The organism is Psychroflexus gondwanensis ACAM 44, assembly GCF_000355905.1.
Classification (GTDB): domain Bacteria; phylum Bacteroidota; class Bacteroidia; order Flavobacteriales; family Flavobacteriaceae; genus Psychroflexus; species Psychroflexus gondwanensis.
Map to the genome: position 1 here is coordinate 115,343 of NZ_APLF01000009.1, position 230,686 is coordinate 346,028.

198 protein-coding genes, 8 tRNA genes and 3 rRNA genes (1 of these 209 only partly in view) are annotated in these 230,686 nt (G+C 36.6%); 148 read left to right on the forward strand and 61 right to left on the reverse strand.

Features of this window, described 5'->3' with window-relative positions:
* From PGOND44_RS09380 to gcvP, 5 genes are all read right to left on the reverse strand, one after another.
* On the reverse strand, nucleotides 1-697 hold the 5' portion of the coding sequence (locus tag PGOND44_RS09380) for a glycosyltransferase family 2 protein (RefSeq protein WP_003440634.1). Its footprint begins 152 nt before the window's first position; the window shows 697 of its 849 coding nt (coding positions 1-697); it begins with the start codon at nucleotides 695-697; its stop codon lies off the left edge, out of view.
* Between the two features lie 3 nt (nucleotides 698-700).
* On the reverse strand, nucleotides 701-1,225 hold the full coding sequence (locus PGOND44_RS09385) for a class I SAM-dependent methyltransferase (RefSeq protein WP_003440636.1): 525 nt from the start codon (nucleotides 1,223-1,225) through the stop codon (nucleotides 701-703).
* A 7-nt stretch (nucleotides 1,226-1,232) separates the two neighbouring features.
* A complete protein-coding gene (locus tag PGOND44_RS09390; RefSeq protein ID WP_003440639.1) occupies nucleotides 1,233-2,294 on the reverse strand; it encodes a 3-oxoacyl-ACP synthase III family protein in 1,062 nt (353 codons plus the stop codon).
* A gap of 108 nt (nucleotides 2,295-2,402) precedes the next feature.
* A complete protein-coding gene (locus PGOND44_RS15020; protein ID WP_003440648.1) occupies nucleotides 2,403-3,131 on the reverse strand; it encodes a hypothetical protein in 729 nt (242 codons plus the stop codon).
* An 89-nt stretch (nucleotides 3,132-3,220) separates the two neighbouring features.
* The gene (gene gcvP / locus PGOND44_RS09400; RefSeq protein ID WP_003440651.1) at nucleotides 3,221-6,064 is read right to left on the reverse strand and encodes an aminomethyl-transferring glycine dehydrogenase; all 2,844 of its coding nucleotides are present in this window, start codon (nucleotides 6,062-6,064) and stop codon (nucleotides 3,221-3,223) included.
* A 124-nt stretch (nucleotides 6,065-6,188) separates the two neighbouring features.
* On the opposite strand from gcvP, the gene PGOND44_RS09405 reads away from it, so the two are divergent.
* The 9 genes from PGOND44_RS09405 to PGOND44_RS09445 all read left to right on the forward strand — a co-directional run bounded on the left by PGOND44_RS09405 (nucleotide 6,189) and on the right by PGOND44_RS09445 (nucleotide 16,325).
* On the forward strand, nucleotides 6,189-7,004 hold the full coding sequence (locus PGOND44_RS09405) for a UbiA prenyltransferase family protein (RefSeq protein ID WP_003440654.1): 816 nt from the start codon (nucleotides 6,189-6,191) through the stop codon (nucleotides 7,002-7,004).
* Between the two features lie 505 nt (nucleotides 7,005-7,509).
* Nucleotides 7,510-9,033: ribosomal RNA gene (locus PGOND44_RS09410) — 16S ribosomal RNA — on the forward strand.
* Nucleotides 9,034-9,154: 121 nt separating this feature from the next.
* Nucleotides 9,155-9,228: transfer RNA gene (locus PGOND44_RS09415), tRNA-Ile, on the forward strand.
* A 431-nt stretch (nucleotides 9,229-9,659) separates the two neighbouring features.
* Nucleotides 9,660-12,507 (forward strand): 23S ribosomal RNA (locus PGOND44_RS09420).
* A gap of 143 nt (nucleotides 12,508-12,650) precedes the next feature.
* Nucleotides 12,651-12,759 (forward strand): 5S ribosomal RNA (rrf, locus tag PGOND44_RS09425).
* The 16S, 23S and 5S rRNA genes sit together here with 1 tRNA gene alongside, the layout of an rRNA operon.
* Before the next feature lie 133 nt (nucleotides 12,760-12,892).
* A complete protein-coding gene (gene mutS, locus PGOND44_RS09430) occupies nucleotides 12,893-15,475 on the forward strand; it encodes a DNA mismatch repair protein MutS (RefSeq protein ID WP_236611983.1) in 2,583 nt (860 codons plus the stop codon).
* A gap of 103 nt (nucleotides 15,476-15,578) precedes the next feature.
* Nucleotides 15,579-15,650, forward strand: a tRNA-Gly gene (locus PGOND44_RS09435).
* Between the two features lie 7 nt (nucleotides 15,651-15,657).
* A tRNA-Leu gene (locus PGOND44_RS09440) sits at nucleotides 15,658-15,745 on the forward strand.
* Nucleotides 15,746-15,788: 43 nt separating this feature from the next.
* A complete protein-coding gene (locus tag PGOND44_RS09445; protein ID WP_003440662.1) occupies nucleotides 15,789-16,325 on the forward strand; it encodes an RNA methyltransferase in 537 nt (178 codons plus the stop codon).
* A 43-nt stretch (nucleotides 16,326-16,368) separates the two neighbouring features.
* Here the strand turns inward: PGOND44_RS09445 and uvrB are convergent, their stop codons facing one another.
* The 6 genes from uvrB to PGOND44_RS09480 all read right to left on the reverse strand — a co-directional run bounded on the left by uvrB (nucleotide 16,369) and on the right by PGOND44_RS09480 (nucleotide 24,861).
* Nucleotides 16,369-18,375 carry an excinuclease ABC subunit UvrB gene (gene uvrB / locus PGOND44_RS09450; protein WP_003440665.1) on the reverse strand — a complete coding sequence of 669 codons (2,007 nt, stop codon included), beginning with the start codon at nucleotides 18,373-18,375 and terminating at the stop codon, nucleotides 16,369-16,371.
* Nucleotides 18,376-18,497: 122 nt separating this feature from the next.
* The gene (locus PGOND44_RS09455) at nucleotides 18,498-18,941 is read right to left on the reverse strand and encodes a protease complex subunit PrcB family protein (protein ID WP_003440667.1); all 444 of its coding nucleotides are present in this window, start codon (nucleotides 18,939-18,941) and stop codon (nucleotides 18,498-18,500) included.
* A 50-nt stretch (nucleotides 18,942-18,991) separates the two neighbouring features.
* Entirely contained in the window at nucleotides 18,992-19,687 is a 696-nt protein-coding gene (locus PGOND44_RS09460) for an SIMPL domain-containing protein (protein WP_003440670.1), read from the reverse strand.
* A gap of 41 nt (nucleotides 19,688-19,728) precedes the next feature.
* Nucleotides 19,729-23,103, reverse strand: coding sequence for a T9SS type B sorting domain-containing protein (locus PGOND44_RS09470; RefSeq protein WP_003440672.1), 3,375 nt, complete (start codon nucleotides 23,101-23,103; stop codon nucleotides 19,729-19,731).
* 24 nt (nucleotides 23,104-23,127) lie between these two features.
* The gene (locus tag PGOND44_RS09475) at nucleotides 23,128-23,952 is read right to left on the reverse strand and encodes an ABC transporter permease (protein ID WP_003440675.1); all 825 of its coding nucleotides are present in this window, start codon (nucleotides 23,950-23,952) and stop codon (nucleotides 23,128-23,130) included.
* Between the two features lie 9 nt (nucleotides 23,953-23,961).
* Complete coding sequence (locus PGOND44_RS09480; RefSeq protein ID WP_003440678.1) at nucleotides 23,962-24,861, reverse strand: ABC transporter ATP-binding protein; 900 nt, start codon at nucleotides 24,859-24,861, stop codon at nucleotides 23,962-23,964.
* A gap of 86 nt (nucleotides 24,862-24,947) precedes the next feature.
* Here PGOND44_RS09480 and PGOND44_RS09485 point away from each other — a divergent pair, with 86 nt between their 5' ends.
* Nucleotides 24,948-25,994 (forward strand): hypothetical protein, encoded by a 1,047-nt coding sequence (locus tag PGOND44_RS09485; RefSeq protein WP_003440681.1) that lies wholly within the window; start codon nucleotides 24,948-24,950, stop codon nucleotides 25,992-25,994.
* 67 nt (nucleotides 25,995-26,061) lie between these two features.
* Complete coding sequence (locus tag PGOND44_RS09490) at nucleotides 26,062-28,002, forward strand: M1 family metallopeptidase (RefSeq protein ID WP_003440684.1); 1,941 nt, start codon at nucleotides 26,062-26,064, stop codon at nucleotides 28,000-28,002.
* 93 nt (nucleotides 28,003-28,095) lie between these two features.
* On the opposite strand, the gene PGOND44_RS09495 is transcribed toward PGOND44_RS09490, so the two are convergent.
* The 3 genes from PGOND44_RS09495 to fabD all read right to left on the reverse strand — a co-directional run bounded on the left by PGOND44_RS09495 (nucleotide 28,096) and on the right by fabD (nucleotide 29,600).
* A complete protein-coding gene (locus PGOND44_RS09495; protein WP_003440687.1) occupies nucleotides 28,096-28,395 on the reverse strand; it encodes a type II toxin-antitoxin system RelE/ParE family toxin in 300 nt (99 codons plus the stop codon).
* Nucleotides 28,388-28,627, reverse strand: a complete 240-nt coding sequence (locus tag PGOND44_RS09500; protein ID WP_003440690.1) for a ribbon-helix-helix domain-containing protein — start codon at nucleotides 28,625-28,627, stop codon at nucleotides 28,388-28,390. The genes PGOND44_RS09495 and PGOND44_RS09500 overlap by 8 nt, the downstream gene beginning before the upstream one ends.
* Nucleotides 28,628-28,715: 88 nt before the next feature.
* Nucleotides 28,716-29,600 (reverse strand): ACP S-malonyltransferase, encoded by an 885-nt coding sequence (gene fabD, locus PGOND44_RS09505; RefSeq protein ID WP_003440691.1) that lies wholly within the window; start codon nucleotides 29,598-29,600, stop codon nucleotides 28,716-28,718.
* A 696-nt stretch (nucleotides 29,601-30,296) separates the two neighbouring features.
* Here fabD and PGOND44_RS09510 point away from each other — a divergent pair.
* The 10 genes from PGOND44_RS09510 to PGOND44_RS09555 all read left to right on the forward strand — a co-directional run bounded on the left by PGOND44_RS09510 (nucleotide 30,297) and on the right by PGOND44_RS09555 (nucleotide 40,028).
* Nucleotides 30,297-30,608, forward strand: a complete 312-nt coding sequence (locus PGOND44_RS09510; RefSeq protein WP_003440692.1) for a GIY-YIG nuclease family protein — start codon at nucleotides 30,297-30,299, stop codon at nucleotides 30,606-30,608.
* 954 nt (nucleotides 30,609-31,562) lie between these two features.
* Nucleotides 31,563-32,945: an anthranilate synthase component I family protein gene (locus tag PGOND44_RS09515; RefSeq protein ID WP_003440693.1), complete on the forward strand. Its 1,383-nt coding sequence runs from the start codon at nucleotides 31,563-31,565 to the stop codon at nucleotides 32,943-32,945.
* Between the two features lie 10 nt (nucleotides 32,946-32,955).
* Nucleotides 32,956-33,522, forward strand: a complete 567-nt coding sequence (locus PGOND44_RS09520; protein ID WP_003440694.1) for an anthranilate synthase component II — start codon at nucleotides 32,956-32,958, stop codon at nucleotides 33,520-33,522.
* Nucleotides 33,523-33,545: 23 nt separating this feature from the next.
* Complete coding sequence (gene trpD / locus PGOND44_RS09525) at nucleotides 33,546-34,541, forward strand: anthranilate phosphoribosyltransferase (RefSeq protein WP_003440695.1); 996 nt, start codon at nucleotides 33,546-33,548, stop codon at nucleotides 34,539-34,541.
* Nucleotides 34,538-35,296, forward strand: a complete 759-nt coding sequence (gene trpC, locus PGOND44_RS09530; protein ID WP_003440696.1) for an indole-3-glycerol phosphate synthase TrpC — start codon at nucleotides 34,538-34,540, stop codon at nucleotides 35,294-35,296. Before trpD ends, trpC begins: the two co-directional genes overlap by 4 nt.
* Nucleotides 35,293-35,934 carry a phosphoribosylanthranilate isomerase gene (locus tag PGOND44_RS09535; RefSeq protein WP_003440698.1) on the forward strand — a complete coding sequence of 214 codons (642 nt, stop codon included), beginning with the start codon at nucleotides 35,293-35,295 and terminating at the stop codon, nucleotides 35,932-35,934. The genes trpC and PGOND44_RS09535 overlap by 4 nt, the downstream gene beginning before the upstream one ends.
* On the forward strand, nucleotides 35,921-37,105 hold the full coding sequence (gene trpB, locus PGOND44_RS09540; protein ID WP_003440700.1) for a tryptophan synthase subunit beta: 1,185 nt from the start codon (nucleotides 35,921-35,923) through the stop codon (nucleotides 37,103-37,105). The genes PGOND44_RS09535 and trpB overlap by 14 nt, the downstream gene beginning before the upstream one ends.
* A 59-nt stretch (nucleotides 37,106-37,164) precedes the next feature.
* A complete protein-coding gene (trpA, locus tag PGOND44_RS09545) occupies nucleotides 37,165-37,926 on the forward strand; it encodes a tryptophan synthase subunit alpha (protein ID WP_003440703.1) in 762 nt (253 codons plus the stop codon).
* A 1,503-nt stretch (nucleotides 37,927-39,429) separates the two neighbouring features.
* Nucleotides 39,430-39,711, forward strand: a complete 282-nt coding sequence (locus tag PGOND44_RS09550; RefSeq protein ID WP_003440705.1) for a type II toxin-antitoxin system RelE/ParE family toxin — start codon at nucleotides 39,430-39,432, stop codon at nucleotides 39,709-39,711.
* 11 nt (nucleotides 39,712-39,722) lie between these two features.
* Nucleotides 39,723-40,028 carry a HigA family addiction module antitoxin gene (locus tag PGOND44_RS09555; RefSeq protein WP_003440707.1) on the forward strand — a complete coding sequence of 102 codons (306 nt, stop codon included), beginning with the start codon at nucleotides 39,723-39,725 and terminating at the stop codon, nucleotides 40,026-40,028.
* Nucleotides 40,029-40,836: 808 nt separating this feature from the next.
* Here the strand turns inward: PGOND44_RS09555 and PGOND44_RS09565 are convergent.
* The 3 genes from PGOND44_RS09565 to PGOND44_RS09580 all read right to left on the reverse strand — a co-directional run bounded on the left by PGOND44_RS09565 (nucleotide 40,837) and on the right by PGOND44_RS09580 (nucleotide 43,167).
* A complete protein-coding gene (locus PGOND44_RS09565; protein WP_003440711.1) occupies nucleotides 40,837-41,160 on the reverse strand; it encodes a type II toxin-antitoxin system PemK/MazF family toxin in 324 nt (107 codons plus the stop codon).
* Complete coding sequence (locus tag PGOND44_RS09570; protein ID WP_003440713.1) at nucleotides 41,151-41,396, reverse strand: AbrB/MazE/SpoVT family DNA-binding domain-containing protein; 246 nt, start codon at nucleotides 41,394-41,396, stop codon at nucleotides 41,151-41,153. Before PGOND44_RS09570 ends, PGOND44_RS09565 begins: the two co-directional genes overlap by 10 nt.
* Before the next feature lie 1,390 nt (nucleotides 41,397-42,786).
* Complete coding sequence (locus PGOND44_RS09580) at nucleotides 42,787-43,167, reverse strand: HU family DNA-binding protein (RefSeq protein WP_003440719.1); 381 nt, start codon at nucleotides 43,165-43,167, stop codon at nucleotides 42,787-42,789.
* A 1,265-nt stretch (nucleotides 43,168-44,432) separates the two neighbouring features.
* Between PGOND44_RS09580 and PGOND44_RS09585 the strand changes: the two genes are divergently transcribed.
* The 10 genes from PGOND44_RS09585 to PGOND44_RS09630 all read left to right on the forward strand — a co-directional run bounded on the left by PGOND44_RS09585 (nucleotide 44,433) and on the right by PGOND44_RS09630 (nucleotide 54,395).
* Nucleotides 44,433-45,308, forward strand: a complete 876-nt coding sequence (locus PGOND44_RS09585) for an ABC transporter permease (RefSeq protein ID WP_003440722.1) — start codon at nucleotides 44,433-44,435, stop codon at nucleotides 45,306-45,308.
* Nucleotides 45,309-45,445: 137 nt separating this feature from the next.
* Nucleotides 45,446-45,814, forward strand: a complete 369-nt coding sequence (locus PGOND44_RS09590) for a four helix bundle protein (protein ID WP_003440725.1) — start codon at nucleotides 45,446-45,448, stop codon at nucleotides 45,812-45,814.
* A gap of 110 nt (nucleotides 45,815-45,924) precedes the next feature.
* On the forward strand, nucleotides 45,925-47,193 hold the full coding sequence (locus tag PGOND44_RS09595; RefSeq protein WP_003440727.1) for an ABC transporter ATP-binding protein: 1,269 nt from the start codon (nucleotides 45,925-45,927) through the stop codon (nucleotides 47,191-47,193).
* 5 nt (nucleotides 47,194-47,198) lie between these two features.
* Nucleotides 47,199-47,888: a sulfotransferase family 2 domain-containing protein gene (locus tag PGOND44_RS09600; RefSeq protein WP_003440730.1), complete on the forward strand. Its 690-nt coding sequence runs from the start codon at nucleotides 47,199-47,201 to the stop codon at nucleotides 47,886-47,888.
* A 1-nt stretch (nucleotide 47,889) separates the two neighbouring features.
* Nucleotides 47,890-48,813, forward strand: coding sequence for a glycosyltransferase (locus PGOND44_RS09605; RefSeq protein ID WP_003440733.1), 924 nt, complete (start codon nucleotides 47,890-47,892; stop codon nucleotides 48,811-48,813).
* Between the two features lie 6 nt (nucleotides 48,814-48,819).
* The gene (locus tag PGOND44_RS09610; RefSeq protein ID WP_003440739.1) at nucleotides 48,820-49,968 is read left to right on the forward strand and encodes a glycosyltransferase; all 1,149 of its coding nucleotides are present in this window, start codon (nucleotides 48,820-48,822) and stop codon (nucleotides 49,966-49,968) included.
* A gap of 26 nt (nucleotides 49,969-49,994) precedes the next feature.
* On the forward strand, nucleotides 49,995-51,458 hold the full coding sequence (locus PGOND44_RS09615; protein ID WP_003440747.1) for an MBOAT family O-acyltransferase: 1,464 nt from the start codon (nucleotides 49,995-49,997) through the stop codon (nucleotides 51,456-51,458).
* Between the two features lie 6 nt (nucleotides 51,459-51,464).
* A complete protein-coding gene (locus PGOND44_RS09620; protein ID WP_003440750.1) occupies nucleotides 51,465-52,391 on the forward strand; it encodes a hypothetical protein in 927 nt (308 codons plus the stop codon).
* Nucleotides 52,392-52,581: 190 nt separating this feature from the next.
* Nucleotides 52,582-53,547, forward strand: coding sequence for a glycosyltransferase family 2 protein (locus tag PGOND44_RS15025; protein WP_003440753.1), 966 nt, complete (start codon nucleotides 52,582-52,584; stop codon nucleotides 53,545-53,547).
* The gene (locus tag PGOND44_RS09630) at nucleotides 53,544-54,395 is read left to right on the forward strand and encodes a glycosyltransferase family 2 protein (protein ID WP_003440756.1); all 852 of its coding nucleotides are present in this window, start codon (nucleotides 53,544-53,546) and stop codon (nucleotides 54,393-54,395) included. The genes PGOND44_RS15025 and PGOND44_RS09630 overlap by 4 nt, the downstream gene beginning before the upstream one ends.
* 432 nt (nucleotides 54,396-54,827) lie before the next feature.
* Here PGOND44_RS09630 and PGOND44_RS09635 read toward each other — a convergent pair whose 3' ends face one another.
* Complete coding sequence (locus PGOND44_RS09635) at nucleotides 54,828-55,538, reverse strand: class I SAM-dependent methyltransferase (RefSeq protein WP_003440759.1); 711 nt, start codon at nucleotides 55,536-55,538, stop codon at nucleotides 54,828-54,830.
* A 289-nt stretch (nucleotides 55,539-55,827) separates the two neighbouring features.
* On the opposite strand from PGOND44_RS09635, the gene PGOND44_RS09640 reads away from it, so the two are divergent.
* From PGOND44_RS09640 to PGOND44_RS09710, 16 genes are all read left to right on the forward strand, one after another.
* A complete protein-coding gene (locus PGOND44_RS09640; protein WP_003440762.1) occupies nucleotides 55,828-56,847 on the forward strand; it encodes an NAD-dependent epimerase/dehydratase family protein in 1,020 nt (339 codons plus the stop codon).
* A gap of 56 nt (nucleotides 56,848-56,903) precedes the next feature.
* Nucleotides 56,904-57,254 carry a four helix bundle protein gene (locus tag PGOND44_RS09645; protein WP_003440764.1) on the forward strand — a complete coding sequence of 117 codons (351 nt, stop codon included), beginning with the start codon at nucleotides 56,904-56,906 and terminating at the stop codon, nucleotides 57,252-57,254.
* Nucleotides 57,255-57,305: 51 nt separating this feature from the next.
* Nucleotides 57,306-58,463 (forward strand): glycosyltransferase family 4 protein, encoded by a 1,158-nt coding sequence (locus tag PGOND44_RS09650; protein ID WP_003440774.1) that lies wholly within the window; start codon nucleotides 57,306-57,308, stop codon nucleotides 58,461-58,463.
* A 425-nt stretch (nucleotides 58,464-58,888) separates the two neighbouring features.
* Nucleotides 58,889-60,286: an asparagine synthase-related protein gene (locus PGOND44_RS09655; RefSeq protein WP_003440776.1), complete on the forward strand. Its 1,398-nt coding sequence runs from the start codon at nucleotides 58,889-58,891 to the stop codon at nucleotides 60,284-60,286.
* A 1,440-nt stretch (nucleotides 60,287-61,726) separates the two neighbouring features.
* The gene (locus PGOND44_RS09660; protein WP_003440778.1) at nucleotides 61,727-62,827 is read left to right on the forward strand and encodes a glycosyltransferase; all 1,101 of its coding nucleotides are present in this window, start codon (nucleotides 61,727-61,729) and stop codon (nucleotides 62,825-62,827) included.
* Nucleotides 62,805-63,617, forward strand: coding sequence for a sulfotransferase family 2 domain-containing protein (locus PGOND44_RS09665; RefSeq protein ID WP_003440782.1), 813 nt, complete (start codon nucleotides 62,805-62,807; stop codon nucleotides 63,615-63,617). The genes PGOND44_RS09660 and PGOND44_RS09665 overlap by 23 nt, the downstream gene beginning before the upstream one ends.
* Nucleotides 63,614-64,465 (forward strand): sulfotransferase domain-containing protein, encoded by an 852-nt coding sequence (locus tag PGOND44_RS09670; protein WP_003440784.1) that lies wholly within the window; start codon nucleotides 63,614-63,616, stop codon nucleotides 64,463-64,465. The genes PGOND44_RS09665 and PGOND44_RS09670 overlap by 4 nt, the downstream gene beginning before the upstream one ends.
* Nucleotides 64,462-65,637, forward strand: a complete 1,176-nt coding sequence (locus PGOND44_RS09675) for a glycosyltransferase family 4 protein (RefSeq protein WP_003440785.1) — start codon at nucleotides 64,462-64,464, stop codon at nucleotides 65,635-65,637. Before PGOND44_RS09670 ends, PGOND44_RS09675 begins: the two co-directional genes overlap by 4 nt.
* Before the next feature lie 9 nt (nucleotides 65,638-65,646).
* Entirely contained in the window at nucleotides 65,647-66,711 is a 1,065-nt protein-coding gene (locus tag PGOND44_RS09680) for an exostosin domain-containing protein (protein WP_003440788.1), read from the forward strand.
* Nucleotides 66,708-66,866 carry a hypothetical protein gene (locus tag PGOND44_RS15565; RefSeq protein WP_155943822.1) on the forward strand — a complete coding sequence of 53 codons (159 nt, stop codon included), beginning with the start codon at nucleotides 66,708-66,710 and terminating at the stop codon, nucleotides 66,864-66,866. The genes PGOND44_RS09680 and PGOND44_RS15565 overlap by 4 nt, the downstream gene beginning before the upstream one ends.
* Nucleotides 66,867-66,985: 119 nt before the next feature.
* Nucleotides 66,986-67,462 (forward strand): serine acetyltransferase, encoded by a 477-nt coding sequence (locus PGOND44_RS09685; protein ID WP_236611984.1) that lies wholly within the window; start codon nucleotides 66,986-66,988, stop codon nucleotides 67,460-67,462.
* Nucleotides 67,463-67,466: 4 nt separating this feature from the next.
* Nucleotides 67,467-68,795, forward strand: coding sequence for a glycosyltransferase family 2 protein (locus PGOND44_RS09690; RefSeq protein ID WP_003440792.1), 1,329 nt, complete (start codon nucleotides 67,467-67,469; stop codon nucleotides 68,793-68,795).
* Nucleotides 68,796-69,306: 511 nt separating this feature from the next.
* A complete protein-coding gene (locus tag PGOND44_RS09695) occupies nucleotides 69,307-70,428 on the forward strand; it encodes a glycosyltransferase family 4 protein (RefSeq protein WP_003440795.1) in 1,122 nt (373 codons plus the stop codon).
* Between the two features lie 161 nt (nucleotides 70,429-70,589).
* Entirely contained in the window at nucleotides 70,590-71,714 is a 1,125-nt protein-coding gene (locus PGOND44_RS09700; RefSeq protein WP_003440798.1) for a glycosyltransferase family 4 protein, read from the forward strand.
* A gap of 335 nt (nucleotides 71,715-72,049) precedes the next feature.
* Nucleotides 72,050-73,441, forward strand: coding sequence for an O-antigen ligase family protein (locus PGOND44_RS09705; RefSeq protein ID WP_003440801.1), 1,392 nt, complete (start codon nucleotides 72,050-72,052; stop codon nucleotides 73,439-73,441).
* Nucleotides 73,371-74,420 carry a glycosyltransferase family 4 protein gene (locus tag PGOND44_RS09710; protein ID WP_081606523.1) on the forward strand — a complete coding sequence of 350 codons (1,050 nt, stop codon included), beginning with the start codon at nucleotides 73,371-73,373 and terminating at the stop codon, nucleotides 74,418-74,420. Before PGOND44_RS09705 ends, PGOND44_RS09710 begins: the two co-directional genes overlap by 71 nt.
* A 3,338-nt stretch (nucleotides 74,421-77,758) precedes the next feature.
* Here PGOND44_RS09710 and PGOND44_RS09720 read toward each other — a convergent pair.
* Entirely contained in the window at nucleotides 77,759-78,295 is a 537-nt protein-coding gene (locus PGOND44_RS09720) for a DUF4920 domain-containing protein (protein WP_003440806.1), read from the reverse strand.
* Nucleotides 78,296-78,396: 101 nt separating this feature from the next.
* Between PGOND44_RS09720 and PGOND44_RS09725 the strand changes: the two genes are divergently transcribed.
* From PGOND44_RS09725 to PGOND44_RS09850, 26 genes are all read left to right on the forward strand, one after another.
* Nucleotides 78,397-79,464, forward strand: a complete 1,068-nt coding sequence (locus PGOND44_RS09725; protein WP_003440810.1) for a branched-chain amino acid aminotransferase — start codon at nucleotides 78,397-78,399, stop codon at nucleotides 79,462-79,464.
* Between the two features lie 791 nt (nucleotides 79,465-80,255).
* A complete protein-coding gene (locus PGOND44_RS09730; RefSeq protein ID WP_040555985.1) occupies nucleotides 80,256-80,474 on the forward strand; it encodes a hypothetical protein in 219 nt (72 codons plus the stop codon).
* 1,038 nt (nucleotides 80,475-81,512) lie between these two features.
* A complete protein-coding gene (locus PGOND44_RS09735) occupies nucleotides 81,513-82,415 on the forward strand; it encodes a TIGR01777 family oxidoreductase (RefSeq protein ID WP_003440812.1) in 903 nt (300 codons plus the stop codon).
* Nucleotides 82,416-82,542: 127 nt separating this feature from the next.
* Complete coding sequence (locus PGOND44_RS09740; protein WP_003440814.1) at nucleotides 82,543-83,211, forward strand: SGNH/GDSL hydrolase family protein; 669 nt, start codon at nucleotides 82,543-82,545, stop codon at nucleotides 83,209-83,211.
* A 1-nt stretch (nucleotide 83,212) separates the two neighbouring features.
* Complete coding sequence (locus PGOND44_RS09745) at nucleotides 83,213-84,496, forward strand: DUF2851 family protein (protein WP_003440818.1); 1,284 nt, start codon at nucleotides 83,213-83,215, stop codon at nucleotides 84,494-84,496.
* Complete coding sequence (locus PGOND44_RS09750; RefSeq protein ID WP_003440851.1) at nucleotides 84,493-84,723, forward strand: hypothetical protein; 231 nt, start codon at nucleotides 84,493-84,495, stop codon at nucleotides 84,721-84,723. The genes PGOND44_RS09745 and PGOND44_RS09750 overlap by 4 nt, the downstream gene beginning before the upstream one ends.
* A gap of 9 nt (nucleotides 84,724-84,732) precedes the next feature.
* Nucleotides 84,733-85,413 carry a tRNA (5-methylaminomethyl-2-thiouridine)(34)-methyltransferase MnmD gene (gene mnmD / locus PGOND44_RS09755; protein WP_003440852.1) on the forward strand — a complete coding sequence of 227 codons (681 nt, stop codon included), beginning with the start codon at nucleotides 84,733-84,735 and terminating at the stop codon, nucleotides 85,411-85,413.
* A 150-nt stretch (nucleotides 85,414-85,563) separates the two neighbouring features.
* Nucleotides 85,564-87,636 carry an amino acid carrier protein gene (locus PGOND44_RS09760; protein ID WP_003440856.1) on the forward strand — a complete coding sequence of 691 codons (2,073 nt, stop codon included), beginning with the start codon at nucleotides 85,564-85,566 and terminating at the stop codon, nucleotides 87,634-87,636.
* A gap of 10 nt (nucleotides 87,637-87,646) precedes the next feature.
* Complete coding sequence (locus PGOND44_RS09765; RefSeq protein WP_003440859.1) at nucleotides 87,647-88,531, forward strand: helix-hairpin-helix domain-containing protein; 885 nt, start codon at nucleotides 87,647-87,649, stop codon at nucleotides 88,529-88,531.
* Between the two features lie 22 nt (nucleotides 88,532-88,553).
* Nucleotides 88,554-89,720 carry an acyl-CoA dehydrogenase family protein gene (locus PGOND44_RS09770; protein ID WP_003440862.1) on the forward strand — a complete coding sequence of 389 codons (1,167 nt, stop codon included), beginning with the start codon at nucleotides 88,554-88,556 and terminating at the stop codon, nucleotides 89,718-89,720.
* Nucleotides 89,721-89,878: 158 nt separating this feature from the next.
* A complete protein-coding gene (locus tag PGOND44_RS09775) occupies nucleotides 89,879-90,769 on the forward strand; it encodes a tyrosine-type recombinase/integrase (protein ID WP_003440869.1) in 891 nt (296 codons plus the stop codon).
* Nucleotides 90,770-90,897: 128 nt separating this feature from the next.
* A tRNA-Thr gene (locus tag PGOND44_RS09780) sits at nucleotides 90,898-90,971 on the forward strand.
* A 227-nt stretch (nucleotides 90,972-91,198) separates the two neighbouring features.
* Nucleotides 91,199-91,280: transfer RNA gene (locus tag PGOND44_RS09785), tRNA-Tyr, on the forward strand.
* 50 nt (nucleotides 91,281-91,330) lie between these two features.
* Nucleotides 91,331-91,403 (forward strand) — tRNA-Gly (locus PGOND44_RS09790).
* Nucleotides 91,404-91,433: 30 nt separating this feature from the next.
* Nucleotides 91,434-91,505 (forward strand) — tRNA-Thr (locus tag PGOND44_RS09795).
* A 93-nt stretch (nucleotides 91,506-91,598) separates the two neighbouring features.
* On the forward strand, nucleotides 91,599-92,786 hold the full coding sequence (gene tuf / locus PGOND44_RS09800) for an elongation factor Tu (RefSeq protein WP_003440873.1): 1,188 nt from the start codon (nucleotides 91,599-91,601) through the stop codon (nucleotides 92,784-92,786).
* Between the two features lie 126 nt (nucleotides 92,787-92,912).
* Nucleotides 92,913-92,985: transfer RNA gene (locus tag PGOND44_RS09805), tRNA-Trp, on the forward strand.
* A gap of 14 nt (nucleotides 92,986-92,999) precedes the next feature.
* Complete coding sequence (secE, locus tag PGOND44_RS15340) at nucleotides 93,000-93,197, forward strand: preprotein translocase subunit SecE (protein ID WP_003440876.1); 198 nt, start codon at nucleotides 93,000-93,002, stop codon at nucleotides 93,195-93,197.
* 3 nt (nucleotides 93,198-93,200) lie between these two features.
* Nucleotides 93,201-93,752, forward strand: a complete 552-nt coding sequence (gene nusG / locus PGOND44_RS09815; RefSeq protein ID WP_003440881.1) for a transcription termination/antitermination protein NusG — start codon at nucleotides 93,201-93,203, stop codon at nucleotides 93,750-93,752.
* Nucleotides 93,753-93,826: 74 nt separating this feature from the next.
* Nucleotides 93,827-94,264 carry a 50S ribosomal protein L11 gene (gene rplK, locus PGOND44_RS09820; RefSeq protein WP_003440884.1) on the forward strand — a complete coding sequence of 146 codons (438 nt, stop codon included), beginning with the start codon at nucleotides 93,827-93,829 and terminating at the stop codon, nucleotides 94,262-94,264.
* 15 nt (nucleotides 94,265-94,279) lie between these two features.
* Nucleotides 94,280-94,978 carry a 50S ribosomal protein L1 gene (gene rplA / locus PGOND44_RS09825; protein ID WP_003440887.1) on the forward strand — a complete coding sequence of 233 codons (699 nt, stop codon included), beginning with the start codon at nucleotides 94,280-94,282 and terminating at the stop codon, nucleotides 94,976-94,978.
* Nucleotides 94,979-94,987: 9 nt separating this feature from the next.
* The gene (rplJ, locus tag PGOND44_RS09830; protein ID WP_003440890.1) at nucleotides 94,988-95,509 is read left to right on the forward strand and encodes a 50S ribosomal protein L10; all 522 of its coding nucleotides are present in this window, start codon (nucleotides 94,988-94,990) and stop codon (nucleotides 95,507-95,509) included.
* A gap of 46 nt (nucleotides 95,510-95,555) precedes the next feature.
* Complete coding sequence (gene rplL, locus PGOND44_RS09835; protein ID WP_003440893.1) at nucleotides 95,556-95,933, forward strand: 50S ribosomal protein L7/L12; 378 nt, start codon at nucleotides 95,556-95,558, stop codon at nucleotides 95,931-95,933.
* 158 nt (nucleotides 95,934-96,091) lie between these two features.
* Entirely contained in the window at nucleotides 96,092-99,904 is a 3,813-nt protein-coding gene (gene rpoB, locus PGOND44_RS09840; RefSeq protein WP_003440895.1) for a DNA-directed RNA polymerase subunit beta, read from the forward strand.
* A 68-nt stretch (nucleotides 99,905-99,972) separates the two neighbouring features.
* Entirely contained in the window at nucleotides 99,973-104,280 is a 4,308-nt protein-coding gene (gene rpoC, locus PGOND44_RS09845; RefSeq protein ID WP_003440897.1) for a DNA-directed RNA polymerase subunit beta', read from the forward strand.
* A 2-nt stretch (nucleotides 104,281-104,282) separates the two neighbouring features.
* Entirely contained in the window at nucleotides 104,283-104,600 is a 318-nt protein-coding gene (locus PGOND44_RS09850; RefSeq protein WP_003440899.1) for a DUF3467 domain-containing protein, read from the forward strand.
* 82 nt (nucleotides 104,601-104,682) lie between these two features.
* On the opposite strand, the gene PGOND44_RS09855 is transcribed toward PGOND44_RS09850, so the two are convergent.
* Nucleotides 104,683-105,357, reverse strand: a complete 675-nt coding sequence (locus PGOND44_RS09855) for a YceI family protein (RefSeq protein ID WP_003440902.1) — start codon at nucleotides 105,355-105,357, stop codon at nucleotides 104,683-104,685.
* A 120-nt stretch (nucleotides 105,358-105,477) separates the two neighbouring features.
* Between PGOND44_RS09855 and PGOND44_RS09860 the strand changes: the two genes are divergently transcribed.
* The 3 genes from PGOND44_RS09860 to PGOND44_RS09870 all read left to right on the forward strand — a co-directional run bounded on the left by PGOND44_RS09860 (nucleotide 105,478) and on the right by PGOND44_RS09870 (nucleotide 108,579).
* Nucleotides 105,478-106,062, forward strand: coding sequence for a nucleotide exchange factor GrpE (locus PGOND44_RS09860; RefSeq protein WP_003440905.1), 585 nt, complete (start codon nucleotides 105,478-105,480; stop codon nucleotides 106,060-106,062).
* Between the two features lie 6 nt (nucleotides 106,063-106,068).
* Nucleotides 106,069-107,193 carry a molecular chaperone DnaJ gene (gene dnaJ, locus PGOND44_RS09865; protein WP_003440908.1) on the forward strand — a complete coding sequence of 375 codons (1,125 nt, stop codon included), beginning with the start codon at nucleotides 106,069-106,071 and terminating at the stop codon, nucleotides 107,191-107,193.
* 213 nt (nucleotides 107,194-107,406) lie between these two features.
* Nucleotides 107,407-108,579: a sigma-54-dependent transcriptional regulator gene (locus PGOND44_RS09870; RefSeq protein ID WP_003440911.1), complete on the forward strand. Its 1,173-nt coding sequence runs from the start codon at nucleotides 107,407-107,409 to the stop codon at nucleotides 108,577-108,579.
* Here PGOND44_RS09870 and PGOND44_RS09875 read toward each other — a convergent pair.
* Nucleotides 108,576-109,178, reverse strand: coding sequence for a hypothetical protein (locus PGOND44_RS09875; RefSeq protein ID WP_003440914.1), 603 nt, complete (start codon nucleotides 109,176-109,178; stop codon nucleotides 108,576-108,578). The two genes, PGOND44_RS09870 and PGOND44_RS09875, sit on opposite strands and share 4 nt — an antisense overlap.
* Nucleotides 109,179-109,553: 375 nt before the next feature.
* Between PGOND44_RS09875 and PGOND44_RS09880 the strand changes: the two genes are divergently transcribed.
* From PGOND44_RS09880 to PGOND44_RS09890, 3 genes are read left to right on the forward strand one after another with little or no spacing between them, the layout of a single operon-like run.
* Complete coding sequence (locus PGOND44_RS09880) at nucleotides 109,554-110,918, forward strand: MATE family efflux transporter (protein WP_040556038.1); 1,365 nt, start codon at nucleotides 109,554-109,556, stop codon at nucleotides 110,916-110,918.
* Nucleotides 110,918-111,142, forward strand: a complete 225-nt coding sequence (locus PGOND44_RS09885; protein ID WP_003440919.1) for a hypothetical protein — start codon at nucleotides 110,918-110,920, stop codon at nucleotides 111,140-111,142. The genes PGOND44_RS09880 and PGOND44_RS09885 overlap by 1 nt, the downstream gene beginning before the upstream one ends.
* Nucleotides 111,142-111,705, forward strand: coding sequence for a phosphatase PAP2 family protein (locus tag PGOND44_RS09890; protein ID WP_003440922.1), 564 nt, complete (start codon nucleotides 111,142-111,144; stop codon nucleotides 111,703-111,705). The genes PGOND44_RS09885 and PGOND44_RS09890 overlap by 1 nt, the downstream gene beginning before the upstream one ends.
* Before the next feature lie 14 nt (nucleotides 111,706-111,719).
* Here PGOND44_RS09890 and meaB read toward each other — a convergent pair whose 3' ends face one another.
* Nucleotides 111,720-112,799: a methylmalonyl Co-A mutase-associated GTPase MeaB gene (gene meaB, locus PGOND44_RS09895; protein WP_003440925.1), complete on the reverse strand. Its 1,080-nt coding sequence runs from the start codon at nucleotides 112,797-112,799 to the stop codon at nucleotides 111,720-111,722.
* Nucleotides 112,800-112,886: 87 nt separating this feature from the next.
* On the opposite strand from meaB, the gene PGOND44_RS09900 reads away from it, so the two are divergent.
* The 4 genes from PGOND44_RS09900 (at nucleotide 112,887) to ctlX (ending at nucleotide 115,981) form a co-directional block, all read left to right on the forward strand.
* The gene (locus tag PGOND44_RS09900; RefSeq protein ID WP_003440928.1) at nucleotides 112,887-113,315 is read left to right on the forward strand and encodes an organic hydroperoxide resistance protein; all 429 of its coding nucleotides are present in this window, start codon (nucleotides 112,887-112,889) and stop codon (nucleotides 113,313-113,315) included.
* 76 nt (nucleotides 113,316-113,391) lie between these two features.
* A complete protein-coding gene (locus PGOND44_RS09905) occupies nucleotides 113,392-114,075 on the forward strand; it encodes a peptidoglycan DD-metalloendopeptidase family protein (protein WP_003440934.1) in 684 nt (227 codons plus the stop codon).
* 61 nt (nucleotides 114,076-114,136) lie between these two features.
* Entirely contained in the window at nucleotides 114,137-115,048 is a 912-nt protein-coding gene (locus tag PGOND44_RS09910; RefSeq protein WP_003440935.1) for a dimethylarginine dimethylaminohydrolase family protein, read from the forward strand.
* Nucleotides 115,049-115,981 carry a citrulline utilization hydrolase CtlX gene (ctlX, locus tag PGOND44_RS09915; RefSeq protein WP_003440936.1) on the forward strand — a complete coding sequence of 311 codons (933 nt, stop codon included), beginning with the start codon at nucleotides 115,049-115,051 and terminating at the stop codon, nucleotides 115,979-115,981. It abuts the gene before it with no gap.
* 52 nt (nucleotides 115,982-116,033) lie between these two features.
* Here ctlX and recQ read toward each other — a convergent pair whose 3' ends face one another.
* A complete protein-coding gene (gene recQ, locus PGOND44_RS09920) occupies nucleotides 116,034-118,220 on the reverse strand; it encodes a DNA helicase RecQ (protein WP_003440937.1) in 2,187 nt (728 codons plus the stop codon).
* An 89-nt stretch (nucleotides 118,221-118,309) separates the two neighbouring features.
* Between recQ and PGOND44_RS09925 the strand changes: the two genes are divergently transcribed.
* The 5 genes from PGOND44_RS09925 to lptB are packed head-to-tail and all read left to right on the forward strand — an operon-like array spanning nucleotide 118,310 to nucleotide 121,914.
* Nucleotides 118,310-119,272 (forward strand): KpsF/GutQ family sugar-phosphate isomerase, encoded by a 963-nt coding sequence (locus PGOND44_RS09925; RefSeq protein WP_003440938.1) that lies wholly within the window; start codon nucleotides 118,310-118,312, stop codon nucleotides 119,270-119,272.
* A gap of 1 nt (nucleotide 119,273) precedes the next feature.
* Entirely contained in the window at nucleotides 119,274-120,116 is an 843-nt protein-coding gene (tatC, locus tag PGOND44_RS09930) for a twin-arginine translocase subunit TatC (RefSeq protein ID WP_003440939.1), read from the forward strand.
* Between the two features lie 2 nt (nucleotides 120,117-120,118).
* Complete coding sequence (locus PGOND44_RS09935) at nucleotides 120,119-120,478, forward strand: carboxymuconolactone decarboxylase family protein (protein WP_003440940.1); 360 nt, start codon at nucleotides 120,119-120,121, stop codon at nucleotides 120,476-120,478.
* 18 nt (nucleotides 120,479-120,496) lie between these two features.
* A complete protein-coding gene (locus PGOND44_RS09940; RefSeq protein WP_003440941.1) occupies nucleotides 120,497-121,162 on the forward strand; it encodes a hypothetical protein in 666 nt (221 codons plus the stop codon).
* Complete coding sequence (lptB, locus tag PGOND44_RS09945; RefSeq protein WP_003440942.1) at nucleotides 121,159-121,914, forward strand: LPS export ABC transporter ATP-binding protein; 756 nt, start codon at nucleotides 121,159-121,161, stop codon at nucleotides 121,912-121,914. Before PGOND44_RS09940 ends, lptB begins: the two co-directional genes overlap by 4 nt.
* A gap of 6 nt (nucleotides 121,915-121,920) precedes the next feature.
* Here the strand turns inward: lptB and PGOND44_RS09950 are convergent, their stop codons facing one another.
* The 5 genes from PGOND44_RS09950 to tgt form a co-directional block, all read right to left on the reverse strand.
* On the reverse strand, nucleotides 121,921-123,177 hold the full coding sequence (locus PGOND44_RS09950) for a hypothetical protein (RefSeq protein ID WP_003440943.1): 1,257 nt from the start codon (nucleotides 123,175-123,177) through the stop codon (nucleotides 121,921-121,923).
* Between the two features lie 12 nt (nucleotides 123,178-123,189).
* On the reverse strand, nucleotides 123,190-124,731 hold the full coding sequence (gene dnaB / locus PGOND44_RS09955; RefSeq protein WP_003440946.1) for a replicative DNA helicase: 1,542 nt from the start codon (nucleotides 124,729-124,731) through the stop codon (nucleotides 123,190-123,192).
* A gap of 165 nt (nucleotides 124,732-124,896) precedes the next feature.
* Nucleotides 124,897-125,850 carry an acetyl-CoA carboxylase carboxyltransferase subunit alpha gene (locus tag PGOND44_RS09960; protein ID WP_003440949.1) on the reverse strand — a complete coding sequence of 318 codons (954 nt, stop codon included), beginning with the start codon at nucleotides 125,848-125,850 and terminating at the stop codon, nucleotides 124,897-124,899.
* Between the two features lie 75 nt (nucleotides 125,851-125,925).
* Nucleotides 125,926-127,002, reverse strand: a complete 1,077-nt coding sequence (locus PGOND44_RS09965) for an LptF/LptG family permease (RefSeq protein WP_040555990.1) — start codon at nucleotides 127,000-127,002, stop codon at nucleotides 125,926-125,928.
* A gap of 10 nt (nucleotides 127,003-127,012) precedes the next feature.
* The gene (gene tgt, locus PGOND44_RS09970) at nucleotides 127,013-128,143 is read right to left on the reverse strand and encodes a tRNA guanosine(34) transglycosylase Tgt (protein ID WP_003440954.1); all 1,131 of its coding nucleotides are present in this window, start codon (nucleotides 128,141-128,143) and stop codon (nucleotides 127,013-127,015) included.
* A 144-nt stretch (nucleotides 128,144-128,287) separates the two neighbouring features.
* Here tgt and PGOND44_RS09975 point away from each other — a divergent pair, with 144 nt between their 5' ends.
* Together PGOND44_RS09975 and PGOND44_RS09980 are read left to right on the forward strand one after the other, a co-directional pair.
* Nucleotides 128,288-129,133, forward strand: coding sequence for a transketolase (locus PGOND44_RS09975; protein ID WP_003440957.1), 846 nt, complete (start codon nucleotides 128,288-128,290; stop codon nucleotides 129,131-129,133).
* Between the two features lie 49 nt (nucleotides 129,134-129,182).
* Nucleotides 129,183-130,139, forward strand: coding sequence for a transketolase family protein (locus tag PGOND44_RS09980; protein ID WP_003440960.1), 957 nt, complete (start codon nucleotides 129,183-129,185; stop codon nucleotides 130,137-130,139).
* Between the two features lie 53 nt (nucleotides 130,140-130,192).
* On the opposite strand, the gene PGOND44_RS09985 is transcribed toward PGOND44_RS09980, so the two are convergent.
* Nucleotides 130,193-130,621: a BLUF domain-containing protein gene (locus tag PGOND44_RS09985; protein WP_003440963.1), complete on the reverse strand. Its 429-nt coding sequence runs from the start codon at nucleotides 130,619-130,621 to the stop codon at nucleotides 130,193-130,195.
* Nucleotides 130,622-130,765: 144 nt separating this feature from the next.
* Between PGOND44_RS09985 and PGOND44_RS09990 the strand changes: the two genes are divergently transcribed.
* The 11 genes from PGOND44_RS09990 to PGOND44_RS10035 all read left to right on the forward strand — a co-directional run bounded on the left by PGOND44_RS09990 (nucleotide 130,766) and on the right by PGOND44_RS10035 (nucleotide 139,979).
* Nucleotides 130,766-131,536, forward strand: coding sequence for a 3'-5' exonuclease (locus PGOND44_RS09990; protein WP_003440966.1), 771 nt, complete (start codon nucleotides 130,766-130,768; stop codon nucleotides 131,534-131,536).
* Nucleotides 131,537-131,548: 12 nt separating this feature from the next.
* Entirely contained in the window at nucleotides 131,549-132,163 is a 615-nt protein-coding gene (locus PGOND44_RS09995) for a fumarylacetoacetate hydrolase family protein (protein WP_003440969.1), read from the forward strand.
* A 4-nt stretch (nucleotides 132,164-132,167) separates the two neighbouring features.
* Nucleotides 132,168-133,415: a competence/damage-inducible protein A gene (locus tag PGOND44_RS10000; RefSeq protein ID WP_003440972.1), complete on the forward strand. Its 1,248-nt coding sequence runs from the start codon at nucleotides 132,168-132,170 to the stop codon at nucleotides 133,413-133,415.
* Nucleotides 133,416-133,499: 84 nt separating this feature from the next.
* Nucleotides 133,500-133,739, forward strand: coding sequence for a 50S ribosomal protein L28 (gene rpmB / locus PGOND44_RS10005; protein ID WP_003440977.1), 240 nt, complete (start codon nucleotides 133,500-133,502; stop codon nucleotides 133,737-133,739).
* Nucleotides 133,740-133,760: 21 nt separating this feature from the next.
* Entirely contained in the window at nucleotides 133,761-133,943 is a 183-nt protein-coding gene (rpmG, locus tag PGOND44_RS10010; protein WP_003440979.1) for a 50S ribosomal protein L33, read from the forward strand.
* A 3-nt stretch (nucleotides 133,944-133,946) separates the two neighbouring features.
* A complete protein-coding gene (locus tag PGOND44_RS15345) occupies nucleotides 133,947-134,099 on the forward strand; it encodes a DUF4295 domain-containing protein (RefSeq protein WP_003440981.1) in 153 nt (50 codons plus the stop codon).
* Nucleotides 134,100-134,217: 118 nt separating this feature from the next.
* The gene (gene ftsY / locus PGOND44_RS10015; RefSeq protein WP_003440984.1) at nucleotides 134,218-135,177 is read left to right on the forward strand and encodes a signal recognition particle-docking protein FtsY; all 960 of its coding nucleotides are present in this window, start codon (nucleotides 134,218-134,220) and stop codon (nucleotides 135,175-135,177) included.
* 2 nt (nucleotides 135,178-135,179) lie between these two features.
* Entirely contained in the window at nucleotides 135,180-135,479 is a 300-nt protein-coding gene (locus PGOND44_RS10020) for a hypothetical protein (protein ID WP_003440987.1), read from the forward strand.
* Between the two features lie 109 nt (nucleotides 135,480-135,588).
* Nucleotides 135,589-136,911, forward strand: a complete 1,323-nt coding sequence (rimO, locus tag PGOND44_RS10025) for a 30S ribosomal protein S12 methylthiotransferase RimO (RefSeq protein WP_040555993.1) — start codon at nucleotides 135,589-135,591, stop codon at nucleotides 136,909-136,911.
* Nucleotides 136,912-136,973: 62 nt separating this feature from the next.
* Entirely contained in the window at nucleotides 136,974-138,587 is a 1,614-nt protein-coding gene (bshC, locus tag PGOND44_RS10030) for a bacillithiol biosynthesis cysteine-adding enzyme BshC (protein ID WP_003440994.1), read from the forward strand.
* 3 nt (nucleotides 138,588-138,590) lie between these two features.
* Nucleotides 138,591-139,979 (forward strand): pyridoxal phosphate-dependent decarboxylase family protein, encoded by a 1,389-nt coding sequence (locus tag PGOND44_RS10035; RefSeq protein WP_003440997.1) that lies wholly within the window; start codon nucleotides 138,591-138,593, stop codon nucleotides 139,977-139,979.
* Between the two features lie 76 nt (nucleotides 139,980-140,055).
* Here the strand turns inward: PGOND44_RS10035 and PGOND44_RS10040 are convergent, their stop codons facing one another.
* Nucleotides 140,056-140,592: a DUF2911 domain-containing protein gene (locus PGOND44_RS10040; protein WP_003441000.1), complete on the reverse strand. Its 537-nt coding sequence runs from the start codon at nucleotides 140,590-140,592 to the stop codon at nucleotides 140,056-140,058.
* Between the two features lie 230 nt (nucleotides 140,593-140,822).
* Here PGOND44_RS10040 and gyrB point away from each other — a divergent pair, with 230 nt between their 5' ends.
* The 3 genes from gyrB (at nucleotide 140,823) to secDF (ending at nucleotide 147,010) form a co-directional block, all read left to right on the forward strand.
* Nucleotides 140,823-142,763 carry a DNA topoisomerase (ATP-hydrolyzing) subunit B gene (gene gyrB, locus PGOND44_RS10045; protein WP_003441001.1) on the forward strand — a complete coding sequence of 647 codons (1,941 nt, stop codon included), beginning with the start codon at nucleotides 140,823-140,825 and terminating at the stop codon, nucleotides 142,761-142,763.
* 111 nt (nucleotides 142,764-142,874) lie between these two features.
* Nucleotides 142,875-143,798, forward strand: a complete 924-nt coding sequence (locus PGOND44_RS10050) for a malate dehydrogenase (RefSeq protein WP_003441002.1) — start codon at nucleotides 142,875-142,877, stop codon at nucleotides 143,796-143,798.
* 191 nt (nucleotides 143,799-143,989) lie between these two features.
* Complete coding sequence (gene secDF, locus PGOND44_RS10055; RefSeq protein ID WP_003441003.1) at nucleotides 143,990-147,010, forward strand: protein translocase subunit SecDF; 3,021 nt, start codon at nucleotides 143,990-143,992, stop codon at nucleotides 147,008-147,010.
* An 81-nt stretch (nucleotides 147,011-147,091) separates the two neighbouring features.
* On the opposite strand, the gene PGOND44_RS10060 is transcribed toward secDF, so the two are convergent.
* The 3 genes from PGOND44_RS10060 to PGOND44_RS10070 all read right to left on the reverse strand — a co-directional run bounded on the left by PGOND44_RS10060 (nucleotide 147,092) and on the right by PGOND44_RS10070 (nucleotide 150,203).
* Nucleotides 147,092-148,096, reverse strand: a complete 1,005-nt coding sequence (locus PGOND44_RS10060) for a 3-oxoacyl-ACP synthase III family protein (protein WP_003441004.1) — start codon at nucleotides 148,094-148,096, stop codon at nucleotides 147,092-147,094.
* A gap of 133 nt (nucleotides 148,097-148,229) precedes the next feature.
* Nucleotides 148,230-149,537, reverse strand: coding sequence for an ABC1 kinase family protein (locus PGOND44_RS10065; RefSeq protein WP_003441005.1), 1,308 nt, complete (start codon nucleotides 149,535-149,537; stop codon nucleotides 148,230-148,232).
* A 3-nt stretch (nucleotides 149,538-149,540) separates the two neighbouring features.
* Complete coding sequence (locus PGOND44_RS10070) at nucleotides 149,541-150,203, reverse strand: TetR family transcriptional regulator C-terminal domain-containing protein (protein ID WP_003441006.1); 663 nt, start codon at nucleotides 150,201-150,203, stop codon at nucleotides 149,541-149,543.
* Nucleotides 150,204-150,360: 157 nt separating this feature from the next.
* On the opposite strand from PGOND44_RS10070, the gene htpG reads away from it, so the two are divergent.
* The 8 genes from htpG (at nucleotide 150,361) to PGOND44_RS10115 (ending at nucleotide 158,006) form a co-directional block, all read left to right on the forward strand.
* The gene (gene htpG, locus PGOND44_RS10075; RefSeq protein WP_003441008.1) at nucleotides 150,361-152,253 is read left to right on the forward strand and encodes a molecular chaperone HtpG; all 1,893 of its coding nucleotides are present in this window, start codon (nucleotides 150,361-150,363) and stop codon (nucleotides 152,251-152,253) included.
* A gap of 460 nt (nucleotides 152,254-152,713) precedes the next feature.
* Nucleotides 152,714-154,660, forward strand: a complete 1,947-nt coding sequence (gene thrS / locus PGOND44_RS10085) for a threonine--tRNA ligase (RefSeq protein WP_003441012.1) — start codon at nucleotides 152,714-152,716, stop codon at nucleotides 154,658-154,660.
* A 60-nt stretch (nucleotides 154,661-154,720) separates the two neighbouring features.
* Nucleotides 154,721-155,236, forward strand: a complete 516-nt coding sequence (infC, locus tag PGOND44_RS10090) for a translation initiation factor IF-3 (RefSeq protein WP_262500724.1) — start codon at nucleotides 154,721-154,723, stop codon at nucleotides 155,234-155,236.
* A gap of 27 nt (nucleotides 155,237-155,263) precedes the next feature.
* Nucleotides 155,264-155,461 (forward strand): 50S ribosomal protein L35, encoded by a 198-nt coding sequence (gene rpmI, locus PGOND44_RS10095; protein WP_003441017.1) that lies wholly within the window; start codon nucleotides 155,264-155,266, stop codon nucleotides 155,459-155,461.
* An 84-nt stretch (nucleotides 155,462-155,545) separates the two neighbouring features.
* Entirely contained in the window at nucleotides 155,546-155,890 is a 345-nt protein-coding gene (gene rplT / locus PGOND44_RS10100; RefSeq protein WP_003441019.1) for a 50S ribosomal protein L20, read from the forward strand.
* Between the two features lie 162 nt (nucleotides 155,891-156,052).
* A complete protein-coding gene (locus tag PGOND44_RS10105; protein ID WP_003441021.1) occupies nucleotides 156,053-156,289 on the forward strand; it encodes a hypothetical protein in 237 nt (78 codons plus the stop codon).
* Between the two features lie 69 nt (nucleotides 156,290-156,358).
* Nucleotides 156,359-157,129 (forward strand): ABC transporter substrate-binding protein, encoded by a 771-nt coding sequence (locus PGOND44_RS10110; protein ID WP_003441023.1) that lies wholly within the window; start codon nucleotides 156,359-156,361, stop codon nucleotides 157,127-157,129.
* Nucleotides 157,130-157,163: 34 nt separating this feature from the next.
* A complete protein-coding gene (locus PGOND44_RS10115) occupies nucleotides 157,164-158,006 on the forward strand; it encodes an alpha/beta fold hydrolase (RefSeq protein WP_394366679.1) in 843 nt (280 codons plus the stop codon).
* Here the strand turns inward: PGOND44_RS10115 and PGOND44_RS10120 are convergent.
* The gene (locus PGOND44_RS10120) at nucleotides 158,003-158,731 is read right to left on the reverse strand and encodes a DUF4197 domain-containing protein (RefSeq protein WP_003441025.1); all 729 of its coding nucleotides are present in this window, start codon (nucleotides 158,729-158,731) and stop codon (nucleotides 158,003-158,005) included. The genes PGOND44_RS10115 and PGOND44_RS10120 overlap by 4 nt on opposite strands.
* 133 nt (nucleotides 158,732-158,864) lie before the next feature.
* On the opposite strand from PGOND44_RS10120, the gene PGOND44_RS10125 reads away from it, so the two are divergent.
* The 7 genes from PGOND44_RS10125 (at nucleotide 158,865) to PGOND44_RS10155 (ending at nucleotide 169,225) form a co-directional block, all read left to right on the forward strand.
* On the forward strand, nucleotides 158,865-162,299 hold the full coding sequence (locus PGOND44_RS10125; RefSeq protein WP_003441026.1) for a methylmalonyl-CoA mutase family protein: 3,435 nt from the start codon (nucleotides 158,865-158,867) through the stop codon (nucleotides 162,297-162,299).
* Nucleotides 162,300-162,672: 373 nt separating this feature from the next.
* Nucleotides 162,673-163,398, forward strand: coding sequence for an SMI1/KNR4 family protein (locus PGOND44_RS10130; RefSeq protein ID WP_003441027.1), 726 nt, complete (start codon nucleotides 162,673-162,675; stop codon nucleotides 163,396-163,398).
* 85 nt (nucleotides 163,399-163,483) lie between these two features.
* Nucleotides 163,484-164,992, forward strand: a complete 1,509-nt coding sequence (locus PGOND44_RS10135) for a S41 family peptidase (RefSeq protein ID WP_003441028.1) — start codon at nucleotides 163,484-163,486, stop codon at nucleotides 164,990-164,992.
* A gap of 92 nt (nucleotides 164,993-165,084) precedes the next feature.
* Nucleotides 165,085-165,936, forward strand: coding sequence for a hypothetical protein (locus tag PGOND44_RS10140; protein ID WP_003441029.1), 852 nt, complete (start codon nucleotides 165,085-165,087; stop codon nucleotides 165,934-165,936).
* Nucleotides 165,937-166,672: 736 nt separating this feature from the next.
* Complete coding sequence (locus PGOND44_RS10145; RefSeq protein ID WP_003441030.1) at nucleotides 166,673-167,392, forward strand: acetolactate decarboxylase; 720 nt, start codon at nucleotides 166,673-166,675, stop codon at nucleotides 167,390-167,392.
* 466 nt (nucleotides 167,393-167,858) lie between these two features.
* Nucleotides 167,859-168,395 carry a hypothetical protein gene (locus PGOND44_RS10150; protein ID WP_003441031.1) on the forward strand — a complete coding sequence of 179 codons (537 nt, stop codon included), beginning with the start codon at nucleotides 167,859-167,861 and terminating at the stop codon, nucleotides 168,393-168,395.
* Nucleotides 168,395-169,225 carry a tetratricopeptide repeat protein gene (locus PGOND44_RS10155; protein ID WP_003441034.1) on the forward strand — a complete coding sequence of 277 codons (831 nt, stop codon included), beginning with the start codon at nucleotides 168,395-168,397 and terminating at the stop codon, nucleotides 169,223-169,225. The genes PGOND44_RS10150 and PGOND44_RS10155 overlap by 1 nt, the downstream gene beginning before the upstream one ends.
* A gap of 115 nt (nucleotides 169,226-169,340) precedes the next feature.
* Here PGOND44_RS10155 and PGOND44_RS10160 read toward each other — a convergent pair whose 3' ends face one another.
* Nucleotides 169,341-170,204 carry a formate/nitrite transporter family protein gene (locus PGOND44_RS10160; RefSeq protein WP_003441038.1) on the reverse strand — a complete coding sequence of 288 codons (864 nt, stop codon included), beginning with the start codon at nucleotides 170,202-170,204 and terminating at the stop codon, nucleotides 169,341-169,343.
* Nucleotides 170,205-170,206: 2 nt separating this feature from the next.
* The gene (locus PGOND44_RS10165) at nucleotides 170,207-170,656 is read right to left on the reverse strand and encodes a nucleoside deaminase (protein WP_040555999.1); all 450 of its coding nucleotides are present in this window, start codon (nucleotides 170,654-170,656) and stop codon (nucleotides 170,207-170,209) included.
* A gap of 515 nt (nucleotides 170,657-171,171) precedes the next feature.
* Between PGOND44_RS10165 and PGOND44_RS10170 the strand changes: the two genes are divergently transcribed.
* The 5 genes from PGOND44_RS10170 to guaB all read left to right on the forward strand — a co-directional run bounded on the left by PGOND44_RS10170 (nucleotide 171,172) and on the right by guaB (nucleotide 177,078).
* Nucleotides 171,172-171,597: a DoxX family protein gene (locus PGOND44_RS10170; RefSeq protein WP_003441044.1), complete on the forward strand. Its 426-nt coding sequence runs from the start codon at nucleotides 171,172-171,174 to the stop codon at nucleotides 171,595-171,597.
* 472 nt (nucleotides 171,598-172,069) lie between these two features.
* Nucleotides 172,070-173,059: an NADP-dependent oxidoreductase gene (locus PGOND44_RS10175; RefSeq protein WP_003441048.1), complete on the forward strand. Its 990-nt coding sequence runs from the start codon at nucleotides 172,070-172,072 to the stop codon at nucleotides 173,057-173,059.
* Between the two features lie 400 nt (nucleotides 173,060-173,459).
* Complete coding sequence (locus tag PGOND44_RS10185; protein WP_003441052.1) at nucleotides 173,460-174,806, forward strand: IS110 family RNA-guided transposase; 1,347 nt, start codon at nucleotides 173,460-173,462, stop codon at nucleotides 174,804-174,806.
* A gap of 97 nt (nucleotides 174,807-174,903) precedes the next feature.
* Nucleotides 174,904-175,344 carry a hypothetical protein gene (locus PGOND44_RS10190; RefSeq protein ID WP_003441055.1) on the forward strand — a complete coding sequence of 147 codons (441 nt, stop codon included), beginning with the start codon at nucleotides 174,904-174,906 and terminating at the stop codon, nucleotides 175,342-175,344.
* Nucleotides 175,345-175,611: 267 nt separating this feature from the next.
* A complete protein-coding gene (gene guaB, locus PGOND44_RS10195) occupies nucleotides 175,612-177,078 on the forward strand; it encodes an IMP dehydrogenase (protein ID WP_003441058.1) in 1,467 nt (488 codons plus the stop codon).
* A 69-nt stretch (nucleotides 177,079-177,147) separates the two neighbouring features.
* Here the strand turns inward: guaB and PGOND44_RS10200 are convergent, their stop codons facing one another.
* Together PGOND44_RS10200 and PGOND44_RS10205 are read right to left on the reverse strand one after the other, a co-directional pair.
* Nucleotides 177,148-177,672: an OmpH family outer membrane protein gene (locus tag PGOND44_RS10200; protein WP_003441063.1), complete on the reverse strand. Its 525-nt coding sequence runs from the start codon at nucleotides 177,670-177,672 to the stop codon at nucleotides 177,148-177,150.
* A 55-nt stretch (nucleotides 177,673-177,727) separates the two neighbouring features.
* The gene (locus tag PGOND44_RS10205) at nucleotides 177,728-178,180 is read right to left on the reverse strand and encodes an SRPBCC family protein (RefSeq protein WP_003441066.1); all 453 of its coding nucleotides are present in this window, start codon (nucleotides 178,178-178,180) and stop codon (nucleotides 177,728-177,730) included.
* A gap of 116 nt (nucleotides 178,181-178,296) precedes the next feature.
* Between PGOND44_RS10205 and PGOND44_RS10210 the strand changes: the two genes are divergently transcribed.
* From PGOND44_RS10210 to PGOND44_RS10240, 7 genes are all read left to right on the forward strand, one after another.
* Nucleotides 178,297-180,228, forward strand: a complete 1,932-nt coding sequence (locus PGOND44_RS10210; protein WP_003441081.1) for a peptidylprolyl isomerase — start codon at nucleotides 178,297-178,299, stop codon at nucleotides 180,226-180,228.
* Nucleotides 180,218-181,078, forward strand: a complete 861-nt coding sequence (locus tag PGOND44_RS10215) for a hypothetical protein (RefSeq protein ID WP_003441084.1) — start codon at nucleotides 180,218-180,220, stop codon at nucleotides 181,076-181,078. Before PGOND44_RS10210 ends, PGOND44_RS10215 begins: the two co-directional genes overlap by 11 nt.
* Nucleotides 181,059-182,501: a peptidylprolyl isomerase gene (locus PGOND44_RS10220; RefSeq protein ID WP_003441088.1), complete on the forward strand. Its 1,443-nt coding sequence runs from the start codon at nucleotides 181,059-181,061 to the stop codon at nucleotides 182,499-182,501. Before PGOND44_RS10215 ends, PGOND44_RS10220 begins: the two co-directional genes overlap by 20 nt.
* A gap of 1 nt (nucleotide 182,502) precedes the next feature.
* Complete coding sequence (locus tag PGOND44_RS10225; protein WP_003441091.1) at nucleotides 182,503-183,456, forward strand: AAA family ATPase; 954 nt, start codon at nucleotides 182,503-182,505, stop codon at nucleotides 183,454-183,456.
* 233 nt (nucleotides 183,457-183,689) lie between these two features.
* The gene (locus tag PGOND44_RS10230) at nucleotides 183,690-185,957 is read left to right on the forward strand and encodes an aconitate hydratase (RefSeq protein ID WP_003441094.1); all 2,268 of its coding nucleotides are present in this window, start codon (nucleotides 183,690-183,692) and stop codon (nucleotides 185,955-185,957) included.
* A gap of 91 nt (nucleotides 185,958-186,048) precedes the next feature.
* Nucleotides 186,049-186,615 carry a TlpA family protein disulfide reductase gene (locus PGOND44_RS10235; protein WP_003441097.1) on the forward strand — a complete coding sequence of 189 codons (567 nt, stop codon included), beginning with the start codon at nucleotides 186,049-186,051 and terminating at the stop codon, nucleotides 186,613-186,615.
* A 47-nt stretch (nucleotides 186,616-186,662) separates the two neighbouring features.
* Nucleotides 186,663-187,148 (forward strand): glutathione peroxidase, encoded by a 486-nt coding sequence (locus PGOND44_RS10240; protein ID WP_003441099.1) that lies wholly within the window; start codon nucleotides 186,663-186,665, stop codon nucleotides 187,146-187,148.
* Between the two features lie 305 nt (nucleotides 187,149-187,453).
* Here the strand turns inward: PGOND44_RS10240 and PGOND44_RS10245 are convergent, their stop codons facing one another.
* The gene (locus PGOND44_RS10245) at nucleotides 187,454-187,939 is read right to left on the reverse strand and encodes a dihydrofolate reductase (RefSeq protein WP_003441104.1); all 486 of its coding nucleotides are present in this window, start codon (nucleotides 187,937-187,939) and stop codon (nucleotides 187,454-187,456) included.
* Nucleotides 187,940-187,941: 2 nt separating this feature from the next.
* Nucleotides 187,942-188,340 (reverse strand): 2TM domain-containing protein, encoded by a 399-nt coding sequence (locus PGOND44_RS10250; protein WP_003441107.1) that lies wholly within the window; start codon nucleotides 188,338-188,340, stop codon nucleotides 187,942-187,944.
* A gap of 50 nt (nucleotides 188,341-188,390) precedes the next feature.
* Between PGOND44_RS10250 and PGOND44_RS10255 the strand changes: the two genes are divergently transcribed.
* Nucleotides 188,391-189,476, forward strand: coding sequence for an aminotransferase class V-fold PLP-dependent enzyme (locus PGOND44_RS10255; RefSeq protein WP_003441112.1), 1,086 nt, complete (start codon nucleotides 188,391-188,393; stop codon nucleotides 189,474-189,476).
* A gap of 9 nt (nucleotides 189,477-189,485) precedes the next feature.
* Here the strand turns inward: PGOND44_RS10255 and PGOND44_RS10260 are convergent, their stop codons facing one another.
* From PGOND44_RS10260 to PGOND44_RS10295, 8 genes are all read right to left on the reverse strand, one after another.
* Nucleotides 189,486-189,767, reverse strand: a complete 282-nt coding sequence (locus PGOND44_RS10260) for a DUF427 domain-containing protein (RefSeq protein WP_040556045.1) — start codon at nucleotides 189,765-189,767, stop codon at nucleotides 189,486-189,488.
* Nucleotide 189,768: 1 nt separating this feature from the next.
* On the reverse strand, nucleotides 189,769-190,737 hold the full coding sequence (locus PGOND44_RS10265; RefSeq protein WP_003441119.1) for an L-histidine N(alpha)-methyltransferase: 969 nt from the start codon (nucleotides 190,735-190,737) through the stop codon (nucleotides 189,769-189,771).
* A gap of 15 nt (nucleotides 190,738-190,752) precedes the next feature.
* Nucleotides 190,753-191,898 carry an ergothioneine biosynthesis protein EgtB gene (gene egtB / locus PGOND44_RS10270; RefSeq protein WP_003441122.1) on the reverse strand — a complete coding sequence of 382 codons (1,146 nt, stop codon included), beginning with the start codon at nucleotides 191,896-191,898 and terminating at the stop codon, nucleotides 190,753-190,755.
* A gap of 70 nt (nucleotides 191,899-191,968) precedes the next feature.
* Nucleotides 191,969-192,793 (reverse strand): thymidylate synthase, encoded by an 825-nt coding sequence (locus PGOND44_RS10275; RefSeq protein WP_003441124.1) that lies wholly within the window; start codon nucleotides 192,791-192,793, stop codon nucleotides 191,969-191,971.
* A gap of 209 nt (nucleotides 192,794-193,002) precedes the next feature.
* Nucleotides 193,003-194,694, reverse strand: a complete 1,692-nt coding sequence (locus PGOND44_RS10280; RefSeq protein WP_003441128.1) for a NupC/NupG family nucleoside CNT transporter — start codon at nucleotides 194,692-194,694, stop codon at nucleotides 193,003-193,005.
* Nucleotides 194,695-194,697: 3 nt separating this feature from the next.
* The gene (locus tag PGOND44_RS10285; protein WP_003441131.1) at nucleotides 194,698-195,315 is read right to left on the reverse strand and encodes a bifunctional nuclease family protein; all 618 of its coding nucleotides are present in this window, start codon (nucleotides 195,313-195,315) and stop codon (nucleotides 194,698-194,700) included.
* 89 nt (nucleotides 195,316-195,404) lie between these two features.
* Nucleotides 195,405-196,373 (reverse strand): electron transfer flavoprotein subunit alpha/FixB family protein, encoded by a 969-nt coding sequence (locus PGOND44_RS10290; RefSeq protein ID WP_003441134.1) that lies wholly within the window; start codon nucleotides 196,371-196,373, stop codon nucleotides 195,405-195,407.
* Between the two features lie 16 nt (nucleotides 196,374-196,389).
* The gene (locus PGOND44_RS10295) at nucleotides 196,390-197,136 is read right to left on the reverse strand and encodes an electron transfer flavoprotein subunit beta/FixA family protein (protein ID WP_003441137.1); all 747 of its coding nucleotides are present in this window, start codon (nucleotides 197,134-197,136) and stop codon (nucleotides 196,390-196,392) included.
* Between the two features lie 155 nt (nucleotides 197,137-197,291).
* On the opposite strand from PGOND44_RS10295, the gene PGOND44_RS10300 reads away from it, so the two are divergent.
* The 3 genes from PGOND44_RS10300 (at nucleotide 197,292) to PGOND44_RS10310 (ending at nucleotide 201,878) form a co-directional block, all read left to right on the forward strand.
* On the forward strand, nucleotides 197,292-198,269 hold the full coding sequence (locus PGOND44_RS10300; RefSeq protein ID WP_003441140.1) for a pyruvate dehydrogenase complex E1 component subunit beta: 978 nt from the start codon (nucleotides 197,292-197,294) through the stop codon (nucleotides 198,267-198,269).
* Nucleotides 198,270-198,333: 64 nt separating this feature from the next.
* Nucleotides 198,334-200,826, forward strand: a complete 2,493-nt coding sequence (locus PGOND44_RS10305) for a DUF5686 and carboxypeptidase-like regulatory domain-containing protein (RefSeq protein WP_003441142.1) — start codon at nucleotides 198,334-198,336, stop codon at nucleotides 200,824-200,826.
* A 74-nt stretch (nucleotides 200,827-200,900) separates the two neighbouring features.
* Complete coding sequence (locus tag PGOND44_RS10310) at nucleotides 200,901-201,878, forward strand: hypothetical protein (protein WP_003441151.1); 978 nt, start codon at nucleotides 200,901-200,903, stop codon at nucleotides 201,876-201,878.
* A gap of 866 nt (nucleotides 201,879-202,744) precedes the next feature.
* Here the strand turns inward: PGOND44_RS10310 and PGOND44_RS10320 are convergent.
* On the reverse strand, nucleotides 202,745-203,785 hold the full coding sequence (locus PGOND44_RS10320; protein WP_003441175.1) for a hypothetical protein: 1,041 nt from the start codon (nucleotides 203,783-203,785) through the stop codon (nucleotides 202,745-202,747).
* 121 nt (nucleotides 203,786-203,906) lie between these two features.
* Between PGOND44_RS10320 and PGOND44_RS10325 the strand changes: the two genes are divergently transcribed.
* From PGOND44_RS10325 to PGOND44_RS10355, 7 genes are all read left to right on the forward strand, one after another.
* Nucleotides 203,907-204,428 carry an RNA polymerase sigma factor gene (locus PGOND44_RS10325; protein WP_003441179.1) on the forward strand — a complete coding sequence of 174 codons (522 nt, stop codon included), beginning with the start codon at nucleotides 203,907-203,909 and terminating at the stop codon, nucleotides 204,426-204,428.
* A gap of 43 nt (nucleotides 204,429-204,471) precedes the next feature.
* Entirely contained in the window at nucleotides 204,472-205,359 is an 888-nt protein-coding gene (locus PGOND44_RS10330; protein WP_003441182.1) for a FecR family protein, read from the forward strand.
* Between the two features lie 37 nt (nucleotides 205,360-205,396).
* Nucleotides 205,397-207,871, forward strand: a complete 2,475-nt coding sequence (locus PGOND44_RS10335) for a TonB-dependent receptor plug domain-containing protein (protein ID WP_236611985.1) — start codon at nucleotides 205,397-205,399, stop codon at nucleotides 207,869-207,871.
* A 124-nt stretch (nucleotides 207,872-207,995) separates the two neighbouring features.
* Nucleotides 207,996-208,412 (forward strand): DUF2141 domain-containing protein, encoded by a 417-nt coding sequence (locus PGOND44_RS10340; protein ID WP_003441187.1) that lies wholly within the window; start codon nucleotides 207,996-207,998, stop codon nucleotides 208,410-208,412.
* 125 nt (nucleotides 208,413-208,537) lie between these two features.
* Nucleotides 208,538-209,044, forward strand: a complete 507-nt coding sequence (locus tag PGOND44_RS10345; RefSeq protein WP_003441189.1) for an inorganic diphosphatase — start codon at nucleotides 208,538-208,540, stop codon at nucleotides 209,042-209,044.
* A 117-nt stretch (nucleotides 209,045-209,161) separates the two neighbouring features.
* Complete coding sequence (gene ffh / locus PGOND44_RS10350) at nucleotides 209,162-210,490, forward strand: signal recognition particle protein (protein ID WP_003441191.1); 1,329 nt, start codon at nucleotides 209,162-209,164, stop codon at nucleotides 210,488-210,490.
* A gap of 15 nt (nucleotides 210,491-210,505) precedes the next feature.
* On the forward strand, nucleotides 210,506-211,390 hold the full coding sequence (locus PGOND44_RS10355; protein ID WP_003441205.1) for a bifunctional 5,10-methylenetetrahydrofolate dehydrogenase/5,10-methenyltetrahydrofolate cyclohydrolase: 885 nt from the start codon (nucleotides 210,506-210,508) through the stop codon (nucleotides 211,388-211,390).
* Nucleotides 211,391-211,393: 3 nt separating this feature from the next.
* Here the strand turns inward: PGOND44_RS10355 and PGOND44_RS10360 are convergent, their stop codons facing one another.
* The 6 genes from PGOND44_RS10360 to PGOND44_RS10385 all read right to left on the reverse strand — a co-directional run bounded on the left by PGOND44_RS10360 (nucleotide 211,394) and on the right by PGOND44_RS10385 (nucleotide 215,471).
* On the reverse strand, nucleotides 211,394-211,813 hold the full coding sequence (locus PGOND44_RS10360; RefSeq protein WP_003441208.1) for a YkvA family protein: 420 nt from the start codon (nucleotides 211,811-211,813) through the stop codon (nucleotides 211,394-211,396).
* On the reverse strand, nucleotides 211,779-212,849 hold the full coding sequence (locus PGOND44_RS10365; protein ID WP_003441211.1) for an AI-2E family transporter: 1,071 nt from the start codon (nucleotides 212,847-212,849) through the stop codon (nucleotides 211,779-211,781). Before PGOND44_RS10365 ends, PGOND44_RS10360 begins: the two co-directional genes overlap by 35 nt.
* A 2-nt stretch (nucleotides 212,850-212,851) precedes the next feature.
* Complete coding sequence (locus PGOND44_RS10370) at nucleotides 212,852-213,277, reverse strand: VOC family protein (RefSeq protein WP_003441213.1); 426 nt, start codon at nucleotides 213,275-213,277, stop codon at nucleotides 212,852-212,854.
* Between the two features lie 27 nt (nucleotides 213,278-213,304).
* A complete protein-coding gene (locus tag PGOND44_RS10375; protein WP_003441219.1) occupies nucleotides 213,305-214,009 on the reverse strand; it encodes a pseudouridine synthase in 705 nt (234 codons plus the stop codon).
* Nucleotides 214,002-214,802: an alpha/beta fold hydrolase gene (locus tag PGOND44_RS10380; RefSeq protein ID WP_003441222.1), complete on the reverse strand. Its 801-nt coding sequence runs from the start codon at nucleotides 214,800-214,802 to the stop codon at nucleotides 214,002-214,004. The genes PGOND44_RS10375 and PGOND44_RS10380 overlap by 8 nt, the downstream gene beginning before the upstream one ends.
* Before the next feature lie 108 nt (nucleotides 214,803-214,910).
* On the reverse strand, nucleotides 214,911-215,471 hold the full coding sequence (locus tag PGOND44_RS10385) for a hypothetical protein (protein WP_003441225.1): 561 nt from the start codon (nucleotides 215,469-215,471) through the stop codon (nucleotides 214,911-214,913).
* A 116-nt stretch (nucleotides 215,472-215,587) separates the two neighbouring features.
* Between PGOND44_RS10385 and PGOND44_RS10390 the strand changes: the two genes are divergently transcribed.
* Together PGOND44_RS10390 and PGOND44_RS10395 are read left to right on the forward strand one after the other, a co-directional pair.
* Nucleotides 215,588-216,220 carry a 7-carboxy-7-deazaguanine synthase QueE gene (locus PGOND44_RS10390; protein ID WP_003441228.1) on the forward strand — a complete coding sequence of 211 codons (633 nt, stop codon included), beginning with the start codon at nucleotides 215,588-215,590 and terminating at the stop codon, nucleotides 216,218-216,220.
* Nucleotides 216,221-216,332: 112 nt separating this feature from the next.
* Complete coding sequence (locus tag PGOND44_RS10395) at nucleotides 216,333-217,544, forward strand: CHRD domain-containing protein (protein ID WP_003441231.1); 1,212 nt, start codon at nucleotides 216,333-216,335, stop codon at nucleotides 217,542-217,544.
* 47 nt (nucleotides 217,545-217,591) lie between these two features.
* Here the strand turns inward: PGOND44_RS10395 and PGOND44_RS10400 are convergent, their stop codons facing one another.
* The gene (locus PGOND44_RS10400; RefSeq protein WP_003441234.1) at nucleotides 217,592-218,131 is read right to left on the reverse strand and encodes a pyridoxamine 5'-phosphate oxidase family protein; all 540 of its coding nucleotides are present in this window, start codon (nucleotides 218,129-218,131) and stop codon (nucleotides 217,592-217,594) included.
* A gap of 72 nt (nucleotides 218,132-218,203) precedes the next feature.
* On the opposite strand from PGOND44_RS10400, the gene guaA reads away from it, so the two are divergent.
* Complete coding sequence (gene guaA / locus PGOND44_RS10405; RefSeq protein WP_003441237.1) at nucleotides 218,204-219,733, forward strand: glutamine-hydrolyzing GMP synthase; 1,530 nt, start codon at nucleotides 218,204-218,206, stop codon at nucleotides 219,731-219,733.
* Nucleotides 219,733-221,655: an amino acid ABC transporter substrate-binding protein gene (locus tag PGOND44_RS10410; protein ID WP_236611986.1), complete on the forward strand. Its 1,923-nt coding sequence runs from the start codon at nucleotides 219,733-219,735 to the stop codon at nucleotides 221,653-221,655. Before guaA ends, PGOND44_RS10410 begins: the two co-directional genes overlap by 1 nt.
* Nucleotides 221,656-221,674: 19 nt before the next feature.
* On the opposite strand, the gene PGOND44_RS10415 is transcribed toward PGOND44_RS10410, so the two are convergent.
* Entirely contained in the window at nucleotides 221,675-222,625 is a 951-nt protein-coding gene (locus tag PGOND44_RS10415; protein ID WP_003441242.1) for an NAD(P)H-dependent flavin oxidoreductase, read from the reverse strand.
* 11 nt (nucleotides 222,626-222,636) lie between these two features.
* On the reverse strand, nucleotides 222,637-223,830 hold the full coding sequence (mnmA, locus tag PGOND44_RS10420) for a tRNA 2-thiouridine(34) synthase MnmA (RefSeq protein ID WP_003441245.1): 1,194 nt from the start codon (nucleotides 223,828-223,830) through the stop codon (nucleotides 222,637-222,639).
* A 160-nt stretch (nucleotides 223,831-223,990) separates the two neighbouring features.
* Between mnmA and PGOND44_RS10425 the strand changes: the two genes are divergently transcribed.
* Complete coding sequence (locus PGOND44_RS10425; RefSeq protein ID WP_003441248.1) at nucleotides 223,991-225,301, forward strand: fasciclin domain-containing protein; 1,311 nt, start codon at nucleotides 223,991-223,993, stop codon at nucleotides 225,299-225,301.
* 71 nt (nucleotides 225,302-225,372) lie between these two features.
* On the opposite strand, the gene yidC is transcribed toward PGOND44_RS10425, so the two are convergent.
* The 3 genes from yidC to PGOND44_RS10440 form a co-directional block, all read right to left on the reverse strand.
* Complete coding sequence (gene yidC / locus PGOND44_RS10430) at nucleotides 225,373-227,283, reverse strand: membrane protein insertase YidC (protein ID WP_003441251.1); 1,911 nt, start codon at nucleotides 227,281-227,283, stop codon at nucleotides 225,373-225,375.
* A gap of 104 nt (nucleotides 227,284-227,387) precedes the next feature.
* Nucleotides 227,388-228,998: a CTP synthase gene (locus PGOND44_RS10435; protein ID WP_003441253.1), complete on the reverse strand. Its 1,611-nt coding sequence runs from the start codon at nucleotides 228,996-228,998 to the stop codon at nucleotides 227,388-227,390.
* Between the two features lie 82 nt (nucleotides 228,999-229,080).
* Nucleotides 229,081-229,308, reverse strand: a complete 228-nt coding sequence (locus PGOND44_RS10440; RefSeq protein ID WP_003441255.1) for a DUF3820 family protein — start codon at nucleotides 229,306-229,308, stop codon at nucleotides 229,081-229,083.
* A gap of 133 nt (nucleotides 229,309-229,441) precedes the next feature.
* On the opposite strand from PGOND44_RS10440, the gene sucC reads away from it, so the two are divergent.
* A complete protein-coding gene (sucC, locus tag PGOND44_RS10445) occupies nucleotides 229,442-230,635 on the forward strand; it encodes an ADP-forming succinate--CoA ligase subunit beta (protein WP_003441257.1) in 1,194 nt (397 codons plus the stop codon).
* Nucleotides 230,636-230,686: the final 51 nt, after the last annotated feature.

Here is a 230,686-nt window from a genome sequence, read left to right on the forward strand (position 1 = left end):
CCATTTTAAAACAGGTTAAAAAGGCTAAGGCGAAACTATATCGCATTCTGAACAGTGAGATTCCAAAAACTATTGGTAGACATTTAGAGTAATGCAGCCCAGTAGGCTTAAGATGTTTTACAACAAGTGTTTTATCGGTTTCTACCTCCCATCTATAATATCTTGCCTTCATCTCATCAATCGTATCCCAGCCCATAGCAGAAGTCAAGCCTCCAATATCTCTAAAGCAATTCTGGCGATAAGATTTTAAGGCTCCTCGAATATGATCTGGATTGGTTAATTTTTCAATCTGCCAGACTCCATTATTTTCGATACTACAAAAGCCTGCAAACATGCCGAGTTTTGAGTTCGCTTCAAAAGCTTTACGTAAGGTTTCTAGATAATGATTTGGAAAAATAAGATCTGCATCAAACTTACAAAGGATATCATAGGAGCTAGTTAAACTAGATAGACCAAAGTTAAATGCCTCTACAATTTTACTCCCAGGTTCATGGCTAAAGCTTTTTCCTCTCGAGGCATAGGTTAGATTCTCATAGGTAGAACACAAGCTACTTAAAATATCGGGTGTTTTATCTGTAGACCCATCATCGACCACCAAAATATGTTTTGCCGAATAGCTTTGATTTACCAGTGAGGTCAAGCACTTTTCAATATGGGCTTCTTCGTTATAGGCAGGAATAATAATGACGATGTTCACGGCTTAAGATTTTCTTTGGCAATATACCAAGTAATATCTAGGAGTAATTAGCCTAAGTAAAGGTCTAAAGCCAATTTTGCGGACTGGATGGGTAAAGGTTTTAGAGTCTATGATTTCCCAGCCTGCTTTATCTAACAGCCAATCGAATTGCCAAGTTTCAAATTCGTGATAATGCCTATCCCAAGGATCAGTTTTACTTTGATAGGCTTTCGAAAACCAAAGTTTGAGTGGAACACTAGCAAATAGGTGCTCACTTTGTATGCTTTTTAGAACTTCTAATGGAGATAAAAGGTGTTCAAAAATTTCAAAAGCAGTCGTTATTTTTGCTGAAGAAGATAAAAGTTGACTTTGATCTACATCCAAATCTTGACCTTTAGTATTTTCAATAGAAAAGCCTTCAGCAGACATTAACTTCGAAAATGGATTTTCAACTCCTAGGTCAAGAACTTTACAAGAAGGTGGAGCATGAGTCTTTAAAAACTCCATGGTCATGTTGAAACGCTTTTCTGGGTAATGCTTTTCGTACATGGGAAGTCTAAATTTCGTAGACTATAGCATTGATGTTCATCCCTGCACCAACACTGGCAAACATAATGGTATCTCCTGGTTTTAAACTTTCGTGTTCAAAATCTCCTTTTAAAAACATGTCGTATAAAGTAGGTATAGTAGCCACGCTACTATTTCCAAGCTTATTGATACTCATCGGCATGATGTCTGAAGGCGTTTCTTTGTCAAACAGCTTATAGAATCTCTGGACAATAGCCTCGTCCATCTTTTCATTAGCCTGGTGGATAAATATTTTTTTCAAATCAGTAATAGATTTGCCACTTTCTTCTAAACACGCCTTCATCGCTTCAGGAACTTTAGATAATGCAAAATTATAGATTTTTCGACCGTACATTTTTATGTAGGCTCGATCATCTGCGCGTTTAGGGGAAAAGGATTTATCAAAGTAAATATAATTGGCCTCTGTCCTAGCGTAGGTGGCTGTTTTGTGTGCTAAAATACCACCAGATGAATCTGTATTCTCAAAAATGGTAGCACCAGCACCATCAGAGTAAATCATACTATCTCTATCATTGGGATCCACTACTCTCGAAAGGGTTTCTGCCCCAATAATCAAGCAACGCTTAGCCATCCCTGCTTTCATAAAGGCGAAGGAATGAATACAGCCTTCTATCCAACCTGGGCAACCAAAGAGTAAATCGTAGGCCACACAGCTTGGATTTTCAATTTGTAACTTTTCTTTGACCCGGGAAGCAAGGCTTGGGACGGTATCCGCCTGTTGCTTATCGTGACCTACATCTCCAAAATTATGGGCAACGATAATATAATCTAGAGTTTCTGGATCAATACCTGAATCTTTTATAGCTTTTTCTGCGGCAAATGTTGCTATGTCTGATGTGTTTAGTTCGCTACCAACATATCGTCGTTCCTCAATACCAGTAATAGCTTTAAACTTTTTGATAATGACTTCAGGGTGAGCATCAAAAGCAGTTTCATCTTGATTGAAGAATTCACTTTTCAAAAAGTCTTGATTCTTTTTGATTATATCTGGGATATAGCTTCCAACACCAACAATTTTAATATTATTCATACGTGAACAAGTTTTATGGCAAGTTACTGTTAATGTAACTTAATTGTAAATTTTTCGGCAAACTTAATCTATTTAAAAGTCTTTCAAAAGTCTATTCTGAATTTGATTTTAGACAATTTCAAATTTTAATTCCAATTTTTTGTTTAAAAAGTTCTCTTTATACTCATCTAGAATTTCTGATCGGTTCTTATATAGTCTGAAGTAAATGAAGTAGAAGGCAATACATGAAACCATCGTAAAAAATGCTAAAATAGCCATAGATAAACTTTGGGTTTCACTAAGCCTACCGATATGAGGAGCCAATACTAAAGGCATGTAAGTAAATGGAAATAGAATTGAATTATTAGACACTAGAAGTTGATCTAAATAGTAGTAGTGGTCTCTTTTCTTTAATTCTTTACTATTCTTATGAAGTTTTCGAAAATAGAAGATCAACCCCAGGATAATTAATACAATGAAACCACCAGCAAGCACAAAGGGCATAGAGTCGAGTGACATTATCGCGTAATAGATAATCAAAAAAAATGCGGTTGCTAAAAACCAAAATTTAGGTTTTGAGACTTCATCTTTAACTACTTTTAAAATCACTTTTTTGTAAAAGTAGGTATTGATTTTCTTCATATAATCTTCAGAAACATCTGAGAATCCAATTACTCCATACTTCTCAAATGCATTTTGAAGGGCTTCTTCAAAAGAAAGTGTTTTATCTTCTTTCATTTGCTGTAAAATGTCGTCCTCCAAATCTTTAGCAATAAGTAATCTGACATCATAAAAATCAACGTAGTGATCTTTAGTAAACTCGAGGAGTCTTAATTTTTCAGTCTGGGATAAGGTCATCGTTTTGGTTTAAACATATCAAATATAAAAAAACCTCCTTAAGGAAAGTTGGCTTAAGGAGGTTTTGAATGATATTTCAGTGATAAATTTTAGATATAAGCCTCTATTGGAGCACAGGTACAGGTGAGGTTCCTATCACCATATGCTTCATCTACTCGTCGAGTCGTTGGCCAAAATTTGTTTTCTGAAACAAAAGGTAATGGGAAAGCAGCAGTTTGTCGACTGTAGTCGAAGTCCCAATGTTCTGCGGTGAGCATCTCCATCGTATGGGGTGCATTTTTCAACATATTATTAGGATTGTCAATCGTACAAGTTTCTACTTCTTTTTTAATAGAAATCATAGCCTCACAAAATCTATCTAATTCTGCTTTACTTTCACTTTCTGTAGGTTCTATCATCATAGTTCCCGCTACTGGAAACGAAACTGTAGGAGAGTGGAATCCGTAATCGATAAGGCGTTTGGCGATATCTTTTACTTCAATACCATAGTCTTTAAAATCTCTACAATCAATAATCATCTCGTGTGCAGCTCTTCCTCTTTCTCCAGAATACAAGGTTTTATAATGCCCTTTTAATCTAGCTTGAATATAGTTAGCATTCAGAATAGCATATTCTGTGGATTCTCTAAGCCCTTGTTCTCCCAACATTCTGATGTAGGCGTAAGAAATTAAGCATACAAATGCAGATCCAAAAGGAGTTGCAGAAATGGAAGATATAGCCTGAGTCCCGCCAGTTTCGATTAAAGGATTATTAGGTAAAAAAGGAGCAAGTTGTTTTGCAACACAGATAGGACCAACTCCGGGGCCACCTCCTCCATGAGGAATTGCAAAGGTTTTGTGTAAATTTAAGTGACACACATCTGCGCCAATTCTTCCTGGACTGGTTAAGCCTACTTGGGCGTTCATATTGGCACCGTCCATATAGACTTGTCCGCCATGTTCGTGAATAAGCGAAGTAATTTTTCTGATATCCGATTCAAAAACGCCGTGTGTAGAAGGATAAGTTACCATTAAGGCTGCTAGGTTGTCGCTATGTTCTTCAACTTTAGACGTTAAATCTTCAATATCGATATTACCTTTATCGGTTGCGTTTACTACCACGACCTTCATTCCAGCCATAACTGCACTTGCAGGATTGGTGCCGTGAGCAGAAGAAGGCACTAAACAGATATTTCTGTGAGAATCTCCTCTAGATTTATGATAAGCGCGAATCACCATTAAACCAGCATATTCTCCTTGGGCTCCAGAATTGGGCTGAAGTGAGGTCGCTGAAAATCCGGTAATTTCCGTTAAATAATCTTCAAGACTTTTAAGAATTTCTTGATAGCCCATAGCTTGCTCTTTAGGAACAAATGGATGAATATTACCCCATTGTGGGTTGGATAAAGGAAGCATTTGCGATGCTGCATTCAGTTTCATGGTACACGACCCCAATGGAATCATGGAATGGTTTAAAGCTAGATCCTTTCTTTCTAACCTTTTGATGTAACGCATCAACTCTGTTTCAGAATGATAGACGTTGAAGACATCATGGGTCAAAAATTGCGTCCGTCTACTCAATTCACTAGAAGGAATAATACCTTCTTTTAAGTCTTGAAGTTTTAAAACTTCTTTCTCATTCGCTTCTCCGAAAATATCAAGAATATCGTTGAGGTCCCCAAAAGAGGTGGTTTCATTCAAAGAAATAGAAACACTCTCCGAATCTGGGTAATAAAAATTGATCTCTTTTTTTTCAGCCAAACCTTTAATCTTATCCGCATCAGCTTTTATAAGAATAGTATCGAAGTAAAGTTTATTCACTTGGTAGTATCCCAATTTTTCAATAGCGTCTGATAGGCTTACTGTTTTTCTATGAATTTGACTTGCAATGTGTTTAAGACCTTCTGGTCCGTGGTATACAGCATACATGCCAGCCATAATGGCAAGTAAAACTTGAGCTGTACAAATATTGGAAGTGGCCTTATCTCTTTTGATGTGTTGCTCTCTGGTTTGTAGAGCCATTCTTAAAGAGGTGTCTCCATTAAGATCTTTGGTAACTCCTATAATCCTTCCTGGGATGCTTCGTTTATAATCTTCTTTAGTTGCAAAGTAAGCAGCGTGTGGTCCTCCATATCCAAGCGGAATTCCAAAGCGTTGTGTGGTTCCAACAACAACGTCAACTCCCCAATTTCCAGGAGCTTCTAGTAAAACAAGGCTCAGTAAATCAGCAGCGACTGCTACTTTTATATCATTTTCTTTTGCTTTTTTGGTAAAGTTTTCAAAATCATTAATTTCTCCACATTTACCAGAATATTGAACTAGCGCACCAAAAAAACTAGAATCAAAATCAAATTCATCATATTTTCCAACGACCAATTCGATAGCTAGAGGTTCAGATCTAGTTTGCAATAAAGCTAAGGTTTGAGGCAATACATTATCACCAACAAAGAACTTAACAACCTTATTTTTTTTCTGCCCTCTTGTTCGTACCGAATACAATAAATTCATGGCTTCAGCAGCAGACGTAGCCTCGTCGAGCAAAGACGCATTGGCCAATTCCATGCCGGTTAAATCAGCCACCATGGTTTGAAAGTTGAGTAAGGCTTCAAGTCTACCTTGAGCAATCTCAGCTTGATAAGGGGTGTAAGCGGTATACCATCCCGGATTTTCAAAAACATTTCTTTGGATTACTGCAGGAAAAATAGCTTCATGGTAACCGAGACCTATATAAGATCTAAAAGTTTTGTTTTTTTGAGCTATAGAATTAATGTGCTTAGAATATTCATATTCAGTCAGCGGTGCGGGTAAGTCTAATTTCTGTTCCAACTTTATATCGTTTGGAATAGTTTCGTAGATTAATTGTCCTGTTGACTCAGCTCCAACGGCTTTAAGCATTTCTTTTATGCTCTTTCCACGAGGACCAATATGTCTTGATGCAAATGATTCTGTATTCATTGAAGATTCTTTAAAAATTTGCTCACAAAAATACATCATTTTAAATGAAACGATTGTTAAAGATGGATAGACTATCGTTAAGTTTTAAAGAAAATTATCTTGAATAAACTCTACTTTTGTAAGCATGAATTTTTTGCAACAAGCCTTTAGGTTTTATATCAATTCAAGTCTTCATGTAGCGCTTGCTGTTGTCTCATTTACAATGGTGACTTTTCTGAATTTCAACTTGAAGGCAGGCAGCAATATATTGGTGTTCGTTTTTTTCTCGACAGTAGTAGCTTACAATTTTGTGAAATACTTTTCTCTACTAAAAGTGCAGCGAGAAACGATTACTACTGAAATGAAGGGTATAGTTATGTTATCCCTTGTATCTCTCATTCCGCTAGTAATGACTTTAAATGCAATGACGCTTGAAACCTTCCTTTTTATTGTCTGCTTGGGGATCTTAACTCTACTATATGTATTGCCACTTTTGCCAAAGACAAAAAACCTTAGAGATGTGAGTGGTTTAAAGATATTTGTTATCGCCTTAGTGTGGACTGGGACAACAGTGGGTCTGCCTTTTTTTGAAACCGATCAAGGTAATACTCTCTTAGATACGGAGACTATATATTATGCCTCAAGTAGATTTTTCCTAATTATAGCGCTTACCATCCCTTTTGAAATTAGGGATACAAAGCTTGATAGCCCTTATCTAAAAACACTCCCACAGTGGGTAGGAATTACAAACACTAAAGTGATAGGAGTATTATTGAGTTTGTTGTCTTTGGTTATTTTAGTTCTGAGTGGGGAGGATTTAGCCAGTCCTTATATACTTCTTTACCTACTGGTAATAGGGTTCATTGTGTTCTCAAATCAAGACAATACCATTTACTATTCTGCCTTTTGGGTGGAGAGTCTTCCTTTACTTTGGTTTTTGGCGATTTTTATTTTCGGCTAATGCCACTTATTCTCAGCCCTTTACTCTTTTTATAATTTTTTCTTTAAAGAAACTGCTTCATTTATTTGGTTAGAAGGGAAAAAAGGTTGTAGTTTTGCACCCCGCTAATTGAGGTATTGAGAGGGTCACACAGGGAGAGAGGAAGAGTTGTTAAATTGAGTTGTAGTGCTTGTGAGATTGGGATATAAGTTTTAGTTTTGTTCCCCTTTATTTTGGTTATGGACGTTCATTAAAATAAGATTTAATTTTTTTCGTAAAACCACTTGTTAGATTAAAAATAAGTATTAGTTTTGCATCCGCTTAGAGAAGCACACGAGTTTAAGGCCTTTGATACGGTTTAAACGACAAGAATTAAAAGTTCATTGACATATTGAATTGACAGCACAAATAAGAGATTATTTGTAGAATTAGAAACATTAAGATTATACTTTAAGATTAGAGTTGATTCCTGAGAATAAGATGTAAGAGTCGAATTTGAGAAAAGCGTTAAGATATATAAGATTTAACGATGAAGAGTTTGATCCTGGCTCAGGATGAACGCTAGCGGCAGGCCTAACACATGCAAGTCGAGGGGTAACATTGGTGCTTGCACCAGATGACGACCGGCGCACGGGTGCGTAACGCGTATACAATCTACCTATTACTAAGAGATAGCCCAGAGAAATTTGGATTAATATTTTATGGTATTATCGATTGGCATCAATTGATAATTAAAGGTTACGGTAATAGATGAGTATGCGTCCTATTAGCTTGATGGTAAGGTAACGGCTTACCATGGCAACGATAGGTAGGGGTCCTGAGAGGGAGATCCCCCACACTGGTACTGAGACACGGACCAGACTCCTACGGGAGGCAGCAGTGAGGAATATTGGACAATGGGAGCAATCCTGATCCAGCCATGCCGCGTGCAGGAAGACTGCCCTATGGGTTGTAAACTGCTTTTATACGGGAAGAAAAAGGTTCACGTGTGAACTGTTGACGGTACCGTAAGAATAAGGACCGGCTAACTCCGTGCCAGCAGCCGCGGTAATACGGAGGGTCCAAGCGTTATCCGGAATCATTGGGTTTAAAGGGTCCGTAGGCGGGACAATCAGTCAGTGGTGAAAGTTTGCGGCTCAACCGTAAAATTGCCATTGATACTGTTGTTCTTGAGTGCTTGTGAAGTGGTTAGAATGAGTAGTGTAGCGGTGAAATGCATAGATATTACTCAGAATACCGATTGCGAAGGCAGATCACTAACAATTCACTGACGCTGATGGACGAAAGCGTAGGTAGCGAACAGGATTAGATACCCTGGTAGTCTACGCCGTAAACGATGGTTACTAGCTGTTCGGACTAATTGCGGTCTGAGTGGCTAAGCGAAAGTGATAAGTAACCCACCTGGGGAGTACGTTCGCAAGAATGAAACTCAAAGGAATTGACGGGGGCCCGCACAAGCGGTGGAGCATGTGGTTTAATTCGATGATACGCGAGGAACCTTACCAGGGCTTAAATGCAGTTTGACAGGGGTGGAAACATCTTTTTCTTCGGACAAATTGCAAGGTGCTGCATGGTTGTCGTCAGCTCGTGCCGTGAGGTGTCAGGTTAAGTCCTATAACGAGCGCAACCCCTTTGTTTAGTTACCAGCATGTAGTGATGGGGACTCTAGACATACTGCCAGTGTAAACTGTGAGGAAGGTGGGGATGACGTCAAATCATCACGGCCCTTACGTCCTGGGCTACACACGTGCTACAATGGTAGGGACAGAGAGCAGCCACTGGGTGACCAGGAGCGAATCTACAAACCCTATCACAGTTCGGATCGCAGTCTGCAACTCGACTGCGTGAAGCTGGAATCGCTAGTAATCGCATATCAGCCATGATGCGGTGAATACGTTCCCGGGCCTTGTACACACCGCCCGTCAAGCCATGGAAGCTGGGGGTACCTGAAGTCGGTCGCCGCAAGGAGCCGCCTAGGGTAAAACTAGTAACTGGGGCTAAGTCGTAACAAGGTAGCCGTACCGGAAGGTGCGGCTGGAATACCTCCTTTTTTAGAGTATTGCATCTGATAAGATGTAATAGACGTTTTTTTAAAGGGAATCAAAAGACTTTAGTAGTAAAGTGGGTTTTGATGTTTCTAGTTGTCAATTTAATAATATTATAAGGTCTACAGTCTCATAGCTCAGCTGGTTAGAGCGCTACACTGATAATGTAGAGGTCGGCAGTTCGAGTCTGCCTGAGACTACTTAAGTCGAAGGAAGACGAGAAGTTTATCCTGAGTAGCTCTTTTATTAAAGAGCGTATCGAAGGGAGTCTGCCTGAGACTACTTAAGTCGAAGGAAGACGAGAAGTTTATCCTGAGTAGCTCTTTTATTAAAGAGCGTATCGAAGGAAGCTTGCCTGAGACTATTTTTTAGTCGTATTGGTAAATTGCAAAAACAGGAATTAGCTATGAAGACAACAGACATTACCTTATAATATAAAACAAGTAATATCTAATTGGTTTTAGATATTATAACGATTTCTAAGGACTTACTTTAAGGGTAAGTGTTTTAGAGGTAAACGTTCATTGACATATTGAAGATATATAAGAATACGAGAGTAAGAGAATTTTTACTTCTTTTAATTAAGGAGTAGGAGTACTTTAGAGTAAAATAAATAAATAATTATCGAATAGATAAGCTTATTAAGGGCGTATGGGGGATGCCTAGGCTCTCAGAGGCGACGAAGGACGTGACAAGCTGCGAAAAGCTGCGGGGATTAGCACATATGAATTGATCCGCAGATATCCGAATGGGGCAACCCACTATACTGAAGGTATAGTATTCCGCAAGGAAAGCGAACCCGGTGAACTGAAACATCTAATTAGCCGGAGGAAGAGAAAACAATAGTGATTTTGCTAGTAGCGGCGAGCGAACGTGAAACAGCCCAAACCAGTACTGTTACGGCAGTACTGGGGTTGTAGGACTACAATATCGTGATTAATAATGAACCCGAATACTTTGGAAAGAGTTCCCATAGAAGGTGACAGGCCTGTAGGGGTAAGATATTAATGATGTAGTAGTATCCTGAGTAGTGCGGGGCACGAGAAACCTTGCATGAATCAGCCGGGACCATCCGGTAAGGCTAAATACTACTGAGAGACCGATAGTGAACCAGTACCGTGAGGGAAAGGTGAAAAGAACCTTGAATAAAGGAGTGAAATAGACCCTGAAACCATACGCTTACAAGCGGTCGGAGCCCCGATAACTATCGGGGTGACGGCGTGCCTTTTGCATAATGAGCCTACGAGTTACCACCGTTAGCAAGGATAAATAATTCAGTTATGGATCCGTAGCGAAAGCGAGTCTGAATAGGGCGATTAAGTTAGCTGTGGTAGACGCGAAACCGTGTGATCTACCCTTGGGCAGGTTGAAGCTGTGGTAACACATAGTGGAGGACCGAACCCGTTGACGTTGAAAAGTCTTGGGATGACCTGAGGGTAGGGGTGAAAGGCCAATCAAACTCGGAAATAGCTCGTACTCCCCGAAATGCATTTAGGTGCAGCGATTAAATAGTTTTATAGAGGTAGAGCTACTGATTGGATGCGGGGGCTTCACCGCCTACCAATTCCTGACAAACTCCGAATGCTATAAAATGTTTTTAATCAGTGAGGGCATGGGTGCTAAGGTCCATGTCCGAGAGGGAAAGAACCCAGAGCATCAGCTAAGGTCCCAAAATATATACTAAGTTGAACAAACGCGGTCAGACTGCTTAGACAGCTAGGATGTTGGCTTGGAAGCAGCCATTCATTTAAAGAGTGCGTAACAGCTCACTAGTCGAGCGGTCAGGCATGGATAATAATCGGGCATAAGTATATTACCGAAGCTATGCTTTTACAATTAATTTTGTAAGAGGTAGGGGAGCATTCTAAACAGCGCAGAAGGTGTACTGTAAGGTATGCTGGAGCGTTTAGAAAAGAAAATGTAGGCATAAGTAACGATAATGCGGGCGAGAAACCCGCACACCGAAAGACCAAGGATTCCTCAGCTATGCTAATCAGCTGAGGGTTAGTCGGGGCCTAAGGCGAACCCGAAAGGGGTAGTCGATGGACAAGCAGTTAATATTCTGCTACCTGCTTTAAATTAAACGAGACGGAGAAGGAAATCTAGTGCGTGCAGACGGAATTGCACGTTGAATCTACTGTAAGGTAGAGATAGTACACCAAAGCTACGGTGGCGGTGATAATCTAGAGGCCGTTCTTCCAAGAAAATCAATTAAAGCAGCCCGTACCGTAAACCGACACAGGTAGTTGGGATGAGAAATCTAAGGTGCTCGAGAGATTCATGGCTAAGGAACTAGGCAAAATGGGCCCGTAACTTCGGGAGAAGGGTCGCCCCCACTTTTGAGTGGGGGCCGCAGTGAAGAGGTCCAGGCGACTGTTTATCAAAAACACAGGGCTCTGCTAAATCGAGAGATGCAGTATAGGGCCTGACACCTGCCCGGTGCTGGAAGGTTAAGAGGAGATGTTATCTTCGGAGAAGCATTGAATTGAAGCCCCAGTAAACGGCGGCCGTAACTATAACGGTCCTAAGGTAGCGAAATTCCTTGTCGGGTAAGTTCCGACCTGCACGAATGGTGCAACGATCTGGACACTGTCTCAGCCATGACCTCGGTGAAATTGTAGTATCGGTGAAGATGCCGATTACCCGCTGTGGGACGAAAAGACCCCGTGAACCTTTACTATAGCTTAGTATTGACTTTGGATAAGTGATGTGTAGGATAGGTGGGAGACATTGAAGCGGCCTCGCTAGGGGCAGTGGAGTCATTGTTGAAATACCACCCTTTACTTGTTTGAAGCCTAACCCCAACTTTTGTTGGGGGACATTACTTGGTGGGTAGTTTGACTGGGGTGGTCGCCTCCAAAAGAGTAACGGAGGCTTCTAAAGGTTCCCTCAGCACGCTTGGTAACCGTGCGTAGAGTGCAATGGCATAAGGGAGCTTGACTGAGAGACCTACAAGTCGATCAGGTACGAAAGTAGAGCATAGTGATCCGGTAGTTCCGCATGGAAGGGCTATCGCTCAAAGGATAAAAGGTACTCCGGGGATAACAGGCTGATCTCCCCCAAGAGCTCACATCGACGGGGGGGTTTGGCACCTCGATGTCGGCTCGTCACATCCTGGGGCTGGAGAAGGTCCCAAGGGTTGGGCTGTTCGCCCATTAAAGTGGCACGCGAGCTGGGTTCAGAACGTCGTGAGACAGTTCGGTCTCTATCTACAGTGGGCGTTAGAAATTTGCGTGGATCTGACTCTAGTACGAGAGGACCGAGTTGGACAAACCTCTGGTGTACCAGTTGTTCCGCCAGGAGCATTGCTGGGTAGCTACGTTTGGAAGGGATAAGCGCTGAAAGCATATAAGCGCGAAACCCACCACAAGATGAGATTTCTTTAAAGGATCCCCAAAGACGATGGGGTTGATAGGTCACAGGTGTAAAGGCAGTAATGTCATAGCCAAGTGATACTAATTATCCGAAGAGCTTATCTATGAGACGATTATTACTTTATTTTACCCTTGACTTTACGTTTTGTTATATATCTTTAACTATGTCACGATATTAGAATTCCCGCAACAGCTGGAACTTTACTTTTAAAAGATAATTGAGAACTACTCAATTACCTTTAATAGCTTAAGGTGGTTATAGCAACGGGGCTCACCTCTTCCCATTCCGAACAGAGCAGTTAAGCCCGTTAGCGCCGATGGTACTACATACTGTGGAAGAGTAGGTCGCCGCCTTCTTATACTAAACCCTTCTTTACTTAACGTAATGAAGGGTTTTTTTTGTTTTAAGATTTCTTCAAATCCTCATTCTATTTAGTATTTTAGCATAAAAAACGTGTCTAAAAAAAGTCCTCAAAAAGTAACTCCATTAATGAAGCAATACAATGCAATCAAGGATAAATATCCTGATGCCATGCTTCTCTTTAGAGTAGGTGATTTTTATGAAACTTTTGGAGAAGATGCTGTTTCTGCTTCCCGTATTTTAAATATTGTCCTTACCAACCGCAATAATGGAGGTGAGCGTTCAGAGCTCGCTGGTTTTCCTCACCATTCTTTAAATACCTATCTGCCTAAACTGGTTAAGGCTGGATTAAGGGTCGCTATATGTGATCAGCTTGAAGATCCAAAGCAGACTAAAACAATCGTAAAGCGTGGCGTTACCGAATTGATAACTCCTGGAGTCTCTCTAAATGATGATGTCTTATCTAGGAATTCCAATAACTTTTTATGTTCTATATTCCTTGGCTCCAAACAAAACTATGGGATTTCTTTTTTAGATGTTTCTACAGGCGAATTTCTAGTTTCTGAAGGGAACCTTGAAGATATCGATAAACTAATTCAGAATTTTAGTCCTAGTGAAATTCTTATTTCTAAAAAACAAAAAAATATCCTTCACGATGCATTAGGTAAACAGCATCCATTCTTTTATTTAGACGACTGGGTCTATAAATTTGATTTCTCCCAGGAAGCGATTCATTCCCATTTTAAAACAACTTCAGTAAAAGGCTTTGGTATTCAAGATTTTGAAGAAGGTCTTATTGCTTCAGGTGCTATTCTTCACTACTTGTCTGAAACCAATCACTTTCAACTGGAGCATATCAACACCATTTCTAGAATAGCTAAAGAAGATTATGTTTGGATGGATAGGTTTACAATAAGGAATCTTGAATTATATCATTCAACTACGCCTGGTGCTGTCACCCTTATTGATGTGATAGACAAAACTGCTTCAGCAATGGGAAGCAGGATGCTTAAACGCTGGTTAGCTTTCCCTTTAAAATCTGAATATAAGATAAATCAACGTCTTGAAAATGTTTTTTTGCTTAAAAGCAATTTTGATTTGCAAACTGAGATAAGATCCCACTTAAAGCAGATTAGTGATATCGAACGTTTAATTTCGAAAGTAGCCACCTTGAAAATAAATCCTAGAGAGTTACTTCAGCTTAAAAATTCTATGGATGTTATCAATTCTTGTATGCTTTTGCTTTCGGAATCGGGTCATGACTCTCTAAAGACTATTGCAGACCAGTTAAATTCATGCGATATACTTAGAGCTAAAATCGATTCAGCACTATCCGATGAACCTCCCGTTAATATTCTTAAAGGTAATACTATCAAAAGAGGATTTTCCGAGGAGTTAGATGAGTACAGAAAAATAGCATTTTCGGGTCACGACTTCTTAGATGAAATGTTAGAGAAAGAATCTAAGCTCAGTGGCATTCCTAGTTTGAAAATAGGCAGCAATAATGTCTATGGCTATTATATAGAAGTGAGGCATGCTCATAAGAATAAAGTACCGGAGGAGTGGACGCGAAAGCAAACCCTTGTCAACGCTGAACGCTATATTACTGAGGAGCTTAAAGTGTATGAAGAAAAAATACTTTCCGCAGAGGAAAAAATTTCAACACTCGAGCAGCAGCTCTTTCATGAATTAGTGGTTTGGACCCAAGACTATATCAAAGTCATTCAGCAAAATGCAATTCAAATTGCACAATTAGATTGTCTTTCCGGATTTGCTCAATTGGCCATGGAGCATAATTATTGTAGACCTAAAATCAATGGAAGTTTAGAACTCAACATTAAAGAGGGTAGGCATCCAGTCATTGAAAATCAACTGAAAGCGGAAGAAGAATACATCAGTAATGATCTCTACTTGGATCAAGAGACTCACCAAATTATAATGATTACAGGTCCCAATATGAGTGGTAAATCTGCTTTACTAAGGCAAACAGCCCTCATTGTCTTATTAGCTCAAATGGGAAGCTTTATACCGGCTTCTTCTGCAGAAATCGGCATTGTAGATAAAATATTTACCAGAGTAGGCGCCAGCGATAATATCTCTATGGGAGAATCCACATTTATGGTAGAAATGAACGAATCTGCCAGTATTTTAAATAATTTATCGGAAAGAAGCTTAGTCTTACTCGATGAAATTGGACGTGGTACGAGTACATACGATGGTATTTCTATCGCTTGGGCTATTGCTGAGTATATTCATGAGCATCCCACAAAAGCTAAAACACTTTTTGCAACACATTATCATGAGCTCAATGAAATGTCTAAACAGTTTGAACGTATTAATAATTACAATGTCTCTGTCAAAGAGTTAAAAGACAAAGTTTTATTTTTAAGAAAACTAGTCCCAGGCGGTAGTGAACATAGTTTTGGAATACATGTGGCTAAAATGGCAGGTATGCCTCAATTTGTCGTGCAGAAGGCTCATAAAATTCTAAAAAAACTCGAATCTTATAGAGATTCAGAAGGGGATACGAGTCTATTAAAACAGGCCATCCAACCAGAGCCTCAGTTGAGCTTCTTCAATATGGACGATCCTTTATTGGAAGAAATCAAGGATGAAATCCTCAGCTTAGATATTGACACTCTAACCCCTGTGGAAGCCTTGATGAAACTAAATGAAATAAAAAGACTACTTAAGCCTAAAGTAAAAAAGTAGCTAGAGTTTAAGAAATCTTCTCTAAAAATTATCTTTTCAGATTTTACGAAAAAGGTTTTGAAAAATCAATTAATATCTTAAATTTGCACTCGCAATTAACCATGCGAAAGTAGCTCAGGGGTAGAGCATCACCTTGCCAAGGTGGGGGTCGCGGGTTCAAATCCCGTCTTTCGCTCTGTTTCGCTCGGATGGTGGAATTGGTAGACACGTTGGACTTAAAATCCAATGACCATTGCGGTCGTGCGGGTTCAAGTCCCGCTCCGAGTACCAAACCCTTTGAGAAATCAAAGGGTTTTTTTATTTGATATGTCCTATGCCTAGAAAACTAAAAAATAGAGAGCTCATTCGCAAAACAGATGAAGAATTTAAGGATTCTCAAAAGACTCCACTGATCTTGATTCTTGATAACATAAGAAGTCTCAACAATATTGGCTCTGTTTTTCGGACGTCTGATGCCTTCCTCATTCAAAAGATCTATTTGTGTGGAATCACAGCAACACCACCTCATAAGGATATTCAAAAAACGGCTTTGGGAGCTACTCAGACAGTAGAGTGGGCTTATGCAGAAAACACTCTAGAACTCGTTAAAGATTTACAACAGCAGGGTGTGAAGGTGATGTCTATAGAGCAAGCTGAACACTCTATCTCTCTGAAGGATTTTAATCCTGAAAAAAACCAAACTTATGCATTAATCTTAGGGAATGAGGTGAAAGGGGTCCAACAAGAGGTAGTGGACCAATCTGACGGGGTTATTGAAATTCCACAATTGGGAACCAAACATTCTTTAAATATTTCAGTAACCACAGGCATTTGTGTTTGGGATTTTATGTCAAAAACTCAGGGTATTTAATTCACTGGATTTTTGAAAAGTTGAAGTCGTCCTAAATTCTCTTTTAGGCTTTTTCTTCCTCTAGTTTATTTTGTAGCATTTTCAATTCATCTCTAAATCGAGCAGCTTCCATAAAGTCAAGATCCTTAGCTGCTTTTTCCATAGATTTTCTCACCTTGGTCATTCTCTTTTTTAAGTCGCTTTCAGAATAGTTAGCGACAGCTTCTTCAGCAGCTTCAAGGGTTGGCATTTCTATCACCTCGTATGGCTCCTTTTTCTTACCACTTAAGGCAGAATCCAAGGATTTTTTGACAGCCTGTGGTGTAATGTTATGTTTTGTATTATAATCAATTTGCTTTTGGCGTCTATAATCGGTCTGGTCCATGGTTTTCTGCATACTAACTGTAATTTTATCTGCATACAGTATGGCTCTGCCTTCGAGGTGTCTAGCGGCTCTCCCTATGGTTTGCGTCAGTGTTCTGTTACTTCTTAAAAAGCCCTCTTTATCCGCGTCCAAAATGGCCACCAAAGATACTTCAGGTAAATCAAGACCTTCTCTAAGTAAATTCACTCCCACCAAAACATCAAACACTCCTTTTCTTAAGTCAGACATAATTTCAACTCTTTCCAAAGTGTCGATATCACTGTGAATATAGCGGGTTCTTATTTTTACTCTGGTTAAATACTTGGACAACTCTTCCGCCATTCGTTTAGTCAGTGTTGTTACCAATACTCTTTGATCTTTGTCCACTCTGATATTAATCTCTTTAATGAGATCATCAATTTGATTCAAACTAGGTCGAACTTCGATAACTGGATCCAACAATCCTGTTGGTCTTATGACCTGCTCAACAACAACTCCACCAGTTTTTTGTAATTCATAATCTGCAGGAGTGGCACTCACATAAACGACCTGGTTTTGTAAAGCTTCGTATTCTTCTAGCCTTAGCGGTCTATTGTCCATCGCAGCAGGTAGTCTAAATCCATAATCTACCAAATTTTCCTTACGAGAACGGTCACCACCATACATAGCTCCTACTTGGGGAATGGTAACGTGGCTTTCATCTACAATCATTAAATAATCGTCTGGAAAATAATCTAGCAAGCAGAATGGTCTTGTGCCTGGCTTTCTTCCGTCTAAATACCTAGAGTAGTTTTCAATTCCAGAGCAATAGCCCAATTCTTTTATCATTTCAAGGTCGAAGTTGGTACGTTCCTCGATACGTTTAGCTTCCAGAGGTTTTCCTATCTCTTTAAAGTATTCAATCTGTTTTCCAAGATCTATAGCAATTTGATCGATAGCTTGGTTCAAGACATCAGGGGAAGTCACAAAAATGTTGGCAGGATAAATATTTAATTTATCATATTTTGCCATAACCTCGTTGGTTTCCACATCAAAAGCTTCAATCTCTTCAATCTCGTCACCAAAGAAGTGAATGCGATAGGCATGATCGGCATAGCCTGGAAACACATCTAAGGTATCTCCTTTTATTCTGAAATTACCATGGTTAAATTGAGCTTCTGTTCTTGAGTATAAACTTTGTACTAAACGTTGAAGTAGTTTCGTTCTTGGAATCTGCTGATCCACTTCGATGGAAATCACATTTTTTTCAAATTCTGCCGGATTTCCAATACCATACAGACAACTTACGGAAGCTACTACCAAAACATCTCGGCGCCCTGAAAGCAAAGAAGAAGTTGTACTTAGTCTTAGTTTTTCAATTTCATCATTAATGGATAAATCCTTTTCAATATAAGTTCCACTTGAAGGGATAAAAGCTTCTGGCTGGTAATAATCATAATAGGAGACAAAATACTCAATGGCACTATCAGGAAAAAACGCTTTGAATTCTGAATAAAGTTGTGCAGCCAGAGTTTTGTTATGAGCCAGAACTAGGGTAGGCTTTTGAACTTCTTCCACCACATTGGCCATGGTGAAGGTCTTTCCAGACCCTGTGACTCCCAATAAAGTTTGATACCTTTCATTACTATAAAGACCCTTTACCAGTTTATCGATCGCTTGAGGTTGGTCGCCAGTAGGTTTGAAATCTGATTTCAGAGTGAACTTCATGAAGTAAATTTTTTGCAAAGATACTTGTAAAGGAAGTCATCGCAAACTTTCTTTAGGTCCTTTGGCATTACTTTCACAAGTGAATATACTTCAACATATAGGTAGCAATTCGACTCTTTATGTTACTGAAAAATAATCTCTTTATTGGTTTTTGGTATTTTTTTGACTTGATATGGAATCAATAGAGGTAAGGTGACCATAGTGCCTTCAGGAGAGTTATTCTGAATCCTTAAAACAAGTGTGGTTTCATTTTCACTCTCAAATAAAATTTCAATAGAATACCCGCCAGTATTCCTAACTTGATCTGTAGCCATCAATAGTATATCTTGTTGAAAGTTGATTGGGTTTTCATCAAAATAACTTAGAAATGATTCTTGGTCTGTAAAGGTGTTTTCAAGTTCAGATTGACTGCTGATAGTGAAATTTCGATTGGCTAAAGATTGATTTTCATCATTAAAATTACCGTCTTTGACGAATTCTAATCTAGAATCAACTCTGGCGTCATCATCATCTGAAGAGCAGCTGAAAAGTGCTATAGAAAGGAGTAGAAGAAAAACAGGTTTCATAATTTATTTTTTATTTTTTAATAAGACGTTAAAAATGAGTAAAGGTTGCTTTAATTTAATGAAAACCTTACTAAAACTTCACTCTTCACTTCCATCTGATCAAAAGATAGGTTTGGAGAATAAGTTTCATTTTTAGAGGAAGCTCCTCTTATCTGAACACCAGAGGCTTTTCCTTGTAAAGCATAAGCATAGGAGTTGGTTTCCGAAATATATATCGCCTTACCAATATCTTGCCCTATGGCTTTAGACATTGCTCCTGCAGCTTCTTTTGCATTTGTCACTGCTTTCGCTTTCATCTGTGATTGAATAAGGTTGATTTGCGAGTGTTCTGTTTTTCCTAAGTTGATATTAGAAATCTCAATGTCTTGTAATGCGTTTAAGACCTTACCTAAAGTAGAGGCCTTATAGACCAAAAGGCTGTAGGACTTATTTTTTAGAATTTTCTGACCAGACAAAAAATAAGATTTAAAGTTACTCCCAGCATCCGCTATAAAAAGTTGTTTTTCAATATCTATAGATAGTTTTTCTAATTCTGAAATCATCTTTTGTTCCAGTTTTTCGAGGCTTGTTCTTCCATTGGTATCTTCTTCAGATATTAGAATATCCAAGTAAATTCTGTCTGGACTCACTAAAGTGTCGGCGCTACCTTTAACTTCTATATAAGGTTGATCTATAAAGTTTTTTTGCTGAGCTATAGCGTTGGAGATACTTGAGAAGAAAATTAAAAAGCTGAGTAAAGATTTCATAAGGTTTCAGTTTAAAAAAGATTAAGTTAGTTTTATACAGGTTAACGCTTCAAGGTGAAATTACCTGTTTCCACCCGACCATCCGAAAATTGGATGCGGAACCAATAGTCATCCGTGGGCATATTTTCGCTATTATAAGTTCCATCCCATCCTCGATCTTTACTGGTGAAGGAAGACAACAATTTTCCATAGCGATCATAGACTGCCAGCTGAATATTCTCTTGATTGGTTCCGGATAAACCGCTTATTTTCCAAATATCATTTATGCCATCCCCATTAGGCGTAAAAAATTCCATAATTCCCAGCACACTCACTGTTTTTTGGGAAATTCCACACCCCAGTTGATCTCTTACATAAACGGTATAAATCCCAGGATTCAAATTTTCAAATCTATTGGATTCTTGAAAGTTAATAGGCTCATTTAATGCATACTCATAGATACCTAAACTAGAAGGATTAAGAGTAATTTCTATAGATTTATTATCCCTTGAAGAATCTTCTACATTCACCTCAAAATCGGCGAGATTAGACTCGATAACTTCAAACTCCTTTATTAAGCTACAGCCAGAATTTGAATCGATGATTTCAACTGAATAAGCGCCAGCCTGATTGATTTCTAAAGTTTGAGATGTTTCATCTGTAGACCATAAAAACTGATAGTTTGACAAATTTTGATTACCAGATAAAGCATCGATGACAATTGGGTTAGGGAAATCTTCTAAACAATAAGTGAGGAACTCGTTTTCTATATTAATACTAGGAAAATCAAAAGTAAATAAACCGATTTCAACCAAAGTTTCACAAGACTCAAAACCGGTAATCACAGCGTAAATTCTGTTTAGATTGTTTCTATTTTCAAAATTCTGAGGGTTTGAAATTTCGTTCAGGCCATTGATGGCATCGCTCTCAAATTCATAGAATGTAATGTCGATATTATTGGATGAAATCCCACTTACCCCATCAACCAATAGGTCTATAGAACTAGTAAGATTGAAAATACCGTAACCAAGGTCAAAATCCTTGCAGGTTTCTAGTTCAACGGAGTTATAATCAGGGCTAAAATTGAAATCTACATTATATTCCCAAGTTTTTAAACAGCTTCCATCTTCTAGATCAACTTCCAGTATATATGTATTTGAAACGGGAAACGCAGTATCTTCAGGAATACTTATAGTTAGGGAAGAAGATGTTTCATTAGGAATAAGTGTTCCGTTTTCAAACCATGAGAAAGAGGCTTGGTTAAATTCATTCATTTCTATAGTGTACTGATATGTGTCACAAAGATTTATAGTTTCAGAATTAAATGTAGGTAGAGATTCTTCTACATTAAAAATTTTAGTCACTGGACAATCTTCACCAACAAATCTTATGTTTACAGAATATTCACCCGCAGAATTTATTTCTAAAAAAGGACTTGTCTCTCCCGTAGACCATAAATATTGGTAAAGAGAAGGATCTTCATTTTCATCTAAAGGCTTAATGGTAGTTGGGTTTGGGAAATCTTCCATGCAATAAATAACCAGCTCGTCATCCAAATTAACATCAGGAAACTCTTGGATAGTCAGCTCGACCTCTACTATAGATGTGCAAACACCAAAAGTGATCGCTTTAGCAAATAGAGATTCTAATCCTTCGGAATTTATAAAACTAGGAGATGTTGGTATCGGATTATTTTCTAATTCAGCATCCTCAAACCTTCTATAAAAAATCAAGTTTATCTCATTAGGGTCGACTTGAGCATCATCAGCGAGAATAGTCTTGATTTCAGTTAAATCAAAAGTAGCAAAGTCCTCTTGTACTTCTTTACAAGCAATGAGTTCTGTGTCGTTATACTCAGGACTTTTGTTGAAGGTGATTCGAGCTACACCTATTAAGGGACAATCACCAGTATTCAAATCCACTTCTAGACTATAATTTTCTTGAAGAGGAAAAATTGAATTTAAAGGTACAGTGATATCTAAAAAATTTTCGGTTTCCCCGGGTAAAATAATGCCATCCTTCTTCCAGACATAACTAGCTCCAGGGATATCATCATAGCTCAGTGTATAGGAGTAAATGTCGCAAAGACTTACTTGTTCTATCACTTCATCTGTGGGAGTATCAACAATAGGAATCCGTTTATTGAAAAGCGATTGGATGAAAGGAGGAAGTCCGAAAGTAGCAATTCTGCCATTAAGAGAAATCGCTCCTTGAGAGCTGCTTTGGCTATAGTTGCTAGCAGTTCCAAGTTCGTTTGGATTATTGATGACGCCTAAAGTAGAAGTATTTATTATAGAATGGTAAATTTTACCATCGGGCCCAAGCTGAAGTGCCGTCCTAGGCAAACCTAAATTGGTGATGGATGTGATAGAATTTGAGATATCTGTAGAATTTAAATCCCATTGATAAATTTTATTGGATGTATCCTCTACTGTGGCATACGCTTTTGTCCCATCTTGGGAAAATTCTACTCCGTAAGCATTCACTCCAGCAATCAATTCAAGTGGGTTCGTAACGGTTCCAGTTAAATTATCAAAATCATAAACGTAGACATTCCCGTCGCCAGCATCTTGGGTTCCAGATTGGTCAAAATTTGTAGTATTATGAGCGATAAGTAATTTGTCTCCAAGGGGAGAGGCTTTTAAGTAACCTATAGCGGCTCTACGATAATTATCAACTTCCAGTAGAGGCGGCACTTCTGAAATCACTGGCGTTTCATCTATCCCAGCTTGATCGATAAAAAACGTATAAAATTTATTTCTGAAGTGAGTAATTACCCATACTGAGTTGCAGTCGCGACCTCTTACGGCTGTTATTTTTTCGGAAGCCTTGTATTTTATCTGTTCAGAATCACTGGGATCGTAAGTAATCAGCTCATTGTTCCTTTCACTTGGGATCACGTTTCCTAATCCGCCGTCAAGGCTTAGGTCTACGACAGAGTAATTCAACCCATTATTAAATCCATCATCTGCTTCTGGTACACCTTGGTTAGTATCTGTATAAAGAGGGATTGAATTTCCATTTCTATCTGCAGGGCCTCGACTAGGATAAGCGTTGGCGTTTTCATGGTGAGGCTCATCGATGGTAAAGACAAAATAAAGATTGGGATTTGTGGGATGGGGAACAATAAGTCCACTGGAGGTACTGGATGGATCGCCATTTAATCCTGTGCCATTAAAATAATCTGCATTGGACATGATTTGGTGATTTCGGTTCCAAATCGTTCTCCCATCGGTATATATCAAAAGATTACCATTAGCATCGGAAATCGAAGAGCAACCTTCATTAGTACTCAGCTGTCCGTTACTAAGCGCTGTTGGAGGATTGGTGTTAAAGGTGATTCCAGCATTAAATCCAAAATACCAGTTATTGGCTTCGCCCTGAGCTAAAGCTCCCCAGAAGGATAATAGAAAAATAGAGATGATGACTTTATGCAAACTCAGTTTTTCCTCAAATATAATTTAAAGATCTCTTTTCTGAAGGAGTTTCCAAGAGGAATAAATAAAAATGAAACTCCATCCTAGTACAATCAAAACGGCAGACCATTCTACATCATAGGATTTGGTAAACTCTGAGTTTAGTTGAACTGCAGTTGATTTTACAATCCCTAATCGGGTTAAGGGTTCCACAATAAGATTGCCCATGGCTTGAAGAGGGAGAAAGTCGAGAATAAAATCTAAAGACTCCGCCTGAAACTTAACCAAAAGCTGAACGATACCTTCAAACACCCAGATCAAAAATAAAAAGCCTAGTGCAAAGGCAGATCGCTTAAGGAGAATGCCAAAAAATAAACACATGGAAAAAAATCCTACCAGTTTTAGAAAATAGGCCAGAATATACTCTAAGTCAGAGAAAATAATTCCGATTTCGTCGTAGTCAGAAAATATCAATCCCAAGGTTAAACTCACTATAAACAAGAGAAGTGTAGAGGCTAAGGCAAATGTAATAACGCCGTAAAACTTAGAAAGGATAAATTCTTTTTTGCTCAATCCATCTATTAAATTCTGCTTCAAAGTCCTATTGGTATATTCGCTAGAGACCATAGAGACAATTACGATAGCTAAAAACAACTTTAGAAAAGCCACAAAATACGCGTTGAAATGCCAGATGTAAGGAAAGTTAAAAATCCCTTGGTCGGCAAGCCTAAAGTCTATAGAGCCAAAGTTGAAACGTATAGAAGCAAATAAAGCGATGGCACTAAAGAGTAAAAAATAAATAAGACTCAATACTTTGGCCGCTTTATTATTTTTTAATTTATGGAATTCAATGGATAGTAGTCTTAGCATAACTGGAAATTATTGTTCTTTGGTGAGTTTTAAAAATTGTTCCTCCAAGGTTTCTTTTCGTTGGACAAGGTGAGTGAGGACAATGTCTTTATCAAAACTTTCCTGATTGAGTAATTGAGCGCTGTAAGGTTTTGAGAGGATTGCTTTTATAACATTTGCATCATCTTCCTCATAACTTTCTATAGCAGGATGAGCTTCTAGAAATACTTTGAGCTCACTGTTAGATTCACTTTTCAATTCAAAAAAACCATGAGTGGCATTCATCTCATCTACAGGACCGGAATATAGTTTTACTCCTTTCCGTATCACAACCACATGCGTACAGACTTTTTCAACTTCATCCAACAGGTGGGAAGCTAAAAGAATAGTCATGCCTTCGCTGGCAATTTTCTTGATGATTTCTCGAATTTGATGAATTCCCTGTGGGTCTAATCCATTGGTAGGCTCATCTAGAATAAGAATTTCTGGGTTATTCAGCAAAGCAGAGGCAATCGCCAATCTCTGTTTCATCCCTAAGGAATAACTTTTAAAATGGTCTTTTTTACGATCCAGAAGACTTACAATCTCCAACACCTCGTTTATTCTTGAGCTATGAACGCCCTTAATTTTACAAACCAACTTAAGATTATCCTCAGCACTCATGCTTGGATAAAAGTTTGGACTTTCAATAATAGCCCCTACTTTTTTAAGGGCTTCGTGGGTGTTAAGAGTTCCATCAAACCAATTAAATGATCCCGAAGTAGGGTTTACAACATTCAGCACCATGCCCAGAGTTGTAGATTTTCCACTCCCATTGGGGCCAAGAATGCCATAAACGTTTCCTTTTTGAATGTCGAAGGATAAATTTTTAACGGCTGTCAGACTCCCGAATTTTTTAGACAGTCCTTTTAGTTGAAGTATGGTTTCCAAAGTCGATCGATTTATTGTAGGACGAGAAGCATAGAGTATTGTTACAATTTGAGAAAGCAAATTTGCTACCTTTGAAAAAAAAGAACATGGAAAAGAAACTCATGTCTAGGAAAAAACCAACGTTTCCTATCAACGAGCAACTCAATAGATACTTGCAGACCTACAATAGGAATACAAAGATCCCTGTGTCTTACGATGACTTGTTGAGATTTTCTGGTTCGATTGTGGTATACGACAGAGCAGATGAAGATACCTTGTGGGTGAGATGCTACTATTCCGACTTCGAGCGGGAAGAAATAGACAATAGCCTTAAAAGGGTTTACTTGATCCTTCATTCTGATGGTCGAAGTGAGCATATGGATTTCCTCAATGTGGATGCTATTGATTACTGCACCTTTGGAAATTCAAGGCCCTTTAGAATAAAGATAAGAAATGTCCTTAATGACAACTTCACTTACTTTTACGTCAAGAAAGCAGATGCTTCCAGAATATACGGATTAGATTTTGAACACATATTGTCACCTAACCGCATCAATTTTTTGGTGTATAAAGACACTTTAATTGAAGAGCATATCGCTGGTATTCCAGGCGACGTTTTTATTAAGGAGCAGTTACCAAAGTGTAGCGATCGGGCTAGGAACGAAATTGCAAAACAATTTGTAAAATTTGATGAACGCTGTACTCTTAGGCTTTTAGGGGATATGCGTTCTTATAATTATGTGGTGATTCCTACTCACGATTTTGATCATGTGGATTATAAAATAAGGGCCATAGATTTTGATCAGCAGAATTACGAAGGCAACCTAAAGGTCTATCAGCCTCATTTTTTTAAAGAAAATCGGCCTATGGTCAAACTGGTCTCAGATCTTCTTCAGGAGTCTTCTATAGAACAATACCGAAAAGAGGAGCGCTCCCAAGTTGCCAAACGCCTTATTACTTCAGAAAAACGGTTTAGGATGTTGATTCGCAGTATGATTAAAGACAGAGTCTCTTCAGAAGAAAATGTAAAAATGCTAAGGAATCAACTGGTGGCCTATACCAGAGATATCCGATTTAAGCGTTGCAGAACGATGGGGCACATTCTGAAAACAGCTTTAGACTTTGTTAAGCGAAATTATTTGGAGGTAGAATAATTTAGAGATGACCTTCTTTTATACGCTTGGTTTTTCCTATTTTTAGGGCCAAATAAAATTTATATACATGAAAAAAATCAGTTTTCTTTTCTTAGCTATAGGCTTTGGATTCTTATCTATGCCTTCAGCTCATGCTCAGCTAGACAATAATCAATCCGATTTTGATGAATTTATGGACAGGTCTGGTAACCGATACCGATCGGCCTCAGGTAAACCTGGTCCAGACTATTTTCAAAATGAAGCCGATTATGATATCAAAGTCAGTTTAGACCCAGAAACCCATACAGTGACGGGTCAGCTGACGATGACTTACACCAATAACAGTCCAGAAAATTTAGAGTACATCTGGATGTATCTAGAACAAAATAGATTTACAGAAAATTCTAGAGGTACCTTAACTACTCCAGTCGAAGGCAATCGCTATAATGGAGATCCCTTAGATGGAGTTAAAATTACCAATCTCCAAGCCAAAGTAAAGGGATCGACCTCTAGCAAACACCTTATTACCGATACGCGTATGCAGGTGTTTTTCAATAAACCTTTGAAAGCAAAAGGGGGAACTGCAGAAGTTTCTATGAATTTTGAATTTGAAGTTCCTGTCAATGGAATGGATAGAATGGGGCGACTAAGCACAGAGAATGGAGAAATCTACGCTATGGCCCAATGGTTTCCTCAGGTAGCCGTCTTCGATGATATCGAAGGTTGGAATATAGAGCCCTATCTAGGAGCGGGTGAATTCTATTATGATTACGGTGATTTTGACGTTGAAATTACGGTGCCTCATAATTATGTTGTTGTGGGCTCTGGTGAATTACAAAATCCTAAAGATGTGATGTCGTCTACTTTGTACGATAGATATAAAAAAGCTTTGGAAAGTCAAGAAACAGTAACTTTAATTTCTTCAGAAGAAATTGGTGAGTCAAAGATGTTTGCTAATCAAAGCGGCACTCAGACTTGGAATTATGAAATTGAAAATGCTAGAGATTTTGCATTTGCTGCTTCCAAAGCTTTTATTTGGGATGGAGCACAATTCAATCTTCCTAGTGGTGAAACAGGTTTGGCCCATTCGGTCTATCCTATCGAAAGCGATGGACAAGACGCTTGGTCTAGATCTACAGAATACAGCAAAGCTTCTATTGAGTATTATTCTGAAAAATGGTATGAATACCCTTATTCATCGGCTGTCAACGTTGCCGCGGATATAGGTGGTATGGAATACCCTGCTTTAAATTTTTGTAGCTGGAAGAGTAAAGGCGGTCGCCTTTGGGGAGTTACCGATCACGAATTTGGTCATAACTGGTTCCCTATGATTGTGGGGAGTAACGAAAGACGTTATGCTTGGATGGACGAAGGTTTTAATACCTTTATCAATTACTACAGTACTCAAGCCTTTAACGATGGCGAATATCCTACCCGCCTGAATCAACCAAGAAGTTTAACCGGTTGGTTTTTAGGCGAAGGTCGAGAAGGAATTGATACCTATCCAGATATGGCTAATCTTAGAAACCTAGGAATGATAGCTTATTACAAGCCAGCATTGGGATTGTTGATGTTAAGAGAATACATTTTAGGGGAGGAGCGCTTTGATTATGCATTCAGATCTTATATTGAAACCTGGGCCTTCAAACATCCGCAACCTCAAGATTTCTTTAATCATATGGAAAATGCTGCTGGAGAAAATCTGTCCTGGTATTTTAATGCTTGGTTCTACGGCACAGGAAATATTGATTTAGCAATTGATTCCCTAACAGAGAAGGATGGTGCATATTTTCTAACAGTCTCCAATAAGGGCGAGATCCCAATGCCTATGCACATGCAAATTACCTTTGAAGATGGTTCCACTGAAATGAAAAGTCTTCCTGTTGAAATATGGCAAAGAGGGGACACCTGGACCCATAAGTTTGAAACTGAGAAATCTATAAAATCGATTGAACTTGACCCTGAAAAAATCTTGATGGACGTTAATTTCTCTAATGATAAATGGCCTTTAGATATTTATGAAGATTAATTTCTGAGTCAAACTATACACCAAAAACGACCTCAATTTGAGGTCGTTTTTTTATTCACTTAGCTTAGGAATGCAGTTTATAAAAACTCAGTTTCAATTGATCGTATCAAAGTCGTTTATAGATATTTTGTATCCCAATGATTGCCATGATTTCAACACCATTATCAGTAGTTCTGAAGTAGATACTATCAAGCTACAAACACAGCGCCTGTATCCTTTTCTTATAAATTCAATGGATTCAAAAGAAAACGGTTGTTTGGCAATTATTTCAAAGTAACCAAAAAAAGTATCAAAATAAATATCAGCTTGAATTTGGCCGAATTTTTCAATACCATAGTGGTGAATTCTTATTAAGTCCTCTTTTGCAACCTGACTTAATTTATAGCTAGCCATTATTCAAAGCCTTTAATTCCGCTAGAATTTGTTCTTTACTTTGATTAGTGAAACCACTATTTTCAGCTTTTTTAAGTTTTGAATTAATCCAATCAATTTGTATTTGTTGTTTTCTAGCTTGTCTTATTAAGTCATTTACAAGTTCGCTTTTACTAGCATATTCTTTAGAATTGACTTGATCTTTCAACCATTCATCATTTGGTTCAGTAAATGATATACTCTGCCTGCCCATAGATTATATTTTTGAGATAGGTTTTAATTAAACACCTATTCAAATATAAGCCAAGCCGAAGAGTTTTTCTCCTCCAATTGGTATTGGATTAAAGTCCAGAAATGCTATCAGCAGTAACTTGTCTATCTACTTTTCTCAATAAGCCCTGTAAAACTTTTCCAGGGCCAACTTCTGTAAAGTCAGTAGCACCATCGGCAAGCATCTGTCGCATGGTTTGTGTCCATTTGACGGGGGCAGTTAATTGTTTGATCAAATTGATTTTGATCTCCTCAGGATCGGATACCGCAGTGGTCGTCACATTTTGATACACAGGACATTTTGGAGTTTGGAAGGGCGTAGACTCTATCGCTTTAGCAAGTTCTTCTCTAGCAGGCTCCATGAGAGGAGAGTGAAAAGCTCCACCTACTGGAAGCATCATAGCCCGTTTTGCGCCTTTTTCTTTCAAAGCTTCACAGGCTTTTTCAACAGCATCATGCGTCCCTGAAATCACCAACTGCCCAGGACAGTTATAGTTAGCAGGAACCACAATACCTCCTATGGTTTTGCAAACGTCTTCTACGACTTTGTCTTCAAGACCTAGTACGGCGGCCATGGTAGATGGATTGATTTCACAGGCTTTTTGCATCGCCAAAGCTCGTTTATGAACCAGTCTCAAGGCATCCTCAAACTCTAAAGTCCCGTTAGCGACCAAGGCCGAAAACTCACCTAAAGAGTGTCCGGCAACCATATTGGGTTGAAACGATGTGCCTAAGACTTTACTTAAGATGACGGAGTGTAGAAAAATAGCAGGTTGAGTCACTTTAGTTTCTTTTAAGTCTTCTGCGGAGCCTTCAAACATGATTTTGGAAATATCAAAGCCAAGGATGTCGTTGGCTTGATGAAATAAAGCTCTAGCTTCTTCAGATGAATTGTAAAGATCTTGACCCATGCCAGTAAACTGAGCACCTTGTCCTGGAAATATATATGCTTTCATAAAGTTGTGTTTTAAATTTTAAGATTCAAATATACTATTTTGATGGACTATTCGAAAGGGGGTTCTCGACTCCGCTCGAACATAAACAAGGTGTCAAGTAGCACAGGGTTCTCGACTCCGCTCGAACGTAAACAAGTAGGGCAGGGTTCTCGACTCCGCTCGAACATAAACAAGTAGGGCAAGGTTCTCGACTCCGCCTGCCAAACAAAAAAGGTTCTCGACTCCGCTCGAACGTAAACAAGTAGCGCAGGGTTCTCGACTCCGCCTGCCTAATAAAAAAGGTTCTCGACTCCGCTCGAACGTAAACAAGTAGCGCAGGGTTCTCGACTCCGCTCGAACATAAACAGGGAGTAAAGTAGCGCAAGGTTCTCGACTCCGCTCGAACATAAACAAGGAGAACAGTAGGGCAGGGTTCTCGGCTTCGCTCGAACATAAACATGGTGTCAGGGTTCTCGACTCCGCTCGAACGTAAACATGGTGTCAGTAAGGCTCGAACATAAACAAGGTTCTCGACTCCGCTCGAACATAAACAAGGAGTAAAGTAGGGTAGGGTTCTCGACTCCGCTCGAACGTAAACAAGTAGCACAGGGTTCTCGACTCCGCTCGTACGTAAACAAGGAGTCATAAAAGCTCGAACACAAATCACTAATAAAAATTGGATATAGATGTTTATATTTATAAGACTTATCCTTAAAAATGAAAACTTATTACGTTTATATCCTTAAATGTTCAGATGACAGTTTTTACACTGGAATGACGAATGATTTGGAACGAAGGTTTGAAGAGCATAGTTATGGACATAACAAACTAGCATACACTTTTAATAAGCGCCCTTTAGAACTCAAGTTTTTTGAAACATTCAATGACGTTGTTCAAGCGTTTTATTTTGAGAGAAAAATCAAAAAATGGAGCAAAGCAAAAAAGCAAGCCCTAATCGATCAGAACTGGGATAGGTTAAAAGAACTTTCAATATGTAAAAATGACACTCATTATTCAAATAAGAAGTAGTTCTTTTAAGGGACTATTCGAAAGAGGGTTCTCGACTCCGCCTGTCTAATAAAAAGGTTCTCGACTTCGCTCGAACATAAACAATGTGTCAGGTAGCGTAGGGTTCTCGACTCCGCTCGAACGTAAACATGGTGTCAGAAAGGTTCGAACATAAAAAAGGTTCTCGACTCCGCTCGAACGTAAACAAGGTGTCAAGTAGGGTAGGGTTCTCGACTCCGCTCGAACGTAAACAAGGTTCTCGACTCCGCTCGAACATAAACAAGGTTCTCGACTCCGCTCGAACATAAACAAGGATGGCAGGGTTCTCGACTCCGCTCGAACGTAAACAAGTAGCACAGGGTTCTCGACTCCGCTCGCATAACAAAATTTCTCGACTCCGCTCGAACATAAACAAGGAGAAAAGTAGGGCAGGGTTCTCGACTCCGCTTGCATAACAAAAAGTTCTCGACTCCGCTCGAACGTAAACAAGTAGCGCAAGGTTCTCGACTCCGCTCGAACGTAAACATGGTGTCAGGAAGGCTCGAACATAAACAGGGAGAAAAGTAGCGCAGGGTTCTCGACTCCGCTCGAACGTAAACAAGTAGCGCAAGGTTCTCGACTCCGCTCGAACGTAAACAAGTAGCGCAAGGTTCTCGACTCCGCTCGAACGTAAACAAGTAGCGCAGGGTTCTCGACTCCGCTCGAACGTAAACATGGTGTCAGGAAGGCTCGAACATAAACAAGGAGTCAGAAAGGCTTGAGCTTAAAATAAGCAACAAAATTTTAACACCTGTCCAAATCAGGATAAATAAATATTATTCCTATGTTTGCACCATGCTTAAAACAAATAACAATTCTTGGTGGTGGTCTTTATTACGTCAAACGTCGTGACCTAGATCCTGCTATGTAAATATATCATAAAGGCTTGTCTATCACGACAAGCCTTTTTTCATTTATAACATTTGAACCAACACTATGAGTTATTCACTTAAAACCACTTACAAAAAGCTTCTGGCCGATACCTTTACGCCAGTAAGTGCCTATCTAAAAATAAGGGATAGATACCCAAATTCTCTTCTTTTGGAAAGTAGCGATTACCATACCAACGATAACAGTTTTAGTTATATCTGTTGTAATCCTATTGCCCATTTTAAGGTTGAAAACGAACGGATAGAACTCAAGTATCCCGATGGCAGCTTTAAACATATCGATATCGATGCTGAGGTGAATGTTACCGATGAGCTTCAAAAGTATTTGGCTGAATACGATGTGGAAGAACAAGATTTTAAATTTTTAACGCAGGGTCTTTTTGGCTTTACCACTTACGATGCGGTAAGGTATTTTGAGAAACTGACAATCGATAAGAGCAAGTCCAAACTCGGCTTACCTGATATGCTTTACAATGTCTTTCAAAATGTGATTGTGATCAACCATTTCAATGATGAAGCTTATATTTTTGATCATAGTTATAATGGATCTAGTCGCCTTTCAGAATTGAAATCTTTGCTTAAGAATCAAAATTATACCGAATATGATTTTGAACTGGATGGGGAAGAGGAGTCCAATATTACCGATGAAGAATTTATGGCTTCCGTGAGTAAAGCGAAGGTGCACTGCCAACGTGGAGATGTTTTTCAAATGGTGATGTCCAGACGATTTTCTCAAGGTTTTAAAGGCGATGAATTTAATGTATATCGCAAATTGAGAAGCATCAACCCAAGTCCGTATTTGTTTTATTTCGATTTTGGTGACTATAAAATTTTTGGAAGTTCTCCGGAAGCCCACTTGGTGGTTCAAGACGGAAGAGCAGAAATACACCCTATTGCTGGGACTTTTAAGCGAACCGGGAACGATCAAGACGATGCTGTTATGGCCTTGAAATTGTCTGAAGATGCTAAAGAAAACTCTGAGCACGTGATGCTGGTCGATTTAGCCAGAAACGATCTAAGCCGAAATGGGAAAAAGGTCAAGGTAGAAACCTATAAAGAGGTGCAATATTTTTCGCACGTGATTCACTTGGTGAGTAAAGTAACGGCGGAGGTAAAGCAAGAAGACAGCTTAAAGCTCCTCGGCGATACCTTTCCTGCGGGAACGCTAAGCGGCGCTCCAAAACACAATGCGATGACTTTAATTGAGAGCTACGAAAACATAAGCCGTGAAGCTTATGGCGGAGCTCTAGGGGTTATTGATTTTAAAGGAAATATGAACCAAGCGATTATCATCCGTAGTTTTGTGAGCAAAGATTTGAAATTACATTACCAAGCGGGAGCAGGAGTCGTGAGCGACAGTACAGAAGAAAATGAATTACAAGAAGTCATCAACAAACTTGGTGCTTTGCGCAAAGCTTTAGACCACTAAAATTGAAACCATGAAAAAAATATTAGTTATAGATAATTATGATTCTTTTGTGTACAACTTGGTGCATTATTTGGAAGAATTTGGTGCAGATGTGACCGTTAAGCGAAACGATGAGGTCAGTTTAGAAGAGGTGGAGTTTTACGATAAAATTTTACTCTCTCCTGGTCCTGGTATTCCTGAGGAAGCTGGCCAGTTGAAGGCGATTATCAAAGCCTATGCTCACCAAAAACCAATGCTAGGTGTTTGCCTTGGTCAACAAGCTATCATGGAAGTCTTTGGTGGTGAGTTGTTGAATTTAGACAAAGTACACCACGGCGTGGCTACTGAAATTAAAACCCTGGTAGACGATGAGATTTTATACAAAGATCTGCCTAAAGCTATGATGGTAGGGCGTTACCATTCTTGGGTTGTTAAGCCGGAATTACCAGACTGCCTTATGGCAACCTCCATCGATGAGGAGGGACAAATCATGTCGCTACGACATAGGGAATTTGACGTGAGAGGGGTTCAGTTTCACCCGGAGTCGGTGCTGACACCAGAAGGAAAACAAATGATTAAAAACTGGATCGAAAGCTAATTCACTCTCAAAACGACTATAAAATGAAATATATACTCAATCGCTTAATTCAACAGGAACAGCTTTCTAAAGAGGAAGCCAAAGAAGCTCTTTTACAGATCTCCAATGGTGAGTTTAGTGATTTGCAAATCGCCTCTTTTCTAACTGTTTTTATGATGAGAAGCATCAGTGTCGAGGAACTAGAAGGCTTTCGCGATGCCTTGCTCGAGCTTTGTATTCCTGTAGATTTTCAAGGAGAAACCCTTATGGATTTGTGTGGTACTGGTGGTGATGGTCAAAACACCTTCAATGTGTCTACAGCGGCTTCGTTTGTAGTGGCTGCGATGGATGTAAAAGTTGCTAAACACGGTAACTACGGGGTATCTTCGGTGAGTGGGAGCTCAAATGTTTTGGAGGCGATGGGCATCAAATTTTCCAACGAACAAGGCTTTTTAGATTCTTGTCTGGAGAAAGCCAATATTGCCATTCTTCATGCACCGCTGTTTCATCCCGCTATGAAAAACGTAGCGCCTATCCGGCAGTCCTTAGCCCTAAAGACATTTTTTAATATGTTAGGACCTATGGTGAATCCCGCTCGTCCAGACTTGCAGTTAGTTGGAGTTTATGATTTGGAGCTCTTAAGAAAGTACCAATACCTCTACCAAAAAACGTCTAAGACCTATTGTATTTTGCATGATCTCAACCAGTATGATGAGATTTCGTTGACGGCGAAAACCAAATGCGTGACTAATTCCAAAGAAATCTTTCTTTCTGCTGAAGATTTTGGAGTCTTACCTGTGTCGAAAGAAGAGATTTATGGCGGTGATACGATAGAAGCTGCTGCCGCTATTTTTTATCAAATCCTCAGCGGAAAAGGGACAGCTGCTCAAAATCACGTGGTATGTGCCAATGCCGCCGCGGCTATTTCCACAGCAAAGCCAGTAGCGATAGGGGATGCCTTTATAGAAGCTAAAGCTATTTTGGAAGGTGGTAAAGCTTTAGAAGTATTAAATCAACTAAAAACCATAAGTCAGTCATGAAGCGGATTTTAGAAGAAATCATAGAGTACCAATATGTGGTAGTCAAACATAAGAAACTCAGTATGCCAGTGGAGGTTTTAAAATCCTTGCCTGAGTTTTCAAGCCCCACACGAAGTTTTAAGTCAGCAGTGGCAAATTCAGAATTGGGTATCATTTCAGAATTTAAGAGACGTTCCCCAAGTAAAGAAGCCATCCATCTAAAAGCAGATGTGATGGAGATTGCTCAAGCTTACGAACGGATGGGTGCAGCAGGCATGTCAGTTTTAACCAATCAGCGTTATTTTGGAGGGAGTCTAGAAGATTTACAATTGGCAAAATCGGTTTGTGACTTGCCTTTATTACGCAAAGATTTTATGGTCGATGCTTATCAGGTTTATGAAGCTAAAGCCTATGGCGCCGATGCTATTTTATTAATAGCGAATGCTTTGCCTGCTCAAAAACTAGAAGAATTGGCGGTTTTGGCGCATAATTTAGGTTTAGAAGTGCTTTATGAAATTCACGAAGCGGAAGAAATTTATAAATTATCAGAATCGCTTATCGACCTCATTGGAGTGAATAATCGGAATCTTCAAACTTTTGAGGTGTCCCTTCAGCAAGGCTTGGATATGTTGCCACATTTACCAAAAGACCTTCTAAAGATCTCCGAAAGTGGGATAGAAGATGAGGACACTATCAAACGTCTTATCGAACAAGGCTTTAATGGCGTTTTAGTAGGTGAGTTTTTTATGAAACAACATAAATCTAGCAAGTCATGAAGATAAAGGTATGCGGAATGAAAGACGCACAAAACATTGAGGCTATAAGTCAGTTGGAGGTAGATTACCTGGGTTTTATATTTTACAAAGCTTCCCCTCGATATGCCGAGACTCCAGTTAAACTATCGGAGGCTATCCGAAAAGTGGGAGTGTTCGTGAACGAAACTGAGGAGATCATCTTGGAGAAAGTCAAGCAATTCGATCTAGATGTGATTCAGCTTCATGGTCACGAAACCCCAGAGTTTTGCGAAAATATTTCTGAAGCTTTAGCTAAAAATGGATGTCCTAAGGTTGAACTTTGGAAGGTGTTTTCGATCAAAACCCCAGAGGATTTTGTAGGTATGGAGGCTTATAGTTTTTATGTCAATAAGTATCTTCTGGACACCAAAGGACAATACAGAGGCGGTAATGGACAAAAATTCGATTGGCAGATGCTATATCAGAAGGACTTTTCAAAACCCGTGATGTTAAGTGGAGGGATAGGTCCTGAGGATGCCAAAGCGGTCGTAAAACTGTATCAAGATGGTATAATAGAAGGTGTAGACGTTAATAGTGGCTTCGAAGACGAGCCCGGATTTAAAAATAAAACAGCATTAAAAAAATTCATTAAAACCATTAGAACTTATGAGCAAGTATAGCGCGAATGACAAAGGATTTTATGGTGATTTTGGGGGAGCTTACATCCCAGAATTATTGTATCCTAATGTGGAGGAATTAAGACAAAACTACAAGCAGATTATTGCTACGGATGATTTTCAGAAGCAATTTAAAAGTCTCTTAAAAGATTACGTAGGGCGACCAACGCCTTTATATCTAGCCGAAAATCTCAGCGAAAAGTATAAGGCTAAGATTTACCTAAAGCGTGAAGATTTATGTCACACTGGCGCACATAAAATCAATAACACCGTTGGGCAGATCCTACTGGCTAAGGCATTGGGCAAGCACCGCATTATTGCGGAGACAGGAGCAGGTCAACACGGGGTGGCAACAGCTACAGTTTGTGCATTAATGGGACTGGAGTGTATCGTCTATATGGGAGCTGTCGACATCGAGCGTCAAGCCCCTAACGTGGCGAGGATGAAAATGTTGGGAGCGACGGTTGTCCCAGCAAATTCAGGGAGTAAAACCTTGAAAGATGCTACTAACGAGGCGATTCGGGATTGGATTAACCATCCTAAAGACACCCATTACATTATCGGTTCTGTGGTAGGACCGCATCCGTATCCAGATATGGTCACTCAGCTGCAAAGTGTTATTTCCAAGGAAGTCAAAACGCAGTTATTAGAGAAGGAAGGTCGAGAATTACCCGATTATGTCATCGCCTGTGTTGGTGGTGGAAGTAATGCTGCGGGATTGTTTGCAGATTTTATGGATCACGAAGAGGTAGGGATTATCGGTGTAGAAGCATCTGGGAAAGGAGTGGAAACGAATGAGTCTGCGGCGACAACTATTTTAGGTCGAGAAGGCATCATCCACGGGAGTAAAACCTTGCTGATGCAAAATACCGATGGACAAATCACCGAGCCGTATTCTATTTCTGCAGGACTGGACTACCCAGGAATTGGACCTATGCACGCGCATCTCTATAAAACGGGGCGAGGCAAATTTGTCTCTATTACCGATGCTGAAGCTATGGAAGCAGGCTTAGAGTTGAGCCGAATTGAAGGGATTATCCCTGCGATAGAAACGGCACATGCCTTTGCGATTTTCAAGTATTTGGATTTCAAAGAAGACGATGTGTTGGTCTTTAACTGCTCAGGACGTGGCGATAAAGATTTAGATACCTATAGAACGTATTTCGGATATTAAGATCTTCGGAAAGACATACCGCTAGCTTAGACGCTTAGCAAATTTAATTTAAACCTCTTATGAATAGAATTAATAGAGCCTTGGCTCAAGATAAAAAATTGATTTCCATTTATTTCACCGCGGGATACCCGCAGTTGGAAGATACCACTGAAGTCATTAAACGCCTTACCGACTCGGGTACCGATGTGATTGAAATCGGGTTGCCGTATAGCGACCCTTTGGCGGATGGGCCTGTGATCCAAAAAAGCTCAGAGCAAGCCTTAAGAAATGGCATGAGTACCAAAAAACTATTTCAACAGCTGGAAGGTATTCGCAAAACGGTAGATATTCCTCTCATTGTGATGGGGTATTTCAATGCGATGTTACAGTTTGGAGTGGAAGATTTCTGTAAAGAATGTGAAGCTATTGGGATTGATGGGATAATTATGCCCGATTTACCCATCGATATTTTTGAAGTGGATTACAAAGAATTATTCGAGGCACATGGCTTAAAATTTATTCCGCTCATCACGCCAGAAACCTCTCCAAACCGAATTAATACCATCGATGCTTTAGGCGATAGTTTTGTCTATATGGTAAGTTCATCCAGCACCACTGGGGGCCAACAAGGCTTTGGAGACGAGGCCTTGTCTTATTTCAAACGCATAGCCGATATGCAACTTACTAATAAGTTGATGGTAGGCTTTGGCATCAAAGATGCGTTGAGTTTTGAACAAGCGAGCCGGTACACGAGTGGTTGTATAATTGGGTCAGCTTTTATTCAAACCCTCACCAAAACAGGATTGGACGGCATCCCAGGGTTTATTCAGTCGTTGAAGTAGGGTTGAGGTGATTTCCGTGCAAGCGATAGCGAGACACGGAATCTTTTCAAGTGGTGCACTAAGATTGAATAAAACTACTTTTTGAATTAAAAATTCTTAATTATTAATTGATAATTATTTTGACTCACTTGTCACTTCGAGTGATTTTCGATAGAAAATTGTATCGAGAAGTGCTTTTAAGCTATGGGATTAATCGATGTCTCTATAACATTTACGTTCTCTTTCTTTTTTGCATCGCCCAAAAAAGAAACAAATCCCCAAAGCTTTGGGGACTAGGCTTACGAAATTCCTCCTAAAATTATCGCTCACCCTCTAAATTTTAGAAACTCACCCTCCTAAAGTCGGTCTCAGACAGTCTAAAATTTTACGAGGCTTTTGCCTCAATTTTTACGGCTGAATTTAGTAGGCCGTTTTCTATGTATCGAGAAGCTTGCCACCTCGAACCTACAATTGTCATCTCGAGGGAAACGAAGTGACGAGAGAACTCTGTCCACCACTCACTATTACACCATTATACTAACACACTATTACACCATTATACTACTACACCACTATACCAACCCACCACTCACTATTACACCATTATACCACTACACCACTATACTAACCAACCACTCACTACTTACCACTCACTACTACACCATTATACTATTACACCACTATACTAACCAACCACTCACCACTCACTACTACACCACTATACGATTACACCATTATACTAACCCACCACTCACGACTCACTTGTCACTTCGAGTGATTTTCGATAGAAAATTGTATCGAGAAGTTATTTGAAGTCACGATATTAGTCCAGGTCTCTATAACATTTACGTCCTTATTCATTTTTTCCATTGATGAAAAAACGAACCAATCCCCAAAGCTTTGGGGACTAGGCTTACGAACTTCAGTCTAAAATTTACGTTTGATGTCTAAATTTTAGAAACTCTACCTCCTTAAGTCGGTCTCAGACAGTCTAAAATTTTACGACACCTTCACTTTAATTTTTACGCCCTCTTTTCGTAGGCCGTTTTCTAACTATCAAGTGACCGTTTTCATAAAAATTTGAATTTTGAATTTTGAAATTTTAAATATGAAATGATCAGTCTTAATGTGGCTTCGATACAATTTTTCAAAAGAAAAACCACTCAGCCACCGGTCCACCAGTTAACCAGTCTACCAGTCAACTACTCACTACAGACAGACAACAGACAACTGAAAACTGAAAACAGAGAACTCACCTCTCACGACTCACTTCTCACCACTCACCATTCACCAAAAATCCACTAAACCACTATACTAACCAACCACTCACTATTACACCATTATACTACTACACCACTATACTAATCCACCACTCACCACTCAACTCCAATCCCTCCCTTAGGCTTAATCGAGTTCTCGATACAATGGCTTTGGTCTATCGACACAAACCCATCACTCGAACTGACAAGGTTCTCATTACAACTTTTTTACTTACCTTTAGCGTTAGTAATGTAAAAGAGTAGTATGATTGTTTCTTTTCGCTCGAAAGAGACCAAGCAAATTTGGAATGGTAATCGGGTAAAGAAAATACCGATTGAAATTCAAAGAATAGGTCGCAGAAAATTGAGAATGTTGAACAATTCACAAGATATAACTGACTTAAGAATTCCTCCATCCAATCGACTTGAGAAACTAAGTGGAAATTTAAGCGGTTTTTACAGCATACGGATCAACAAGCAATGGAGAATAATTTTTAAGTGGGATAAGGGACTCGCAAGCGAGGTAGACATAAAAGATTATCACTAAAATCAAAGACAATGGAAAAGTTAGAAAATGTACATCCAGGTGAAATTTTATTATACGAATTTTTGAAACCACTCGACATTTCTGCCTATCGACTCTCGAAAGATTTGAGCATACCGCAAACACGAATTTCTGAAATCGTAAAAGGCCGTCGAAGAATAACAGCGGATACCGCTCTGCGTTTGAGTAAATATTTTGGGAATTCTGCAAAATTTTGGCTCGGACTTCAAGATGACTTTGATATCGAAGAAGGAAAAGAGCAGAAAAAAAGTGAGCTTAATTCAATAAAGAAATACGTTGATAAAAATGTTGCCCTTTAAAAGTTAGGGGTGAATAGCGAGCATGTTAAATTTTATTACTTATCAGTTTACAGTCTTCAGTCTACCAGTCTACCAGTTCATCCTTGTCATCTCGAGGGAAACGCAGTGACGAGAGATCTCTATCTACCAGTCTACAGTCACCGGACCACCGGTCTACTTGTCAACCAGTCTACCAGTTCACCAGTTTACCGCAAAGCGATAGCGCGACACGGAATCTTTTCAAGTGGTGCACTAAGGTTGAATACGTTATGTCACTTCGAGCCTGCCTGCGTTCCTTGGAAGGCAGGTGATTTTCGATAGAAAATTGTATCGAGAGGTTCTTTAATGTTAGGAGATTAGTCGAGGTCTACATAATATTTATATTCTTTTTCTTTTTTGCATCGCCCAAAAAAGAAACAAAAAAGACTAGGCTTATTTTTATGTCTTTGAAAACTACAAAAGCGGTTCCTCCACGCAAAGCAAACCGTTTCACTAGCGCTTTGCTCCTTTATCCTTTCTTCACCACTTTTTTGTTTTCTAACTTCCATAAAAAATAGGCCGTTTTCTAACTATCAAGTGACCGTTTTCATAAAAATTTGAATTGTCAATTTTGAAATTTTAAATATGAAATCTAATCCACCACTCATCTCTAATAGCTCCCTTAGGCTTAATCGAGTTCTCGATACAATGGCTTTGGTCTATCGACACAAACCCATCACTCGAACTGACAGAAACAACTGACAACTCACCACTCACCACTCACTTGTCACCACAGACAGACAACAGATAACAGACAACTCACGTCTCACGACTCACCACTCACCATTCACTAATCCACAAAAGTTTCTTTTAAAACCTCTTTACAATGGTCTATTTCAGATTGTTTAAGGGGGTCAAAAACGTTAAGGACTCTTTGTTTGTCGATGGTTCGGACTTGATCTATGACTATCATTCCTTTTTTACCATTGGATTCAACAGGTACTCGAGTGGGATAAGCTTTTAGAGTTGTTGTCATGGGTGCTATAACAATGGTCCTTATAAATTTATTCATTTCGTTTGGTGAAATAATGACACAAGGCCTTGTTTTTTTGATCTCGCTTCCCATTGTGGGATCTAAATTGACGAGGACAACTGAATATTGATTTAGTTCCATTCCTCAAAGGTATCTTCATCAAAAACATCATTGATAAGAAGCGTATCGTCATTATTTTTCGACATTTCTTTGAACTTTTTCTCCCAGTTTTTTCTAGGAGTATCCACAGGCCTAAGAATAATTTGACCTTTTTCTAAAATGAGCTCAACTTTATCTTTAATCTGGTATTTTTCCAATATAGTTTTACTCAACCTTAATCCTTTAGAGTTTCCTATTTTTATAATTGATACTTCCATATGTTGTAAATTGTATATACAAAGTTATTACTTTTATTGTTGTTTTGTTCTATTATTATGAAATTTATAGCAGACTCAAGACTTATTGTAATATGGCTTCGATACAATTTTTCAAAAGAAAAATCACTCAGCCACCCCCTCTCCCTTGACATACCGACAGAGAAGCCCTTTTTCTTCGACGAGGAATCTCTCCCATTCCGTGCAAGCGATAGCGAGATACGGAATCTTTTCAAGTGGTGTACTAAGTTTTAATGCTTTATGTCACTTCGAGTGATTTTCGATAGAAAATTGTATCGAGAAGTTCTTTAATTTTAGGAGATTAGTCCATGTCTCTATAACATTTACGTCCTTATTCATTTTTTCCATTGATGAAAAAACGAACCAAAAAAATCTAGGCTTATTTTTATGTCTTTGAAAACTACAAAAGCGGTTCCCCCACGCAAAGCAAACCGTTTCACTAGCGCTTTGCTCCTTTATCCTTTCTTCACCACTTTTTTGTTTTCTAACCTCCATAAAAAGTAGGCCGTTTTCTTTACATCGAGAAACTTGTCACTTCAAGCTGTCACTTCGAGTGATTTTCGATAGAAAATTGTATCGAGAAGTAGTTTGAAGTTATGGGCTAAAAAGAGTTCTCGATACAATGGCTTTGGTCTATCGACACAAACCCATTACTCGAACTGACAGAAAGAACTCACGACTCACGTCTCACCACTCACTATTATTCCATTATACTACTACACCACTATACAAACCCACCACTCACGACTCACCACTCACGACTCACGACTCACGTCTCACGACTCACTACTCACTATTTCACCATTATACTACTATACCACTACTCCTTTAAACTATTACACTACTTAATAACGCATACAAAGTCATTATTATCAAACTTTAACACTTAGCTAAAGTGCCTAATAATCGTCTTTTTAGTCTTTTTGTTGCAGTCTTAAGTCCTAATGTGGTACAAACATGTACAATAGTTGTATCATTTATACTATATTTGTCTTGACAGTCGATAGGGTGGAAGTTATCGGGTTTCACTAACAAATACTTAGCTCAACAATCAGCGATCTTACTAGCTCTCTCGATTTTTGAGCTTTTTTATGCTTAAAATTTAGGGTACGTGAAATTCGAGCTGATGCTTGTAGACAGCCATGGGGTTGGTTTTTAAATTCGAGCTGAAGATTTGAGTTAGCCGAGAGGTCGAAATGAACCAGTCGAGAAGAGTAAATCACGATAAGGAAAAGTGAAGACTATTACTCATGAAGTTAAATTTTTCATTTGAATAAGAAGAGCTCTAACTAGACTGCATAAAAAAGCCCTCTGGCGGGTGGAATTTACCAGAGGGCTTCACTAACACTTGGTTAGCTCATCAGCGATCTTACTAGCTCACTTTTTTGTAATTGACCGTCTGCAGTAAGTCCCTTAGGGCTTTTGCAGGTCTAAAGGAAATTTTAGCCTTCCTCACTAAGTTAGAAGTAACCTCTTCTTCGGTATCTACCGCGTCTGAACTTACTCCTATCTGGAAGTTGCCGATGTTGCCTAACTCGATGATTCTCCCTTCTCTAAGCTCATCCATCATGTTGTGTAATAAAGCCTCAAGGACAGCATAGCAGTCGGGCTTACGCACGGTGGACTGATTGGAGATTAGGTAGGCCAAACGGTCTAGATCAGTTTTACCAGCGCCAACGGCTTGGACATAAAACTTCTTTGGAGCTTCCACATCCCGTGGATTGACTCTCTGCAATGATTTTAATTGAATCATAACTTTTGAATTTATGGAACCTTAAGTTCCTGATTTATAATAAGGTAAAGATAATGCTCCCTACAAATGTTTATTTGAAAATGGTACAAAAGTTATCCACAAAGTTATCCACATTGGATCTGCCTCCTATGGTTACAAGGATTTGCGACTTTGACAAGAAAGAATTTATGAGTCTTAAATCGTTATTTGTTAAGCAAGATAATTTTGAGCTGTTGAAATCATGATGATTTGATAGGGTAATGACTGTATTAAACTAATGTAGATGCTAAAAGACTCCTAAAACCTCTAGGCAGCATAAAAAAGCTTTATGAAGTGATACCTCGAGCCTGCCTGCGTTCCTTGGAAGGCAGGTGATTTTCGATAGAAAATCGTATCGAGAAGTGCTTTTAAGCTATGGGATTAATCGATGTCTCTATAACATTTATGTTCTCTTTCTTTTTTGCATCGCCCAAAAAAGAAACAAAAAAGACTAGGCTTATTTTTATGTCTTTGAAAACTACAAAAGCGGTTCCCCCACGCAAAGCAAACCGTTTCACTAGTGCTTTGCTCCTTTATCCTTTCTTCACCACTTTTTTGTTTTCTAACCTCCATAAAAAGTAGGCCGTTTTCTTTCTATTGAGAGGTGGTCTAATGTTAGGTGCTCAATCGAGTTCTCGATACAATCGCTTTGGTCTATCGACACAAACCCATCACTCGAACTGACAGAAACTACTTACTAGTCGACAGTCCACAGTTATCAGTCACCAGTTCACTAGTCTACCAGTATACCAGTATACCAGTTCACCACTCACCATTCACCATTATACCACTACACCACTATACTAACCAACCACTCACCACTCACTATTCTACAACTCACAACTCACCATTCACCACTCACAACTCACCACTCACAACTACACCATTATACAACTACACCACTATACTAACCCACCATTCACCATTCACCACTCACGACTCACCACTCACCACTATACTAACCCACCACTCACCACTCACCACAGACAGACAACTGTCAACAGACAACAGAGAACCCCACCACTCACCACTCACCACAGACAACAGACAACTGACAACTGACAACAGACAACTGAAAACACACAACTGTCAACTGAAAACAGAAAACTGAGAACTCACCACTCAATACCAACAAAAATTGTAAATTTGGCCCAGAATTATAAATTTAAATCTCATCTCTACCAGGCAAGCTTAGCGTATAAGTTTGGATGGTTTGCAATGAGAGACTACAGTTAACGAAACGCTTTATGAACAGCACCAAAACTTCCTCTCAAGATTCTGATTGGTTATACGAGATTAAAGCAGAGAAGAAACTTCTAGATTTTAATTTTAAGGAAATTTGGAGGTACCGAGATCTACTGGTTTTATTTGTGAAACGGGATATAGTAACCGTGTATAAGCAAACTATACTCGGCCCGCTTTGGTTTTTAATTCAGCCGCTATTTACTTCTGTTATTTTTACATTGGTGTTCAATAATGTGGCTAATATCCAAACGGGTACTGTGCCAAGTTTTCTGTTCAACTTAGCGGGGATTACCGCTTGGACCTATTTTAGAGAATGTCTTACGGGTACTTCGGGCACCTTTACAAAAAACGCGGGTATCTTCGGCAAGGTGTATTTTCCTAGGGTCATTATGCCGATGTCGGTGACTATCTCCAACCTACTTAAGCTGGGTATACAACTTAGTATATTTGCGGGGTTTTACATTTACTTCGTGGCATCTGGTAAAGACATCAGCCCCAATGCCAATTTGGTGCTGTTCCCCGCTTATGTCTTTATAATGGGAATGACGGGTTTGGGTTTGGGCATGATCTTATCCTCTTTGACCACCAAATACAGAGATTTTACGGTGTTGATCACCTTCGGTGTACAATTACTGATGTATATCTCGGCTGTTCCTTTTCCTATGTCTGAGATCTTGGAAAAGAAACCAGAATACTTTTGGGTGTTTAAGTACAACCCTATCGCCCAGATCATAGAAGGCTTCCGGTATATGACTTTAGACACAGGACTTTTTACGTGGTGGGGCTTTTTCTATGCCTTAGGTTTTTCCTTAGTGGTGTTTTTTATGGGCTTAGCTATTTTTAACAGGACGGAGAAGAGTTTTATAGATACGGTGTAGCGCCAGAGGCGCGGTTAACAGTTAACAGTTGATAGTTAACCGACAACCAACAACTGATAACCGACAACTGATAACCAACAACCGATAACTGACAACTGACAACCGACAACCAACAACTGATAACCGATAACCGAATAATGAAATCTCATAAAGATTTAGACATATATAATCTAGCATTCGAGTATGCTGTTGAGGTTCATAAACTGACCTTGAAGCTACCTAAGTATGAGTTATATGAACAAGGGAGCCAGGTAAGACGTTCATCAAAAAGCATTAAAGACAATATTATAGAAGGTTATGGGCGTAAGGCTTATAAGAATGATTTTATAAAATTCTTGATCTACGCTTACGCTTCTTTGTTGGAGTGTAAATCACAATTGGAAATGATAAGTCAACTTTACCCTGATCTAGAGGTGGAATCAATGATTGTGAAATATGATGAATTAGGTGCAAAAATTTATAAATTTACCAACTATGTTGAATCTAATTGGAAAACCAACAGATAACCAACAACTGACAACTGATAACCAACAACCGATAACCAACAACCGACAACCGATAACCGACAACTGACAACCAACAACTGACAACTGACAACCGATAACCGACAACCGAAATGAATAACATTATTCTAACCGCCCAAAACATCTCCAAACAATACCGCCTTGGTGTGGTAGGAACGGGGACGCTGAGTCACGACCTCAACCGGTGGTGGGCGAGTTTAAGGGGTAAAGAAGATCCGTACCTAAAAATTGGGGCTGAAAACGACCGCAGTAAAAAAGCAGAGACTGACTATGTGTGGGCTCTACGCGATATCAATTTTGACGTTTACGATGGCGATGTGTTAGGGATTATTGGGAAAAATGGTGCAGGAAAATCTACTTTGCTCAAAATCTTATCGCGAGTGACTTCTCCCACTACGGGAACCATCAAGACCAAAGGAAGAATCGCTTCGCTACTGGAGGTGGGCACAGGGTTTCATCCCGAATTGACTGGTCGTGAAAACATTTACTTGAATGGAGCTATTTTAGGGATGACCAAAGCAGAAATCAGAGAAAAGGAAGAAGAGATCATTGAGTTTTCAGGATGCCAGCTGTATGTGGATACGCCCGTGAAGCGGTATTCCTCAGGAATGCGGGTGAGATTGGCTTTTGCGGTAGCGGCTCACCTCGAGCCAGATATTCTGGTGGTGGACGAAGTCCTTGCCGTAGGCGATGCCGAGTTCCAAAAGAAAGCCATTGGTAAAATGAAAGATATCTCTGGTAACGATGGGCGAACCGTCCTGTTTGTCAGTCATAATATGGCGGCGGTAAAAAGTTTATGTACCCGAGGGATTGTCTTGGAAAATGGGAAAATAGCTTTTGAAGGTGGGACAGATGATTGTGTTAGTTATTATTTGAGTAAAAAAGATAATGATGCTACTGAAACTTTTCCAATTAAATTTGATGAGGGCGAAATATCGAAATTTGTAGTCCTTGATTTTATTGGAAATAACTCAAACTTGTTGTTGGGTGAAAGATGCTCATTTGAATTAAACTTAAGAATTAAAAATCCAAAATCAACCAGAATTAATGTTAGGTATCAGGTTTTTGATAAAGACGAAAAATTAATTACCACACTAAATACATTTCATCTAAATGCTAATAAAGTTTTAGAAAAATTCGATCAAAGTTTTGTTTGTTTTATTTCTAAACTTAAAATTTCACCTGGATTATATGACCTTGGAATTCAAATTTTAGATTTAAACTCCAAAAAAGTTTTGTATCAAAACGATGTTTTTAGTGAGGTTGTAGTAGAATCTGGCGATGTATTCAAAACAGGAAAAATTCCTTCTAAAGAAAATCTCGGAGTATTTTTATCTGATCAAACTTGGCAAATCAAATAAAAGAAATGATTTCACATAAGCATAAGTTTATATTTATACATATTCCTAAATGTGCGGGTTCATCAATAGAAACTGCGTTTGGTATCGATGTTAATGTAAACGAACTTAATAATGAACATCTATTTGGGTGGGATCCGACTTATAAAATCTATTTGCAACATGCCACTCCTCAGCAATTATTGGATTATAAATTTGTGACACCTCAGCAATGGGACACTTATTATAAATTTATTATTGTAAGAAATACTTGGGATAAAGTCATGTCAGATTTTTTTTGGTTTAGAGAAACTAAAAGGTTTTCAGGGTCTTTTGATGATTATTTATTTGGCAAAAATGATTTTTCAAGATTTATGAATAAGGGAGAAAAGAAATATAGGGGAGACCACCTCACCTCTCAGACTGATTTTATGTTTTTGAATTCCAAGGAAATTAAATTTGACAAAATAATTTATTTTGATAAAAAAAATCTTGATAAAGAATTTGATGGTCTAGTAAAAGATCTCGAATTGTCTGATGGTTTTTTTAAAAGAAGAGTACAAGTTGGTAAAAAATTCAAGAAGCATTACTCTAAATTTTATACCAATAAAATGAAAAATCAGGCGTATAAAAAGTATAAAAAAGATGTATATTTTTTTGACTTTAATTTTGAAGATAAAAGAAATTGGTTGGATTTTTTGAAACTAAAATTCAATTAATATGAAGCATAAAAGGGTTTTTTGGGTATTAATTGGTAATGAGAACACTGGAAGTTCCAGAATTCATGGTCATAAAGTACATCAAGCATTACTTCGTAAAGGGATAAAATCTAAAATACTAAAGCAAGGAAATAGTACTCTTACTCTTAAAAAAAAAATATGGATGCTTCTTTTTCTTAAAAAAGGAGATTTATTAATTCTTCAAAAAAGGAAAGAATTATCACTAAGGAAGTTACTAAGTTTATTGAAATTTAAAAGAGTTAATATTGCTTTTATTGATTGTGATTTGCCAAAATGTGATGATTCCTTGGTTAAATATTTCGATTATATAATCGGTACTTCAAAAAATTTATTTCAATTATATCAGCGACATCATCCACAAAAAAAAGTTAGGTATATTCCTGATGCCGTAGAATATTTTGAGAAGAAAAAATATATACATAATAAAAAGGCTATATTTTTTGGATGGTTGACTGAATCTAGAATTGAAAAAATTAATTCATTAAAAAAACTTTTTGAATCATTAGGCTGGGAAATTCATACTATGTCAAACAATCCCCAAGCAGACATAAAATGGAATGATTGGAAGAAGATAGAAACTTTCGAGATAATCAGTCAATACAGTGCTAGTTTAATAGCTGTTGATGATGATATGTTATCAAAATATAAATCTTCTAATAGAGTTTTACAATCTCTTGCAGTTGGGAATATTGTTCTTTGTAGCGATATTGAGGCTTATAGAGAAGTTATTGTTGAAGGTGAGAATGGATTTATTTGCTCCAGTGCTTTGGAATGGAAAAATGCGCTAAATCAAATTTCAGATCAAAATAAACGTAATAAAATTATTGAGAGAGGCTATGAAACCGCCCAAAATTATACTATGGATAAAGTTATTTTGAAATGGATTTATTATTTAGAATTGTAAATAAACATGTTTAAAAGGCATAAAGTCAAAATTTTATTTGCAATTAACAATCTGACTTACGGTGGAATTCAGACGCAAGCTCTAACTTTAGCAAAAGAATTTCAAAAGAAAGGGGCTAAGATTTATTTTTTTTGGACTACAAAATATGAAGAAGACTTTGTTAAGAAAGAATTGATAAAAAATGGCTTTAACATTATTGACGGTAGATTCATAAAAGACAAGTTTTGGGGAAAATATTCATGGCGTTTGCAGCGTTACGTGCCATTGATAAAAACAATTTTATTATCAAGATTCTACGGTTTTGATTATGTTATACCCTACCATGATAATCTGTGCCATTTTTTCGGGACTATACTTCCATATACAGGTGCTAAAAAAACTATCTTTCATATTCGGAACACCGTACTAGAAAATAAACCAAGACAAAGTTGGTATTTAAAGAAGGCCTTGCATAACCAACCTGTAATAATTGCTAACTCAATACACGCAGGATTGAAATTCCAAGAGGTGTATGGTAATTCGTATAACTTAAATATAAGTACTATTTATAACGGGCTTAGATTAAGAAATATAGACCATTCAAAAAATTGGAAGTCGTTTTTTGGAGTTGATAGATATGATTTTGTTGTGTCTTCAATCGCTAATTTTTTTAAAGAAAAAGATTATAGTACAGTTTTTAAGGCTTGGAAGCTTTTTTTAGAATCTACAAATTCCAATGCAGTACTATTAATCGCAGGAGATGAGGGTGCGGAAGGAATGATGAAACTATATAAGCAAGAAGTTAAACAACTAGGAATTGATAGTAATGTAATTTTTTTAGGGAGGTCATTTTACAACATGGAACTACTTTCTATAACAAACTGTAATATTTTAAGCACACAGAATGAAGGTTTACCTAATGTAGTTATTGAAACAATTGGTATTGGTGCGCCGTTTATTGGAACAAATGTAGAAGGTGTAAGAGAAGTTGTTGGAGAAAATTATCCAATACCTTTATTTAAAGTTGGAAACGAAGAAGCACTTTGTCAAACCTTGACTGACTTTTTTGATAAGAAATACGATTTAGATAAAATTAAAAAATATTCAGCACTGAGGTTTCAAAAATTTTCTACTGAAGCATTGATAAAAAGTTATTCTAAGATTATAAAAGTATAATATATGAGTCGTAACTAAACATCACAATGCTCTTCAACTCACTTGACTTCGCCATATTTCTACCTATAGTATTTTTACTCTATTGGTTTGTATTTCAAAAACATTTGCGAGCACAAAATGCCTTAATTGCGGCAGCAAGTTATCTCTTTTATGGATGGTGGGATTGGCGGTTTTTAACTTTAATTATATTTAGTTCACTTGTAGATTACATAGTTGGCTTACAATTGGAAAAAACTGATGGAAAGCAAAGGCGGAAAGTCTTGTTATGGATAAGTATTATTATCAATTTAGGCTTTCTTGGCTTTTTTAAGTACTTCAATTTTTTTATTGATAATTTTGTTAGTGCATTTAGTTTCTTCGGTTATCAAATCCCTTCAACTAGTTTAAATATAATTCTTCCTGTTGGAATAAGCTTTTATACATTTCAAACCTTAAGCTACACCATAGATGTTTATAGAAAAAAATTAAAACCAACAAAAGATTTCGTTGCCTTTACAGCTTTTGTAAGTTTTTTTCCACAATTAGTAGCTGGCCCAATCGAGCGTGCCACTAATTTATTGCCTCAGTTTTATACGAAGCGAAAATTTGACTACAACGAAGCTGTGTTAGGGATGCGCCAAATTTTATGGGGTTTATTTAAAAAGGTGGTCATTGCAGATAACTGTGCTCAATTGGCAAATGATATTTTTAACAATTCAGCAGATTATGGTGGTACGAGTTTAGCTCTTGGGGCATTAATGTTCACATTTCAGATTTATGGAGATTTTTCAGGTTATTCTGATATTGCTATTGGTACAGCTCGTTTATTTGGTTTTAAATTGATGAAAAACTTCGCATTCCCCTATTTTTCAAGAGATATTGCCGAGTTTTGGCGTCGGTGGCATATTTCATTATCCACTTGGTTTAGGGATTATTTATACATTCCACTTGGTGGTAGTCGTGGAGGCACTTTGATGAAAGTACGCAATACCTTTATTATTTTTATAGTGAGTGGATTTTGGCATGGTGCTAATTGGACTTTTATTGTTTGGGGTGCTTTAAATGCCATTTACTTTTTACCTTTATTATTACGAAATAAAAATAGAGTCCATACTGGTGGTATTGCAGAAAATAGAGTTCTGCCAACCTTTAAAGAATTGAGAGGTATGCTTTTGACCTTTTCTTTAACGGTTCTAGCGTGGGTTTTTTTTAGAGCTGAAGACATGGCACATGCAGGTCAGTTCCTAATGGATTTGTTTTTAGGTTTAGCGGATTATATGAATTATTATAAAACTTATCGCTTGCTTTATAATTTCAACCCTTCCTTAGTGTTTTTAATAATTTTCTTCTATCTAATAGAGTGGTTTGGAAGGCATAATGATTTTGCAATACAAAAACTCTTAAAAAACTCACCAAGAATTATACGTTTCATTTTTTACAGTTTACTAATTTATTTAATTTTTAATTTCATGGTAGCGGAAGAAACACCGTTCATATATTTTCAATTTTAAACTATTATGAAACGCTTTATAAAAGATTTTTTTATTTTTTCCTTAGTATCATCATTAATATTGGGTTTGTTTTTTTTGGTTGGTTTTGAACTACTTCCTTTTAGAGTTATGCCTAATATTAAGTATATAGGAGAAGGCTATGGTTTTAGTGACATAAGATTTAAAGAAGTTGATACTTTAAATGATATTGATATTTTATTTTTAGGTTCATCACATGCTTACAGGGGCTTTGATACACGCAATTTTGATAGTATAGGCTTTAGAGCATTTAACTTAGGTTCAAGTGCTCAAACCCATGATCAAACTCAAATATTACTTAAAAGATATCTGAAAGAATTAAACCCAAAATTGGTTGTTTATGAAGTATTCCCTAATGTATTTAAAAACTCAGGTATAGAGTCAAATTTGGACTTGATAAACAATGATATTGTTGACTATTTAAATTTTAAATCAGCTCTTAGGGTAAATAATGTCCAAGTTTATCAAACTTTAGCTCATGCTTATTACAAGCAAAAATTTAAGTCTCAAAATAAAATTAAATCGTACACAAGATCAAACGACACTTACATTAGAGGTGGCTATGTAGAAAAAGCCATTAAACCTAAATACACAAATTTTAAACCACAAAAAGGGTGGGAATTAAATAAACTACAAAAATCAAGCTTCAAACAAAACATTGAAATGTTTAAGAGTGAAAATATTAAATACATTTTAGTGTTTGCTCCTGTAAGTTCGAGTTTCTATAAATCTATTGACTTAAAAAAGTTTAATAATTTTATAAGATCCTACGGGAATTATTATGATTTTAATAGAATTTCGAATATGAATGATTCTTTACATTTTTACGATCCTCATCATTTAACTCAAGAAGGAGTAGATAAGTTTAATACTGATTTTATTCATATTTTAAAAGATCATGTATTAATTAAATAATTCTAATACTATTCAAACTTAATTCAATGCTCAACCCAGACAGTTCTTATTCTTAATTAATAGACTAAAGCAGAAGTCGGGACAGCATGATAATAATCAAAAACAAAATGGAAAAAACAACCACGAAAATTCGGATAAATTAATAACTCATCCCTAAAATTCGTAATATTGCAATACTAATTTATTATCCATGAGTGACCAGCCTTTAGTCTCCATCATTATCCCCACTTACAACCGAGCCCATCTGATCGGGGAGACCCTGGACTCGGTAGTAGCCCAGACTTACGAGAATTGGGAATGTATTATTGTGGATGATGGTTCTAGTGACAACACCGATGAGGTTGTTGGGGCTTATGTTGAAAAAGATGCTCGTTTTAAATATTTTCATCGGCCTGAGGAACATCTTCCCGGTGGGAATGGTGCTCGTAATTATGGGTTTAAAATGAGTCAAGGGGAGTATATCCAATGGTTTGATTCTGATGATTTGATGCTTAAGGAAAAAATTGCTGAACAATATAAAGATATTCTAAAAGAAAAATCAGATTTACAAATTTGTACCGGGTTTAAAGATAAAGAGGGTGTGTTATTACCAATCAAACAAAATTTAAAAATTTCTTTGTTTAAACAATTTGCTTTAAATAAAACTGAAATATTGACACCTACTGCTCTATTTAAAAAAAAATTTCTTAAAAAAAATGATATAATTTTCAATGAAAAAATAAAAAGAGGTCAGGAAGCTGTTTTTTTTCTAGATGTTCTATCAAAAATTATGGTAAGTAATGTCCATCAATCTTCCAAAAAACTTTTTGTGTATAAACTTCATAACTCATCTATTAGCGGTAAGGATAGAAAATTTTCAGAAGAAAACTCTCAATCAAAATTTTTTCTTTACAAAGAAATTTTTAACAACAATAAAAAAACATATCAGGATGATGAAATTAAGATTAAAATGTTAAAAAAAATGGCTAGAATCTTCTTGACTTCTATTTATTATAATGACCCTAAAGCAACCGAATATTACAACTTTCTAATTCAAAACTTAAATAGAAACCTTTATAAAATCAAAACTATTTTTTGTTATTACAAGTGTATAGGTTTCAGGTCAATAAAGATTAGAAACCTATTTAACAATTTTGTTTTAAAAAATTTTTCATGAAATTAATTTCCGTCATAATACCTACGAGAAATAGGAATAAATATATTATAGACCTATTAGACGACTTGCAAAATCAAGTTTTACCTAGTAATTGCAAATTAGAGATAATTGTTGTTGACCAATCAGATAAACCCACAGTTTACAATCATTGCCGTTATTATCATTTATCAACTACTGGGCCTTGCCAATCAAGGAATTATGGAGTTAGAAAATCAAAAGGTGAGATCTTAATTTTTTTAGATGATGATGCACGTGTAGAGTCTGATTTTATCAAAGAATTGGTGCAACCTATTCTAGAAAGCAATTATGATGCAAGTGCTGGAGCCAACTGTGATGTTGAAGGTAATTATCCTCTAGGTGAAGAACAATTTTTCAAAATGAAAAGCTTCAATTTTATTCAAACTATAACTGCGAATCCCAACTCTCCAAAATCTAGGCCTACAATTGCCATCCCAGGGTGTTGCTGTGCAGTTACTAAAAAAGTGTTCAACGAAGTAGGAGGGTTTGATGAAAGTTTTGATCCAACTGGGGCCGGTGAAGATAGAGACTTTGCATTAAATCTATTCACAAGTGGTTACAAGATGTATTACAATCATAAAGCTCGTCTCTTTCACATTGGCGCAAGTAGTGGTGGAAGCAGAGATGTAGGTAGTAGAAGTTTTAATTTGCAGGTTAATACTCACAAGATCGCCAAGAAATATTTTTCTGACGTGCAAGCTGATGCTTTAAAATATTTGATACTAAGGGAATATAAATCAAAAATATTTAAAAAAATATTGAAACCGAAATTATCAATTTATCATTATAAGAAATATTTATCAATGAAAAAAGAATTGAACCAAAATTGATTTTAAAGAATAGTAATATTCAGTTGTCTTATTTGGTTAATCATGCAGTTAATAACCTCTTCTTTTATTGAAGCAAAAAAGGATGTCTATTTATCATTTGATTAAATGCTTGACTTCTAACATTAAAATTGTAATGATCTACCAAAACAATTAGAAATAATTTGAAATCGGTTTTTAGTTGTGTAATTTACCAATTATCTATATCACACAGTTCTCATGAATGCATACTAAAAAATTCGTCAATTCAAAATTTACTTCTTTATTAAACTCAAATCAATAAGGTAGAGTAATTTTATTAGGCTGTAGATAAAGTTATTAAATAATTCGGTAAATAATTTTACTACTATTATAAATTTATTTAGAAAACTATTGGTTTTTCTAAGATTTATGGTTTAAGAGGTTGGAAATTATGTAAGCCTTATCTTTTAAGGTCTATTTTTTTTTTTGAGCTATGCAAACAATATTTAGACCTAAGAGCGATTTACTCATAATCCGTTGAAGTAAAAACTCAGCTTTAAGAGCTGAAAACCCATATCTTATAATTAAGCTACCCAGAAGTTTATAAATGCCATAATCACCTTTAGGATGAATAATAGTGTAAAAATCTAAAAGTCTAAAATCTTTCGCGAGTAAGTCTTTTAGTTGTGATGGGTTCAATATGTTTTCTATTGGTTGGTTTGAGTAATTGCCACCTTTTCTCCTGTCAAAATAATATTTATTTGGTGTAGTCAAAATTAAAACTCCATTGTGCGATAACAGCCTTTGACATTCTTTTACGTACTCATGTTGGATTTCAATGTGTTCTATTACCTCTTGTGATATGATAATATCGAAGGCGCCATCTTTAAATTCTGTTTTTGTTGCATCACCTGCATGAAAATCTATGAAAGGATACCTTTTTGAAGCCATATCCATCGCTTTTGTTGAAAGATCCATGCCGACAGTTTCTCCAACTTCATTCCAAACTGCACAGAATCTTCCATCTCCACAACCTAGATCCAGAATTTTAGGATTTCTCTTGATTTTTCTTACTTGTTCCAAAATTTTGACTATTTCACTCAATCTCTGAAGTTTATAGGATCCAAAATTTTTATAATCCTTCCAGTATTTATTATAAAATTCGGTTTGTTCTTTTAATTCCATCTGTATAATTGTCAACGGGAGTCTCGATTATTATGGAAGTAATCAAGATGTCTTGTTTTAGAAGCTGAATATAATCATAAGAAATGACTAAGTTTAGTCATTTTAATAAGTATTTTAGCGTACTAGCTTTTATTAATCTAAAGTACGAGTTGTTTTGCTCTTCGGTGAGATATATTATTGATTCTCCCAAAATCCAACAATACATAGTAATAATATTTACATAAAGCACCGTAACTTGCAGTACGAAAAATCCAAATAAAACATACATGCAACATTTAATATCATTGCTATGGAGGTAATTCTGATAACAGGAGCTGCTGGCTTTATCGGATTTCATGTTACCAGAAATTTGCTGGAACAAGGTTTTAAAGTTATAGGAATTGATAGTCTAAATACATACTATGATGTAGACTTAAAATATGCCCGATTAAATCAGTTGGGAATCGCTAAAAAAGACTCAGAGTTTTATAATCGAGAGGTTAAATCTACTGTCTATGACCAGTTGAGTTTTTACCAACTCAAATTGGAAGATCGAGCTAACTTGCCGAGTTTGTTTGAGGATCGTCAAATCAATGTGGTATGTAATTTAGCCGCTCAAGCGGGGGTTCGGTACAGTATAGAAAATCCAAAAGTCTACATCGATACCAACATCACCGGCTTTCTAAATGTCTTGCAATGTATGCGAGAATTTCAGGTAAGTAAAATCGTTTATGCTAGTAGCTCTAGCGTTTACGGAAATTCTGATGAGGTGCCTTTTAAAGAAGATCAATCGGTAGATCTCCCCATTAGTGTTTATGCAGCTACCAAGAAGACTAACGAGCTTTTAGCGCATACCTATAGCCATCTCTTTGGAATCCAAAGTATAGGTTTACGTTTCTTTACGGTTTATGGCCCTTGGGGAAGACCAGATATGGCCATGCATTTATTTGCTGAAGCCATTACCAAGAATAAGCCCATCAAGGTATTTAATAACGGAGACTTATCTCGAGATTTTACCTATATCGACGATATCGTAGAAGGAGTTATAGCCACGATCGAAAAAGATTTGCCACATCAAAAAAAGTATGGCATCTATAATATAGGTAATTCCAAGCCTGTTCAACTTTTGGAATTTATCAAAGCTTTAGAGCTAGCATTTGGTCAAGAAGCGATTAAAGAGATGTATCCAATGCAAGATGGAGATGTAAACCAAACCTGGGCAGATGTAAGTGAGTTGCAGAAAGATTTCGGATATGCACCAAGCACAGATATTCAAACTGGAATCGATAGATTTGTGGAGTGGTATAAGGAGTATTATGGATTAGTTTAGCGTTTTTCGTTTACTGTTCAACGTAAAACGAGAAACTACCAACTAAAAACGAAATTATGAATTACAAAGAACTTGATGCGTGGAAAGAATCCATGGAGCTTGTACAATTAGTATATGAAATCACGCAGAAGTTTCCAAGTGAGGAAAAATTTGGTTTAGTCAGTCAATTGAGGAGAGCTTCAGTTTCTGTACCATCAAATATTGCGGAAGGTTGCAGTAGAAGTTCGAACAAAGAATATAAAAGATTTGTTGAAATTGCGTTAGGCTCAATTTTAGAATTAGAAACTCAGCTTATCATTGCTGCAAAATTAAAACTGATCCACAGTGAACATCCAGTTTTTAAGAAAATAGAAAATACAATAAAAATAATGCACGGCCTCATTCGCTTTTTGAAAAAGAATAGCTGATATACTTTAGCGTTTACCGTTTAACGAACAACGCCCAACTAACAACTTATCATGAAAATCATCATCTTCGACGGTTCTTTTAAAACCACAGCCTTTATCAATCGCTTGGTTGAAGGTTTGGTGAGCAATGACGTTGAGGTCTTTGTGTTAGGCTTTAATGAAGAACTTAAGCAACCTCTTAAAGGGGTGAAATATATTGCTTTAGGCAGTAGTGCCAGTAAATGGAAATTTATGTGGACCAGTCTGATTTGGGGTTTAAGATCTAAGTCACTTTTAAAGACTCTTAAGCGTTTGACATCCGGAGATAAATCTCAACTCAAACGACAAAACCTAACAGCAGCTTTAGAGTATATTCAACCCGATGTGGTTCATGTGCAATGGGTCTCCAATATTAGTTTGTTTGAAGATTTACTCAAACCCCAAACCTATAAATTTGTCTTATCACAACGCGGATATCAAACCAACGTGAGGCCTTTTGTGGATAAAGCTAATTTTGAGTATCTCCAACACTGGCTACCTCGATTTTCAGGATTTCATTCAGTCTCTCAAGCGATCTCCAAAGAAGGGAATAAGATTTATAATAGCCCAAATAAAATTGACCATGTTGTGTATACAGGGTTGGAGCTATCTAAATTTGAATTTAATCCTCTAGTTGTCCAAAACGAAGTATTAGAAATTATTTCTGTAGGTCGTCCCCATTGGAAAAAAGGTTACGATATCGCTTTAAAGGCTTTAGCTCTTTTAAAGAAGAAAGGTCTTCAACTCAATTACCAAATAATTGGTGCAGAAGGTAACCAAGAATTGTTATTTTTAAGAAATGAGTTAGATTTGGAGACTGAAGTGGAATTTTTACCGAAATTACCACAACAAAAGGTTTTTGAAATGATGTCTTCGTCAGATATTTTTTTATTATCAAGTATAGAAGAAGGCATTGCCAACGTAGCGGTGGAGGCTATGGCTTTGGGTTGTCCAGTCATCTCCACCAATTGTGGGGGAATGGAAGAACTCATTACTCATCAAAAAGAAGGCTGGATCGTCCCGGTTTATGATTATAAAGCCATGGCAGCTCAAATTTTGGAATTTAGCCAACTGGATTCAGAATATATCAAAAACATAAAACATGCTGCTCGCTTAAAAGTTGAGCAACAGCATACTGAAATGGAAATGGTAGAGGGGATGATGAGGTTGTATAATCGAGTAGTAAGGTAGTTGAGGGTCAAAGAGTCGAGAGTTGAAGAGTCGAAGAGTTGCGAGTCAATGAGTCGAGAGTTGAAGATTCGAGGGTCAAGGAGTCGAAGGGTCGAAGAGTTGTAATATGTTTCAACATCGAGCGGAGTCGAGATGGAGTTTGTTCTCGATACTTCGACTTTCGCTCAGCACTGGCAAGCTCGAACGTAAACAATGATAACGGTTTCATTTATTGAAGATCTGAATCGAACCTAAACAAGATGGTGGTGTTTTCTCTCATGTTTCAACATCGAGCACTTAAACTCTTCAGCATAAACTCTGTCGAGATACATTTAACTTACATTATACAAAAGTTCTCGACTCCGTTCGAACATAAACAAATTGGAAATACTATTTTTGAATCCTTATAACCGATTTCACGAATAAACCAGTGTTTGAATACTCTAATGAAAAAAATAAAAACTCCCATCATCCCCATCCACCAAACTTTCGTCAAGATCAAAAACGAACCTGAGGAGTTGGACCATAAAGCGATTTGCTTGTTCGCCGCTACCGGTTTCTTTTGGGATGATAGCACGTATTGGAAACATAAAAAAGTCTTACGTCCAGGAACGATTAGTGAGATTGATAACAACGGCTACTTGGTAAGCTCGAAAGCTTGGTTTAAGTGGTATTATAAACCCAGAACTCAAAGCTTTGTTGCTTCTTTACAGCAATACCAAGAGTTATTTGAGCAAATCATAGAGGAGCAAATCGGAGATCAACAAGCGATTTTGCCTTTGTCTGGAGGTTTGGATAGCCGAAGTCAGGCCGTGGCTTTAAAAAAATTAGGAAAAAAGGTGGCGTCCTATTCCTATTCGTTCCAAGGTGGTTACAAAGAGCATAAGATCAGCCAGCAAATCGCTAAAGTTTGTGATTTTGAGTTTCAGGCTTTTGAGATTCCACCCCATTATTTATGGGATAGTATAGATGAGTTAGCCGAGATCAATCAATGCTATTCTGAGTTTACGCATCCCCGTCAGATGGGAGTGTTGGAGGAGCTTAAAAAAATGGAAGGACTGTTTTCTCTAGGCCATTGGGGAGATGTTTTATTTGATAAGGGCGGTGATGAAGGTATTCAAGACCAGGATTTAGTGGATTATATCCATAAAAAAGTAATCAAGAAAGGAGGAATGGAATTGGCACAATCCATATGGCAGTCCTGGAATTTAGAAGGTGATTTTAAGACTTATTTGAAGGAGACTACTCAGACCTTGCTCAAACGAATTGACATCCAAAACACCTCAGCTAAAGTAAGAGCATTTAAATCGATGTACTGGGCGCCTCGCTGGACCAGTATTAATTTAAGTGTGTTTGCAGCGGCTCATCCAATTACTTTGCCTTATTATGATGATCGCATGTGCGAGTTAATTTGTCAGCTTCCAGAAGCCCATTTGGCCGATCGAAAATTACAAATCGAATACATCAAGCAAAACAATCCGCAGGTCGCTAAAATTGTTTGGCAAGATCAAAAGCCTTTTAATCTGACTAATTTTCAAAAGAACAAAACACCCTATAATTTACCATATCGAGTTGTCGACAAACTCAAACGTGAAGTCCAAGCCAAACTAGGCAAGAAATTCATTCAGCGCAATTGGGAATTGCAGTTTTTAGGAAAAGAGAATGAAAGACAATTAGAATCGCATTTATTTAATTCCAATTTTAAAGACTTTGTGGATCCGAGTCTAGTCAAAGATCTGTATACTAAATTTAAAACCCAAGATCAAGTGTTTTATTCGCATCCTGTGAGTATGTTGTTGACGTTGAGTGTTTGGAATAGCAGGGAGTTGAGTAGTCGTGAGTAGTGTTGAGTCGTGAGTAGGTAGTTAAAGAGTCAAGTAGACAAGGATCGAGGGTCAAAGAGTAGAAGGGTCGAGAGTCAATGAGTCGAGAGTCAATGAGTCGAGAGTCAAAGTTTGAAGGATTTTACTATGTTTCAACATCGAGCTGCCTGTACTGAGCGTAGACGTAGTAGGGTCGAGATGCATTTAACTTACATTATACAAAAGTTCTCGATACTTCGACTTTCGCTCAGCACTGGCAAGCTTGAACATAAACAAGGGTAGAAGGGTTTAAAGCTAAAATATCGAAAGGTGAATAACTTTATTTTCTTTTGCCCCTCCCTAAAGGGTGAGAAAATAAAGCATTTGAAATAAAAGGATTATTTTAGTAAGATTGAAGCCATCCACCCTTTAGGGTCGGGGCCAAGATGGCGGAGTTTTCTCCCGTGTTTCAACATCGAGCACTTCAACTCTGCAGCATAAAGTCTGTCGAGATGGATTTTGTTGTCGATACTTTAACTTTCGCTCAGCACTTGCAAGCTCGAACATAAACAACGATATCGGTTTTAATTATTAAAGATCTGAATTGAACCTAAATATAATGGCGGTGTTTTCTCCCATGTTTCAACATCGAGCTGCCTGAATTGAGCGGAGACCTAGTAGAGTCGAGAGTCGAGCGTCAAGGAGTCGAGGGTAAACTAGTCGAGAGTCAATGGGTCAAAGAGTCGAAGGTTAAAAGGTCAAGTTTTGAAGAGTTGTAATATGTTTCAACATCGAGCGGAGTCGAGATGCATTTAACTCACATTATACAAAAGTTCTGGATACTTCAACTTTCGCTCAGCACGAGCAAATTCGAACATAAACTACGTGGAAGGATCTCAATTGTCTGTTTTTCTGATTCTAACACTTAAGCGAACAAGAATAAATAAAAAGTTCTCGATACTTCGACTTTCGCTAAGCACTGGCAAGCTCGAACATAAACAAGGGTAGAAGGGTTTAAAGCTAAAATATCGAAAGGTGAATAACTTTATTTTCTTTTGCCCCTCCCTAAAAGGTGAGAAAATAAAGCATTTGAAATAAAAGGATTATTTTAGTAAGATTGAAGCCATCCACCCTTTAGGGTCGGGGCCAAGATGGCGGTATTTTCTCTCATGTTTCAACATCGAGCTGCCTGAATTGAGCGGAGACCTAGTAGAGTCGAGAGTCGAGAGTCGAGCGTCAAGGAGTCGAGGGTAAACTAGTCGAGAGTCAAAGAGTCGAAGGTTAAAAGGTCAAGGTTTGAAGAGTTGTAATATGTTTCAACATCGAGCTGCCTGTACTGAGCGAAGACGTAGTAGGGTCGAGATGCATTTAACTTACATTATACAAAAGTTCTCGACTCCGCTCGAACATAAACAAAAGAGAAATACTATTTTTGAATACTTATAACCGATTACACGAATAAACCAGTATTCGAATATTCTAATGAAAAAACTAAAAATCCTATACACTATCCCCAACTTCGATACTGCCGGGAGTGGCAAGGTGGTTTATGATTTAGTGAAGGGCTTAGATAAAACGCGATTTGAACCAGAGATTTTAGTTAAGCATAACCGAGGTGAGTTTTTTAAAGAGGTGGAAAAGTTAGGAGTGCCTATTCATGTATTCAATTACGAGACAGACTACTATCCGCTGTGGAGTTTTCCTAGGCGACTATGGAAAGTGGTCCGATTTTTTAAAGGATTAGATGTGGATATCATTCATTCTTGGCATTGGAGTTCAGATTTTTCTGAACCTCTCGCTGCACGCTTAGCTGGAAAATCCTTTATCTATACCAAGAAAGCTATGGGTTGGGGCAATAAAGCTTGGATTTGGAGGTCAAAACTTAGCCATCACGTCATTGCAATTAATAAAGCAATGATGACTGAGTTTTTCGGGAATTCTTCACGTATAAAAGCGACCTACTTGCCCTTGGGTTTGGATACCGAAGTCTATAAACCCAGACCTTATAATCAAGTGATTGCAGATCAGTATGACTTTCAAAAAACTGACTTCGTAGTGATTTCGGTGGTAAATATGGTGGAAGTCAAAGGCATTGAAATTTTAATTGAGGCCGTTATCCAGTCTCAAATTCCAAATATAAAATTACTCTTAGTGGGTAATGATCAAACGGATTATGTGGATATGTTAAGAGTTCAGTCTAAAATGCATTCCAACATTATTTTTACTGGAAAACAAGCGGAGGTTCAAAACTTCTTATCGGTAGCTGATGTCTTTGTGATCCCAACCAAGAATGAAGGCGAAGGTATGCCTATGGCACCTGTTGAAGCTATGGCAATGGGAATACCAGTTATCGGCTCTGGGGTTGCTGGGATAGAAGATATTTTAGAAGGCTTCGACGACTGGCTATTTGAAGCAAGTAACATTGAAGAACTTGCTAAATTACTGCAAAAAATTCACCAGTTACCTCAACATGACTTGAGAAAACTTAGAGAGCAAATACGTCAAAAAGTTGCAAGGAGTTATCCTATCGAAATGTTTATAAAAACAAGAAGTAATCTTTATGAAAAACTCTATAATAAATAAAGTTAAAAGCTCAAGTAAATTTAAGAAATTTAATAGGTCTTTTAAAGTTTTCTATGCAAACAACTTTATTAATAATTCTAAATGGTTACCTGAGAAATATGATAGAATATATCATCTTCATATTAGAAAATCTGGAGGTACATCTATAAATTCTGCTTTCTGGAATTTATCTGATTTACATCTTGATATGTTTGGAAGAGAACCTATTATAAATAAGAAAGGAAAGACTTTTGTAAGAATGAGCAAAGAATTAATAGAACACTCTAATTATTTTTATGCAAGTTCACATTTTCCGTTGTGGCAGATTACGTTAAGGCCTAATACGTATTCTTTTACAGTTTTAAGGGATCCATACAAGAGGTTAGTTTCCTTGTATAAATATTACAATTGGGTAAGTCAAGTCGACCCAGAAGTAGGTCCAAAATTGGATCCAACTTATCCAATACTTTATAATCAAAAATCATTGTTGAATAAGTCTTTTAAGGAGTTTATGCTTAATCTAAGTGACAAATACCTTTTTGGTCAACTTTACTTTTACAGCAAAAATAAAGATGTAAAAGAAGCAATTCAAAGCTTAACGGAAATCAATAAAGTGTTTTTCCTAAGTGATTATGAGACTGTTTTACCTGCATTAAATAAAGATCTAAATTTAAGCCTTAGAGAGCCTGGTAGAAAAAGAGATTTTGGGGATGTAAATTTTAATATTGATGATGAAGAAAAAGAATATGCTATCCATATTTTAAGGGATGAGATCAAATTTTATAATAAAGCTAAACAAATATATAGTTGAAAAGGTTTAATAAACACACCTTAGTTGTAGGCTCTGCTAGAAGTGGAACCAGTTGGTTAAGTGAGAACATGGCTAAAGTGTTTCGTTACAGAATGCTTTTTGAACCAGAACATACCGATAATACAAAGCAGGGTCACTTGGTAGCCGACCAAATGATCACCAATAAAAATCAAGACAATTATACTGAAGGGTTGAGATATCTGCAACGGGTATTAAGTAATCGAGTAGATTCTGACTGGATTGCACAAAACTCAAATAGAACCTACAAAAGGCATTTATGGCCCTTTATTCCTAAGCATTTTGTCATTAAACTGGTGAGAGGAAACCTTTTGGCTCCTTTTATAAGCCAGTATTTTGAAATTCCTGTAGTGCATGTCGTTCGTCATCCTCTAGAGGTTATCAAATCTCAACAACGGGTCAGATTTCCTTGGTTGTATGATTTATCTTACTTTTTGAAGCAAGAAGAGTTAATAGATATAATCTATAATAAATACGATATAAATATCAAAGACTTTATTCACAAAAGTAAAGTTGAAATTTTGGCGTTGCGCTGGTGTATAGAAAATGTTGTGGTTTTGGAAGATTTAAAAGCAGGACAATCAGATCAATACCATGTAGTCAAACATGAAGATTTACGAAAAGACGTTGAGGTCTATAAGGCTTTATGTCAAACACTAGGGATTGAAGTCTTAGGGCACATAGATAATGAATATAAAAAGCCTTCCACAAAAGCCCATCCTAAATCTTCGGTTCGTGGAGGGTTAGAATTAGATAACTTATCAGAAGTCGAGTTAGAAAACATAAAAGTAGTGCTGGATCAGTTTAATCAATCCCTTTATAGCTTATGACCATAGCTTTAATCCTTCCTCAACCTCCTGGGTATTCTGAAACCTTTTTTCGTTCTAAAATTAAAGGCCTACAGACTAATGGATATCAGGTGGTTTTGGTGACGGCAGCTACCAACAAAACTTTCGACTTATGTGAGCATATCCAACATCCTAAGGTGTATAAAAATCCCATTAGGCAATTGTTAAGTATGCTATTAGTGTTTGTAGGCTTATTGCCTTATTGGGCAAAGGTGAATCGATACATCAACCTAGAGCAAAAAGAGGGGACGTCTTTTAAGCGTTTAATAGAGAAAATCTATATCAATGCCAGTCTTTTAAAGTTAAATGCCGATTGGATCCACTTTGGTTTTGCCACTATGGCACTAGACCGTGAGACTGTCCCTAAAGCTATTGGAGCAAAACTTGCGGTAAGCTTTCGAGGCTATGATATAGAGGTCTTCCCCTTAAAGAATAGAGATTGCTATCAAAGCTTATGGACGCATGTTGATAAAGTACATAGTATTTCTAATTATTTATTAAAAAAAGCATTTGACTTAGGTCTTTCTAAGTCGGTCGATAGTGAAGTGATTTATCCTGCAGTAGATTTGAATTTGTTAAATAATATTAAAGATTCTAGTAATACTTTAGGTGTTAAGCTTAAACTTTTAACGATCGCAAGGTTGCATTGGATCAAAGGAATAGATGATTTAGTTGAAACAGCTCAATATCTAAAGTCAAAGCAAATTGATTTTGAGTGGAAGGTCATCGGTGAGGGAGATCAGAAACACACCGAGAGGTATGCCTATCATATTTATAAAGCAGGTTTACAAGAGCAAGTTCTTTTATTAGGGAAGCTTAGTCATGCCAAGACCTTAAAAGAACTTTCTACAACAGAGCTTTATGTTCAGACAAGTTTAAGTGAAGGCTTTTGTAATGCAGTTTTAGAAGCTCAGGCTTTAGGAAAGCTTTGCTTAGCCTACGATGCTGGTGCTTTATCTGAAAACATAGATAGCAATATAACTGGGTTCTTATCTCCTAAAGGTAACCCCCAATTGTTAGCTCAAAAGATTTTAGAGGTAGAGCAGATATCTAATCAGCAAAAAAAACAGATAAGTCAAAAGGCTATTCAACGGGTTCATGATCACTTTAGCTTAGAACAACAAAAACAAGAGTTTAATTTTTTTTATAAATAATAAATAAAAGTGAAGATACATTATTCCAAAGCTTCTTATGATGCTAAAAGTAGGAGGCAATTATTCCCATTGCTCAAAGCTTTTATAAAAAAAGAAAGTTTTACAGACGAAGAAAGACAAGCCATGTATCAAATTTCTGACAAAGAAGTTGAGCTTGTAGAGGAGATTAGTGATTCTGATATTTGTATTCTGACCATGTCCTGGAACTATTATTACAGTCAAAATTGTATAGACGATGCGAAACAGTATATAAAAAAAGCAAACGCTTCAGGTAAAAAGGTTTGGACATGGATGTCTGGTGACTTCGGTGTGGATCTTAGATTTAAAGGCAATTACGTTATTTTTCGAAATTCTGGACACAAAAGCCAGCTATCCAATCAACATATAGGAATGCCAGTTTTCATTAGTGATCCACTAAAAATGATATATAATACCACAGAATTACTTATGCCAAAGTATAACTCTAAACCTACGGTTGGATTTTGTGGGCAAGCCAATTCAAGTTTTAAACAAAGTCTCAAAGAAATTGCAATTCGTTTAAAGTATTATATTGATCATCAACTTGGAAGGACCTACAATTCTCCACAACCAATTCAATCGACTTCTTTACTAAGAGCCAAACTTTTAAAAATACTAGAAGCGTCCAAGTTTATAAAAAGTAACTTCATTAAGCGTCAAAAATATAGAGCAGGAATTAAAGAAAATAAGGCTAAACATAAGACAACTCATGAATTTTACGATAATATACTTGAATCCCATTATGTTTTATGTGTCAGAGGTGGAGGGAATTTTTCAGTGAGATTTTACGAAACATTAGCTATGGGCCGTATACCGATATTTATAAATACTGATTGTTTGCTACCTTTGGCTAATCGGATAGATTGGAAAAATAACTGTGTTTGGGTGGAGAATAATGATAAAGAGAAAATAGCAGATAAGGTAATTGAATTTCATCAGCAGCATACAAAAGAATCTTTATATCAACTTATGGAAGAAAACAGAGAATTATGGGAAAGTAGAATGAGAATAGGTGCTTTTTTTAAATACATTTACGATACTAAAATAAATTTATGAATACCATAATTCATGTTTCAGGACGCTTAGGAAGCACCTTATCTAATAAGATATTTTCATACTATCCAGAATTTATATGGATTTCTTTTGGGTTAAATAAACACCTTAATCAAGCTTGTTTGAGTAAGTTCAATGCGACCTATCAAGACCAATGATTTGATCTGAAGGGGACTAGTAAAAAGTTTAGTCTTAAACTTTTAATAGATTATAAATTTTTAAAATATAGAAGAGATTGAAACAATTTCGATATTTATTTAAGGACATAAATTCTCTATTGGGTAGAAATAAATATAGGGTTATTGTTTTGTTGTTTAACCGTGCATTTTGGGGAGTTTTGTCTTATCGGCTAGATAGATTTTTTTATGGCATGTTTAAAAGTTATTACAAATTTATAAGGATACTATTCTCACCCTTTTTTTATTTACTTCAAATTATCTCCAATTGTGACATACATCACAAAGCCGAAATTCAAGGAGGAATAAACATACATCATCCATCTGCCGGTATTGTAATTTCAGGAAAAGCTAAAATAGGGGAGATGCTAACCTTAACAGGTGGAAATATTATAGGAGTTAAGAATGGTTCTAAAGGAATAATAATTGGAAATAATTGTAATATTGGAGCAAATGCTTGTATTATTGGACCACTTCAATTAGGTAATAACATCAAAATCGCGGCGATGGCTTGTGTTGTAAAAAGCTTTTACGATGATAATTTATCATTAATTGGTGTACCTGCAAAAATTAATTAGTTTTATGCCTTTTAAATTCCTCACCTATCTTCAGCCAACCCATTATTTCCGTCTTTTTATAAAAGACCGACACAGCGTGTTTCCAAAAGTTGAAGAACTTCCAGAATCGGCCTTAGTTCATCTTTCTAAAGACGACTCTTACCGCTCTCCACTAGCAAAAAACTATGATCTCTCTTGGCAAGCGATTCAAAAGGGCTATATCGGGGAGGCAGATACCTACATCAATTTTGAAAAATTACCCCTTAGTGATGAATATCGCTTTATCCGTAAAAACTTTCATCAGGCTTGGGTGCTTTACACTCTCTTAATACGTTTACTATCCCTTAAAAATCCAATTAAGGAGCTGGGTGCTTTCTTTAAAACTAGACAGACCCAGCGTCAATTTTTATCACAAGAGTATATTTCTTATCCAAGTTATTCCAATTATGAGTCCAGCCTGGTCGCCTCCAAGCCTTTAGTAAGCATCGTTATTCCAACCTTAAACCGCTATCCCTACTTGAAAGATGTTCTCATCGATCTGGAGCAACAGGATTATAAACATTTCGAAGTGATTGTCGTAGACCAGTCAGAGCCTTTTCAAAAGGATTTTTATAAGGACTTTAAACTCGACTTAAAGCTGATTCATCAGGAAGAAAAAGCCCTTTGGTTGGCTAGAAACACAGCAATTAAAAATGCTAAAGGGTCAATAATTTTGTTGTCCGAAGACGATGTTAGGATAAATGATGATTGGATTGTTCAGCATTTGAAATGCCTAGATTTTTTTGGCGCTAAGGTTTCAGCTGGTGTTTTTTATCCACAGGGCATGAATATACCTAAGGATAGTAATTATTTTAAGCTAGCGTCACAATTCGCAACTGGAAATGCAGCTTTATACAAATCTGTATTTCAAGACGTTGGTTTGTTTGATCGTCAATTTGAGAAGCAGCGAATGGGCGATGGTGAATTTGGATTGCGTGTTTATTTGAAAGGGATTAAAAGTATTTCAAATCCTTTAGCTTCATGCATAGATGTAAAAGCAGGCTCTGGTGGCTTGCGCGAAATGGGGAGTTGGGATGCTTTTCGACCTCGAAAATGGTTAGATCCGCGACCTATACCAAGTGTGGTTTATCTGTTTAGAAAATATCATGGGAATAAAGCTGCACGCTTGGCGTTGCTAAAGACGGTTCCAAGCTCAATTATGCCTTATCGCTATAAGCGTAATTCTTATATGATGGTTTTAGGAATGTTAATCAGTATTATAATTTCACCGCTTGTCTTTTTACAGGTCTATAAGTCCTGGTCATTAGCCAGTAAAAAGCTTCAAGAAGGTGCTAAAATTGAAAAGTTGATGTAGTTGGGAGTCTTATAGCCGGAGGTTTGTAGTTTTATAGTCGTGTAATAGAATTATCGTAAGGTCGGCAGGGCGAATATATCAATACACGAAGCAACGAATACCGTTTAGTCGTATAATAGAATAGTTGGAAAATAGAATTAACTATATTTCGATACAATTTTTAATTAGCTTCAAAAAAGCAAAATAAAAACCACTCGATATGACAAGTACACAAAACAATGAATAGTCGTATAGTAGTATAGTCGATATCTCGATACAATTTTTAATTAGCTTGAAAAAAGCAAAATAAAAACCACTCGATATGACAAGTACATCTAAGAACGAATAGTCGTTTAGTCGTATAGTAGTTTAATCGTATAATTGTATAGTAGGTATCTCGATACAATTTTTAATTAGCTTGAAAAAAGCAAAGTAAAAATCACTCGATATGACAAGTACACGAAATAACGAATACACCATTAGAGACAAAGTCTTGCCGAATAATCGAATACACGAATAAAAGAACAACGCATTGAAAACCATCCTACTCATCACCTCCGAATTTCCTCCACAACCTGGTGGGATTGGCAACCATGCTTATCATTTTGCTCAGCAATTGTCATTGCACTACAAAGTAAAAGTGCTGGCCGATCAACGGTCTGAAGACGGAGTGGAGGAAAAGGAATTTGATCAACTTCAAAAATTTTCTAGTCATCGCGTTCAACGTTATCCCTTTATTTTATGGACTTATCTCTTAAGACTGGTTTCTGCGTTTCAGTCTGCTAAACAGGCTGACTTGATTCTGGTTTCTGGTAAATTTTCACTTTGGACTGGAGGACTCTTATCCTTATTTTATTCAAAACCTTATGTGGCGATTATTCATGGGAGTGAAATTCAATTATCTAACTCCTTAGCCAGAGGATTTACCAATTGGTCTTTGCAACGGTTCGATCATGTGATTGGAGTGTCCAACTTCACCTTAAATCTCGTGTCTCATTTGGATATAAAGCAAAAATCTGTGATCCCAAATGGCTTTGACCTGTCTCAGCTTAATGAGGTGCATAAAAAACCTGAGTATAAAGAGAAGACAAAGAGTGACTCCCTGCACTTAATCACCGTTGGAAATCTTACCCAGCGCAAAGGGCAACACAATGTGCTTAAAGCTTTGCCTTTACTTATAAAAACTTACCCAAATCTTATCTATCATATCGTAGGTCTCCCCACAGATCAGGAACGCTTAGAAAACTTAGCTAGCAAGCTTAAGATCAACGAGTATATTCGCTATCATGGGAGGCAGGCAGAAGAGGAAAAAATAAAGCTATTACTTGCTTCGGATGTTTTTATTATGCTAAGTGAACAGACCTCGACAGGAGATGTAGAAGGTTTCGGGATTGCTATTTTAGAAGCCAATGCTCTAGGACTCCCAGCTGTGGGAAGTCTCAATTGTGGTATTGAAGATGCGATTAAGGCCGATTATTCAGGGCAGCTCGTCGATCCTCATGATCCTCAGGCCATTCTAGAGGCCGTAGATAAAATTACATCTCAGCAGGAAACCTATGCAAAGCATGCTAAAGCTTGGAGCACTAAGTTTACTTGGGATAAGATTGGAAAGCAATATGTGGAGATTTTGGAAGAGTTTTTTAAAAGAATCTAATCGAATAATCGATTAATTGTATATTCGTTTTAATATTTGTTGAGTTCTTAGGTAAGTTGTTTTTTACACTAGCTTCGAGGTGAAAATAAACAGAGTTTTCATTCTGAATTCATTTCAGAAACTAAAATCTTTTCGACATAAATAAATTTAAGAAGCTTAGAATGAAATTAGCAATTATATCTCATACAGAGCATTATAAAGATGAAAATGGAAGAATTGTTGGTTGGGGGCCAACTATTTCTGAAATAAACCATTTAGCCAAGCATTTTGAAGTGATTTATCATTTAGCTTTTTTTTATAATGAACTTCCTAAAAAAAGCTCATTGCCTTATACAAGTGATAATATAATATTTGTAAGCCTACCTGTTTCTGGAGGAAAAACTATTTACGAAAAGCTTGGTATACTGAGAAATATGCCAGTGCTTTTGTCAAAGGTTAATTACTTTTTGAAAAAAGTTGACGTTTATCAGTTTAGAACTCCTGTAGGGTTTGGTGTTTATTTAATTCCTTTTCTAACTCTCTTTACTAATAAGCAAGGCTGGTTTAAATATGCAGGTAATTGGAATCAAAAAAAACCTCCTATAGGTTATGCATTGCAGCGACTATTTTTAAAATGGCAAAAGAGAAAAGTTACAATCAATGGAGAATGGCCTGAACAGCTAACACATTGCTACACATTTGAAAATCCTTGTTTAACAAATGAAGAACGTGAATTTGGTAAAACTTTAATTGCAAATAAGGATTATTCACCACCTTACAGCTTTTGTTTTGTAGGGAGACTAGAAGATGAGAAAGGGGTACGGCGTATTATTGATGCAGTAAAAAAAACAGTTGATCATTCTTTTATAAAATGTATTCATCTTATAGGTGATGGAGAAAAAAAGAATGAGTATTTGAAAGACATAAAAGAAAATGATTTACCCATTTATATTCATGGGTTTTTAAAACGTGACCAGGTTTTCGAAATTTATAAAAAATCACATTTTTTATTATTACCCTCAACTGCTTCCGAAGGATTTCCTAAAGTGATAGCAGAAGGGATGAATTATGGTTGTATTCCTATTGTGTCTGCCGTATCAAGCATAGGACAATATGTTAATGAGGATAATGGGTTTATAGTTGAACCTACAAACTATGAAAAATTAGCTCAGATATTTGAAGATTTAAAAGGTATTAAAGAAGAGGAATTGAAAAGTAAAGCTGATTTTTCTTATCATGTAGCCAAAAATTTCACATTTGAGCATTATATAAAACGAATTAAAGAAGATATACTTATAAATTATTAAAAAAGTTTTTTTTCTTAATAACAGAAGGTCTTTTTAGTCTTCTGCTGTATTTTCAAATTTAAAAGTGATGTTCTATTTTAATCTAAAAATTTTAAAACACTTAAAATTTGTCAAAGTTCTTAATCAGATTTACTTATAACATTCAAGACAAAACAAATAGGGGGAATAATAAATTTATTTTAGTAATTCTATCTCATGGATTTTAGATATAAGTTTACTTAATTTAATCTAAGTATGTAAGATTTAATTTAAAAAGCTTAGGCTTAAAAATTATAACTTTGTCAATCGTTTTACTTATGAATATTATACCCAAGCGATAAACGAAAAAATTATCAATGTTCGGCTTAGACAAAGACACCACCTTATATCTCCAGCGCTTACTCCTTCACGTGGGGATAGGTATTTTGGTGAGTAAATTCCGAGTCTTAGCTCAGGTTTACTTATTAGTGATTGTGGTGTATTTTGTGTTTCAAATCATAAAACGGACCGATAAAACCTATTATGCCTTAGGCGCTGCAGCTTATATCGCCGCTGCGGAGATCTTTTTAAGGATGACTAGTGCAATGCCATTTTGGGAACTGGGTAAATACTTGGTCATTTTTTTTATGCTTTTAGGGATGTTCTACGAAGGCTTTAAATTGAAAGCCTGGCCTGTGTTAGCCTTTTTATTCTTGCTATTACCTAGTGTTGTAGTCGGTTACCTTAACTTCGACTATTTTGAAGAAAGTTTTAGAAAAGCGGTCTTATTTAATCTTTCCGGACCCTTATCCTTATTTGCGACAGCTCTCTTTTGTTACCAGCGGGAAATCAAATTCAAAACCTTATTAAAGGTGGTTGATGTTATGATGCTTCCAGTGCTAAGCATGGTGGTGTATATTATTTTATATTCGCCTCCATTGGAGCAAATTGTGTTTACCACAGAGTCCAATGAGGCAGCCTCTGGAGGGTATGGTGGAAACCAAGTGTCCACGATTCTAGGCTTAGGAATGTTTTTAGCCTACATCCGGTTTCTGATCCCTTATAAAAATAATCTATTAAACTTGATCAATATCGGGCTTTTAGGATTGTTGACCTATCGGTGCTTGCTCACTTTTTCCCGAGGGGGTTTTATAACCGCCATCATCATGATGATTGTTTTTACGGTGCTTTTTATCAACTGGGCGCCCTTAGCTAAAAAAGCAAAAGCCACAGTGAAGCTGGTAGGTCTTGGTATAGGTGGTTTCCTACTTTGGGGAACTGCGATGGCGGTGACAGGAGGCCTTATTTATAACCGCTATGTTGGTAAAAATACTTTAGGAGAAGATCAAGATATCACCACTGGTCGAGGAGATATAATTAACGAAGAGTTATTAGCTTTTTTCGACAATCCCTTTTTAGGAGTTGGGGTTGGCATGGGGAAGTTCTTTAGAATTGAAGAAGAAGGTTCAAACCTAGCTACTCATAACGAAGTTGCTAGAATGTTAGCCGAGCATGGTGTTTTAGGTATCCTCGCTCTGCTTATTCTTTTGTTGATTCCACTTGGCTTTTTATTATCGAAAAATAGAAATTTATTGATGTTACCCTTTGTTGCCTTCTGGTTTTTAACCATCAACCATTCTGCGATGCGAGTAGCCCTACCTGGCTTTATGTATGGCTTTGCCCTTTTATCTGTTCACTATGCGAAACAAAAACGACCCAAAACCAAACCCAAAACGACTGCTTTATCTCGGCAACAAGCTCTCCCGTAAAGGGAAAAACACCTCTACTGTAGAATATCTGTCAAATCAGTTTGAGGGAGAGGGCTATAAAGTCGTTTCAGCATCAAGTCAAACCAATCCCGTCTTGAGGTTGCTGGTGATGCTTGGTCAAGTGATAGTTCAAGCTTCAAAAACCGATGTTTTACTTATAGATACCTATAGCACGTCCGCTTTTTGGTACGCTTATGTCAGTAGTCGATTGGCTTTTTTTTTAAAGTTAGATTATATCCCCATTTTACACGGCGGTGATCTCCCTAAACGACTTAAAAGTCATCCCCAGCTTTGCCAAAGGCTATTTGGAAATGCTAAAGTCAATGTAGCGCCCTCTGCTTATTTGTTACAGGAGTTTAAAAACGCAGGTTACACCAACCTTACCTATATTCCAAACACCATTAAGCTGGACCAGTATAAGTTTAAAAAACGCCAAGAGCTTCAACCTCACCTTTTATGGGTTCGGTCTTTTGCCCACTTATATAATCCCCTCTTAGCGCTTCAGGTTTTAAAAGAGTTGCGGTTCACTTATCCAAAGGTGAGGCTCAGTATGGTAGGCCCTTTTAAAGACGATTCCATAGAGGAGTGTAAAGCCTTCGCCAAAGAACATAAGTTACCAGTGACTTTTACTGGAGGAATGAAAAAGAAAGACTGGCTCCAATACGCCCAAGATTTTGATGTGTTTATCAATACCACCAATGTCGACAACACTCCCGTAAGTGTGATCGAAGCCATGGCCTTAGGCTTACCTGTGGTCTCCACCAATGTGGGAGGACTGCCTTATCTCCTAGATCATGAAAAAGAGGCTTTGTTGGTATCCCCTGGACATGTAGACGAATTCACCCAAGCGATTATCCGTCTGTTGGAAGATCCAAGTTTAGCTCAGCAGCTCTCTTTGCAAGGCCGTAAAAAAGTCGAGCACTTCGATTGGGAAGTGGTGAAACATCAGTGGTTTGAAGTCATTAGTGGTGAGAGGTGAGAGGTGAGTGGTGAGTAGTGGATTAGTATAGTGGTGTAGTTGTGTAGTAGTGAGTTGTGAGAGGTGAGTTGTGTGTTCTCCGTTGTCCGTTATCTGTTGTCAGTCTGTGGTGAGTGGTGAACCGGTGGCTGAGTGATTTTTTTTTTGAAAAATTGTATCGAAGCCACATTTAAATGTCAGTTCGAGTGATGGGTTTGTGGCGATAGACCAAAGCCATTGTATCGAGAACTAGACTAGGCCTAAGGCTGGTAATAGTTGTGAGTGGTGAGTGTTTTCTGTTGTCTGTTATCAGTCTGTCTGTCTGTGGTTAAGTAGTATAGTGGTGACTGTGGACTGTAGACTGATGACTGTGAACTGGTTGACTGGTAGACCGGTGAACTGGCAACTGATAACTGTGAACTGTGGACTGTCGACTAGTAAATAGTTCCTGTCAGTTCGAGTGATGGATTTGTGGCGATAGACCAAAGCCATTGTATCGAGAACTCGATTAAGCCTAAGGGAGCTTATTAGTGGTTAGTATAATGGTGTAATCGTATAGTGGTGTAGTAGTGTAATGGTTTAGTAGTGAGTGGTGAGAGGTGAGTTGTGTGTTTTCTGTTTTCTGTTGTCAGTCTGTGGTGAAGTAATATACTGGTTTAGTAGTATAGTGGTGACTGTAGACTGATGACTGTGAACTGGTTGACTGGTAGACCGGTGAACTGGCAACTGATAACTGTGAACTGTGGACTGTCGACTAGTAAATAGTTCCTGTCAGTTCGAGTGATGGGTTTGTGGCGATAGACCAAAGCCATTGTATCGAGAACTTGTTTAAGCCTAAGGGAGCTATTAGAGGTGAGTGGTGGGTTGTGAACTGGTGTAATAGTGTAATGGTGTAGTAGTGAGTGGTGAGTGGTGTGTTCTCCGTTGTCCGTTGTCTGTTGTCAGTCTGTGGTAGACTGGTTGACTGGCTACTGATAACTGTGGACTGGTAAACTGGTTGACTGGTAGACCGGTGAACTGTCAACTGATAACTGTGAACTGTGGACTGTCGACTAGTAAATAGTTCCTGTCAGTTCGAGTGATGGGTTTGTGGCGATAGACCAAAGCCATTGTATCGAGAACTCGATTGAGCAGCTAACATTAGACCACCTCTCAACAGAAAGAAAACGGCCTACGAAAAGAGGGCGTAAAAATTAAAGTGAAGGTGTCGCAAAATTTTAGACTGTTTGAGACCGACTTTAGGAGGTTGAGTTTCTAAAATTTAGACATCAAACGTAAATTTTAGACTGAAGTTCGTAAGCCTAGTCTTTTTTGTTTCTTTTTTGGGCGATGCAAAAAAGAAAGAGAATAGAAATTCTATCTAAAACTTAAATAAGGAGATACACTTAAAAAGATTCCGCATCGCGCTATCGCTTGCACGGAATGAAGAGATTCCGCATCTCGCTATCGCTTGCACGGAATGAAGAGAATAGAAATGTTATAGAGGCATGGACTAAGCACCTAACATTAAAGCACTTCTCGATACAATTTTCTATCGAAAATCACCTGCCTTCCAAGGTGCGCAGGCAGGCTCGAAGTGACAAGTGTCGTGAGTGGTTGGCTGGTAGACTGGTGGACAGGTGACTGTAGACTGTAGACTGATGACTGTGAACTGGTAGACTGGTTGACTGGTTGACTGGTGAACCGGTGGCTGAGTGATTTTTTTTTGAAAATTGTATCGAAGCCACATTTAAACGTCAGTTCGAGTGATGGGTTTGTGTCGATAGACCAAAACCATTGTATCGAGAACTCGATTGAGTACCTAACATTAAAGCACTTCTCGATACAATTTTCTATCGAAAATCACTCGAAGTGACAAGTGTCGTGAGTGGTTGGCTGGTAAACTGGTGAACCGGTGGCTGAGTGATTTTTCTTTTGAAAAATTGTATCGAAGCCACATTAAGACACGTCATTTCATATTTTAAATTTCAAAATTGACAATTCAAATTTTTATGAAAACGGTCACTTGATAGTTAGAAAACGGCCTACTTTTTATGGAGGTTAGAAAACAAAAAAGTGGTGAAGAAAGGATAAAGGAGCAAAGCACTAGTGAAACGGTTTGCTTTGCGTGGGGGAACCGCTTTTGTAGTTTTCAAAGACATAAAAATAAGCCTAGTCCTTTTTGGTTACTTTTTACGGCGATGGTAAAAAGTAATGAAAGCATAAATTTTATCTAGAGTTTAAATAAGGTGATACACTTGAAGTCTAAACAGATTCCGTATCGCGCTATCGCGTAGGGGGTGAACTTGTGTAATAGTATAATGGTGTATTAGTATAGTGGTGTAGTAGTATAATGGTGTAGTAGTGAGTGGTGAGTCTTGAGTGGTGTGTGGTTGGTTAGTATAGTGGTGTAGTAGTATAATGGAGGAACAGATTTCATATTTAAAATTTCAAAATTGACAATTCAAATTTTTATGAAAACGGTCACTTGATAGTTAGAAAACGGCCTACTTTTTATGGAGGTTAGAAAACAAAAAAGTGGTGAAGAAAGGATAAAGGAGCAAAGCACTAGTGAAACGGTTTGCTTTGCGTGGGGGAACCGCTTTTGTAGTTTTCAAAGACGTAAAAATAAGCCTAGTCTTTTTTGGTTCTCCCGACACCTCGGGATTCATCAATGGAAAAAATGAATGAAAATATAAATATTATGTAGACCTAGACTAATATCGTGACTTCAAATAACTTCTCGATACAATTTTCTATCGAAAATCACTCGAAGTGACAAGTGAGTTGTGAGTCAAAATAATTATGAATTGATAATTAATAATTTTTAATTCAAAAAGTAGTTTTATTCAAGCTCAAAGTCTCAAGCTTCTCGATACAAAGAAAACGGCCTACGAAAAGAGGGCGTAAAAATTAAAGTGAAGGTGTCGTAAAATTTTAGACTGTTTGAGACCGACTTTAGGAGGTTGAGTTTCTAAAATTTAGACATCAAACGTAAATTTTAGACTGAAGTTCGTAAGCCTAGTCTTTTTTGTTTCTTTTTTGGGCGATGCAAAAAAGAAAGAGAACATAAATGTTATAGAGACATGGACTAAGCACCTAACATTAAAGCTCTTCTCGATACAATTTTCTACCTAAAATCACCTCCCCTCCAAGGAACGAAGGCAGGCTCGAAGTGACAAGTGTCGTGAGTGGTGAAGTAGTGTAATGGTGTAGTAGTATAGTAGTGAGTTGTTAGAGGTGAGTCGTGAACTGGTGACTGTAGACTGATGACTGAAGACTGGTTGATAGGTAGACCGGTGAACTGGTAACTGTAGACCGATAACTGTGGACTGAAGAGATTCCGTATCGCGCTATCGCTTGCACGGAATTAAAATCAACTATTTAACCGCTCTAGCGCCTTCAGCTATAAATCTATAATTCATCTCAGGGGAGGTGATGGCTGCAATATCTTCCTCACTTTCCCCAGCGTCTTCGGCATAATGCTTTAGCGTTTCCACATCCGTTTCTTCAATAAACGCTCTTCCTTCTACAACCATCTCATGGCCTTTACTGTCTTTTGGAACAAAGAAACCATAATCTTTAAAAGTCACATGCACATTCATGTCTTCGGGGAGATCCAATTTCATCCAACATCCTTTTTTAGCACAAACGCTTTGGACTTGAGATTGAAATTGAACTTGAAGGGTATCTCCAAGAGATAAATCTTGGTAAATTTTCAACATATCCTCTGCTTTTTTAATCTCTTTATTTTGAAAAGACTCTCCAAATTGATCATCGGTTAGGATGCTCAACTCTTTTTCTTCTGAAGGGGATTCCGTGGATTGTTCAATAGGGTCTTTTTTTTCTTCAGTGGAATTTTGTTGTCCACAAGCCAAAAACATTAATAAGATTGGTAATAAAAGAAGCTTTTTCATGATAATAATTAAAAATTTATAATAAGAATAACAACAAAGTTAGGAATCTTCCTGAATTAACCTTATTTAATTTTAGTATATTTGTAAAAAACTTAAAAGTAATGAATAGCACCGATATACGACTAGATATTACTAAAATCCCTCACACACGAATTGATGAAGTGGATTTTGAAAATCTCCAATTTGGGAAGCAGCACGCCGACCATATGATGTACTGCGACTACATCGATGGAGAATGGCAAACGCCAAAGATTGTTCCTTATGGCCCAATGCAGTTTGAACCTTCGGCTAAGGTGTTTCATTACGGTCAGGCGGTATTTGAAGGTATGAAAGCCTTTAAAGATGAAGAGGATAAGGTTTGGTTATTTCGACCAGAGCAAAACTTTCAGCGGATCAATAAATCTTCCAAGCGGATGGCTATTCCAGAATTTCCTGAAAATCAGTTTTTCGCCTCTTTAGAAGCTTTATTGCAACTCGATAAGGACTGGGTGAAGAAAGGTGGAGGAAACTCCTTGTACATTCGCCCTTTTGTGATTGCTACAGAAAGTGGAGTATCAGCTTCTGAATCTAATCGGTACCGGTTTATGATCATTACCTGTCCTGCACAAGCGTATTATAACAAACCTATCAAAGTTATTTTTGCTCAAGACTATAGCCGCGCTGCCGATGGTGGTGTAGGTTTTGCAAAAGCTGCGGGGAATTATGGAGCGCAATTTTACCCTACTAAATTAGCCAAAGAGAAAGGCTTAGACCAAATTATTTGGACCGATGCGAGTTCTCATGAGTACTTAGAAGAAGCGGGGACGATGAACATCTTCTTTAGAGTAGGCGATAAACTTCTCACTGCACCAACCAATGATAGAATTCTAGATGGGGTGACTCGTAAAAGTATCATCCAACTGGCCAAAGATAAAAACGTAGAAGTGGTTGTCGATAAAGTTTCTGTGAAACAAATCGTAAAGGCCGCTAAAAGTGGAGAATTAAAGGAGATTTTCGGAACAGGAACAGCAGCAACGGTCGTGAGAGTCGAAGGCTTTGAGCACGATGGCGTGTATTACGATCTTCCAGATATCGATGAGCCTTACGGCACCTTCTTTAAGAAAAACCTTCAGGACATTCAATATAACCGAGTAGAAGATCCTCACGGATGGACTCGTCAAGTGATATAAGACATTATTTTAACTCATTAAAGAAGCCCGATGTACCCCATTGGGCTTCTTTGATTTACATACTAATGGGGTAGTAGTATAGTAGTGAGAGGTGAGTGGAGAGTAGTGAGTGGTGAGTCGTGAGACGTGAGTGGTGGATTAGTATAGTGGTGTAGTTGTGTAGTAGTGAGTTGTGAGAGGTGAGAGGTGAGTCGAGAACTGGTGAACTGGTAGACTGGTGAACTGGTGACTGATGACTGTAGACTGATAACTGTGGACTGGTGAACTGGTAGACTGGTGACTGTGAACTGGTGGCTGAGTGATTTTTCTTTTGAAAAATTGTATCGAAGCCAGGTTAAGACTGGTCATTTCATATTTAAAATTTCAAAATTGATAATTCAAATTTTTATGAAAAGCACTTCTCGATACAATTTTCTATCGAAAATCACTCGAAGTGACATAACGTATTCAAGCTGAGTACACCACCTAAACAGATTCCGTATCACGCTATCGCTTGTACGGAATGACAAGCGTGAACCGGTGGCTGAGTGATTTTTCTTTTGAAAAATTGTATCGAAGCCACATTTAAATGTCAGTTCGAGTGATGGGTTTGTGGCGATAGACCAAAGCCATTGTATCGAGAACTCGACTAGGCCTAAGGCTGAAATTAGTTGTGAGTCGTGAGTGGTGAGTAGTTTCTGTCAGTTCGAGTGATGGGTTTGTGGCGATAGACCAAAGCCATTGTATCGAGAACTCGATTGAGTACCTAACATTAGACCACCTCTCAACAGAAAGAAAACGGCCTACTTTTTATGGAGGTTAGAAAACAAAAAAGTGGTGAAGAAAGGATAAAGGAGCAAAGCACTAGTGAAACGGTTTGCTTTGCGTGGAGGAACCGCTTTTGTAGTTTTCAAAGACATAAAAATAAGCCTAGTCCCCAAGGCTTTGGGGATTGGTTACTTTTTACGGCGATGGTAAAAAGTAATGAAAGCATAAATGTTACAGAGAAATCGACCAATCTCATGGCTTAAAAGCACTTCTCGATACAATTTTCTTTCGAAAATCACCTGCCTTCCAAGGAACGCAAGCAGGCTCGAAGTGACAGGTATCGTGAGTGGTGAAGTAGTGTAATGGTTTAGTAGTGAGTGGTGAGACGTGAGTGGTGAGTCGTGAGTGGTAAAATAGTAGACTGGTGAACTGGTAGACCGGTGAACTGGCGACTGACGACTGATAGACCAAAACCATTGTATCGAGAACTTGATTAAGCCTAAAGGAGCTATTAGTGGTGAGTGGTGAGACGTGAGTGGTGTGTTCTCCGTTGTCCGTTATCTGTTGTCAGTCTGTGGTGAGTGGTGAACCGGTGGCTGAGTGATTTTTCTTTTGAAAAATTGTATCGAAGCCACATTTAGACTGGTCATTTCATATTTAAAATTTCAAAATTTCAAAATTGATAATTAAGAATTTTTAATTCAAAAAGTGGTTTTATTCAAGCTCAAGATGGAAAGCTTCTCAACAGAAAGAAAACGGCCTACGAAAAGAGGTCGTAAAAATTAAATTGAAGTTCGTAAGCCTAGTCCCCAAGGCTTTGGGGATTGGTTCTCCCGACACCTCGGGATTCATCAATGGAAAAAATGAATGAAAACACTAATTCTTTCTAAATCCTAGATAAAAAATACATCTTCAAGCTGAGTACACCACCTAAACAGATTCCGTATCACGCTATCGCTTGTACGGAATGAAGGGATCTCTCGTCACTGCGTTTCCCTCGAGATGACAAGGGTGAACCGGTGGCTGAGTGATTTTTCTTTTGAAAAATTGTATCGAAGCCACATTTTAGACTGGTCATTTCATATTTAAAATTTCAAAATTGACAATTCAAATTTTTATGACAATGCCACATTAAGGTAACAACTATTGAAGATCTCTTAAGCTACCACCGAAGCCTCGGGATTGTTTCAGCATCTAGTTGAAGTATAAAGTCTCATTTCAGCATCTAGTTAAAACCTTACTAAACCTTAGTTGAGGCTAAATTAATCTCGTTAAATTTAAGAAAAAACAAATTCAAGGGTATGCGGGTTTTAATTACAGGAGCAACAGGATTAGTCGGGCAGGCTTTAGTGGAGCTATTCCACGAGAAAGGCATTGGGGTGAACTATCTAACCACAAGCCGATCCAAAATTAAAACTCAACCGAATTACCAAGGTTTTTATTGGGATCCTTCCAAGTCCGAAATAGATACAGAGAGTTTAAAAGACGTCACCACCATCATCAACCTAGCTGGAGCAAGTGTGGCCAAAAAATGGACGTCTTCCTACAAAAAAGAGATTTTAAATAGCAGACTCGATACTTTGATGACGCTCAAAAAGGCCTTGTCTTCCCAAGACCATCATATAGAGCAGCTTATTTCCGCCAGCGCAATTGGGCTATACAAAGATTCGTTAACCAAGTTCCATGAGGAAGAGCATTTCTCACAAGGCAATAATTTCTTGGCAGATGTCGTCTTAGAATGGGAAGCGGCTGCCGATGAGGTGGGTAAACTCGGTATAGACGTCGCCAAAATTCGAATAGGGGTGGTTTTAGCTAAAGACGGCGGTGCCCTTGAAAAAATAAAACAACCCATCGAAAATTATATAGGGGCGCCTCTAGGAACCGGGAAACAATGGCAATCCTGGATCCATATCGAAGACCTAACCAGAATTTTTGTCTACGTCATGGAGCATAAACTAGAAGGTGTTTTTAATGCTGTAGCCCCCAATCCAGTGAACAATAAAGAATTAACGGAATGCATTGCTAAGCGACTTGAAAGGCCACTTATTCTACCAAAGGTTCCTGCCTTTGTCTTGAAATTGATGCTAGGAGAAATGGCGACCATCGTTTTAGGGAGTCAGTTGGTGAGCTCCAAGAAAATGCTGTCTACGGGATTTCAGTTCAATTACGCTCAACTCAAACCTGCTATTGCCGATTTGCTTTAGTCATGCTATAAGCCGATTATTTCTTATTTTTGAGTAAATTTAGATGGATTAAAACCCTAAGTGTAACGCTATTAAATTCAAACTAAATTCATTATAAAAGAATAGAAATTCAACCTTATTTATTGAGATGAAAATAATTATTGCCCTATTTTTATTAACAACTATGTCCTCCACTTTTGCACAAGACTCTCTTAGTTACTTAGCCTTAGGCGACTCCTACTCTATAGGAGAAAAGGTCTCCGAAGCGGAGTCTTGGCCTTTCCAATTGGCTAGCTTTCTTGATCAACAAGGATATCCTGTAGACAAGCCCGAAATCATAGCAGTCACAGGTTGGAGAACCGACGAGCTTCGAGATTCTATCGCTTCACAAGATTATAAAGAAGAGTCTTTTGACTTGGTTTCTTTGCTTATTGGTGTCAATAATCAATATCAAAAAAAACCTTTTAAAAAGTTTAAATCTGAATTTGAAGATCTTTTGAAAACTGCAATTGCATTGAGTAGTCAACAAAACAAAGGTGTTTTTGTCGTGGGCATTCCAGATTATAGTTTGTCTAAATTTGCTCAAGATGAAAAGCTAAAAAAAATATCATCACGATTGAAACGCTACAATAAATACATCCAGAAAATGAGTCAGCGCTATAATGTAGCCTACTATCCCCTGCAACAGCTGAGCAAACCCTTGCATAAACATGAGCACATGCTAGCCGAAGATTTACTGCACCCCAGCGGTCTTCAATATAAGGCTTGGGTAGATAGTTTTAAGGATGAAGTCCTCTCCAAAGTAAAAACCTTTTAAGATGCAGGAAGCTTTTCTTCATAGCGTTTGGAAATATAAAAAATTGGATACTAGCCAATTGAAAACGACGCGTGGAGAATCCCTCCAGATTTTGAATACGGGGTTTCATAACGAAACAGAATCTGGCCCCGATTTCTTTAAAGCTGAAATAGTCATCGATGGGCAACACTGGGTAGGAAATCTGGAAATACATATCCTATCCTCAGATTGGTATGCGCATAAGCACGAGGTGGATTCTGCCTACGATAATGTTATTTTGCATGTGGTCTGGGAAGAGGATGTGAGCATTTTCAGGAAAGATGAATCGGTAATTCCTTGCTTGGAACTAAAACACTATATCTCTACAGAACAGGTTTCTGCTTACGAAGCTTTGCTAAGCAATACGTCTAAACAGTGGATCAATTGTGAAACCCATTTTAAAGACGTGGATACTTTTAAACTCAATAACTGGCTAGAGCGACTCTATATTGAGCGTTTGGAAGATAAAAATGAATTAATTCTGAATTTATTGAAAGTATCCCATAACAGCTGGGATGAGGTGGGCTTTAAGCTTATGGCCAAAGCTTTTGGCTTGAATGTGAATGGAGAAGCCTTTCTACAAATGAGTAATGCTGCCGATTTTAAAGTTTTTCAAAAATGTTTTCAGCATCCTCTTCAACTAGAGGCCTTGTGCTTTGGATTAGGTGGTTTGTTGAATTCAGATTCAGAAGATGTTTATTTTAAACAACTTCAGGATGAATACGGTTTTTTAGCTCAAAAATTTCAGTTACCCAAAAAGGTAAAGAGTCAAGTGAAATACTTTAGACTTCGCCCCGACAATTTCCCAACCATAAGGTTATCTCAATTCGCAGACGTATATCATAAAAAACCAAACTTATTTTCTGAGCTAATTCAATGTAAAACCAAACAAGAATTAAGCGATAGCTTAGAGGCAAAAGTATCTAGCTATTGGAAAACCCACTATACCTTTGGGAAAGAAAGCAAATCCAAAACGAAAGCCTTAAGCCAATCGTTTAAAGATCTTTTAATTATAAATACCATTTTGCCTTTGAAGTTTGCTTACGCCAAATACAAAGGACAAACCGATTTTGAAACGAGTATTTATCCGATTATTACCGCCTTAAAACCAGAACAAAATAGCATTACCAAAGGATTTGATTCTTTAAAAACCAATGTGGTGGCTTCGGCCTTGGAAAGTCAAGCATTTATTCAATTAAAAACTAAGTATTGTGATCTTAATCGCTGCTTGAAATGCCAGATTGGCTTAGAACTTATACACTCATGAAAAATTTTATATACAATCTACGGACGTTTTTTGAAAAGCACGGATTTTATGTAAGCTCTCGCCTTGCCGACAAGCTGGGGATGAAAGCAAAATCAGTGCGAATTTTTTTCATCTACATTTCTTTTGCCACCTTCGGTTTTGGTTTTGGACTTTACTTGACTTTAGCATTTTGGTTGAAATTGAAAGACTTGGTCTATACTAAGCGCACATCGGTATTCGATTTATAAAAAGGATTTATGAAGCGAAGTATCATTACCACAAAAGACGGTTCCAAAACGATAAGACTAGAAGACTGGGATGAGCATTATCACTCTACTCACGGGGCTATCCAAGAATCTAAGCACGTTTATATGGAAGCAGGTTTGGACTATTATAATGAGTTGTACCACCCTAAAAGCCTAAAGGTTCTGGAAGCTGGCTTTGGGACAGGTCTTAATGCTTTGCTGACTTATTTCTGGGCAGAACACCATGGAGTTTCTGTAGACTACAGCGGTTTGGAGGCCTATCCTATTTCTAGTGAGGAACATATAGCAATGGAGTATCACAGAGAACTTGACTCTGCTTCTGCTCAACAGGTCTATGAAGATTTACATCAGGCGAAATGGGAAGAATGGACACCGATTTCCAAGACCTTTCAACTGAAGAAAAATAAGATGTTTTTTTCCGATTTAAAGTTGAAACAAGAGGTGGATGTGGTCTTTTATGACGCTTTCGGGCCAGGTGTTCAACCTGAATTATGGGAAGCTCCACTATTCCAAAAGTTCTACGAGGCCTTGACCCCAGGAGGGGTTTTTGTTACCTATTGCGTAAAAGGAACCGCAAGAAGAGCTTTGCAAGCTATTGGTTTTGAGGTAGATATTATAGAAGGTCCTCCCGGGAAAAGGCATATGATGAGAGCTCAGAAACCTTGCCAATAAGTCTTAATAAATACAAAACTACTTCTTAAAGATTTTAGGGTTTTGAGTTTGAATGCAAAGCATATTTTTTGCATATTGCGGGATATTTTGAAATCCCTAAGATTTCGACATTGCTTTTTACACTGAAAATACTAAATTATAAACAACCTTATGGTAAGAAATATCAGTCTGATCGTTTTGCTAATGTTCACTGTTTCATTGACATTTGCTCAAGATTTACAAATTGAAGAAACCTTGATTAACCCTTCAGAACAAATTAATGATGGTCAAATAGAATTGAATGTATCTGGAGGAATTCCTCCTTACACTTACGAATGGAGTAATGATGAAACGCCATTAAGTTCAGCTAAATCTAGTGATCTTACAGAAGGGATAACTCATACTGTAAAAGTCACAGATGCCAACGGGAATTTTGCTGAAAAATCCTTCGAAATAAAAGCGGAATCTATTGTAGAAAGTTTTAATGGTACCTTTAAGCCTATTGTAAACAGCATGGGGAGTGTTCTATTCTGGGATCCCTTTGCTGCAGTTGGTATATACGATCCAGTAGTCTACACCAAGGAAAAATTATTATTTGCCCCACGTTGGGAACCTAATACTCAAAATAAATTCTTGCTCAAGCAGTGGCTTGTTCAAGAAGAAGAAACGGTTAAAAAAGGACAAGACATCGCCATTATAGAAGTTGATGGAGAAAGTGAAATTGTAAAGTCACCTGCCAACGGAAAGATAGAACACCTTGCAGAGGATGGAGATTATATTTACGATCCTAGCAGCAAAGCAGATGTCATTAATCAAAATGCACATAAATTTGGTAAAATTACATTTGATGACCCAGTAGCTCTCACCCATCCTAATGGGACTCCATTAACTAAGGATATACCCTTTATTGTGATTTGGCTGATCTTTGGAGCGGCATTCTTTACCTTTAGAATGGGCTTTATCAACATTAGAGGTTTTAAACACGCCTTACAACTCGCCAGAGGAAAATACGACGAACCCAATGCGCCTGGTAGAATTACGCATTTTCAAGCTTTAGCAACTGCAGTTTCTGCTACTGTTGGACTAGGGAATATTGCTGGTGTTGCGATTGCTGTTTCCTTAGGAGGAGCTGGAGCTACATTTTGGATGATTCTTGCTGGATTTTTAGGTATGTCTTCAAAGTTTGTAGAGTGTACCTTGGGGGTGAAATATAGATTTATCAATAAAGAAGGCAGAATCTTTGGGGGTCCTATGAACTACTTAAGATATGGTCTTGAAAAACGAAATTTAGGTAAATTGGGTAAATTTTTAGCAGCCTTTTTTGCGGTCCTAGCAATTGGAGCGTCCTTCGGAGGTGGTAATATGTTCCAAGCCAATCAATCCTTCGATATTCTCTCTGGTCAGATCCCGTTTTTAGTGGGTAATGGCTTTTGGTTTGGAGTTTTCCTAGCCGTATTGGTAGGCGTCGTGATCATTGGAGGTATTAATAGTATTGCAAAAGTAACCGGCAAAGTAGTTCCAGTTATGGCTGGGGTTTATATTATAGGAGCTTTGGTGGTCATTGGGATGAATATTGAAAATCTAGGCCCAGCTCTGAATGCCATATTCAGTGGAGCATTTACACCTACAGCGCTTAAAGGGGGCTTTATAGGAGTGTTGGTGGTTGGTTTCCAAAGAGCAGCTTTTTCAAACGAGGCTGGTGTAGGGTCTGCGGCTATCGCTCACTCTGCCGCCAAAACTAACCATCCACCCTCAGAAGGTTTTGTGGCTTTATTAGAACCCTTTATAGATACCGTTGTGGTCTGTACACTTACCGCTTTGGTATTGATCTTTACAGGGATGCATGAAGTAGAAGGAGTGTCTGGTGTGCAATTGACAACTGATGCCTTTGGAAGTGTGATCTCATGGTTTCCATACGTGCTCTCTGTTGCCGTTTTCTTATTTGCTTTCTCTACAATGATATCTTGGTCTTACTACGGAATGAGAGCTTGGACTTATATTTTTGGAAGAAGTAATCGATCAGAATTGATTTATAAAATCATATTTTTATTGTTTGTGGTCTTAGGAGCTTCTGTAAGTTTAGGAGCTGTATTAGATTTTTCAGATATGATGATATTAGCGATGTCTTTCCCTAACATTATTGGACTGTATATTATGTCTGGTGAAGTGAGAAAAGATTTAAAAGAATACATGGACAAACTAAAATCAGGACAAATCTTTAAAAAAGAGGTCTTGAAAAAATAAAAATCCACTGATGAAATCTTCAAGAAAATTCCGTTTTGGCTACACTAAAGGTGACCGAAACGGAATTTTCTTATTCTGCCTTATTTTGATTGCAGGGATAGCTATCAATTACTTTAGTTTGAATACCTTATCTGAGGCCAACAAGCCGTTTGAATTTTCTAAAACCGCAGATTCTCTTCATCGCCTTGTAGATTCGTTAAAAAAACAACAAAGCCTTGAGGATCAAAGAGTCATTTATCCTTTTAATCCTAATTTTGTGACTGATTATAAAGGGTATACTTTGGAAATGACTACCGAGCAAATTGATAGGCTTCTTGAGTTTAGAGCTAAAGACGAATGGATCAATTCCAAAGCTCAATTTCAGAAAGTGACTGGAGTTTCCGACCAATGGATGACAACTTACAGTACTTACTTTAAGTTTCCAGATTGGGTGATTGAGCGCCAAGAACAAGATTCTAAAAAACCGAAGCGCAAGTCATTAAAATATTCAGAAAAGAAAGACCTGAATACCGTTGATATTGATGAATTGATCCTAGTAGATGGGATAGGAGAGGCCCTAGCCAATAGAATAGTGAGGCATAGAAGTCAACTAGGGGGCTTTGTCAATACAATTCAACTTAAAGATGTGTACGGGTTAAACTCAGAAGTGATAGAACGTTTGGAAGAGCAAATCGCTTTAAAAACACCTTTAGAAATAGAGAAGCAAGATATCAATACCATCAGTGTGCTTGGGCTGTCCGAGCTTCCTTATTTCGATTATGAAATGGCTAGAAGCATAGTCAACTTTATAAAATTGAGAGAAGGGATTAGTAATTTTGAAGAATTATCAAAAATCGAAGGGTTTCCAAGTTATAAATTAGACAGAATTCAATTATATTTGGAAATTAGAGAATAATACTTAAAATAGACTTAGAGATATGGATCACATGTATTTTAGTGAAGAACATGAAATGTTCAGAAAGAGTTTAAAGGAATTCCTTCAGAAGGAAGTCGTTCCTCACATAGATAAATGGGAGGAAGAAGGAAGCATAGAGCGTTTTATTTGGAAAAAGTTTGGTGATATGGGCTATTTCGGTCTAGCTTATCCGGAGAAATATGGTGGCTTAGATTTAGACTTATTTTATACCATTATCCTTTTGGAGGAACTTCAGAAAATAAATTCTGGTGGTTTTGCTGCAGCGATATGGGCACATGCTTATCTAGCTATGACCCACATCAATAAAGAGGGAAGTGAGGAGATAAAAGAAAAGTATCTATCGGCTTCTATTTCTGGAGACATGATTGGTTGTCTTTGTATTACTGAACCTTTTGGAGGCTCAGACGTCGCTGGAATGAAAACCACTGCAGTTGAAAAAGAAGACACTTTTGTCATTAACGGGTCCAAAACATTTATCACTAACGGAGTCTATTCCGATTACCTCATTGTAGCTGCTAAAACAGCTCCAGAGAAGGGAGGAAAGGGCATGAGTATTTTTCTAGTAGATAGAGATACACCTGGCATTTCTGCGACCAAGTTGAATAAATTGGGTTGGAGAGCTTCTGATACGGCTGAGCTGGCTTTCGATAATGTTGAGATTCCTAAGTCTCATTTGATGGGAGAGCGCAACCAGGGTTTTCCATATATCATGCAGCACTTTGCTCTTGAGCGTCTTATTATGGGGGTGAATGGCCATGCGAGAGCAGAATATGCATTAGAATATGCGCTAAAATATATGTCGGAGCGTGAAGCTTTTGGACAGACTATCGATAAGTTTCAAGCCTTAAGGCACAAAATTGCGGAGCGAAGTAGTGAAGTAGAAATGGCTAAAGCCTTCAATTATACCACTGCAAAGCGTTTAGATGCTGGTGAATACGTTGTGAAAGAAGCCACCATGTCCAAGTTGCTTTCTACCAAAATTGCCGATGAGGTGATTTACGATTGCTTGCAGATGTTAGGGGGTTATGGCTATGTAGAAGACTATCCATTAGCTAGAATGTTTAGAGATAGTAGATTAGGACCCATCGGTGGTGGCACTTCTGAAATTTTGAAAGAAATTATCGCCAAAATGGTGATTGATAACAAGGACTATAAGCCAGCTACTTAATTGATTGAGGGCTTAAAGTTTTGATAAAGATGTTTGGCGAAAATATCCTCAAAATTATCTTCAAAATGGTGATCGATAATAAGGATTATAAACCGACGATTTAGTTGATTTATAATTATAAATTTGTAACCATGTTCTCCTAGGGACATGGTTTTTTTATGATGTATACGGATGCCTTTTTAGATTATCTCCTGCTGGAAAAGAAGTATGCTAAGCTTACTATTGTTTCTTATGCCTCGGATCTGCATCAATTTCAAGTATTCATTTTAGAAACATACGATACTAAGGACATGTCTGAAGTCAATTATCCTATGATTCGGCAGTGGATTGTTGGTTTTATAGAGTTAGGGTTAACTCATAAAACCATCAACAGAAAGCTATCTACCCTCAAGACTTTTTTTAAATTTCTCTTGAAGATACAAGCGATAGAGGTAAATCCTATGTCGCAGCATAAGTCTTTAAAATTGCCAAAACGCCAGCAAGAGGTATTCTCCGTTCTTGAATTGGAGAAAGTTTCCGATTATTTTGAAGATGCTACTTTTGAAGGTCTTAGGGATCATCTTATCATTGAATTGCTGTATGCCACAGGGATGCGTAGACAGGAGTTAATAGACCTGCAGTTGAGTAGTCTCGATTTGAAGCAAGAACAGCTTAAAGTGCACGGGAAACGCAATAAGGAGCGACTTATACCCCTGCTTAACTCGACCTCTCTTTTAATTGAACGCTACTTGCAGGAAAGAAGTATTTTGCAGACTCAAGGGAGTGCACTTTTTGTCACTTCCAAAGGGAAAGCGATTTATCCAAATTTAGTGTATAGGGTCGTGCATTCTTATTTTGAAAAGGTGTCTACAAAGAAAAAATTAAGTCCGCATTTACTAAGGCATGCTTTTGCTACGCATCTGCTAGATAAAGGAGCCGATATTTCAGCCATTAAGGATTTACTAGGACATAGCAGTTTAGCGTCAACCGAAGTCTATACCCATTCGAATTTTAAGGAGCTGAGCAAAGCTCATCAAGCCGCACATCCTCGCTCACAAGGCAAAGAGTAAGCATCTATATTACTAGCTGGATTTATTTTCAATTTAATTAGAAAAAAAGTAAAAAATAATTTTCAGATACCAATAATCGTTTTATATTTGCAACCCGTTACGAAAAGTAGCGTTTGACATACTAATAAGCCGATGTAGCTCAGCTGGCTAGAGCAGCTGATTTGTAATCAGCAGGTCGTGGGTTCGAGTCCCTCTATCGGCTCAAAGTGTAGAATGGTGTTCATTTTATACTTTAATATTAAATGAGTTGAAGCGTTTAGGGCGAGAAGTTTATCCAGAACGAAGTTGAGGGGAGTCCCTCTATCGGCTCAAAGTGTAGAATGGTGTTCATTTTATACTTTAATATTAAATGAGTTGAAGCGTTTGGGACGAGAAGTTTATAGCGAAGTAGAGGTAAGTCCCTCTATCGGCTCTATTATCAGATTGTTTGGGGAGATACTCAAGCGGCCAACGAGGGCAGACTGTAAATCTGCTGACTACGTCTTCGCAGGTTCGAATCCTGCTCTCCCCACAACCAAGTCGGATAACGTCAGACTTTGTATTGAAATATTGATTAAATAAGCGGAAGTAGCTCAGTTGGTAGAGCGTCAGCCTTCCAAGCTGAATGTCGCCGGTTCGAACCCGGTCTTCCGCTCTATTTTATTTCGATATCAAATATCTGAATGCCGACGTAGCTCAGGGGTAGAGCGTTTCCTTGGTAAGGAAAAGGTCACGAGTTCAATTCTCGTCGTTGGCTCAATTTTAAAGTCTCAAAACTTGGTTTTGTTGGCTTTATACGTTGTTATTAACATTAACACTAATATATAACTAAGATTAAATAATTACTACTATGGCAAAGAAGGAAAATTTTGATCGTTCCAAACCGCACCTTAATATAGGTACTATTGGTCACGTCGATCACGGAAAAACTACTCTTACAGCTGCTATTACTAAGGTTATGGCAGACGCTGGATATTCTGAAGCTAGTGCTTTTGATCAAATTGATAATGCACCTGAGGAAAAAGAGCGTGGTATTACCATCAACTCTTCTCACGTTGAATATCAAACAGCTAATCGTCACTATGCACACGTTGACTGTCCAGGTCACGCCGATTATGTGAAGAACATGGTTACAGGTGCTGCCCAAATGGACGGCGCTATTTTAGTAGTGGCTGCTACTGATGGTCCAATGCCACAAACTCGTGAGCATATCCTATTAGGACGTCAGGTGGGTATCCCTAGAATTGTTACTTTCTTAAACAAGGTTGACCTTGTTGATGATGAGGAGCTTTTGGAGCTTGTTGAAATGGAAGTGAGAGATTTGCTTTCTTTTTACGAATATGATGGAGATAATGCTCCTGTTATTTCAGGTTCAGCTCTTGGTGCTTTAGAAGGTGATGAGAAATGGAGCAAAACTGTTATAGATCTTATGGAAGCAGTTGATGACTACATTGAATTACCAGAAAGAGATGTTGAAAAAGATTTCTTAATGCCTATCGAAGATGTATTCTCAATCACAGGTCGTGGTACTGTTGCAACTGGTCGTATTGAAACTGGTGTTGCAAATACTGGTGATGCTGTAGAGATTAACGGTATGGGTGCTGAAAACTTAAAGTCAACAGTTACTGGAGTTGAAATGTTCCGTAAAATTCTTGATAGAGGTGAAGCAGGAGATAACGTTGGTATCTTGTTAAGAGGTATTGAGAAAAACCAAATCTCTAGAGGTATGGTTATCGCAAAACCTGGTTCTGTTAAGCCACACGCTAAATTTAAAGCCGAGGTGTATATCCTAAAGAAAGAAGAAGGTGGACGTCACACTCCATTCCACAATAACTACAGACCACAGTTCTACGTAAGAACAACAGATGTTACTGGTACAATCAACCTTCCTGAGGGAGTTGAAATGGTTATGCCTGGTGATAACTTAACCATTACTGTAGACTTGATTCAAGCCATTGCCTTAAACGTAGGTTTAAGATTCGCTATCCGTGAGGGTGGACGTACAGTTGGTGCTGGTCAGGTTACTGAAATTATCTAATTCTTTTTTAAGAATAGATACAAATTTAGTTAAGGTGTCTCTTAGAGATACCTTAACTTTTTAAGTTTTCTTTTTTTAAGTGTATTTTATTTTGTTTCTTTGCACGCTTTAAAAAACGAATTATTTACGGGTTTAGCTCAGTTGGTAGAGCACTGGTCTCCAAAACCAGGTGTCGGGAGTTCGAGCCTCTCAACCCGTGCAAATCTTAAGAAGATGTCAAACTTTAAAAATTACGTAAGCGAGTCTTACGAGGAATTAAAAAATCATGTGACTTGGCCAACATGGGCTGAGGGGCAAAAGCTCATGGTTATTGTTGCCGTGTTTTCAATCCTTTTTTCGCTCGCCATTTGGGGAGTTGATGAGGTTTTTAGCGCAGCTGTTAAGCAATATTTTAATTGGGTTAAATCATAACACATGTCAGAAACAAGCTTAAAAAAATGGTATGTGGTCAGAGCCATTAGTGGTTCAGAGAACAAGGTGAAAGATTATATTGAAAAAGAAATCTCACACCAAGGTCTTAGCGATTACGTCGATGATATTCTCGTTCCTACAGAAAATGTGGTTCAAATCCGTAATGGAAAGAAAATCACCAAGGAGAAAGTTTATTTTCCTGGTTACATTATGGTCAACGCTAATCTTGAAGGAGAAGTTGGGCACGTGATTAAGCAAGTTAATGGAGTGATTGGTTTTTTGGGTGAAACCAAAAGAGGTGATCCTGTTCCAATGCGTAAATCTGAAGTGAATAGAATGTTAGGTAAAGTCGATCAACTTTCTACACAGAAAGAAAATGTGGCTATACCTTTCAATATTGGCGAAGCTATTAAAGTAGTTGATGGTCCTTTCAACAGTTTTACGGGAACTATCGAGAAGATAAATGAAGATAAACGCAAGCTCCAAGTTATGGTTAAGATCTTTGGTCGTAAAACACCAGTTGAACTTAGCTATATGCAAGTAGAGAAAATTTAAATGTTACATATAATACAGAGTTGTTTTTAATTATAATGCTTCCCACTGAAAACAATTCGACTAAATTTTGAAAAATGGCAAAAGAAGTAAGTAAAGTAGTAAAACTCCAGGTAAAAGGTGGTGCAGCAAACCCATCCCCACCGGTTGGACCTGCTTTAGGTGCTGCTGGGGTAAACATCATGGAATTCTGTAAGCAATTCAATGGTAGAACTCAAGATAAAGGTGGGAAAATCCTTCCTGTAGAAATTACAGTTTACAAGGATAAATCCTTTGATTTTGTAATCAAAACACCACCTGCAGCAGTTCAATTGATGGAAGCATCAAAACTAAAGAAAGGATCTGGCGAGCCTAATAGTAAAAAAGTTGGTGTCGTAACATGGGATCAAGTGAAAGCTATAGCTGAAGATAAAATGCAAGATTTGAATGCATTTACAACAGAATCTGCCATGAAAATGGTAGCTGGTACAGCAAGATCTATGGGAATAACCGTAAAAGGTAATGCACCATTTTAACAAAACGAAATTAACATGGCAAAAATAACTAAAAAGCAAAAAGAAGCGCAAAGTAAAGTGGATGAGACTAGAACTTATTCCGTAGCTGATGCCTCTGCTTTATTGAAAGATATGGCTTACGCTAATTTCGACGAATCTGTTGATTTAGCTGTAAGACTGAATGTAGATCCTAGAAAAGCCAACCAAATGGTTCGTGGAGTAGTAACACTTCCTCACGGAACTGGTAAAGACGTAAAAGTTTTGGCTCTTGTTACTCCAGATAAAGAAAAAGAAGCTGAAGATGCTGGTGCTGATTTTGTAGGATTGGATGAATACCTTGAAAAAATCAAAGGAGGATGGACCGATGTTGATGTCATCGTAACTATGCCTAGTGTGATGGGTAAATTAGGTCCCTTAGGACGAATATTAGGCCCTAGAGGTTTAATGCCTAACCCAAAGACTGGTACAGTAACTATGGACATCGCCAAAGCAGTTTCAGACGTGAAAGCTGGTAAAATCGACTTTAAAGTTGATAAAACTGGTATCGTTCATGCTGCTGTAGGTAAAGTATCCTTTGATGCAGAAAAAATTGCTGGAAATGCAAGAGAATTACTAACTACGCTCGTCAAACTTAAACCTCAAGTAGTGAAAGGTACTTATATAAAAAGTATCTACATCGCTTCTACAATGAGTCCAAGTATAGAAATCGATACGAAACGATTTACCGAGCAATAATATTAAGTTATGACAAGAGAAGAGAAATCTACAGTAATAAAAGATTTAACTACTAAGTTAGCAGATTCATCTAATGTATACCTAGCAGACATTTCAGGATTGAACGCAACATTAACATCAGACTTAAGACGCGCTTGTTACAAAGCAGACGTTAAGTTGATGGTAGTTAAAAATACTCTCCTAGCTAAGGCTATGGAAAGTTCAGATAAGGAATTTGGGGAGCTTACAGGTATTTTGAAAGGAAGTACCTCAATTATGCTTTCTGAAACAGGAAATGCTCCTGCTAAAGTGATCAAAACCTTTAGAAAGAAAAATGATAAGCCAGTTTTAAAAGGCGCCTATGTTGCAGAGTCAGTTTATGTTGGCGATGACTACCTAGATGCTCTTGTAGATATTAAATCTAAAGACGAAGTGATTGGCGAAATCATTGGATTGTTACAATCTCCAGCTAAAAACGTTATTTCAGCGCTTAAATCTAGTGGAGGTAAACTAGCAGGTATCCTAAAAACCCTTTCAGAAAAAGAAGAATAAACACGCACTAATTACTAAATATTAAATTACACTAAAACGATAGAAAATGGCAGAATTAAAAGATTTCGCAGAACAATTAGTTAATCTTACTGTAAAAGAAGTAAACGAATTAGCTGATATTTTAAAAGAAGAATATGGAATAGAGCCTGCTGCTGCTGCAGTAGCTGTTGCTGGTGGCGGTGCTGCTGGTGGTGGTGAAGAAGTTGAAGAGCAAACAGAATTTGATGTAATATTGAAAGCTGCAGGTGGATCTAAATTAGCAGTAGTTAAACTTGTTAAAGAATTGACAGGTTTAGGTCTTAAAGATGCTAAAGGATTAGTAGATGGTGCACCAGCTCCAGTTAAAGAAGGTGTTTCTAAAGACGAAGCAGAAGCACTTAAAGCACAACTAGAAGAAGCAGGTGCTGAAGTTGAGCTTAAGTAAGCTTAACAACAGTTTTAACAATAGGTTTAGACCACAAGATTTAGTCTTGAAGGTCTAAACCATTTTGCGTATCTATACGCGACGTGTTTATTTTACTTTTTATAAGTTAATATTGCTGATGAATTTAATAAAATTCAAAGCATTAAAATCTTTCTTAGATGTTAGCAATTCACAATGAACGAATTAGTTTTTCTTCCGTACAAAACAAGCCAGATTATCCAGATTTCCTGGATATCCAAGTAAAATCTTTCCAAGATTTTTTTCAGCTTGAAACCAAACCAGAAGAAAGATCCAACGAAGGTCTATACAATACCTTCAAAGAAAATTTTCCAATTACAGATACGAGAAATCAATTTGTACTTGAATTTTTAGACTACTTTGTAGATCCCCCAAGATATTCTATCCAAGAATGTATTGAAAGAGGTCTAACTTACAGTGTGCCTTTAAAGGCAAGATTAAAACTTTACTGTACCGATCCAGAACATGAGGATTTTGAAACGATCGTACAGGACGTCTATTTAGGGACTATTCCCTACATGACACCCAGCGGTACGTTTGTGATTAATGGAGCAGAACGGGTTGTTGTGTCTCAATTGCACAGATCACCAGGTGTATTTTTTGGTCAGTCTTTTCACGCTAACGGAACTAAACTTTATTCCGCTAGAGTTATTCCTTTTAAAGGATCGTGGATTGAATTTGCGACCGATATAAATTCTGTGATGTATGCCTACATCGACAGGAAAAAGAAATTACCTGTCACTACACTTTTCAGAGCTATCGGTTTTGAAAGAGATAAAGATATTTTAGAAATTTTTGATCTTGCAGAAGAGGTCAAAGTTTCAAAAACAGGTCTTAAAAAATTCCTTGGTAGAAAACTAGCTGCAAGGGTTTTAAATACATGGTATGAAGATTTCGTAGATGAAGATACAGGAGAGGTGGTGTCGATTGAAAGAAATGAAATCGTACTCGACCGTGATACCGTTTTAGAAAAAGACCATATTGAAGAGATTTTAGAAACGGGTTCAAAAACAATCTTACTTCACAAAGAAGAGAATTTGACCGGTGACTATGCTATCATATACAATACATTACAAAAAGATCCTACTAACTCTGAAAAAGAGGCAGTAGAGCATATTTATAGACAACTTCGTAATGCCGAGCCGCCTGATGAAGAAACGGCTAGAGGTATTATCGATAAGTTGTTCTTCTCAGATCAACGTTACAATTTAGGTGAAGTTGGTCGTTATAGAATGAACAAAAAGCTAGGTCTTGATATCAGTATGGACAGTAAGGTTCTTACTAAATTAGATATCATTACCATTATCAAGTACTTAATAGAACTTGTAAATTCTAAAGCTGAAGTTGATGATATTGATCACCTTTCTAACCGTCGTGTAAGAACAGTTGGTGAGCAATTGTCTCAACAATTTGGTGTTGGTCTAGCTAGAATGGCGAGAACCATAAGAGAGAGAATGAACGTTAGAGATAATGAAGTCTTTACACCAATCGACTTGATTAATGCGAAGACATTGTCTTCTGTGATCAATTCTTTCTTTGGAACCAACCAGTTGTCTCAGTTTATGGATCAAACCAATCCATTAGCTGAATTAACCAACAAACGTAGACTTTCTGCTTTAGGACCTGGAGGTTTATCTAGAGAAAGAGCTGGGTTCGAGGTTCGTGATGTTCACTACACTCACTACGGAAGACTTTGCCCTATTGAAACTCCTGAAGGACCAAACATTGGTCTGATTTCTTCTATGTCTGTTTATGGAAAAGTAAACAGCATGGGCTTTATCGAAACTCCATACCGTAAGGTTGAAAATGGAAAAATCGATTTCAAATCAGATCCTTTATACCTTTCAGCAGAAGAGGAAGAAAATAAATTGATTGCACAAGCCAATATTCCTATTTCAGAAGATGGAACGATGACTTCAGAACGTGTTATTGCACGTATGGAAGGTGATTTCCCTGTTGTAGATCCAAAAGATGTGGATTATATTGATGTTGCACCAAACCAAATTTCATCGATCTCTGCTTCATTAATTCCATTCTTGGAACACGATGATGCCAACAGAGCTTTGATGGGATCTAACATGATGCGTCAAGCACTTCCACTATTGAGAGTAGATGCTCCTATTGTAGGAACAGGACTTGAAAGAAGGGTTGCTCAAGATTCAAGAGTTTTGATCAACGCTGAAGGTGAAGGAACTGTCAAGTATGTAGATGCTAGAAAAATCATCATAGATTACGACAGAACTGAAAATGAAAGATTGGTTAGTTTTGACGATGATGACAAAACTTATGATCTGATCAAATTCAGAAAAACAAACCAAGGGTCTACCATTAACCTAAAACCTATCGTCCGTGTTGGAGATAGAGTTATTAAAGGACAAGTTCTTTGTGAAGGTTATGCAACAGATAATGGTGAGCTAGCTTTAGGTAGAAATATGAAAGTGGCATTTATGCCATGGAAAGGATATAACTTCGAGGATGCTATCGTAATTTCTGAGCGTGTGGTTAAAGATGATCTCTTAACTTCAGTTCATATCGACGAGTATTCTCTAGAAGTAAGAGATACCAAGCTTGGTAATGAAGAGTTGACCAGCGATATTCCAAACGTTTCTGAAGAAGCGACTAAAGACTTGGATGAGCATGGTATGATAAGAATAGGTGCAGAAATTAAGCCTGGAGATATCCTTATCGGTAAGATCACCCCAAAAGGTGAAAGCGATCCTACTCCCGAAGAAAAATTATTGAGAGCTATATTTGGTGACAAAGCTGGAGATGTAAAAGATGCTTCTTTAAAAGCTTCTCCATCACTCAACGGTGTTGTTATCGATAAGAAATTGTTTACTAGAGCTGTTAAAGACAAGCGTAAGCGTGCTCAGGATAAACAAGAAATCGATGCTTTGGAAGGAAAATTCCAAGTTAAGTTTGAAGAGCTAAGAAATCATTTGATTGAAAAGTTATTTGGAATCGTAGGAGGAAAAACTGCACAAGGTGTTCAAAATGATTTAGGGGAAGATACTCTACCAAAAGGTAAGAAGTACACTCTAAAGATGTTGAACTCTGTGGAAGATTTCAGCCACTTGACTAAAGGGACTTGGACGACAGATAAAGGGACCAATGCTTTAGTAGCAGACTTACTGCATAACTATAAAATTAAGCAAAACGACCTTCAAGGAAACCTAAGAAGAGAGAAATTTACTATAACAGTAGGAGATGAACTTCCATCGGGTATTTTAAAACTCGCTAAAATTTACGTGGCTAAGAAACGTAAATTGAAAGTAGGAGATAAGATGGCTGGTCGTCACGGAAACAAAGGTATTGTCGCTAAAATCGTAAGAGAAGAAGACATGCCGTTCTTGGAGGATGGAACTCCAGTAGATATCGTATTGAACCCATTGGGTGTACCATCGCGTATGAACATTGGACAGATCTACGAAACTGTATTAGGTTGGGCTGGACAAAAATTAGGTAAGAAATTTGCGACTCCAATTTTTGATGGAGCCACTTTAGACCAAATTAATGAATTGACCGACGAAGCTGGAATTCCAAGATTTGGGCACACGTATCTTTTTGATGGTGGAACTGGTGAGCGTTTTGATCAACCTGCAACGGTAGGAGTGATTTATATGCTGAAACTAGGTCATATGATTGAAGATAAAATGCACGCTAGATCTATAGGACCTTACTCTCTAATCACACAGCAACCTCTTGGTGGTAAAGCACAATTTGGTGGACAGCGTTTTGGTGAAATGGAAGTTTGGGCTTTAGAAGCCTACGGAGCGTCTGCTACATTAAGAGAAATTTTAACAGTAAAATCTGATGATGTTATTGGTAGAGCCAAAACTTACGAAGCAATCGTAAAAGGTGAACCCATGCCAGAGCCAGGATTGCCAGAATCTTTCAATGTATTGATGCACGAATTGAAAGGTTTAGGACTAGATATCAGATTAGAAGAGTAATAACAATCCCACCTAAGGGTGGGGTTGATTATCACATTATATTTCAATAATTCTTTAGCACTTGTATTATGACAAGAAATAATGATAAGAATACACAAAAGAGGTTTAATAAAATCTCTATAGGTTTATCTTCTCCAGAGAGAATTCTAGGTGAATCTCGAGGTGAAGTTTTAAAACCTGAAACTATTAACTACAGAACACACAAGCCGGAAAGAGATGGATTGTTTTGTGAACGAATTTTTGGCCCCGTCAAAGATTATGAATGTGCTTGTGGAAAATACAAAAGAATACGTTACAAAGGAATTGTTTGTGACCGTTGCGGAGTAGAAGTTACCGAGAAGAAAGTAAGAAGAGACCGTGTTGGACATATCAACTTAGTAGTTCCTGTTGCTCATATTTGGTACTTTAGATCCTTACCTAACAAAATAGGTTACCTTCTTGGAATTCCTTCCAAGAAACTGGACATGATTATTTACTACGAGCGTTATGTAGTTATTCAACCAGGGGATGCTAAGAATGAAGAAGGAGAGCCACTTAAAAAAATGGATTTCTTAACCGAAGAAGAGTATCTGAATATACTTGAAGAAGTTCCACAAGAGAATCAATATCTAGACGATGACGATCCAAACAAATTCATTGCCAAAATGGGTGCTGAATGTCTTTTGGAAATTCTAAAGCGTTTAGATCTTAATCAACTGTCTTACGACCTAAGACACAAGGCTAACAATGAAACGTCTAAGCAAAGGAAAACTGAAGCTTTAAAACGTTTACAAGTTGTTGAAGCTTTAAGAGATTCTACAAAAACTAGAGAAAATAATCCTGAGTGGATGATCATGAAAGTGATCCCTGTAACTCCTCCAGAATTAAGACCTCTTGTGCCTCTTGATGGCGGACGTTTTGCGACTTCAGATTTAAATGACTTATACCGTAGAGTAATTATTAGAAACAATCGTTTAAAGCGATTGATGGAAATAAAGGCTCCTGAAGTTATCTTAAGAAATGAAAAACGTATGCTGCAGGAATCTGTAGATTCTTTGTTTGATAATACGAGAAAATCTTCAGCGGTTAAAACGGATTCTAACAGACCTCTGAAATCGCTTTCCGATTCTTTAAAAGGTAAGCAAGGACGTTTCAGACAAAACTTACTTGGTAAGCGTGTGGATTATTCAGCACGTTCGGTAATCGTTGTTGGTCCTGAGATGAAAATGTTTGAATGTGGATTGCCTAAAGATATGGCAGCAGAACTCTACAAGCCTTTTGTTATCAGAAAACTGATCGAAAGAGGAATTGTTAAGACTGTAAAATCGGCTAAGAAAATAATAGACAAAAAAGAACCAGTCGTTTGGGATATTCTTGAAAATGTACTCAAGGGTCATCCTGTTTTGCTTAACCGTGCGCCAACGCTTCACAGACTTGGTATACAAGCCTTTCAACCTAAGTTGATTGAAGGTAAAGCGATACAATTACACCCATTGGTTTGTACTGCATTTAATGCCGATTTTGATGGTGATCAAATGGCAGTTCATTTACCTCTAGGTCCAGAAGCTATCTTGGAAGCTCAACTTTTAATGTTGGCCTCTCATAGTATTTTGAACCCTGCAAATGGTTCTCCTATTACCGTTCCTTCTCAGGATATGGTACTTGGATTATACTATATGACTAAGCCAAGATCTTCTACTCCAGAACATAAAGTGAAAGGGGAAGGCCTTAGATTTTATTCAGCCGAAGAAGTTAACATTGCTTACAACGAAAAGCAAGTTGAATTAAACGCTTTAATCACAATTAGAACTAACGATGTTGACGAAAACGGAGATATCGTTAAGAAAAATATAGAAACGACAGTAGGACGGGTGTTGTTTAACCAAACTATTCCGGATAGTGTTGGTTTTATAAACGATGTAATGACTAAGAAAGCGCTTCGTGATGTTATCGCGAGAGTACTTAAGAAAACATCTGTTCCCGAAACTGCTGAATTCTTAGATGAAATTAAAACTCTAGGATACAATTTCGCCTTTAAAGGTGGATTGTCTTTCTCTCTTGGTGATATTATTATCCCAGCAGAAAAGCAATCTATGATTGACGATGCAAATGAGCAAGTAGAAGGCGTTATAGGAAACTATAACATGGGTCTTATCACAAACAATGAGCGTTACAACCAAGTTATTGATATATGGACGGCTACCAATGCAAATCTTACAGAACTCGCTATGAAGCGTATTCGTGAAGATCAGCAAGGATTCAACTCTGTGTATATGATGCTTGATTCTGGTGCAAGGGGTTCTAAGGAACAAATTCGCCAGTTAACAGGTATGCGTGGTTTGATGGCTAAGCCTAAAAAATCTACATCTGCAGGTGGAGAAATTATTGAAAATCCTATTTTATCTAACTTTAAAGAAGGTCTTTCAATTTTAGAATACTTTATCTCTACTCACGGTGCTCGTAAAGGTCTTGCCGATACGGCTCTTAAAACTGCCGATGCTGGTTACTTAACTCGTAGACTGGTAGATGTTTCTCAAGATGTAATTGTAAGAGAAGAAGACTGTGGAACTTTAAGAGGTATTGAAGTTTCTGCACTGAAGAAAAATGATGAAGTTGTAGAAAGTTTAGGAGAACGTATCGTTGGTAGAACAGCGCTTAACGATATTATAGATCCTATTTCTCAAGATTTACTTGTAGAGTCTGGAGATGAAATTAATGAAGATGCTGCAGATAAAATCGAAGCTTCTGCTTTAAACTCAGTTGAAGTTCGTTCTCCATTAACTTGTGAAGCTAAACAAGGAATTTGTGTGAAATGTTATGGTAGAAACCTTTCTACTAATAAGACAGTTCAACGAGGTGAAGCTGTAGGTGTTGTTGCTGCCCAATCTATTGGTGAGCCAGGTACTCAGTTAACCTTAAGAACTTTCCACGTTGGAGGTATTGCGGGTAACATTTCTGAAGAAAACAAATTGGAAGCTAAATTTGATGGTGTTGCAGAAATTGAAGACTTAAAAACTGTTGAAGGAAAAAATAGCGATGGCAAGAAAACTGACATTGTTATTTCAAGAACTTCAGAAATAAAAGTCATCGATAAAAAATCTGGAATTGCTTTGAGCACAAATGTTATCCCTTATGGTTCTGAACTTCTGGTAAGTCCTGGAGATAAAATCAAAAAAGGAGATGTCATTTGTAAATGGGATCCTTATAATGGTGTAATTATTTCAGAATTCTCTGGTAAAATTGAATTTGAAAATATTACTCAAGGTCAGACTTTCGATGTTGAAAGTGATGAGCAAACGGGTTTCCAAGAGAAAGTGATTATTGAATCTAAGAATAAGCGTAAGATTCCTACACTTCACATCAAAAATAACGATGATGAAATTATGAGATCTTATAACTTACCTGTTGGAGCTCACTTGATGGTAGATGATGATGAGGAAATCAAAATCGGTAAGATCTTGGTTAAAATTCCTAGAAAATCATCAAAAACTGGTGATATTACAGGAGGTCTTCCAAGATTAACAGAATTGTTTGAAGCAAGAAATCCTTCAAACCCTGCTGTTGTAAGTGAAATTGATGGTGTTGTTTCTTTTGGAAAAATTAAAAGAGGTAACCGTGAAATTATCATAGAGTCTAAACTTGGTGAGATTAAAAAATACTTGGTTAAATTATCTAATCAGATCTTAGTACAAGAAAATGATTATGTAAAAGCAGGTATGCCATTGTCTGATGGTTCTGTTACTCCAGAAGATATCTTAAACATCAAAGGGCCTAGTGCTGTGCAACAATACTTAGTGAACGAGGTGCAAGAGGTCTATAGATTACAAGGAGTACAAATCAATGACAAACACTTTGAAGTTGTTGTAAGACAAATGATGAGAAAAGTTAAGATTCAGGACTCTGGAGATACGATATTCTTAGAAAACCAATTGGTGCATAAAGAAGACTTTATCGAAGAAAACGATAATATTTTTGGTAAGAAAATCGTAGAAGAGGCTGGTGACAGTGTGAACTTAAAACCTGGTCAAATTGTCACGATTCGTGAATTGAGAGACGAAAATTCTATCTTAAAACGCGAGGATAAGCAATTAGTTACGGCTCGGGATGCTGAGTCTGCGACTGCTGCTCCAATCTTGCAAGGGATTACAAGAGCATCTCTTCAAACCAAATCTTTCATCTCGGCCGCTTCTTTCCAAGAAACGACCAAAGTATTAAACGAAGCTGCGGTAAGCGGAAAAGTGGATTACTTAGAAGGATTGAAAGAGAATGTAATTGTAGGACACAGAATTCCTGCAGGAACTGGTTTAAGAGAGTTTGACGATATCATAGTAGGGTCTAAAGAAGAATTGGCCAATATGATGGAGAAAAAACAAGAAGTCAATGTAAACTTTAATTAATCATGAGTGATCAAAACGATAAGAAACAACAGAAGCTCAATATACAGATAGACGACGATGTCGCTCAAGGTATATATAGCAACTTGGCGATCATCAATCATTCTCAAACTGAGTTTGTACTGGATTTTGTAAACATAATGCCTGGAGCTCCTAAGAATAAAGTGAGATCGAGAATTATACTTACACCACAACATGCTAAGCGTTTGATGAGGGCATTGAGTGATAACATTAGTCGTTTTGAAAAAAGTCAGGGTTCTATTAAAGAACAAGATAAAACCAATATTCCTTTGAATTTTGGTGGACCTACCGGTGAAGCTTAATTTTCATTGTAGATCTATAAAGAAAATCCCCTCAAACTGACGTTTGAGGGGATTTTTATTTTGAATCAAAACTGACTCGTTATTATTCAGCTTTATAAGCTTTCAAATCAAAAGCAATTTTCATTTGATCGTCAATAAATTTATCTCCTAAATTCTCAACAAAAGATTTAGACATAAATTTGATACCCCACTCTGTTCTATCTAAGACAATGTCCTTTGAGGTTAAAATCAATGAATCGTCAGCTTCGTTCATAGAGACCTGAACAGGAAAAGTGATGTTTTTAGAGGTTTCCTTTAAAGTTAGATTTCCAGATAGCAAAGTCTGTCCTTCTTTATGTTCTACACCAGTAATTTCAAAATTCGCTTCAGGATACTTATTCACGTTAAAGAAATGATCTTCTTTACCGTTGGCATACCCTTTTAAATGATTTTCGAGGTCTTCCTTTTCTTGACCTTCAAGATCTAATACATTTATAGTCTTCATGTCAATAGTGATATCTCCTCCCTGAAGTTCTCCTTCATTTACAGACAATCTGCTTTCAGATAAAGAAATCTGACCCTTGTGTTGTTCAGCGGGCTTAGAACCTATCCAATTGATTTTAGATTGTTCTAAATTGACATTATAAGTTGAAGCTAAACTTGAAGTCTCTCTGGTTTCTTTAACATCAGAAGTTTCAGTTTTTTTATCGCTTTTACAGCTTGCTGCTGTTGCGATTAATGATAATACCAAAAGAGAATTAATTACTTTTCTTTTCATTTTTGTTTTTTTAAGTTTAAGAAGTCATATCCAAAAACATTCCACAGTAGAACACTGTCATTATGGCATTAGAACACAATTGGCAATACATTTGCCATACCATACGTAAATTTACAAGCGATGAGTGAAAATAAATCAAATAAAGACGATATAGAATCAACACAAAATGATGTTGAAGTCAATTCAGAAGAGGAAACTTCAGAAGTTCATGATCTAGAAAGTGACGAAGTAGTGGATACTCCAGAAGTTGAGCTGTCTACAGAGGAAAGACTTCAGCAAGAGTTAGGTGCTAAAGATGATAAGTATCTAAGACTTTTTGCTGAATTTGAAAATTATAAGCGCCGAACTTCAAAGGAAAGAATGGAGTTGTTCAAAACAGCTAGCCAAGAAGTGATGCAAGCTATGCTACCCGTTCTTGATGATTTTGATCGTGCCCTCCTTCAAATTAAAAAATCTGATGATGAATCTCTAGTAGAAGGTATTGAACTGATCAATACTAAACTAAGAGAAACTCTTATTCACAAGGGGCTTGAAGTAATGTTAGTAAAAGCAGGTGATGCTTTTGATTCTGAATTACACGAAGCTATTACCCAAGTGCCTTCACCAAGTGAAGACATGAAAGGTAAAATTATTGACGTAGTTGAAAAAGGTTATACATTGGGCGATAAAATTATAAGATACCCTAAAGTAGTGACAGGAAAATAAAATTTTATGAAAGAAGATTATTACGACATATTAGGATTATCTAAAGGAGCTTCACAAGTTGAAATTAAAAAAGCCTATCGAAAGATGGCCATTAAGTTTCATCCAGATAAAAACCCAGATGATAACGAAGCTGAAGCTAAATTTAAAAAAGCAGCAGAGGCTTACGAGGTTCTTGGAAATGAAGAAAAAAGGCAAAAGTACGACCAATTTGGTCATGGTGCTTTCGATGGTTCCCAAGGCTTTGGCGGAGGTGGAATGAACATGGATGACATCTTCAGCCAATTTGGCGATATTTTCGGTGGAGGATTTGGAGGAAGATCTCAAGGATTCTCTGGTTTTGGAGGCGGTTTCGGCGGCAGACAACGTGCTAAAGGTGGAAACCTTAGAATACGCGTTAGTCTTACACTAGAAGAAGTCGCTAAAGGGGTTGATAAGAAGATGAAAGTCTCTAGAAAGAAAAAGCCAGAAGACACTACTTTTAAAACCTGCTCAACTTGCGGGGGTTCCGGTCAGGTCACCAGAGTGACAAATACCATTCTAGGAAGAATGCAAACGGCATCTGCTTGTACAGCTTGTGCAGGTTCGGGACAAATTATCGATAAAAAAGGTCAAGGCACAGATGCTCATGGTCTCAAAATGGTCGAAGAAACGGTGTCCATTAAAATTCCATCGGGAGTTGAAGATGGTATGCAACTAAAAGTTTCCAATAAAGGAAATGAGCCTGTTGGCGATGGTATCCCTGGTGATCTTATTGTCCTTATAGAGGTTAAGGAGCACGAAAATTTACAGCGTGATGGAGAAAATTTGCATTACGATCTCTATATCAGTTATCCTGAAGCTGCTCTTGGGGCTAGCAAAGAAATTCAAACCGTTAATAGTAAAGTTAGAATTAAGGTGGAACCAGGCGTGCAGAGTGGTAAAATTTTAAGATTAAGAAATAAAGGTTTGCCCAACTTAAATGGGTATAGTGTTGGGGATTTACTTGTGCACATTAATGTGTGGACACCACAAACCTTATCTAAAGAACAAAAAGACTATTTTGAAGAAAATTTAGGAGATTCAAATTTTGAACCTAATCCAGATCGAATGGATAAATCTTTCTTTGAAAAGGTAAAAGATATGTTCTCATAAGTCAGTTAACATTTAATTATATATATTTGAACATCGCTATTTTTTAGCGGTGTTTTTTCTTTTTCATAGCAATTTTTTTTCCCATCCTACATTAGTGTAGGGTGGGTTTTGTTTTTTTAGAAGAACGAAGTTTAAAATTCTAAAAAAAAGAAGATGGGTTTTTCTAAACCATAAGATATGGGTTATATTTAATTTTTATAAATACGATAAGTGATGCCTAAAATTTTGATTATTGAAGATGAAGATGCAATAAGACGTGTTCTCAAAAAAATATTACTTGAAGAAGAACAAAACTATACTGTTGAAGAAGCTGAGGATGGTTTGTTAGGCATTGAGCTCATTAAAAAGAACAAGTATGATCTTATTCTTTGTGATATAAAAATGCCAAAAATGGATGGTTTGGAAGTTTTGTCAGCTTGTCAGAAACTAAACCCAGATCTTCCTGTAGTCATGATTTCTGGACATGGGGACCTAGAAACTGCTGTAGAAACCATGCGTATGGGAGCTTTTGATTATATTTCTAAACCCCCCGACCTTAACCGCTTATTGAATACTGTAAGAATAGCCTTGGACCATACTCAATTGGCACAAGAAAACAAGCAGCTGAAAAAAAAGGTGTCCAAGCAATTTGAAATGATAGGTAAGTCTGAGGAGTTGGAGCAGATAAAATCCATGATTGATAAAGTAGCCCCGACAGAAGCTAGAGTTTTAATTACTGGCGAAAATGGTACCGGGAAAGAACTTGTCGCTCATTGGCTTCACGAAAAAAGTGAACGAAACAAAGGACCGTTTATAGAGGTAAATTGCGCCGCTATACCGTCAGAATTAATTGAAAGTGAACTTTTTGGTCACGTCAAAGGAGCTTTTACTTCTGCCAACAAGGACAGGGCTGGAAAGTTTGAAGCTGCCAATGGAGGAACTATTTTTCTTGATGAAATTGGCGATATGAGTTTGTCTGCTCAGGCAAAAGTCTTGAGGGCTTTACAGGAAAATAGAGTGCAACGTGTAGGAAGTGATAAAGACATTAAAGTTGATGTGAGAGTGGTTGCAGCGACTAATAAAAACTTAAAGGATGAAATTACCGACAAGCGATTCAGAGAAGACCTTTACCATAGACTTGCCGTAATTCTTATTCACGTTCCTTCTCTAAAGGAAAGGCGAAGGGATATTCCAGAATTGATACAACATTTTACAGAAAAAATAGCCAGAGAGCAAGGGACCAAGCCTAAAAGCTTTGACGATAAAGCCATTTCAATTTTAGAACAACTGGACTGGACTGGTAATATACGAGAGCTTAGGAATGTTGTTGAGCGCCTCATCATTTTAGGCGATCAACAAATTTCAGATAAAGATGTGGAGCAATTCGTGCAACTCAAGTCGACCTAATCGTCTAGCGTAGGAGGGACGTATCTTAAAAAATACATGGTATCGCCACTTGGGTGTTCCCATTCTTTAAGCATCTCAAACCCATACCTCCTATAAGCAATACTCACCTTTCTAACTCGAGTCTCCGCGTAAATAGGCAATTGAAGTGACTTAGAAATGCGAAACATTTCGTCTTTCATCTTGTAAGGGGTTTTGTCGCTGCTATTACCTCTAGCATCTGGTAAAATTCCCCAGAACCAGCAGTAGAGAAATTCCCCTTCAGTTGGGCGTTGCTGCCTTACAAATTTTTGAGATTTTAAGGCTTTAAGTCCTTTTGTTAATCCTGTGACGTTGATGGCAAGTTTTAAGTCGCTTACCAATTCTGCCCAAAAACCATCGCTTTTCCCATCCATTTTAAAGAAAATAGCGATGCCTCTCCCATTATCAGAAATTAAGAGGGCATCTTTCTTTATGGCTTTCTCAACCATGTGCTTAGCTAAATATCTAAATCTTTCTTTCTTCTTGGAATCGTCTTTGACGATCTCTAGAGAAGTTGGGATTTCTTCTAGAAGAGTGGCGACATGGCCAATGATTTCATCTTTATCAAAATCTTGCTTCAAATCTGTTGGTTTTCAAGTTTAAAATTCAAATATAATTTAAAAATATTATCCATTACCTGTATTGGAAGAGCAAGTTTAGGTCCGAAGGATTAATACCAATTTAAACCTATAATGTCGCAATAAATCGTTTTTTCCCCCTGCTTTTTATCAAAAATAATCACCGTAACTAAGGCTATGCTTATTATTTTTAATCAATCAAAAAACTTGTGCTGAGCTACGTCGTAATATAATTCAATTTATGTCTACGACATTATCAATTTAATTTGGTATAAGTCGTAAATGATTTTAAACTTTTTGAGTTTTGAAGATTTTACAACACACGATCTGCCTTATTTAAATCCCAAAGCGTACTTTTGCACATCAAAAAAAACAGCCTTGAATTTATCAACTTACACCAAAGAATTTCCTAAAAACTTCAGTCTTGCTTTACCTATTATGATGGGACAGCTGGGCCATGTTTTAGTTGGTTTTGTAGATAATTTAATGATAGGTAAATTAGGAGCAGCACCGTTGGCAGCTGTTTCCTTGGGCAATACCCTTATTTTTTTAGCCCTTTTTCTGGGTATAGGTTTCAGCTTTGCCATTACTCCCTTTATCGCAGAAGCAGATGGTGAGGGAGACACTCAAAAAGGGCGTGTGTTTTTTCAACATGGCTTAGTGATGTGTACCGTTAATGGAGTTGTTTTATTCCTCCTCCTATTATTAGCTAAACCTATTTTATATCACCTCGATCAACCTAAAGATGTTGTGGATTTGGCCTTGCCTTATTTGGATATCGTAGCTTTTTCTTTGATTCCGCTAATGATATTCCAGGGATTCAAGCAATTCGCAGATGGTCTTTCCATGACCAAATACGCCATGTACGCTACGCTTTTAGCAAATGTGGTCAACGTTATTTTCAATTATTTATTGATCTACGGGATTTGGTTTTTTCCTAGATTGGAATTAGAAGGGGCTGCAATAGGGACTCTTATCTCTCGAGTTTTTATGCTTGTTCTTCTGTATTTAATTTTAAGTAAGCGCCCTAAGCTAAAGCCGTATTTCGTCTTGATGAAAAAGTCTTTGGATAAGAAAATATTTAAACGTTTGATAGATCTTGGTTTTCCTACGGCCTTACAAATGTTATTTGAGGGAGGTATTTTTACAGCCACTGTCTTATTAGCAGGAACTTTAGGAACCAATGCTCAGGCTGCCAATCAAATTGCCTTAAACTTGGCTTCTATGACTTTTATGATAGCTGTTGGTCTGGGAGTCACTGCTACTATTCGTGTGTCCAATCAAAAGGGTAAAAAACAGTTTAAGACGTTAAGGGATGTAGCGTATTCTATATTCTTACAGGTATTTATCATAGAAGGCTTTTTTGCGCTTGGGTTTATTCTGCTTAAAGGATTTTTACCTACTCTTTATATCGATGATGCAGAAGTCCTCATGCTAGCTTCGCAACTACTTGTTATTGCAGCACTTTTTCAATTGAGTGATGGCTTGCAAGTTGCAATTTTAGGAGCCCTACGTGGTCTTCAAGATGTAAAGGTTCCGACCTTGATATGTTTTGTGGCTTATTGGCTAATTGGATTTCCCGTGTCTTATTTCGCCGGTAAAGCTGAGGCTTTAGGAAGTATGGGTATTTGGCTTGGTCTACTCATTGGTTTAACGGCATCAGCTATTATGTTATATATTCGATTTAATATGCTCTCCAAAAAACAAATTCTTACTTTTGAAGAAATAAAATCTACTGCATAATGAAATTACCCCGGTTTATATTAGGTGATAATACAGATGTTCCAGACTCTATATTTATTATTCATACAGAATTCCCAAGATTTATCATCGACCTAAAAACAGATGATATTGAGTGGTTTGAAAATTTTGATGTTGAAAATGAAGAAGAATTTCTTGAGGAAACCAATAACCTAGTAAAAGAAGCTAGCGAATTTTACGATAGAGAAGTAGATCGTTATCAATAATGTTGGAAACTTTAGAACAAATAGATCGTGAACTTTTTCTTTATCTCAATAATCTTGGAATTAAAGAATGGGATTGGTTTTGGGTATTTCTGACCGAAAAGGAAACCTCCATACCGCTTTATGCGATTCTTTTATTTTTGATTTTCAAAAAAATACGATTACGAGGTTTATTAATTACAGTTGTTATTGTGGCGGTAATGATCACCTTTACAGATCAGCTGGCCAATTTCTTTAAAGACAGTTTTCAAAGACTACGACCTTGTAACGAATCCTTTATAGAATACGGAAGATTTTTGGCTAAGCGTTGTGGTAAATATGGTTACTTCTCTGGGCATGCCATCAGTTCTTTTGCGGTTGCAACGTTGGTGTCCAATATTTTGAAACCCTACTATAAATATGTGTTTTATTGGCTCTTTTTCTGGGCTTTTATGGTGACTTATAGCCGTATTTACGTTGGAGTCCATTATCCAGGAGATATTTTTACTGGAGCAGTTTTTGGAATAGCAACAGGGTTTATGTTTTACAAATTATATAAGTACCTAAGATTCAGGTTTGATAAATAATTTGAAAAAAAGATTTACGATTTAGCTTTCTTCAAAAGATAATCTGCAGCTTCAAATGGGCTTATTTGTTGTGATTGAATTTTCTTGAGGACTTCAGGAAATTCAGCTTTAACGGTTTCATTCTGGTAGAATTCCCTTTTCAATGAATCTTCGATGGTTTGTGTTAGCCAAAATTGATTTTGATTGGCCCGTTTGTCCTCAAAGAAACCATTAGATTTCACTATCTCAGCATACTTTGAAATCATAGTCCAGACGTCCTCAATTCCTACATTATTAAGAGCGCTGGCTAATTTAACTTTAGGAAACCAACCGTTTTGTTTGGCTGGGTACATGTGTAATGCACGATTGAATTCAACTTTTGCTCTTTTAGCTGCTTTAACATTTTCACCATCCGATTTGTTGATGATAATAGCGTCTGCCATTTCTATAATGCCGCGTTTGATACCTTGTAATTCATCTCCAGCTCCTGCCAACTTCAGTAATAAAAAGAAGTCGGTCATACTATGTACTGTAGTTTCACTCTGTCCTACGCCAACAGTCTCAATAAGTAAGATGTCAAATCCAGCAGCTTCGCATAGTAGTATACTTTCTCTTGTTTTTCTGGCAACTCCACCCAGAGATTCACCAGATGCCGTTGGTCTAATGAAGGCATTGGGGTCTTGAACCAATTCTTCCATTCTTGTTTTATCTCCAAGAATACTTCCTTGAGACACAGAGCTTGTAGGATCCACTGCCAATACGGCTACCTTGTGACCTTTATGAGTAAGAAGAAGACCCAACTGCTCAATAAAAGTGCTTTTTCCAACGCCAGGGACTCCTGTAATACCAATTCTTAGAGATTTATTGGCATGAGGCAAACACGATGTAATGACTGTTTTTATATCATCCGTATGTCTTTTACTTCGGCTTTCAATTAGAGTGATAGCTTGACTTAAAGCTGTTTTGTTACCTTTTAAAACACCTTGTATAAGCTCGTTAATATCTTTTTTCTCTCGCCTCAAAGATTTAATCCTTTCAGCAGAAATAGCGCTCAAATTGGAATGAGAATCGCTTTCTTTCTCCTGAAGTGCTGATTTATTTTTTGAAGAAGGCATAGGTTTATATTTAGTACAAATTTATGAATTCATTTTTTTAATGCGCTATTGTGATTAGTATATTCGATTGAATTAAAATTCTAAACAATGAAAACACTTTATACAGCGAAAGCTACAGCAAAAGGAGGAAGAAAAGGACGTGTAAAAACAGAAGATGGTCCAATAGATTTACCCCTAAGCATGCCTAAAGGACTTGGAGGAGATGGTGGTGACGGAGTGAATCCTGAACAGCTTTTTGGATCTGCGTATTCTGCTTGTTTTGGAGGTGCCTTAGGTCTTGTTGCTGAAAAGCATAAAGTTGATTTAGGAGATTTTAGCGTATCAGCTCATGTGAGTATTGGAAAAGTTGAAGATGGAAATCTCCAAATATCCGTAATTTTAGATTGCTACTTACCTGGTGTAGAAGACATCAAGACTGGAGAAACTTTAGTAAATGAAGCTCATGAGGTGTGTCCATACTCAAGAGCGACAAGAGATAATATAGATGTCACTCTCAATCTCTTAAGAGACGAGTAATTAATCACTAGTAAAATAGTTTAAAACCCCAATAACATTGGGGTTTTGTTAGTTTATAGCTTTAATACTTACTTATATGTTGAGTTTATTAAAAGACCACTTATCAGAAGAGTTCTTTTCAATATTAGGTCCCGACTTTTCTGAAAAGGATTACACCCACTTAGATTTGTCTTCCCAAAAAACATCTGAAGTTGACTTAGATTTATCGACAGAATTTGCCCTAGAAAACTATATCCATTCTTATTTGAACCAGAAAAAGGCTAAGGCCGCCTTTGGGGGTTATCTAGAACAAAGAAATCTTTACTCTAGAAGCTCTTATTTTGGTATGGAAACTACAGGAAACAAAAGGGACATACATTTAGGTCTTGATATCTGGGCACCTTCAGGCACTCTTATATATGCACCCACAGATGGAATAGTGCATAGTCTAAAGAATAATACAAATCATGGAGACTATGGGCCAACACTTGTTTTGGAGCACCACACTCATAAACTCCGCTGGTATTCCCTATATGGACACCTCGCTCTAGATACTTTATCTAAATTTAATAGTGGAGAAAGAATCACTAAAGGAGAAGCTTTTGCTAGTCTAGGGTCCAATGAAGTCAATGGAAATTATCCCCCGCATTTGCATTACCAATTGATCTTCGATTTGGAAGGTTATATTGGCGATTATCCTGGAGTGACTTCAGAAGGAAAACTTAATTATTACAGCAATAATTGTCCTGATCCCAACCTTGTCTTAAATTTTGGTATCTAACTTTTTAACAATAGTTTACCCATAGCCTTTTAGTTATATTTGCAAAAAAAAAAAGAAAAAATTGAAACTACACATAACAAATGAGACCTCTAGACTTAAATCTGTAGTTCTAGGTGTTGCCAATTCTAATGGAGGTGAGCCTGATCTTGAAGAAGCTTACGATCCAAAATCAATTAAACACATCAAGGAAGGGACTTACCCTAAAGAAAAAGATATGGTAGAAGAGATGGATGCTGTTGCGTCTATTCTAAAAAAATACAATGTTGAAGTTTTTAGACCTCAGATTATTAAAGATTACAACCAAATATTTTCTAGAGATATTGGTTTTGTGATAGATGATAAATTTGTCTTTGCCAATATCCTACCAGATCGTGAAAAAGAAATAAAAGCAATTGATTTTGTAATAAAGACTTTGGATGATGACAACAAAATAAGGCTCCCAGAACATTGCCATATTGAAGGTGGAGATGTCATGCCACATGGAGATTATATCCTTGTAGGAACCTATAGGGGAGAGGATTATTCCGATTTTATTACTGCCAGAACCAATGTAGAAGCTGTAGATGAGCTTCAGAAATTATTTCCTCATAAAACTGTAAAATCCTTTAATCTTAGGAAGTCCAATACAGATCCGAAAGCGAATGCGTTGCATTTGGACTGCTGTTTTCAACCTGTTGGGGATAAGTTTGCCATTATTCATAAAAACGGATTTTTAGAGGAAGAGGAGTATAATTGGTTAGTCGACCTTTATGGAAAAGATCAAGTCTTTGAAATTGATGCTCAAGACATGTATGATATGAATAGCAATATTTTTTCAATTTCTGAAAAAGTGGTTATTTCTGATGCCTATTTTAAGCGATTAAATGCTTGGCTGACTTCAAAGGGAATACTAGTAGAAACTGTAGATTATAGAGAAATTGCTAAACAAGAAGGTTTGTTGAGATGTTCAACATTGCCTTTAATAAGAGAATAAATGAAACAAATTACAGATACACTAGTGATGATTCGCCCTGTTAACTTCAGAATGAATGAAGAAACAGCAGTGAATAATTACTTTCAACACACCACGGAAGACTTGCAGGAAACGGTCAATGCTAAAGCACAGAAGGAATTTGATGCGTTTGCAGATAAGTTGAAAGCTGTTGGGGTTAACCTTATAGTAATCGACGATATTGCTTCTCAAGATACTCCAGATTCTATTTTTCCAAATAACTGGGTTTCCTTTCATGAAAATGGAGATGTAGCCCTTTATCCCATGTTTGCTAAAAATAGGCGAAAAGAGAGACGTGAGGATATTTTTAAAACCATCGAAGCTGAAGGTCGATTCATCAGAAACTTTATAGATTATACCTCTGCGGAGCAAGAGGATGTTTTTCTAGAAGGGACAGGAAGCTTGATTTTGGATCGGGCAAATAGTAAAGCCTATTGTGCGTTATCACCAAGAGCAGACGAAGATTTAGTTATCGAGTTTTGCGAAGATTTTGAGTACACTCCAATTATATTCAATGCTTACCAAAGTTTCAAAGGAGAAAGACTTCCCATCTATCACACCAATGTTATGATGTGTGTAGCCGAAGAATTTGCAGTGATCTGCTTAGACACTATCGACGATAAAAAGGAAAAGAAATTAGTTGCCGATAGTCTTATGCAAGATGGAAAAGAAATTATTTCTATTTCTGAAGAACAGATGAATAATTTTGCAGGAAATATGCTTCAAGTACAAGGCAAAGCTGATAAGTTCTTGGTAATGAGCCAAACTGCTCATCAGGCACTAACTCAAAACCAGATTAAAACTATAGAAAAGTATTGTAAAATTTTAAGCAGTGATTTAGAGACTATAGAAACGCATGGCGGTGGAAGTGCAAGGTGCATGCTGGCAGAAGTATTTATACCTAAAGCAGTTTAAAAAAAGACGCATATAATCTAAAAAGCCAGCTTCTAGAAGCTGGCTTTTTAATTTAATTAGCTTCTTCGCTAATAAATTTTATTCGATATAATCTCAGTTCTTCTTCATCGTAATCACCATCAAACTCTTCAATAGCTTCGTTAATACTGTCTGAATTGGCTTCCAAGAAATAATCGTGAATTTCTTCTTGTTGGTCTTCGTCTAAAATATCGTCTAGCCAGTAATTGATGTTTAATTTAGTTCCGCTAAATACAATAGCTTCCATTTCTTTAATAAATTGCTTCATTTCAAAACCTTTGCCATCAGCAATGTCCGTTAATGGTAGTTTCCTGTCTATGTTTTGAATAATATATAGCTTGTTAGCACTATTGGCACCAGTACTTTTTACTACCAAATCGTCTGGTCTTAAAATATCGTTTTCTTCAACATAATCTTGAATCAACTGTATAAACTCTTTTCCAAACTTTTTAGCCTTGCCTTCACCAACACCATGAATGTTGACCATTTCTTCTGAGCTGATGGGATATTTTAAAGCCATGTCTTCTAAAGAAGGATCTTGAAACACCACAAATGGGGGGATTTCCTTTCTTTTGGCTACTTTTTTTCTAAGATCTTTTAGCATCTTTAGTAGCCTTTCGTCGGTTCCTCCAGAAGGTTTGGCGGATGTGTTGATAGACGATAGGTTGCTAAAGTCATTATCTTCTGTCATCATGAAAGAAGTATTGTTCTTTAAAAACTCTTCTCCTTTAGGTTGTAATTTGACAACTCCATAAGACTCCAATTCTTTTTTAAGGAATCCTGAAATGATCACTTGGCGCAATAAAGCTGTCCAGTAGCTTGCAGGTTTACCTTTGCCAGCTCCAAAAATCTTAAGCTTTTCAGCTTTATTAGATTTTATGAGGACATTGGTCTTTCCGCAAATGGTGTGAACTATTTCTTTAGATTTAAATAATTGTCCGGTTTCTATTACCGCTTTTAGTATTAAATCCACGTCATCTTTAGCTTCTTTTTTCTTTTTAGGATAGCGTACATTATCATCCATGTCACCACCTTCACCGGTTTCATTATCAAATTCTTCACCGAAATAATGTAAAATATACTTTCTCCGTGAAATAGAACTTTCAGCAAAAGCAACCACATCTTGTAGTAAAGCATGACCTATTTCTTGTTCAGCAATAGGCTTTCCGCTCATGAATTTCTCAAGCTTCTCTATGTCTTTATGATTATAGTAGGCAACACAATGGCCTTCACCACCATCTCTTCCTGCTCTTCCAGTTTCTTGATAATAACTTTCTATACTTTTTGGAATGTCATTATGAACCACAAATCGAACATCGGGTTTATCGATGCCCATCCCAAAAGCAATAGTTGCCACTACGACATCTATATCTTCCATCAAAAACATATCTTGATGCCTGCTTCTTGTTTTAGCATCCAGTCCAGCGTGATAGGGAACGGCTTTAACACCATTGACTTGAAGAGCTTGTGACAATTGCTCTACTCGCTTTCTGCTTAGGCAATAGATAATGCCGCTTTTACCCGAGTTCTTCTTAACAAATTTTATAATGTCAGAATCTACATCATCTGTTTTTGGACGAATCTCGTAGTATAAGTTTGGTCTGTTAAAAGAAGCCTTGAAGGTTGTAGCATCTGGAATCCTTAGGTTTTTAAGGATGTCTTCTTGAACTTTAGGAGTCGCAGTAGCTGTAAGACCAATTATAGGAATATTCTCTCCTATGCGTTCAATAATATTTTTTAAGTTTCGATATTCAGGTCTAAAATCATGCCCCCATTCCGAGATACAATGGGCTTCATCTATGGCTAAAAAAGAAATAGTTTCGCCTTTTAGAAACTCGATGTATTCAGTTTTAGTAAGAGATTCTGGAGCAACATAGACCAGCTTGGTAATGCCGCTAGAAATATCTTCCTTGACCTGCTTGACTTGTGTTTTATTCAAAGATGAATTCAAAACATGGGCAACCCCGTGGTGATCAGAAATATTTCTCATCGCATCCACTTGGTTTTTCATAAGGGCTATAAGTGGAGAGACGACTATGGCTGTTCCCTCCTTAATTAATGCGGGTAGTTGATAACATAAAGATTTGCCTCCACCAGTTGGCATGATGACAAATGTATCTTTATTCGCAATAATGCTTTTTATAACCTGTTCCTGAAGACCTTTGAACTCGTTAAAACCAAAGTATTTCTTTAATTCTTGATGTAAATTGATTTGTTCCAATTGAAATATTACTATTTAGTTTTATTTACCTTTGCAAAATTAAATATACGCATTCTTTACAAGCGTGCAATTATTAAATATAGCAAATTATGGAAGATGTAGCGATACAATCTTACGCCAAAGATATAATACTAATGGAGTCCAAGGCAATACAAAACCTTGAAGCTTCAATCGATAAGTCTTTTTCTGACGCTGTGAAGTCTATTTTTGACTCTAAAGGACGGGTAATTATTACCGGCATTGGTAAAAGTGCAATTATTGCTACTAAAATTGTAGCGACTTTAAATTCAACGGGAACCCCTGCTGTTTTTATGCATGCTGCAGATGCCATTCACGGCGATCTTGGAACTATTTTAAAAGACGATATTGTAATTTGTATTTCAAAAAGCGGGAATACGCCAGAAATAAAGGTCCTTGCACCGCTTATCAAAAATTTCAAAAATACATTAATCGCGATTACAGGAAACAAAGATTCTTTTTTGGGTAAGCAAGCTGATTTTGTACTCAATACATTTGTTGAAAAAGAAGCCTGTCCTAATAATCTGGCCCCTACCACTAGCACAACAGCTCAATTAGTGATGGGAGATGCATTAGCGGTATGTTTATTGAAATTACGCGGATTTTCAAGTGATGATTTTGCGAAATTCCACCCAGGCGGAGCTTTAGGTAAAACGCTTTACTTGAGAGTAAGCGATATCACCTCACAAAATATGAAACCACAGGTGAACCCAGAAACGCCTCTTAAGGATGTTATTGTTGAGATTTCAAGAAATATGCTTGGGGTGACTGCAGTTATAGAAAATGAAGAAGTTGTTGGCATTATTACAGATGGAGATTTGAGGCGGATGTTAAGTACTACTGATAACTTCACCAAACTGAAAGCTAAAGATATAATGACCAAAAGCCCTAAAACTATTGCCAACTCTGCGATGGCTATTGATGCCCTAGATCTTTTGGAAACCTATGATATTACGCAACTCGTCTCTCATGAAAATGGAAAATATGCTGGAGTGGTCCACCTTCATAATCTCGTAAAAGAAGGCATTATATAATATGGCTAAATCCAAGCAAAAGAAAAACCCAAACGAAATGTCTTTTTTAGATCATCTTGAAGATCTAAGATGGCATTTATTGAGAGCAACAATCGCCATCCTTATTGGGGGTGCCATTGCTTTTGGGTTGAAGTCTTTCATTTTTGATGTGATTATATTTGGACCAAAGCGGGCAGATTTTTATACCTATAGTGTGTTGTGTAATATTTCCGAGTACTTTGGAATGCAAGAAAGTTTTTGTTTCGATGAGCTTCCTTTCAGAATACAAAGTAGGACCATGGCTGGGCAATTTAGTGCTCACATTTGGACTTCTATTACCGCTGGTTTTATAATAGCTTTTCCTTATGTTATCTATCAATTTTGGGCTTTTATAGCCCCTGGATTAGCCTCTTCAGAGAAGAAAAATGCAAGGTGGTTTATCATTGTCACCTCATTCTTGTTTTTCTTAGGGGTCTTCTTTGGATATTATGTCATCACTCCTTTATCGGTTAATTTCTTAGGGAGTTATACCGTGAGTCAAGAAGTCTTCAACGATTTCGATTTAAGCAGCTATATAGGTTTGGTAAGAGCCTCTGTACTCGCTAGTGGATTAATTTTCGAACTGCCTGTTATCATATATTTTTTAACCAAAGTAGGCTTGGTAACCCCAGAATTTTTAAGGAAAAACCGAAAGTACTCTTTGGTGTTTATATTGATTATTTCAGCATTAATAACTCCTCCAGATATCGCCAGCCAAGTGATTGTTGCAATACCGGTTTTGGTTTTATATGAAGTGAGCATTTTCATTTCCAAATTGGTTTTAAGAAAGCAACGTAAAGAAGAAAAAAGAAAAAAAAATAAATAATTATGATGGATTTAGTAGATGAATTTGAGGCGTATAGAGCCAAAATGAATGGAAAGATTTTAGATGAAAACAATAAAGTTCTTAAACGAATTTTTAACTTAGATACCAATTCCTTTACAGAAGGAGCTTTGGACGTAAAGACCAAAGAATTATTAGGTCTAGTTTCTTCTCTGGTCTTGAGATGTGATGATTGTGTGAAATATCACCTAGAGTCCTCTTATAAAGAAGGCCTGAAAAGAGCTCAAGTTGTTGAGGCTCTAAGTATTGGTATTTTGGTAGGGGGGACGATAGTTATTCCTCACCTAAGAAGGGCTTTTGAATATTGGGAAGCTTTAGAACAGAAGTTTGGAAAAACAGAATAAAACAACTAATTTTTGGGTATGAAACCACTATTACCAACCATAGTTAGACTTTTTGCATATGCAGGCCTCATGTTTATTATGGCTTTAGTCATTCAATTTGACTTTGCTGAAGGTGAAGTGAAAGAAGATTCTCTTATTGAAATCACACAAGAAATTTTGCTTTTTGTGAGCTCCATTCTTTTAATTGTGTTTAGCTCGAAGGCTAAAGACTTTAAAATCTTTAACTTGACATTGGCAGGGTTTCTTGGGGTTCATTTCGTTAGAGAATTTGATTTTTGGCTAAATACACAGTTATTTGATAAAGCTTGGCAGGTTCTAGCCCTCATCATTCTAGTGTTGATTGTCGTTATGGTCATCAGAAATTGGAAAAAATTCATTCTTGAATTTGTAGCAATATCAAAAACCTATGGGTTTGCCTTTTTCTTTTCAGGACTTATTATCCTTCATGTTTTTTCAAGACTCTATGGGCGTAAACTGATATGGATAGACTTGTTAAGGGATACCCATGACAAGTATGTTATTGAAGAGAATGGAGAAAAGGTTATTGCTTTAAGAGATTTTATGCGACCGGTTAAAGATGCTTCTGAAGAAAGTATTGAGCTATTAGCCTACTCGATTATTTTAATTGGTGTAGTTGAGATGATTATGTTTGGTGTAAAATCTTCTAAAAATATACAGTCATGAATCCAAACCGTTCCACATTAAGAGCTGAAAACTTAATTAAAGCCTACAAAGGCGTTAAGGTCGTTAAAGGTATAAGTGTTGAAGTCACTCAGGGAGAAATCGTTGGACTTCTGGGTCCTAACGGTGCAGGAAAGACGACCTCTTTTTATATGATCGTGGGTTTGATAAAACCCAATGCGGGTCATATCTACCTTGATAAGACGAACATCACGAAATTTCCAATGTATAAGAGGGCTCAAAATGGTATTGGTTATCTTGCTCAAGAGGCGTCAATATTTAGGAAATTGAGTATTGAAGATAATATCATGAGTGTCTTGGAGCTCACAGACCTTAATAAGAAAGAAAGAGAAGAAAAAATGGAATCTCTTATTAGTGAATTTGGTTTGAATCATATTCGAACAAATAGGGGTGACCTTTTGTCTGGTGGAGAAAGACGTCGGACCGAGATTGCCAGGGCTTTAGCCACAGACCCTAAATTTATTCTCCTAGATGAACCTTTTGCTGGTGTAGATCCTGTAGCCGTGGAGGATATTCAAAAAATTGTTGCCCAGCTTAAAAATAAAAACATTGGTATCTTAATTACAGATCACAATGTTCAGGAAACATTGGCGATTACAGATAGAACTTACCTCATGTTTGAGGGTGGAATTCTAAAGCATGGTGAGCCTGAAGAATTGGCTAACGATGAAATGGTTAGAAAAGTTTATTTAGGTCAGAATTTTGAGCTGCGTAAGAAAAAAATCTTTGAATAAAGTCTCCTAGGTTTTCTGCTTTTTCTTTTCAGCAGCAGGAAACAAAATATTATTGAGTATAAGTCTATAGCCAGGTGACTTGGGATGTAATTCCAATTCTGTTCTTGGATCGCCTACTCTGTGTTGATAATCCTCTGGATCGTGTCCACCGTAAAAGGTGAAAAAACCTTTTCCCTTTATGCCGTGAATGTATCTTGCTTCGTCATTGAGCTTATTTTTACCCATTACAAGAACATTAGATTTAATATGATTAGGCTTAAAGGCTGTGGTTTGCCCCATAAAACCTTTTACCACTGCAGTATGATTTTGACAGAGCATTGTAGGAATGGGATCCCATTTTGCTGAATAATCCATTAAAGTGAAATAATCTTTAGCCTTCGGGATATTTCTGGTACTGGTCATATCTATGGACGAGTATTCATAAACCATAGGATCCTTTTCTAGGATATAATCGGTGAAAGCCATAGTTTTAGAATAGTCAATTTTATTTTGGTAACCAGAATCTGAAGGATCGCCGTCAAACATAGGCTCGCAGATATCGGTGCCTTCAGCAGAAAGAGCAATATCAAAAGAATCGGTCGCACTGCACATGGCGAACATAAAGCCTCCACCAATCACATACGCATTGATCTTTTTGGCAACAGCTAATTTGGCTTCAGACACTTTAGTATACCCTAGCGACTCTGCTAAAGCTTCAGCATCTTTTTTCTCCTGAATATACCAAGGAGCAGAGCGGTAAGCCCTATAGAATTTCCCGTATTGGCCCGTAAAGTCTTCGTGGTGGAGGTGGAGCCAATCGTACAATAGCAATTCATCATTCAAAACACCTTCATCGTAGATGGTTTCGTAGGGGATTTCTGCAAATTCCAGAACCATAGTCACAGCATCATCCCATGGCACATTACCTTGTGGAGAATAGACTGCGATTTTTGGTGCTTTTTCGAGAAGAACCGCTTCCATGTTTTGAGAAGGACTGTTGATGGTTTCTAAAATTTTTTTTGTCTCAGCATCGGACTTAATTTCAAAAGATACGCCTCTAATGGTGCATTCGCGTTCTAAATCTTCAGAATAAGGAGATAAAAAAGAACCGCCTCTATAGTTAAGTAGCCATTGTATTTTTTGCTCTTTTTCCAACAACCAATACGAAATGCCGTAAGCTTTTAGGTGATTGTCTTGGGTTTCAAAATCCATAGGAATTAGGATGAACTTGGAATACCCCGTAAAGCTCATCAGAAATACTAGACTAAAAAGCAAACTCTTCATAGGTGAGTAGTTTTAAAAAGGGACTTCATCGTCGTTGCTATCCATATTTTGACCTGGTGACGGTGTACCAAAGACATCTTCAGCATTTGGGAAAGAAGGGGTTTCCGATTTCGCTGCATTCATGCTAGAATTGATTTCAAAAGGAGAATCAAAATTATCTAAGTTTTCAAATTTACCGAGCTGACCGATAAATTTCAAACGAATATTGTCCAAGCCACCATTCCTGTGTTTTGCAATAATAAATTCAGCTTGACCTTTGGTAGGAGATTGATCGTCATCATCCCACTCGTCAATATCATAATATTCAGGACGATAAATAAAAGAGACAATATCGGCATCTTGTTCGATAGCTCCAGATTCTCTAAGGTCACTTAGCAATGGTCGCTTACTGCCACCTCTTGTTTCTACAGCTCTAGAGAGTTGAGATAATGCCAAAACAGGAATGCTTAATTCTTTTGCTAGGGCTTTTAAGTTTCTGGAGATGCTAGAAATTTCTTGTTCACGATTTCCTCCTTTTTGAGATCCGCCACCAGTCATCAACTGCAAGTAATCCACTACTATCAATTTGATACCATGTTGAGAAGAAAGTCGTCGTGCTTTTGCTCTCAAGTCAAAAATAGATAAAGAGGGGGTGTCATCGATAAAGAGAGGAGCTTGTTCTAGCGATTTTACTTTTACATTCAATTGTTCCCATTCGTGAGGCTCTAGATTTCCGGTTCTAAGCTTTTCTGAACTCAATCCAGTTTCAGAAGAAATAAGACGTGTAATTAACTGAACGGAAGACATCTCTAAAGAAAAGAAGGCTACGGGGATATTTTGGCCAACGGCAATATTTCTTGCCATGGTAAGTGTAAGTGCCGTTTTACCCATACCAGGACGAGCAGCAATAATCACAAGATCACTAGGTTGCCATCCTGAAGTTAACTTGTCTAAATCTGTAAATCCTGAAGGCACACCACTCAATCCCTCTTTATTGGAGATTTCTTCTATTCGTTTTTTGGCCTGCATGACCAAGTTTTGAGCAGTCTCCGAAGATCGCTTGATGTTTCCTTGGGTGACCTCATACAATTTGGATTCTGCATGATCCAAAAGATCAAAAACATCGGTGCCTTCATCGTAAGATTCTTCTATAATTTCATTAGAAATCTTAATCAGGCATCTTTGAATGTACTTTTGCAGAACAATTCTAGAATGATACTCAATATGCGCCGATGAAGATACCTTTTGAGTGAGTTGGATGAGGTAATATTCACCACCTGAGGCTTGTAGCTTTTTTTGTTTTTTTAATTCTGTGGAAACCGTTAATAAGTCAATCGGGTCTCCTTTCTCGAACAAGAGTATAATGGCTTCATAAATATTTTTATGGGCTTCCTTGTAGAAAACGTCGGGATGTAAGATATCTATTACTTCATCAACCCCTTTTTTATCAATCATCATCGCTCCAAGTATAACCTCCTCAAGGTCAGTAGCTTGTGGAGGTATTTTACCTTTTTGTAAACTGATAACATCTCCTTTTGGAGAATCCTTGAATGAAGATTGGGTTGCGTTTTCCATAATACGAATGTAAATAAAAGGTTACGAAGAACGTGTAAAAAGTATCAGCTTAACACTCAACTTTTTCCACAGCAACCTGTTGATAACTAAAAATTTATGTGGATAACTAAAAAAATCCAGATAAATAGTATCTGGATTTTGGTATAAATTGAGCTATGTTAGGATTTACTCATGGTAAACACCTATATCAACAAATTTTTGCATCCGTTTCTGCACTAATTCTTCTGGGGATAACTTTTTCAATTCTTCCAATTCTGCCAGAATAGATTTCGTGACAATTTCGAAAGTTTTCTCTCTATTACTATGTGCACCTCCAAGAGGTTCTTTAATAATTTTATCGATAATCTTCAATTTTTTCATATCGGTCGCTGTAAGCTTCAACGCTTCTGCGGCTGTTTGCTTATGTTCCCAGCTTCTCCATAAGATAGAAGAACAAGATTCTGGAGAAATTACAGAATACCAAGTGTTTTCTAGCATCATCACAGTGTCTCCAACAGCTATTCCTAAAGCTCCGCCACTAGCGCCTTCTCCAATGATGATGACGATAACAGGAACCTTAAGTTGGCTCATTTCCATGATGTTTCTGGCAATAGCTTCACCTTGTCCTCGTTCTTCTGCTTCAAGCCCGGGGAATGCTCCAGGAGTATCTACAAAACAGACAATTGGTAAATTGAACTTTTCTGCTTTTTTCATCAGGCGTAAGGCCTTTCGATACCCTTCTGGATTGGCCATTCCAAAGTTTCGGTACTGGCGGGTTTTTGTGTTGTAACCCTTTTGTTGACCAATAAACATAAAACTTTGTTCATTGATTTTACCAAGTCCGCCAATCATAGCTTTATCGTCGCCAAAGTTTCTATCGCCGTGCAGCTCCATAAAGGTAGAACCACAAATAGCGTTGATGTAATCCAAGGTGTAGGGTCTATTAGGATGCCTAGATAATTGAACTCTTTGCCAAGCATTGAGGTTGGAATAGATTTCTTTCTTTTTATTATCTAGTTTAAGCTTGATCTGCTTGCAAGTATCTGTGACGTCTACCTCACTATCTTCACCTATTTCGCAGGCCTTTTCGAATTGCTCTTGAAGGGCTTTAATCGGTAATTCAAAATCTAAATATTCCATGAATACAGTGTGTTTCTTTAAAAGTCAGTTCGCAAATATATAAAAGATATGTCTGTTTAAATGATAAATTTGAGATTAGCGTTTCGCTTTGATAAGTAAATAAATAGCCAAAACACCAAACAAAATATTGGAGAACCAAACCGCGATCAATGGAGAGAATGTCGATTTTTCTGCAATAGTTCCAAAAACTTTATCCAAAAAGATATAGGCGAAAGCAATAACAATTCCTATCGCTAGATTAGCGCCCATACCTCCTCGTCTTTTCATCGCCGATACAGAGACTGCAATGATGGTGAGAATAAAGGCAGAGACTGGAACACTCCACCGCTTATAGGCTACAATCTGATAACTGCTAATATTGGCAGATCCTCTTCGCTTTTCAGTTGCTATAAAGTCTTTTAATTCGCCATAATCTAGAGTTTCGGCGATATATTCAACTGGAGTTAATTCACCAAATTCAAAAGGTAAAATGGTATCTAAAGAAGACTGTCTCCGTATAAGATCTTCCCTCTCATTTATGATTCTCTTTTCAAAATTATTTAAAGTATAAGTGGAATCTTTAGCATTGAATTTTAATCGAGATGCTGAGATTTTAAAAGTCATTTCTTGGCCTTCAAAATGTTCTAGGGTAAAGTTTCTAGCGGTACCTGTACTGGGTTGAAAGTTGGTAGCAAAAATAAACTCGTTATCATTGACTTGCCGATAAACATTTTGTGTCTCTTGCGATTGTTTGCCTTTTTTGAAATACTGATATTTAAATTCGTTAAACCCTTGACTTGCATTGGGCACCAAATACATAGTAAACATAAGGGCAATGCCACAAACTAAAGTAGCACCGATAAGATAGGGTCTTAAAAACCTCGAAAATGAAATACCAGAGCTTAAAATGGCAATGATTTCTGTATTATTCGCTAATTTGGAGGTAAACCATATGATGGATAAGAACAGGAAAATAGGGAACAATAAGTTAGCAAAGTATATGGTGAAGTTGCCATAAAACACCAGAACTTCTTCAAGGGGCACCTCGTTTTCTTTGATGTCATCTATCTTTTCAGAAAGATTGACGATGATACCTATAGGTATAAACATCAAAAGCAAAGCAACGAATGTTGTTAAGTAGCGTTTTAGTATGTACCAATCTATAATTTTCAATGTTCTAGTATTAGAGTCTTATCGATAATTTTTTAACCATAATATCTTTCCAAGTTCTAAAAGTCCCCGCTTGGATTTGTCGCCTAGCCTCTCTTACTAACCATAAATAAAACCCCAAATTGTGTATGGTAGCAATTTGCTTTCCTAACAATTCTTTGACGGAGAAAAGATGTTTTAAATATGCTTTAGAATATTCTGTATCTACCCAAGTGTAACCTGCTGGATCCAAAGGTGAAAAATCATCTTCCCATTTTTTATTCTTGATGTTAATGGTACCTTCGGAAGTAAATAGCATTCCGTTTCTGGCATTTCGGGTAGGCATAACACAATCGAACATATCCACCCCTAAAGCTATATTTTCCAATAAATTAGAAGGGGTTCCTACCCCCATCAAGTAGCGCGGCTTGTCTTCAGGTAAAATGGCATTTACAACTTCGGTCATCGCATACATTTCATCATCAGGTTCACCAACCGAAAGTCCTCCAATGGCGTTGCCCTCTGCCCCAACATTAGCAATGTATTCTGCAGACTGCTGTCTTAGGTCTTTATATGTGCTTCCTTGTACGATGGGAAAAAGCGTTTGTTGGTGTCCATAAAGTGGTGAGGTACTCTTCATGTGAGTCATGCAGCGGTCTAGCCATCTATGGGTCATGTGCATAGATCTTTGCGCATATTTATAATCGCAAGGATAAGGTGTGCATTCATCAAAAGCCATGATAATATCTGCACCAATTTCCCTTTGAATATCTACGGCACTTTCGGGGGTGAATAGGTGGGTTGAGCCATCAATATGAGATTTAAACTTTACCCCGATTTCTTTAATTTTTCTATTTGCTGAAAGGGAATAGACTTGATAACCGCCACTATCGGTAAGGATATTTCTATCCCAGTTCATGAATTTATGAAGTCCTCCAGCTTTCTTAAGGATTTCTGTTCCTGGTCTTAAATAAAGATGATAGGTGTTTCCTAAAATAATATCAGGATTAATTTCTTCTTTGAGTTCTCTTTGGTGAACTCCCTTGACAGTGCCAATAGTGCCAACTGGCATAAATATGGGAGTTTCAATAACGCCATGGTCTGTGGTTAGTTTCCCAGCTCTAGCCTTGGAATTGGGGTCTTTACTTAGTAATTCGAATGTCATATAGATTTCAATAGCCTGCAAAGATACTCAACTCTATTAAAACTATTTTCAACAGATGCAGATAATAGGAAGTCAGAATATGAGGGACTCTGTTTTATAATAAATCCTTACTTTTGAGCAACTTATAAAATTCTTATTTATCTCATGTCAACAACACAACATTTACAAGATTTTGTCACGCAAGTAAGGAGAGATATTCTTCGTCAAGTCCATCAAGTAAATTCTGGTCATCCTGGGGGTTCTCTTGGATGTGCAGAATACTTTTCTGTCCTTTATCAAGACGTTATGGAATATTCCAAGAACTTCGATATGGATGGAAAAAACGAAGATTTATTCTTTTTATCCAATGGACATATTTCTCCAGTTTTCTATAGCGTTTTATCTCGATCTGGATTTTTCCCTGTAGAGGAGCTTAAAACCTTTAGGAAAATTGATTCTAGATTACAAGGTCACCCAACAACTCATGAAGGTTTGCCGGGAATAAGAATTGCTTCTGGATCTCTAGGGCAGGGAATGTCTGTCGCCATAGGAGCAGCACTGACCAAAAAACTGAATAAAGATTCTCATCTTATTTATAGTCTTCATGGTGATGGAGAACTACAAGAGGGTCAGAACTGGGAAGCGATACTCTATGCGGGATCAAAAGGCGTAGATAACCTTATTGCGACTATAGATTATAATAAAAAGCAGATTGACGGGGCTACAGACGATGTGCTGCCTCTTGGAAATCTTAAGAAGAAATTTGAAGCTTTCGACTGGAAGGTTATAGAATTAAAAGCAGGAAACGATATCGCCGCCATAAAAGGAGCTCTAGAAGAGGCCAAAGGATTAACTGGAAAAAAACAACCTGTTGTTATCCTGATGGAAACTGAGATGGGAAATGGGGTAGACTTTATGATGGGAACTCATGCTTGGCATGGTAAAGCTCCTAATGATGAGCAACTCGAAAAAGCACTTTCTCAAAACCCAGAAACTCTTGGTGATTACTAAGGAGTCGTTTAGAACAACATTAATTTTTACACATTAGATTATAAAGACCATGAAAATATATAAAAATACAGGAAATATAGATACTCGATCTGGATTTGGAGCTGGCTTAGCTGAACTTGGCAAAAGCAATCCTGATGTCGTAGCTCTTTGTGCAGACCTAACAGGATCTTTAAAAATGGATGAATTTAAGGACAATCATCCAGAGCGTTTTTTCCAAATAGGAATTGCAGAAGCCAATATGATTGGTATTGCTGCTGGAATGACTATAGGAGGCAAAATTCCATTTACAGGTACTTTCGCCAATTTTTCTACCGGTAGAGTCTACGATCAGATTAGACAATCGGTAGCTTATTCTGGTAAAAATGTCAAAATTTGTGCTTCCCATGCGGGTTTAACTTTAGGAGAAGATGGTGCCACTCACCAAATCCTTGAAGACTTGGGCTTGATGAAAATGTTGCCGGGAATGACTGTGATAAACACCTGTGATTATAATCAAACCAAAGCGGCTACTCTTGCGATTGCAGAATATGAAGGGCCGGTTTACTTGAGGTTTGGTCGTCCTAAAGTGGCTAACTTCACCCCAGAGGATCAAAAATTTGAAATTGGGAAAGCTGTTCATTTAACTGAAGGCAATGATGTGACTATTATTGCTACGGGGCATTTGGTTTGGGAAGCTTTAGAAGCCGCCAAAATCTTAGATGAGAAAGGAATTTCTGCTGAGGTGATTAATATCCACACGATAAAGCCTTTAGATGAAACTGCTATTTTAAAGTCTATACGAAAAACAAAATGTGTAGTGACGGCAGAAGAGCATAACTTTTTAGGAGGTCTTGGTGAAAGCGTAGCTAGAACACTTACTCTCAATCACCCAGCGCCCCAAGAATTTGTTGCGACTAACGATACCTTTGGAGAAAGCGGAGAGCCGCTTATGCTTCTCGATAAATATGGCCTAAACGCAAAAGCCATTACCGAAAAAGCGGAAGCTGTGATTTTAAGAAAAGAATAGTTTATTTTAAATTTTAAGAAAAAGCCTTTAGGAAATTTCCTAAAGGCTTTTTTTTAGCTGGAAAGAGTTTTTACAAAGTCATAGAGGACCTTAAGCACTGGATGATTTTTGGTGGACGTATTTCCTAAAAATATATCTTCAAGATTTAAATTTTCTTGGCCTACTATTTCTTTTATATGTTTGTCTTGTACCTCCTTATAGGCCATAGACCAATCTTTAAACTGGCGTTCACTCAAGTCTCCAGAATCTAAAAGAATCAAGTCTTTATGTCTCTTGTCCTTACTGATGGATTCATACACTTTGTCGATTTCTTGAGCAGGACCTTCTATATATTGTACAAATTTCCCCTGAATAAGAAGCAATACCCCAGTGATCGTTAATTGTTTATTTTTCTCTCTTACTTGAAATAAAAAATCTTCAATACTTTTTCTGGACATCACTCTGGATTGGGCGCTCATGTAGGATACAAATTTCAACGACATTTGATTTTTTTAGAGAAACCTAATTTAAGCTTTTTTTTGAAATTTTTAGGTCTATAACAGAGGCCTTTCATAAAAACATCTCAATTTCTTAAGATTTGAAGATTTCCTTAATTTCAAATCATAACTTTGTAAAAAAGATTCACCATGGAATTAAAATTAACCCGGCCCATTTGTTTTTTTGATTTAGAAACTACTGGGACTAATATTTCAAAAGATAGAATTGTTGAGATTTCGATCTTAAAAGTTTTTGAAAACAACAATAAAGAGAGTTATACCTGGAAAGTGAATCCAGGAATTCCTATTCCAAAAGAAACCACTGCAATTCATGGAATAAGTGATGAAGATGTGGCGAATGAGCCAAAGTTTGGTGAACTCGCCCCGAAAATCAACGCTATGATAAAAGGTTGTGATCTTGGGGGGTACAATAGCAATAGATTTGATATTCCGTTATTAGCTGAAGAAATGTTGAGAACGGGAATTGATTTTGATCTTAAGAAAGTAAATGCTGTAGATGTTCAAACTATTTTTCATAAAAAGGAAAAGCGAACCTTGGGAGCAGCTTACAAATTCTATTGTGATAAAGATCTCACAGACGCCCATAGTGCAGAGGCAGACACCAACGCTACTTATGAGGTTTTGAAATCTCAACTCGATCGTTATCCAGATTTAGAAAATGATACCAAATGGTTATCTACCTACAGTGCACATAAGAAATTCGCCGATCTCGCTGGGTTTCTCGTTATGAATAAAAATGATGAAGAGGTTTTTGGGTTTGGAAAATTTAAGGGTAAAAAAGTTGAAGATGTCTTAGAGAAAGAACCTGGCTATTTTGGTTGGATTCAAAATTCGGATTTCCCACTTTATACCAAAAAAGTACTTACAGCCATTAAATTGAGAAAACTGGCTACTAAATAATATCCTCTCACTATGAAGCTAATTTGTATTGGTAGAAATTATGCCAAACATATTTCTGAACTAAAAAACGAAAAGCCTGAACATCCAGTGGTTTTTCTAAAGCCAGATTCTTCGGTATTATTAAAAAATAATCCGTTCATTATTCCTGCATTCACAAAAGATGTGCATCATGAAGTTGAAATACTGGTGAAAATCAATAAAGTAGGAAAGCATATTCAGACGAAATTCGCTCATAAATATTACGACGAAATAGGTTTGGGTATAGATTTTACAGCAAGAGATATTCAAAATCAATTAAAAGAGCAGGGGTTACCCTGGGAAAAGGCAAAGGGTTTTGATGGGGCTGCAGTTATAGGAGAGAGGTGGTTGCCTAAGGACAGTTTTCAAGATCTCAATAGCATTGATTTTAGATTAGAAAAAAACAAAACTGCAGTTCAATCAGGAACTACTTCAGAAATGCTTTGGAAAATCGATGAGCTTATTGCTTATGTTTCAGAATATTTTACGCTTAAAATTGGAGATGTTATTTTTACAGGAACTCCAGCTGGAGTCGGAAGAGTCGAAGAAGGAGATCATTTAGAGGGTTTTATCGAAGACACATTATGCTTTTCAATACAAGTAAAATAACACTATGCAGGCAGAGATAATCACTATAGGAGATGAAATTCTCATCGGTCAAATTATAGATACAAATTCAGCTTATATCGCCAAACAGCTCAATAAAATAGGGGTAGAGGTGTATCAAATTTCGTCGATTCAGGATGAGAAGTCCCATATTTTAAGAGCTTTTGAAGAAGCGTCCAAACGCTCAAATATTGTTATTATAACAGGAGGTCTAGGCCCCACGAAAGATGATATTACTAAACATACGTTTTGTGAGTATTTCAATGACGAATTAGTCTTAGATAAAAAGGTTTTGGCACACGTCGAGGACATCTTTCAAAAATATGTGAATACGCCTATTTTGGAAGCCAATAAATCTCAGGCTTGGATTCCTTCTCAAGCTATCACCTTACACAATGAATACGGGACTGCTCCAGGAATGTGGTTTGAAAAAAAGGGCGTCGTTTATATTTCTATGCCAGGAGTTCCTTATGAAATGAAATCCATATTGGCCGTGCAGGTTATACCTAGACTTAAAGATCGATTTAGAACACCATATATCATTCATAAAACGGTTCTCACCTATGGGCTAGGAGAAAGTGCTATTGCAGAGCGTATCGAAGACTGGGAAAATCAGTTGCCTAAATTTATAAAATTAGCATACTTGCCAAGCTTAGGACGAGTAAGGTTAAGATTGAGCGCCAGAGGAGAGGATGAGCAGCTGCTTAAAGAGGGTTTAAATACCGCTGTTGAGCGTCTAAACAGAGTTATAGGCGATATTATAAAAGGATATGAAGATGAGCAAACTCTTGAAGAGCGCATCGCTCAAGCCTTTGTGGATCGTGGACAGTCACTAATTACAGCAGAAAGTTGTACAGGAGGACGATTAGCATCAAAATTTACTGAAATACCTGGTGCTTCTGCTTATTTTAAAGGATCGATTGTCAGCTATGCAACCTCTGCCAAAAATGATGTCCTACATATTTCAAAGGATCTTATTTCTAAGTACTCCGTAGTGAGTTTAGAAATTACCGAAGCAATGGCCAACAAAGCCAAAGCGATGTTTAAAGCTGATTATGCTATTGCAACAACTGGAAACGCGGGTCCTTCTAAAGGAGATAGTGATGCAGAGATTGGAACGGTGTTTATTGCTATTGCTTCACCAGAAAAAACAGAAGTTCACGAATATCAATTTGGAAAACACCGAGAGAGAGTGACTCAAAAAGCAGTGAATAAAGCGCTAGAGCTGATTTATGAAGCTATTTTAAAAAATTAAAAAACTCTGAAATTTATTTTTTCTAATTGAGAAAAATGTCGTTAATTTGCATCCTGTTTTTAATAACACATAAAAGTATATATAATGTCAAGAGTTTGTGAGCTTACTGGAAAAAGAGCAATGTCCGGAAATAATGTTTCCAAAGCATTAAATAGAACTAGACGTAAATTTAGCGTCAACTTGGTTAAGAAAAGATTTTATATCCCAGGTGAGGATAAATGGATAACTTTAAAAGTATCCACTTCTATTTTGAAAACCATCAATAAAAAAGGAATTCACGCTGTTTTGAAAGATGCACGTGCTAAAGGATTCTTGACAAAATAGAGATTATAAAGCATTTATATTATGGCAAAGAAAGGGAATAGAGTTCAAGTAATTATGGAATGTACAGAGCACAAAGAATCTGGCCTTCCAGGGACATCAAGATATATTACAACAAAGAACAAAAGAAATACTCCAGATAGATTAGAGCTTAAAAAGTTCAATCCTATAATGAAGAAAATGACTGTTCACAAAGAAATTAAATAAGATATGGCAAAGAAATCGGTTGGTACAATACAGACAGGAACAAAAAGACTTACCAAAGCTATTAAAATGGTAAAATCACCAAAATCTGGTGCTTATGTTTATGTAGAAAAAATTATGACTCCAGAAGAAGTCAATGACTTCATAAAGAGCAATTAAATTTAAGACTTTATTATACGAGAAGCCGTTGCATTTTATGTAATGGCTTTTTTGTTTTTAACTATCTTTGTGGTCATAATCAACTATAGGTTGAGGTAAATAGAATTATAACATAGAAATGAGTTTTTTCAAAAAAATATTTTCCAAAGAAAAAAAAGATAAATTAGATGAAGGTCTCGAGAAATCTAAATCAGATTTCTTTGGTAAGCTGGGTAAAGCGGTAGCTGGAAAATCCAAGGTAGACGAGAGTGTGCTTGATGACTTAGAAGAAATTTTAGTCTCTAGTGATGTAGGGGTTTCAACCACCATTAAAATTATTGAAAGAATAGAGGCGAGAGTAGCTAGAGATAAGTACCTAGGTACAGACGAGCTTAATTTAATTTTAAGGGAAGAAATTGCTGGGCTATTGAGTGAATCTGAAAATGGAGAACTCGAGAGTTTGGAATTGCCAGAAGGTAAAAAACCTTATGTTATTATGGTTGTGGGTGTGAATGGTGTAGGTAAAACAACCACTATTGGTAAACTGGCGAAACAATACAAGATGAAGGGTAAAAAAGTAGTCTTGGGAGCTGGGGACACCTTTAGAGCCGCTGCAGTGGAACAACTACAGATATGGGCGGATCGTGTAGGGGTGCCTATCGTAAAACAAAAAATGGGAAGTGATCCTGCATCCGTAGCTTTCGATACAGTCCAGAGCGCCATAAAGCAAGATGCTGATGTTGTAATTTTGGATACTGCTGGTCGTTTACATAATAAAGTGAACTTGATGAATGAGCTCACAAAAATTAAACGGGTCATGCAAAAAGTTACGCCCAATGTTCCTGATGAAGTTCTTTTGGTTTTGGATGGTTCTACCGGTCAAAATGCTTTTGAACAAGCTAAACAGTTTACCGCTGCTACGGAGGTCACAGCCTTAGCGATTACTAAACTTGATGGCACAGCCAAAGGTGGTGTTGTGATAGGAATTAGTGATCAATTCAAAATCCCGGTGAAGTACATAGGTGTTGGTGAAGGTATTGATGACCTTCAGATCTTTAATAAGTATGAATTTGTAGATTCTTTTTTTAGTAATAAATAATTATGACAGACCAAAACCCAAGGCCTTTTTCATCGGACAAGAATAAATTGATTATCACTAAAATAATCGTGATCTATTCCGCTTTTTTTTTAATTCTTAAGCTATCAGCTATTTTTCAAGGAGGTTGGGTGATGGCCAATTTATTAGTAGCTCTTCCCTTGGTCGTTCTTGGCTTATTGGGGTTCTATTTTTTGAAATCCAACTCTACCAATTGGATTTATGCTTTAGGCAGCATAGTTATTATTTCTGCTATGCGTTATTATGAACAAGATTTAATCGTTTGGATCCATAATACAATCTAAGCTGTTGTAAAAAATAGATAGTCTTAAGCTTTTATCATAGGTTTAAGGCTGTTAAATTATATTACAACCTAAGAGATTGTATCTTTGCAAACAAATTTTCAAGAAGCAGATGAGGACAAAATCAATAAAGAAGAATAAAATCAATGTAGTAACACTAGGGTGTAGTAAAAATATCTACGATTCCGAAATTTTGATGGGACAACTTAAAGCCAATGGTAAAGAGGTTGCTCACGAAACTGAGGGCGATATAGTAGTGATAAATACCTGTGGTTTTATTGATAATGCAAAAGAAGAATCTGTTAATACAATTCTTGATTTTGTTCAGAAAAAAGAGAAGGGTGAGGTTAAAAAAGTGTTTGTGACAGGGTGCTTGTCAGAACGTTATAAGCCAGACCTTCAAAAAGAAATACCAAACGTAGACCAATATTTTGGAACAACCGAACTTCCAGCGCTACTTAAAGCCTTAGGAGCAGACTACAAACACGAACTTATTGGCGAGCGCCTAACGACGACTCCAAAAAATTATGCTTTCCTAAAAATTGCTGAAGGTTGTGATCGTCCATGTTCATTTTGTGCAATTCCTCTAATGCGAGGAGGCCACAAATCTACACCGATCGAAGATCTCGTGAAAGAAGCTAAAAGCCTAGCGGCGAAAGGAGTTAAGGAATTAATATTGATTGCTCAAGATCTGACTTATTACGGGCTTGATTTATATAAAAAGAGAAACTTAGCTGAATTGCTAAGGGAATTGGTCAAAGTAGAAGGTATAGAATGGATCCGTTTACATTACGCATTTCCAACTGGTTTTCCTGTTGACGTCCTTGACGTTATAAGAGAAGAGCCGAAAGTCTGTAATTATATCGATATTCCGTTACAGCACATTTCAGATCACTTGCTGAAATCTATGCGAAGAGGAACTACCCATAAAAAAACAACAGACTTGCTTATTAAGTTTAGAAAAGAAGTTCCTAAGATGGCTATCAGAACGACCCTTATCGTAGGTTATCCTGGTGAAACTGAAGAAGATTTTGAAGAGCTAAAACAATGGGTACAAGAGATGCGTTTTGAGCGTCTAGGCTGTTTTACCTATTCTCACGAAGAAAATACACATGCTTATAACCTTGAGGATGATGTGCCTGAGGAAGTTAAAATGCAACGTGCCAATGAAATTATGGAGATTCAGTCTCAAATTTCTTGGGAATTGAATCAGCAAAAAATTGGGAAGACCTTCAAATGTGTGATTGACCGAAAAGAAGGCAACTATTTTGTAGGAAGAACGGAATATGATTCCCCTGATGTGGATAATGAAGTTCTTATTGATGCCAAAGCACATTACTTAAAAACGGGAGAATTCACTCAAATAAAAGTGACTGAAGCTGCTGATTTTGATTTGTATGGAGAGCCTGTTTCTGTTGAAGCTATTTTGAATTAACTTAACTTTTAAAGCTTTTTCATATCCCTCATTTATATTTGTGAGGATTCAAACTTAAATTTATGGCCGACTGTTTACCTTTTCGTTCAACAGGTTTCTTTAGTGATCTTATTTCAGATTATATCGAGCAAAGCCAAGATTTAAAGCCGTTTTATAATCGTTTCCCATCCATTGAAAGTTTCAAAGATCAAATTTCTGAAAAGCAGAAGAGCTATAACCAAGACAACCGAAAAGTTTTAGTTGAAGTTCTCAAAGAACAGTACCAATCCCTATCGACATCAGAAGATACCAAATTTCACATTGAATCCCTTCATGATTCTTCTACATTCACAGTAACCACTGGGCACCAGCTTAATTTATTCACAGGCCCGCTTTATTTTCTTTATAAAATAGTTTCCACACTAAATTTAGCTAAATCGCTGAAGGAAAACTATCCAGATTTCAATTTTGTTCCTGTCTACTGGATGGCCACAGAAGACCATGATTTTGAAGAAATCAATTATTTTAATTATCAACACAAAAAGCTAGAGTGGAAAACCAATGCTGAAGGTGCTGTAGGTCATTTATCTACAGCGGGTCTGGACCAACTTAGCAAAACCATTGAAACTGAATTTGGGAAAAGTGATAATGCTGAATATCTAAAAGGTCTGTTTAAAGTGGCCTATCTAGAGCATGAAACCCTTGCTGAAGCTACACAGTTTTTAGCTAACGAATTATTTGGAGACTACGGGTTGGTTGTTTTGGATGCTGATGATGCACGCTTAAAGTCCAAGTTTAGTAAGGAAATAAAAAATGATTTGGTGTATCACACTGCTTTTCGTCAAATCGAGAAGCAATCCGATAAATTATCCAAACTTGGGTATGGCCTTCAAGTGAATCCAAGAGAAATCAATCTTTTTTATTTGCATGAAAAAATACGATCGAGAATAGTCCAAAAAGATGAATACTACCACGTGTTGGATACCGATATAAAGTTCACAGAAACAGAACTTTTAGATTCGGTCAATCAACATCCAGAGCGCTTTTCGCCCAACGTAGCTTTAAGGCCGCTTTACCAAGAAGTGATTTTACCAAATCTAGCATACATAGGTGGAGGAGGTGAGTTGGCTTATTGGTTGGAATTAAAATCTTATTTTGAAGCGGAACAGGTGACTTTTCCTTCTCTCGTGTTAAGAAATTCGGTCCTGCTATATTCAGATAAAACCTCTAGTAAGCTGAATAAATTAGGGACTAAAATTCAAGATCTCTTTCTTTCACCGGATCAGTTAGAAGCCCAGCATACCAAAAAAAATTCAAAGATAGATATCGATTTTAGTAAGCAGAAACAAGCCCTAGAAAAGCAATTTGAAGATTTATACGAGTTGGCTAAAAAAACAGATGAATCGTTTTATGGTGCTGTAGCAGCACAAGAGAAAAAGCAAAAAAATGGCCTAGATCATCTCGAGAAGCGTTTGCTGAAAGCACAAAAGCGTAAATTAAAGTCGGAGAACGAACGTGTTTTGGAATTACAACAGATGTTATTTCCAAAGCAATCACTTCAAGAGCGATCCCTAAATTTTAGTGAAATCTACATAGATTATGGAGAGCGCTTAATCCCTAAATTAATAGAAGAACTGGACCCTTTTCAAATGAAGTTCCTCTGTTTGGAGTTAGCTATTTACAATAAAAAACACTAAGTTATGAAAAGCATGCACGCTGTAGATATGGAGACTGTCGAAATGACTCTCGACATCATGAAATATGCCATCAATAGAATATCGAACACTTCTCCTGAGTTGGGTAAGCCAAAACAGGAAAAAGAGCTTTTAGAACTTGTTGGAGACACCGTTACCAAAGAAGGTATTGGAGGTGAGAAAGCGTTTCAGTTATTTAGAGATGTTTTGGTGAAAGCCGCAGTGCCTGTAGACCATCCAAGACATTTGGCTTTTGTTCCTGCTGCTCCAACACGTGCTGCAGTGTTATTTGATTTAGTAACCTCGGCTGCAAGTATTCATGGCGCCTATTGGATGACTGGCGGTGGTGGTATCTTTTGCGAAAATCGAGCCATGGAGTGGTTGGTCTCTCTTACGGGAATGCCAGAAGGAACTTTTGGAGTTTTTACCAGTGGGGGAACTGCTGCCAATCTTTCAGCTATAGTTACGGCAAGAGAGTATTGGAGGTCATTAGAAGATGAGAATAAAGCCTTGAAGGGCTTGATCATTACTTCTAGTGGAGCCCACTCTTCAGTAAAATCTATGGCGCAAGTTATTGATGCCGATATTTTTACTGTAGATAATAACGATGAACATAAACTCACACAGCAGTGTTTGGAAAAAGAAATTGAAGGTCTGTCTGCATTTGACAGGAAACGATTATTTGCTGTGGTAGCGACAGGAGGAACTACAAACGCTGGGATTATCGATGATTTGAGTGGTGTTGCCGAAGTGTGCAAGCGAGAACATTTATGGTTCCACGTGGATGCTGCTTATGGTGGTGCAGCTTTGGCTGCTCCCTCGGTAAGACATCTTTTTAATGGTATTGAAAAAGCAGATAGTGTGACTATAGATCCTCATAAATGGATGTTCTCTCCTTACGATTGTGGAGCGATTATTTATAAAGACATGGATCTGGCCAGAAATGCCCATTCGCAAAAAGGAGCCTACTTAGATATTTTTAAAGACGAAGGAGCTCAGGGTTTTAATCCATCAGATTATCAAATTCAATTGACAAGACGCCTTAGAGGGTTGCCTTTATGGTATTCTTTGGCGATGCACGGGACAGACCGATATACTGTAGCAATAGAAAGAGGGCTTGAATTAGCAAATAACGCCGCTAAACAAATTGAACAGTTGCCTTTTGTCGAACTGGTTCGAGAACCTGGATTATCCTGTGTTTTATTTTCTAGACTAGGTTGGACTGCTGAAGATTATAGAGAATGGACCTATACCAATCACGATAGTGGTTTTGCCTTAGTAACTCCTACCAAATGGACTGGGAAAGATGGTGAAATCACCTGTGCTAGGTTTTGCTTTATCAATCCAGATACGACCGAAAAGGATATTAAGGAGATACTAGAGTCCATGAAATAAACCTTTAAAAACACTACCTCCTCATTTCCTAATGAGGAGGTAGTGTAAGATTAAATTACGTTCGTTTGTGGTTGAACTATAATTTCTGAATTGGAATTTCCACAAAAGTATCATCCCAACCCATCAAAAGGTCGGAGCCATATTTGGTAGGTTTAAAAGTAACTGAGAAATCCTCGATGGTGGCGGCTGTATTTCTAGCCTCCACACTTGTTCTTAATATATCTAAAGAGTCGTCATAACTGTACGCTCCCCATGTGTTGATTGCTTTGTTAATTATAACCACCCAGTTTTCTTTATTAGGAATGGTGTACAGGGCGTAAGTGCCAGCTTTTACTTTTTCACTGTTAAAAAGGACATCTTCATAGAATGTGATTTCTGTAGCTTCGTTTGCTCCAGTCCTCCATATTTTACCATAAGGAACTAATTCTCCAAAGATAACACGATTCTTCTTTTTTGGCCTGCTATAAATGATTCTAGCGAGTGGGGAGTTGTCTTGATTCCTTGTGATGACAGCATCCATGGGACTTTTATCTAGATCTTTAAAATCCTGTGCAGATATGGATACTGTTGTAAGAATGAGAACAAAGGAAAAACATAAATTGAGTAATTTCATTTCTTTAAATTTTTATCAAATTAAATCTATGGATTCTCTTTATGAGTTTAATTTGTGTTAAAGTAATATATAATTTTACTAAAATTGGATTCTAAGCTTATATCGTAATAATCTAAAGCAAAATACTGTAATTGAAATTAACTTCAATAAAATCGATTTAAGTAGGTTAAAATCATCAAAAAACATATCCAATTCACTATATTTGTTTGTTGTTAAACTAATAAAAAGTTATGAGCGAAGAAGTCAAAAAACACAATTATTCAGCTGATAGTATTCAGGCTTTAGAAGGCATGGAGCACGTGAGAATGCGCCCATCTATGTATATAGGAGATGTTGGAGAAAGAGGTCTTCACCACTTGGTGTACGAAGTCGTTGATAATTCCATAGATGAAGCTATGGGAGGCTATTGTGATAAGATTGACTTGGTCATCAATGAAGACGGATCTGTCACTACCTCAGATAATGGTCGTGGTATTCCTATCGATTTACATAAAAAAGAAGGTGTATCTGCTCTAGAAGTAGTTATGACCAAAATTGGAGCAGGAGGTAAGTTTGATAAAGATTCTTATAAGGTTTCAGGTGGACTTCATGGCGTAGGAGTTTCAGTTGTTAATGCACTGTCTATTAAACTTCACGCAAGAGTGTTTAAAGACGGTAGAGTTTGGGAGCAAGAGTATGAAAGAGGAAAAGCTATCTATCCTGTAAAATCTACGGGAGATACCGAACTTAAAGGAACCGAGATCACCTTTAAGCCAGATTATGAAATTTTTCAGGAGTCAGTTGAATTCAAATATGAAACCCTTGCTAAGCGTTTAAGAGAGCTTTCTTTCTTAAATAAAGGCATAAAAATATCTATAATCGATAAGCGTCAAACGAATGATGATGGCGAGTATAGACACGATGAGTTTTATTCTGAAGAAGGATTAAAAGAATTTATAAGGTTTATAGATCAAAACCGGGAGCCTATCATCACTGATGTGATTTCTATGGAGAGTGAAAAAAATGATATTCCCGTAGAAGTTGCTATGGTGTATAACAGCTCTTATAGTGAGAATCTACATTCTTATGTTAATAATATCAATACCCACGAGGGAGGAACTCACCTTTCAGGATTTAGGAGAGGTTTAACTGCAACTTTAAAGAAATATGCAGACAACTCTGGTTTACTAGACAAGTTGAAATTTGAAATCACAGGAGACGATTTTAGAGAGGGTCTCACGGCGATAGTTTCAGTAAAAGTAGCTAATCCTCAATTTGAAGGACAAACAAAAACTAAGTTAGGAAATAGAGAATTGACTTCAGCTGTATCTCAAGCAGTCACTGAAATGCTAGAGATTTACCTTGAAGAAAACCCTAACGATGCTAAAACCATTGTGCAAAAAGTTATGCTTGCTGCTCAAGCAAGGCATGCTGCTAAAAAAGCACGTGAAATGGTTCAGCGTAAAACCGTTATGAGCGGAGGGGGGCTTCCTGGTAAGCTTTCTGACTGTTCAGAACAAGATCCTGAAGCTTGCGAAGTATTTCTAGTAGAGGGTGACTCTGCGGGTGGTACGGCTAAGCAAGGACGAGACAGAAAATTTCAAGCTATTTTGCCACTTAGAGGTAAAATTTTGAATGTCGAAAAAGCGATGCAGCATCGTGTTTTTGAAAACGAAGAAATTAAGAATATTTATACGGCTCTTGGTGTTACTATAGGTACTGAAGAAGATAGTAAAGCCCTGAACCTTTCCAAATTAAGATACCATAAAGTCATTATAATGTGTGATGCCGATGTGGATGGTAGCCACATTGCTACACTTATACTGACGTTCTTTTTCAGATATATGAAAGAACTTATAGAAGCTAGCCACATCTATATCGCCACTCCTCCTTTATATTTAATTAAAAAAGGCAGTAAAAAGCGTTACGCTTGGAATGAAAAAGAAAGGAATGAAATTGTAAAGGAATACAAGACCTCAGTGAGCGTTCAACGTTACAAGGGTCTTGGAGAGATGAATGCAATCCAACTCTGGGATACCACTATGAATCCTGAAAACAGAATTCTAAGACGCGTTACTATTGACGATATGGCTGAAGCGGATAGAATTTTTTCAATGTTGATGGGAGATGAGGTTCCACCACGTAGAGAGTTTATCGAGCAAAATGCAGTTTACGCCAATATCGATGCTTAATTGAATTTGTATGAAACCTTTGAAAAGTCTTATTTATCTGGGTTTTTTAAGTTTTTGTTCTATCGACTAAATTTTGGAATTTAATTATTAATTATATAAAAACAATTAAAGATGAAAATTACAGTAGTAGGTGCAGGTGCAGTAGGCGCTAGTTGTGCAGAGTATATCGCCATAAAAGATTTTGCTTCAGAAGTAGTTCTGCTTGATATTAAAGAAGGCTTTGCAGAAGGTAAAGCTATGGACTTAATGCAAACTGCAACGCTCAATGATTTCGATACTAAAATCACAGGAACCACTGGAGATTATTCAAAAACAAAAGATTCTCAAGTGGCTGTTATTACCTCTGGAATTCCTAGAAAACCAGGAATGACTAGAGAGGAACTCATTGGGATTAATGCTGGAATTGTGAAAGATGTGGCTACACAATTGGTGAAGCACTCTCCTAATGTTACAATTATAGTCGTAAGTAATCCAATGGACACGATGACTTATCTTGCTCATAAAGAACTAGGACTTCCAAAAAATAGAATTATTGGAATGGGAGGCGCTTTAGATAGTGCAAGATTCAAATATAGATTGAGTGAAGCATTAGACTGCCCAGGATCTGATGTTGACGGTATGGTGATAGGAGGGCATAGCGATACGGGAATGCTTCCGTTAACTCGTTTAGCGACTAGAAATAGTGTGAGAGTAACTGAATTTTTGTCCGAAGAACGTTTGAATCAAGTATCGGAAGACACTAAAGTTGGAGGTGCCACCTTAACGAAATTGCTTGGTACAAGTGCTTGGTATGCTCCAGGAGCTGCAGTTTCCTCATTGGTTCAATCTATAGTTTGTGATCAAAAGAAAATGTTCCCTTGTTCAACTTTATTGGATGGAGAATATGGTCTAAAAGATCTTTGTATTGGTGTTCCAGTGATCATTGGAAAAAATGGAATTGAAAAAATTGTTGAGATAGATCTCAATGATGCTGAAAAAGCAAAACTTAAAGAAAGTGCAGAAGCTGTGAAAAAGACAAATGGTCTTTTAGAGTAAGTTTCTGATTCATATAATTTTAAACCCGACTTAGGTCGGGTTTTTTGATTTTTTTCGATATTTCATCAGGGTTTTGACTACTAAAAAAGATGACTCAAAAGTTAAAATTATCTTTAATAAAAAAATTGCCATTTCTATATCGAAAACCTATATTTGCCTGATTTTATAATAAGACACTAATAATTTTAAGAATGCAGAATAAAGGACTCATTAAACTATTTGCTGTACTATTTGCTTTGGTAAGTATTTATCAATTGTCATTTACTTTTATAGCGAGTAACGTTGAAACAGAAGCAGAAGCTTTCGCAGAAAGTGAAATACCAGAAAGTGTAGAAAACTTCACACAGGAAAGGAATAATGCTGCCGAACAGTATCTAGACTCCATTGGGAATGAGTCAATTTTTGCAGGTATTAGCTACAATACTGCAAAAGGTAAAGAGCTGAATAAAGGCTTGGATTTGAAGGGTGGTATCAATGTTATACTTCAAATATCGGTTGAAGACTTATTAAAAGGCTTAGCTAACAATTCAAAAGATCCTGCTTTTAATCAAGCTCTAGCTGATGCTGGCGAAGCAAGGAAAAATAGTCAGGACAGTTTCTTGGAATTGTTTTACCAGGCTTTCGAAAGTAAAGAAGGAGCTAGTTTAGCTTCTCCTGATGTTTTTGGAACTAAAGCTTTATCCGATGAGATAAGCTTTGACATGGAAAACAGCAGTGTGAAGCCCATCATCAATAGAAAAATTGATGAAAGCGTAACTTCAGCGTTTGAGGTCTTAAGAGAACGTATTGACAAATTTGGGGTTACGCAACCAAACATTCAACGTCTTGGAGATTCTGGAAGAATATTAATTGAACTTCCAGGGGCTAAAGACATCAGCAGAATCCAAAACCTTTTGCAAAGTACAGCTCAGCTTGAATTTTGGGATGTTTACAGAGCTAATGAATTTTCGGATTACTTAGTGAATGCAGACGCTATCGTTGCTGAAAATATTAAAAGTGAGACTGAAAAGTCTGAAGATGTTCAAGTAGAAGATGAGGAACAAGAAGAGACTGAAACTGATGATTTAGAAAGTTTACTTTCTTCTGAAGATGAAGAAACTGAAGATTTTTCAAAATCTAATCCTCTTTTAAGTTTGGTCCAAACTGTTGGACAACCTCAAGGCCCTATTATAGCATATTTTGCTATAAAAGATACTGCTAAGGTGAATTCTTACCTATCTATGCCTCAGGTTAAATCTCAGTTGCCTGCTGATAAAAAGTACGCTGAATTTGTTTGGGGAAAACCACCACAAGATTCAGAAATTATTGAATTATACGCCCTGAAAGGCAATAGAAATAACGAGCCACAATTAAGTGGTGCCGTAGTTACAGATGCTCAACAAACTTATGACCAAGTAGGTCGTGTAGCAGTGAGCATGCAAATGGATGGACGTGGTGCCAAGATCTGGGAGGATATGACAGGTAAAGCGTCTTCTCAAGGTTCTCAAATTGCTATCGTCTTAGACAATATTGTGTATTCTGCACCAGGTGTTTCTAGCGGTGCTATTACTGGAGGTAGAAGTGAAATTACTGGTGAATTTTCTATTGAAGAGGCGCAAGATTTAGCGAATGTTCTAAGAGCTGGTAAACTTCCTGCTTCAGCAAATATTGTGCAAAGTGAGATAGTAGGGCCGTCTTTAGGTCAAGAAGCTATTGACAGTGGAGTTTTATCTTTTGGAATCGCGCTTATCTTTGTTCTTCTTTACATGATTTTCTATTACGGAAAAGCTGGGCTTTATGCTGATATTGCTTTAGTGATAAACATTTTATTCATCTTCGGAGTTTTGTCTGGACTTGGAGCTGTTCTTACCTTACCCGGTATTGCTGGTATAGTACTTACCATTGGTATGTCTGTAGATGCAAACGTTCTTATCTTCGAAAGGATAAGAGAAGAACTCGCAAAAGGTAAAACACAAGCCGAAGCGATTACCGATGGTTTTAAAAATGCACTATCGTCTATACTTGATGCCAATATCACTACAGGTCTTACGGGATTAATTCTTTTGACCTTTGGTACAGGTCCTATTAAAGGCTTTGCAACTACTTTATTAATTGGTATCGTCACTTCTTTATTCTGTGCAATTTTCTTAACTCGACTATTTATAGCTGGAGGAGGGAAAAAAGGTAAATCTTTACCATTCTCTACAGGTATGACAAAGAATTGGTTTTTGAATATTGACATCAACTTCTTGAAGAAAAGAAAAGTTGCTTATATCATCTCCGCGGTAGCAATCATTATCAGTATAGGTTCTTTAGCCACTAAAGGCCTTAATGAAGGTGTGGATTTTGTTGGAGGAAGAAGTTATACAGTAAGATTCGAACAACCAGTGAATCCTACCGAAATCCAAACAAAATTAGTTCAAGATCTCCTAAGTGTCGAAGCTAAAACTTACGGTTCTTCAAGTCAGTTAAAAATAACAACTAATTATAAAATCGAAGAGGAAGGAACAGTCATAGATGACGAGATTCAGGCTATTTTATTTAATAATCTAAAAGATTACCTGCCAGGAGGGATGACATTAAAAGCCTTCAAGGTTGGTGAATCTGGTAATGATGCGAAAGAGTATGGTATTATGTCCTCTATAAAAGTGGGGCCAACCATCGCAGATGATATTAAGACGGCCTCTTATTATGCCATTATAGGATCTCTTATCGTTGTCTTCTTATATATTCTTTTGAGATTTAGAAGATGGCAATTCTCCTTAGGTGCTGTAGCTGCCGTTATTCATGATGTCATTATAGTTCTCGGTCTTTTCTCACTACTTTACAATGTATTGCCATTTAGCCTAGAGATAGATCAAGCATTTATTGCAGCGATTCTAACGGTTATTGGTTATTCTTTAAATGATACCGTAGTTGTTTTCGATAGAATTAGAGAGTATTTCAATGAGCATCCAACTTGGAAGATGGATAAACTGATCAACTTAGCGGTAAGTTCTACGATAAGTAGAACAATCAACACCTCTTTAACCACACTTGTGGTATTGATTGCTATTTTTATTTTTGGTGGAGATAGCATAAGAGGATTTATGTTTGCTCTTATTATAGGTGTGGTTGTAGGTACTTATTCTTCTGTATTTATTGCAACGCCTGTAATGTTCGATTCAGTACAGAAAAAAGGAATTGATTTAAGCACAACTGAAGCTGAAGAAAAAGGCCAAGTGAATGCTTAATACATAATCTTATAACTCCACAAAAAAAGCCTTGAAATCATTTCAAGGCTTTTTTTATGCTCTAGAGGGTATGAACTATAACTACCAACGAATTATAACACTTCCCCAGGTGAAACCACTTCCAAAAGCAGCCAAGACCACTAAGTCTCCTTTTTTAATTTTACCTTCTTCCCAAGCCTCTGTAAGTGCTATGGGGATAGAAGCTGCAGTGGTATTTCCATATTTTTGGATATTGTTATGGACTTGGTCATCTTTTAATCCTAATTTCTTTTGAATAAATTGAGAAATCCTCAAATTCGCTTGATGAGGGATAAACATATCGATATCCTCCTTGGTTAATTTATTGAACTCTAAACCTTCTTGAATCACTTCAGAAAATCTTGAGACGGCATGTTTGAAAACAACTTGTCCGTTCATTTTCGGAAAGTAAGGAATATCTACTTGCGGGTTTTCGGCGATGATTTCTGGCACCCACTTCTCAGTCGACGGACCTCTTAAAGACAATTCGTCAATATACTCACCTTCCGAGTGTAAGTGTGAAGATAAAATTCCTGACTCATCATCACTTCTGCTTAAAATAGCAGCACCGGCACCATCACCAAATATGACGGACACGTGACGACTTCTATTGGTCATGTCCAGTCCACCACTATGGTTTTCACTTCCAATCACAAGCACATTTTTATACATGCCTGTCTTTATAAATTGGTCGGCTACAGAAATCCCGTAAATGAAACCACTACACTGATTTCTAACATCCAATGCAGGACAGGTTTTTATACCTAATTCTTTTTGAATCTGAACACCACAGCCTGGAAAGTAATAATCTGGGCTCAACGTAGCGAAAACGATAAGTTCTATATCATCTTTATCAATTTTTGCTCTATCTATGGCCTGTTGAGCTGCTTTTAAGCCCATCATTGCAGTAGAATTTCCGTCTCCCTTTTTTATATGTCGTCTTTCTTTTATGCCCGTTCGTTCTTGAATCCATTCATCGGAGGTATCCATAATCTTGCTCAAGTCTTCATTGGTGACGATGTGTTCAGGGACAAACTTTCCTAAACCTATTATTTTTGATTTGTACATTTAAATTAAATATTTAGCAATGCAAGATACATATAATTGAGTATTCCTTAAGATTAAGACCAAAAGAAAACGCTCTTTTACTAAATTTCAAAGAGCGTTTTCCAACCAACCTAACCAATAATCTTCAAATGAATTACATATATTTCTTGTAATCATTAATATCAACCTTCGCATTCAAATCATGAAGCAAATTATAAAGGCCAAAAAACGTCCGGTTAATATAAAGGAAATGCTTACTTCCCCTGTTACCATTCATTTTTCTTAATTCTTTATCACTACTATATTTTTCGCTTAATCCTGAAATCTTAGACCAAAATTCTGCATCCCCAAAGTCAAAAGTATCTTGATGAAATGGACTTGTGAATAAGCTAAGCATTTCGTGAAATAAAGATGAAAAATACTCTATCTCTCTTTCAGAATCATCTGGTCTTATGATTTCTAGTTCTTTAAGTTTTTCAAGAAAGAAATCAGGGTCATTAATATTTTTAGGTATTGCCAGTTCAAAATAGGGCGTATAAAACTGAAGTGGTATCGTTTTGATACATCCAAAATCGATCGCGATTAAATTATGGTCTTTATCGATTAAGAAATTTCCAGGATGTGGATCGGCGTGGACTTCCTTGAGTTTGTGGAATTGGAACATATAAAAGTTCCAAAGGGTTTGTCCTATTGAATTTCCTGTTTCTTCACTAAATTCTAACTTAACAAATTCGCTTAAATGTTTACCATCCATCCAGTCCATGGTAATGATTCGCTCACTCGATAAATTCTCGTAATATTTAGGAAATTTCAATCCCGGAATTACTGCGCAAGCTTCAGAAATACGTTTGCTCTGTTCAACCTCAAGGATGTAATCTGTTTCCTCTATGAGTTTATCTTCAATCTCTTTAAAGTATTTTTCAGAATCTTTACCTTTTAAGTTGAACATCCTTGTCGCTATAGGTTTCACCATCGCAAGGTCAGAACTAATGCTATCTGCTACTCCTGGATATTGAATCTTGATGGCGTACTTATTTCCGTCCTTTTCAGCTCGGTGAACTTGGCCAATACTTGCAGCGTTTACAGAATCTGCGGTGAATTTGTCGAAGATTTCTTCTGGGTACTTACCGTTATATTTTTTGAATGTTTTCCTAACTAAAGGTGCTGATAGCGGTGGAACACTAAATTGAGCTAAACTAAATTTTTCCACATACGCACTCGGCAATAGACTCTTTTCCATGGATAGCATTTGCGCTACTTTAAGCGCACTACCCTTAAGGTTCTTTAATCCATCGTAGATATCGGTCGCATTATCTTCATCTAAACTATCTCTAGTTAATTCAGGATTGAAGGCTTTTTTGGAATAATACTTCAGGTAGTTAGCACCGACTTTTGTTCCGGTTCCAATCAGTTTTGAAGTACGACTAAATTTGCCTGTAGGTATTTTATCAATTGTTTTCATTACTTATTTCATTGTTTCTTTATAAAGGAATTTTCCGAAATCGAAAACCTTTTCAAGAGGGGTATTATCAAATACATCAAAAATGGTGTTGACAGATTTCTCAATCGCGACATCTGTTTTTTCAAAATCTGCTGATTTATCATCTTTCCAGAATTTCAGTAGAAATAGAAATTGAATCCATGCCGCTTCAGAATAAATGGATTCATTCCGTTTTAGAAAGCTGTAAGACTTCCCATCATTGTCATCTTCTATCAATTCTTTTGCAAAAGATTTGATATTTCTACGTAAGCCTTTTAATTGTTTTAAGTTTTTAAGCTGGTCTTCATTTTCTTCAAGAACATAAAGAACGTAACTTCTGTTGGCAGTCAAAATTTCAAAAAAGGTGAAGAAAAAGGCGAGCATTTTCTCTCTACTTCCATAATTCGCAACTTCTTCATTTTGATTCATCAAAGAATGGGCATTATCAAAAAAGGATTCCCAGATGTCTTCCCTTAAGGCTTGAAAATTCCCGAAGTATTTATAAAAATCTTTCTCTTCAAATTTGTTATCCTTAGCAAATTTATAAACCGATTTAGGAATATGTTCATGCTCTAAGACATGATCCATATAATAAGTTATGATGTCAATCTTAGATAATTTCTTTTCAGCCTTAGGTTTAGTTGCCATAATATTGAATTTATATACAAATATAATTATTGTTTAATCTTCAGGGTTTAACTTTAAACGAAATCTTTTGTTAAATCTACTGGTCTTATGTCAGATTGTCACAAAAGCATTAGCGGTATTTAGTTTGCTACTGTTTAGTAAATTAAAAATAAAACATATGGCTACCGGTAATATTAACGTTTCAGTAGAAAACATTTTTCCACTGATTAAAAAATTCCTTTACAGCGATCACGAAATATTCCTAAGGGAATTGATTTCCAATGCAACTGATGCGACTTTAAAGCTGAATCACTTGATTAGAATTGGTGAGGCTAAAATTGAAGCTAAACATCCTAAAATCGAAATTAAAATCAATAAAGAAGACAATACACTTCATATTATCGATGAAGGTGTTGGGATGACTAAGGATGAAGTTGAAAAATATATTAATGAAATTGCCTTCTCAGGTGCTGAAGAATTTTTAGAAAAATACAAAGATTCCGATTCGAAAGATACTGGGATTATAGGTCATTTCGGTCTAGGCTTCTATTCTGCCTTTATGGTGGCTAATAAAGTGGAGATCAAAACCAAATCTTGGAAAGATGAGCCAGCAGCTCATTGGACTTGTGAAGGGACTACACAATTTAGCTTAGAAGAGTCTGATAAAACTGATCGGGGTACTGAAATTATTCTTCACATCAATGATGATGAAAAAGAATTTCTAGAGGACCAAAGAATCACCGAACTTCTTGTGAAATACAATAAGTTTATGCCTATCCCCATTAAGTTTGGAACCAAGGAAAAAGAACTTCCAAAGGCTGAGGATGCGAAAGAAGAAGATGAGCCAAAAAAAGTGACTGTAGATAATATTATCAACAATCCTAATCCAGCTTGGACAAAGCAACCTGCAGAACTTGAAGAAGCAGACTACAATTCTTTTTACAGTGAATTGTATCCTACTCAATTTGAAGAGCCTTTATTTCATATTCACTTAAATGTGGATTACCCTTTTAACCTGACAGGGATTCTTTATTTTCCAAAATTGACAAACGACTTATCTATACAAAAAGATAAAATCCAACTCTATCAAAATCAGGTTTATGTAACAGACAATGTCGAAGGCATAGTGCCAGAATTCTTAACGATGTTGAAAGGCGTTATCGACTCGCCAGACATTCCTTTAAATGTTTCTAGATCTTATTTACAAGCAGATGGTGCTGTGAAAAAGATTTCTAGTTACATCACTAGAAAGGTTGCCGATAAGCTGAATTCCCTATTCAATGATAATAGAGAAGATTTTGAAAAGAAATGGAACGACATTAAAGTAGTGATAGAATACGGAATGCTTTCTGAAGATAAATTTTTTGAAAAAGCACAGAAATTCGCTCTATATCCAACTACAGATGACAAATTCTACACCTTTGAGGAGCTGAAAAATGAGATTTCAGAACTGCAAACGGATAAAGAGGATAAGCTAGTGGTTCTATATGCTTCCAATAAAGATGCCCAACACAGCTACATTAAAAGAGCTGAGGCTAAAGGATACAAAGTTGTCTTATTGGACTCGCCAATTGTGTCTCATTTAATTCAAAAAATAGAACAAGAAAACGAGCAAAAAGTTTCTTTTGTGAGAGTAGATAGCGATCACGTTGAGAATTTGATTAAAAAGGATACCGAACAAGTGTCTAAACTTTCTGATGAAGAAAAAGAAACGGTTAAAACTAGTTTCGAAACCGTAGTTCCTAAAGAACGCTACACGGTTCAATTGGAGGCGCTTGATTCTGATACTGCTCCAGTCGTGATTACCCAGCCCGAGTTTATGCGTCGAATGAAAGAAATGCAGCAAACCGGTGGCGGAGGAATGTTTGGAATGGGAAATATGCCAGAGATGTATAATTTGGTGGTAAACACCAACAATCCATTGATCTCTAAAATTCTGAAAGCAAAAGAAGATTCTAAAAAAGAAGCTTTAATCAAGCAAAGTTTAGATTTAGCACTTCTTTCTCAGAATTTATTGAAAGGAGAAGAATTGACGAATTTCGTTGAGCGAAGTTTCAAAATGATTAAATAAGACAAGAATTCAGATTTAATTTCAAAAACCACTTCCACGGAAGTGGTTTTTTATGTTTAAAAACACTTTCTATCAATTTGACATTTAAAGGCTGAAGAAGAATTTGACAGTATGTAATAGTTGGAGGGCAAATAATATAAGACAAGACTTCAGATTAAATTTCAAATGAAGCTGTTTGAAAAGACTTTTATTGTCACCTTGAACTTGTTTCAAGGTCTACGTTTTAATGAATTGAGATTCTGAAATAAATTCAGAATGACAAAATTTCAGGTTTTTAGGCAGTTTTTTTCTTTTAAAAACACTTTCTATCAATTTGACATTTAAAGTTTGAAGAAAAATCTGATAGTATGAAATAATTGAAGGACAAATGATATAAGGCTCTGTATTCAACCAAACAAAAGCCATTTGATATTGCAAAGAAAGATTATCTAAGTATCTTTGCTCGAAATTAAAAAGAACGATGATAAATATTACTTTACCTGACGGAAGCGTAAAGCAGTTTGATAAGGGGTCAACACCTATGGATGTTGCTTTTAGCATAAGTGCTGGATTAGCCAGAAACGTCATTTCTGCTAAGTTTAATGATGATGTTGTCGAAACTATCACGCCTCTTGAAGAGGATGGTAATTTAGTTCTTTTAACCTTTAACGATGATGACGGTAAGCAGGCTTTTTGGCATTCTACAGCCCATCTTTTAGCTCAGGCTATCACCAAATTATATCCAGGTGTAAATCTTACAATTGGGCCTTCAATAGAAAAAGGATTTTACTACGATGTAGACCCTAATGGACAAGCGATTTCTGAAAATGATTTTCCTGAAATTGAAAAGAAGATGCTCGAACTCGCTAGAGGTAAGCATGACTTCCACATGCATCCTGTGTCAAAACCTGAAGCCTTAGAGTATTACAAAATAAACAACAACCCTTATAAAGTTGAGCTTATAGAAAACCTCACCGATGGTGAGATTACCTTTTGTGACCACGACGATTTTACAGATTTATGTAGAGGTGGGCATATTCCAAATACAGGCTTTATAAAAGCCGTAAAACTGATGAATATTGCAGGAGCTTACTGGCGAGGCGATGAAAATAATGCTCAACTGACTCGGATTTATGGAATTTCATTTCCAAAACAAAAAGAGCTTAAAGAATATCTAGAACTTCTAGAAGAGGCTAAAAAAAGAGATCATAGAAAGTTGGGGAAAGAATTAAAGCTTTTTGCATTTTCTCAAAAAGTGGGACTTGGTCTTCCTTTATGGTTGCCTAAAGGCGCTGCATTGAGAGATCGTTTGGAGAAATTTCTAAAAGATGCTCAGGAAAATGCAGGCTACCAACAGGTCGTTTCTCCTCATATAGGACAGAAAGAATTATATATGACTTCTGGTCATTTTCAGAAGTATGGAGAAGATAGTTTCCAGCCTATAAAAACACCTCAGGATGGAGAAGAATATCTTCTCAAGCCAATGAATTGCCCTCACCATTGTGAGATTTTTAATGCACAAACTTGGAGCTATAGAGATTTACCACAAAGATATGCCGAGTTTGGAACAGTGTATAGGTATGAACAAAGTGGAGAACTGCATGGTCTTACTCGGGTAAGAGGGTTCACGCAAGACGATGCTCATATTTTTTGTACACCAGAACAGCTGGATGAGGAATTTAAGAAAGTTATAGATTTAGTGCTTTATGTATTTGGATCTTTGGGCTTCGAAAATTTCACGGCTCAAGTTTCTTTAAGAGATCCAGAAAACCCTACCAAATATATAGGTTCCGATGAAAACTGGAAAAAAGCCGAATCTGCCATATTAAATGCGGCAGAGGAGAAAGGGCTAAACTATAAAGTGGTAACTGGTGAAGCTGCATTTTATGGACCTAAGCTCGACTTTATGGTCAAAGATGCCTTAGGAAGACAATGGCAATTGGGAACTATACAAGTCGACTATAATTTGCCGGAACGTTTTGAATTGGAATATAAGGGAAGTGATAACGAAATGCACAGACCTGTAATGATTCACAGAGCGCCTTTTGGGAGCCTAGAACGTTTTATAGCTATCTTAATCGAGCACACCGGAGGAAACTTTCCGTTATGGTTAATGCCTGAACAAGCTACTATCCTATCAATCAGTGAGAAATATGAAAATTATTCTAAAAAAGTTTTAAGTTTACTTAAAAAACACGAAATTCGCGCCACATTCGATAACAGAGGTGAAACCATGGGTAAGAAAATCCGTGAGGCCGAAATGAATAAGATACCTTATATGCTCATCGTTGGTGAAGCTGAGGTTGAAAATGAAACGGTTTCTGTAAGAAAACACGGAGGTGAAGACTTAGGTCAAATGTCCATTGCAAGTTTCGCTGAAATTATAAATGCACAAATAGATAAAGAGATCTATAAATTTGAAGTTTAATTAAAAAATTATATAGCCATAGCAATACGTAGAAAAAAATCAAGACAGTCACCGAGGCAGATCAAAGAGAACCCTCATAAGATCAACGACAAAATAAGAGCCCCAAAGGTTCGTCTTGTTGGTGAGAATGTAAAAGTAGATATCTATTCATTAAAAGAGGCTCTCGCCATGGCGGAAGAGCAGGAACTCGATTTAGTTGAAATATCTCCTAAAGCAGATCCTCCTGTTTGTAAAGTTATGGACTACAAGAAATTCTTGTATGAACAAAAGAAACGCGAAAAAGCTCTTAAAGCAAAAACAACGCAAGTTGTTGTGAAAGAGATTCGTTTTGGCCCCAACACCGATGATCACGATTATGAATTTAAAAAGAAAAATGCGGAGAAGTTCCTTAAAGATGGAGCAAAACTGAAAGCATTCGTCTTTTTTAAAGGGCGTTCCATCGTTTTTAAAGATAAAGGACAAATTTTATTACTTAGACTTGCTCAAGATTTAGAAGATCTAGCTAAAGTTGAACAAATGCCGAAACTAGAAGGGAAAAGAATGATTATGATCCTTGCTCCTGTTTCAAAAAAATAATTGCGATAATTCCAAATACAGATCCAAATGCCAAAGATGAAAACAAAATCGAGTGCTAAAAAGCGTTTTAAAATTACCGGTACAGGTAAAATAAAACGCAAACATGCATTCAAAAGTCACATTTTGACCAAAAAGTCAAAAAAGAGAAAATTGAAGTTAACCCACTCTACTTTAGTAGACAAAGCAGATGTGCATAGCATCAAAACTCAATTACGCTTAAAATAAGCAAACAGGTTATTATTATTAATCCATGGAGTTAGGCTCATAAAATGTTTATTATAAACTGCCTACTACAAAAAACAGCAAATTATGCCAAGATCAACAAATTCTGTCGCTTCCAGAGCCAGACGTAAAAAAATAATGAAGCAAGCTAAAGGTTACTTCGGACGTCGTAAAAACGTTTGGACAATAGCCAAGAATGCAGTCGAAAAAGCAATGTTATATGCTTACAGAGACCGTAAAACCAAAAAGAGAAATTTCAGATCGCTTTGGATCATTAGAATTAATGCTGCAGCAAGATTGCACGGATTATCTTACTCTCAATTTATGGGAAAAGTTAAAGCTCATAACATAGAGTTAAACAGAAAAGTTCTAGCTGATTTAGCTATGAACAATCCTGAAGCTTTCAAAGCTGTAGTAGACAAAGTAAAATAATTTTAATCAATTATTATCGCAATTTAAAACCTGTTCTTATCGAACAGGTTTTTTTATTTTAATTCAGTCTAATGATTTATAAAGGAATATTCTCAATCATTTTGAGGAAATGATACGTTAAATACTTAATTTAGAAATAAATGTTTAACTAAAAAATGAATTATGGCTATTAGATTTGCGAGTAACTGTGGAAACTGTAAGCATTTAGTGGAAAACACCTTTTGTAGTCAACACAATGTTATGGTGTCTTCAAAATATACCTGTGATCAGTTTAAAATGAAAGCGGCTCTCAAAAATGAGAGGAGTTGTTCAGATTGTAGTAAATATGAAACTGAAATTTGTGCTCATCCCGAAAAGGCTGCACCTGGAATGCTTTGTGCCTCTTGGAGTCCACAATAAAACTATAAATTTCTATTCAAAATCTAAATACTAGTTGAAATATCGGCTGGTATTTTTTAGTTTAGAGTTATGAAAGATCAACTAGGTAGAGAACTCCATTTTGAAACTATTCCCCAACGTATAGTTTGTCTAGTTCCAAGCTTAACGGAATTACTTGTAGATTTAGGACTAAGGTCGAAACTAGTTGGGGTGACCAAGTTTTGCGTCCATCCTAAAGATATTAAAGAGAGTGTTGAAATTATTGGTGGTACCAAAAATGTAAAGTTGGATAAGATCAAGATCTTACAACCTGATTTTATTCTAGCCAATAAAGAAGAAAATACCTTGGAGGATATTGACTTGCTCTCAACTGACCTCAACGTCTATGTAAGTGATATAAATGATCTGAAAGATTTAAAAGGTTTAATCACAGATATATCTCTTTTGTTTGGTGTCGAGGAAAAAGGACGACAGCTGATAAAAGCTATTGAAAGTCAATTTCTAGATTTTCAAAATTTCATAAAGGATAAACCAAAACTTAAAGTCGCTTACTTTATTTGGAGAAATCCGTGGATGGTTGTTGGGTCGTCAACATTTATCAATTATATGTTGGAGCTAAACAACTTCGAAAATGTTTATGCTCACCTTCAGCGTTATCCTGAAGTTGATATTAAGGCTCTTAAAAAAGTTGATTATATTTTGCTGTCCTCGGAGCCATTTCCATTTAAAAACGACCACAAAACAGAATTAGCAGTTGAAGATCATAACATAGAAATTGTAGATGGAGAATACTTTAGTTGGTATGGTTCGAGACTTGTTAAAGCCTTTCCCTATTTTAAACAATTGAGAGACAAACTATAAAATTATAACATGATTTTTGGTTATTCGCCTTATCATGGCTAAACTTATTATATTTGCAATAAAAAACTTGATAAACCACTCTATATATCATCATGACACTTCCTCGCAATGGGTCACTTTTGTTCATGGTGCTGGTGGAAGTTCCTCAATTTGGTTCAAGCAATTAAGAACGTTCCGTGTCCATTTTAATATCCTATTACTGGATTTGAGGGGTCACGGTAACTCTAAACCTAAGCTTCAAGATTCGCTTAACGAAAATTATACTTTTGATGCTATTACAGATGATATTATTGAGGTTTTGGACTTAAATAACATCGAGAAATCACATTTTGTAGGAATTTCCTTAGGGACTATCTTGATAAGAAATTTAGCTGAGAATTATCCTAATCGAGTCTCAAGTATGATTATGGGAGGCGCCATTATGAAAATGAATGTAAGATCTAGATTTTTAATCAAAGTAGGAGTCATCTTTAAGTCAGTTGTCCCTTACATGATTCTTTATAAATTATTTGCATTTATCATCATGCCGAGGAGAAACCATAAAAAATCAAGAAATCTCTTTGTGAATGAAGCTAAAAAACTTTATCAAAAAGAATTCATTAGATGGTTCAAGCTCACTTCTGAAATCAATCCATTACTAAAATTCTTTAGACAAAAGCCGATCGATATTCCTTCTCTTTACATGATGGGAGAACAAGACTATCTGTTTTTACCAGCGGTGAAAAAGATTTCTGAAACTCATAAGGAAGCCAAGTTATTTATATTGAAGAACTGTGGACATGTAGTCAATGTTGAACAGCCTAAAGTCTTCAATACTCAAGTGATCGACTTTATCAAAAGCCTCGAATACCCAAACGCGTCTTTGAAATTGGTTTAATCTTGGAGGGCAAATACTCTTTTTAATAATAGGGAAGATCTTTCATTGATGTTATTCCTAATTTCAATTTCTTCCATTTCAATCATTTTATAAACTCCCTTCAACGCTTGTGAAGTCACATAATCGGTTAAATCAGGATTGACCTCCTTCGTTAAGGGTATTTGGTTGTATCGCTGTATGGTTGTTTCCCATATTTGATCGGCTCCTACTTTCTTGAAGTTAGCTGCTACCACAGGCTGGAATTTAAGGTACAATTCATTTTCTGTTTTAGACTTTAGATAATCTGTAGCAGCTGACGGACTGCCTAATAAAATGGCTTTTGACTCCTCAAAGGTGAGGTCTTTAATCGCCGCTATAAATAGTGGGGTTGCTTCTTTTACGGCCTCTTCAGCAGTTTTATTTAAAGCACGAATCCCTTGCTCTGTTAAGGATTCCAAACCCACTTTTTGGAGTATATTTTCAACCGTCTCCAATTCGCTAGGTAATTCAATTTTGACCATCGGGTTTGAATAAAAGCCATCTTCTTGAGTGAGTTTTGTTACTTCTTCACGGATACCTTTAGTTAAGGCTTCTTTTAAGCCGTCTCCTATTTGTTCTTCCGTAAGAATTCCAGAGTTCGATATCTCTTCAGAAATTTGTTGAAGTTCAGCGCAAGATTGTGTTATGAAAATAATGATAAGGCCAATATGAAGCCTCATAATGTTGCTTTTGTAAAATGAAAACATGAAATTCAATTTTTAGAACTGTATGTGAGCTAATTTACTCTTTTTATTTTGTATTCCTTTAGAAATTTAAAGGCGTTGAGTTGAATATTTCGTAATTTTACAGTCCAAATTTTCATAATAATTCAACACCATAATGGAGCAACAAAAACCATATACACCTCAAAATCAAATCAGAATTGTTACTGCTGCCTCTTTGTTCGATGGACACGATGCTGCTATCAACGTGATGCGTCGTATCATACAATCCACGGGAGTTGAAGTTATTCACCTTGGACACGATAGAGGCGTGGAAGAAGTAGTCAATACGGCAATTCAAGAAGACGTTAATGCTATAGCTTTAACCTCTTACCAAGGCGGACACAATGAATACTTCAAATACATGTACGATTTGCTTCAGGAAAAGGGAGCAACGCATATTAAGATTTTTGGCGGTGGAGGTGGAGTCATCCTTACAGAAGAAATTGAAGAATTAATGGAACACGGCATCACTAGGATTTATTCTCCCGATGATGGACGTAAAATGGGACTTCAGGGAATGATTAACGATTTGGTGGAAAAATCTGATTTTCCCACTCCAAAATTAAAAGCACCAGATAAAACTGCAGAGCGTCTTAAACAAAAAGATGTCAATACTATCGCTAGATTGATTTCTTTAGCTGAGAACCGTCATGATGAATTTAAAAAAATATTCTCACCGATACAGGAAGCCCATAAAAATGAAGTCCCTGTTCTAGGAATCACTGGAACTGGAGGCTCTGGTAAATCCTCATTGGTAGACGAATTGATCAGGCGCTTCTTGGTCGATTTTGAAGACAAGCAAATAGGAGTTATCTCTGTAGATCCTTCCAAACGAAGAACAGGCGGAGCATTGCTAGGAGACAGAATTCGCATGAATGCTATTAACTCTCCGCGAGTGTATATGCGTTCTTTAGCAACACGTCGATCTAATTTAGCTTTATCAAAATATGTTCAAGAAGCGATTGAGGTCCTAAAAGCGGCTAACTACGACTTAATCATTTTAGAAACTTCGGGGATCGGTCAAAGTGATACTGAAATTCTAGACCATTCCGATATTTCTCTTTACGTGATGACGCCAGAATTTGGGGCCGCCACACAATTGGAGAAGATCGACATGTTAGATTTCGCAGATCTTGTGGCGATCAATAAATTTGATAAGCGTGGCGCAAAAGATGCACTTCGCGATGTCAAAAAACAATATCAGCGTAACCACAATTTATGGGATGCTAAACCAGAAACCCTTCCTGTTTATGGAACTATAGCCTCCCAATTTAATGATCCTGGAATGAATATTCTTTACAAAAGAATTATGGATCAACTTTCAGAAAAGACGTCTACCACTCTAAAAAGTGATTACCAGATCACGGATGAGATGTCAGAGAAAATTTTCGTCATCCCACCGGCGCGCACGCGTTACCTTTCAGAAATTTCAGAAAGCAACAGATCTTATGATGATAAGGCCAACTCTCAGGTAGAAGTTGCTCAAAAACTCTATGGTATATTTAAAACCTTAGAAAGTGTTACAGAAAGCAAACTTCAGCTTGATAAAAATGGAATAGATGAAGCGCAATTAAAAGAAACGCTTACAGAGGATAACGAAACCTTAGTCGAATTGCTTAAAAAAGAATTTGATAGAGTGAAGATGGACCTTGACCCATACAACTGGGAGAAGGTTCTAGATTGGGAAAATGTCGTTCAGAAATATACAAATGAGGTCTATACGTTTAAAGTCAGAGATAAAGAGATAAAAATCGATACGCATACCGAGTCTCTCTCTCATCTTAAAATACCCAAAGTCGCTTTACCAAAATACAAAGCTTGGGGTGATTTACTAAAATGGCTATTACAAGAAAATGTTCCAGGTGAATTCCCCTATACGGCTGGATTATATCCTTTCAAAAGAACGGGGGAGGATCCAACCAGAATGTTTGCCGGAGAAGGTGGGCCAGAAAGAACCAATCGACGGTTTCATTATGTAAGTGCGGGATTACCTGCAAAACGACTTTCTACAGCTTTTGATTCGGTGACCCTGTATGGAAATGACCCTAACCACAGACCCGATATTTACGGTAAAATTGGTAATGCGGGGGTCTCTATTTGCTGCCTAGATGATGCTAAAAAATTATACTCAGGTTTCGATTTGGCAGATGCCATGACCTCTGTGAGCATGACCATCAACGGACCTGCTCCAATGTTGCTTGGCTTTTTTATGAATGCCGCAATCGACCAGCAGTGTGAAAAACACATTCAAGAACACGGACTAGAGAAAGACGTACAAGCCAAGATAAAAGCCATCTATAAAAAAAATGGGAGTGAAAGGCCAACCTATCAAGGCGAGCTTCCAGAAGGAAACAACGGACTTGGATTGATGTTGCTTGGCGTCACTGGAGATATGGTTTTGCCTAGAGATGTTTATGAGAAGATTAAACAGAACACTATTGCTGTGGTACGAGGAACTGTACAGGCCGATATTCTAAAGGAAGATCAAGCTCAGAACACCTGTATTTTCTCAACGGAGTTTGCTATACGTCTCATGGGAGATGTTCAGGAGTATTTTATTGAAAATAAAGTGAGAAACTTCTACTCGGTTTCTATTTCTGGATACCATATTGCTGAAGCCGGTGCCAACCCTATTACGCAATTAGCTTTAACGCTTTCTAACGGATTCACGTACGTGGAATACTACTTAAGCCGTGGAATGGACATCAATAAGTTTGGCCCCAATTTAAGTTTCTTTTTCTCCAACGGGATAGACCCAGAATACGCGGTTATTGGTAGGGTCGCGAGACGAATCTGGTCCAAAGCTATGCGCGACAAATATGGAGCGAATTCACGGGCGCAAATGTTGAAGTATCATATCCAGACCTCTGGTCGTTCGCTTCATGCCCAAGAAATAGATTTTAACGACATTAGAACTACTCTCCAAGCCCTATATGCCATTTACGACAACTGTAATTCTCTACATACCAATGCGTATGATGAAGCGATTACAACACCTACAGAAGAATCTGTACGTCGAGCAATGGCTATCCAGTTAATCATCAACAAAGAATTAGGCTTAGCGAAGAACGAAAATCCTATCCAAGGTTCTTTTATTATTGAAGAATTAACAGATCTTGTAGAAGAAGCGGTCTTGTTAGAATTCGATCGTCTTACGGAGCGTGGCGGAGTTTTGGGAGCGATGGAGACGATGTACCAGCGAAGTAAAATTCAAGAAGAGAGTCTGCATTACGAAATGCTTAAGCACACAGGCGAATTTCCAATTATTGGGGTGAATACGTTCTTGAGTTCCAAGGGATCGCCAACGGTAAAACCAAGGGAAGTGATTCGAGCGACAGAGACGGAGAAAGAGTTCCAAATCGATACACTCAACAAATTGCATACGGTTTATGAAGATAGAGCTCAAGACAACCTAAAACGCATACAAGAAGCAGCTATCAAAAATGAAAATATCTTCGAAGAATTGATGCAAGCGACCAAGTATTGTTCTTTGGGTCAAATCACAGAAGCTCTTTTTGAAGTCGGCGGACAGTACCGTAGAAATATGTAATTTTTTTAAAAAGTAGATGGGCGTGACCCCGTTCCGATAAAAATCGGGACGGGGTCGGGCTTTTTGCTATTACGCCTCCACAAAAGCAGTAGCCTTACTCAGGTAAGACTACTGCTTTTTTAGTTCGGGGTAACCGCTTCAATCCCTCACGCGGGGCTTTTCATTATTTTGTTTTCTGAAGAATGAATTATGCTTATCCCGAGAATTGATGGGGGTAAAGGTTTAGTTTTAAAACCTTAGGGAAGACCATTGGGTAATATGTATGAAAGTGTTAGTTTAGTTGATAATAAAATACCGCCTAAATAGAGTTATACTCTATAGTGGAGAGTTGAATAGGGTTTATACGGATGTTAGCGGTTATTAAACAGATGAAATGACAAATCTTGAAATAATAAAGAAACTTAAGGAGTCTACATTTACTGATGAAGATGGAGAAGATTACCAACTCGAATTTCAAGACGGTTTAACTGATTCTGAAATTGAAGATCTGAAAGAACAATTTCCCAACAATAAAATCGATAACGAACTAATTGAAATCCTTAAGGAGACTAAGGGCTGGGATGGCTATGGCCCAGAAAGGATTTATTTCGACTCAATTGGCGAATTCGGATTTTGGGAATTATCTGCTAATTCTTTGACTCTCGGACATGATGGATTTGGAAATCATTGGATACTGGATTTGGACAAAAACGGAAATCTTGGTAAAGTATTTTTTGCCTGTCATGACCCAGCAGTGTTTGTCGTTCATTCTCAAAATCTAAACGAATACCTGCATCATTTACTTGAATTATATAACAGTCCTGATAAGTGTCATTTAAATGAAATTCATGACGAAACTGTAATGACAGTTTGGGATCAAAATAAGGTGTGTATTCCCAAACCCAAATTTGAAAACGAAAATCCCGAGTTCAAGGAGTTTTTAGCAAAATTTGAAGGAGAAGAATGGACAATAGCGGATTTAAGAAATGGACAAAATAAAGATGGATTTGCTTGGGGGAAATTTGGTCCTAATCAATTTACTGAAAGACATCCAACTGAATTAGTCTGGTCCATTAAGAATAAGAAAAAAGGATTATTATCAAGACTATTTGGAAAATAAAACAACAAACCGCTAACACTATGTAAAAATGCATTAAAACGCATTTTACATTAAACGTTATACCACATTAGAAAAAACTACCTTAATGAGAAAATCATTATTTTTTTTCCTTCTACTGATCACCTCCTCCATTGGATTTGGGCAATCTATTGACGAGCCCTTTTCAAAGACTAAAATGTCAAAAGATTTAGCTGTTTTTAAAGAAATTCGACAAAAAGTAAATTCTGGACTTTATAAATACAGAACTAAACAACAAATCGATAGTGTTTATAATTGGGCAGAAAACGAAATTAAAAACCTAACCACATATAGAGAGTTTTATAATTTAATTTCAGAAGTAACCGATTATGAAGGCAGCCTGCATAATGATACATCCATACCCAATAAGAAACGGCAAAATTTACGGAAAGAAAAAACTGGTTATTTCCCATTATCACTTAAATGGATACAAGGCGAATGGTTGATTAATTCAAAAAATGGAGAAATACCTTTAGGAGCTAAAATTATTTCAATTAATGATATTCCTATATCTGAGGTAATATCTGAACTCAATAAATATTACACAACAGACGGACAAAACCTTACTGGAAAAAGACTTGGAATAAGAACACATTTTTCGAAATATTTCAGATTAAATTATGGCTTACAAACTAATTTCAAAATTGATTATAAGAAACACAATGCTAATAAAAGTGAAGAAATCATCATAAATAGCGTGAGTTATTCAAAATATTATGAAAGATTTAGAGCTAGGCATTCAAAACCTTTTGATCAAATCTACTATGCTGATCTAGATTATGATCAAAAATATTCCTTTCAAAAAATTGATTCATTAAGTGGATTACTTACTATCCATTCTTTTAGTATGGGTAATGAATCATCAGAAGAACATAAAGAATATGCTAAATTTTTAGACAGTGTATTTACCAAAATCAAAGAAAACAAAATTGCAAACTTGATTGTAGATGTTCGCCAAAATGGTGGTGGTGATGACCCAAATGACCTTGTTACTTATTCATACTTAACGCAAAGAAAATTTCAAGAAAACAAACAAGCTTGGATTAGTTTTAAAAAAATACCCTTACTCAAATATTATAACATTGGTATCCCTAAATTCATTAGACCATTACTTGTGGGCAAATACAATCGGCAACTTCAAGATAATTTCCCATTAGAAAAAGATAAGAATTATTATCAAAATGAAAATAGCGATGACCACACGATAAGGTTACCTAAAAAAAATGCCTTCACAGGTAACATCTACTTATTAATAAGTCCAGCAGTCGCATCAGCTGGTAGTTTATTTGCCTCCATGGTTGCAGGAAACGAAAATACCATAACGATAGGTGAGGAAACAATCGGTGGATATTACGGACACAATGGACATACTCCTATGGAATATAAATTGCCTAAATCAAAAATCGTAACACGGTTTTCAATAGTAAATTTAGAACAAGATGTACCGCAAAAATCCAATCAATCTTATAATAGAGGCCTATTACCAGATTTAGAAGTGACACAATCATTTGAAGATTTTATAAAAAATATAGATACACAAATGAACTATACTCTAGAATTGCTAAAGGCGGAATAAAATGTTTGCCAGCAAAGAATTGATGTGAAAAACAAGGTCTAAATAGAGTTATACTCTATAGAGGAGAGTTGAATAGGGTTTAAAGCAAGCTTATGAAAAAATTCATTTATATAATAACGATAATTTTTGCAACCATGGCAAACGGGCAAAGTACAGATGTCTTAATTTGGAAGTCCGACACTTTGAATCTTTACTCAAACCCATTGGAACTAAAGGCTGATTGGGAGCAATTAAACCAAGTCATTACAAGTCAAATTGGACTTAATAGAGTTGAAAAATCAAAGGATTCTGTTATTTTAAGTTATTTATGGAGAAACTATAAAACAGAATGGTTTATTGAAAATGATAGCCTTTATTTGACGGATTTAAGTTCATTATACAGTAGTGAAATTAGTATCGGATTAAACAAAGTTTTCTCTACTACAGAAAAACGAATTTTTGCCGACTGGGTAAATTCTTCTTTAACTACTTTCAGAGGAACCTGTATTGTTTGCAGAGGAACTCATCACAAAAACACTTCAATTTATCCAAATGAAAAACTTCTTGAATTCAAAAATGGAGTTTTAATCAAAACCACAGATTATAAAAATTCAGTCTTAAGAGAATCCAAATTTTCATCTTCTGATCCAAACGTCTATCTGAGCTTTATTTACAGAAATGTAGAATGGAGTAAGCTACCCGATTTGAGTAACAAACATCTTCTAGTTTGGGTAAGCGTTGAACCTAGAAAAAATGGAAAACTAAGAAATATTGACTGGGAGAACACTTTTCTAATTGATGGAAGCAATCTTATTGACGACCCGGAAAACATTTATATAAAAGAGGCGGTTAGAATTGCAAAAAAGATTCCTGAATGGAATGTTGTAATCCGACATAATAAAATTTTAAACCAAAACTTAGTCATTGTTTTTAACGAACAAATGAAGAAAAAATACGGCCGTTAGTAACTAAGCATTCGTGTGGTAGGTAGAGCTTGTGCTTTATTTTCGATAACTCAACATGAATTCCTCGATCCTTAGGGGTTAACTTAACTGCTTGTTGGTATATGATCTATGAGGGTTAATTGATTTTTGGGAATAGTTTTTTAGGTTTAGAAGAGTAAACCTTTTAATTGTTTAGCTGATCACCAACTTAAGGGCATACAAATTCAAGTCATCGAGACGTCTAGCTATGTTCTGGCTAGGCTTTCATTACCATAGAAAAGGAAGAAGCATCAACTTACTAAAACCAAAAAAATAAATACTCGAGTTTTGTCTTTTCATAACAAAACCGTAGAAAAGTCTATTGGATAATAGGTATGAAAGTATTAGTTTAGATGAAAATAAAAAATCACCTAAATAGAGTTATACCCTATAATGACGATTTGAATAAGGTTTATACGGATGTTAGTGGTAATTAAGAAAATGAAACTTCAATTCCATATATGATTGGTGCTTTAATTTGAGAACAAACAAATAGAATTTATGGAAAGGAAAAGCTATTTGAACTATCAAACTCTAAAAAAGAATTTTGGGAAAGCTTAGAAAAATTTGGGTTATCAAAAAATAACATAACCGAAGAACTAAAAAAAGAATTAAAGCGACCACCAACACTATATATGAAATTATAGCGCCCTTCGGGATGCTACGCGTTAAATACTTAACGAACATTTTGACAAAACCAATCAAAAACAGAATAAAATTGAGAAAATTAATACTTGTATTACTAACAATCGGAATAATAAGTTGCAACTCGACTAAAAAAGAATCTAATTCAACAGAAGAGTATTCTGATATAAAAATTGTTGGAGCACTGAAAAGCGTAATGTGGAAAGGTGAATTAGAGAGCAAAATTGAATTAGACAGCATTTTGAACAAGAAGGGACTCTATGGAATTGGACCTGTTAGCTATTTGGCGGGCGAATTACTAATCAATGACGGACAGAGTTACATATCGAAAGTAACTTCTGATTCTACAATGACAGTTGAGAAAAGTTTTGACATATCTGCACCTTTCTTTGTATATGCCAATGTAACTGAATGGAACGAATTTGAATTGCCATCAAATATTATATCAATCCAAGATTTGGAAAAATTTATTGACGAAAAAACGACGAAACGCAAGCGACCATTTGTTTTTAAATTAAAAGGAGAAGTTTCAACAGCTATTATTCACTCTCAAAACTTACCAGAAGGAACCAAGGTCTCTTCACCAGACGAGGCACATCAGGGACAAGTTAATTATAATTTGACTGAAGAAGAGTCTGAAATAGTTGGATTTTTCTCTACAGAACATAAAGGAGTTTTTACACATCACGACTCATTTGTCCATATGCACTTAATAACGAAGGATGAAAATAAGATGGGGCATTTAGACGAATTGGAAATTGGGAATATGAAACTATATCTGCCGAAAAAATAGAAACTATCGCCAATAACTAAACATTCATGTGGACGTTAAAGCTTGTGCTTTATTTTCGATAACCCCAGATGATTGCCCCGATCCTTTGGGGTTGACTGAACCTATTGTTTGTCGATGATCTATGGGGATGAGTTGATTTTTGGGAATGGTTTTTTAGGTTTAGAAGAGTAAACCTTTTAATTGTGTAGCTCATTACCGACTTAAGTGCCTACAAATTCAAGTCATCGAGGCGTCTAGCTATGTTCTGGTTAGCCTTTCATTACCATAGCAAAGAAAGCAGAATCAATTCACTAAAACCAAAGAAATATACACTCGAGTTTTGTCTATTCATAATAAAACCACGGAAAAGACCATTGGGTAATATGGATGAAAGTATTAGTTTAGATGAAAATAAAACATCACCTAAATAGAGTTATACCCCATAATGAAGATTTGAATAAGGTTTATACGAATGTTACCAAACATTATGAAAAACTACAGAAAGCAGAAGAAACTAATAGTAATTTTAATTTTTGCTTCAATTTTATTGAGTTGTCAATCGGAGAAAAAAGTCTCAGAAAAACAGGACTATTTACGTTGGGTTGGAGACATTGAACAAAATGATAAGATTGATCAACTGGACTTTAAAGCTTGTCACGGAGATGATGAAATCCTTCAATACTTCAATTTAGGAGAAGGTCCAATTTATAGTGGAGAAAAGTCAGCAATTCTAAACATATTTAAATCAAGATACATACCACTGGCCGACAAAGAACAAAATGGCTTAATCAGAATAAGATTTTTTGTAAACTGCAAAGGAAAAGCTGGACGATTTAGGATTTTTCAATCTGACTACAACTACCAAGAAATTAAATTTGACAATAGAATTGTTACTCAACTTGCGGACATAACAAAAAGTATTGAAAATTGGAAAGTTTTATACAGAAGAGAAGTTCCTGTTGATTACTATATGTATCTTATTTTTAAAATTACGAACGGACAACTAACTGAAATTTTACCTTGATGAAGATATTAAATCTAATACTAGTGTTGTTTTCTTTTTCGAGTGTACTCGCACTACCCAATTGTGAGGCTTTTAAATATTATGGCGACACCTTAAAATATGAAGCCTGTAAAAAAGCAATGGAAATTAATGGTCACTACCAATTTAGTAAAGAATATCAAACTATTCTGGATGAATCATTGAAGATTGACCCAACATTTGACTATGCTTATTGGGCAAAATCTATTGCTTATTTAAAAAGCGGCGATTTTGTGACTTGGAAAAAACTTATAGACAAAGCAGTTGAATATAACCCAAAAGAATATTTAGGATACCGAGGTTGGTGTCGTTATCAATTTTTCCGAGATTATAAAGGCACTATTGCAGATATTGAAAAACTAGATAGTTTAGTGGATTATGATATTGGACAATCTCAAAACGGAACATATCATCTAAACATTGCAAAAGGTTTATGCTATAAAGCAATTGGACAAAAAGAAAAAGCGATAACAATTATTGAAAACCAAATCAAATTAAACGAATATGAGAACTTTGTGGGAAAGTATGACTATTTGCATCTTGGAGTGCTTTATTTAGAAACTGGAGAATTTGAAAATGCCATTAAAATGTTTAAGAAGCAATCCCATACGAATGAATTGGCTGAAAATCAATATTATTCTGCTTTAGCTTTCTTGAGTTTAGATAAATTAACTGAATACAAATCTTGTTTGAAAAAAGCAAAAGAACTCTACGTTGGAGGTAAAAAAATGCACGATACTTATTCAAATCCAATGGACAAAATATATTTGGATAATATTGAAAATGAAATAAAAACCGCCTACAATAATTAAGCATTGCTTTGGTCGGTAAACCACCATGAATGCCCATATCCTTCAGGGTTAACTTAACCGCTTGTTGGTATATGATTATATCAAGATAAGACTAACTTTTTATCTTTAGGATGTATTAATACCCTGTTTTTGAATCGGGAACATTAAATACAAACGCTCTATACTTAAGTAAAGCCACAAAGAATGCACCCCCTATTGCATTGCCGAGTAACGCAACAGATTGTACAACTAGGTAGTCTGTAAAAGTGATTTCTGGTCCTACTAGAAATGCAGAAAATACTTCAATATTACCTATAATACTATGGTGTAAACCGGTAAACGCCATCGTAGCGGTTATAATAAAGATAATGACAATACGACTTATGGTATCTTTTGAGGACGTGATGAGCCAAGAGAGTAATCCCATCAACCATCCGGCAAGTATGGCGCTTACTAAAATAACATTCCAGTCAAAATTCGCGACGTGAGTCCCTATTGCAATAACCGTTTCGTGGTCAAATATCCTTAGTTTAGGCCCTATCCAGAGGAGTACAATACCTATTATATAACCACCAATAAGATTACCAGCAATAACTAAACCCCATAAACGCAAAAGGCTCCATAGACTCCGCTGTTGGTTTAATACCGGTAGCGTGAGCAGCGATGTTTGCTCAGTAAACAATAAAGATTGTCCTAGAACAACTAGTATAAACCCGAGCGGATATACAAAGGCAAGTATTTTAAACAAACTTTCTTCGGGTAAGCTGTCTGAATAAAAATAAAAAATGCTGCACAACATCAGATAACTGAAGCCAATCTCCAAACCAGCGGTAAACGAACTCAGTAAAATGCTACTTATACTCCGTTTATAGATCTCTTGTCCTTCACAAATTTGTTCTTTTAAAATCTCCCCGTGACTTTTGGCCTGACTAATTTCACTGTCATCAGCTTGCTCAAGCTCTTGGTCTACATTCTCTTGTTTTTCTTTTTCTTCACTCATAATTACGATTTCCAGACTGCGACGGCTTTATCGCGCAGCATTTGTTTTAATTTAAATTCTATATGACGATTCTCTGTATTTGACTGGTAAAAAAGATCACTATAGATATATCCCGCTTCTTTGGCATCTTCTGCAGAAGCACCGAAAAAAACTTGATCAAGATCTGCCCATCTAGTTGTTCCTAGACACATTAGGCAGGGTTCGCAACTGGTGTACAACACGCAACCTTTTAGAGATTTTGATTTTAGCTTTTTACAGGCCTCCTGTACCATAGCGAGTTCAGCGTGCTGGGTACAATCGGTTTTAGACCCTACCTGGTTATGACCTTCGGCAAGGATGTGACCCTCTTTTACGATAACAGCGCCAAAAGCTCCTCCTCCCTTAGTGGCCTTTCCTTTTTTTGCCCAACTAATGGCTTTCAACATAAATTTGTCGTGTATTTCTTTTTTCATAGCATTGAATTAAAAAACAGATGCTAAAATAATACAACTCGTTGAGCATCTGTTCTTAAATTTTGTTATCAAATGGTTTTAGCCATAAAGTTTTTCTTTTTAATGATCATTTTGATTGTATTTTTTCATTTCAACCTAAGTCAGATTTCCGGATAGCAAAATAAGGCTTGAGCAGCTTAAAGACATAAAAAACTTAATAATTTACTTAGAAAAATATTGATTTGTAAAATGCCATCGACGTATTAACTCTAATATCAGTTTAGCTTTCTTAATAATAAATAAGTAAATTGTATTTTATTAATAGCTTTAGATCCTTGAATGCAGCACTCCAGATTCAAAAAATAGACGTCACTGTAGTTCCTTGTTAGTATTGCTAAAACAGGCAAAAAATTATTTTAAAGATAGGATCTAATATATGCAATAAAGGAATTCTATGTAAATCCTTATCCGATTTATATAGATCTTATAGGGTTGTATTTTTTCCAGTATAAACATGTGGTATAAAAATAATAACGATGAAAAAAGAAGTCAAAACGAGTTTAACCCAAAACATATTTAGAATACTACTAGCTTTACTCATGATCTATACGGGGTTCAGTCACCTCACCTTTAATAGGATAGAATTTCAATCTCAGGTGCCAGATTGGCTACCCTTAAGCAAAGATCTAGTGGTAATCCTTTCAGGTATTGTTGAAATGTGCTTAGGTCTCACTTTATTACTCTGGAAAAATCAACGCGCTAGAATTGGATGGGCACTTGCTATTTTCTTTATACTCATATTTCCTGGTAACGTGGCCCAGTATCTGGATGGAAAAGATGCTTTTGGAGCTTTAAATTCTGATACAGCTCGATTGATAAGGCTTTTCTTTCAGCCTGTTCTTATAGCCTGGGCAATTTGGTCATCTGGTGCATGGCAGTCATGGAGAAATTCCAAAAAATAAATAATCAAGTTTGCTTTCCTATATATTCGGTTTACCGTTTAATAACGAAAGCATGTAAACCATTTCTGGGAGATTTAAACTTGACCTACCCACAGTATTTGGTATTACTGGTTTTATGTGAGAATGATAATTTATGAGTAAACCAAACCGGTGAAAGGTTACTTCTAAATAACATTATCCTAATTCCCATTATAAAGCAAATGGGGTAAATGAAATTGATCGTCAAAGATCGAAATTCGATGAAAGAAAGTCCATGTTTAATTTCCGATAATGGAAAATAACTGAAAGAAGATGCCATTCCAACTCCAAATAAACTGTTCAATACCCTGAGAGCAGAAAAGGTTAAGTTAGGAAACCTTATGTTTTTAAAAGATAGTTTAAACAATTGGGCCGATATTCTTTCAGATAAACTGAATGACAGAAATAATCCTTAAATTACTGATAATAAAAATCAATATAAAAAGCATTAGATATGAAAGCCTTACAAATAGTAAAATACGGTGAAATTAAAGATAGTTTATCTATCAAAGAAATTAAAAAACCAGCCGTAAAGGCGAATGATATTTTAATTGAAGTTAAAGCCGCTGGGCTAAACCCCATAGATTACAAAATAGTGGAGGGTCAATTGAAAGATATGATTGCTTTAAACTTACCTTGTACAATCGGTTTTGACGTGAGTGGCGTAGTTGTTGAAAAAGGGGCAGATGTAAATAATTTTGAAATTGGAGATGAAGTCTATTCTAGAGTCCCACAAGAACAAATGGGGACAGTAGCCGAATTTGTTGTGGTTAATAGTGACATGGTTGCTAAAAAACCAGATAATGTCTCTTTTGAAAAAGCTGCTGGTTTACCATTGGTTGGACTTACTGCAATCCAAGCTTTAGAGCGTGTTGGTCTTAAGGAAAATGATAGGATCCTAATTCATGCTGGCTCTGGTGGTGTAGGTAGTTTTGCCATTCAGTATGCAAAGGCAAAAGGAGCTATTGTGTATACGACTACGAGTACTAAAAATGTAGATTGGGTTAAAGCTTTGGGCGCCGACCGTGTGATCGATTATAAAACAGAGGATTATAAAGAAGTCTCTACTAATTTGGATATCGTTTTCGACACTTTAGGAGACGATTATACTTTTGATGCTTTTCAAATCATAAAGGAAGGTGGGAAAGTAACGACAATAGTAGGTCCACCAGACGAGGAAACAGCAAAGCAAATGGGTATGACCGATTATACACTACCCGAAAAATTATCAAAGTTAATTGATGAGAAGTCCGCTGTTTACAGGCTAACGTGGATGCAACCTAATGCAGGACAACTGAAGGAAATTGCAACTATGGTTGAAGATAGAGCCATAAAACCCATTGTAGATTTTATTTATTCTCTTGAAGATGGGATAGATGCTTACGAATACCTAGCTACAGGAAGGGCAGAAGGAAAAGTAATCATAAGTCTTTCTATAAACTAAACCTTAAAGACCGTTATCCGAAGTTTAACTTAGGATAAATATAAGTACCATATTCCTCTATTATGTTTTTTTTGATATACTGAAAAGCTAGTATCTTTTTTACACTCTACTATAAATTTTAAACGTTGTCAACAATTCCCCTCTTTTCCAAAAAAAAAATAATTACTTTAAGGTAACGTTTGTATCTTACTGGCTAGCCCATTGCAAGACCGATTTCAAATTGATGCCTTAAAAGCTCGTGCGCAATTCTGGTTGGAATGTGAAAAGCCTTTGATATTGACCTATCAAAGGCTTGTGATAATTACACTGATGAATCCTTTATGGATATCTCGTTCAGAATATTTTCTTGTTTACAATATACATTCTCTTTGGGTTTTTTATTCATCTAAAACCAAAAATAATGGCAAAGAGAAAATTAGAAATGGAAATCATCAATCCTAATGCAGCTGGAATTGATATTGGCAGTCGCTCACATTTTGTAGCAATTAATCAAGACCTCTCAGATGTAAGAGAGTTTGGAGTTTACGCTGAGGATATGAAAGAATTACTCAAGTGGCTACTTGAAAATGACGTGAAAACTGTGGCTATGGAATCTACAGGTTCCTATTGGCAAAATTTATTTACTGAATTACAAAATTCCGCTATAGAAGTAATTCTAACCAATGGAAAATTCACCAAAAATATCCAAGGAAAGAAAACAGATGTACTAGATTGTATGTGGATTCAAAAGTTACATACCCTCGGACTTTTACGGGGAAGTTTTTTGCCTGATTTACAAACAGAACATCTAAGAACCTTAGTAAGGCATCGTGGTAATTTAATTGATACAACTTCAAAAGCCTCTAAAAGAATGGCTCAAAATATGAGACTGATGAATCTTAGATTGGATGTAGTAGTAAAAGATATTGTGGGACTCACTGGTTTACGCATTATAAATGCAATATGTAATGGTCAAACCAGCGGTGAAGAACTTGCAAAGCTGAGACACGGAAATTGTAAAAAATCTGAAAAAGAAATAGCAAAAGCCCTACAAAGTAATAACCGTCAAGATTATTTATTTGTTTTAAAACAAGAACTACAAAAATATCAAGATGCACAAAGATTAATCTTTGAATGTGATATAGAAATAAAAAAGATTTTGGATCAATGTATCAATCAAGATGATGTGAAAAAATCCCTTTGTATTGATAAGAAAGTACATAAAAGAATAAATAAAAACACGCCGAAAAATATAGATTTAAACCTTATTTCTTATCAATACTTTGACGGAATTGATTTGTACGCTATAGAAGGTTTTAGTCACGGCACTGTACTAACTTTAATGAGTGAACTTGGCGAAAATGGCATCTTAAAATTCCAAAACGCACAACACTTTACATCCTGGCTTAGATTAGCACCAAATAATAAAGTCTCAGGAGGAAGAATTCTTAGCAGTCGAACACCTAAAGGTAGTAATAGACTTAAAATTGCCCTAAGACAAGCAGCAAATTCAATTGGAAATCTAAAAGATACCCACCTTTCTAATTTCTTCAATAGAATTGCCTACAGAAAAGGGAGAGCTGTTGCTGTTTCTGCCACTGCAAGAAAATTAGCCACCATACTTTGGAATATGCTTTATAAAAAGCATCAATACAATCCACCTACTGTTTACGAATATCTTGACCAAAAAAGAAAGAGAAAAGTAATCGAACTTCAAAAACAAATTGCTAATTTAGATGCAAGAATGACTAAAATTAAACCCGCCTGAACGCCAGTAAAAACAGGGTGTAAAAAAAACGTTACTCAGAAATTGAAGCAAAAATATCTAAATTCTCACATCTTTAAGATGTAATAAATTCATAATTATGAAAAATAAAATCTTGAACTTACTAATAATTTTAGTATTAGTATTATTAGTAAGTTGTAGTGATAATGATGATAACGGTCAAATAGTTGTTGATGAGGTTGGTTCCGTAGAATATTTTATTAATAACAAAACAACTAAAGACTTGGTACTTATTTTCGAAAAATCTGAAGAATTAGGGTCTGAAATTGACACCACAAGAGTTATATCTTCTGATATTTCTTTACTAATTCTAGAAGATAGTGTAATTGGGCAAAATCCAGTACCTGAAGATTCCCTAGAAGAAATTAAAATTTATGAGGCTTCTAACTTATCTGATCCACTCTCAACTTTTTCACCAGTTAATAATGAAGATTGGACAATCACAAGTCAAGAATTAGGGGATTATGGATTTGGTTTAACCAGTTATGAGATTATTATAACTGATTCTATTTTAGATTAAAAAATTGAAGATAAATAAGTTTACGGGCTAGTTGAAGGCTAAATCGTGTTTAAGTAGATTTCTAAATAGGGGATCTCCAACTTCCAAAACTTCAACTATCCACGTAAATCTATCTTCTTGAGCGGTTAAGTTTTAATTTGGTATAATTTAGTTCTTAATTTTAACTCATATAAAGGATATTACATTTGACACTCTAAACTAAACCTTAAAGTGTCAGTAACTTAATTTCAAAAAAACTATATTTGCACGCAATTAAATCTAATTGCAATGACACATTCAAAAGTAAAAGGATTAGGCTTTACCTACGACGATGTTCTTTTAGTTCCTGCTTACTCAGACATTCTACCTAGGACCGTAAGTATCGAAAGCAAATTCACAAGAAATATATCACTTAACGTTCCAATAGTCTCTGCCGCCATGGACACGGTAACAGAATCTAGAATGGCTATTGCTATTGCAAGAGAAGGGGGGATTGGCGTTCTTCATAAAAACATGACCATAGAGCAGCAAGCCCTTAAAGTGAGAAGAGTGAAGCGTGCTGAAAGTGGAATGATCATAGATCCTGTTACACTCCCTATAACCGCTACTGTGAAAGATGCTAACGATAGCATGCGAGAGCACAGTATTGGGGGGATTCCTATTGTAGATGATTCTAAAAAATTAATAGGTATTGTTACCAATCGTGATTTGCGTTTCGAACAAAAAAACGACAGACCTATTAAAGAGGTGATGACCACTGGAAACTTAGTCACTGTTAGTGAAGGGACTTCCCTTAAAGAAGCTGAAGTCATTTTGCAAAAACATAAAATTGAAAAACTTCCAGTTATCAATAAAGATAACGAACTCGTAGGTCTTATTACCTTCAGAGATATAACAAAATTAACTCAAAAACCTTCAGCAAATAAAGATCAGTACGGGAGGCTGAGAGTTGCTGCAGCATTGGGAGTGACCAATGATATTGTAGAAAGAGCAACAGCCTTAGTAAAAGCTGGCGTAGATGCCGTTGTTATTGATACGGCTCACGGCCATACGAAAGGGGTGGTGGATGTTTTGAAACTCATTAAAAAAGAATTTCCAAACCTCGATGTTGTGGTTGGAAATATAGCTACAGCCGAGGCTGCAAGATATTTGGTAGAGGCTGGCGCAGATGCAGTGAAAGTTGGAATTGGCCCAGGATCTATTTGTACCACACGAATAGTTGCTGGAGTAGGTTCTCCTCAACTCTCTGCGGTTATGGAAGTTTCTGAGGCTATAAAAGGATCTGGTGTTCCTGTAATTGCCGATGGAGGAATTCGATATACGGGTGATATTCCAAAGGCTATTGCTGGAGGTGCAGATTGTGTGATGCTTGGGTCGTTGCTAGCTGGAACCAAAGAATCTCCTGGAGAAACCATCATTTATGAGGGCAGAAAGTTTAAATCTTATAGAGGAATGGGATCTGTAGAAGCTATGCATAAAGGCTCTAAAGATAGATACTTCCAAGATGTTGAAGATGATATTAAGAAGCTAGTCCCAGAAGGCATCGTAGGCCGTGTTCCTTATAAAGGAGAATTGGTGGAGAGTATGGTACAGTTTATTGGCGGGTTAAGAGCTGGAATGGGCTACTGTGGAGCAAAAGATATTTCAGCTTTAAAAGAGAATGCTCAGTTTGTTCAAATTACAAGTTCTGGTATCATGGAAAGTCATCCACATGGCGTTACCATTACCAAAGAAGCTCCTAATTATAGTAGATAATTAAGGTTCATATAAAAAAAGCTCGAAATACTATTTCGAGCTTTTTGCTTTTATTCTTAAATCTATAATTTATTCAGGAGTTACGTCTGGAGTGTCTTTGACCTCAATTCCCATTTTTTTCAAAGTTTTGAGAGTGATGTCAAATTTAGGATCGATATAGATGATGCTATTGTTTTCATCAAAAATCTGTGTAAACCCATCTTCTATAACAATAGCTTCTACTGTTTTTCCTATTTTATTATAAAGTGGTCTCAGGTATTCGTCTTGTTGCAATTGGAGCATTTTAGAAGAATTTTCCTGCAAGTTTTGTAAATCCTCTTCTAAGTCGACGATTTCCCCTTGCTTCATTTTCTTCATCAAGTCACTCATGTCTTTCTCCCCTTCGTTATAGTTGGCTACCACTTCTTGGTATTCTACGTATTTTTGTTGAATGGTACTATCCAGCTTGGCGCTGTAGGTTTTTAATTTTTCTTCAACATCCTTTATCTCTGGCATCTGAGATAAAATGTATTCATTATTAATGGTGCCCACTTTAGTTTGTGAAAAAGCACTGAAGCTTAAAGTCAATAAAGCAATGTAAATAATCTGTTTCATCGGTATTTAAATTTTTTACAAATAAAGTTATTTATTATTATAAATCAAACCATACTCAATTTGTTTTCACACTCTTACCGTCTTCGATAAATGCTTTAAAATCTTTTTGGACTAAAACAGATCGTTTTTTAAAGATCTCAGGGAGCAATTTGCTAATCACTTTCATAAAACCTGAAAATTTGAATTGGCTGTAAGAGGTCCATTTGGTTTGATTCTCGCTGATGTCTTCAAAATAATTTTTTTGAACGCTCTCCATGCCCTTAGAAGAGTATTCACCATGCCACTCTTCGGGTAAATTCTTTTTAATAATTGTTTCAGTCATTTTTATAGACTGACCTTCTATGGTGATGTATAGTTTTCGTTTACTGCCTACTTCTCCGTTTCTGCCGCTTAATAGCCGACTTCGTTTGAGTCCTCTTTGCCAATGTGGAAGTAAACTAGAATTTTCAAACGCATCGATGATTTCCTGTCTAGGTTTGTTGATGATAATTTCGGTCTTATATTCCATGGATGCAATCTTAATTTAAATCTGAAGATAAGAGAGAAATAGTTCAAATTTTTATAAAAACTTAAACATTGTGTGCGTAAGCATTTTTCTTACTTTTGCTTCTAAAATTTCAGAAAATGAAACCCCTATTTAATTTTTACATAATTTTCGTATGTTTTGTTTTTGGAGCAAATGCACAAGAATCAGATGATGTATTATTTGAGATAGATGAAGAGACTTTTCAAGTTGATCCTTTCGTAGAATCTTTCCAAAAGAATTCCGAATTAATGGCATCCTCAAAAGAAGATCTAGAAGATTACCTCCAACTTTACATCAACTTCCGATTAAAAATAAAATCGGCTTACGACCAGGAACTAGATACTTTACAATCTTTCCAAAAAGAGTTTAGCAGGTATTATAAACAAATTGCAGATAGTTATATTTCCAATGGTGAAGTGACGGAAGCGATGGTAAAAGAAACTTATGACAGAACCAAAACTGAAGTCAGGGCAAGTCATATTTTATTGAATCTTTCTAAGTATGATGAAGACACTGCTAAAGTTTACGATAAGGCCTTAATGCTATCGAAAAGAGCAGAAAATGGTGAGGACTTTGCCATGCTCGCCAAGCAGTATTCAGAAGACCCATCAGCTCAACGTAATGATGGTGATCTTAACTGGTTCAATGCCTTTAAAATGGTTTATGAATTTGAGGATGCAGCTTATAAATTGGATATCGGTGAAATTTCAAAACCAGTACGGTCCGACTTCGGTTACCATATTATAAAGAAAACAGGAGAGCGGGCATCTAAAGGTCAACTCAAGACCGCTCATATTATGGTGGTAAAAAAAGATTCGCTACAAGACCCTAAAGAGCAAATCGACAAAATATACGCGAAAGTGGAGAGTGGAGACGATTTTCATGACCTTGCAAAGCAATATAGCGACGATACGAATACTGCCAGTAACGGTGGTTATATTGCTCCATTTGGGATAGGAGGACTTAACTCAAAAGCTTACGAGAATGAAGCTTTTCAATTGGAGAATACTGGCGATTATACCGAGCCGTTTCAAACTAGCTTTGGTTGGCATATTGTAAAATTAATCGAAATTGAGCCTATACAATCCTACCAAGACATAAAAGAAGACTTGAAGAAAAGGCTCAAAAGTTCTTCAAGGTCAAAATTATTGGTCAGTAAGATTAAAGAAGATTTGGAAGCGCGTTACGAAGTAACTATAAATGAAGATGCTAAGTCTTATTTCTTGAAAACATTAGACAGTACTTTTGATAAAGGGAAGTGGAGGTTCTCGCCAAGCGAAAATTTACCTGAAACTTATGTGTTTAAAGTTGAAGACAAGGAAGTTGATTTCAAAACCTTTGGAGAATACTTAGAAAGGCAACAAAGAAGCCTGTCTAAATTGCCAGAACACAAAGTAGTTATTGAGGATGCGCTAAATGATCTGGTTTATAATCAGCTTTTAGCTTACCATAAAACTCAATTGGAAGAAATAGATCAGGATTTTGCTAACAGAATAGAGGAGTATAAAAATGGGATTTTGATTTTTGATTATATGTCTGCGAATGTCTGGGAGCCCACTTCAAAAGACACAATCTTACAACGCGAATATTACACACAAAATCGAGATGAATTTGTGACAGACTCCAAAATAGAAGGTCAGCTGTATACTTCTGCTTCCAAATCCTCAATTAAAGAGGTAAGATCCAGACTAAAAGAAAAAATATTATTAGATACTATTTCCATACAATTACCTGATGATGTGATTTTAGAACAGGTGGCGATCTCGAAGTCTTCATCCAAAATACCTAAAGCTTTCAAATTCAAAGAAGGGGTGAGTAAGATTTATGACTACTTGGACCAATATTTGATTATGAATGCCACAGAAGTAAAGCCTTCTTTTGTCCCTGAATTTAATAAAGTGAGCGGTAAAATAATAAGCAGTCTTCAAGAAAAACGTGAAGAACAACTGATATCAAATCTTAGAGATCGATATACGATAAAGATCAACAAGGACGTTTTAGAACAAGTAAAACAAAAGTTTGAAAAGTAAATTAATTTTTTATCTGATTATTAGTTCCGTTATGCTGAGTTCATGCGCTTTCTTTAGTAAGGAAGAAAATACGACTAGTGTGGCGAGGGTAAATAATCATTACCTGTCTCGCGAAGAGCTCTCCGAGCAAATATCCAGTAATCTTTCAGAAATGGATAGTACTGTAGCTGCTAGGAATTATATTCAAAATTGGGCTAGGGATAAGCTGTTTTTAGATAGAGCAAAATTGAATTTACCCCAAGAGCAACAATCGTATTTTAGAGACTTGTCCAAAAGGTATGAAGAGCAATTGTTTAAAAAGGCCTATAAGGATGCACTTATTGAAAAACAGTTGAAAATTCAAATTGATTCCTCAGAAATTGCTTCGTACTATCAAGACAACAAATCCAATTTCAAATTGAATGAAGATTTAGTTCAATTAAGATACCTTCAATTGGATAAAAAAATGAAATCTTTGCGTGACATAAAACGTGAATTTGTACGTTTTAATGCTGAAGATATGCTATCATTGCAAGAAAAGTCTTTGGAATTCAAATCTTTATCTTTAAACGATTCCATCTGGGTTCGCGTCACCGACGTAGTCAAAGAATTTGAAGAAAACAAAGGTATACAGCTGGAAAAGTCTGAAATATCAAAGGCCAATAGTTTTTTGGAATTTGAAAATGAAAGCGATTTGTTTTACTTTTATTCCAAAGACTTTTTAAAGCGTAACGATGAAGCGCCTTTAAGCTATGTGAGACCAACTATTGAGCAGATTTTACTCAACAAGAAAAAAATAAATATTTCAAAAATAATTGACAAAGAGATTACAAAAGATGCTACAAAAAATAATGAATTTAAAGTCTATTAATTTAAAAGCTATTGCATTTTTAGGAATGTTGTTCTTTAGTTTTATCACTATAGCTCAAGTGACTATAGATGATGAAGACAACTTGCTAAAAGAGTCAGATTTCAGCCCTGAAATATTGAAAGCGACTAAAATGACTCAAGACGGTCGTTTAAAAATTGACGGGGTTGCCGCTGTTGTTGGAGATTATTTGGTTTTAGAAAGTGATATTTCTAAAGCATATATCGATATGAAAAACCAACAAATTGGTGAAATTACCTATTGTGATGTCGCCGAAACAATTCTTGAGAATAAGCTTTTTGCTCATCATGCGGTCCAAGACAGTTTGCCTTTCAATCCTTCTCGTGTAGAAAGTTTTACAGATCAACAAATAGATCAATTTGTACGACAAGTCGGTAGTATGGATAAGCTATTAGAATTCTATAAAATCGATTCTGAAAGTGAACTGAGAGACCAACTTAACGAAATCAACACCCAAAGAATGCTTGCTGAAGAGATGCAAGGATCTATTGTGGACGAGGTTGAAATAACCCCTGAAGAGACAAGAGATTTCTTCGAGGCTATTCCAGAAGATGAAATTCCATTGATAAATGATGAGGTAGAACTTGCTCAAATTATTGTAAGGCCTGAAGTAGGTGAAAAAGAGGAACAAGCTGTTATCGACAAATTGAATTCTTATAGAGACGATGTAGTTGCCGGTGGAAGTTTTGCTACCAAGGCTGTTTTATATTCTGAAGATAGAGGATCTAGGAGTCAGGGAGGTAAAATTACCTTAACTAGGGAAGACAATTTTGTAAAAGAATTTAAAGATGCTGCATTCAGTTTACAAGAGGGTGAGGTGAGTAAACCTTTTGAAACTGAATTTGGATGGCACATTCTTACTGTGGAAAAAATTAGAGGTCAGCAAGTAGATGTTAGACACATTTTATTATATCCTGAAATTAGTTCTGAAGCTATTCAAAAAGCTAAAGATGAAATTGAACTGGTTAGAAAAAAAATAGTTGATGGAGAAGTTGATTTTAAAGAGGCTGCAAGAGAAGTGTCCGATGAAATGGAAACTAGAGAAAGTGGTGGCCAATTGATAAATAACGCGACTGGCGATAGACGTTTTGAGTTGACCAAGATAGACCCTACACTCTACGACCAAGTCATAGACCTGAAAGAAAATGAAGTGTCTCAAGTCATTAAAGATTCTGAGCCTAGAACCGCTAAAATCTTTTTTAAGGTCATTACAGTCACCAAAAAGATCCCGGAGCACATAGCTGAATTCAGTAAAGATTACACAAAAATCCGAGAACTGGCTTTACAGCAGAAAAAGTTAAGAGAAATAAAAGAGTGGAAAGCCGAAAAGGTTATAGATACCTACGTTAAAATAAATGGAGATTACAAAGCTTGTGAATTTGCAAAATCTTGGATAAAACAATAATATGTCTGATGTTCAGGAATTAGATGAGTTTGTAAAAAAGTATGCGGCTTTAAAGTCTGAAATTGCCAAGGTAATTGTAGGGCAAGATAAAGTTGTAGAGACTTTATTAATATCTATTTTTTCCGGAGGTCATTCCCTTTTGGTGGGCGTGCCTGGCCTAGCTAAAACACTCATGGTCAATACCATCTCTCAAGCATTGGGCCTAGACTTTAAAAGAGTTCAATTTACACCAGATTTAATGCCAAGTGATATAATTGGTTCTGAAATTCTGGACGAAAATAGAAAGTTCAAGTTTCTGAAAGGACCTGTTTTTACAAATATGTTACTAGCAGATGAAATTAACAGAACTCCACCAAAAACCCAAGCCGCCTTACTAGAAGCCATGCAAGAAAAAGCGGTAACTGTTGGCGGAAAGAATTACAAGCTCTCTAAGCCTTATTTTGTTCTTGCTACCCAAAATCCTATTGAGCAGGAAGGGACTTATCCACTACCAGAAGCCCAATTGGATAGGTTTATGTTCGAGGTTAATCTTACTTATCCTAGTTACCAAGAGGAAGTGGATGTCGTTAAGGCGACAACTCAAAATCACAATGCTCAGATCGATTCACTCTTTAGTGCTGCAGAAATTATTGAAATTCAACAATTAATTAGAAAAATGCCAATCGCAGATAATGTGATTGAGTATGCTGTAACTTTAGTGAGTAAAACCAGACCCAATACAGAGTCATCATCAGAATTTATCAATACGTATGTAGATTGGGGGGCAGGACCAAGAGCTTCTCAAAACCTCGTGCTTGCAGGAAAAACACATGCGGCGTCCAAAGGTAAATATTCACCCGATATTGAAGATATACAAGCTGTGGCCACATCTATATTAAGGCACAGGGTAGTAAGAAATTACAAAGCTGAAGCAGAAAACATATCGATAGAAGCTATTATAGATCAATTGCTCTAAGTTTTATTGATACTCAATCTAAATTATTGAGATTTTTATTACTTTTAGTCCTCCATCTACCGCATCAAATTATCATTTTATTATTTATTATTTGAAAAAATTGTAAATACCATAATTATAATCACTATTATTGATCTAGATGTGAATTATTGTTAGAAATTTTGCTATTATCTTACATATTTTCTAAAGTCAACTGAAATCACTATTTTTGTAGTACAAATAAAACATATACTATGGCTTTTGATATCGATATGATTAAGAAAGTGTATAGCCAAATGCCCGAAAGAGTTGAAAAAGCTCGAGAAGTAGTTGGTAAACCACTTACACTTTCAGAAAAAATCCTTTATTCCCACTTATGGGAAAAGACACCAAGTAAAAAACTTAATAGAGGTAAAGATTACGTAGATTTTGCTCCAGACCGCATTGCTTGTCAAGATGCAACGGCACAGATGGCCTTATTACAGTTTATGCAAGCTGGAAAAGAAAATGTAGCCGTTCCTACGACCGTACATTGCGATCACTTGATCCAAGCAAAACAAGGCGCTGTAAAAGACTTGAAAAGAGCCAATGATACCAGTAGTGAGGTTTTTGATTTTTTGGAATCGGTATCTAGTAAATACGGTATTGGATTTTGGAAACCGGGAGCAGGAATTATACACCAAGTCGTCTTAGAAAATTACGCTTTTCCTGGAGGAATGATGATAGGAACCGACTCACATACGGTAAATGCAGGTGGACTCGGAATGGTCGCTATAGGAGTAGGTGGAGCAGATGCTGTAGACGTTATGGCTGGAATGCCTTGGGAGCTTAAATTTCCTAAATTAATTGGTGTGAAGTTGACTGGTGCACCAAAAGGATGGACTGCTGCTAAAGATGTAATCTTGAAAGTGGCACAAATTTTAACGGTAAAAGGAGGAACAGGTTGTATCGTCGAATACTTTGGCGAAGGTGCTAAAAACCTCTCTTGTACTGGGAAAGGAACTATTTGTAATATGGGAGCAGAAATAGGAGCGACCACATCTACATTTGGCTACGATGATTCTATGGAACGTTTTTTAAGGGCGACAGATAGAAACGAAATTGCAGATGAAGCCAATAAAATAAGAGAGCACCTTACTGGAGATGCTGAGGTTTATGACAACCCAGAAGAGTATTTTGACCAAGTTATTGAAATTGACTTAAATACCTTAATGCCACATTTAAATGGTCCTTTTACTCCAGATTTAGCCACTCCCGTTGGAGAGCTAGGAGCAAAAGCTAAAGAAAATGGATGGCCAATAAAAGTGGATTGGGGATTAATAGGGTCTTGTACTAACTCTTCTTACGAAGATTTAACTAGAGCGGCCTCTATTGCTAAGCAGGCAGTGGATAAAAAATTAATACCAAAATCTGATTTTGGTATTAACCCAGGTTCAGAGCAAATTCGATTTACTGCAGAACGTGATGGGCTTCTTAAAGTTTTTGAAGATTTAGGAGCGACTATATTTACTAATGCCTGTGGACCTTGTATAGGCCAATGGGATAGAAGTGACAGAAAAGGCGATGAGAAGAATACAATTGTTCATTCTTTTAATAGAAACTTTTCGAAACGAGCTGATGGTAATCCAAATACACATGCTTTTGTAGGTTCTCCAGAAATGGTAGCAGCCATAGCAATTTCTGGTCGTTTGGATTTTGATCCAATGAACGACACTCTTATCAATGAAGATGGTGAAGAAGTGAAATTGGACCCGCCTCAAGGAATAGAATTACCCGAACTAGGTTTTGCTGTTGAAAACAATGGGTATTTGGAGCCCAAAGAGGATGGAAGCTCTATTAATGTAAGTGTGGATCCCAGCTCTAATAGAATTCAATTGTTAGATCCGTTTGATCCTTGGGATGGTAAAAATCTTACAGGAGCCAAATTGCTAATAAAAGCTCATGGTAAGTGTACAACAGACCATATTTCTATGGCTGGTCCTTGGTTGAAGTATAGAGGGCACCTAGATAATATCTCAGAAAATTGTTTGATTGGTGCAGTGAATGCTTTTAATATGAAGACTAACTTTGTAAAAAGTCAGTTGGATGGAAAACATGATGCTGTTCCCAAAACACAAAGAGCTTATAAAGCTGAAGGCATACCAACGGTAGTTGTGGGAGACCATAACTATGGTGAAGGGTCTTCACGTGAACACGCTGCTATGGAGCCAAGACATCTTGGTGTAAGAGTCGTTTTGGTGAAATCTTTTGCAAGAATTCATGAGACGAATTTGAAAAAGCAAGGAATGCTAGGAATTACTTTTGAGAACGAAAGTGACTACGACTTGATTCAAGAAGATGATACGTTTAACTTTGTAGATCTTAAGGACTTTGCAGAAGGCAAACCTTTAACTATTGAAGTTGTTCATGCCGATGGGTCGAAAGACACTTTCAAAGCAAATCACACTTACAATGACACTCAAATTGGATGGTTTAAAGAGGGCTCTGCGCTTAATATGATTAAGAAGCATAATAAGGCTTAAAACTTATTTCACAATGTTATGTTTAAAGAAGCCATCTCCGAGAGATGGCTTCTTAGTTTTGAAGCTTGTAAGTACAAGTTAAATACTGATTATGAAATTTTTTAAAAAACATTGGAGTAGTCTTCTTTTTGTAGTCGTAGTTATATTATTGATCCTTCCACCCACAAGACTTCCAATTCAGATTTTTATTAATAAAATTATTGCTTTCAGTCCTTCTGAAATTAGTCAAGATGATAGGGAGTCTCTAACGGATTACGAGTGGTACATGAAAAATGCTGATGGTAAAACGGTAAATTTTGAAAATTCTGAAGATAAAATAATACTCATAAATTATTGGGCAACTTGGTGTGCACCTTGTATCGCAGAGATGCCAGATTTGCAAAAACTATATGGCGATTATAAGAATAAAGTAGACTTCTACTTTGTCACCTCAGATTCACAAGACCTTGTAAGACCTTTTTTGAAAAAAAGAAATCTGGATATCCCTGTATATTACTTGTTATCGGAGCCTCCTAAAGGTTTACAAAGTCAAAAATTACCAACCACATTTCTTATCAATCCTGAAGGGGAAATCGTTATAAAAAAGACAGGAGCTGCCAATTGGAATAGCGCCACTGTAAGACATACAATTGATAAAATATATTCAAAAAATCTATAAACAAAAGCCTAAGTCAAATAGGCTGCAATACATTTAAAATAAAAAATATGAACTCCAGTATACACCAATTTCTAGCCACCGATATAAAAGGCGATACCTTTGAATTTTCAAATCTTAAAGGGAAAAAAGTTATGATTGTAAATACAGCTTCTCAATGTGGACTTACTCCTCAATATGAAAAGCTGCAAGAACTCTATGATACTTACAAAGATTCTGATTTCACTATTATAGGTTTCCCAAGTAATGATTTTATGGGGCAAGAGCCTGGAAGCAATTCTGAAATATCAAAATTTTGTGTCGAAAATTATGGTGTGGAATTCAAAATGATGGGAAAGATTAAAATTAAAGGGGATGATAAACATGATGTCTATCAATTTCTAACCGATAAGGAATGGAATAATAAACAAGATAGCTCGGTAGAGTGGAATTTTCAAAAATATCTTTTAAATAGGAACGGTGAGCTCGAAAAAGTGATTTCTCCACAAACATCTCCAATGGATGAAGAAATTGTGAATTGGATAAAACAAAGCTAAAACATAAAATAGGTTATCTGATTGTAGGAATCTTTTGTTAGGTTTAAGGTCGATTTGTCCTTGAGGTGTGACATATTATTCGTTTTACCGAAACATGTTCGTCACAGACTTTTTTCACTCTCATTTCTGAAAAAAAAATGCTTATCATCCCGACAGTAAAATTCGGATGATTAGCTTTTTTTAATCACGTTATCAAAAAATAATTCAGAATCTTTTACGGCCTTTAAAAGGCAAATAGGTATAAGTGGATTTTAAAATTTGGTTGAAATAATCAACCGCGTTTTAAACTCAATACAACTGAAGATTTACTTTTTAGTATAAGTTAAATAACTAAATGAATACTTGTGTTTTTCATCTTTGTCATGAAATTCAGAATTGACTAGATCCCATTTTTCTTCATCAATCTCAGGAAAAAAGGCGTCAGCTTCAAATTCGCCATGAACACGAGTTAATTCAATTTTATTAGCAAACGGTAAGGCCTGCTTATAAATCTCACCTCCACCAATTATAAAAATTTGGTCTTCAGTAGAACTGAATTGGATCGCTTCTTCAAGACTATGTACAACTTCTATAGTCTCATTTTTATAATTTTCCTGCCTGGTAATTACCACATGTTTTCTATTAGGGAGAGGCTTGGGGAAGGATTCAAAGGTTTTTCTTCCCATAATTATATGGTGGTAAGACGTAAGAGCTTTAAACCTCTTAAAGTCATCTGGAAGACGCCAAATTAAATCGTTATCTTTTCCAAGAGCATTATTTTCTGCAGCCGCAGCAACTATCGTAATCATCATGTCTATTGAGAATTTTTGTTATCTTGAGCTGGCTCATCGATAGGGTGCTTTTTATCTACTTTTCTTTGAAGTTTTCGAAGTCGTTCTAGCTGTTTTTCCACAAGTCTGTTCATTTGTTTTTCTTCCCATTCTTTACCCATTAGGTTATTGACAATAAACACGTTGATGGCATGGATGATTAAAAAGAATAGCCAAATTAATATGGCAGTAACAAACCAATAATTATTAAAAGGCTTGAAATCGACCATATAATTTAATACGATATTTACAAATATGAAAATCACAGACCCAGCTATAAATACTACAAGATGAGTTACCAATCGCTTCTTTTGTTTTAAACGCTGATGAGCATTTTCATAAAGCTCTATGGCTTCAGGGTCAATTTTCTTATTTGAATCCATTTTCAGTATATTAGAGCTCCAAATTTACTAATACTTTCACAGACTTGAACATGATAGATTTAAAAAAAGAATTTCCCATTACCTCTACCTATACTTATTTAAACACACCTTTTACAGGTGTACTTTCTTCTGAAGTTTCCAAAAAGATACAGGATATGGAGGAAGCTTATAGATTAAGAGGAAGCGTGTTTACCAATGAATACGAAAACCAGATTATTGAAGATACCAAATCGTTAATCGCTAAAATTTATAATTCCAAAGCTGAGAATATTGGTCTTCTCAATAACTTTTCAACAGGATTCAATCTGATTTTGAATGATTTGTCGGATTCCTCTAAAGTTGTTTTGTTAACACAGGATTACCCTTCAGTTAATTTGCCAGTGAAATCTCGGCATTTTCAAATTTATGAAGTTGATATTAATCATCACTTATACGAGAATTTAAGAAAAGTCTTCTCAGAGGAAAGTCCAGATTTTTTCATGTTTAGTATGTCTCAATTCATAAGTGGTATAACATTTAGTATGGATGCCTTAAAAGAGCTTAAAAATGAATTTCCAAGCGTGAGCTTTATGGTGGATGCGACTCAATATTGCGGTACTGAGTCTTTTGATTTTGAGAACTCCCCATTTGATGTCTTTGGGACAAGCGGTTATAAATGGATTAATGCTGGTTTGGGGAACGCTTTCTTCCTAATAAAAGATAGCTTTTTGAATCGATTCAATTTTAAAACTATCGGGAGCAATTCACTTAGTTCAAAACCAGAGGGTGAACCAAGGTTAACCGGATTCCTTGAACCAGGGCATTATGATATTCTTGCAGTTGCAAGGTTGAAATTTGCTTTAGAATTTCACTACAATAAAGTGGGAATCGATTTTATTGAATCAAACATCAAAACACTTTCAAAACAAGCCAAAGCTCAATTCTTGGAGATGAATTTACTGGATAACGAAATTATTAACGCAGACGCCTATCAGAATATATTCAGTCTAAAAGGAGATGAAAAATTAATGGAGAAGTTGCAAGACAAAGGAATCTTAAGTGCTTATCGAGGAGGTAGAATTCGAGTTGGATTTCAATATTTCAACACGGGAACTGACTTAGAAATGTTATTAAATGAGTTGCGTGAAAATTCTTAATTAAAAACTCTATTCCACAACGTCTACTCCTTTCCAAAATGCTACATAGTTTTCAATAGCATTGGCTTTAGATTTTGTTTCGGGATAATACCATGCTGCATTTTTATTTTTTTCGCCTTTTACTACTAAAGTATAATAGGAAGCTTTTCCTTTCCAGGGGCAAGAAGTATGGTAGTCACTATTTTCAAAATAAGCGCGGTCAATACTGGAAGCTGGGAAATAGTGATTCCCTTCTACGATTATTGTTTCATCACTTTCAGCTATTTTTTGTCCATTCCAAAGTGCTTTCATATCATTTTTTTTTAAAGGTATAATTTTTATAATAACCATTTTCACTTTCAAAAACTCTGTCGATATTTAAGTTAGCCTCACTAGCTAGCCATTCTACGGTTTCATCGTCGTATTTCTGAGAGATTTCTGTATGGATAGTTTCCCAAGCTTTAAAATCAACCGTAAGTTCTAGTTTTGAAATTTTGACCTGCTGCGTTTTCCGGCTTACCAAAAAACTCTTAGCAGTTCCCGTTTCTGGGTCGTAGGTTTCCCAATGGAAAAATGAATCCAAATCGAAGTTTGCATCAAACTCTTCATTCATTCTTACGAATAGGTTTTTATTAAAAGCTTCGGTGAGCCCTTTGGGATCATTATAGGCGTCAAGAACGGTTTGTGGATGCTTTTTTTGATCAAAGCCCATGAATAACAAATCTTCTGAAGACATGTTTTCTTCAATTTTAGATAAGAAATCGACAGCATCACTGTGCATTAGGTTTCCTATGTTGGACCCTAATACTAAAATCACTTTCTGCCTTTTGTTATAACTAGAAAGCTGGTTCAATACTTCAAAATAACTTCCTTGAAGTAATTCGTAGCTTACTTTTGGTAATTCATTATTTAAAGCATTTCCAAGTTCATCCAGTACATTTTGGCTAATGTCTACTGGTAAATAATTAAAATTGGCTTCAATTTCGACGAGGTGATTTAGTAAAAGTTTAGTTTTTTTTCCATCACCAGCACCTAGTTCGATTAAGTCGAACCCTTCTTTAAGCTTAAACTTTTCAGCAATACCTGAAGACTGGTGCTTTAAGATATTGTACTCACAAGTCGTTAAATAATATTCTGGCATGGCCATGATATCTTGAAATAGTTTATCTCCTTTTTTATCATAAATAAATTTGGAAGACAAATGTTTCGGATAATCTGAGAGTCCTTTGATAACATCTTTTTCAAAAGCTGTGTGGGTTGTCGTTTGAGTTGTATTGTTCATTGTGTGATTGTCGATTTATTTGGCGAGTCTTACACCGCTTTGCTGCCATCTCATATGAGGGTGAAAAAAATTTCGGTATGTTTTCCTAGTGTGATGGCTTGAGGTGAGGGCAGAACCACCGCGTAATACTTTTTGGTTGACCATAAATTTGCCATTGTACTCTCCAAGAGCGCCAGCTGCTTTTTTGTAGTTTGGATAGGGGGTATAAGCACTTTCTGTCCACTCCCAGCGTTTTCCCCAATCGAATTTCTCTTGGGCGATCTCCCATTCAAATTCGGTGGGTAATCTATACCCTTTCCATTGAGCAAAGGCAGCAGCTTCGAAGTAGGAGACATGACTTAAAATATGGTCTAAATTTAATGGTTTTAAACCATTTAAAGTAAACTCAAACCAACCTTTCTCTTTTTTTTGCCAATACATGGGATAGTTTATGTTTTCAGCATGGATCCAATCCCAGGCTTCGGCATGCCATAACAACGGATCTTTATAACCGCCATCCTCTATAAATTCTAAAAACTCTCCGTTAGTGACAAGCCCATCTCGAATCTTAAACTCTTGAAGAAATACTTGGTGAGCTTCAGTTTCGTTATCGTAGCAAAATCCCTTGCCGAAATGGCCTATCTTATAAAGTCCTTCCTTAACGGAATGCCAGTTTTGGTTTTTTTCTTGGGAAGATTGCTCATCAAAACTTTCTTCATAGACTGGAAAAAGAGGATTATGACCAAAACAGTATTTAATATCCATCAACAATAATTCTTGGTGTTGTTTTTCATGATGGATGCCAATATCTACTATGGATAAAAGTTCATTGTGATTAGGATTGGAATCTAACAGCTTTGATAATGCGTTAGTGACATGAGATCTATAGTTGAAAATTTCCTCTACCGAGGGTCTTGATAAATTACCACGATCAGTTCTCATCACTCTATCCCCTTTTGCTTCATAATAGCTATTGAAGAGGTAAGGATAATCTGCATTGTATAACTTATAATCTTTACTGAATTTGGTAAGTACAAATACTTCGAAAAACCAAGTCGTATGGGCTAGATGCCATTTTGTAGGTGAAACAAACTCAACAGGTTGTATAACAAAGTCTTCTAGTTGAAGAGGCTTGCAGAGATCTCCTGTAAAGGTTCTCGTTTTTAAAAATTCTTGAATCATAATTAATTAAAATGGAATTTACTAAAAAATGACTCTGAGCAAGACCTATTCTAAAAGAATTAACCAAAGTTTAAATAGCCACTTTTCCTTTGATATGTGGATGTGGATCGTAATTTTCTAAAGTAAAATCTTCAAATTTAAAATCGAAGATAGAATTTACTTCCGGGTTCAGCTTCATAGTAGGAAGGGGTCTTGCAGTTCTGGAGAGTTGGAGATCAACCTGTTCAAAATGGTTGTTGTAAATATGGGCATCTCCAAACGTATGAATAAAATCACCTAATTTTAAATCACAGACTTGTGCAACCATCATCGTAAACAAAGCGTAAGAGGCAATGTTGAAGGGCACACCTAAAAAGACGTCTGCACTACGTTGATAGAGTTGACAGGATAATTTCCCTTCAGCGACATAAAACTGGAAGAAGGCATGGCAAGGTGGTAAGGCTGCTTTTCCATTGGCTATATTGTCTTCAAAAGAATCTGAAGTATCTGGCATAACACTTGGGTTCCAAGCAGAAACCATCATTCTTCGGCTATTAGGATTTGTTTTTAAGGTGTGAATCAATTCCTCAATTTGGTCGATATCTTCAGAATTCCAATTTCTCCATTGGTGGCCATATACTGGGCCAAGATCTCCATCTTGGTTGGCCCATTCATTCCAGATTTTAACGCCATTTTCCTGCAAATAGGAAATGTTGGTGTCCCCTTTTAAAAACCATAGCAATTCATAAATGATAGATTTGAGATGAATTTTCTTGGTGGTTACCAGCGGAAACCCTTCGTTAAGATCAAATCGCATCTGGTAGCCAAACACGCTTTTGGTTCCTGTTCCTGTTCTATCGCCTTTCTGGATTCCGTTGTCAAGAATATGAGAAATTAAGTCGTGGTACTGTTTCATAAACATCGTATTAGGGACATCCAAAAATAGAAATTTTAATGTTCAGAGATCGATAATCAACTATTTTTTATCTCAATTTAACGACACTTATTATCCGAGTCCATTTGTAGTGAAACTCGGTTTCTGTGTATTCTTAGTAATACGTCATGAATAGTAAAATTCTATAAAGCCTTTTTATGGATACTTTTCTAGGTTGACTACTTTATGTACTAACCGATAATCATCCCTGCAATAGTAGCAGACATGAGAGAGGCTAGGGTTCCGCCAATAAGGGCGCGCATACCAAATTCTGATAAAACTTTACGTTGTCCTGGTGCCAGCGAACCTATACCTCCAATTTGGATACCAATAGAGGCGAAGTTGGCAAATCCACATAACATATAGGTGGCCATAATGACCGATTTTTCGAAGTTTAAACTCAGGGCATTTGCAGTGTTTTTGAGTTCTGCTAGCTGAATATATCCAACAAATTCACTAGCCACTAGTTTTATCCCTAAAAGCTGTCCCATGAGCATTACATCTTCTTTGGCTACCCCTATCAGCCACATGAGTGGAGCAAAGATAATCCCTAGAACAGCTTCCAATGAAAACTTATCGTAAGGTGTATTTTGGGCAACTAATACATTCAGATTGGTAATATCTCCAATCTTTTCAAATCCATAATTAATAAAAGCGATTAAGGCTACAAACACGAGGAGCATTGCTGCAACATTCGCCGCAAGTTTTAAACCTTCGGTAGTACCGTTGGCAATAGCATCTAGGATGTTGGAACCTATTTTTTCTGAAGATACTTCTACGTTGGTATTTACTTTTTCTAGTTGGGGATAGAGTATTTTGGAAATAACAATAGCTCCAGGAGCTGCCATGACGGAGGCTGCAAGCAAATGTTTTGCAAATGCTAACCTCATAACTGGGTCATCTCCACCAAGAAAACCTATGTAGGCAGCAAGGACCCCTCCAGCCACAGTTGCCATACCACCAATCATCACCAATAGGATTTCAGAACGGGTCATGCGTTCTAAATACGCCTTAATCATCAGTGGGGCTTCAGTTTGTCCAAGAAATATATTCCCTGCAACACTTAAGCTTTCTGCTCCAGAAATTCCTAATAATTTAGAAAGTACCCAAGCTAATCCGCTCACCACCTTCTGAATAATTCCTAGATAGAATAAGATAGAAGTTAGTGCTGAAAAGAAAATAATAGTGGGCAAGATTTGAAAAATAAAAATATAGCCGTAAGTACTAGTGTCCATTAAATCTCCAAGTAAAAACTCACTTCCAGCTGCAGTGAAATCCAAGATTTTTACGAAGATATTTCCTACAAATTCGAATGCAGACTGTACAAAAGGAATTTTTAATACGCCAATGGCCAAGATAAGTTGGGCTAATAATCCAAACCCAACGGTTTTCCAATTAATGGCTTTTTTATTTTTGCTCAGGATATAAGCGATAAGGAGTAAACTGAACATGCCCAAAACGCCTCTCCATAAGCTATTGAAACTAAAATTTTGATTGGAAATAATAACCTTAGAGGCCGCTATTTCTGAAATGGATTCAGTAGTATTTAGTTTATTGAGTTGTAGCTTGAATTTTTCAGAAGTTAAGCTCAAAACAGAATCAGAAGAAAACTGAAAATCAAAGACAATGTCGTTTAAAGAACTTAATTCAGGTTTCAATATGAGCTCACTACCCTCTGTAGAAAAGTTCCCTTGATGTGCGAGATCTTTTGTAGAATGTTGGATTGTAAAAACGGAATCTAAAAACTCTATAGTCTGCTCATTTTCTAAATAGAGGACCGAGTCTTGCTGTTCTTTGATATCAATTTCCCAAGTCCCCTGGATGTTTTGGGCCATTAATAAAGTAGGCAGGCACAGTAGGAGTACCCAAGTCAAATGTTTCATTTCTTAGCTTCGTTTAGAAATTTCATCACGAATTTTTGCAGCGCGCTCATAATCTTCGTCAGTAACGGCTTTGTCGAGAAGTTCGTTTAGTTTTTTTGTCGTCATTTGGCTAAACTCACTTTTAAATGAAGTTGTTTTTTCTTTGGATTCTTTTCGTTCGGTAGCGTCTATATTTTCAGAGTCGTATATATCGCTACTTTCGCCTTTATCTTTTAAGTAAATACCGGCTTTGTCTAGAATATTTTTATAGGTAAAAATAGGGGCATCAAACCGGAGCGCGAGAGCTATAGCATCGCTTGTGCGAGCATCTATGGTTTCTTCAATACCATCTCTTTCACAAACCAAGCTAGAATAAAAAATTCCATCTACCAGTTTATGGATAATAACCTGCTTAACGGTAATTTTGAATCTATCTGAAAATGATTTGAATAAATCGTGTGTAAGAGGTCGTGGAGGTTTTATTTCTTTTTCTAAGGCGATGGCTATAGATTGGGCTTCGAAAGCTCCAATAACTATTGGCAATTGTCTATCACTATCCATATCGCTCAATAATAGTGCATACGCACCATTTTGCGTTTGACTATAAGATATTCCTTTTATGCTAAGTCTAGCTAGGCTCATACTACATTTTGTTAAATAAAAAGGCGGTCTAATTTTAAGGATATCTTAGAAATTAGACCGCCCATTATTAAGGGCACAATTTATAAAAATTATGAGTTATTCGCTTTAAATTCCTTTAGTTTTTCAATCAATTGTGGGACAACTTCAAAAGCATCGCCCACAACACCGTAATCTGCAGCTTTAAAGAATGGAGCTTCAGGGTCTGTATTAATCACAACTTTATTCTTGGAAGCGCTTATACCAGCGAGATGCTGTATAGCTCCAGAAATACCAATAGCAATGTATAAATTGGTAGCCACAGGTTTTCCTGTTTGTCCAACGTGTTCGCCGTGAGGTCTCCAACCCATATCACTTACGGGTTTTGAACAAGCTGTTGCCGCATTAAGAACTTCAGCAAGCTCTTCAATCATTCCCCAATTTTCAGGACCTTTCATTCCTCTTCCAGCTGAGACGACGACCTCCGCATCTGCAATGCTTACTTTATCTTTATTTTTATCTACAGACTCTACCGTAATTCCGAAATTTTCATCGGTAAGTTCTGGAGAAAATTCTTCTTGCGTTAGAGAAGATTCATTTTCTTTAAGACCGTAAGAATTACTCGATAACCCTAAAACTTTTACATCTGTAGAAATAGAGGTTATACTGAAAGCCTTGTTTGTAAAAGCTGTACGTTCTACATTAAATCCCTCATCCACTGTTGGAAGCTTCACAGCATTAGAGACATATCCAGCTTCTAGATCTACTGCTAGAAGTGGTGCCATATATTTCGCATTAGCACTTTGGCTAATGATTACAACTTTGGAACCTTCTTTTTTAGCTGCTTGTGTGATCACTTCAGCATAGGCATCAGCATTAAATTTTGAAAGCTTATCGTTGGAAACCTTCAAAACCTTATCGACACCATATTGACCTAATTCCTCTACATTTTCTGCATTAACGGTAACCGCAGTTACGCTAGTCCCCATTAGATCTGCAATTCCCTTGGCATAAGAAGCGACTTCATAAGCAGCTTTCTTAAGTTTGCCATTCTCCGATTCTGTATATACTAAAATTGACATATTATATTTTTTAAAGTTATATAGCTTTTGCTTCGTTATGAAGTAAGTCTATTAGTTTATCTAAATTATCTGCGTCTATTAAAGTGACTTCACTTTTGGGTTCTGGTTTTCTAAAGCTTTTAGCTTCAGTATGAATTTCAGAAGATAAAGGCTCTATGACATTTAAAGGTTTTTTTCTAGCCATCATAATTCCTCTCATATTAGGAATTTTTAAATCGCTTTCTTCTACTAAACCTTTTTGACCACCTATAACTAAGGGTAAAGTTGTTTTAATTGTTTCTTTACCTCCATCCATCTCTCTAACCGCTGTTGCCGTTTCTCCTTCAATTTCTAAGCTCACACATGTATTGATGAAATTGGCTCCGATAAGTTTAGCCAACATTCCAGGTACCATACCTCCATTATAGTCTATAGATTCTCTACCTGCAATCACTAAATCGTATTCGCCATCTTTCGCAACTTTGGCCAATTCCTTCGCTACTTGAAAACCATCTAGAGGCTCAGTATCTACTCTATAAGCAGTATCTGCGCCAATAGCTAAACATTTGCGAATTGTTGGTTCTGTATCTTTACCTCCTACAGTCACTACATCTACTGTGGCATTTTGTTTTTCTTTAAACCACATCGCTCTCGTTAAACCAAATTCATCATTTGGATTGATAACAAATTGAACTCCATTGGTATCAAATTTGGTGTCGTTGTCCACAAAATTAATCTTAGAAGTGGTATCAGGTACGTGACTTATACATACTAATATTTTCATTACATCGATTTTTAAAGTATTATAGAACAAATATAATAGTTTTGGCTCTAAAATACTATGCATGCATAATAAAATTTTTATAAGATTCTTATAGTATTTAGAATTATGAATTGCTACTTTTGTGCTTTATTTTTAATAAAAAAAAATACATTTAAATGAGGACAATCCAATTTAGAGAAGCTATCGTAGAGGCTATGAGTGAAGAAATGAGAGCTGATGAGTCTATCTATTTGATGGGCGAGGAAGTTGCTGAATATAATGGTGCTTACAAAGCATCCAAAGGTATGCTAGATGAGTTTGGAGAAAAGAGAGTTATAGACACACCTATTTCCGAATTAGGCTTTACGGGCATTGGTATAGGGTCTGCCATGAACGGAAACAGACCTATTATTGAATTTATGACCTTCAATTTTGCTTTAGTAGGAATTGATCAAATTATAAATAACGCTGCCAAGATGAGACAGATGTCTGGAGGGCAGTTTAATATCCCAATAGTCTTTAGAGGCCCAACGGGTTCTGCAGGTCAGTTAGGGGCAACCCACTCTCAAGCTTTTGAAAGTTGGTTTGCCAACACTCCAGGGCTTAAGGTTGTGGTTCCTTCCAATCCTTATGATGCTAAAGGGCTTTTGAAATCAGCAATCAGAGATAATGATCCTGTTATTTTCATGGAAAGTGAACAGATGTATGGTGATAAAGGAGAAGTTCCTGAAGAAGAATATACAATACCCTTAGGTAAAGCAGATATAAAAAGAGAAGGTACGGATGTGACCATTGTTTCTTTCGGAAAAATTATAAAAGAAGCTTATAAAGCAGCAGAAGAACTTGAAAAGGATGATATTTCTTGTGAGATTATCGATATTAGAACCGTTAGGCCTTTAGATTATGAAACTATCTTAAAATCTGTAAAGAAAACCAATAGATTGGTAATTCTTGAAGAAGCTTGGCCTTTTGGTAATGTAGCTACAGATATTACTTATAAAGTCCAGAATGAAGCTTTCGATTACCTGGATGCGCCTATTGTGAAGCTTAATACTGCAGATACCCCTGCCCCATACTCTCCTGTCCTTTTGGAAGAATGGTTGCCCAACAGTAAGGATGTTATAAAAGCGGTTAAAAAAGTTTTATATATTTAACATAACCTAACCTAAAAAATAAGCTTCATTTGCATAAAATTGCATTTGAAGCTTTTGCAGTTGAATGAAACATAGTCTATTACTTCTTTTTGCCCTTATTTCTAGTTTTGCTTTAGCCCAAACCAAGGTTAGTGGCAATATTTACGATACCTCTGGTAAGCCAATTCCCTACGTGAATGTTGTATTTTTTAATTCTTCAGAAGGAACAATTTCTGATGAAAATGGAAAATTCTACCTTCAATCGGATAAAAATCACACCTTCCTTGAGTTTTCATTTATGGGTTTTGAAAATTTAAAGTTTCCTCTGAATAAAAAGACCACTTATAATATTGAGGTTAATCTTGAAGAAAATTCAGCAGAACTAAACGAAGTCATCGTATATTCTGGAAAAACCTCAAAGAAAAATAATCCTGCTATTGATATTTTAAAAAAAATATGGGAAAATAGGAGGGAGAATGGAATCAAAAAATTTGATCAATATCAATACGATAAGTATGAAAAACTTGAATTTGATCTCAACACTATAGATAGTTCGCTTATAAATAGTAGAATTTTCAATGGTATGGAGTTTATTTTTGATGACTTAGATACAAATGCTGTTACTGGAAAATCTTACTTACCTATTTTTCTTAACGAAGCAGCTGCTAAAGTTTATGGGAGCAATATCTTAAATAAGGAGAAGGAAATTTTAACCGGGAATAAAAATTCGGGATTTAGCAATAACCAAAATCTTATTGCCTTTATTAAAGACCTCTACGCAGAATACGATGTCTATAATAATTATATCAAATTTTTTGATAAAAGTTTTGTAAGTCCCCTGTCTACTACTGGTGTAGATAATTATAATTACGTGCTTACGGATAGTACTTATATAGAAGATAAGTGGTGCTATAACATTGTGTATTATCCTAGGCGAAAAGGTGAGCTCAATTTTAAAGGAGATTTTTGGGTAAATGACACGACTTGGGCGATCAAGAAAATAAATTTGGCCATGTCCAAAGGCGCTAATATCAACTGGATCAAAGACGTCTATATCGAACAAGAGTTTGATGTGCTTAACGATTCTGTATTTCTGATTACCAAGGATCTATTTATGACCGATTTTTCCTTAACTAAAAAAGAGGAATCTCGTGGAGTCTATGGAAAACGTACTACCCTGTACGATAACTATGTATTCGATAAACCTAAAGGAAATGCCTTTTACAATTACCAGCCAGAGGTCTACAATGAAGCTATTTATAATAGAGATGATCAGTTTTGGACTCAAAATCGCCAGGAGGAATTAAACAAAGATGAAAAGCAGGTTTATAAAACTCTAGATACCCTTAAAACTGTAGATGCGTTTAAGAGAATATATAATGTAGGAACTATTTTAGCTACAGGATACTGGGAGCAAAATGGATGGGACTTTGGTCCGGTATTTTCAACCTTTGGCTTTAATGAAGTAGAAGGGGTAAGAGTAAGAGCTGGGGGAAGAACTTATTTTTCTCAAAATGATCCTTGGAGAATTCAGGGCTTCTTGGCTTATGGATTTGGAGATGATAAGTTCAAGTATGGTATATCAGGGAAATGGCTGTTGGATCAAAAAATGAGATTGATTATCGCTGGGGGAAATAGAAGAGACGTGGAGCAACTTGGTGCTAGTCTTACTAATTCTACCGATGTATTAGGGAGAAACTTGGCTTCCTCTTCGGTACTTACAGTTGGAGCCAATACGAGCCTTACTAGCATAAACTTGTCCAGTTTTTCTATCAGCTTTGAGCCTCTCAAAAACTTTAATATAAGGTTTGAGGGTAATTTTAAAAGTTTAAAATCGGCTTCAGATCAGTTTAGTTTAGATTACTTTACGAATCCAGAACGTACCGAAACTAAGGCTATAACACAACAAGTAGAAGTATCTTCTATTATACGATTTTCTCCAGGTCGTGAAACAACCGGCTATGGTGTGGAGCGCCTCACGGTAAATACCGATAAATATCCAGAACTTTTTTTCAATTACACAAAAGGACTGAACACTATTACCACAAGTGATTTCGACTACGAGAAGCTGCAGTTTTATTATAGACAGCCTATCCAAATTGGGGGCTTTGGCAGCTTTATATCCACCGTAGAAGTAGGAAAAACCTTTGGGGCTGTTCCTTTAAGTTTGCTAAGCATTGTGCCAGGTAACCAAACCTTGTTTTCCATACAGGGCACCTTTCCTTTATTAGATTTTTATGATTTTGCAACAGATACTTACGCGAGCGTTAACTTTGAACATAACTTCAATGGTCGATTCTTTTCCAGAATACCTTGGCTTCGGGAATTGGATTTAAGAGAAATTGTTTCGGTGAGAGCAGTTGCAGGGAGCATTTCAGAAGAGAATCAGTTGCTCAATGCCTCCTTTTCCAATCCAATATTAAGAGCGCCAAGCCGAGAGCCCTATTGGTCCTACAGCTTAGGGATTGATAATATATTTAGGATCTTAAGAATAGATTTCCACTTTAGGGGTAACTACAATGATCTACCAAGCGCCAGAAAATTTGGGGTGACAGGTGGCTTTGGATTCCATTTTTAAAAATAAATAAATTCTAAAGTAGGGTAAGCTGGTTTTGTGTTGTTCTATACTTGAACACATAAAATAAACACATAATGAAACTCTTAAAACCAACAGTAGGTCTACTAGGATTAGCTTTAATGTTTTCCTGCTCCTCAGACGATTCTGTCTCAGATCCAAATTTAGGAAATACTCCTAAATCTAACCTAGAAATTAAGGCCGTTGCTAACGGAACCTCTGCCAATGCTAAATCTGCTGCTAATGTAGAAGTTGCTGCATTTTTTATCAATATTAAAAATATTGAATTCGATTTTGCTGACGGATTTGGTGATGGAAATTCATCTGGTTCTGATGATGATTATTTGACTTTTGAAGAATTACCTAGTGAGATCGTGGCTTATCTAGAGGACAATTATCCAAACGATCCCTTCTGTAAAGGAGAATTAGAAGATGACGACGACGAGGATGAAGATCCTTACGCCTACGAAATTGAATTGCAAAGTGGAACTGAAATCTATTTTAGAGCAGACTTTAGTATTTATGCTATAGAGTCTGACGACGATGGTTGCGATTTTGATGATGATGGCGATGATAACGACGAAAGTTACGGAAGTGACGATGATTTTGAATTAAATGGTCCTTTTGAACTGAGTCTAACTTCGGAAGTGATTACAGTGATCAACGTCGAAATTCCCGTTGGAGAATATGAGGAAGTGGAGTTTGAAATGGATAGAAGCACTAATCCAAATAGTGATTTATTTCAAAAATCTATCCTGATGAGAGGAACGATTTCAGGAACAGAATTTGAATTTTTCCACACTTTTAGTGAAGAGTTTGAAGTAGATTACGAAGATGCTGGTCAAAATCTTGTGATTACCGAGGATAATAATAACACAATTATTTTTGAATTTGATTTAACTTCAGTATTTAATTCTGTCGATTTAACTGGCGCTACAGATGGAAATGAAAATGGAGTCATTGAAATTAGCCCAGAGGATAATGATGGCAATAGACAACTTGCCAATAGTATTAAAAATGCGATTAAAACTTATGTAGATTTACTGGACGACTAGAAGTTGTCCAAGACTCTATTTTAACCCCCTATTTGGATTGCCAAATAGGGGTTTTTTTATGCTATACTTTTTATTGATCCAATGGTTTAATTCATTTTGATAATGGTTTTACCTCGCTACTAATTTATCTATAGTATCAAATTTATAATGTCTTTTATTTGAAGTCGTGAGCTTAACCTCGAGAGGTATTTCAGAACAGCAGTTAGATGATATTTTGGTCGATTCATTATAAATCAATCTAGCGCCAAGATAAAGACGTAACTACTATCGCATCTGCAATCTAATCCATAAATGATAAGTTGCATTTACTTAGCTTTTTACAAACTTTAAACTCTACGATTATAAGGTATCAAAAGAATAATCTGAGATAGGAAACGCTATATCTAACCAATGCATCTCCGTTTTCTTTCCTAGTGATTAAAAATCCTCGCATAAGGTTGCCGAATTTTTGCTGCCCCGCTCCCAAGGGAGCAAACATCCTAAGTCAAATACTGGTTTTAGAATAACGCCGCACTTTAGGCTAGATAATTATCAGAAGGGTAAAGCGATATTTAGCTGATAATTAATGTTTAAGGAAGTTAAAGGACATAAAGCTATTTATAAAGGGCGGACTTTTAGGAATTCTCTATTTCATTTTTAATCCTAGTTTTGATCTGACTTAAAATCAAAAGTGCCCCAACCAATGGGATAGAAACAATGAATAGTGTTTGAGTGCTTTGGGAAGTAAAAAGCCTTACAAGGATAACTACAATGAGAATTAACCATGCTAATAGTGCTAGATAAAAAATAGCGTTCAAAACGTTTAATTTAGATTTTAAATCCTTTATAGTCGGTTGATTAGAATTCATTAACAAGTAATTTATAAGTTAGAGTTTTTCAAATATTAAAATACTCAATTCATCAGTATCAAGATCTTCGTCGTAAAGTTCAATAGTATTTGGACTTGAAAACCTAACGACCAGCCAATCTTCATCAAACTCTTCCAACAGTTCATTGCTTTCAAAATCCAGCTCAAAAATCAGTTCTTCTTCATCAATTTCTGCAGTCCATTCACCAGTAAAAGAGTTTCCGCTTGTGGTATTAATTACCGAAATAGTGTTGTCTGTATTAAAAGTAAAAACAAAATCAACGTAATCATCTGTTTCATCTTGTTCTTCATCACTAAAGGAAGTGACTTCAAATTCTCCACTGGTGATAAAAGCAACAAATTGTTGAAGTTGTGTGCTGCTATTTATAAATAAAGAGGGGTTAAAACAATTCTCGGTAAGGTTTCGTATAGCGATTTCTAACTCTAAATTTGATACTATATTTTGAACAGTAGTGTCTATTCTAATTTTTATAGGGTAAGCGATCTCATAAAAATCATCAGTCGGCTTTAAATTGTCTAAAAAGTTGAAAAATTGAGCCTCATTTTGTATGGACCTTTCGTTTATAAAATTATTGTCGCTATCAAACACATTAAGCTGTATAGGGAAGGTGTATTCTAGACAATTAATTTCTGTACTACCTTCCACTGTATTTAAGACAGTGATCAAGGCTATTTCATTTTCAATGTTGAGGAGTTCGTAATTAGGAAGGGATACCTGGACTGGAAAAGTGATATCAATACTGTAGTCGTTGGGCAGGGAAATTAGTTCGTTTATAACCGCTTGATAGTCATCAAATTCATTTAGGGTGAAGGTATTAGTGGAATTGATCGTAATCTGGTATGGAAATTCAAGGCTTAGGCTATTCGAACTATCAATGAAATCATCAAAAGCAGTCGGGTTTTGATTAAGTCTGGAGATAAATCCAGTCAATTCACTTTGACTTGTAAGACTTGAAGTTTCATCCACTTGTTCAAAAAATTCCTCAGTTTGACAAGAGAGTAAAATAAAAAAGAAACCAAATACGTATAATTGTTTCATAATCTGTAAATTTAATAAAACCTATCTTAAGATATAACAACTTTTTCCACATAAACCCTAACATCCAATTAGGGTTTATATATTGTCATTTGTTTTATATAAAACTAGTTAATGAGATCCTATGGAGAAACAACTCGTCGATAACGTCTGTGAAGAACAGGTTTTTGAAGGGATTTATAGCAAAAATTCAGAAGTGATAAATAATTACTTCTTCTATAAGTTTGGTAATCAGGTTATGGCAGAGGAATCTGTACAGGAAGCGTTTATAAAGCTTTGGGAGAATTGTAAAAAAGTTCCTTTTGCAAAGGCAAAATCTTATTTATATACAGTGGCCAATAATATTTCTTTAAATAAATATAAGCATCAAAAGGTAGTTTTGAAGTACGCAAAGACTGAGCCTCAGCAAACTGAAGATCTCCAAAGCCCAGAGTATAAGATGGAGGAGAAAGAGTTTAAGGTAAAGTTAGAAAAAGCTATACAAGACTTGTCAGAAAAGCAAAGAACTGCCTTCTTGCTCCATCGGATTGATAATAGATCTTATAAAGAAATAGCAGAAATTCTGAACATAAGTGTAAAGGCTGTAGAGAAGCGCATGCAAAAAGCTTTAGAGGGGATGAGAAAACAAATTGACGAATTCAAGTAGGGTAAAGCCTTTTTTGATTGTTCTTTAAATAGATAGTATAGAAATGAAACAAAAATACAACTTAGCAGATTGGCTCGACGGTAAAGTAGATGATGAGGCTGTCCAAAACACAAAGGGATTTGATACATTAAAGAAGATCAAAATGTATTCGGCGCATTTTCAAAAGCCAGAGTTTAAAAAAGATGAGGTTTATAAGGCTATCGAGAAGAAAAAATCCAGCCATAGAAAAACTAAATTTAACTGGTCCATAGCGGCGACTATCCTTTTAATAATAGGAGTATCGACACTCGTTTTTACTTTATCCAATAAAGATTTTACATCCAAAATCAACTCCCAAGAAACGGTTCTGCTTCCCGATGACTCTAAAGTTATTTTAGCTCAAAATAGCAAATTTCAATTTAATAATTGGTTTTGGAGCTTCGACAGGACCACCAAACTCTTTGGTAAGGCTTATTTTGATGTGGCTAAAGGAAAAACATTTACGGTTAAAACCGATTTGGGAACCGTCCAAGTTTTAGGAACTCGCTTTGGTGTTGAGTCCAGAGATTCTATTTTTAAAGTAGTCTGCTATGAAGGGTCAGTAAGAGTGACCTCGTTAGAAAATGAAATCATTTTGGAAAAAGACCAATTTGTTGCTTTTCAGAATGGACGTAAAGTAGTGCAAAGTAATGTGTACATAGACCAGCCAGACTGGATATCCACTAAGAATGTATTTAAAAACGCTCCTTTGTCTGAAGTCATCCTTCAGTTAGAAAAAGACTATACTATAGAAATAGATATATCTAAGCTCAATCAAAACGAGCGTTTTACAGGAAGTTTACCTTCAGATAATCTTTCCCTGGCTTTAGATATCTTAGTAAAAACGTATCAAATCAATTTCAAAGTTGTCAACAAAAATAAGTTTATTTTTGTTGAGGATGAGACCAGATAAACCCTTTATAAGATTTCTTTTTTTAATACTGCTAATCTTGTCGGTCAATTCTCTTTTTGGCCAATCTTCTGAAAAGTTAAGTCTTGTTGAGTTACTTGTTACCCTAGAAGATAAATACGGTGTGTCCTTCAATTATTTGTCTGAAGAGTTGTCTGATGTTAGAGTTCTTGCTCCTCAAAACGTTGAACTTAAGTTAGATTTAAAGTTTTTAGAACAACAACTTCCTCTTGAGTTTACTTTTGTAACTGAAAAAAATATAAGCATTTCTTATAATAGGAATCTTAAGTGCTATACATTCTTAAATGCAAATTCGCTGTCTCCTGTTTCTGGAGTGGGAATATACCAGAATACTAAGATTTTGGGAGAATCTAACGGCATGGGCAAAGTCTTTGTCGATTCTACCTTTGAGCTATCAGAACTAAAATTCTATCATCCTAAGTATTTCAATACCAGAGGAGCACAAACTCAATCAAATGCAGAAAACTGTAGTATTATTTATCTTTTTCAAGAAATTCAACTTGATGAAATTCTTTTGCAGGACTATTTAACCAAGGGTATATCCTTAAATACAGACAACAGTATACGTATAGTGCCTCAAGAGTTTGGTGTACTTCCTGGTCTCATCAACGCAGATGTTCTTCACAGCTTGCAATATGTTCCAGGCATCGTGAATACAGATGAAACTATCGCCCAAATTAATGTTAGAGGAGGAACACACGATCAGAATTTGGTGCTTTGGAATGGCGTACGACTTTATCAAACTGGTCATTTCTTCGGGATGATTTCTGCCGTGAATCCTTTGGTTAACAATACTATTGATGTTTATAAAAATGGAAGTTCTGCTTTTTTCGACGAAGGGGTATCTTCGGTTATAAATATTACCTCTAGAGAACATACATTGGATTACACTACTCAATTTCAGCTTAATTTTTTGAGTGCAAACGCAAGTTCATTTTTAGAATTAGGCGACAAGTCAACCTTACAGCTTACGGCAAGGCGTTCGCTTACAGATGTATGGCAATCTCCTACTTACGATAGATTTACGGATAAAGTATTTCAAAATACCGAGATAGAAGACTTAGGTTTAGGTAATACAAATACTATAACCACAGAACAGAGTCTCCAATTTTATGATGCTTCTTTACAATATCAATATAGTTTCGATAATAATAGCACATTACATGTAGATGTATTAGGTATTCAAAATAATTTGGTTTTTAACGAAGTATTAGAAACTAATTCGCAACAAAAGCAAAACGATTTTAAACAAGAAAACTTTCTTTTGAATCTAGATTACAGTTTTCCTTGGAACGCAACAAATTCAACTCACATTAGTCTTACTTCTTCATTCTATAAGTTGGATGCTACCAATCGGTCTGTTTCCTCCAACCAGGTTTTAAATCAACTAAATCAAGTGACCGATCTTGGATTGAACTTGAAGAATGACCATCAATTATCAGAACAATTCATACTCAATACGGGCTATCAATACAAAGAAGTAGGAGTGAGAAACGATAATGTGGTAATTTCACCAGATGTTATCCAAAGAGAAAAGAGGGTGCTCACCACTCATTCTGCTATAACGGAGTTGAATTATACCTCCAAAAATGAAAAAGTAATGACTCGCTTTGGTCTTCGCGGAAAATATTACTCTGAGTTTGACGAGGTAAGGATAGAGCCAAGATTTAGTTTTAGCTATCAGATGCATAGCCATTGGCGATGGAACATTTTAGCAGAGCAAAAAAATCAAACTCTCACTCAAGTGATCGATCAGCAGCAAGATTTTTTTGGATTGGAAAAGCGGCGTTGGATTTTGGCAGATGAAAATAATTTTCCTATAATCAATAATCTCCAATACGAGCTTGGACTAAATTTCAATAAAAAGGGATGGTTGTTTCAGGGAAGCATATACCATAAGCAAGTAGAAAGTATTTCTTCAAGCAGTCAGGGCTTTCAAAATCAATTGGAGTTTTTGCGGTTAAGCGGAAATTATGAGGTTTTTGGCGTCGAGTTACTTGCTCAAAAAAGAGTTAATCAGTTCATTTTTTGGGTCAACTTTTCTATAATGGATAATAGTTATGATTTCGAAAGTTTTGATCCTCAGCAGTTTGCTAATAATTTTGAAATCAGACAAAGCTCAGCTTTTGGAATAAGCTACGACTCAGATGAGCTCAAATTGTCTTTTGGTGGGCGCTACTTCTCAGGAAAGCCTACCACAGATATAGATCTTGAAAATCCAATTTTATCTCCACAAACCAATCCAAGTCTCAATTTTTTAAGCCCAAACGAAGCCAATTTGCGGGATTACTTTCAGCTTAATTTTACAGGAAGTTATACGTTCAACCTTGATACTACAGCCTTGGAAACTGGCTTGAGTATTTTGAATCTTTTGAATAGTAACACCTTAACCAATCAGTTTTTCAGGCTAGATGAGTCTGGATCCACTGTAGAAAATATTCGCGTCAGAAATTTAGAGTTGACCCCAAACCTTTTCTTGACTTATCGGTTTTAATAAAAAGTTTCTTTTCTTCTGAATATTTTACCGTTCATCTTAAGTATTCAACTGTTCGTCAATTAATTAAGAATACAATGAAGCTTTCATTCTATTTTTGATGTGAACTTAAAACCCAAACATCATGAACACTATTGTAAAATTAATGACCTTAGCCTTACTATTTTCTCTTCAAAGTCTTGTAGCTCAAGACAAGGGAGATTTAACCATTAGATTTGAAAATGTAAAGGATACTAAAGGAGAACTTTATGTTGGAATTTTTGAAAAGGACAATTTCTTAAGAATACCTACTATTGGAAAAATAGTAAAAGTAGATGAAAAAGGCTCAGAAGTGACCTTTGAAGACGTGGCTTACGGCTCTTACGCGATCTCAGTATATCATGACCTTAATGGAAATCAAACAATGGATCGTGAGTCAGATGGAATGCCCTCAGAACCTTGGGCGATGTCTGGAACTATAGATCCCAATCAATATCCAACTTGGGACGCAGCTAAATTTGATTTAAAGTCAAAAAAACAAGAATTTCTTCTTAAGTTTTAATAAAATAAAAAGATCTGACTTGGAATTTACTTTCAAGTGAGGTCTTTTTATTTGCGTATTTTTTATTTAAAAGTCAAAGTTTTTGTTATTTTTGCCGTCCTTAAAATTTACATAAACAAGCGATTATGACATTTGACGTTTTGATAGAGATCCCAAGGGGAAGTAGAAATAAATATGAGTACGATTTTGACCTAAAACAAATCCGTTTCGATAGGATGTTACATACATCCATGATGTATCCAGCAGACTATGGTTTTGTTCCAGAGACTTTAGCTTTGGATAATGACCCTATAGATGTATTAGTGTTGTTTACCAATCCTGTTGTCCCAGGTTGTGTCGCTAGGGTTAGACCTGTAGGTGTCTTGAATATGTCTGACGAAAAAGGTCCTGACGAAAAAATTATCTGTGTTCCAGTTTCAGATCCTATGGGAGACGATGTTCACAAATTTTCAGATTTGAATCCACACACTATTAAGGAAATAGAGCACTTTTTCAGAACGTATAAAGATTTGGAAAATAAGGAAGTTATAATTGGAAACTGGGGCGATGAGCACGAAGCTAAAGAATTAGTGGAGAAAGCCATAGCTCGTTATAAGGAAAGCGATACAGTGACTAATAACTTCAGCTTATAAGAGGTTATAGTATCCATAATAGTTTTAAGCCACTTTATTTGAAGTGGCTTTTTTAGTTTATAAAATCTTCTTTAATAGATTTCAAATTCCTATTTTTGCAGAAATATAGATGAAATTATGTTCGATAGTTTAAGTGATAAATTAGACAAAGCTTTTCATGTCTTAAAGGGACATGGCCAGATTACAGAGGTTAATGTAGCAGAGACACTTAAAGAAGTAAGAAGAGCATTGGTAGATGCCGATGTTAACTTCAAAATAGCAAAAGAATTCACTAACCTCGTCAAGGAGAAAGCTCTAGGTCAGGATGTTTTGAAGACTTTAAAGCCTAACCAGTTGATGGTCAAAATCGTAAAAGACGAGTTGACAGAATTGATGGGTGGGGATGCAGAAGAAGTTGATCTATCGGGTAATCCCAGTGTCATTTTAATGTCTGGACTTCAAGGGTCTGGTAAAACGACCTTTTCCGGTAAGTTAGCGAATTATTTAAAGTCCAAAAAGTCCAAACAACCCTTACTAGTTGCTTGTGATGTTTATAGACCTGCAGCTATAGATCAATTGCATGTCGTTGGTGAGCAAATAGGCGTTGAGGTATTCTCGAATAAAGAAGAAAAAAATCCTGTTTTAATTGCTGAAGCTGCAATAGCTCATGCTAAGCAAAATGGACATAATGTTGTGATTTTGGATACGGCTGGGCGACTTGCTGTCGACCAAGTCATGATGAATGAAATTTCCGATATTTATAAGGCTGTAAAGCCTCAGGAAACTTTATTCGTTGTAGATGCTATGACAGGCCAAGATGCGGTCAATACGGCCAAGGCTTTTAATGATATCTTAGATTTCGATGGTGTTATTCTTACCAAATTAGACGGTGATACTAGAGGGGGTGCAGCTATTTCAATTAAGTCAGTAGTCAATAAACCTATAAAATTCATTGGTACGGGCGAGAAGATGGACGCTATAGATGTGTTCTATCCTTCTAGGATGGCAGATCGTATATTGGGAATGGGTGATGTTGTTTCCTTAGTGGAAAGAGCTCAGGAGCAGTATGATGAGGTTGAAGCTAGAAAAATTCAAAAGAAAATTGCCAAAGACAAATTTGGTTTTGATGACTTCTTAAAGCAGATCCAGCAGGTGAAGAAGATGGGAAGTATGAAGGATTTGATGGGAATGATTCCTGGTGCTGGTAAGATGATGAAGAATATGGATATGGATGATGATGCTTTTAAGCATATAGAAGCAATGATTCATTCTATGACTCCACACGAGAGGGAAAATCCAACCAGTATAAATGCAAGTAGAAAGAAAAGAATAGGGCAAGGATCTGGAACTTCGGTACAAGAGGTGAATCAACTCCTAAAACAGTTTACCCAAATGAGCAAAATGATGAAGATGATGCAAGGCGGTGGCGGTAAGAAAATGATGGAGATGATGAAAAACATGCAATAACTATAATCTATACACATGACAATTCTTGACGGTAAGAAGTGCAGCAACGACATCAAAAATGAGATTAAAGATGAAGTTGATAAAATGAAAGCTAAAGGTGAGAAAGTACCACATCTTGCCGCGGTTTTAGTTGGAAATGATGGAGCTAGTCTTACCTATGTAGGAAGTAAAGTTAGAGCTTGTGAGAGAGTTGGATTTAAATCTACCTTGGTTAAGCTATCTAGTAATATTTCAGAATTAGAATTATTAGAAAAGATAGAGGAGCTTAATCAAGATGATGATATTGATGGATTCATTGTTCAGCTTCCTTTGCCTCCTCAAATTGACACCCAAAAGGTTTTGATGCAAGTGGATCCTCAAAAAGATGTGGATGGTTTTCACCCGACGAATTTTGGGAAAATGGCGCTAGACATGACCACTTTTATTCCGGCTACACCTTTTGGAATTTTAGAACTATTGGAAAGGTATAATGTAGACACCAAAGGAAAACATACGGTTGTGATTGGAAGAAGCCATATAGTAGGGAGGCCAATGAGCATATTGATGGGTAGGAAAGGATGGCCTGGTAACTCAACGGTTACTCTTACCCATAGTCATACCAAAAATATTACCCAAATTATAAGTCAGGCGGATATTGTGATTTCAGCTTTAGGTATTCCCAACTTTTTAAAGGCAGAAATGATACGTGACGATGCTGTTGTTATAGATGTTGGAATTACTAGAGTGCCAGACGAGAATGCTAAAAAAGGCTATATTATTACAGGTGATGTAGATTATGAAAATGTAAGTAAAAAAGCCTCTTTCATCACACCTGTACCAGGAGGAGTAGGACCAATGACGATAGCGATGTTATTAAAAAACACACTCTTAGCTAGAGAAATGCATAGATCGAGAGAGTAACAACTAGGATGTAGTAGTGATCTCTTCGGATCCGGCTATTTTCCAATTCTCATAATCGATTAGGTCATCATTAATCAGCTTTAGGACAAAACTAAAAACTGTGATGTCATCCAGATATCCTAGAAAAGGGATAAAGTCGGGAACCAAATCCAAAGGGTTAATAATATAGAGAATAGTAAAAATCATTGCTGCTAAAGTCTTCCAAGGTGTTTCAGAATATTTCTTTTGCTTTACATCCTTTAGCATTTGGAACATCAGAATGATTTTATCTTTATACTTTTTCCAATTGGGATGATTAATTTTAGCAAACAATTGATCCTTTTTATCAAAGACAGTTTCAAAATCTGTATCTGAAACAGTTTCTATTCCTTCTTCAATAAAATTTTCGTCAACTTTCTTCTTTTTGTTTTCTGATGTTTTCATTTAATTTAATTTTTTTTTCTTTTTCAGATTCGAATTCACCGTATTCCTTCTTGTAAATCATAACGACCAGCAAGAATAAAGAGAGTAGTAAAGGTCCAAAAATTAATCCTATAAACCCAAATAAGGGCACTCCAATAATAACTCCTATTAAAGTAATGAGTGGGTGTTCGTTGGCCATTTTCTTAAGGACAAGTAGCCTAACGATATTATCTGAAGATCCTACAATCACAAAACCATAGAGCAAAACTCCAATAGCGGAGGCTGTTTCTCCTTGGTAGTATAATAATAAAGTTACTGGTATAAAACCAATTGCGGTACCAACAAATGGAATCATTGAACCAATTGTGGTGATGACGAACCAAAACATAGCTTCTGGAACTCCAAAAATCCAATATCCTATCAAGGAAATGATACCTTGAAAAAGAGCAACTAGAGGGATTCCAATGGCGTTTGCTTTTACTTTTTTCGCAGACTCTTTAGCGATGAGTTTTAGATTTTCTACATCAATAGGGATGTAGGTTTCCATAGATACCGTTAGCTTTTTCTGATTGAGTAGCATATAATACAATAAGAAATACATGATACTAATCGCGATAAAAACCTCAAAAGTTCCTCCAGCCAATCCTTGTAAATTATTGGATAACCAATCGGTTACGGCAGTACTGTCAATTTTCTCTCCAAGATTAACTCCAGAGATGGTTTCAATCTGAACCAACTGAGCTTTTGCGGCTTCAATAACTTTTTCTGAATTCTGGATAGCTTTGCTAACTTTGGAAGAAAGCATAAGTATAATTCCTAAGACAGGGACAAGAACTAAAATAAAAGAGGCGACCATCAATATGGTGACACTTAAGGTATGATTCCAGCCTCTATCGAGCATCCTTCTCATAAGACCTCTCAATAAAACATAAAAGGTAACTGCGCCTAATATTCCAGAGATATAGGGGAGAAGTTCTGCAAAAATAAGACCTCCTAAAGAAAGGATAATCAATAGGATGAAGAGCTGTCTTACGAGTCTTGGAGAGAGTTTATCCATTTTTATTTAGCAAAGATTTGATCCATATTTTTGAAGCTCTTAAATTCTAATGCATTTCCACTCGGGTCTTTAAAAAACATTGTAGCTTGCTCGCCTGGCTTTCCTTGGAATCTTATATAGGGTTTAATAATGAAGTCGATATTCATATTCTCTAGCCTCTTTGCGAACTCATGGAAATCATTCCATGGCAAAACAACACCGAAATGCGGTACTGGAACTTCATGCCCATCCACCATACTAAAGGCATTTGGATTAGGTTGATGGTTTTTATCTTCGTGGATAACAAATTGATGACCAAAAAAGTTATAATCCACCCAATGCGAATCGCTTCTGCCTTCTTTAAAGCTCAAGGTATTACTGTAAAATGACCTTGCTTTACTCAGATTATTTACGGGGACAGCAAGGTGGAAGGGGGTTAAAGAGGTCATGGTCATATCTTTTTGTAGTAATAACTACTATTTGTTTGTGTATAAATCCTTTATTTCTTCTTCAGTAAGGTTTCTATAGGTTCCTTTCTCTATGTCTAAAGTAATGTTTTTAATTCTAGTACGCTTCAGGGTTCTTACTCTATAGTCTAAAGCTTCACACATTCTTCTTATTTGACGGTTAAGACCTTGTGTCAACACAATTTTAAAACTCCTGTCGCCCAATTTCTCCACTTCACATCTTCTGGAGATGGTATCTAGAATTGGAACACCTTTTCTCATTTTTTCAATAAACTCATCCGTTATGGTTTTGTCAACAGTAACTAGATACTCCTTGTCATGAAAATGTCTTGCTCTGAGGATATGATTCACGATTTCACCATCATTTGTCATAAGGATGAGGCCTTCACTCATTTTGTCTAGTCGTCCTATGGGGAAAACTCGAGTAGGATAATCTACAAAATCGACAATATTGTTTTTTTCGACTTTAGAATTCGTAGTGCAAACTACGCCTTTAGGCTTATACACCGCTAGATATACTTTTTCTTCAGTCTCTTTTTCTACAAGTTTCCCATCCACATAAACTTTATCGCCAGGGTTAACCTTAGTCCCCATTTCTATATATTCACCGTTGATGGTGACTCTACCTTGCTCCATCAATTTGTCTGCTTCTCTTCTCGAACAGAAGCCAGCTTGACTTAAATATTTATTGATTCGAATAGACTCTTTATTCATGCGTGTTGGTTAAGAATTTTAAAATATCCTCTCGAATTTCATTTTTATTAAGCGAATGGCCAGCACCTTCTGTAATCTTAAGGATTGAGTCCTTTAAATTTTTATGAATTGATTTTGCGGCTTCAACTGGAGCTACTTTATCGTACTGATCATGAATAATTAAAGTGTCTTTTTGTACTCCTTTAGCAAATTCTGCAATAGAAAATTCACTAAAGTTATAATCAAATTTTTCTTTAAAGAAAGCTTCTAAAGCAGACATGAATTTATCGTTGAGGTTTAATATGCGTTTATAATCACTCATGATTTCACTCATCTCAGATGGAGCGCCAAGCAAAACCAGTTTCTCCACTTGAGGGCTCTGCTTTAAATATTGGTTAAAAACCACTGTCATGGCTCCTACGCTATGTCCAATAATAATTTCTGGTTGGTAAAGACTCAGCAATTGATCTAGGCATTTCGAATATAAAAGGACATTTAGTAACTTTCCTTCAGAATAACCATGTGCTGGAGCGTCGAAAGCAACTATATTAAAATCTTTTTTTTGAAGATCCTCAATAAGATCTTTCCATCTATGGGTGTTGCTGTCCCAGCCGTGAATAAGAATAACGGTTTTGCCATTACCTTTCCAATGGTAGGTTTGTATGGTTTTTGAATCATGCTCAATTGCGGTAGATTTGGCTTTATTCAAAAACACTTCCTGTTCGGGTCTTACTTTTCCTTTTCTTGGGGAAGAAAATAGTTTGTAGGCCTTCACTAAGGCTTTGTTTGGATTAACGAGATAGAGTGAACTCAACCGAAGCCCTATGATTTTTGGGAGATATTTGTTAACTATTTTCTTAGATGCTTTCATAAGCTTGGTCGGGGTAGTTGAAGGTGAACTTCAAAAATAAGACTTTATACTTTAGTCTAGATCCTTAAACTTCAACCAAAAGTACTTAATAGGAGCTTCGTCTGGAATTTGATTGGCTTCAATCTTAATTTCAGAATCGAACCTCAATTCACTTGGGAGATGCTTTTTATCGATGACGATATAGGCTCCAATTGCATTGATGCTTAAGATAACACTATTGATGCTATTCTGAATATTATCAATCTTATAATTTTTATAAATAACTTTAAAATTGCTATCAATACCTAGCCCTTTTTCTGTTTTATACCTGGAGTCTAAAATTTGAATTTCATCAATAGTGACTAATGTGTCATTTTTGAATTTTGGTTCTACAATTAAAGATACTTCCCCTTCGCTATCAAATATTTTGACTTCTTCTGTCTTTCCAAATCTAATTTCAATATCAAAATCAGCAATAGAGTCGGTTTCTAAAATAGTTTTTAAGTCTTTAATTTCTGTTTTTGGAGTGAGTTGGCCTAATTGATTCTTGTTAATAAGTGTTTTAGAGGTAGAACCATCGCAACTCTCTAGCAAAACTAGAAGTAAGCTTCCAAATAGAGATAAAAGTTTCATTTATATTTTTTTCAAAAATAAATAAAGTCTCGTACTTAATAAGATTTAGTATCATTTATTATGAGAAGACTTTTGTTATATTTTATTTCAAAAAAAGCTTTCAGTATCTTTGCGGCATGCAAAATGAAAAAATTGAAGATCTCGTTCAAAAAGGTGTAATGCTACCCCTTATGGAAGAGTTTTATACTATCCAGGGTGAAGGCTATCATACCGGGACAGCAGCTTACTTTATCCGAATAGGAGGATGCGACGTGGGTTGCCATTGGTGTGATGTGAAAGAGAGCTGGGATCCAGAACGTCATCCTCCCACTCAAATAGGATCTATTATCGAAAACGCTAAAAAATATAGTAACACTATCGTGATTACAGGTGGCGAACCTCTTACTTGGGATATGTCTATGCTCACCCAAGGCCTGAAAGATAACGGACTTAGCATCCATATAGAAACCTCTGGAGCTTACGATTTGACTGGGGTTTGGGATTGGATCTGTTTATCTCCCAAAAAAATAAAGTTACCTAAACCAGAAATTTATTCAAAAGTAGACGAGTTAAAGGTCATTATCTTTAATAAACACGATTTTAAATTTGCTGAAGAGCAAGCATCACAAGTAGGTGAAGACTGTGAACTTTTCCTCCAGCCAGAATGGAGTGTAAGGGAAAAAATGACTCCACAAATTGTAGAGTACGTCATGAATCACCCTCAATGGAGGATTTCATTACAAACGCATAAGTACTTGAATATTCCTTAAAAAAAACCTTAAAATGTTAATAGATACTAAATCTATATAGTTTTGGAAAGTTTTTAAAACCAAAAGTCTTTTTATTTCGTTAATATAGCTGAATAAACAAAATTATATAATTATGAAAAAAATGAAGACTTTAAGTCTGTTACTATTGGTAGGTTTTATTTTTACTGCGTGCAGTGAGGATGACAATGGAATAGGAAACCCAGGACCAGCTTTAGATTTTATATCTTATGATTTAGGTGAGAAATCTGATTCAGGTGTGAGCGGTGTTGCTACATTTAATGAGTTACAAGGTGGTGCAGTCCAATTGATTATTGAAGTTGTGGGCACTTCAGCAGGTAATATGCACCCAGCACACATCCACATGAACTCTGCTTTTGAAGGTGGTAGTATTATTGTTCCATTAGAAGATGTTGACGGAGCTACAGGGTTGAGCATTACTGAGTTCTCTAGTGACGTTGACGGTAATTCTATCAGTTTTGAAGATATAGAAGGGCTCGATGCTTATATCAATGTGCATCTAAGTGCTAATGCATTAGGTACTATTGTAGCTCAAGGTGATATCGGTGAAAATGACTTGACTGGTGAAGAAAAAAGTTATGACTTAGGTGAGAAAGATGTTGCTGGTATTAGTGGAACAGTTCTTTTTCAAGAAAGAGTTAATGGTTTTGCATTAGCTACAATTTCATTAGATGGGACTCCAGCTGATGGAACACATCCTGCTCATATTCACATGAATTCTGCTTTAGAAGGTGGAGGTATTATTTTTACTTTCAACCCAGTAAATGGGGCAACTGGAATGAGTGTTACGGATACAAGCGAAAGTGCTCAAACTGGCGAAGACCCACTTATTTACACCGATATTGTAGAAATAGATGCTTATGTAAATGTTCACCTTAGTGCTTCTGCCTTAGGAACTATTGTAGCTCAAGGTGACATAGGTGAAAACGGTCTAACAGGTGAAGAAAAAAGCTATGACTTAGATGAGAAAGATGCGCCAGGTATAAGCGGAACAGTTCTTTTTCAAGAAAGAGAAAATGGTGAAGCTTTAGCAACAATTAGCCTAGTGGGAACACCTGATGGTGGAGTTCATCCAGCTCACATTCACTCTGGAAATGCTGCAGTAGGTGGACCAGTTATTTTAACATTTACATCGGTAGATGGTACTACTGGAATGAGTCAATCTAACGTTGCTGAGCTTAATGATGGTACTGAATTTGGTTATGCAGATGTATTGGACGTAGATGGATATGTAAATGTTCACCTAAGCGCTACTCAAATACAAACTATTGTTGCACAAGGTGACATAGGAGCCAACGTCGAGTAGCCTTAAATAAAAATAATAAACTAAAAGCGGCCAATTGGCCGCTTTTTTTATGGGTTTAAATAGTGTCCTTCCCAATCATTAGATTTGTCAAACCTTGCTCTTATGTGGTTTGGTCTGTTTAATTGAAGGTATTCTAAGGTTTCTGGCACCAATTTTAAAATGCAAAAGTGATGTTCATCCTCTTTATAGTCTACGTGGTCTGGATTGTCTATGGGTGTTCCTGGGGCATGTTTGGTAATAAAATCTTTTTGTGATTTCCCTTGTACTCTACTCCAGTGGTCTTCATAAGCCTTACCAGATCTTACCAACTCCATTTGTCCCTCAACTTTAATCTGTAAAAGTTTTTTAGGATGGTAGAACAGTAAGCTCGCTTTTGAATTTTTTTCTAATTGCTCCACTTTATCACTTCTATTGTCTGTGTATATGATAAGGTCAAAATCATCTGTAGCATCTCTTAAAACGACCGTGCGTTGGGTGGGGGCACCATCTTCAATACTCGCTAAACTTACATACCTAAAGGGATGTTTTTTTTTGAGATATCCAAATCTAACTTCACTTTTTAAATCTTTTAAAATTTGGTCCAACATTTTTTTTGCTTAAAAGTAAAAAAATAGCAGCTAAACGGAAGCCAGTTTTATCTCAAATTTATACTTTTGCCTATGCAAAAAAATGTTCTTATTCTCGATTTTGGATCTCAATATACACAGCTCATCGCCAGGCGAGTTCGTGAGTTAAATATCTATTGTGAGATCCACCCCTTCAATAAATTACCAGAAGACTTGTCTGCTTTTAAAGCTGTTATACTTTCAGGAAGTCCTTTTTCCTGTAGAAACCCTGAAGCGCCTCAACCAGATTTGAGTCAGATTAAGGGAAAACTCCCGCTTCTGGGAGTTTGCTTTGGTGCTCAATTTATGGCACATAACTATGGCGGTGAAGTCGTAGGTTCTAATACCAGAGAATTTGGAAGGGCTAATCTGTCCTTTATAAAAGATAAAGAATTGCTTTTTGAAGGAATCCATGAGCAATCTCAAGTATGGATGTCTCACAGCGACAGCATCAAGTCCTTACCAGATCATTTTATAAGAATGGCAAGTACAAGCGACGTCCTTAATGCAGCCTACAGAATTGAAGGAGAAGACACTTTTGGAATTCAGTTTCATCCCGAGGTTTATCACTCTACAGATGGTGCACAACTCTTAGAAAACTTTTTAGTTCATATTGCTCAAGTTCCACAAACCTGGACTCCGTCTGCTTTTGTAGATATGACGGTAGCCGACTTGAAAGAAAAAATTGGAAATGATAAAGTGATCCTAGGCTTAAGTGGCGGAGTAGATTCTACAGTGGCAGCAACTTTGCTCCACAAAGCTATCGGTAAGAATCTACATTGCATCTTTGTGAATAACGGACTACTGAGGAAAAACGAATTCGACTCTGTTCTCGACCAGTATAAACACATGGGGTTAAACGTGAAAGGAGTCGATGCCACAGATCGATTTTTGGACGCTTTGCATGGTGTTTCAGACCCTGAGCAAAAAAGAAAGAAAATAGGAAATTCATTCATCGAGGTGTTTGATGATGAAGCATCCAAAATAAAGGACGCGACCTTTTTAGCTCAAGGAACTATCTATCCTGATGTCATTGAGTCTATTTCTGTCAATGGGCCTTCTGCAACTATAAAATCACATCACAACGTAGGGGGTTTACCGGATTTCATGAAATTGAAAATCGTTGAGCCTCTAAGAATGTTGTTTAAAGATGAAGTGAGACGGGTAGGAGCAGAAATGGGCATCGATCCAAAACTTCTCGGAAGACATCCTTTTCCTGGACCTGGTTTGGCCATTCGAATTTTAGGAGAGATTACTAAAGAAAAAGTAAGTATATTACAAGAAGTCGATGCTATTTTTATTGATGCGTTAAGAGAATGGCACTTGTATGACAAAGTTTGGCAGGCAGGAGCAATTTTGCTTCCTGTAGATTCCGTTGGAGTGATGGGAGACGAAAGAACTTACGAAAAAGTAGTCGCCTTAAGAGCTGTAGAATCCACCGATGGGATGACGGCAGATTGGGTAGATTTACCTTATAAGTTTCTCCAAAAAGTATCCAATCAGATAATAAATCGTGTTAAAGGCGTTAATAGAGTAGTGTACGACATTAGTTCTAAACCACCAGCAACCATAGAATGGGAATAATGAAAAGATTTATTTTAAGTAGTATTTTAGTGTTAGCCTTTGTTAACCTGAGTGCGCAAGACCTTAAAAGTTATACAGCAGAACAAGGCGAAACACTTCAGGAGGTGGCTTCAAAATTCCAGGTGGATTTATTGACCTTAAGAAAGTTGAATCCTTCCATAAGCGAACTTAGAGATATATCGAGACAACTTTTGGTAGTTCCTGCTCAGCCTAATTTTAGTTTGAATTCAACAGTGAAGTTGATTCCTTACGATGTAAGTCCTAAAGAGACACTTTATAGTATTTCAAAGACTTACAACTTAAAAGTCAAAGATTTAAAGACGTATAATCCATTTCTTTTTGAAAGGGAATTAGACTATAATGATATACTTAGGATCCCTGTATATGAACTTAAAGATAAAGATCTAGACATTAACCAGAGTATTAAAAACTCTAAGTTTAGTACTTTAATGCACCTTGTTTTGCCTAAAGAAACGAAGTATGGGATTTCCAGAAAATATGGGCTAAGTGTAGAACAATTAGAAGCGCTTAATCCCGGTATTGATGAAAAAGAAATCCAACCTGGGCAATTTGTGAAAATCCAGCGTCCTGTTGAAATTAAGAGCTCTCCAAGACCTAAAGATGAAAACTATGTTTACTTAAAGGTAGATCGTGAAAACTCTATTCAATCTATTTCTGAAAACTACGATGTGACAGAAAATGACTTGTTGGCTTCCAATCCTTCCCTAAAATTTGAAGGGATGAGTGAAGGTCTTATTCTAAAAATACCTCAAATAGATGAGGCCGAATTTTTGAAATATAAAAAATTCACTTTTGAAGATAAGCTTAGATATTTCGATACAAAATCTATTGCTGTGATGCTTCCCTTAAATTTAGAGCGAACGAAAATTGATAGTATCAGTTCGAGTTCCCTACTTAAGAATAGCAATCTGCTAAGAATTTCGCTGGATTTTTATGAAGGTATACAGATGGCTATCGATTCTGCATCTGCAAGGGGAATCTCTGTGAATATGGATGTTTACGACACTCGAAATGATCCCTCTTACGTTAGCCAACTTTTATCTGAGGATTTCAAAAAGTACCAGGCTGTAGTTGGTCCATTATTGGATCCAAGTCTTAAGAAAGTGACCAACTACCTATCGAGAAGTAACGTACCTGTTATTTCTCCACTGGTGAATCCAAAATTTGAATTTGACAATCTCTTTAGTACGCTTCCCAAAGACGAAGCAATGCAAGAATTGTTGATTACCTATATTCAAAAATCGTGGAATGATGAAAATCTGATTATTTTAACTGATAATATTTCAAAACCTATCCAGAGAAAATACACCTATACATTTCCAGAACTTAAAGTTGTGAATCAAGAAGATTCACAATACTTGCAAAAGATGGATATACAGCCTCATTTAGATTCTTCAAGAACCAATTGGTTTTTTCTGGAAACAGAAAACATAGGTATTGCTGAGTCAACCGTTTCTTTTTTGAAATCCTTTTCAAGAGAAGGATACGACATTAGGCTTTTTACGTCAAAACGAAACTCATTTTATGATGATGAAATTTCAAATTACTATCTCAGTGATCTCCAATTTACATTTCCATCTATTTCAAAATCTTATCTAGCAACGGCAGAGAGCCAAACATCCAATGCCTATTACGTTAAGCATGGTGTGTATCCAAACCGCTATGTGATGAGAGGTTATGATGTGATGATGGACTTGCTCTTAAGGTTGACTTATGCTAAAACTCTTCAATCTTCTACCGAAATACAAGGTTATACGGAGTATCTTGAGAATAAATTTAATTACACTAAAAATGAATTTAGTTTAGGCTACGAAAATGATGCGATTTATCTTATTCAGTATGGTAAAGATTTAAACATTGAAGCTATTGATTTGTCAAAATTCCTAAGAGCAGGCGAATAATTTGATAGAACCTCTAAAGCTAAAATTCAATTTGGCTAGCTTTAAGTTTTGCAGTCTCAAATTCAGCAATAAGATTTTCAACAATCATTTTAGCGGGTATAACCCTGTCTATCAATCCCGAGATTTGCCCAATTTCTAGCTCACCTTCTTGTAAATCGCCTTCAAACATACCTTGTTTTGCTCTGGCTCTTCCAAGTAGTTGCTTAAGGTCTTCTTTTGAAGGAGAGGTTTTATATAAACTTTCGATATCATCGTAAAATTTATTTTTTAAAAGCCTTACAGGGGCCAATTCTTTTAAAGTAAGCTTAGTATCGCCTTCTTGAGCTTTGAGGACTTCATTTTTGAAATTGATGTGAGATGAAGCTTCATCACTAGCCACAAAACGAGTTCCTACTTGCACAGCATCGGCGCCAAGAATCATCGCGGCTAACATGCCAGCTCCCGTAGCAATTCCTCCAGCCGCAATAAGCGGAATGTCCAAGTCTTTCTTAACCATGGGAAGTAACGTAAAGGTGGTGGTTTCTTCACGGCCATTATGACCTCCAGCTTCAAAACCTTCTGCAACTACAGCGTCTACCCCAGCTTCCTGAGATTTCAATGCAAACTTTACACTGCTTACTACATGAACCACTTTTATACCGTGAGACTTTAAATGAGCGGTCCATGTTTTTGGATTCCCTGCAGAAGTAAAAACGATAGGAACCTCCTCTTCTATAATGATTCCCATAATTTTATCCAAATCTGGGTATAACATAGGAACATTGACTGCAAATGGCAGTGAGGTTGCTTTCTTACATTTTTGAATATGCTCTCTTAAAATATCTGGATACATAGAGCCGGCCCCAATGATGCCAAGGCCGCCAGCCTTACTGACTTCACTTGCGAGTTTCCAGCCACTTGCCCAGATCATCCCAGCTTGAATTAGAGGGTATTTAATACCAAATAATGAAGTTATTCTATTTTGAGACATGAAAAAAAATATTATGCGATTACACCAGACCCTAACAGTTCGTCTTCGTGGTACCAGGCCACAAATTGACCTTCTGAAATGGCAGTCTGTTCATCTTCAAAAATAACATAAAGTTCGTCTTTCATCTGATAAAGCTTAGCTTTTTCCAAAGCTTGTCTATAACGGATTCTTGCCATCACCTCCATGGTATCGCCCTCTTTTAATTCTAGATCTTGTCTTATCCAATGCACTTCATCATTAGTCACCCATAGGCCTTTTTTATGAAGTCCAGGATGAGTTTTGCCTTGGCCAGTATATAAGATATTGTTTTTTACATCGGTATCTATAACAAAAAGCGGTTCTTTGGTACCTCCAATAGCTAAACCTTTCCGTTGACCCTTTGTAAAAAAATGAGCCCCATCATGAGTACCTAGAACTTTACCAAACTCAGGTTTCAAACTCAATTTTTTGCTATCCTTCTTAAGTTGAGTTATTAATTCTGAATTTGCTTTCGTTGACTTTTCTGCTTTAAAGACATCGTGAGAAGAATCAATTTCGATCACTTGGCCCTGTTTGGGTTGAAGCTTTTGCTGAAGAAAATCAGGTAACTTGACTTTACCAATAAAGCATAAACCCTGAGAGTCCTTTTTATCTGCGGTGATTAAATTCTGAGATTTAGCGATTTCTCTCACTTCAGATTTTTGAAGTTCTCCAACTGGAAAAAGTGTTTTAGCCAGCTGCTTTTGAGACACCTGACATAGAAAATAGGATTGATCTTTATTTGCATCTTTTCCTGCTAATAATCTATAAATGGGTTCACCATTTTTTTCAACCTTGTCTTTTCTGCAATAATGACCTGTAGCGACATAATCGGCTCCAAGAGAGGTCGCAATATCCATAAATACATCAAACTTTATCTCCCGGTTACAAAGTACATCTGGGTTGGGAGTTCGTCCTCTTTCGTATTCGGCGAACATATAGTCTACAATACGTTCTTTATACTGCTTGCTGAGGTCTACGGTTTGAAATGGGATTCCTAATTTTTCAGCAACCAACATGGCGTCGTTGCTGTCCTCAAGCCACGGGCATTCATCACTAATGGTCACAGAATCATCGTGCCAATTTTTCATAAATAAGCCTATAACTTCGTAGCCTTGTTCTTTGCATAAATAAGCAGCCACACTAGAATCTACACCACCACTTAAACCAACAACAACTCTTTTCATGACTCTCAAATTAAAGTGCAAAATTACGAAAGTTTATTTTGACTCAGTCAAAATAGCATTGTTAAGTTCTTCATATAAGATTCATTTTGTTTAATCTAAATTAACTTTTATTAAACAAAATAATGCTGATATGTTTCTATATTGTCAATAAAAAATAACGATGAAAAAGAAAATGTTTTTGCCTAGATTAATTTTAATAGCAATAGTAGCAGTGTTGCTAAGTGCTTGTTATGAAGACGATGCTGCAGCTCCAATCGCGAACGACCCTACTACTTTCGAAATTATCTCTGAAAGTCCAGATCATACTATATTAGAAGATTTACTTTTGAGTTTTGGTTTAGATGAGGATCTTAATTCAGGATTATTTACTGTATTCGCACCAACTGACGCTGCATTTGGAAATATTGATACTTCTAGTTTAACGGATAGTCAAGTAAAAAATATTCTATTGAATCATGTTGTTCAAGGTGCAGCGGAGTCTTCAAGTCTTTTCTCTACTTACCTGAACACATTAGCTGTGGAAAGTTTATCCGGCGCAGAAAATAATTTAAGTTTATACGTCAATGTAGGAACTGACATAACTTTAAACGGTCAATCTGTTGTTACTGGTCCAGATAATTTGGCCTCCAATGGAGTGGTCCATATTGTGAATGAAGTCATTACTATTCCAAATGTAACTTCGTTTGCTACAGCAGATCCAACATTTGGAATCTTGGTTGAAGCTCTAACTTTGGATGGACAGCCAGATTTTGTAGCTACCTTAAGTTCTTTTGAGGCTCCAGCTCCGTTTACCGTTTTCGCTCCTACCAACGATGCATTTGTAACAGCATTGACTGAATTAGGTGTTGAGAGTTTGACGGATATTGCCCCATCAGTTCTAACGTCTGTATTGAATACACATGTTATTGCTAATGCCAACATCACATCAGCTGAATTGGAAAGCGGAACTGTAGAAACTTTAGGAGAGACGTTCGAGCTAGATGCTGAAAATGCTACAATAACAGATCAAAATGGTAGAACGATTTCTATTATTTTAACCGATGTGCAAGCGGGCAATGGAGTTGTTCATGTGGTAAGCAGTGTAATTCTCCCAGATTTAAATTTAGACCCACTTGTTCAAATGACTGTGGATAATGATGGCGCTCAAGCTTATTTCGTAAGTAATATTATTGGTAATGAAAATGTGACCCCATTAAATACTAATAATAGTCCTTGGACTTTAACTGAAGGTACGCGTTATAAACTTACCATTACTGGGGCTAATTCTCACCCATTTGAACTCAGGAATGGAAATGGAGATGCGCTTTTGAGTCAAAGTAATGACGGGTCATTTGAAGGAGATTCTGCAGTTAACTTTCAAACGGAAGGACAACAATTCGACTTTACAGTTACACCCGAGTTAGCTGCTGAGCTGAATCAATATTTCTGTACGATTCATTCTGGTATGAATGGAACGGTGAGTGTTCAGTAATTTTAGAAGCTTTATCAAACTAAAAAGGAGACCAAAATTGGTCTCCTTTTTTATGAAAAAATAAATTTCTTTTATTTTTTATCTTCTTGTTTTTTCTTTTGTTGCTCGGCAGCTTGTTCCATAATCTGCTGAAATTTTTGGCCAATCTTACCTTTTTTCTTTTTAGGCTTTTTCTTCTTCTCTTCAATTTTAGCGAGGATTTTTTTATCATCTATAATGACATGTTTTATAACTAGCATAATCCCAATGGTAATTAAGTTAGAGATAAAATAATAAAGAGATAAACCACTCGCATAATTATTAAAGAAGACCAGCATCACTAAAGGCGCAAAATACATGATCACCTTCATGTTAGGCATCCCTGGCTGAGAGGCTTGTTGCATGTTTTGTCCAGCAGTCATTTGGGTATAAAAGAAAATAGCTATAGATGCTAAAATAGGAAATAAACTCACGTGGTTTCCGTACGCCCAAGATACTAATGGAATGTAGGCATCCCACTCGAAAATAACGTCGTAACTCGATAAGTCATCCGCCCATAAAAATCCTTTTTGCCTTAAGTCAAAAGCACTCGGGAAAAATTGGAATAATGCATAAAAGACTGGTATTTGTAACAAGGCAGGAATACAACCTGCCAATGGGCTTACTCCAGTTTTACTGTACAGCTTCATGGTTTCCTGCTGCTTTTTCATGGCATTGTCCTTGAACTTTTCGTTGATCTCGTTGATCTCTGGCTTCAAAACTTTCATTTTGGCTTGAGATACGTAAGACTTGTAAGTAATAGGGGATAAGACAATTCTTACAACGATAGTCATGACAATAATGGCAAGACCATAGCTTGGAAGATTACTACTTAAGAAACCAAAAAAAGGAATAAAGACATATCTATTGATCCAGCCGAATAGTCCCCAACCCAGAGGAACAATTTCATCTAATTTTCTCTCGTAAGAACTTAAGACGTCAAAATCTGAAGGGCCATGATACCAATTCATGGACTCAGAGAATTCTCCATTATTCAGTTTTAAAGGGACTTCAGCAAGGAAGTTTTTAGTATAAAGGGTATCAATTTGTTCATCTTGAACCAAGTTCCGTGAAGTCATTTTCCCTTTTTGAAAAGGAGTATCTGTCAACAAAATAGATGTAAAAAAATGCTGTTTAAAAGCTATCCAGTCAATTGATTCATCTTCCTCTATAGCCTCGTCGCCCTGTCCTGTATAATCGTCCTTTCCATCTTCATAGAGGTAAACAATTTCAGTATATCTGTTTTCATAAGAAATACTCTTGGCTTTTCTTAGAACTTTGACTTCCCAAGATAAGTTAGCTTGATCGGAAGAAATCACACTGTTTAAACCTTGAGAGCGAATCCCGAAATTCATCATGTAATCCTCCGACTCAAGTCCATAGTAAAATTCTAGAAATTCAAGATCGGAGACTTTAGCGCGCATAGTCAAGACTTGATTCCCATTCTCAGTGGTAAGATTGGGCTCAAAGTAAAGATCACGAGTATTTATGACACGGCCATCGTTGGTTTCAAATTCAATATTAAAATCGGCATTTCCATCTTTTATGAGATAAACAGGATCGCCTTTGTAGGTGTCAAATTGCTTCATCTTAGCCTCAACAATTTCTCCACCTTTGTTGCTGATCTCCAATTTTATAACCTCATTTTCGATGGTGGTCACTGCATCATCTTTAGCAAAATCTTGTAAAGCAGAATAAGCAAAGGCGCCATAGTCTCTTTTGGCAAGCTCGCTATTTACTGAATCTTGGAGATTGCTAGCAATTCCTTTTTGTGGTGAGGTTTCAGGAGTGCGATTAGAAGTAGATACGGGATTTGTTGAGGAATTAGTTTCAACCTGTTCTGTATTATCTTGTTCAGGAACAACGTCCTCATTAGGATTCATGTACATGACCCCAATCAGAATTAGCCCTATAAGCGCAAATCCAATAATGGAGTTTTTATCAAATGTCTTTTTTTCTTCCATTGACTATATATTGTATATTTTGATTTTACAAAATCTTTGCAAAAATCAACATTTTGTTTCAATTAAGTAAGATTAATCTTGGATTATTTGCTGAATTGATCCCGTTATGATTGATGACTGTATTTTTTTGCAGCTTCTATAAAACTCAAAAACAAAGGATGTGGAGTTGCTACTGTACTTTTATACTCTGGGTGAAATTGTACTCCAACAAACCAAGGGTGATCTTCGAGCTCAATGGTTTCAACAAGTCCCGTTTGTGGATTTTTACCTGAACAGATTAATCCGTGGCTTTCTAAGTCACTTACATATTTGTTATTAACTTCATATCTATGTCTGTGGCGTTCAGAAATTTGAGTAGTTCCATAGATTTCAGCTAATTTAGAGCCAGGTTGCAGTTCACAGTCCCAAGCACCCAAACGCATAGTGCCTCCCATTTGTTGGATATTCTTTTGATCCTCCATGAGACCAATAACGGGGTGTGAAGTTTTTGGATTCATTTCTGTTGAATTTGCTCCTTTCAGGCCTAATACATTTCTAGAAAATTCTATGACAGCCATTTGCAAGCCAAGGCAAATGCCTAAAAATGGAATTTTATGTGTTCTAGCATAATGTACGGCATTTATTTTACCTTCTATACCACGCTCACCAAAACCAGGCGCTACCAAAAGTCCATCGAGTTGATGGAAAATAGTTTCATTGTGCTTTTTCTTTTCCGAGTTGATCCAAACTACTTTTACCTTCACATCATTATAGGCTCCAGCATGAATAAAAGACTCTAAAATAGATTTGTAGGAATCTTGAAGATCGACATATTTCCCTACAAGTCCAATAGATAACTCCTCTTTGGCATTTTTAAGCTTGTCGACGAAGAAGTTCCACTTATCGAGGTTTGGAACTACATTGTCTTCAAGATTAAGTTTTTTGAGTGTAATTGTATCCAGTCCTTCTTCGGCCATTAGGTTAGGAACATAGTAAATAGATTCAGCATCTATGGATTGAATAACCGCTTCTTTCTTAACGTTACAAAATAAAGCCAATTTGTTACGGATGTCATCGTTGATTTGGTGTTCGGTTCTACACACCAAAATTTCAGGAGAGATTCCACTTTCCATCAGTGTTTTGACACTGTGCTGAGTAGGTTTTGTCTTTAGTTCTTTAGCAGCAGACAGGTAAGGAATAAGAGTAAGGTGAATTACTAAAGAATTATGATCTCCGAGCTCCCATTTTAGCTGTCTTACAGCCTCAATATAGGGTAAAGACTCTATATCGCCAACAGTACCTCCAATTTCAGTGATAACAATATCATAGGAGTTGTCTTGACCTAAGATTTGTATACGTTCTTTAATTTCATTGGTAATATGAGGAACCACCTGAACTGTTTTTCCCAAGAAATCTCCTCTTCGCTCTTTATCGATGACACTTTGGTAGATTCTTCCAGTGGTAACATTGTTGGCTTGTGAGGTATTCACATTCAGAAAACGCTCGTAATGGCCAAGATCTAGATCGGTTTCAGCTCCATCTTCAGTGACAAAACACTCACCATGTTCATAAGGATTTAGAGTCCCTGGATCTATATTGATATAAGGATCTAGTTTTTGGATGGTAACTTTATAGCCTCTTGCTTGAAGAAGTTTAGCTAAAGATGCTGCGATTATTCCTTTCCCTAAAGACGAAGAAACACCGCCTGTTACAAAAATATACTTTGTATCGGCCATTTGTGTTGGAAGTTTGTGTCTATATGGGATGCAAAAATATCATTTAATTTTTGCTTAAGAAGGTAAAAACCTTAAAATAATTTCAATTGGTATTTCTGATTTTTCTCAAAATAAATTCAAGTCCATTCACTTTCATCTCTAAGATTTCTTGCATTTGTTGCCCTAGCTTATTTTCAGGGAAACCTTTTCGCTTATACCAAATAAGATAGTATTCTGGGATGTCTGCCAGATAGTAACCTTTATATTTGCCAAAATGCATTTTAGCATGGGCAAGTTCGATAAGGGTTTTTTTCTGAAAATCTGGATTCATAAGGGAAACATTTAAGATTATACTAGTAAGAATCTTGCTTAATGCTAAGATACCAATAAACCTTTTTAAATTATTGTGGCCAACTATTAAATTATTACTTTTGTGCTCCAAATTTATATCATAAAACCTGATTATGAATCTACATGAATATCAAGGCAAAGAAATATTAAGCAGTTTTGGTGTTGGCATCCAAAAAGGGATCCTAGCCAAAACTCCTAAAGAAGCTGTTGAAGCTGCAAAAAAACTCACTGAAGAAACCGGAACTGGATGGCATGTTATAAAAGCTCAAGTTCATGCTGGTGGACGTGGAAAAGGAGGTGGAGTTAAGCTCGCCAAAAACCTTAAAGAGGTGGAGCAGATAGCAGATGAGATTTTAGGAATGCATTTGGTAACCCCTCAAACTAGTAAAGAAGGTAAAGAGGTACATCAAGTTCTTATTACAGAAGACGTTTATTATCCAGGGGATAATGAGCCAGAAGAATATTATATGTCTGTTTTGCTAAACAGAGCTACAGGAAGAAATATGATTATGTATTCTCCAGAAGGCGGAGTGGATATAGAAAGTGTAGCAGAAAATACACCAGAAAAAATATTTACTGAAGAAATAGATCCTGCCACAGGTATTCTTCCGTTTCAAGCTCGTAAAATTGCTTTCAACTTTGGATTAGAAGGGAAAGCCTTTAAAGAAATGACCAAATTCGTTACTGCTTTGTATAAAGCTTATGAAGGTTCTGATTCTTCTTTATTTGAAATCAACCCTGTTTTGAAAACCAGTGATGATAAAATTATAGCAGTAGATGCTAAAGTAACTTTAGACGATTCAGCATTATTTAGACATAAGGATTACCAAAGCATGCGCGATACGCGTGAAGAAGATCCTACAGAAGTTGAAGCTAGAGAAGCTGGTTTGAGTTATGTGAATCTTGATGGTAATGTTGGTTGTATGGTCAACGGCGCTGGACTGGCCATGGCAACTATGGATTTAATTAAATTTGCTGGAGGAGAGCCTGCCAACTTCTTGGATGTTGGAGGAACTGCAGATGCAAAACGAGTAGAGCAAGCTTTTAAACTTATTCTGAAGGACAAAAAAGTAGAAGCTATTTTAATAAACATTTTTGGAGGTATCGTAAGATGTGATCGAGTCGCTAAAGGTATTATTGAAGCTTATAAAAATATGGGAGACCAAATAAATGTCCCTATCATTGTAAGACTTCAAGGAACTAATGCTGAAGAAGCTGTTAAATTGATCAATGAAGCTGGAATTAATGTGGAAACTGCTGTTCAATTTAAAGAAGCTGCAGATAAAGTACAAAAAGTTTTAGCTTAAATCTTAAGTTTATATAATCTTAAAGCCCTGATATTCAGGGCTTTTTTTATG

What these genes read in the sequence shown, in the direction of transcription:
- PGOND44_RS09385 (WP_003440636.1), bottom strand. Translation starts at nt 1,225, where the DNA reads ATGTACGAAAAGCATTACCCAGAAAAGCGTTTCAACATGACCATGGAG.
- PGOND44_RS09390 (WP_003440639.1), bottom strand. Translation starts at nt 2,294, where the DNA reads ATGAATAATATTAAAATTGTTGGTGTTGGAAGCTATATCCCAGATATA.
- PGOND44_RS15020 (WP_003440648.1), bottom strand. Translation starts at nt 3,131, where the DNA reads ATGACCTTATCCCAGACTGAAAAATTAAGACTCCTCGAGTTTACTAAA.
- gcvP (WP_003440651.1), bottom strand. Translation starts at nt 6,064, where the DNA reads ATGAATACAGAATCATTTGCATCAAGACATATTGGTCCTCGTGGAAAG.
- PGOND44_RS09405 (WP_003440654.1), top strand. Translation starts at nt 6,189, where the DNA reads ATGAATTTTTTGCAACAAGCCTTTAGGTTTTATATCAATTCAAGTCTT.
- mutS (WP_236611983.1), top strand. Translation starts at nt 12,893, where the DNA reads ATGAAGCAATACAATGCAATCAAGGATAAATATCCTGATGCCATGCTT.
- PGOND44_RS09445 (WP_003440662.1), top strand. Translation starts at nt 15,789, where the DNA reads ATGCCTAGAAAACTAAAAAATAGAGAGCTCATTCGCAAAACAGATGAA.
- uvrB (WP_003440665.1), bottom strand. Translation starts at nt 18,375, where the DNA reads ATGAAGTTCACTCTGAAATCAGATTTCAAACCTACTGGCGACCAACCT.
- PGOND44_RS09455 (WP_003440667.1), bottom strand. Translation starts at nt 18,941, where the DNA reads ATGAAACCTGTTTTTCTTCTACTCCTTTCTATAGCACTTTTCAGCTGC.
- PGOND44_RS09460 (WP_003440670.1), bottom strand. Translation starts at nt 19,687, where the DNA reads ATGAAATCTTTACTCAGCTTTTTAATTTTCTTCTCAAGTATCTCCAAC.
- PGOND44_RS09475 (WP_003440675.1), bottom strand. Translation starts at nt 23,952, where the DNA reads ATGCTAAGACTACTATCCATTGAATTCCATAAATTAAAAAATAATAAA.
- PGOND44_RS09485 (WP_003440681.1), top strand. Translation starts at nt 24,948, where the DNA reads ATGGAAAAGAAACTCATGTCTAGGAAAAAACCAACGTTTCCTATCAAC.
- PGOND44_RS09490 (WP_003440684.1), top strand. Translation starts at nt 26,062, where the DNA reads ATGAAAAAAATCAGTTTTCTTTTCTTAGCTATAGGCTTTGGATTCTTA.
- PGOND44_RS09495 (WP_003440687.1), bottom strand. Translation starts at nt 28,395, where the DNA reads ATGGCTAGCTATAAATTAAGTCAGGTTGCAAAAGAGGACTTAATAAGA.
- PGOND44_RS09500 (WP_003440690.1), bottom strand. Translation starts at nt 28,627, where the DNA reads ATGGGCAGGCAGAGTATATCATTTACTGAACCAAATGATGAATGGTTG.
- fabD (WP_003440691.1), bottom strand. Translation starts at nt 29,600, where the DNA reads ATGAAAGCATATATATTTCCAGGACAAGGTGCTCAGTTTACTGGCATG.
- PGOND44_RS09510 (WP_003440692.1), top strand. Translation starts at nt 30,297, where the DNA reads ATGAAAACTTATTACGTTTATATCCTTAAATGTTCAGATGACAGTTTT.
- PGOND44_RS09515 (WP_003440693.1), top strand. Translation starts at nt 31,563, where the DNA reads ATGAGTTATTCACTTAAAACCACTTACAAAAAGCTTCTGGCCGATACC.
- PGOND44_RS09520 (WP_003440694.1), top strand. Translation starts at nt 32,956, where the DNA reads ATGAAAAAAATATTAGTTATAGATAATTATGATTCTTTTGTGTACAAC.
- trpD (WP_003440695.1), top strand. Translation starts at nt 33,546, where the DNA reads ATGAAATATATACTCAATCGCTTAATTCAACAGGAACAGCTTTCTAAA.
- trpC (WP_003440696.1), top strand. Translation starts at nt 34,538, where the DNA reads ATGAAGCGGATTTTAGAAGAAATCATAGAGTACCAATATGTGGTAGTC.
- PGOND44_RS09535 (WP_003440698.1), top strand. Translation starts at nt 35,293, where the DNA reads ATGAAGATAAAGGTATGCGGAATGAAAGACGCACAAAACATTGAGGCT.
- trpB (WP_003440700.1), top strand. Translation starts at nt 35,921, where the DNA reads ATGAGCAAGTATAGCGCGAATGACAAAGGATTTTATGGTGATTTTGGG.
- trpA (WP_003440703.1), top strand. Translation starts at nt 37,165, where the DNA reads ATGAATAGAATTAATAGAGCCTTGGCTCAAGATAAAAAATTGATTTCC.
- PGOND44_RS09550 (WP_003440705.1), top strand. Translation starts at nt 39,430, where the DNA reads ATGATTGTTTCTTTTCGCTCGAAAGAGACCAAGCAAATTTGGAATGGT.
- PGOND44_RS09555 (WP_003440707.1), top strand. Translation starts at nt 39,723, where the DNA reads ATGGAAAAGTTAGAAAATGTACATCCAGGTGAAATTTTATTATACGAA.
- PGOND44_RS09565 (WP_003440711.1), bottom strand. Translation starts at nt 41,160, where the DNA reads ATGGAACTAAATCAATATTCAGTTGTCCTCGTCAATTTAGATCCCACA.
- PGOND44_RS09570 (WP_003440713.1), bottom strand. Translation starts at nt 41,396, where the DNA reads ATGGAAGTATCAATTATAAAAATAGGAAACTCTAAAGGATTAAGGTTG.
- PGOND44_RS09580 (WP_003440719.1), bottom strand. Translation starts at nt 43,167, where the DNA reads ATGATTCAATTAAAATCATTGCAGAGAGTCAATCCACGGGATGTGGAA.
- PGOND44_RS09585 (WP_003440722.1), top strand. Translation starts at nt 44,433, where the DNA reads ATGAACAGCACCAAAACTTCCTCTCAAGATTCTGATTGGTTATACGAG.
- PGOND44_RS09590 (WP_003440725.1), top strand. Translation starts at nt 45,446, where the DNA reads ATGAAATCTCATAAAGATTTAGACATATATAATCTAGCATTCGAGTAT.
- PGOND44_RS09595 (WP_003440727.1), top strand. Translation starts at nt 45,925, where the DNA reads ATGAATAACATTATTCTAACCGCCCAAAACATCTCCAAACAATACCGC.
- PGOND44_RS09600 (WP_003440730.1), top strand. Translation starts at nt 47,199, where the DNA reads ATGATTTCACATAAGCATAAGTTTATATTTATACATATTCCTAAATGT.
- PGOND44_RS09605 (WP_003440733.1), top strand. Translation starts at nt 47,890, where the DNA reads ATGAAGCATAAAAGGGTTTTTTGGGTATTAATTGGTAATGAGAACACT.
- PGOND44_RS09610 (WP_003440739.1), top strand. Translation starts at nt 48,820, where the DNA reads ATGTTTAAAAGGCATAAAGTCAAAATTTTATTTGCAATTAACAATCTG.
- PGOND44_RS09615 (WP_003440747.1), top strand. Translation starts at nt 49,995, where the DNA reads ATGCTCTTCAACTCACTTGACTTCGCCATATTTCTACCTATAGTATTT.
- PGOND44_RS09620 (WP_003440750.1), top strand. Translation starts at nt 51,465, where the DNA reads ATGAAACGCTTTATAAAAGATTTTTTTATTTTTTCCTTAGTATCATCA.
- PGOND44_RS15025 (WP_003440753.1), top strand. Translation starts at nt 52,582, where the DNA reads ATGAGTGACCAGCCTTTAGTCTCCATCATTATCCCCACTTACAACCGA.
- PGOND44_RS09630 (WP_003440756.1), top strand. Translation starts at nt 53,544, where the DNA reads ATGAAATTAATTTCCGTCATAATACCTACGAGAAATAGGAATAAATAT.
- PGOND44_RS09635 (WP_003440759.1), bottom strand. Translation starts at nt 55,538, where the DNA reads ATGGAATTAAAAGAACAAACCGAATTTTATAATAAATACTGGAAGGAT.
- PGOND44_RS09640 (WP_003440762.1), top strand. Translation starts at nt 55,828, where the DNA reads ATGGAGGTAATTCTGATAACAGGAGCTGCTGGCTTTATCGGATTTCAT.
- PGOND44_RS09645 (WP_003440764.1), top strand. Translation starts at nt 56,904, where the DNA reads ATGAATTACAAAGAACTTGATGCGTGGAAAGAATCCATGGAGCTTGTA.
- PGOND44_RS09650 (WP_003440774.1), top strand. Translation starts at nt 57,306, where the DNA reads ATGAAAATCATCATCTTCGACGGTTCTTTTAAAACCACAGCCTTTATC.
- PGOND44_RS09655 (WP_003440776.1), top strand. Translation starts at nt 58,889, where the DNA reads ATGAAAAAAATAAAAACTCCCATCATCCCCATCCACCAAACTTTCGTC.
- PGOND44_RS09660 (WP_003440778.1), top strand. Translation starts at nt 61,727, where the DNA reads ATGAAAAAACTAAAAATCCTATACACTATCCCCAACTTCGATACTGCC.
- PGOND44_RS09665 (WP_003440782.1), top strand. Translation starts at nt 62,805, where the DNA reads ATGAAAAACTCTATAATAAATAAAGTTAAAAGCTCAAGTAAATTTAAG.
- PGOND44_RS09675 (WP_003440785.1), top strand. Translation starts at nt 64,462, where the DNA reads ATGACCATAGCTTTAATCCTTCCTCAACCTCCTGGGTATTCTGAAACC.
- PGOND44_RS15565 (WP_155943822.1), top strand. Translation starts at nt 66,708, where the DNA reads ATGAATACCATAATTCATGTTTCAGGACGCTTAGGAAGCACCTTATCT.
- PGOND44_RS09690 (WP_003440792.1), top strand. Translation starts at nt 67,467, where the DNA reads ATGCCTTTTAAATTCCTCACCTATCTTCAGCCAACCCATTATTTCCGT.
- PGOND44_RS09700 (WP_003440798.1), top strand. Translation starts at nt 70,590, where the DNA reads ATGAAATTAGCAATTATATCTCATACAGAGCATTATAAAGATGAAAAT.
- PGOND44_RS09705 (WP_003440801.1), top strand. Translation starts at nt 72,050, where the DNA reads ATGTTCGGCTTAGACAAAGACACCACCTTATATCTCCAGCGCTTACTC.
- PGOND44_RS09710 (WP_081606523.1), top strand. Translation starts at nt 73,371, where the DNA reads ATGCGAAACAAAAACGACCCAAAACCAAACCCAAAACGACTGCTTTAT.
- PGOND44_RS09720 (WP_003440806.1), bottom strand. Translation starts at nt 78,295, where the DNA reads ATGAAAAAGCTTCTTTTATTACCAATCTTATTAATGTTTTTGGCTTGT.
- PGOND44_RS09725 (WP_003440810.1), top strand. Translation starts at nt 78,397, where the DNA reads ATGAATAGCACCGATATACGACTAGATATTACTAAAATCCCTCACACA.
- PGOND44_RS09730 (WP_040555985.1), top strand. Translation starts at nt 80,256, where the DNA reads ATGGAGGTTAGAAAACAAAAAAGTGGTGAAGAAAGGATAAAGGAGCAA.
- PGOND44_RS09735 (WP_003440812.1), top strand. Translation starts at nt 81,513, where the DNA reads ATGCGGGTTTTAATTACAGGAGCAACAGGATTAGTCGGGCAGGCTTTA.
- PGOND44_RS09740 (WP_003440814.1), top strand. Translation starts at nt 82,543, where the DNA reads ATGAAAATAATTATTGCCCTATTTTTATTAACAACTATGTCCTCCACT.
- PGOND44_RS09745 (WP_003440818.1), top strand. Translation starts at nt 83,213, where the DNA reads ATGCAGGAAGCTTTTCTTCATAGCGTTTGGAAATATAAAAAATTGGAT.
- PGOND44_RS09750 (WP_003440851.1), top strand. Translation starts at nt 84,493, where the DNA reads ATGAAAAATTTTATATACAATCTACGGACGTTTTTTGAAAAGCACGGA.
- mnmD (WP_003440852.1), top strand. Translation starts at nt 84,733, where the DNA reads ATGAAGCGAAGTATCATTACCACAAAAGACGGTTCCAAAACGATAAGA.
- PGOND44_RS09760 (WP_003440856.1), top strand. Translation starts at nt 85,564, where the DNA reads ATGGTAAGAAATATCAGTCTGATCGTTTTGCTAATGTTCACTGTTTCA.
- PGOND44_RS09765 (WP_003440859.1), top strand. Translation starts at nt 87,647, where the DNA reads ATGAAATCTTCAAGAAAATTCCGTTTTGGCTACACTAAAGGTGACCGA.
- PGOND44_RS09770 (WP_003440862.1), top strand. Translation starts at nt 88,554, where the DNA reads ATGGATCACATGTATTTTAGTGAAGAACATGAAATGTTCAGAAAGAGT.
- PGOND44_RS09775 (WP_003440869.1), top strand. Translation starts at nt 89,879, where the DNA reads ATGATGTATACGGATGCCTTTTTAGATTATCTCCTGCTGGAAAAGAAG.
- tuf (WP_003440873.1), top strand. Translation starts at nt 91,599, where the DNA reads ATGGCAAAGAAGGAAAATTTTGATCGTTCCAAACCGCACCTTAATATA.
- secE (WP_003440876.1), top strand. Translation starts at nt 93,000, where the DNA reads ATGTCAAACTTTAAAAATTACGTAAGCGAGTCTTACGAGGAATTAAAA.
- nusG (WP_003440881.1), top strand. Translation starts at nt 93,201, where the DNA reads ATGTCAGAAACAAGCTTAAAAAAATGGTATGTGGTCAGAGCCATTAGT.
- rplK (WP_003440884.1), top strand. Translation starts at nt 93,827, where the DNA reads ATGGCAAAAGAAGTAAGTAAAGTAGTAAAACTCCAGGTAAAAGGTGGT.
- rplA (WP_003440887.1), top strand. Translation starts at nt 94,280, where the DNA reads ATGGCAAAAATAACTAAAAAGCAAAAAGAAGCGCAAAGTAAAGTGGAT.
- rplJ (WP_003440890.1), top strand. Translation starts at nt 94,988, where the DNA reads ATGACAAGAGAAGAGAAATCTACAGTAATAAAAGATTTAACTACTAAG.
- rplL (WP_003440893.1), top strand. Translation starts at nt 95,556, where the DNA reads ATGGCAGAATTAAAAGATTTCGCAGAACAATTAGTTAATCTTACTGTA.
- rpoB (WP_003440895.1), top strand. Translation starts at nt 96,092, where the DNA reads ATGTTAGCAATTCACAATGAACGAATTAGTTTTTCTTCCGTACAAAAC.
- rpoC (WP_003440897.1), top strand. Translation starts at nt 99,973, where the DNA reads ATGACAAGAAATAATGATAAGAATACACAAAAGAGGTTTAATAAAATC.
- PGOND44_RS09850 (WP_003440899.1), top strand. Translation starts at nt 104,283, where the DNA reads ATGAGTGATCAAAACGATAAGAAACAACAGAAGCTCAATATACAGATA.
- PGOND44_RS09855 (WP_003440902.1), bottom strand. Translation starts at nt 105,357, where the DNA reads ATGAAAAGAAAAGTAATTAATTCTCTTTTGGTATTATCATTAATCGCA.
- PGOND44_RS09860 (WP_003440905.1), top strand. Translation starts at nt 105,478, where the DNA reads ATGAGTGAAAATAAATCAAATAAAGACGATATAGAATCAACACAAAAT.
- dnaJ (WP_003440908.1), top strand. Translation starts at nt 106,069, where the DNA reads ATGAAAGAAGATTATTACGACATATTAGGATTATCTAAAGGAGCTTCA.
- PGOND44_RS09870 (WP_003440911.1), top strand. Translation starts at nt 107,407, where the DNA reads ATGCCTAAAATTTTGATTATTGAAGATGAAGATGCAATAAGACGTGTT.
- PGOND44_RS09885 (WP_003440919.1), top strand. Translation starts at nt 110,918, where the DNA reads ATGAAATTACCCCGGTTTATATTAGGTGATAATACAGATGTTCCAGAC.
- PGOND44_RS09890 (WP_003440922.1), top strand. Translation starts at nt 111,142, where the DNA reads ATGTTGGAAACTTTAGAACAAATAGATCGTGAACTTTTTCTTTATCTC.
- meaB (WP_003440925.1), bottom strand. Translation starts at nt 112,799, where the DNA reads ATGCCTTCTTCAAAAAATAAATCAGCACTTCAGGAGAAAGAAAGCGAT.
- PGOND44_RS09900 (WP_003440928.1), top strand. Translation starts at nt 112,887, where the DNA reads ATGAAAACACTTTATACAGCGAAAGCTACAGCAAAAGGAGGAAGAAAA.
- PGOND44_RS09905 (WP_003440934.1), top strand. Translation starts at nt 113,392, where the DNA reads ATGTTGAGTTTATTAAAAGACCACTTATCAGAAGAGTTCTTTTCAATA.
- ctlX (WP_003440936.1), top strand. Translation starts at nt 115,049, where the DNA reads ATGAAACAAATTACAGATACACTAGTGATGATTCGCCCTGTTAACTTC.
- PGOND44_RS09925 (WP_003440938.1), top strand. Translation starts at nt 118,310, where the DNA reads ATGGAAGATGTAGCGATACAATCTTACGCCAAAGATATAATACTAATG.
- tatC (WP_003440939.1), top strand. Translation starts at nt 119,274, where the DNA reads ATGGCTAAATCCAAGCAAAAGAAAAACCCAAACGAAATGTCTTTTTTA.
- PGOND44_RS09935 (WP_003440940.1), top strand. Translation starts at nt 120,119, where the DNA reads ATGATGGATTTAGTAGATGAATTTGAGGCGTATAGAGCCAAAATGAAT.
- PGOND44_RS09940 (WP_003440941.1), top strand. Translation starts at nt 120,497, where the DNA reads ATGAAACCACTATTACCAACCATAGTTAGACTTTTTGCATATGCAGGC.
- lptB (WP_003440942.1), top strand. Translation starts at nt 121,159, where the DNA reads ATGAATCCAAACCGTTCCACATTAAGAGCTGAAAACTTAATTAAAGCC.
- PGOND44_RS09950 (WP_003440943.1), bottom strand. Translation starts at nt 123,177, where the DNA reads ATGAAGAGTTTGCTTTTTAGTCTAGTATTTCTGATGAGCTTTACGGGG.
- dnaB (WP_003440946.1), bottom strand. Translation starts at nt 124,731, where the DNA reads ATGGAAAACGCAACCCAATCTTCATTCAAGGATTCTCCAAAAGGAGAT.
- PGOND44_RS09960 (WP_003440949.1), bottom strand. Translation starts at nt 125,850, where the DNA reads ATGGAATATTTAGATTTTGAATTACCGATTAAAGCCCTTCAAGAGCAA.
- tgt (WP_003440954.1), bottom strand. Translation starts at nt 128,143, where the DNA reads ATGACATTCGAATTACTAAGTAAAGACCCCAATTCCAAGGCTAGAGCT.
- PGOND44_RS09975 (WP_003440957.1), top strand. Translation starts at nt 128,288, where the DNA reads ATGTCAACAACACAACATTTACAAGATTTTGTCACGCAAGTAAGGAGA.
- PGOND44_RS09980 (WP_003440960.1), top strand. Translation starts at nt 129,183, where the DNA reads ATGAAAATATATAAAAATACAGGAAATATAGATACTCGATCTGGATTT.
- PGOND44_RS09985 (WP_003440963.1), bottom strand. Translation starts at nt 130,621, where the DNA reads ATGTCGTTGAAATTTGTATCCTACATGAGCGCCCAATCCAGAGTGATG.
- PGOND44_RS09990 (WP_003440966.1), top strand. Translation starts at nt 130,766, where the DNA reads ATGGAATTAAAATTAACCCGGCCCATTTGTTTTTTTGATTTAGAAACT.
- PGOND44_RS09995 (WP_003440969.1), top strand. Translation starts at nt 131,549, where the DNA reads ATGAAGCTAATTTGTATTGGTAGAAATTATGCCAAACATATTTCTGAA.
- PGOND44_RS10000 (WP_003440972.1), top strand. Translation starts at nt 132,168, where the DNA reads ATGCAGGCAGAGATAATCACTATAGGAGATGAAATTCTCATCGGTCAA.
- rpmB (WP_003440977.1), top strand. Translation starts at nt 133,500, where the DNA reads ATGTCAAGAGTTTGTGAGCTTACTGGAAAAAGAGCAATGTCCGGAAAT.
- rpmG (WP_003440979.1), top strand. Translation starts at nt 133,761, where the DNA reads ATGGCAAAGAAAGGGAATAGAGTTCAAGTAATTATGGAATGTACAGAG.
- PGOND44_RS15345 (WP_003440981.1), top strand. Translation starts at nt 133,947, where the DNA reads ATGGCAAAGAAATCGGTTGGTACAATACAGACAGGAACAAAAAGACTT.
- ftsY (WP_003440984.1), top strand. Translation starts at nt 134,218, where the DNA reads ATGAGTTTTTTCAAAAAAATATTTTCCAAAGAAAAAAAAGATAAATTA.
- PGOND44_RS10020 (WP_003440987.1), top strand. Translation starts at nt 135,180, where the DNA reads ATGACAGACCAAAACCCAAGGCCTTTTTCATCGGACAAGAATAAATTG.
- rimO (WP_040555993.1), top strand. Translation starts at nt 135,589, where the DNA reads ATGAGGACAAAATCAATAAAGAAGAATAAAATCAATGTAGTAACACTA.
- bshC (WP_003440994.1), top strand. Translation starts at nt 136,974, where the DNA reads ATGGCCGACTGTTTACCTTTTCGTTCAACAGGTTTCTTTAGTGATCTT.
- PGOND44_RS10035 (WP_003440997.1), top strand. Translation starts at nt 138,591, where the DNA reads ATGAAAAGCATGCACGCTGTAGATATGGAGACTGTCGAAATGACTCTC.
- PGOND44_RS10040 (WP_003441000.1), bottom strand. Translation starts at nt 140,592, where the DNA reads ATGAAATTACTCAATTTATGTTTTTCCTTTGTTCTCATTCTTACAACA.
- gyrB (WP_003441001.1), top strand. Translation starts at nt 140,823, where the DNA reads ATGAGCGAAGAAGTCAAAAAACACAATTATTCAGCTGATAGTATTCAG.
- PGOND44_RS10050 (WP_003441002.1), top strand. Translation starts at nt 142,875, where the DNA reads ATGAAAATTACAGTAGTAGGTGCAGGTGCAGTAGGCGCTAGTTGTGCA.
- secDF (WP_003441003.1), top strand. Translation starts at nt 143,990, where the DNA reads ATGCAGAATAAAGGACTCATTAAACTATTTGCTGTACTATTTGCTTTG.
- PGOND44_RS10060 (WP_003441004.1), bottom strand. Translation starts at nt 148,096, where the DNA reads ATGTACAAATCAAAAATAATAGGTTTAGGAAAGTTTGTCCCTGAACAC.
- PGOND44_RS10065 (WP_003441005.1), bottom strand. Translation starts at nt 149,537, where the DNA reads ATGAAAACAATTGATAAAATACCTACAGGCAAATTTAGTCGTACTTCA.
- PGOND44_RS10070 (WP_003441006.1), bottom strand. Translation starts at nt 150,203, where the DNA reads ATGGCAACTAAACCTAAGGCTGAAAAGAAATTATCTAAGATTGACATC.
- htpG (WP_003441008.1), top strand. Translation starts at nt 150,361, where the DNA reads ATGGCTACCGGTAATATTAACGTTTCAGTAGAAAACATTTTTCCACTG.
- thrS (WP_003441012.1), top strand. Translation starts at nt 152,714, where the DNA reads ATGATAAATATTACTTTACCTGACGGAAGCGTAAAGCAGTTTGATAAG.
- rpmI (WP_003441017.1), top strand. Translation starts at nt 155,264, where the DNA reads ATGCCAAAGATGAAAACAAAATCGAGTGCTAAAAAGCGTTTTAAAATT.
- rplT (WP_003441019.1), top strand. Translation starts at nt 155,546, where the DNA reads ATGCCAAGATCAACAAATTCTGTCGCTTCCAGAGCCAGACGTAAAAAA.
- PGOND44_RS10105 (WP_003441021.1), top strand. Translation starts at nt 156,053, where the DNA reads ATGGCTATTAGATTTGCGAGTAACTGTGGAAACTGTAAGCATTTAGTG.
- PGOND44_RS10110 (WP_003441023.1), top strand. Translation starts at nt 156,359, where the DNA reads ATGAAAGATCAACTAGGTAGAGAACTCCATTTTGAAACTATTCCCCAA.
- PGOND44_RS10115 (WP_394366679.1), top strand. Translation starts at nt 157,164, where the DNA reads ATGGCTAAACTTATTATATTTGCAATAAAAAACTTGATAAACCACTCT.
- PGOND44_RS10120 (WP_003441025.1), bottom strand. Translation starts at nt 158,731, where the DNA reads ATGTTTTCATTTTACAAAAGCAACATTATGAGGCTTCATATTGGCCTT.
- PGOND44_RS10125 (WP_003441026.1), top strand. Translation starts at nt 158,865, where the DNA reads ATGGAGCAACAAAAACCATATACACCTCAAAATCAAATCAGAATTGTT.
- PGOND44_RS10130 (WP_003441027.1), top strand. Translation starts at nt 162,673, where the DNA reads ATGACAAATCTTGAAATAATAAAGAAACTTAAGGAGTCTACATTTACT.
- PGOND44_RS10135 (WP_003441028.1), top strand. Translation starts at nt 163,484, where the DNA reads ATGAGAAAATCATTATTTTTTTTCCTTCTACTGATCACCTCCTCCATT.
- PGOND44_RS10140 (WP_003441029.1), top strand. Translation starts at nt 165,085, where the DNA reads ATGAAAAAATTCATTTATATAATAACGATAATTTTTGCAACCATGGCA.
- PGOND44_RS10150 (WP_003441031.1), top strand. Translation starts at nt 167,859, where the DNA reads ATGAAAAACTACAGAAAGCAGAAGAAACTAATAGTAATTTTAATTTTT.
- PGOND44_RS10155 (WP_003441034.1), top strand. Translation starts at nt 168,395, where the DNA reads ATGAAGATATTAAATCTAATACTAGTGTTGTTTTCTTTTTCGAGTGTA.
- PGOND44_RS10160 (WP_003441038.1), bottom strand. Translation starts at nt 170,204, where the DNA reads ATGAGTGAAGAAAAAGAAAAACAAGAGAATGTAGACCAAGAGCTTGAG.
- PGOND44_RS10165 (WP_040555999.1), bottom strand. Translation starts at nt 170,656, where the DNA reads ATGAAAAAAGAAATACACGACAAATTTATGTTGAAAGCCATTAGTTGG.
- PGOND44_RS10170 (WP_003441044.1), top strand. Translation starts at nt 171,172, where the DNA reads ATGAAAAAAGAAGTCAAAACGAGTTTAACCCAAAACATATTTAGAATA.
- PGOND44_RS10175 (WP_003441048.1), top strand. Translation starts at nt 172,070, where the DNA reads ATGAAAGCCTTACAAATAGTAAAATACGGTGAAATTAAAGATAGTTTA.
- PGOND44_RS10185 (WP_003441052.1), top strand. Translation starts at nt 173,460, where the DNA reads ATGGCAAAGAGAAAATTAGAAATGGAAATCATCAATCCTAATGCAGCT.
- PGOND44_RS10190 (WP_003441055.1), top strand. Translation starts at nt 174,904, where the DNA reads ATGAAAAATAAAATCTTGAACTTACTAATAATTTTAGTATTAGTATTA.
- guaB (WP_003441058.1), top strand. Translation starts at nt 175,612, where the DNA reads ATGACACATTCAAAAGTAAAAGGATTAGGCTTTACCTACGACGATGTT.
- PGOND44_RS10200 (WP_003441063.1), bottom strand. Translation starts at nt 177,672, where the DNA reads ATGAAACAGATTATTTACATTGCTTTATTGACTTTAAGCTTCAGTGCT.
- PGOND44_RS10205 (WP_003441066.1), bottom strand. Translation starts at nt 178,180, where the DNA reads ATGGAATATAAGACCGAAATTATCATCAACAAACCTAGACAGGAAATC.
- PGOND44_RS10210 (WP_003441081.1), top strand. Translation starts at nt 178,297, where the DNA reads ATGAAACCCCTATTTAATTTTTACATAATTTTCGTATGTTTTGTTTTT.
- PGOND44_RS10220 (WP_003441088.1), top strand. Translation starts at nt 181,059, where the DNA reads ATGAATTTAAAGTCTATTAATTTAAAAGCTATTGCATTTTTAGGAATG.
- PGOND44_RS10225 (WP_003441091.1), top strand. Translation starts at nt 182,503, where the DNA reads ATGTCTGATGTTCAGGAATTAGATGAGTTTGTAAAAAAGTATGCGGCT.
- PGOND44_RS10230 (WP_003441094.1), top strand. Translation starts at nt 183,690, where the DNA reads ATGGCTTTTGATATCGATATGATTAAGAAAGTGTATAGCCAAATGCCC.
- PGOND44_RS10235 (WP_003441097.1), top strand. Translation starts at nt 186,049, where the DNA reads ATGAAATTTTTTAAAAAACATTGGAGTAGTCTTCTTTTTGTAGTCGTA.
- PGOND44_RS10240 (WP_003441099.1), top strand. Translation starts at nt 186,663, where the DNA reads ATGAACTCCAGTATACACCAATTTCTAGCCACCGATATAAAAGGCGAT.
- PGOND44_RS10245 (WP_003441104.1), bottom strand. Translation starts at nt 187,939, where the DNA reads ATGATGATTACGATAGTTGCTGCGGCTGCAGAAAATAATGCTCTTGGA.
- PGOND44_RS10250 (WP_003441107.1), bottom strand. Translation starts at nt 188,340, where the DNA reads ATGGATTCAAATAAGAAAATTGACCCTGAAGCCATAGAGCTTTATGAA.
- PGOND44_RS10255 (WP_003441112.1), top strand. Translation starts at nt 188,391, where the DNA reads ATGATAGATTTAAAAAAAGAATTTCCCATTACCTCTACCTATACTTAT.
- PGOND44_RS10260 (WP_040556045.1), bottom strand. Translation starts at nt 189,767, where the DNA reads ATGAAAGCACTTTGGAATGGACAAAAAATAGCTGAAAGTGATGAAACA.
- PGOND44_RS10265 (WP_003441119.1), bottom strand. Translation starts at nt 190,737, where the DNA reads ATGAACAATACAACTCAAACGACAACCCACACAGCTTTTGAAAAAGAT.
- egtB (WP_003441122.1), bottom strand. Translation starts at nt 191,898, where the DNA reads ATGATTCAAGAATTTTTAAAAACGAGAACCTTTACAGGAGATCTCTGC.
- PGOND44_RS10275 (WP_003441124.1), bottom strand. Translation starts at nt 192,793, where the DNA reads ATGAAACAGTACCACGACTTAATTTCTCATATTCTTGACAACGGAATC.
- PGOND44_RS10280 (WP_003441128.1), bottom strand. Translation starts at nt 194,694, where the DNA reads ATGAAACATTTGACTTGGGTACTCCTACTGTGCCTGCCTACTTTATTA.
- PGOND44_RS10285 (WP_003441131.1), bottom strand. Translation starts at nt 195,315, where the DNA reads ATGAGCCTAGCTAGACTTAGCATAAAAGGAATATCTTATAGTCAAACG.
- PGOND44_RS10290 (WP_003441134.1), bottom strand. Translation starts at nt 196,373, where the DNA reads ATGTCAATTTTAGTATATACAGAATCGGAGAATGGCAAACTTAAGAAA.
- PGOND44_RS10295 (WP_003441137.1), bottom strand. Translation starts at nt 197,136, where the DNA reads ATGAAAATATTAGTATGTATAAGTCACGTACCTGATACCACTTCTAAG.
- PGOND44_RS10300 (WP_003441140.1), top strand. Translation starts at nt 197,292, where the DNA reads ATGAGGACAATCCAATTTAGAGAAGCTATCGTAGAGGCTATGAGTGAA.
- PGOND44_RS10305 (WP_003441142.1), top strand. Translation starts at nt 198,334, where the DNA reads ATGAAACATAGTCTATTACTTCTTTTTGCCCTTATTTCTAGTTTTGCT.
- PGOND44_RS10310 (WP_003441151.1), top strand. Translation starts at nt 200,901, where the DNA reads ATGAAACTCTTAAAACCAACAGTAGGTCTACTAGGATTAGCTTTAATG.
- PGOND44_RS10320 (WP_003441175.1), bottom strand. Translation starts at nt 203,785, where the DNA reads ATGAAACAATTATACGTATTTGGTTTCTTTTTTATTTTACTCTCTTGT.
- PGOND44_RS10325 (WP_003441179.1), top strand. Translation starts at nt 203,907, where the DNA reads ATGGAGAAACAACTCGTCGATAACGTCTGTGAAGAACAGGTTTTTGAA.
- PGOND44_RS10330 (WP_003441182.1), top strand. Translation starts at nt 204,472, where the DNA reads ATGAAACAAAAATACAACTTAGCAGATTGGCTCGACGGTAAAGTAGAT.
- PGOND44_RS10340 (WP_003441187.1), top strand. Translation starts at nt 207,996, where the DNA reads ATGAACACTATTGTAAAATTAATGACCTTAGCCTTACTATTTTCTCTT.
- PGOND44_RS10345 (WP_003441189.1), top strand. Translation starts at nt 208,538, where the DNA reads ATGACATTTGACGTTTTGATAGAGATCCCAAGGGGAAGTAGAAATAAA.
- ffh (WP_003441191.1), top strand. Translation starts at nt 209,162, where the DNA reads ATGTTCGATAGTTTAAGTGATAAATTAGACAAAGCTTTTCATGTCTTA.
- PGOND44_RS10355 (WP_003441205.1), top strand. Translation starts at nt 210,506, where the DNA reads ATGACAATTCTTGACGGTAAGAAGTGCAGCAACGACATCAAAAATGAG.
- PGOND44_RS10360 (WP_003441208.1), bottom strand. Translation starts at nt 211,813, where the DNA reads ATGAAAACATCAGAAAACAAAAAGAAGAAAGTTGACGAAAATTTTATT.
- PGOND44_RS10365 (WP_003441211.1), bottom strand. Translation starts at nt 212,849, where the DNA reads ATGGATAAACTCTCTCCAAGACTCGTAAGACAGCTCTTCATCCTATTG.
- PGOND44_RS10370 (WP_003441213.1), bottom strand. Translation starts at nt 213,277, where the DNA reads ATGACCTCTTTAACCCCCTTCCACCTTGCTGTCCCCGTAAATAATCTG.
- PGOND44_RS10375 (WP_003441219.1), bottom strand. Translation starts at nt 214,009, where the DNA reads ATGAATAAAGAGTCTATTCGAATCAATAAATATTTAAGTCAAGCTGGC.
- PGOND44_RS10385 (WP_003441225.1), bottom strand. Translation starts at nt 215,471, where the DNA reads ATGAAACTTTTATCTCTATTTGGAAGCTTACTTCTAGTTTTGCTAGAG.
- PGOND44_RS10390 (WP_003441228.1), top strand. Translation starts at nt 215,588, where the DNA reads ATGCAAAATGAAAAAATTGAAGATCTCGTTCAAAAAGGTGTAATGCTA.
- PGOND44_RS10395 (WP_003441231.1), top strand. Translation starts at nt 216,333, where the DNA reads ATGAAAAAAATGAAGACTTTAAGTCTGTTACTATTGGTAGGTTTTATT.
- PGOND44_RS10400 (WP_003441234.1), bottom strand. Translation starts at nt 218,131, where the DNA reads ATGTTGGACCAAATTTTAAAAGATTTAAAAAGTGAAGTTAGATTTGGA.
- guaA (WP_003441237.1), top strand. Translation starts at nt 218,204, where the DNA reads ATGCAAAAAAATGTTCTTATTCTCGATTTTGGATCTCAATATACACAG.
- PGOND44_RS10410 (WP_236611986.1), top strand. Translation starts at nt 219,733, where the DNA reads ATGAAAAGATTTATTTTAAGTAGTATTTTAGTGTTAGCCTTTGTTAAC.
- PGOND44_RS10415 (WP_003441242.1), bottom strand. Translation starts at nt 222,625, where the DNA reads ATGTCTCAAAATAGAATAACTTCATTATTTGGTATTAAATACCCTCTA.
- mnmA (WP_003441245.1), bottom strand. Translation starts at nt 223,830, where the DNA reads ATGAAAAGAGTTGTTGTTGGTTTAAGTGGTGGTGTAGATTCTAGTGTG.
- PGOND44_RS10425 (WP_003441248.1), top strand. Translation starts at nt 223,991, where the DNA reads ATGAAAAAGAAAATGTTTTTGCCTAGATTAATTTTAATAGCAATAGTA.
- yidC (WP_003441251.1), bottom strand. Translation starts at nt 227,283, where the DNA reads ATGGAAGAAAAAAAGACATTTGATAAAAACTCCATTATTGGATTTGCG.
- PGOND44_RS10435 (WP_003441253.1), bottom strand. Translation starts at nt 228,998, where the DNA reads ATGGCCGATACAAAGTATATTTTTGTAACAGGCGGTGTTTCTTCGTCT.
- PGOND44_RS10440 (WP_003441255.1), bottom strand. Translation starts at nt 229,308, where the DNA reads ATGAATCCAGATTTTCAGAAAAAAACCCTTATCGAACTTGCCCATGCT.
- sucC (WP_003441257.1), top strand. Translation starts at nt 229,442, where the DNA reads ATGAATCTACATGAATATCAAGGCAAAGAAATATTAAGCAGTTTTGGT.